Source organism: Dyadobacter jiangsuensis (assembly GCF_003014695.1).
Taxonomy (GTDB): Bacteria; Bacteroidota; Bacteroidia; order Cytophagales; family Spirosomataceae; genus Dyadobacter; species Dyadobacter jiangsuensis.
Genome location: NZ_PYAS01000001.1, coordinates 115343 through 346028, shown reverse-complemented (window position 1 = coordinate 346028; position 230686 = coordinate 115343). Strand labels below are relative to the sequence as shown.

Sequence of the window (230686 nt, the reverse complement as noted above, 5' to 3'; positions counted from 1 at the left end):
TGGAACCGGAAGTTTGCAGGATCGCCACCGATACGGCATTACGGCCGTTGTCCTTGTTATTACCGCTGTAACTGATCGACCCGAACTCTACGCGTGCCACGTCTTTCAGCCGCACCAGCTCGGTACCGTTCCTTTTCACGATGATATTCTCGTACTCTTCGGGCAGGTTCTTCTTGCCTTTGTACCGGATCACAAATTCCAGCGCAGCATCCGACTCCTCGCCCAGCTTACCCGGCGCGGATTCGAGGCTCTGGCGACCAATGGCCGAGGTAACATCCGAAGGTACCAGCCCATAGCCCGCCATTTTCTGCGGGTTCAGCCACACACGCATCGAGTAATCCTTTGACCCGAACACCTGTGCCTGACCCACACCCGGCACGCGCTTGATCTGCGGGATCAGGTTGATATTCACATAGTTTTGCAAAAACAGCTCGTCGTATTTGGCATTATCTTCCGCATACACGTTGAAGATCATGATCATACTGTTCTGCTGCTTGGAAGTCGTGAGGCCCATCCGTATTACCTCCTGCGGGAGGATCGGCGTGGCTTGCTGCACGCGGTTCTGCACGTTCACCGCAGCCTGATCGGGGTCCACTCCCTGCTTGAAAATCACGCGGACGGAGAATGTACCGTCATTGCTGGCAGTGGACGAAATGTATTGCATATTCTCCACGCCGTTGATCTGCTCTTCGAGGGGCGTAACTACGGAGCGAAGCACCGCCTCGCTGTTACCGCCCGGGTAACTGCCGCTTACGAGCACGGTAGGCGGCGAAATGTCGGGAAAACGCGTAATCGGAAGCCGGGTAAGGCCGATGATCCCCAGGATGACGAACACGACGGAGATCACCGTTGCCAGTACCGGCCGGTCTATAATTGATTTTAACATGACTTGATTTCAGTTGTTGATGATGCCTTACTTGCCTGCCGCGTCCGCCACGCCGGTCTTGCCCGGTTCTACGGGCATGCCTTCGGTCAGGATGTCGATGCGGTTCAATGCGATGCGGTCACCTTCTTTCAGTCCGCTTTTAATGATATAATGGTTCTTCGCCCGGCCGCCGACTTCAATCGGCCGCATGGCTACCTTGTTGCTGTCGCCCAGGGCGAATACGAAATAACGGTCCTGGATGTCCTTCACGCTGGCGAGCGGTACGGTGAGCGCGTCGGTGAGCGTCCTTCTCAACACCACCTTTCCGGTTCCGCCCGACCGCAGCACTTTGTCGGGGTTAGGGAAAACGGCTTTGAGCGGAATGCTGCCGGTAGCCCGCTCGATATTACCGCTGGCAATTTCTACACGGCCTTTTTGTGTATACGTAGTGCCATCGGCCATGATCAGTTCCACCGTGTTAAGGCCCTCGTCGGTCTTGCGGTCTTTCATGAAGGCGATGAAGTCGGATTCGCTGAGCGAGAAATACACGAACACATTGCTGATCTCCGAAAGCGTGGTCAGCGGTGCGGCGTCGGCCGGCGTTACCAGGTTACCGATCCGGTTGGGAATGCGGCCGATGTAGCCGCTTACCGGCGCCTTGATGAGGCTGAATGCCGCATTGATCTGCGAGGAGCCCAATGCCGCCTTCGCCTGCGCGACCTGCGCCTTCGCGGATGCGTAATTCGACTCGACCGTTTGCAACTGTACGGGCGACATCACCTTGCCCTGTACGAGCGGCTTCATCTTTTCCAATTCGATCCGCGCACTTTCCTCGGCGGCCAATGCGGCTTTCAAAGCGGCGTCGGCATTGTTGACCTGCTCCTGGAACACATCACCCTTGATGCGGAACAGCGGCTTGCCTTTTTGCACATACTCGCCCTCGCGTACGTAAATTTCATCGAGATAGCCCGACACCTGCGCCTTGATATCGACATTCACCGAACCCTCGATCGAGCCCGGGTATTTTTTCTCCACCTGCGCCTCCGATTGCCGGATCTCCTGGAAATCGACGCTCACGGGTGCATTCTGCATGGGCGGCTGCTCCTGCTTCGGCCCGCAGGACGATACCCACGCGACCAGTCCGATGAGCAAAGCCTGTTTTGTTTTTTCACGGCTCAACATGAATCCCTGTGTCATTTTTAGAAGTTGATTTTTGTGCAAAAAAATGCAGATTTCGGGCCTGTGAGTGGTTTAAACTGACCGAACCGTTGATTTTCGCGACCGAAACGAAGAATGGCCCTACCGAATCCGGGCGGGTGTCGGGGGTATTGGCCGGCGTCGTTTCAGTCGCACGCTCATGCGGTTCGGCACCCGATTTGCACGCATTGGATCAATTTTCGACGGGTATCGGGCGGCGCGTTTTATTTTTGTAGCGAAATAATGCAACCTGTCCTTGGTAAAAGGCTGGAAGCGTATTTCAAAGCAAACCTGACACATCGAATGACCAACGGAAGAGACGCCTATTTTTTGAACAATAAGGGGATACGCATCCTGGTAGCGGTGCTCGCGTTCCTCGCGTCATACCTGGTATCCTACATCCTGGACCCTTTCGCTGCATATTGGCAGGATTATTTCGAGCGCGAGCCGCTGCTCATTCTCGGCGACTGGCTGGTATCTTTCCTCTACTGCCTTTCGATTTCCGAGATCAACATCGCCATCGGCATGCGGCTCAACAGGCTGATGTCCTGGAAGGAACACCCCGGCAAGCGGCTTTTCCTGGAAACCTGCTTCAACCTGATCGCCGTCCTGCTGCTCAACCTGCTGATCAACATCGCATTCATTTACCTGTCGGACGAAAAGCAGCTGCTGTTGCTCGAATCTGGGCTCACGATCGAAGAAACGCGGGGTATTATCCAATGGATGGTGGTGAGCACGATCATCGCGATTATGGTCATGGGCATCAACATCGGCAACTACCTGATCATGAACTGGCGTAATGAGGCCATTCAGGTGGCGCAGCTCAACCAGGCGGCCATGGAAGCGGAGTTGCAATCCCTCAAATTACAGATCGACCCGCATTTCGTATTCAATAACCTCAGCGTGCTTTCGGAGCTCATTCTCGAAGACCAGCAGCTGGGCTACGAGTATGCGGAGAATTTCTCGCGCATTTACCGCTATATGCTGGTTAATTCCAAAAAAGACGTGATCCCGCTGGAAGACGAGCTGAAATTCCTGAACTCGTACATGTTCCTGATCGAGCACCGCTTCGGCGAAGGGGTGTCTTTTGAAATCGACGTCGACCCCGCGCACCGCCACCTGCTGATGCCTCCGCTCACGCTGCAGCTGCTCGTAGAAAACGCATTGAAGCACAACCGTACCAGCAAGAAGGAGCCGCTCGTGGTGCGGATTTTCAGCAACGAAGAGAAGGAACTGATCGTCGAAAACACGCTTCTGCCGCTCGAAAAGCCGATCCAGTCGTCGGGGATAGGCATTGCGAACATTGTGAGGAGATTCAACCTTCTCTCCCACCGCCAGCCGGTGATTGAAACCGACGAACGTACTTTCAAAGTGATTATCCCATTGATAAAAATATGATTGACACCATTCTGATTGTCGAGGACGAAAAGCCCAATGCCGACCGCCTGCGCAGGCTGATCAAGGCCATCCGGCCCAAAGCTGAAATCGTGGCCGTGCTGGAAAGCATTACCGAAACCGTGGAATGGCTCGGGCAGCACCCGCACCCGGACCTGGTGATGATCGACGTGCGGCTGTCCGATGGCCTGAGTTTCGAGATCTTTGAAAAGGTACGCGTCGAATGTCCCGTCATTTTCACGACGGCCTACGACGAATATGCCGTGCGGGCATTCAAATACAACAGCATCGATTACCTGCTGAAACCCGTGGAGCAGGACGAGCTCGAAAACGCATTCGCCGAAGCCGAAAAGCTGACGCGCCGGGTAGATTTCAGTTCGCTGGAAGGGCTACTGAATTTTGTCCAGCCGAAGGAATTCCGGAGCCGGTTCCTGCTGCCTTTCAAGGATGGGTACAAAACGGTGTTGGTGAGCGACGTAATTTATTTTCACTCCGAATTCAAGATCACACGCGCCTGCCTTGCGGACGGCTCCGAAGAAGTGCTGGTACAAACGATGGAAGAGCTCGAACAGCAGCTCAACCCGAAGGAGTTTTTTCGCGCGAACCGCCAGTTCATTATCCACATTGACGCCATTGCCCGCATTCACCATCATTTCAACGGGAAGCTCAAAATCGACATCCGCAACCATCCGGAAGTAGAAGTTCTTGTAAGCCGCGAAAAGGCAAATGTGCTGAAAGCGTGGCTGGATTACTAACCGGCGCCTCGCAAGGCCGCTTTTGGCAGTAGAAACAAGTCTTTTGCCGGTTACTAACTTTATTAGCGTCAAAATTACATTATCCGGCTTGGCGGCTTTTTTTGCCCGATTTTTGATAGTACATTACTCAATTATTAGCATTTGTACACCCTACTTGACGCCTTCATGCCCAAGACTTTTACTGAAATCTCCGAATGGATCGCCGCAAACATTTCAAAACACGCAGGAATAGATCCCTCCGAAGCAGCACTCGATACCGACATTGTTGATTTTCGTTTAGATTCCCTCATTCTCGTCAACATCACAACAGAGCTGGAAGAATACATCGGGATGGAACTAAGCCCTTCCATTTTTTGGGAGATGCGTACCATCGCCGCAACCAGCCAATGGATTGCAGAAAACCAGGAAATATAAAAAACCGTTTCCGTCTTGATCATGCAAACCCCGCTCATGTCTGCGACGTCGATCTGGTCGTCGAAAACCGAGGTCAATCAAAATTATTCCGGGCTGATCGCCGATATCCGCCAGTCGGACCCGCTGCATTTCAATATGTTCGGCGACCTGGTGGCGATGGATTATGCCAACGTGAAGAAGATCCTGTCCGATTCGGAGAACTTCAAAAACTTTGACTTCACCGAAAGGTTCAAAATCGTGTCGGCCCTTTCGAATAACGATCCCGGCCTGCTGGAATTCGGCGAAAGTCTCCGGTACTGGCTATTGTTCATGAATGGCGAAAAGCACGCGGAGCACCGCCGTTTCGTGAACCAGAAGTTTTACCAGGCCGATTACGAGAAGATCACGCTCGACGCGATCCAGGAGATTATCGCCGGACTTGAAGGAAAAGAGGAAGCAGACATCGTCGAAATGGCGCGGCAGTTCAGTTTTCTGATCATCAGCAAGATTATCCAACTGGAAAAAGCGGATTACGATTTCATCCAGAAATTTTCCTACGTCATCACCTTTATTTTCGAGAAAACACTCTCCGTCACCGAGTTGCTGGAATGCGCGGCGATGTCGCGGCAGTTTCACGGCTACCTTTCCGAAACCTTCACCCGTCAGGAAGCGGAGGCTACCAACAGCCTGCTGCTCGAAATGCGGGAGATTATGGGGAGCGAAAGGGCCTCGCAGCTGATCGGTACCTGGGAATTTCTGGTGAATGCCGCAACGGAAACCACTACCCTGCTGCTGACCAAAAGCATCGGGGCATTGATCGAAAACCGCGACCAGGTGATCAACTGGAACGCCCATAATGAATGCGCCATCGCCGTGGAGGAGCTGATCCGCTACGTGAGTCCGGTGAACTGGATCCCGCGGCAGGTGGCACACAGCATGGAGTTCGAGGGATTGAAGCTCCGGAAAGGTCAAACCGTGTTGCTCGGACTGGCTTCGGCTAACCGCGACCCGGCCGTATTTCAAAACCCGGATACGTTCGTGCCTACCCGCAAGCCCAACCCGCACATCGGTTTCGGGTTCGGCATGCATCACTGCCTCGGCGCGCGGCTATCACGGTTCGAAATGCAGAAATTCCTGCCCCGCTTCATGGCTGCGTTCCCTGATATCCGTTTACACCCTGCCAAAAGTCCTGAATGGGATTCCAAGATCTTTTTCAGAGGCTACAAGAGTTTACCCGTGCTCTTAAAATAAAAGAGCATGGTCAAGTTCACGGATTTCACTTACTTACTTTTACTATCCCTCGTTGTTGCCGCCTATTACAAAGTACCGGAGGCCAAAAAATGGGTTTTCCTGCTGGTCGCCAGCGTGTTGTTCAATCTCAGCTGGAGTGGAAAATACCTGGTGGTATGGCTGGTGCTCGTTCTGATCTGCTACGCATCCGCTAAGGCGCTGGCCAACCAGGAATATTCCAAAAAACACCGGAAAGCATTGCTATCGCTCTCGATTGTGATCTGCCTTTCACCGCTTTTGTTTTTCAAATACCTGGTACCGGTCCACAACTCGATGTCGCTGGTAGCGCTGAACTGGATCGCGCCCATCGGCATTTCCTATTATACATTCCTGATTATCGGCTACCTCTACGACGTCTACCGCCGGTACATCAAGCCGGAGAACCACCTCGGTTACCTGATGATCTACCTCGGGTTTTTCCCCACGCTGCTGGCAGGCCCGCTGGAACGCACGCGCCAGCTCGTCCCGCAGTTGCGCGCACCAAAACCGTATGTACCAGAGAATATCAAGGCCGGCATTTACTTCATTGTCTGGGGGTTATTCAAAAAAATCGTCCTTGCAGCGAGGCTTGCCGACATTACCAGCCCTGTTTTCGACCGGCCCGACGCCTACACGGGCTTTTCCGTCACGCTGGCCATTCTGCTCTTCTCGGTACAGCTCTACTGTGATTTTTCGGGCTACTGCGACATTGCTACCGGCTCGGCCCGGCTGCTGGGGATCAGGCTTAGCAAGAACTTTTCGAACCGGTACTATTTTACCCCGTCGCGGACGGAATCGTGGAGCGCCTGGAACATCACGGTCACGTCCTGGTTCCGCGACTACATCTTTTTCAACATCAGCAAAGGGGTTACCAACCAGAAACGGCTCGAATTCAACCGCTTGCTGACGTTCATCATCACCGGGCTCTGGCATGGACCAAGCTGGTCGTTCGTGATCTGGGGAGCGCTGCAATGGGCCTACATCAATTTTGAAATGCGTACGAAAAGTTTCTGGCAGCGGTTTTATGCCAAACTCCACTTTTCTACCGGCACGCAGGCATATTACGTATGGCGCGTACTCGTGAGGCTCCTCACCGGCACCCTGATCATGGGGTGGTTCCGCGCCGCGGAGCTGAGCAGCGGCGTGCGGCTGTACAGCAGCATGTTCGGGTTTAAATCCGGTACAACTTCCCTGCTGACGTCCAGCTTGTTGCTCACCATCGCATTGTTCCTCGTGATGGATTTTTTTAATTACAAAATGGGTGAAAAAGAAGACATTGCTTCTTTTATGTTGAAGAAAAGCGCATTGTACCGGACGTTGTCGGTGCTGCTGCTCGTTCAGCTCGTGCTGATATTCGGGAGGCCGTCGGTAGGCAATTTTTATTACATCCAGTTTTGATTAACCATTACCAGCCGCCGGCATCATGATCGTCAAAATTATCAAATGGCTGCTGCTGCTTGTCGCCTTCAAAACAGTCGTCGCACTGATCGTCGCGCAGTTTTACACCGATCCCCGGCGCGACATCGAGGCAAGGGAGCAGCTTTGCCGCACATTCAATCCGGATGTCGTTTTCATCGGCACCAGCCGCACCCAGTACGGAATCGACCCGGCGCTTTTTGATTCGTTAAACGGGCAGAAGACGCGGAGTTATAATTTCGGCATATTCAGCCTCTCGCCGTACAGCGCCATCCAAATAGCGGAAGAAATGCTCACAGCCAGCCCCGCCGTGAAAACCATCTACATCGAGCTGAGCGCGCTCGATTACAGCACCGTGGCATTGCCGCCGCAGCAGGTGATTCAGGATGCCGTTTTTCGGGCCCGCGTGCTGGCCGACTGCCCCGACATCGGTTTCCAGGAAAAAACCGGCAGCTTCCTGACGGGCCTTAATACGACATTGTTCCAAATGGTATCCATTGCCCCGCAAGTGCTGTCCGCCAAGAAAGCAATCAACCCTGGCACCGACCCTATCGAAGGCGGCGCGAATCTGCTGGCGAATGGCTACCAGCCCGTTACGACGGCTCTTTCCAAAACGAACGACCGCATCGCGGCGAACAAAACTTCGACCAAGCAAATGCTGGCTATTCGCCCGCAGACGCAGCGGAATACGTATTACATTTCCCAAATCAGCCAATTGATCGCCCGTGCCAGGCAGCTGGGCAGGAAAGTGATTTTCTATTATCCCAACAACATTACCCGCGGAGAACAGCAGCTATTGTCACAGGCAGCGCCCTTTTTGCCGCAGGAAAATCTCATCCGCTTACCGGAACAACCGGAGTTCGATGCGCTTTTTAAACCCGAAAACCTGTTCGATGCGCACCACCTGAACCGGAATGGGGCGGCAGCATATACCCGTTTTTTGCAAGGAGAGTCCGTCAAGCGGTAAAAGTCTGGCGGCTTTTTGCAACTTTTAAGGACCATGCCTGTCCAATCGGTAGCAATGGATCAGAAAGAACATCATAAGCCGACCGACCGCGTACTGGTGGATAGAGTGCTCAGTGGCAACACCCGGGCGTTCGGCACCATCATCAGGGATACCGAAGGGCTCGTCGCGCAGATCGTGTTCAAAATGATCCCCGATCGCGAGGAGCGGCGGGACATTGCCCAGGATATTTACCTGAAAGTTTTTCAAAAGCTGGATAGCTTCCGTTTTCAATCCAAACTCTCCACCTGGATCGCGCGGATCGCGTATAACACCTGCATTAACCAGCTCGAAAAAAATAAGATCTCGGCCATCGGAAACCCCTATCCCCTGCCGACCGATCACGAGGACGAACACGAGTACCCCGACGAGCAGGACTTGGAAGAAACGCTCATGGGTGCCGAATTTACCAGTCTGCTTGCATCGGAAATTGAAAAACTCCCGGCCTTGTACAAGTTGCTGATCACCCTCTACCACCATCAGGAGCTGAGCTATTCGGAGATCGGGCAGATCGTGGCATTACCGGAAGGGACAATCAAGAGCTACCTGTTCAGGGCTCGAAAAATGTTAAGAGAGCGCATACAAATGATTTATAACAAGGGCATATGAAAACGACAGATCATTTATCAGACATTGAAATTCAACAATATGCGCTGGATGCAGGAAGCACCGGCATGGCAAACGCAAGCCATATTGCACAATGCCCGCATTGCTCGCGCCGCGTCGCATGCTATCAAAAAATGGCCCGCAGCATGTCGGTAATGCCTGCCGACTCATTCGATTTCGACCTCACCGCGGCCGTGCTGGCGCAGCTTCCGGCGCGCGAGCGCAGATATGCCCCCGAGCGTGTGTTTGTCGCGTGCGTGTCGCTCGTGGGCGTACTCGCGGTCATAGGGGTGTTTTATTATCTGAATGGCGGTCTGCCTAATGGTCTGTCAGGCAATAGCGAAGTGGTTACCTACGGCGCCGCCGGTTGCCTGCTTTTCTCCTTCCTGCTGTTTAATCTATGGAACGACTATACCGGCCAGGTCCGCAGACTCGGCGCAACAGACGGCTTGCAACATTTAGGGAGTGCGGCGGTCTAATCTACAAACGGCAATTAAACATGAAAAAGATATTATCGATCATTTCCCTGGCATTCCTCACCGCTCCCGCAAGCGCGCAGGCGATGGCAGATACGTACATCGACCGCGACCAGGTTGCATTGGGCGTGACCGTGTTGCTGGTGGCACTCATCCTGGCTTTCCTGCTGGAACTCACCCGGCGGTATTTTCAGTACCGGGTCAAAGAAAAAATACTGGAATCGGGTGTGAGTGAAGAGCTGGCGGCCCTCCTGTTGCAGCCCGACCGCCGGCATAACCTCCAAACCTGCGTCAAATGGCTTGCCATTTTCCTCGGTATGGCGCTGGGCTTTACCATCGTTTCGCTCACGAATCCTGCGCCCTGGGCCGCACTTGCAGTCCTGTCGCTGTGCCTTTCGGGCAGCTTTGCCGGCTACTACCTCTTTCTGAAAAAGTCCGACTTTTAAAATTCTCTAAATCAACTCATTATGCTGTTTTCAACTACACCCATTCGCTGGGAAGGGATCCTTATTGCCCTTATCATGCTGTTTATCATGACAGCCGCAACGGGTCAGGTTGCGCCCAAGACCGGTTTCGATCAGCCATTGAACGCCTCCCTGCTGCGGGAAGATTTTCTGACTTTTCGAAAAGCACTTACCGAAAATCACCCGGATATGTATCGCTACCGGTCCCGCGAGTCGCTTAACCGGCTACTCGACAGCTGCGAAGCCGCAATCGAAACTCCGATGAACCTGATTGAATTCGGAAACCTGATCCGGTTTGCCGTTAGTGCGCTGGAATGCGGACACACCAGCGGCAGCCTGCCGGGAGAAGTCATGGAAAGTTACGCAGCTTCCGTGCCGATGTTCCCGCTGAAAGTGTGGTTTGCCGGCGATCATGCATTTGTGCTTTGCAGCAGGAATGAAAATGTGCCCGCCGGAGCCGAAATTTTGTCCATAGACGGAGAATCCATGGAGCAAATTCACCGGAAACTCCTGCAATACCTGCCGTCGGATGGCCCGATACAGACCAAAAAGAATGCGACTTTGAACAACGACGCGTTCTTGTTCCTTTACAATTTCATCTATGGTCCGAAGACGAGCTACCATGTACGGGTCGCGACGCCCGAAGGCCATTCACGCGAGGTTACCTTACTTCCCGCGCACTTCGAAAACACCGGGTGCCCCGCCTACAAAACCGGAAACGATGCCAGGCCGCTGGACGTCGCTTATCCGGGCCATGCACGTGCCCTGCTGACAATCCGCACATTCAGCCGGCAACGCATCCTGAATGCCGGCCTGGATTTCCCGGCTTTTCTGGAAAAGACATTCGCGGCGCTGCGGCAGAGGCAAATCCAAAGCCTCGTGATCGATTTGCGTGGAAACGGCGGCGGTGACGATGTGTACGGTGCATTGCTGTATTCCTACCTCACAGATGAACCATTCCATTATTTTGCGGCGCTGCGTTCGCTGGCGAAGCCGGTCATGACGGCCGACGCCCCCCCCGGGCTGGCCATACAGCAACCTGCCGGACTGCATTTTCAGGGAAAAGTGTATGTGCTCACCGACGGGCGAACATTTTCCACCGCCGCCGATTTTTGTGCCATCGCCAGAAGCAATGCCCGGGCTGTATTCATCGGAGAGGAAACCGGCGGCAGCTACGAAGGAAACAATTCGGGCGGTACCGTCAGGGTCACGCTCCCGCATTCGGGCGTGCTGATCGCAGTACCGACAATCAGGTACGCCAACGCTGTGAAGCCGGCGAACTTGCCGGGGCGGGGCATTATCCCCGACTACACCGTTATTCCGTCCATTTCAGATATGCTTACTGAAAAAGATCCCCAGCTTCAAAAGGCGCTTGAATTGAGTGCCGACAAATGAGTGCCCGAGCCGCGAGCCGCCAACATCCCGGTAATAACACGGGCTGTCTCGGGCTGCGAGGGGGGCATAGCGTTTGCCGACTTGATGTTTCCGAGATGGTCTATCAAAAGGTAATGCGGGATTCCCGTAACGCGGTATGCATCTGCAACGGAAGGGCTGTTTCTGTCCGCAATCACATGAACGCCCTTCATTTTTTGCTCTTTACGCAGATATTCCTTCCATTTTGAAGCATCCCTATCGAAGGATACAAACAAGAATACGACCCCGTCGTTGCCCGCAAACTGGTTGATCAGCTTCCTCGAATGGGGAAATTGTTCGATGCACGGCCCGCACCAGGTTGCCCAGAAATCGACGTAAACGACCTTCCCCTTCAACTCCGACAATTGAAACCGCCTGCCGTCTTCCCGGAAAGCATTGATTTCCTTGGCAGGCTCGCCGCTGCTCAGCGACTTCGACTCGGCGAATTGGCGTTTCAGTGCAGGCACGTAGGTCGAGCCCGGGAAACGCTTCATGAACTGGTCGTACAATTCAGCGACGGATGGCGTAACGGCTGTGAGGCGCAGACAGTAATACAGATTCTTCGCCAGCAGCAGCTCGGAAAAAGATTCGGGAAAACCGGCCTTGGTGATCACCTCTGCACAGCGCAGTCCGATCGTTCCATCGTCGTAGTCATCTTCGGACTCGTCCAGGTGAAATTCAATCGGGTGCCAAAGGTTCCGCAGGAGCTCCGAATTGACCAAATCGAAGTAAAAATAACCATCGAAAACACCTTGCGAAGCCACGGGCGTTGTTTTGAAAAAATCCGGTGCATAGCCATTGGCCTCATTCCCGTTCTTTCGCCAATGTTCGTAGAGGGCCTCGTCGTCACCTGCCCGGAACGATCCGTCGAACGATCTGCTGAAATTCTGCGCACCAAAAATCAGGACTTCCTTATGTTTGGCAGTCAAGTCGTTATCTGCTTTCACAAGATCCTCATACCGCCGGACAGGCATGCGGGCCCTTTCCAGAAATGCAGCCTTTTCAGCTTCCGGGATTCGACCCGCGCCCGCACGGCGCTGTTCACCCACGGCGTAAAGGCTATCTACAATCAGTTTGAAATCAGCCAGGTATTGGTAAAAATGGCTATTCGCACCTTTGAAGCGAGGGGTTTTACCTGCATATACCATTTCGGTCTTTTCACCCGCGAAAAAATACATCGCCCGATAAGCGCCGCTATCTATCCCTAACGAAAGATAGCGGTCATTGGGAATGTTGAATTGAAGCGTGACCTTTCCATTCGAATCGAATTGGCCTTTTGCTATTTCTATGTTTTTGGGTTCCAATAAATCGGGTGAAATTATTCTCACCGTTTTCCCTTTGCATTCGCTGCATTCAATTTCGATGGATGTCACATCCGACCGGCTCCTACAAGAAGCAATGCCCAATAACACAAGCGTACTAATGATCGATAACAGTTTCATGCGTCAGGGTTTTCATTTAATCCAAAATTAATCACCGGCTGCAATCTAATTTTATTTCAATAACAAAAACAAAATTTCACCGTTACATTTAAAATTCAAATCACACTACTTGTGCAAGTCAAATCTACGGTATTCCCTTTCCGCAAATCACAATTTGCCCGCTACATTCCGGCGGTTATTATTCTCTTTCTGACAGGCTGCGAAAAGCCGGAAGAATACGTGGCAGTTCCCGACTATTTCCCGGTAACCGCCGGCACTTACCGCATTTACGCGGTCGATGAAGCCATTTATTCGACTGGAAACAAGGAGCCTAAGACTGCCAGCTGGTTTGAGAAAGAAGAAATAACCTATTCCAAAACGGATTCAAACGGCGTTTCGGAATGCCTTATCGCCCATTCAACAAGGGTTAAACCAACCGACTATTGGCAAAAAACAAAAGAATACAAAGCCTTTGTTTCCATCGACAAAGTAATGCAGAACAAGGACAATGAATTGATTACTTCATTGGTATTCCCTTATAGTCCTGCTGCGAAATGGGATGCATTTTCGCATTTCGCGATGAACGACGAAGATCCCCGTTATGGCCATTTGTTCCGTTATGAAAACCTCGATCAGCCGCAGCAAATCGATTCCCTTTATTTTCCAAATACCCTGAAAGTCAACGAACGCACGGATACGACCGGGCCTGTGATTTATCGTTTGGGATACAAATATTATGCGGCAGGAGTTGGATTAGTTATGGATGTGCAAACAGATTACGATTACCTGCAAAACAACGGAGATCTTGTCGGCGACCGGATAATCGACAAGGGTGTCCGCAGGATACGGAAAATTATCGGCTATGGCGTGCGGAAGTAGACGCGATGGCTTCTTCGATCTGTTTTTTAAGCATATCCGGATTGTTTGCCGCCTGGATGGTATGGAATCTGCCAGCGGGGTCAATGATGTAAGTGCTCGGATAGGCAGTCACATTGTACGACTTAATCATGGGGTGCTCGCGCAGCTTATTTTCCGTGAAAACATGGTACGCCTTCACGCTGAACTTCTGGATTGCCCTCTTCCAGGTCATTTCATTGTCAATAGACACGGTCAAGAAAACCACTCTGTCATCCTTTTCGAAATGCTTCTTGACCGGCTCGATGGATTTAAAAAGTGCGTGGCACGGCCCGCAGCCGGCAAACCAGAAATCGAGGTAAATAGTCTTGCCATGGAACGACGCAAGATCGACTTTTTCTCCCGCCAGATTTTGCACCGAAAACTCCGGCGCCTTGTCCCCCGATTTGAGCAGGCTTCTGGCAGTGAGTAAATCTTGAATAATCTGTTTCAACTGGCTATCGGCAAGCAGTTCAGCCGCGTCCAACACCACACGTTCATTCATTTCGCCCGGAGCCGTTGTGATATCCCATTTGAGGGTCATGAACAGAACAGGTGTACGCAACTTTTGGGGCAGCATTTCGATCAGCAGCTGATATTTCCGCTCCTCGAAATGGTCGGTAACCGGCCGCAAGTTTTCTTCAATATGGATGGAAGCGAGGCTTTTGACGGCGTCGACATAGATCCGGGAGTCATAAAGCGCCTCCTCGTAGTCCAGCAATTTTTTCATGTGCACTATCGACGCATCACTCAGCCTTTCCCGGTGATTTGCCAGAATGTTATTGTAAGAATCTCCAAAAACGGCAACCAGGCCACTTTGTTTGGCATGTTGCGCAGTAGCCGCCAAACCTCCGAGTAGCCTCTTAGCACTCTCAGCACTCATCGCATTTGCCGATAGATCGATTCGCCTGTGAATAGCATCCTGCAAACTATCGATCGCGGCGAACATATCATCCACAGGATATTTGCGCCCCTTCGCGGCTGCGGCAATACTGCGTGCAATGCGTTTCATATCCATCATCGAATGGGTTATCTCAAACTTCTCCTTGCCCTTTCCGGTGTAAGAAACACTATTTGCAAAATTTGTCCGGTCATATGCGATCACAATGCTGTCACCGGGATCCACAAACCCTCCAAAATAGTTGGTACCGTCGCTGAAACTGAGAAATGTCGATTCCGCTACGTCAAATTGATAACTGAAACGCTCGCCCTTCATGGGTATCGCCACCCCAACCGGATTGCTGGCCAGGTTGTTTGAAATAAGCGTGCACTGAAGATTTTCTTCCGTTGCATTGCGGGCGTGCCCTTGTATACGCACAACGCCTGCGAAAGCCAGTTGCACCGGAAAAAGCACGGTGAGACACCACACAAAAAATATTTTCATGGCTAATAAATGGTTGATATGTAAGGCTATTCCTTCACTTCCGCCGGAATAGCATCTTCCGTAAGAATAAATATGTCTTCGACGGGCTTCCCGAAAACCCTCGCGAGTTTGATCGCCAGTACTGCCGAAGGAATGAACTTTCCGGTCTCAATCGCGTTGATCGCCTGGCGTGAGACGTCCACGCGTTCGGCCAGTTCGGCCTGCGTCATACGCCTAACGGCACGCTCTATACGCAGTGTATTTTCCAGTTTCATGTTCTGAGTACTCAATCCTGATCCGCCTTGAAATAGCTATTCGCGTAGTAGCGGAGCACGTAGGCGGCCAGAAAAGTGCCGCACGCAAGCCCCAGAATGCCCTGGAATGTATTTTCTATCTGATAACCCGGGGTAAAATAAAAATAAGCGAAGGCAATCAGTCCAACCACGAACTGCGCGATCACCGCAAACTGGATTGATTCCAGCCGGAGCTTGTAAAAATATTCGTCCGGCTCCTTCGCCAGAAATACCATAGCGGCCCCAACGGTAAGCATGCACGCCGACACCATTCCGAACGCCGCATTGATATCCCAGAAATTGGCCGGATATGGGTAAGCACCGTCCGGCAGCGTGCGGCCCGGCAAAATAATCCGGTAGACATTGATCAGTCCTTCCCAAGAAGCGACCCATAAACACAGAAACCCGGCGATGGCCAGGAAAATCCCGGTTGCCCGATACCGGGCTGGAAATGATAGCGCCATATTCAAAAAGTTAAGTGACGCTGCAATGTAATATACAGTTTACTAAAAGTAAAGTATACCTTACAAAAAATTCCAGATACGCCCCTTTACAGCGATTGAATGTACGCCCTGATCAACGCCACCCCGACCGAGTCGGGAACGGTCGTGCCTAACTGCGGCATCCGGATATCCGGGTCCGTCGCCTCTACGCGGTGCAGGATGTGGTCTTTCCGCGCCCGGATCCGCGTGTTGGCAAGGGGAATCTCATAGCCGAAAAACAACCGGGTGCTTTCAGCGAAACCGGTAGCCGAGTGGCAATGCGCGCAGTTGACGTCCAGGTATGCACGCGCACGCTCTGCCAGGGGAATGGAAGGACTTTGCCAGTCGGGCAGCGGGGCCAGTAAATCGCTGGGTTGCAAAGTCAGCAGGCCGGTCTGCTCGAAATGCAGAAGCTGGTTTTCCTGGTGAGGGTGATCGGCCAGCGGCAGGTTCAGGTTCCTCGCTTTCGGGCCAATGGGCGTGATGGAACGACCGGTACGATGGCAAGAAGAACATTCTTCCTGCGCTGGAATGCGGTATTGCAGGGTTTTGCGAAGCCCATGTTCATTCACCCAGCTCACGTTCTCGTCGGTACCGTTTTCCAGCAAATATGCCTCGGTTTGTTCCTTATTCCATTTGTACGTACCCACATTCCATTGCCCGTTGATTTTTACTAAAAGCCGGGTTTCAATCAGTTGCTTGCCGGCGGAAGGCTTTCGTTTGTCGGGGTAATAGAAGAATGTCTTGACCAGGATCGAACTGTCCGGGAAAACGGCATTGCCGGATGAGTCAAAGGAAAATTGTGCCCCCCGCGGCAAATGGATTAGACGCTGTTTTTCGGCATAGTCTGTAAAAAGCTGGGTAGCGAGATGGTACCGGTGAAAACCGGCTGCGGGCCGTTCGATAGCCCCATCGGGAAAAATTCCGTAGTCAGACAGTTTGCCCGGTAACGTGGCGGTATTGGCAATAGGGGCCATATTACCCACCTCACACGAGCTGATTACGCCCGCAATGCCGCACAGCAGCAAAATCGCGTTGCAGATCAAATAAGTTTTCATGGCTTTCGGGATTTGGAGCAGAATCAGATCAGTTTGCGATGCCAGTCGACCCGGTAACCATATACCCAGTCCATTTTCCGTGCTTCCAGCCTGACGAAAAAGGGAAGCAGCAAATCCCGGAAAAATTGTTGAAAGCGGTTGGGAACGGTCTTGGTATCCCCTACTTTCCGTGCCTGCCGAATGATGGCCTGCACGCGTGCCTGCCGCAACGACTGAAAACGGGCAAATGCAGCCTGTAAACCGGCACAGTCACGGATACACTGCGCCAGGACGAGCGTATCTTCCAGCGCCAGCGATGCCCCTTGCCCGATGTGCGGAGCGGTAGCATGCGCCGCGTCGCCGATCAGGCATACCCTATCCTGATGCCATTGATCCAGAAACGGAATATCGTAGATCGGGTAAATTTCGATGGAATGAGCCCGTTCGATGATCGACGCAATAGGTTCGGGATCGTTCTTGTGCAATGCCGTCAATCGCCCTTTCAAATAGGCCAGTTCCGACTGATCCAGTTCATGGCGCCTGGGCGCGGTTGCTTGCGCGATGTTGTTGAACCACCAGATTTCCCCGCTCGTAGAAACCGCATACCCAAAGAACCCCCGCTCTCCAAAGGTCATCCGAATGGCATCGGCCGGAAGTGTCAAATCATCGAGCCGGGTGAATCCGCCCGTCGAGAGCAGGCCCGTGTATTCGGGCTCGGGAGCATTAGGGAAAACCGCCCGGCGAACGGCCGAATGAATGCCGTCGCAACCGATCAGCAAATCGCCCTCCGCGATGGACCCATCGGCAAACGAGACCGTCACGGTTCCCTCGCGCTGCCCGATGGACAGAAGCCGTTTACCAAACTCGACCGGTATGCCGGCCTCCTGAGCCGCGCGCCGCAAAGCACCGTTGAGCAAGCCCCGTTTCACCTGGACCGTCTCGCTGCCGTACCGCGACAGTTGCCCGGCATTATCGATAACCCCGATGGCCTTGTTGCGCGCATTGAAAAAACGGATTCTGCCGGGCGTGTAATCGGTCAGCACCTCGTCGAGCGCGACGTACTCCTTCAATATGTTCAGCCCATTCGGTGAAATCCCCAGAAAGGCGCCCTGCGCATCGTCCGCCGCCTCGCGCGCCTCATAAATGACTGCCTGCACGCCTACCTTTTGCAGCGCCAGTGCCATAGCTGGGCCGGCGATCCCGCACCCGATGATAATTGCTTTCATGATAGTAGCATATTTAGCGGCTGCCCGATTATGGTTGCGGAACGGCCTGCGGACAGGGTTTTGAGTGAAATGTCCATATTAAATACATCGGTTCAGTTGTTGTATTGACAAAATTACATCGAATTAGATATATAAACAACGAAACCGACTATTTTATTTACATTTACATCAAAAACGATCCATTATGAAGCCAGTTGTAGAATTGATTAGTGAGTGGGATAATTACAAGGAGACGCATCCGGACGCTACCGTGGCCGGTTTTTGCCGCCATTACCTGGCTATGGCGGAAATAACAGGCTCAGGAGAGGATCTTTTTTCCGGTATCGAGCCGCCGGACATGACATCGACCGTAGCGAAGTTGATCGGTCGGCTGGGCGCCATGCTGACCACCTATTCCAAACTGGCGTTAAAAGAGGGAGAGGAAGTGGAGCTGGATTGGTTCTATTGCCTGAATGCGATTTTCCATCAGGGGGAGGCCCGAAAAATTGACATTATCACCTACAACTTTCTCGAACAGACCACCGGCATCGATATGCTCAACCGGCTTAAAAAGGCCGGCTACATTTCCGAACGGGCCGATCCTTCCGATAAACGCGCTAAACTCGTGCAGCTGACCGCCGAGGGAAAGCAATTGTTGTTCAGGCTTTATGAGCGGCTGTACCTGCCTGCGCATTTGCTGTTTGGCGAGATGTCCCACGTCGATTCCCATCTGTTGGTGAACCTGCTGGGGCCTATTGAGCAAAAGCACGGGAAAATATTGGAAGATAACCGCGCCAGGGGCTTTGCCGATTTGCTGGCTGAAACACTAGGCCCGCAGAAACTCGATGAGATCACCCGGTACCAGCAAAATCAGATTAACCAATTTGCATCACGCAAACGATAGCGAACCTCCGTGGCATAATTGCCCGCGAAACAGCTGTCGCTTCATGTAGTTATCTATACACCAAAAACGAGATGTTGCGGAGCCAATATGTTAATATCGCTTACAATTCGGTTAATGTTTGGCCCAATCTTCCTATCAAAATACAATTTCTTTGTATGGTTATAAATCACATACAAACAGGGCAACTGTAATCGTATCAGCACATTGTACGGCGGTTCCCGGCTACCATCATGAAGACATTAGTTTGCGAAGCTCCCGGGAATTTCCGGTACCACGACTCCGACGTTCCCGTTCTGACAGAAAACCACACGATCTTAAAAATCAAAACCATCGGCATTTGCGGCACCGATTTGCATGCATTCGAAGGAAAGCAGCCGTTTTTCAACTACCCGAGAATACTGGGTCATGAGCTTGCCGGTGAAGTTGTCGCGACGCATGGAGCGCCCGGCTTCTCCGTCGGTGAAGCGGTCACTTTCCTGCCCTATTTCCATTGCGGGCACTGCATCGCTTGCCGCAACGGGAAAACCAACTGCTGCACCAGCATGAAGGTGTTTGGGGTACATATAGACGGCGGAATGTCCGAATTCATTTCCGTGCCTTCCGACAAACTGGTTCATGCCGAAGGGCTTAACTATGAGGAACTCGCACTGGTTGAGCCGCTCGCAATCGGCGCACACGCCATCCGCCGGGCCGGTGTTACGGCCAGCGATACGGTGCTGGTGGTAGGTGCGGGCCCTATTGGCCTTGGTGTGATGGAATTTGCCCGGATCGCGGGTGCAAAGGTGATCGGCCTGGATATTCATGCGGGCCGGCTGCGGTTCTGTGAAGAAAAAATCCAGCTGGAACACAGCATCAATGGTTTAACACAGGACGTGGCGGGGGAACTCGCCAGACTGACCGCCGGCGATATGCCAACCGTCGTGATCGATGCAACCGGTAGCCTGAAAGCCATTAACAAGGGCTTTGAGTACCTTTCGCACGGCGGAAAATACGTACTCGTGGGCCTGCAAGGCGGCGAGATTGCGTTCAGCCACCCCGAGTTTCACAAGCGGGAAGCAACGCTGATGAGCAGCCGGAATGCGACAAGAGCCGATTTTGAATATGTGATCAGCTGCATTAAAAATGGGCTGATAACCCCTTCGAACTACATTACCCACCGCGTCGGGTTCAGCGAGGTCAAGGCCGACTTCAACAGCTGGCTTGATCCTGCCACGAACGTCATCAAGGCCATGGCATTCATGCATTGACCGCGCATCCCTAACCAGAAAACTATCTATCTTATCCGTACCTTTTTATGAATCTTTTAACCAGAAAGTTAATTGCCGCCGCATTTTTGGGGCTGTGGTGTTTCAGTACTTTCGCGCAGCAGTCTGCCGGACTGAAACTTTGGTATAAACAGCCCGCCAGCCGCTGGGTGGAAGCGTTGCCTGTTGGGAACGGCCATATTGGCGCGATGATCTTCGGAGGCGTGGAGCAGGAGCTGCTGCAACTCAACGAGAGCTCGCTGTGGTCGGGCGGGCCTGTGAAAACGAACGTGAACCCTGCCTCGGCGTCGTATCTGCCGCAAGTAAGGGAAGCACTTTTGAAGGAACAGGACTATCAGAAGGCGAATGAATTACTCAAAAAAATGCAGGGGCTTTACACGGAGTCGTATATGCCGCTGGGCGACTTGCAGATTAAGCAGGATTTCAATGGTAAAAAGCCCACCAACTATTACCGGGACCTGGATATTGCCAATTCCGTAGCCAGCACGAGCTTCACGGTCGACGGGGTGAGCTACAAAAGAGAAATTTTCACGTCTGCGCCCGATAATATTTTAGTCGTACGCATATCGGCATCGAAACCCAAACAGCTCAATTTCACGGTTTCGGCCAACAGCCAGTTGCATTATCAACTCGAAACCGGCGGAACGAAAGAACTGGTAGTGAATGGCAAGGCTCCCTCGCACGTCAATCCGAACTATTACAATCCACGCGGACAGCACCCCATCATCTACGACGATCCGAACGGCTGCAACGGCACGCGGTTTCAGTTCAGGATTAAGGCGGTGAGCAAGGACGGCATCATTTCCACCGACACCTCGGGCATCAAAGTGAAAGACGCCAGCGAAGTGTTTGTGTACCTGTCGGCAGCGACGAGCTTCAACGGGTTTGACAAATGCCCCGACAAAGACGGAAAGGACGAAAAGGCGCTGGCCAAAGGGTACCTGGACAAGGCATTAGCCAAAACCTACGCCGATCTGAAAAAACGGCACGAGCTGGATTACCATACTTATTTCAACCGCGTCCAATTCGAACTGACGGATAGTGCTCCCGCCAACCCCAATCTGAAACTGGCGTCGGACGAGCGCCTGATGGCTTATTCAAAAGGGGACTATGACCCGAAGCTGGAAGTACTTTATTACCAGTACGGGCGGTATCTGCTGATTTCCTCTTCGCGCCCTGCGCTCCCGGGTGTCCCAGCTGGCCCGCCTGCGAACCTGCAAGGTATATGGAACAAAGAAATGCGTCCGCCATGGAGCTCCAACTACACGATTAATATCAACACGCAGATGAACTATTGGCCGGCGGAAGTGACCAATCTTTCGGAAATGCATATGCCGCTGCTCACGTGGATCAAGGACCTGTCCGAAACCGGCAAGGTCACTGCAAAAGAGTTTTACGGTGCACGGGGCTGGGTAGCGCATCACAATGCAGACATCTGGGGAATGTCCAATCCGGTCGGCAATGTCGGGGATGGCGATCCGGTATGGGCCAACTGGTACATGGGCGCCAACTGGCTGTGCCAGCACCTGTGGGAGCATTACCGGTTTACGGGCGACAAGGCATTCCTGCGCGACAAAGGCTACCCGCTCATGAAGGAAGCCGCCCTGTTTACGCTCGACTGGCTGGTTGAAGACAAAGACGGTTACCTGGTGACAGCCCCTTCCACCTCCCCGGAGAACAAGTTCAAAGACCCCAAAGGCGGAGAGGCAGCCGTTTCGGTAGCAACTACCATGGACATTTCCATTGTACACGACCTGTTTTCGAACCTGATTGAAGCAGCGGATGTGCTCGGCAATGATCCGGAATTCAAAAAACTATTGATTGAAAAAAGGGCTAAACTGTACCCGCTGAAAATAGACAAGCGCGGCAGGTTGCAGGAATGGTACAAGGATTTCGAAGAGACCGATTCTTTGCACCGCCACGTATCGCACCTGTTCGGACTGCACCCGGGGCGGCGGATTTCGCCGGAGACGCCGGAATATTTCCTTGCGGCGAAAAAGACGCTCGAAGTGCGCGGCGACCATGGAACCGGATGGAGCAAGGGCTGGAAAATCAATTTCTGGGCGCGGCTCCTCGACGGCGACCATGCCTACAAGCTCATTCGCCAGCTGATGAAATACACCAATGAAGGCAACAGCGAATACAAAGGCGGCGGCACCTACCCCAACTTCTTCGATGCCCACCCGCCTTTCCAGATCGACGGAAATTTTGCCGGCACGGCGGGCATGTCCGAAATGCTGATCCAGAGCCATTTGAAAGAAATACACCTCTTGCCCGCCCTCCCATCCGACTGGAAGGAAGGCAGCATCAAAGGTCTTCGCGCACGTTCCGGATTTGAAGTGGATATGAGTTGGAAAAACGGGAAACTGGCGAGCTCGGCCATCAAGTCCCTCGACGGGCAGGTATGTACGCTCAAAACCAACGTACCTGTAAAAGTGGCCGGCGCCACCACCAGGAAGACCGACGCCGGGTACATTACCGAGTTCAAGACTGCGAAAGGAAAAACCTACCAGATCGTGGCCGTGAATTGAGTGCATTCAAAGCCAGCTCTGACCTGAAAAATCAGAGCTGGTTCCGTTTGAGTGCCTGCATAAACTGCAACGGCGATTTACCGTATTCTTTTTTGAATACCCTCGAAAAGTTGGAACTGCTCTGCAAGCCTACGCGATCCGCCACTTTGTTGAGCGGAATATCTTCGTGGGTCATAATCTGGATCGCCCTTTTGAGCCTGATGGTTCGCACAAAATCCGCTACCGACTGGTCGGTAATGCTTTTGATCTTTTGATATAGTTTGGTCCGGCTGGTGTACAAATGCCGGCAGAGGAAGTCGACATCCAGGTTCGGATCTTCCAGGTGGTCTTCGATGAGTTTCAGCAATGCCTCGAAAAACTCTTTGTCCTTCTCCGAATGCACCAGTTCACTGGCCTCGGAGAGGTAGTTGTTCGTAAATTTCTTCCTCAGTTTCTCGCGCTGCTCGAATACATTATTCACGGTCAGCATCAGCAGGTCAATGCTGAGTGGTTTGGAGAAATAAAAATCCGCTCCCGACTCCATACCCTCGATTTTACTCGTGAGGGCGTCCTTCGCGGAAAGGATAATGAACGGGATATGGCTGGTTTCAAAACTTTCCTTGATCTGCCTGCAAAGTTCGATCCCGCTGATCCCGGGCATCATCACATCGCTGATGATCAGGTCGGGCATCTTTTCCGCGGCGAGCTTCATGGCAGTATCACCATCGGCAGCCTCGTAGATAAAATATTGCTGTTCAAACCTTTGCTTCAAGAAAGTACGTAATTCCGCATTATCATCCACCAGCAGGATACGTTTGCCCGACTGGACACCCTCCTGCCGGCCGGAAACGGGATCCGTAATAGGCGCCAGTATCGAATGGTCGGTAGGTTCCAACCGCACCTCCGGCTCAAAGGTCGACGGCGCACGCTCCGCCTCCGCCCAGTTTTCTTCGCCCAGAGGAATGCCGATGATGATTTCGGTCCCCTTGTAACGCTCGCTGTAAACGTAGATGTCACCCTTGTGCAGGTGCGTAAGGCTCTTGACGAGCGCCAGCCCCACGCCCGAGCCAAGGTGGTCGCTGCTGATGCGGTAGTAGCGGTCGAAAATCCGGGTAATGGTGTCCGCTGAAATACCGATACCGGTGTCGGCCACCCGGAAATACAGGTACTTCTGGGCGCGGTGCCCCTCGTGCAGCAACTCGAACCCTGTTTCGAATGACCGTTGGAACCGGCTCAGGTCTGTAAAAATCTCAAAAGTGATCTCTCCCCCGTCCTGCGTGTATTTAAATGAGTTATTCAGGAGGTTCAGCAGAATCTTTTCCAGAACCTGGGCATCGAAAAGTCCCATTAACGGCCAGTGCGCCTTCTTTTGGGTATGGTCGATCAGGTTCAGCACGGTGTGTTTGCTGGCCGCTACACCGTCAAATTCCGCTGCGAGCTGCCGGCAAAATTCACTGATCGCCAATGGCCTTACTTGTAATTTAATCAGGCTGTCGGACACTTTCTTGAAGTTCATCAACTCGCTGATCAGATTAATGAGCCGCTTCGCGTTCCGGTGCATGAGCTGGTAGGAATGCCCGAGCGTGGCGTCGTTGTTCTGGCTTATCAGGCTTTCCAGCGGGCCGAGGATCAGCGACAGCGGCGTACGGAACTCGTGCGAAACATTGGTAAAAAACATCAGCTGCTGCTGGTAAAACTCTTCCCGCTGGCGATGGATCTCCTCCCGTTTCTGCTCGGCCACGCCGCGCACCTCGATTTCCCTTTTCAGCCGGTGCCAGCGCGCCTGGTAGAAGTAAATGCCCACCAATGCAGAAATGGCCAGCAACGTGTACAGCGCCTTCGCGAGGTCGGTTTTCCACCACGGCGGACTGATGTTAATGCTTATTTCGGCGCGGCGCTTGCTCCATATCCCATCGTTGTTGGTCGCTTCGAGCACCAGCTGGTAGTTTCCGTAGCTCAGGTTACTATATCCGGCCCTGGGGTTATTGCCGTCGGTATAATTCCAGTCGTTGTCAAAACCGATGAGCTTGTACCGGTACCTGCATTTAAGCGGATTAGCAAAATGCATGGCCGAGAAAGAAACGATGAAGTTGTTCTGCAGATAATTGAGCTCCACATTTTCGCCATACCCGATGGCCTGGCTCACCACATTGTCCATATCTGCCGATTCGCCGATCTTGGGCCGCCGGTTATTAATGAGGATACCCGTAAAAACCGGTTTGGCGGCAATCGTATTGAGGTGAATCTGCTGCGGATAAAAGTAGTTCAGGCCGTTGATGCCTCCGAAGTACATTTTCCCGTCGGCTGCTTTGAACGACGACCTGATTTTAAAGCTGTTCCCCTGCAAACCGTCGTTTTTGTCGTAACGGATGAGCTTTCCGGTCTTCGAATTGAGGCATAGCAAGCCGTTCCCGCCCAGCCAGATATTGTCGCCGTCGATCTCGATGCCTTCCACATCATTGAAAATGCCGTGGCTTTCACCGAAATGCTCAATGCGCGTAGAGCGGTCGCGCTCACGCAGCGAGAGGCGGTGCAACCCTCCCCCGATCGTGCCGATCCAGTAGGTACTGTCATTCTGCCGGCCTATTACTGCGCTGTAATCCGAGCTGAGGGATTGCGATTTCGACGTAGCCCGGTAGCTGATGGCCCGCAAAACGCGCCCCCGCGCATCGACTGTGAAGCGTTTCACACCTTGCCGGGTCGCTACAAACAGCTCCGGCTTGTCCTTTTCGGCCAAAATAAAGTGTCCTTCGGCATACTCCCTGACGTGGTATTTCCCTGCCGCGTCTTTCCATATTACCCCCAGTTTGTCCAGGTTGCCGTACCAAATGTTACCATAATAGTCGGTCACGAGGGTGGTTATTCCAAAAGTCGGAAACTGCTGATGGCCTTCGGGCTTCCATAATGTCTGCTTGTCAGGCCTGAGAATATCGATCCCCGACTCCGTGCCAATCCATAAGTTATGGGCCGAATCAAATGTCAATGCGGCAATATTGTTGTTCCGCAGCCTGACGGCCGAATTCACGGCATTGTAATTGGTGCGCGCCCCCGACGTGCGGTCGTACAGGTCAAGGCCATTCGCATTGGTGCCGATCCAGAGGTCGTTTCCATTCTCATAAATCGAACGTACGTAGCTCCCCGTCAGCGAATTTGCCTGTCCGGGCTCGTGCCGCATGGTATAGAAAAGCTTCTGATTTAGATCAAGATAATTAAGTCCCCCGCCCGACGTCCCGACCCAGAGGCAATCCGACCGGTCGATGTAAACGCGAACGACGGCCGTGGAGTTTAAACTTCGGGGCGCCGATACTTCATCGATTTTCTGGATCAAATTCAGGTTTCCATCCAACCGGATCAACCCCGTGCGGGTATTCACCCAGTAATCCGGGCCGCTTCCTGCCGCAATCCCGACAATAGGCGTGCATTCGGCGCAGGTAAATTGCTTTTTTACAAAAGGCAATTGTCCGCCGCCCGTCAGTAATACCTGGTTTCCGGAGGCGACCAGCAAATTGTTTTGGCTATTGAAGAAAACGCGTCTGAGGTTCTCGGATGGTAAGCCGCTCACCGGCACTTTGACGAACCGTCGCTGTCCTTCGAGCCGCCAAAGTCCTTTATCGCTTGCAAAATGGAGGATACCGTTCCGATCGGGCTGCATATCGAAAAAGCGGACACCGGCAGAAATCGCCAGCGGCAGTTCTTCCAATACAGTGCCGGCAATCCGGTACAACCTGATTTGATAATCGGTCAAGCCGTAGATCAGGTTACCGGTCGGCTTGAAGAACTTCCAGAAAACCGGATTTTTGCTCGTGTTCCGGATCGCATAGTCGATGTACTGCTCGTTGGCCGGGTCAAAGCACTGCACTCCGTTTTCGGTACTCAGCCAGATCTTATCTTCTCCATCGGGATGGAGTGCAATAATGCGGTTCTTGAATGCATTTTGGAGCGGCACATTGGTATTGTAAAACCGCTGAATGGAGTAGCCATCATAACGGTCCAGGCCAAAGTTGGTCCCTACCCAGATATACCCCTTCCGGTCCTGCGCAAGGTCGTTCACGTCGGTATGCGACAATCCCTCGTCGACCGTGAGGTAGCTGAATTTATACGGGAAGCCCTGCCCGAAGATATAGCCAGGGACAGCACACACAATCAACAGCAGGGATATTAGCAGGCTCCTCATCAGATTTTATACAACCACATATTCGCTGAATACCAAATTCAGGCAAAATTCAGTCTTAAACCGGATTTCCGCAACCGTTTGTCCGGACGATTTTCAAAGAAATGCACGATTTGTCAAGAAAAGTGTATGATGTGGCAATGATGGTCCCCTCCCGAAAGTGGTTATTTGCAGTGCATTTGTTTTGAACAAATTAATCACCAAATCATCACATATAGCACTCGATCCACAAATTATGAACACCCTCGCCATTGTTCCGATACTGGGGAAAACCCCGCTCGGGCACGCTAAAATTGACTCCCAAAAACCCTTAACCAGTCTTTTATTCAAGCGGCTTTACCTTTCCATCCGGCAACAGTCGCCGTGGAAAGGTACGCTTGTAATGGACCTCACCAACAACCCTAATTCCAAAGACAGTAAAACACAGGACGATTTCCGGACCTACCTGGCCGCGAAGGAATCGTTGTCCGAAATGCAGATCACCCATAAACAGGCATTCGCCCAACTCTATGCCCGCTGGCTGTCCGAACTCGGCCGCCAGCCCGATCGCCTGCGTATCATTTACGACAAAGACGAGGGATTCATTGAATATCCGGTCAAGCTGGTGATGCAGGGAAAAGAAAAAGTGGTCATTCAGATTCAATAGCAACATAAGCGGGATCCTGTCCGTAAGCCGCGCGTCGGCATCGGGCAGGATCCCGCAACAACATCATTTACCGGTTAATAACCAATTAACTACAACGGCATTAAAAGACAGCAGGTTACTTCTTACTCTGGTTTGATCAGGAATTGATCAATACCGGTATTCTACCTCACAATCCAAACCTGTCAGTCAACCATGTCCTACTTTATCTATCCCGAGCGCGGTGTCTATCATCTGCCCAAGAAAAACATTCTCGTTTTAAGCTGCATTGATCTGAGGCTAACCGACAATTTGCTGGAATTCCTTCATTTTGATAACCTGACCAACCGCTACGACCATTTTGCGCTGGCCGGAACGTCGTTAATGACCCAGGCAGAGAATCCTAAACTCACCATCCTACTGGATCATGCAAAACTTGAAAGCGGAATAAAAAGCTACAAAAACTGGAACGAAGTATGGCGCGACCACGTGCGGATTGCGATAGCCCTGCATGATATCCGGGACGTCTACATCATCGAACACGAAGATTGCGGCGCCTATCAGAATTTCCTGACGAAGGAGGCGCTTGCTGACGGTGAGCACAGCTGCCATGTCAAATTTTCGAAGGCGCTGGCCAAGGAACTGCATCAATTTCAAGTGGATGATCAAACAACGGTAACCCTGAATGTCCATTGTTTTCTTCTGGATTTGCGGGGAAATATAGAACACCTCTACTCGATACACGACAAAGACCTTCCTAGCCTGGCATCCGCAAAAGAATAACACTTTGAGCCGGGGCAACGTATACCATTCCGCGTAATCGTCGCCCCGGCTTCAATCCGAAGATAACCACTTGCCCGCTGCTCAACAGCGGTTAATGCACCGTCACCCGCATTCCAAACTGTGCCGACAGGTTGGCCGCCAGGTAAGGGCTCCCCATCTCCCATCCTTTGGTTTTACCATTGAGCGAAACATAGGCCGAAACTCCTTTGCCGATGCTATGGAAAAGCCGGGCGCGGACCGCTCCGCCTGTCAGATGTTCCGCTTTCAAAAACGATTCCGGCTGCTGCCAGCCTTGCAGGGTGAGATCGGCGTACCATCTATCGGCGAAGCGTTGATTAGCAATCCCCAGTTCAATGCCGTAATAGCCGTGGTCGCGGTTGTTATAGCGGTGTGCACCGAACAACAAATCGCGGTTACCCACCTGCACGGGCACGATCAGGGAAATGCTGTTGCCGAAATGGGTAGGCGCATATTGCGTAAAGAAGTTGAAAGCAACGCCCCGCCCCAGCCTGATCCTGTTGATCATGAATATCGCAGGATTGAGGTAATTGAGCAACGAGAGCTTTTTTTGCCTGAGCAGAAAGGTCTGGGCATCTTTACTCAGCTCCGAAAACCCTACCCGCCTGTTGACGCCGTCCCCACCTTTAAACTTGGTCCGTTCGGTAAATGCGGATTCCGGATTAAACATATCATAAGCCCAGGCGGTCAGGTCAGCGCCGGCAAAGTCACGCTCTGTTTCCAGCGGACTTTCAAATGTCGGCGACCACACTTTGGCCGAATCGCTTTCCGAACTGGTCGAAAACCAGAAATAATTGTGCACATACCAGGCATTATAGAGTATCAATGCTCCCTTCGGCAGCGCGCGCTTCTTGTAAAAATCTTCGACTGAAATACGCTTGTTCAGCATTACTTCCGATTGCACCCCGGCAGTGTATGCGTACAGCAACGCATTCGGGTTTGTTTGTTTCAAAGCCGACAGGCTGGCGTCGGTAATGCCGTAAACGGTCCCGTCCCAGCGGTTTGGAAACCAGTTGCCATTTTTAGAGGCGATTCCGTTGACGCCCAGTACCGTCCGGTGAAACTCCTCATGCGCCCATTCGCCGAGCGGGATAGGCAGCTCGCTCGCAAAACGTGAAAAGCCCAGCGTCATGCCGTATTTGAGGAGACCATTCCAGATCTTTCTCCCGGGTGATTTCGGGCGTACTATGGCATTTCCCAGCGCATCGATCCCCCAAAACGACATTTCGTACATCCCCCGGGCGTATTCGAGGGACTGGTCCATCGACACGTAACGTTGCGGAAGGTCTGCTACCTGCGGAAAGTCCACCAGCGGGACGGTCATTCGGAGCTTGTAACGCAAGGAGTCCTGCGCCTGCGTGGGCAAATGCGCGGCCAGCAGCGTCAGCGACGCCGCAATTAAAACTTTGATTTTCATGGCTGATTTATGGTGATTGGATATAAAAATTCACTTGGCGAGCAATGCATCGGCCGGGTCGCGGCCAGAGAGCAGGTCCTCGCGCGACGGCCTCACGACCACATCTGGCATTACACCGCGGGGAATGCCGGACTCTGGTTTGACGGCCATATAATAGCCTGCAAGCGGAATGCCCACATCCAGCCCAGTAGCAGGCAACTTGTAGATCGCGAACGTGCCGCTGTTGTCACCCTGGTAGGCCCCGCCCGACTCTTCACCCATGAATATGCCCCGGTTTTCGCTGCGTGCGACGGCCAGGAACTCCGATGTAACAGAATAGCTCAGTCCGTCCATCAGGAATGTCACATTTCCGGCATAGGCATGCCGGTGAGGGCTGTGTGTGCCGAGGTTCTGGTGTTTTTTGAATAATAACCGGCCCTGTTCGTCTTTTCTGATAAACCACCTGGCCAGCCCGATGAACCGGGGCAGGTACACATTGCTCCTGTTCGGAACATCCCGTTTCCGTTTCACCTTCACTTCAATGCGGTCGTAATACCGGAAGTCGTTTCGGGCAATGTGGGCATACAGATGTTTTCCCAATGCGTCATTTCCGCCTTCATTACCCCTGAGGTCAATGATCAGCCGCTGCACCTTGCGGCTGCCGATCTGCACAAAGGCCGAATCCAGAAACCGACGGAAGTACTTATCACCCTGCGGCGGATAGAACGTCGCGATGCGAAGCCGCGCAACGGTGTCCGAAGGGAAAGTAAGTTGGTTGTGGCCAGTCAAATAGGACGTATTCTGATTCAACACCTGCCAGGCGTCGGCGTTGATCCCCGCCATCCCGATGGTCGTTTGCGCTCCTTGCTCATCGGCCAGTACGATCGTAAACGGTCCCGCGCCAGACTGGATGAAATCGGCATACCAGGCGCTGAAATATTGCTGGATTTGCGCGTCGGCCGAGGTTTGCACATACGCATCGACAAACACCTGCCTCCGCAATGCATGCAGCACCGAGTCGATGGATTGCCCGTTAATGCGTTTCACGTATTTCCCCACGGCCTCCGGATACCCCGAACGCGTCACCAGCAACTGCCCGGTGTTGTCAAACCGGACAATCACGGGGATGAGATTGTCTGTAAAAAAGTAAAAAGGAAACCCCTTCATGGGAGGGAAAAACTTGGTGTGCCCGCAGCGGATTTTTGTGAGCACCGGATTCACCATTCTGAAAAAAGCCAGGAAGGAAGTCGAGTCGCGGCTGCTTATCACATTTCTTACCGAATCGAGCGCATGCAGGACTTCTTCACGCGGTCCGAAGCGTCCGAAACCGGGATGAAGGGTTACGACCGCAGAGCGTACCATTTCCAGATCGGAAAGCAGTGCGGCGGAGGGATATTTTCTGTCGGGCAGAGATTGTGCACCGGTTGCTAAGTATATAGCCAGTTGCAGGAGGGCAGTAAGTAGTGTACGAAGTTTCATTTTGAAATTTTCCGCAATTTTGGCTAAAAACGAGGCAGGCGTCGTCTTTCCCGACAAGTTCATACCTCTTTGATGTACCTATTTAGCGCATTCAACTTCCTGTTTTGATCACAGCCATACTCCTTTCAGGCATCATTCAGGGCGGCTTTCTTGCCCTTATGCTGCTGCGAAAACCGTCCAATCAGGTTGCTAACCGCATCCTTGCCGCACTCATACTGGTGCTTATGGGCCACCTTTTACTGGTCGCCCTGGACGTCAAGGATCTATTTCTCGTATATCCGCATTTCAGCAGGCTGTCATGGCTGTTGCCGCTTTTGTACGGGCCACTAATCGTGCTGCTGACGCAAAGCATTACCGATCCCGATTTCAGGCTGCGTCCAAGCCAGGGGCTCTCACTATTGCCTTTTGTCGTTTACTTCGTCATATTACTCCCCTACTTCGCCTCGTCGGCGGCCGACAAGCTGGCCTGCCTTTCCAATGCCCATCTTGTCGCCCAACAGGACTTTGGCTGGATGAACACCCTCACCAACTACCTGCATGTGGGTTTCGTGGCGGGTGCATTGGTGACGTTTTACCGCAACGTCCGCAAACGCACCGAGCACTTTTCCAGCAGCGAACTGATCGACGTCCGGTGGCTGAAAGAATTCCTTTGGATCGTGTTATCGGTCATGCTCTTTTCTGTGATCACTTTTTACGCCCGGAAATACCGGATTACTTACCTCAGCGGCATTTATCCGGCGCATTTCCTGCTGGTGGTCGTGCTTGTGTACTGGATCGCATTCAAGCTGCTCCATGAAAAAGCCGCGTTGACACCCGCGCCCGCCACCGAACCGGCGCATCCCGCACATGAGACGGAGCCGGTCGTCAAATATGCCAAAAGCGGCATCACCGATGCGCTCAGCGACGACATCGCCCAACGGGTTACCACGCTGATGCATTCCGAAAAGCCTTATCTGGACAACAATCTAACGCTCGCCGAACTGGCCGCGCGCATGGATATTCCCCGGCATCAGCTTTCACAGGTGATTAATACTGCATTTGGCGTAAATTTTTTCGAATTTGTGAACCAGTACCGGTTACAGGAATTCAAAATCCAGGCACTCGATCCTTCCAACCAGCATTTATCGCTATTGGGTATCGCGCTGGAATGCGGGTTCAACTCGAAGGCGACTTTTAACCAGGCATTCAAAAAACTGGAAGGCACCACGCCTTCCGATTTTGTGAAGAAGAGCCGGGAAAATGTGTTGAAATAACTATCCGCAAGACGCTATGCAATCACAACGCATTCTTCAAAACCTGGCCGAGTCCATCCAGCTTGACACACTCGAAACGGATTTTTTCTTGTCGCTACTGCAAACGCAAAAGCTCCGCAGGCGGGATTTTCTCTTGCAGGCGGGTGAGGTGTGCAGGCATCAGTCATTCGTCGTCTCCGGCTGCCTCAAAGTCTCCTATCTGGATCCGGCCGGTGCGGAGCATGTGGTGAAATTTGCGCCTGAAAACTGGTGGGCGTTCGATCTCGAAAGCTTTGCCGTGCAATCCGGCGCTTTTTATTCAATCCAGGCCATTGACGACACCGAGGTACTGAAAATCAGCCGTGCAAATATGGACCTGCTGCTGGACCGTGTTCCCAAGTTCGAGAAATTCAACCGGCTGATGTACCAAACGGCCTACATCGCTTTGCAGCGCAGGCTTACCCAAAACCTCGCCAGCAAGGCCGATGAGCGTTATCAGCAATTTCAATTGAAATACCCCGGCCTGGAAAACCGGATCGCCCAGAAGGATATTGCCTCCTATCTCGGCGTTACCCCCGAATTCCTCAGTTCAATGCGCCGCCGTGAAATGCGCATGCATCTTTCGGACAATCCAATTCTTAATCTACATTAAGAGTTTGCGCTTTTTTCGGGCCTTGCTTTGTGAAACTAAATTTCAACCATTGATGGATCAAAGCATTGCTTACACAAACATGGACTGGTCGGGCCTGTTAATGCGCCTGACGCTTACACTCGTCATGCTCCCCCACGGCGCCCAGAAAATGCTGGGAATTTTCGGCGGATACGGTTTTAAGGCGACCATGAGTTTCTTTACGGAGTCGATGAAACTGCCGTCGCCCGTCGCATTCCTGGTCATTGTCATCGAGTTTGTCGGGCCGATATGCCTGTTCCTCGGGTTAGGCACAAGATTGTGGGCCACCGCACTTGCAATCGTGATGATCGGGGCGGTATGGACTACAAGCGGGCAACACGGTTTCTTCATGAACTGGTATGGCAACCAGGCCGGTGAGGGCTTTGAGTACCATTTGCTGGTCATTGGCCTATGCCTCTCCCTGCTGATCTCCGGCGGCGGACAATATGCGATCGACCGCTTGTTTTGACCTATTCCGAACGAACGCCGTCCGCAGCGACTTGGCCTGGCGATTGGAGGATAGCAGCGAAGAATTCCCTGATATCCTCCGCCAGTAACTGAGGCACTTCCATGGCCGGGAAATGGCATCCGCGGTCATAAAAAGACCATCTGTCGGGTTCGCCCATGAAGGAAGTGAGTTTCTTCAACAGGCTTTCGTCTTCTTTTTTACCAAAACAAGCCATTGCGGATGGCACTTTCGGAGGCGCCCATTGACTGGCATCCTGCGAACTATCCCCGCCCCAATCAAACGCCATGCTCATGTTTTCGGACAGGATGGCCGCGCTCGACGCGCCGAGCTGGTTGAACCAGTAGAGTGACACATTCGTCAGCATAGCGTCCATACCGATGGCGTCTTCCGGAAGGTCTTTGTCGGCATCGGTCCATTCCTTGTACTTTTCGGCCATCCATGCCAGCTGGGCTATGGGGCTGTCCGACAATGCAATACCGATCGTACCAGGCCTGGTCGCCTGGATTTCCAGGTAGGCTGTTCCTTCTTTTTTGTAGCGCTTCATGCGTTCCAGCCCGGCCTTTTCTGCGTCCGTCAACGACGAATCGTCCGCAGGGAACATGCCTAATCCGGCGACGGCAAAAAAATCTGAATTGATATGGGTCCCTATCAGGTTATACGCAGCCACACCCGACATAATGCCCGCGATACCTGCGCCCATATCGCCGCCATGCACGGCAAACTTTTCGTAACCAAGCCTGTTCATTAAAGTAGCGAACGTCGTGGCGATCTTGATCATGTTGTACCCCTTCGTTTGGACCGGAATCGAAAACCCAAAGCCCGGAATAGAAGGGATCACAAGGTCGAATGCAATCTGATCTGGCTCCTGAGGATTGGACAATGGTTCGATAATCCGGGTAAAATCCGCGAAGGATCCGGGCCAGCCATGGATGAGCATTAATGGCACTGCATGGGGCCTGGCCGACCTGATGTGCAGGTAGTGAATGTTCTGCCCCTCGATTTCGGTTATAAAATGCGGGTACCTGTTCAATTCCGCTTCTTGTTTCTGCCAGTCGAACTGGTGCTGCCAATAGTCGGTAATCCGTTTCAGGTGGTCGACAGGAACGCCCTTTTCCCATCCGCTTTGAATAGCCGGGATGGCCCAGCGGGCATTAGCGAGTCTTTGTTTAAGGTAATCAACTTCCTGGCCGGAGATCTGAATCTGGAATGGCTGCATGATTTTCGAATTTTGAATGTGAAACTGATAGGTCAAAATTCGGCACCAGGCGTCCGGCAGACGATAACAATTGTTAATAAACGCTACCTGCGGTTGCGGATCCGGCTCAACGACACGGAGGTAACGCCCAGGAAAGAGGCGATGTAATGCTGCGGCACCCTTTGCAGTATTTGCGGATATTGTTCGAGCAGCTCGCGGTACCGCTCTTCCGGGCTGTTTTTAATCCTGGAAAGGAACAGCTTTTCTACGTACAACAGTCGCTGGTGCGTTTGCTCTTCCATTGCCTCGCGGATCAGCGGTGAAGCTTCGATAATTTCAGCGTAGTCCTTTTTGGTAAGCGTGTGAAGCACACATGGTTCAAGGGTTTCGATCGCGTAAAGGCTTGGCTGATTGTAACGGAAGCTTTCGGCTGAGGAAACGCCCTCGCCTTCGAAGAAAAACTGAAAGGTAATGTCTTTGCCGTCCTTGTTGAAAGAAAGCCTCAGGCAGCCCTTTTCAATAAAATATACCTTTTTGGCAACCTCAGCCTCGTCGAGCAGCACGGTCTTGGCCGGAATTTCCTCCCTTCTGAACAGGTGACCGAATTTCGCCCATTCGGCCTGTATGTTTTGGTTTGCCATGAATTCTAATTTCCGAGCTTAACGCATACCCGTTGCGCCACCCGTAAAAAGGATATCCCGGTACCTCATTTCCGCGAGGGCATTCAGCTTCCACCTGACCAGCTGCTTCCGCCAGCCCGTTGCATTGTCCAGCTCGTGGCCGTATTCGGCCATCACCTGTTTTTTGACCGCCAGGCGGAGACCGTTCCGATGAGCGGAACGCGGATTCAGGAAAAAACCATTGTCGTCGGGAAGCATATCGATCCGCATTTTGATTTACGTTGCGTAAGATACGTTTTTACAAGTAATATTACAGCTCCCTTCTCTTTTATGGGATTGATAAACCGCATCTAGCTTCATGGACCAAAAGATCATACGAATCAAAGACATTGCCCTTAAAGCCAAAGTATCTCCCGGCACTGTGGACCGCGTCATTCATAACCGCGGAAAAGTGGCGGAAAAAGTCAGGATCCGCATCCAGAAAATCATCGACGAGAGCAATTACGAGCCCAACCTGATGGCTCGTGCGCTTGGTTCTAAAAAGCAGTACCGGTTCGCAGCCCTGATTCCGGATCACCAGGTCGATTCGTATTGGCTTGCGCCCAAAACAGGTATTGAAAAAGCAGCTGCCGAGCTGAAACAATTCGGCGTTTCGGTGCAGCAATTCATTTTCAACCCTTATGACGCAAAGGATTTTGTCAGAAAGGCGGAGGAACTGACGGCCGCACGACCTGAGGGTATATTTCTCTCGCCGATCTTTTACCACGAAGTACTTCCGTTTCTCGCCCAATGGCACGATAGCTCGGTTCCGTTTGTGCTCTTCAACACGGAGATATCCGACCACGGGCCACTGAGCTACATCGGGCAGGATTCGTACCAAAGCGGAAAGCTCGCCGGCAAACTCATGCATTATGGTCAATCGGAGCCCTGCTCGATCCTGATCGCGCATATCGACGAAAAAATTGACAATGCGGCCCACTTGCTCAAAAAAGAGGAAGGCCTGCGCGACTATTTCAGCCAGCAGCAGGACGTTTTCGGCATTACCACCATAGAGCTCGACAGCTCCGACCCCGAGGGATTCAACAGCAGGCTCGCCGACGCAGTGAACGGTATCGCCGACCTACGGCATATTTTCGTTACCACTTCCAAAGCACACCTCGTTGCTGCGGAGCTTGAACGGAGGCAGCTGGGCGATATCCGCATTATCGGTTACGACCTGGTGCCCGCCAACCTGCATTACCTCGAAAAAGGCAGCATCGGTTTCCTGATCAACCAGAACCCCGAACGACAGGGCTACCTCGGCATCCGGCAACTGGCCGACTTCCTGGTGTTCCGCAAGGCAGTTTCCAAAACGAAATTCCTGCCGCTGGACATCATTACGCTCGAAAACCTGCGGTATTACCTCGAAGAAGACGTGATGAACGTGGCAGAAAAGCTCGCATAACCGGCAGGCGACACCTCCTATCGGTCAATTTGTAACCGATAATTGCATTAGTGTAAATCAACAAAATTAAAATTTTATAAAAGTGTGTACGCACACACTTTTATTTGGTAGTTTCGTATTTATGAAACTGACCCTACCGCTTCTTTTCATCTCCCTGGTCTCGTTCCGGCCGTCCGTTGCGCAGGAACTCCCTTATGTTTCCGGCAATAATTCCTGGAACCCCGACTCACTCGGGAACGTCCGCGCCGTAATCGACGTGAAGCAGAAAAGCGCCGCGGCCGCTGCGGTGATCGACTGGCGCCGCCGCGACCGGCACACCGACAGCGAGGTGATCGTGGTGGACAGCGCGACCAACCGTCGGATTTTGAATGTAAAAACAGGCCATATCAGCCGCGAGTCGGGCGAGGTTACGTTCGAACCGGTATCGGGCTCAGGCACCTATTATATTTACTATTTACCTTATAAAGTCCAGGGACGGGCCAATTACCCCACAGCTAACTACCTGAAAAGAAGCAACACCGCCTCCGCAGCGTGGCTGACAGGCTTGAAAAATGCGGTGCCGGCGAAGGTCCGGCATATCGAAGCGGTGAACGAAATGAGCAGCCCCTACCCGATGGAAGTGATCGCGAAGTCGGGTGAAATCAAAAAACTGCTGGCGGCAAATGCTTCCCGAAAATACCTCGTGTTTCCCGAAGACCGGATGCACCCCATCCGCATGACGGACGATCTGCCGCAGCGATGGATTGCTAAAGGAGCCAACCGCGCATTCCGCGATCAGGCACAACCTGGCGAAAACTATACATTTCAAATCGGCGTATATCCACTATCGTTATCACTGAATAATGTCCGCATCCGCTTCTCGGATTTAAAGCAGGGCAGCCGGGCCGTTATTCCGGCCAAAGCATTCTCCTGCCTCAACACCGATGGCACAGGCTGGGATGCTCAACCGGTCAGAAAGCAGGTTTCCGTCGCCCAAGGCAAAGTACAGGCCCTCTGGTGCCTGGCCGACATCCCCGCGAACATCCCTGCGGGCGCTTACACGGGAAAGGTTTATGTAACTGCCTCTAATGCCCCTGAAACGGCCATCGATATTACCCTGCAAATCGGCGGGCCGGTGCTGGCCGACAAGGGGATCAGCGAGCCGCAAAAGCAGACCCGACTGGCATGGCTCAATTCGACCATGGCGCAACAGAACGAGGTGATCAGCCCCTCCCTGCCGTTGCAGCGGCAAGGCAATGCGGTTTCGCTTTTGGGCCGCAGGTTTACCGTCGGCGCCAATGGGCTGCCGGAACGCATTGAAACCTATTTTACACCGGAAATGACCGGCCTCTCGGCCACCCCGAAAGAGGTGCTGAAAGCGCCCTTCCGGTTCGTTGCCACGGCGAAAGGCGGAAACGTTGAAAAATGGACGGATCAGGGCGTTCGCTATACGGAACAATCGCCCGGCACAGTAGCCTGGACGGCTTCGAGCACCTCCGCGCACCTGCGTATGGACGTGACGGGACATATTGAATTCGACGGCTTTGTAGCCTACGACGTCAAAGTGACGGCCCTCTCCGACACGGAACTGGACGACATTTACATGGATATTCCCATGAGCCAGGATGCCGCGCGCTACATGATGGGACTTAACCTTAAAGGCGGCAAACGCCCCGCTTCCTACGATTGGAAATGGGAAGTGGCTACTAAAAACCAGGACGGCGCGTGGATCGGCGATGTGAATGCGGGGCTCAATTTCTCCCTGCGCGACGAGCATTACGTACGCCCGCTGAATACCAATTTCTATCTTCAAAAACCGCTTCTGCTGCCCACTTCATGGGGTAATGCTAACAAAGGGGGCATCCGGATATCCGAAACCGACGGTCAGGTACTGGTCCGTAATTACAGCGGCGCCCGGACCATGAAAAAGGGAGAAAGCCTGCATTATAATTTCACCCTGCTTATTACGCCATTTCACGCGCTGGATACCGATGCGCAATGGAAAACACGGTTTTACCACCGTTACAACGATCCCGATTCGATTAAGGCGAAGGGTGCGACGATTGTCAATATCCACCACGCAACGCCCATTAACCCTTATATCAACTACCCGTTCATCGAGCACAAGGCTATGAAGGCGTATATCGATAAGGCGCACCAGGACGGTTTGCAGGTTAAGATTTACAACACGGTGCGCGAGTTGTCGAACAGCGCGTACGAACTCTTTCCGCTGCGCAGCCTGGGCCACGAGATCTTCTCGCCGGGCAAGGGTTTGGGTTATGCCTGGTTGCAGGAGCATTTGGGTGACGATTACATTGCCGCGTGGTATGTACCTGAAATCAGGGATGCGGCGGTGGTCAACTCGGGCATGAGCCGCTGGCACAACTACTATGTGGAAGGCATGAACTGGCTGACGCAGAAGGTCGGAATAGACGGAATTTACCTCGACGACGTGGCTTTCGACCGCACGACGATGAAACGCGTCAAGCGCGTGCTCACGCGAGACGGCCATCCGGGCTACATCGACCTGCATTCGGCCAACCAGTACAACAAGAACGACGGCTTCAACAACAGCGCGAACCTGTACATGGAGCATTTCCCCTACCTGAACCGTCTCTGGTTCGGAGAATACTTTGATTATGAGCAAAATAACCCGGATTTCTTCATGACCGAAGTTTCCGGTATTCCTTTCGGCCTCATGGGCGAAATGCTCGAAAACGGCGGAAATCCGTGGAGAGGGCTCATTTACGGCATGACCAACCGGATGCCCTGGAAAGAAGGCAGCGATGCGCGCGCGATCTGGAAAGTGTGGGATGCATTCGGGATGCAGGGCAGCAAAATGCTGGGCTACTGGACCGGTGCGAACCCGGTAAAGACCGACCATCCGCAGGTGCTCACTACCAGTTACGTTCAGGATAAACGTGCACTTGTCTCCATTGCCAGCTGGGCAGAAGGCGATGCCAGTTTCCACCTGAATATCGATTGGAAAAAGCTGGGCATCGATCCGCAGAAAGCGCAGATCAGCGCGCCGGAGATCATCAACTTCCAGTCAGCGGCTAATTTCACGGCTTCACAGTCTATTCCGGTTACAAAAGGCCGCGGATGGTTACTGATTATATCGGAAAAACCGTAATCAGTAAAATGAAGTATTTCAGTTTCATTTTCCAGTAAAATTTTCTTTCAAATTGATAAAATGCAGGAATTTTAATTTTAGAGTGTGTACGCACACATTTTGTTTTCTACATTTGTTTCAACCTATATTTCACTCTAAATGAGCGCATTTGACAGGAGCTGCCAACCGGTAGTCGTTCCAGTCTGGAAGAGCTTTTTATGTTAACCCCAAAACCCAATTCCTATGAAGTTAAAGGCTATACTGAGTTTCATTTTCGTTGCCCTGCTGGTTGCCGGCAGCAGCTTCGGTCAGACCGGCGAGATCCGCGTGTCGGGTACGGTGACCGACGCTAAGGGTGCCGAGATACCCGGTGCCAACGTATCGCTGTCGGGCACCACTACGGGTGTCATTACCGACACAGAAGGGAAATTCTCCCTCTCCGTTCCCAATAGCCAATCGGTACTGCGCATTTCGTTTATCGGCTACAAAACAGCCGAGATCACCGTGGGCAATCAGACCGTCTTCAAGGTTACGCTCGAAGAAGATTCCAAAACCCTCGATCAACTGGTGGTGGTAGGATATGGTACCCAGAAGAAAAAGGACCTGACCGGTGCCGTGAGCTCGATCGCCAGCGAAAGCCTTAACCTCGGCGGTGCTACTTCCAACGTAGCGCAGGCGTTTCAGGGACGCGCGGCGGGTGTGCAGGTGAGCCAGTCAAACTCGGCGCCCGGCGGTACTACCGTGGTGCGCATTCGGGGTGGTAACTCCATCTCATCCACCAATGAGCCTTTGTATGTGGTCGACGGCTTCCCTTCCGAAACGGGAAAGGACATCAACCCCAACGATATCGAGGACATCCAGATCCTGAAAGACGCTTCGGCAACTGCTATTTACGGTGCACGCGGTGCCAACGGTGTGGTGATCATCACCACCAAAAGAGGAAAGGCCGGCAAGGCCCAGGTCGTTTTCGACAGCTATTACGGTGTGCAGAAAGTGAGCAGCAGCTACGAAAAGATGACCGGCCTGCAAGCCATGGAAATCACCAATGCGAAGAACGCCGAAAAAGGCCTGCCTGCATTGTATACGCCTACCGACCTCGCGAGCGGCATCAGTAACGACTGGTTCAAACTCGCTACCCGTAATGCGAGCGTGCAGAGTTACAGCCTGACGGCCAGCGGCGGCAACGACGACACCCGCGTGGCATTGTCGCTCAACTATTTCAACCAGGACGGCGCATTGAAAAACACCGATTACGACCGCTATTCGGTACGTCTGAATGCAGACAAGCAGTTTGGCAAGCGCTTCAAAATGGGCGCCAACATTTACGGTGCGCATACCTTCTCGCGTTTCAAGAACTACGACGGCTCTATTGTTCCTTCCAACGTGATGTACGGCATTTTGTCGGCCTCGCCAGCGGTGCCTGCTTACAATGCGAACGGCACTTTTGCCCGCTTCCAGGGCCGCGACAACCCATTGGCCTGGCTGCTAGCGCCTACCAACGACAAGTTCGGCAACAAGATTAACGTCAACGCATTTGCCGAATACATGATCACCGACGACCTGACCTTCAAAGTGAATGCAGGTACGGAATACAACGGTTTCAAGGAAGGTACTTACCTCCCCCGCGACCTCGTGGATGGAGAAAAGGTGAAAGGCCGCGCCACTGTGAACGACAATGCGGCGTACCGGAACCTGGTAGAGGCCTATTTTACCTATATTAAAACCTTCGGCGACCACTCGATCAATGCGGTAGCCGGTGTTTCGACGCAGGATGATAAAACGGAGGAGCATTACTCGGCTGTTCAGAATTTCAGCTCGGATGTGTTTTTGTATAACAACTTGGGTGCGGGTACCGAACGCGTAACCTCGACCAGCTCGAAAGTCAATACCAAGATCGCTTCGGCATACGGCCGGATCAACTACGGATTCAAGGACAAATACCTGGCCACTTTCACGATCCGTCGCGATGGCTCGTCACGCTTCGGGGAAAACAACCGTTACGGATATTTCCCTTCCGGCTCATTGGCCTGGCGTATCGGGGATGAGGAATTTGTAAAAACCCTCAACCTGTTCTCCGACCTGAAAGTACGTGCCAGCTACGGGGTTACCGGTAACGACCGCATCGGGGATTATGCCTACATGACCACCTTCTCGCCCGTGAACGTGACCCTCGACGGCGACAACTCCTACGGCGGCGTGGCAGCAACCCGTTTGCCTAACCCCGACCTGAAATGGGAAAGCACTGCCCAGCTCGACCTCGGTGTGGACATGGCATTTCTCGGCGGCCGCATTTCGGCGACATTTGATTACTACCACAAAAAGACCAACGACCTGCTGATGAACATTCCGATCGGCGACTGGCAAGGTTTCAGCAGCCAGATCGTGAACGCGGGTGCGATCCAGAACAACGGTCTTGAACTTTCACTCAATACCCAGAACATTTCCAAAGGCAGCTTCCGCTGGAAAACCGCATTGAACATTGCCTACAACAAGCAGAAGATCCTCGACCTGGGCGGCCGTCCTTACATTATCACTACTACTGCCAACCCTTACGGCGGCCGTGCGGTGGATTTCACCAAGCTGGAACCGGGCCGCGAGCTCAGCAGCTTCTTCGGGTACCAGTATGCAGGCGTGATCAAAACGGGCGAAACATATGCGCCGCAGCCGGGCGCACCTGCGGGAAGCCCCAAATATGTGGATGTGAACGGCGACAATGTGATCAATGCCAACGACCGTACCTACCTTGGCCATGCTAACCCGCATTATACTTTCGGGATCGGCAACGAGTTCAGATACAAGAACTTCGACCTGAATATTTTCATGCAGGGCGCATTGGATTACAGCCTGTACAATGCCAATGCACTGATCCTTGAATCGGGTTTCGGCACCTCGGCACTGAACCGCTGGACTACTGCCAACCAGAATACCGATATCCCTCAGGACGGCTACGCCACAACCTCTTACGGCGGCTATATCAACTCCCGCTTCATCGAGGACGCTTCTTACCTGCGCTGCAAGATGATCACATTGGGCTACGAGCTTCCGTTCGGCCAGGCTAGCAGGGTGAAAGTGCGGCTGTACGGCACGGTGCAAAACCTGTTCACGATCACCGGCTACACCGGAACCGATCCCGAGGTGAACACGAAAGCGGCCAATACCGGCAGCTCGGCCAGCAGCATCAACCTCGCGTCGGGTCTCGATTATACCGCCTTCCCGTCGTACCGTTCCTATACCCTTGGCTTAAAAATTAATTTCTAATAGCATCAAAATGAAATACATATCAACTCTGTCACTGATGATGTTGTTCGCGGCGGTTTCATGTGAAAGCCTGATCGAGCCGAAAGTTTACAGCATTCTCACCGACGCCAATGCATTCCAGTCGAAAGACGATGCCATCGCCGCCGTGAATGCCGCCTATTCCCGACTGAAACAACCCAGCGGAAGCAACGACTCGTGGATGTATTACGCGGGTTTCCAGGTGACCATCACCGACCTTACCACCGATGCAGGCCATGCCAAATCGGGCGGCGACGTAGGGCTGATGTCCGACGCCAACTGGGGGCCGAGCAATACCTACCTCGCCTATGCGTGGCAGCACCAGTACAAGCTTGTTTCAGACGTGAACAATGCATTGTATTACATTCCAAAAATCAAAGCCCTGACCGGCGAGGAGCAGGCGCAATTTGCAGGTGAACTGAAATTCCTCCGTGCACTGGGGTATTACGACCTTACCAATGCATTTGGTCCGGTGCCATTGATGACCGAGGATTCGGTAGCGAAGAATATCCAGAACCCGGATTATGAAGCCAAAACGCCGGTTACCCAGGTGGCGGAGATCAACGCGAAGATCATCAGCGACCTCGAATATGCGGTGCAGAACCTGCCATTGAACTACACCAGCAGCAAAATTTACAAAACCAACGACGTAGGCCGTGCTACCAAAGGCTCAGCCCTCGCATTGCTCTGCAAGCTTTATTTGCGTGAGAAAAACTGGCAGAAAGTAGTGGAGATCAGCCAGCAGATCACCGATCTGAAACAATACCAGCTGTATCCCTCCTACTCGGAACTGTTTGCGGAAAGCAATAAATGGTGCTCTGAAAACATTTTCAGCGCATTGTCCAACAACCTCGTGGATGCGACCGAAATGATGAACCACTTCGGGCCGATCAACCACAAAGAGGTAACCGACCGCTGGCAGTATTTCGGGATCCCCTGGCGGTTCTGGAACACGTTCGAGAAGACCGACGAACGCCGCGAAATGTTCTTCTACGATTACATCGGTACCGACGGCCTGCGCTATGTGCAGCCACCGGCCGGAGCGGTGAACCCACCCGCAGGCTACTATTACCTGCCCGACGTCGCTTCGAAGAAATACGCCGACCCGAAAGGTTCGACGACCTACCTCGACGGTCACGTTTTCCCGATCATCCGTTATGCCGACATCCTGCTGAGCCGCGCCGAGGCGCTGAACGAGCTCACCGGTCCGAATGCGGAAAGTATTCAGCTGATCAACCAGGTAAAAACCCGCTCAAAAGCCACCTTGCTTGGGGCGGCAGGCACATTTACCAAAGAAACCCTGCGCGACGCGCTTCTGCAAGAGCGCGGATGGGAGTTCTTCTTCGAATGCAAACGCCGCGAAGACCTGATCCGGATGGACAAGTACCAAAGCATGGTGAACACCTACCTGAGCGCCATCGGCAAAACGCCTCGGATCGATATTAACAAACACAGATACTTCCCGTACCCGCAGGCACAGGTAGACATTAATCCTAACCTTTCGAATACCGGCAGATAATCGTCGGGCAAACATGCAGACAGGCAGTACGCACTCCCGCGTATTGCCTGCTGCCATTTTCGGGGCCGGTTTTGAATTATATTTACAGACACATTCCATCGATTTCCTATGCAACGCATCCTCCTCGCCTTCGCACTCCTGATTACCGGCCTCACTTTGCTCGGCTGTAATGGTACGGGTATAGAGACGATCAGTCTCAGCGCTCCGGGCAGGAATACGCTGAAAGTGAGGATCGATGTCAAAACCACCGACCCATGCGTAGTCCGCATCGAGTACTGGCAAAAGGCCGAGTCGCTGCATAAGTTCACGACCGTTTCATCGCCCGCAGGTACCGACCATGCATTGGTACTGACCAACCTTCGGCCCAAATCCCAATACCTTTACCATATTGTTTCCTCCGGCGGCGGCAAGGAAACCACCAGCAAGGTTTACGATTTCCGCACGTCGGGCTATCCGATGTGGATCCAGGATTTTTTCCAGACCATTGCCCCCGATTCGACCGTCGTGCCGGACGCATTCAAAAAAGGCTTTATCCTCTTTTCGCGCCGCGAAACGCCGGGGATTATTTTCCTGCTCGATCACAAGGGCGATATCCGCTGGTACCATCAGGTGAATGGGACCGGCTTTAAAACCACACATTTCACACGCAACAAAACCATCCTGTCCATTCTCGGGACAGAAGAATACCCTACCAGCTACGGCAACGAAATCCTGGAAGTATCGCTCAAAGGCGATACGCTGCTGCATTTGAAGAAAGGCGAGAACGATTTCAAGGAAACGATCCACCATGAGATCATCCTCAACGACCGCAGCCAGATCGTGACCTTGAATGTGCAAACGCGCATCATGGACCTTAGCTCCGTGGGCGGTAGTAAACAGGATACCGTCAAGAGCGACGGCATTCTGGTACTCGATCGCAAGGGTAAAAAAGTATGGGGCTGGTCGGTGTTCGACGCGCTCGATCCGCTGAAAGACCCGAAAATCATGCAGGAGAAAAAGGATTGGATGCATGCCAACAGCGTGAGCTTCGACCGCGACGGCAACTACCTGATGTCGTTTTACAACAACGGGCAAATCTGGAAGATCGACTCCCAAACCGGCAAAGTACTCTGGAAATTCGGCCGGGGCGGCGATTTCAAAATGCCTGCCGATGGCGTTTTCGACCAGGGGCATGCCGTTCACCGCAATGCGCAGGGCGACCTGATGCTCTTCGATAACGGCACCAGCAAGCAAACCACCCGCACGCTGACTTTCGGCCTCGACGAATCAGCCAAAACCTCCGTGTTGAAACACCATATTACATTACCCAAGGAGTTTTACACCGCGCGTATGGGCAGCGCTTACCTCGTGGGGCCGAATGCCGTGCTGCATTGCAGTTCGAAGACCAACAGCATTGTGCTCACCAACCTGGACGGACGTTTCCTGTGGGCACTCAAAAGCAGGATTATGCCCTACCGCGCCGAATTTGTTCCACAAGAGCAGGTTGCCCCCTACCTGGTAAACTGACGCCCGATGCAACCGGTACCCGCCTATCTTTTCCTGACATTCCTGAAAATCGGCGCTACGTCGTGGGGCGGCTTCATGTCGCTGATCTCGATGATCCAGAAGAAAGTCGTGGAAAAGGACCGGATGCTCGACAATGCAAAAGTAATGGAAGGCATTTCGCTTGCCTCGGTGCTGCCGGGGCCGATGGCCGTCAATGTGGTTTCCTATGTGGGCTACCAGCTCGGCGGATGGAAAGGCGCGCTGATCAGCGTCACTGCGGTGATCCTGCCGTCGTTCGTATTGATGCTGGCGCTTTCGCACTTCTACTTTCAATATGGCGATGTGCCTGCGATGAGCCATTTCTTTGCCGGAATATTACCTGCGGTTGCGGCCATTATCATCAGTGTGGCGATCAGCATGGGCCGTAAAAGCATTTCCGATATCCCGCAGGTACTCATTGCAGTCGTGTCGGCAGTCGCGGTTTTTGTTTCAAAATCCTATTTCTCCACCATGGCCATCCTCCTGGCGAGTGCGTTGATGGGCTATTTGATTTATTTCAAAAAGACTGCTTCCACTGCAGCGCCCGAGTCTGCACGACCGGGCTTTAAAATACCCTATCCGCTGGTTATGGCCGCGATCCTGCTCATTGGGCTGATCACCTGGCCCCAAAGCAACCCGTTTGCCGCATTACACCGGACTATCCTGCTGACCTTCTCCGGCATGAGCCTTACCCAATTCGGCGGCGGCTACGTGATCATCCCTGCCATGCAGAAGATCATCGTGGATGGCCACCGCTGGCTTTCCGACCGTGCCTTTGCGGATGCAATTGCGATGGGGCAAGTCACGCCCGGGCCGATTTTTATCAGCGCCACATTCATCGGCTACAAACTCGCCGGTTTCTGGGGCGCCCTGAATGCGACCATCGCCATTTTCACACCTACTGCCATTTTAACGATCATCGCAGCCCGCTTTTTTAATAAAATCAGCCAATCGGAACTGGTAGTTGCGGTTTTTAAAGGTCTGAGGCCCGCCATTATCGGGATGATCGTTTCGGCCGGCGTTTCCATTTTGTGGGGCAACGGCTTTACGCTCTTTTCAGTGGCCGTATTTTCGGCGACGCTCGGCGCGACCATTTATTTCAAAACCGACCCGGCAATAGTAGTGCCGGTAGCCGGCATTCTTGGATTACTTATATTGTAAGCTATGGCATTTACCCCAGTTCAGATCATCGGCACCCAGCGAAGCGGCTCCAATTTGCTGCGGCTTATGCTCAACCAGCTACCCGAAGTATCGGCTCCCCACCCACCCCATATCCTCGAAAGGATCATGCCGCTGTTGCCGGTTTACGGCGACCTGACGATTGAAAGTCAGTTTGATCAGTTGATCGACGACGTGTGCACGCTGGTGGAAACCAATCCGGTGCCTTGGACGGCCGTTACCCTCGACCGCGCGGCCATACGCGTGCGGTGCGAAGCGCCTACCCTGCCCGAAATCGCCAAAGCGGTGTATGAGCTGAAAGCCCAGGCCGACGGTGCGCGCATCTGGACGTGTAAAAGCATGGCCAATATCCATTATGCCGCCGAACTCGAACAATACAGCACGCCACCCCGCTATATCCACCTGTTCCGCGACGGCCGGGATGTGGCGCTTTCTTTTAAAAAGGCCATCGTGAGCGAAAAACATGCCTATCACCTCGCGCAGCAATGGAAGCGCGAACAGGAGGCATCCATTGCATTGTATGAAAAACTCGGTCCCGGACGCGTGCTCCGCGTGCGCTATGAGGATTTGCTCAAAGACCCCGAAACGGAATTGAGAAGCATTTGTACGTTCATCGGAGCCCAATATTCCGAAACGGCACTCGCCTACCACGAATCCGCCGAGTCGCGGGAGACCGCCAATTCGGGATTGATGTGGCAAAATGTGGTGAAACCGGTATTAACCGACAACCACCGCAAGTTCCTGGCCGGGCTCCCGGAAGCGGATATCCGCATTTTCGAGCGCGTCGCCGGTGATACCCTCGAAAAACTGGGTTATGAGCTCGTTTATAAAAAAGACTATACGCTTTTTTCAGCGGAGGAAATCTCGGATTTTTCGCAGATTAACCAGGATTTGAAAAAAGAATTCCGGAGTAAACTAAGGCCGGAGGACCTGGAAAAAAGACGCGCGCAGGAACAACTCCTGAAAGCGATTGCCGACCGGTTACCCCTTATTCCTCATTGATAATGATGCAAATAGACATTCATATACTACCCGCCATAGCGCGCGAAGCCGGAGATGCGATTATGAGGATCTACAACGATCCTGCCAAATCGGGCGAGGTGGAGAACAAGGCCGACGATTCACCGCTCACGCTTGCCGACAAGGCTTCCCACGAGGTGATCGTTGCCGCATTGGCCGAACATTTCCCCGGCATACCCATCATGTCGGAAGAAGGCCGCAACATTCCTTTTGAAGAAAGAAAAAACTGGCATACCTACTGGTGCGTGGACCCGCTAGACGGGACCAAGGAGTTTGTGAAACGAAACGGGGAATTCACGGTCAACATTGCCCTCATACGCGACCGCACGCCCGTCATGGGTGTCATATACGTGCCCGTAACGGGCATAACCTACTACGCGGACCAGGCAGGCGGCGCGTGGAAGACCGACGCCGCTGGCAACGCCGCCAGACTTCAGACGAGCCACGCCGATGCCGGGTGGACGGCCGTAGGCAGCCGGTCGCACGGGAGCCCGGAGGAAGCCGCAGTGCTGGCCCGGTACCCCGTCACGAACCAGGTTTCGGTGGGGAGTTCCATCAAATTCTGCTTCATTGCGGAAGGCCTCGCACACATCTATTTCCGCCAGGGGCCAACCATGGAATGGGATACCGCCGCAGGGCAGGCGATTCTCGAATGCAGCGGCGGCAAAATGACCACCGCGTCGGGCGAGCCGTTTTTATACAACAAAGAATCACTGCTGAATGGCAGTTTTCTGTGCCTGTGCCAATGAAAGCGCATCAAAAAGGAATGGTGGTGTGGCTACTGGGGCATTCGGGGGCCGGCAAAAGCACCCTCGCCCAAATGGTTGCGCGCCAACTGGAAACCGACGGCTACCGCACGCTCTCGCTCGATGGCGACGTGGTGCGCGCGGGCATGAACAGTGACCTGGGCTTTTCCGATGCCGACCGGCTCGAAAACATCCGGCGCGTGGCCGAGCTCTGCAAAATATTGCTCGAAAAGGACCTCATCGTGATTTGCTCCTTTATAACGCCCATGCAGTCGCACCGCGACCTGCTGCGGCAAACCCTCGGCGACCGTTACCTCGAGATCTATTTGGAATGCCCCATCTCCATCTGCGAGCAGCGGGACGTGAAGGGCCTCTACCGCAAGGCGCGTAACCATGAAATTGAAAATTTTACCGGTATCGGCTCGGGCTTCGAAGTGCCGTTACACCCGGACCTCATCGTCCCGACCGCATTATGGCAGCTTGAAGAATGCGCGGGGCAGATTTACCGATTGGCGATCAGCACACAATCCTGAATTAGCAAGACGTAACAGATATTTCGTCATTGCTATTTCAGGGTTGCATATTATCAGAGACAGGTATTTATTAATATTATTTTGGTTCTTCGGACCAAAGCAATATGCCAAGCCTCAATCCGGCCGACAGGTGCCCGGTAATTCTATTTCCGGAAACGTAATTTTCGCCTTCATAGAAAAGGTCCGGTTTGTTTGTGCTTATATTTTTGTTTTTGTAATTGGAGAACATTGAATTGGTACGCGAGAAACCAATGCCAGTGAAAAAATCCAGCGTCATTCGTTGTCCGAGGAATATCCGCCCGCCGAGCTTGCCAGTAACACCTATTTTGGTTTTGGAAAAGTCGGCATAATCAAAGTTCACCTGCGTTGTGTCGTTATTATTTTCGAAATGATAGCTCTTTCCGGTCGTTCCGCTCATGGTTGAAAACAATCCTTCGGCTGCCATATACCAACCACTGCGCTCGCGTTTCAACCAATAATATTTCACTTCCGGTCTTACCTCAAAAAGTTTGTATTTCCCTTTCTCCCACTTTTGCTGACGCAATCCCAGTGCCGTACTGAATGGTACCGGCACCCCTACGCCTAAATTAAGCCCGGCCGCCCAGCGGTTGCCAAACATCATTTCCGAGCCAAATCGGATCGACGGATCGGTAAATCCAAGTGGCACTAAGTCGATATGGGCATCGATATTCCGTCGCGAAAAGTCACTTGCCCGCTGGGCATTTGAGCGGTTCACAATCAAGAAAATCAACGTAATACTCAGAAAATAAAAGATGTTTCTCATGGCGTTTTAAAAGATTGGTTGGTTCAAGTAGCTTTTTATTATTTAAGTGTCCTATTCAAATTGCTTTTTAATAATATTCAAATTTCAATAGGGTGCTCTATTACCTTTACCTTTCCGAATTACTGCTACAAGAAACATCAAATTTTCGAACACTTCACAAAACGGTTCAAAATATGATCAAAAAATAGCGGCAGCTTTTTGTTACCAAGTCTGCCGCTTCGCCTCGTGCTCCCTTATAGTGCCCTTAATAAACCCGATTTCAAGGCCCGGCTGACTATTCGCATAGCTGACCGCGTCAAGCCCCTTTTCTTTTCCCGCCGGGTAGTAGAGCGGGTTGAGCGTCATGTCCAGCTTGCAGGACATTTTCGCCTCGCTGGTCCCGGGGTTGATCTGGTATACCTTGCTGTCGGTCACAAGGGCATATACTTAGCCCAATACTACCCCGCCGAATCTTCGCCCATTTAAGCAACTAACAATTAAATGATTATAAATAGGGCGTACGAATGATGCATGCAACAAAATTACCTCTGAATGCATCAAAAGTCCGGGTGAAAAGCGGACAAAAGCCTGAGTTTTGCAATATCGTTACCGACACCATTTAGCCATTAGCTATGAAAACAATCATCTGTTCACTACTTGCCCGCATTCTCTTCAACCTACCCAACTTTAACTTACTGGAATACAACGGACTGGATTTTGATCCGGTAGAAGACAGCCACGACGATCCCGGCCCGATCGAGACCGCGGCTGTCATGGCTGAGGAGTGAAGTCAGCCGGGCATTCGAAATGATGTTTTCGCATCCGCATACAACCATCCCCTATTGCGAGCGCCTCTTTGGTACGAAAGCTGATCGAAATCGAATCGTAACTTTACCATCTATGAGGCTGCTGTTTTTTGTACTGTTTTTATGCATTTTCCGCATTTCCAATGCACAGGATTCCATTCGCGTTACATTCGCCGAGGAAGAATCCCGGGAAACATTTGTGAAACAGCGGTTTGTAGACCGGTATGAGAATGTATTCATGACCAAAGTGCCTACGCGCCATATGCTGAAACTGGGGCTGACATTTAAGCCCAACTACATTTTCAGCATTGAAAACACCGCTAATAATACCACACAAGTCGATGTGGGGTACGAATACAAGTTGCTGCCGTCATGGTCTGTCGGCGCAGACGTGGGTGTCAGCGGAGGCTGGGGTGATAATGCCGGGCTGGAAGGATTGGTTTCAGGAAAAATCTATGGCCGGTGGTACTACGACATGCGCCGACGGATAAGGGAAGGAACCGGTAGTAACAACTTCACCGGGAATTTTCTGGCCGTGGTCGGCGAGCGGCAATGGGGCAAGGAGATCGTGAATAACCGGCTGAAAAGGATCGGATTGGAGTTCGGACTGCAAAGGCGTTTTCTGAACCGGGGCCGAATGGAATTGGGCATCGGACTTTACTACCAGGACTACCGGCAAGACGGTGATCCGCTGCTGCTGGCTTATGAGTTCGGCAAGTCGTCCCGAATCGCCATCGCATCCCGCACGAGCATGGGATTGGCTTTCGGCGACTGGAAACGACAGAAAGACCAGCCCTTTTGCGAGGTACTCCGTTGCGACGACTTTGTCCGACAACTTTGGAAGCTGCAATGGCCAACCGTCTACATCTCACCCGATTATTCCAACGGGAGCATTGGCCTCGCCTATGAGCGGAAGCTAAAAAGCAGCCCATTCTCCCTGAATACGCAGGTTGCTCTCAACTACATGCGCATTGTATCGCGGGATTTCCCTACGCCCGGAGCCAAGTTGGTGTCGAACGACTATCAGCTGCAATCGACTTTACATTTACGCTATTATACCCATCAGAAGAAGGCCATACGACAAGGCACGGGCGGGAATAACCTGTCGGGCTTCTACATTGCCCCATACGTGCATCACCTCTTCTACCACAGCGAAACTTATTTTGGCGAGGGAAAGAGCAAACGACACCTGGGACTGGGCGCCGGTGTTGGATTCCAGCAGGTTATGCTTGGCAGCGTATTCATCGACATCTCCGCTGGCGTGAGCCAAAATCTGCTGAAAATCGACCAGAACTCGCAGCGCTACCTGGGCTATGTCCGTATGGGCTTCGGGCTTGTGTTATAGACGGCAAGCCCCAGCCCAACTCGCATTACCTGATCGCCGCGACACCCGGAGCGGCTTCCGGAAATTTTTCGAATACCCTCGAATCGTGGCCCGGCAGGATGTATTTCGGATCGCTTACGAGGGATTTCATTCGCTTCATGGCGTCGACATAGCCCTGCGGATCGGTGGTACCGCCCGGTGAAGGAGGCGTGAGATGATCGAGGCTGTAATAAATCCATATATTGTCTGAGGCAATCACGACCTTTTCCTTGCCGTTACTAACCATCACGTACTGTGAATCATAGGTATGTTTCGAACCTGTAAAAACGGTCACGCCCGGAAGGATCTCTTTGTTATCTCCCGCGATCAGGCTTAGCTTTCCCGCCAGGTTGAGGTCGATCACCGTCCGCACGTCACTCTGTGCAAACCCGCCCTTGCGTCCGTCCTTTTGCCAGGCTGTCCCCACGAAACCGTCAAAATCGGCCTTTTGCATCCAAAGCGTAGCATTTGGAAACAGCGTGACGCCGCCCAGGTGGTCCCAATGCGGGTGTGACAGAATAATATCGCTCACGTCCCCGGGCTTCACGCCCAATTTCAGCAATGCCGAGTCGGGACGGATATAGCCGGCTATTTTGAAAAACTCCTCTTCCTTGACCTTTTCCGGCATAAACCCGGCATCTACGAGGATATTCCGGCCATTTTTTCCCTTCAACAACCAAAACATGAAACTGATCGGGACCGGCACATCTTTTCCGCCTCCGCTCGCCCACTCGGCTTCATAAAACTGCTTGTCGGTACCGGCGAATTTGATCGCGAATACTTCATAGGTGTCAGATTGCCCATAGACAGAGGCGGGCATTAATAGCAAAAAAGTAATCGTTGCGAAAGCGGCTGATTTCAGTGATCGTAACATTCGATGCATAGCTGCGGGATAATATTGGAACAAATATAAAATTACTCAAAAATTTTATTGAATAGAGGCAACTGTCGAAGGCTTTAACTGGGTCTGTATATCCGAACCCAGCTATTCATCCTTAGAATACACTTCATGGAACAAACATTTCCGTTTCGTTCAGTCCCGGAAACCTTACCGGTCTCCACTAAATCGCTCAAAAAGCGAACCGCTAATTATTCGATAAAATACATTTTCAATGAAAACAATTTAACTAAGTGCCTGAGTTCTGACCGCAGGATAATGATCACTTCGGTTATTATATTTGGCATCGTGCTGCTATTCACCTACCCAAAATATTTGGAACTAATTTTTGACGATAATATCGGAGTGAATTATGCTTACTTTTTTGACAAAATATCGGATCCAATGTCAACAGTCACGGTCGATAAAGAGACACATGGAGGCAAAATAGATTTCAGATTTACCGTTCCATTACTCGCCGGATTAATTGGCGTGAATGCAGGTTCGACTGGAACAAGTGTGGTCGCTATCTATTTAATACAGTCCGCATTATTGGTACCATTCCTTTTTATGCTAATAAAAATATTGCTGCGGCGACTATCTCCGATGACGGTTCTGTTGTTTGTCATGGGAAGCTCCACCATTTACCTTGCAAAGGCCTTCTTTTGGGATTATGATTTTTGGTTTGATGCCTTCGCTTATTTCTTCCTGACCCTGGGAATGTACCTTAAAAACCGTGTCGGGATCTTTCTCTCATTGACATTGGCATGCTGGACGGACGAGCGGGCTGTAATCGCGCTGGCTTCCGTCTTTCTTTTCCACCTGCTTTCGGAGTCGGATTTCGAGCTGAAATCATTCAGGCAATTGGGAAGTAAGAAAGACTGGCTCCAAAGGACTTCTTCCGTCGTGCTGATGGTTGGCATATCATACCTGATAGTCAGAACATTAATAGCAACGTTATTTAACTTACATACTCCCACCGGCTCGGGTTCGGGCGTCGAATTGAGTCTGGTTCCCTTCCAGTTCAAGCACAGGCTTTCGGGAGTTTTTCTCACCTTCGAGGGCTTTTGGGTACTGTATCTGTTTGCCGTTGGTCTGCTGATAAAAAAGGGAAATACATTGCTATCTTTGCTAATGCTGTCGCTCATGGCCGGCCACATACTGGTTGCGTATGCTGTGTTCGACATATCACGAAGCCTGACTTATGCATTTCCGCTAATGATTATCTCGGCATTTATCATCAGCAGGTATGAGGTTCGCAACATAAAATATCTGTACATGGCAGCAGCAACCATTTGCGTTTTACTGCCTACTCAATATGTTATTTTCTATCCACGTCAAATCCCCTGGACGATTCTCAGCTTTGAAGAACTTAAACCTGTGATCAAGCTGCTATTCTTGTAACAGCATTAAACTTTTCAGTTTTATTTCTATTTGCGAATGGTAGCCTTTTTATTTTCTTAAACAATATTGTCATTCATAAATTTGTTTGTATAAAACAAGTTTCAAATTCACATAAGTCAATCATCAATATCAGCGATACAAAGCAGTTACATTACTCATAATCGGAGCATCCGTGGGCAACTTTACAGCTTCCATCATATGCCTTATCGGTATTCTTACCTGTTCGTGTAAGGAGGAAGAGCTTTATGTCTACAAATGCGAAGAGGGTGCTGTAAAGTTCGAATTGCTGAATGATGAATTAAATCCGGGAGCCCGTCTGAAAGATCCCGGCAATTTCGATATTGATTATGAAGTAATTCAGAACGACGATGAATTATACCAAAAAGTTTTTATCCGGTATTTAAAGAAAAAGATCGACTTCAATACCAAAAGTCTGATCGTAGTCAGTGTCAAAAATCATACACATGCAGCTGTGATGGCTCAAAATGTAACGGCGAACTGTGCACGCAACAGATTGACAATTACCGCTGACCTTCGCTACGGATCACAGCCGGTCGGCGGCGTGGATTATGTTTTCGCCATCGTGCCCAAAATCCCGCACGACACAGAGATTGAATTTATCCCGAAATACATCAGATAACGACGCTCAGGCAATGATTCCTTTAACCAGCTTACCCGCCACGTCGGTGAGACGATAACGCCGGCCCTGGTGTTTGAAGACCAATTTTTCGTGATCGAGCCCCAGCTGGTTGAGAATCGTAGCATGCAGATCATGAACATGAACCGGGTCCTTTACGATATTATAACCGAAATCGTCGGTCTGCCCATAAGAAATCCCCGGTTTGATGCCTCCGCCAGCCATCCAGATCGTAAATGCCCTCGGGTGATGGTCGCGCCCGTAGTCTTCTTTCGAAAACTTACCCTGGCAATAGTTGGTCCTTCCAAATTCCCCACCCCAGATCACCAGTGTTTCGTCCAGCAAGCCCCGCTGTTTCAAATCCGTTACCAATGCCGCGGAAGCCTGGTCCACATCCATTGATTGCGCTCTAATCTCCTTCGGCAGATTGGAGTGCCCGTCCCAGCCCTGGTGATATAACTGGACGAACCGCACGCCCTGCTCGGATAGTTTCCTGGCCAACAGACAATTGGCCGCGTACGTGCCGGGCACCAGGCAATCGGGACCGTACAATTTCACGATCGACTCCGGCTCTTTGCTCATATCCGTAATTTCCGGAACGGCGGCCTGCATCCGAAACGCCATTTCATACTGCTGGATTTTCGTGGTAATCTCTGGATCCTGGTACTCGGCAAAAGTCCCTTCGTTCAATGCCGCCAGCTTGTCGAGCATTTCGCGCCGCTCGCTCCGATCCATACCATCAGGATCACCCAGGTAAAGTACAGGATTCTCTCCGCTGCTGAATTGCACGCCCTGGTGCACCGAGTCGAGAAAGCCGTTCGTCCAAAGCTTGGAATACACACCTTGCCCATTACCGATCCCGCGCGACAGCAGCACGCAGAAGGCGGGCAAATTCTGATTTTCGCTGCCAAGGCCGTAACTGAGCCAGGCACCCATACTGGGGCGGCTTCCCACCTGCGCCCCGCTTTGAAAAAAAGTGAGCGCAGGATCGTGGTTGATCGCGTCCGTATTCATAGACTTAATGAAGCAGAGGTCGTCCGCGATCCTCGCCGTATGCGGGAGCAACTCGCTCACCCACGCGCCCGAGCGGCCATGCTGAGCGAAATTGAAAATCGACCCTGCCAATGGGAAGCTCGTCTGATTGGCCGTCATGCCCGTCAGCCGCTGCCCTCCCCTCACCGATTCCGGCAGATTCTCCCCGAACATCTTATTGAGCAACGGCTTATGGTCGAACAACTCATACTGAGAAGGTGCCCCATTTTGAAAGAGATAGATGACGCGTTTCGCTTTGGGGGCAAAATGCGGCAATCCGGATACGATATCGTTGACGCTCGTTTCCTCCCCGCCCTTGAATATGTCGGGTATTAAAAGCGAGCCCAACGCCGCGCTTCCCAGGCCCAGGCTCATCTTCGACAAGAAGTGCCTGCGGTTGATATTCATACCAAAATCAAAAATGGGCTTTTCCATAGCGGTAAGTCAATGCGGATGGTTTTGTCAGGACTTGGTGATTGTTTCTTCCATATTATAAATCGTGCTGATGACCCGCATCAATGCAGCTGCCTCGTCTTTTCGCACTCGCTTTTCATGTACAAAATCTCCCACATTCAGCACTTTCACGGCTTTTTGCTGATCCTTCGAGAATTTGGCAAACTCGGAATGATAGTAACCTACCAGCAAGTTCACTTCTTTCTCCGTCGGCTTGCGGCACACAATTCGCTGAAACAGCTGCCGTATCTTTTCCTCCACCGGTATTTTCCGGGCAACCGTGCGCTCGGCGAGCACGCGCGATGCTTCCAGCACCGCAGGGTCGTTCAGCATGATCAGCGCCTGCAAAGGGGTATTGGTTTTTTGCCTTTTTACCTCGCAATGGTCCCGGTTACTGGCGTCGAACACAATCATCGCGGGCGGAGGCAACGTCACCTTCACAAAAGTGTAGAGGCCCCGCCGGTAGAGTTTGCCGGCCGTATCCTGCACATATTTCGTCAGGTCGCCCCTGTTGGCCGTGCTGCCCTCCCAAAGCCCCTTGGGCTGATAGGGCTTCACACTCACCCCGCCTATTTCGGGGTTTAGCAGGCCGCTGGTCGACAAGACAATGTCCCGCACCATCTCGGCGGGTACGCGGTAGCGCGCCCCGCGCGACAGATATATATTCTCGGGATCCTTCTCTTTCTTTTCTTCGGTGAGTTTCGACGACTGCCGGTAGGTAGCGGAGGTGACGATTTGCTTCACAAGGCGCTTCACATTCCAGCCGTGGTTCATGAAGTCAACCGCGAGCCAGTCGAGCAATGCGGGATGTGAGGGCAAATCCCCCTGCATTCCAAAGTCGCCGGCACTTTTGACAATCCCCCGGCCGAAAAACTCCTGCCACACCCGGTTCACAAACACCCGGGCCGTCAGCGGATTATTCTTATTAAACATCCATCCCGCGAGTCCCAAACGGTTTCTCGCATATTTCGTGGTATCGAATGGCATCACCGATTTTAAACTACTCGCCGTCACAACTCTCCCGGGCGCGTCGTACACGCCCCTGTTCAGAATGTGTGTGGGGCGGAGTGTATCATTCTCGCTCATGACCGAAAGCCAGATGGTACTTGTATCGGCACTATTGATGAAATTCAGGATACCTTTTCGTTCAGCGTCCGTCACTTCCAATATCGGTGCCACCGCTACGCCGCCCTGGATTTTGTCCTGACCCTTTTCTTTGGAGTTATTAAAAAAAGCAAACAACCGGTAGTAATCTTCCTGCGAAATCGGGTCATACTTGTGGTCGTGGCACTGCGCACATTCCACAGTAAGGCCCATCAGCCCGGAACTGACCGTCTTCGTTTTATCCAGATTATATTCAATGCGGTACTCTTCCAGAATGATACCGGCCTCCTCGTTGTATTTGTGATTCCGCAGGAAAGCGGTAGCCAGAATCTGCTCTTTCCCGGCATTGGGCAGCATATCGCCGGCTAGTTGCCATGTCACGAACTTATCATAAGGCATGTTCCGGTTGAATGCGTTGATCACCCAGTCGCGCCAGGGCCATTGCGTTCTGGAATGATCGTTCTGATATCCAAATGAATCACCATAACGCGCAATATCGAGCCAGTGCACGGCCATTTTTTCTCCGTAAGCCGGCTGGCTCAGGAGTTGGTCGACGATTTTCTCATAACTCTTTTCAGTACCATCATCCTGAAACTTCTTTTGAAGCTCCGGCGACGGTGCCAGGCCGGTAAGGTCCAGCGACAGCCTCTTGATCAATTGTTCTTGTCCCGCGGGCTCGTTAGGCTCCAACCCGACCTCTTCCATCTTTGCAAGGGCAAAGTAATCTATTTCATTCTTAGGCCAGTTTTCATCCCCTATTTCAGGTAAGGCGCTTTGCTTCGGAGCCACAAACGCCCAATGCTTCTCATATTTAGCTCCCTGCGAAATCCACTTTTTCAAAATTTCGGTTTCCTCTTTGGTGAGTAGTCCCAAATGCGACTCCGGCGTAGGCATTTGATAATCCGCATCCACCGAAATAATCCGTTTGTAAACTTCCGATGCTTCCGCATTACCGGGAACGATGACAAACCCCTTTCCGTCCCGGAGTTTCGCATAGGCACTTTCCGCCATGTCCAGTCGCAACCCCGCCTCCCGGTGCTTGGCATCGGGGCCATGGCATGCAAAGCATTTGTCGGAAAGAATAGGCCTTACCTGAAAACTGTACGAAACCTCGCTGGAATTTCTCCCGCTCTTTTTTGTGTGGACGCACCGAAAGCAGAATACGGCCGAACCAATCAGTATCGTAATCCCGAAAAAACACTTCGTGAAGGTCTGTAAGCGCATGTTCTCCTTTGTATGATGAAAAATGGTACGCAACCCATTTAATATTCGAATAGTGATAATCAACAGCACCAAAGATCCTATGATTCAACGCAACAAATAAGTAGTGAATTGACATTTTCTAACACCAGATTGGTGTCTTTCATGATTCGAACGAGCATATTCAGATAGCGGGAATTTAATCATCAGCAGTTACAACCAAATCCTCCCCAAATACATCTTTCCCCTGTATTCCCAGATTCACCTTAACAAACGCCCTTATGAAAATCTCAAAATCAGTATTACAGGCAGTTGCCGTCGCGGTTACGGTCACTGTATTGGCCACCGCCTGCACAGACAATGCTGTTGGACCAAATGGCGAAAAAACCACCAAAAATAAAAAGGTGGACCCTTGTCCAGCCTGTGGAATGGGCTGATTCCTACGTATCCATGTCTGAAATCTACTCATCGATCGCCTGCAACCTGGACACTCATATTCTGCAAGCGGCCTTGCCTTTGTTTGAACAAGAAAAAGTGGAGGCCATTGAGTGGTCATTCGATACACTTTACCGATTTGACGAAGTCCCTGCCTGGTTTACCGATCTGGTGAGCGAGTTCAGCAGCCATAACCGGCTGGTCGGGCACGGCGTATATTTTTCATTATTTTCCGGCAAATGGTCGACCGGGCAACAGGAATGGCTCGACAAGCTCAAAAAGCTGTCCGGCGAATACAATTTCGATCACATTACCGAGCATTTCGGTTTTATGACCGGCGAGGATTTCCATAAAGGTGCTCCTATCGGCATTCCGCTTACTTCCCGGACGCTGGCGCTCGGAAACGACCGACTCCGAAGGATTCAGGACGCGTGCCAATGTCCGGTCGGGCTGGAAAACCTCGCTTTCTCCTATTCGATCGATGAAGTGAGAAAGCACGGAACATTCCTGGATCAATTGGTAGAAAGTGTCAACGGCTTCATCATTCTCGACCTTCACAACCTTTACTGCCAGGTTCACAATTTCAACATTGATTTTGCGGATATTTTAAGACTATACCCACTCAACAAGGTGCGGGAAATCCACATTTCGGGCGGAAGCTGGGAGGACACGATGACGCCCCCGCACATGCCCGTGCGCCGGGACACGCACGACGAATCGGTGCCCGAAGCAGTGTTTGAATATCTCGGCAAAGTCATTCCCCAATGCCCCAATCTCAAATTTGTGGTGCTCGAACAAATGGGCACTGCGCTCGCCACACCTGCCAGTCAGGCCGCCTTCCAGTCTGATTTTCTGCGTATGGACCGCATTGTTAAATCGCTGGCACGAAAATCGCTTCCCATACCTGCACACCTGTTTGCGCCACTAGCGGGACGTGCGAACCCCGTACCGCTCGAAGATCCTGATTTACACAAGCAGCAAATGCAGTTATCACACATTCTTGAAACGGCCGCAAATGTAAGTGAAGCAAAAGCCATGCTGCGTTCGTCCGATCTGCATAATTCCGCCTGGGAAGTTGAAAACTGGGCTCCGTACATGCTTGAAACCGCTATGGCGATTGCACAAAAGTGGAAAAATGGGTTTGTTTGAAAACCGTATTTTAATCTTTAAGCAGGTAACCTATGAGCAATAAGCTATTGAGAATGGACAACATCGGTATCGTTGTGGAATCCCTCGACAATGCCATTTCTTTTTTCACCGAACTGGGCATGATGCTCGAAGGGCGCACCACGATTGAAGGCGACTGGTCCGGGCGTGTTACCGGCCTCAACTCGCAACGTGTCGAGATTGCCATGATGGTCACCCCCGACGGCCACAGCCGGATCGAGCTATCGAGATTTCTCACGCCTGCCATCGAATCGGACCACCGGAATGCTCCGGTGAATGCGCTGGGATACCTCCGCGCGATGTTCGCCGTGGAAGACATTGATGAAATGGTAACCCGGCTTACCAGCCACGGCGCCCAGCTCGTTGGCGAAGTTGTTCAGTACCAGGACTCGTACAGACTCTGTTATATTCGGGGAGCCGAAGGGATTCTAATCGGCCTGGCGCAAGAAATCGGAAAGCAATCATAGACGGCCTATCAAACATCAAAGCCCGGCAAACACTGGGCTTGCCGGGCTTTGATGAATTCGGAACGCGTATTAATACCCCGGATTCTGTTTGAGGTTATTGTTAACCGCGATTTGCGGGCTTGGGATTGCGTAAACAAGTGTTTTCGGATCCGGATCCGCAGGTTTGATTTGCCCCGCCAGCAGGAACTTGCCGAAGCGGATCAGGTCCTGTCTCCTCCAACCTTCCCAGTACAATTCTCTGCCGCGCTCGTCGAGCAGGTTATCCAAAGTCAAAGCAGTGAGATTGGCTGCTCCGCGATTGGTACGGATCGAATTGACGATCGTCAGGGCATCTGCGGCCGCGCCGGGCGTGCCGCCACGCAAAATGGCCTCCGCTTTCATGAGCAGCACATCCGCATACCGGTACACCACCCAGTCGTTGTTCCGCTGTCCCTTCGAAGCATAGTCGAACGGATATTTGATCACCCTGATCCCTGCCGTTTCCAAAGTAGCACCGCTCGTACGGATCGTAATATCCTTTGTAAAAACCAGCGGCTGAGTAGCCGGGTTTCTCGCATTGAGGGGCTTGTTGGTCACCCAGCTGTACTGCTGGCCTTCCAGGAAGCCAACGTTCTGGATCTTGTAGCTTTTGGTGCGGTTGGAAGTGGTATCGGCAGGATAGTTGTAATAAATACCCTTTCTTTCATCCCCTGCCGCAAACTTATCGTAGAAATTCGAAAGCGTCGCCCATCCATTCCATCCGCCCGGCGTCATATTGTAATGCGACACCGTCCAGTAAGCCCGGTCCACACCGCCGCCGCGCACGCCTTCTTCATTGTACAGCGTGAAAATGTTCTCGGTCGACTTCACATTGTTATCCGGGGCGAAGTTATCGAAATACTTGCCCGGCGCCGAGATGGTATAGCCGGTGATCTCGTTGGCGAGGGAAATAACCTTGCTCATATCAGCCGCATCGAACTTAGGGCTTTGTCTGTTCAAAAACGCGCCCTTGTTCAGATACACTTTCATCAGCAATGTCCTCGCCGCATTCTTACTAGCTACATACGCCTGCCCCGCGGTCCCATCCGGAAGGTCTTTCATAATAGCGTTCATTTCCGAAATGATAAAATCGATCGTTTCCTGCGAGGTGAGCGTTTTCGGCAGCTCGCGGAAATCTTCGAGGCTCTCGCGGTAAGGCACGACACCCCACAAATCCATCACATCGAACATCGCCAGGGCGCGGATGAATCTCGCCTCGGCCGCCTGCTGGGGTGAAGGCGCATAGCGCAATACGTTGGACGACTGATAGATCGCCGTCAGCAACCCGCCGAATGTGTTGCTCATGTATGAGTTATCGGCATTCCAGGTATGCAGGTGAATGGCCCGGTGGGTACCATTATCGTCCCAGTCGCCCCCGCGGGTAGGTGCCACCGCCGCATCGGTCGAGAGCTCCTGCAAACACCAGCGGTTATCCTGCTGGTAAGGGCCGTTCAGCGATGAGTAGGCGCTGATCAGCAATTCGGCGGGATTGATGTTCCCGGTAGTACCCTTTTCCAATGCGCTGCCCAGCTTTTCGTCCAGATCCGTGCAGGAAAGCAGCATGCTGCAACTGAGGATTGCCGCACAATATGTTTTGAGTTTCATAGATTCTTTGTTTTTGATGAATTACAGTGAAAAGTTTACGCCCAGCAGGAACGTTCTCGCCGAAGGGTACGGAATGTACTCGATCCCCAGGGAAGGAATGCCGCCGCTGGATCCGTCGGTGTTCACCTCAGGATCGAAACCTTTGTAGCCTGTCAACACAAAGAGGTTCTGGCCCGTCAGTGAAATGTTCAGATTCTTGAACGCCTTCCCGATGTTGCCAACCCTGTAACTGAGGGTAACGTTTGACATTTTCATGTAATCGCCTTTTTCAAGGTACCGGGTAGAAGGCGCCGCCGAATTGGAAGTGGCTTCCTTGATATCCTTGTTGAAGAAGTCTTTCGCGATGTTTTTGGTAGACAGGTTATTGATACCCAGCACCGTTGCAAAAGTGTTATTGAACAGGTAATGCCCGAATGCGCCGTTCATATTGACAATCGCCGAGAACTTCTTGTAAGTCACGTCCGTCGAGAAACCCAGGAGGTATTTCGGGTTGGGGCTATGCACGTAAAACTTGTTTTGAGCGGGGTCAACCGAAGTACTCACCTGGCCGTCTGCACCTTCGTACATGCTGGTTCCCGTCGTAGGATCGAGGCCGGCGAATTTAGCCAGGTACCAGACGTTCAGCGGCTGCCCGCTTACCATTCTCTGTCCCAACACGCCTGAGAAGCCCTGTCCTCTCAATGCAGCGGTTTCGTAAAACCCTGGCAGCCCTGAAACGCTGTTTTTTAGATAAGTAGCATTCGCTGAAATATTCCAGGTCCAGTCTTTGTTTTCCAGCACGGTACCGGTCAGGGCTACTTCTACACCTTTGTTGACTACCTCGCCATCCAGGTTCACCCAGATTTTTCCGCTTGGCGCAGGTTGTGCCAGCGTTCTTTCAAACAAACCGTCGGTTGTTTTCTTGTTAAAAACATCAATCGAACCCACGATTCTCGACTGGAACAAGCCAAAATCGATACCTCCGTTGAAAGTTTCGGAAGTTTCCCATTTCAGGTCGGGGTTCCCGAAGTTAGCCTGACTGATACTTTGTGTACCAAACACATACCGGTCACGCGAAGCACCCGAGTCGAACTCCCGGTTACCCGTCTTACCCCAGCCGAGACGAAGTTTCAGGTTGTTTACCGTGCTGTTACCTTTCAGGAAAGGCTCGTTCGAGATGTTCCATGCAAGGGCTACCGCAGGGAAATTAGCATATTTATTGTTTTCCCCGAATTTGGTAGAACCATCCCGTCTCACAGTTCCGGTGAAGAGGTATTTATCGAGGTAATTCAATCCAACCCGCACAAACACCGATTGCAACTGGTTTGTGGGGGATTTGAAGGAGTTGATTCCACGGTTGCTCGCTACCGAGTAGTTCAGATAATCGTAGAAATCCAGACCAACATACGTAAAGCCGCTGCCGCTCACAGAATTCCAGCTATTCGCATAGTCGAGGAACTCGTAACCTGCTACGGCGTTGAGGTTCAACGACGGGCTGATATCCTTGTTATAGCTCAGCGTCTGGGTCAGCTGCTGGTTGGTTTCAGAGTTGTTTCCAATAAATGCAAAACCATTTCTGATTTGCGCCGGATCCACCAATCCTGCAATATACCGGCCCTTCCGGTTACCGGTCTGGCGGGTAATGCTATACACCAATTTATATTCCAGGTCATTGGTGATCTTGTAGGAAGGTGCAATGCTGGCCACGGTGGTATTCACGACCGCGATATCCTTGTACGCTTTCAGTGAAGTGAGCGGGTTGATCGTCGTCGGGCTTACGTACGTGAGCGAGTCCGCATTGACGCGCAACGGGCGGGTAGGATTCCAGGTCAGCGCCTGTGAAATAACGTTACCGGTGAAGCCTACACCCACGTCGATCGGCGCGAGGTTTTCGTTCGTCTGGGTAAACAGCACGTTAAAATCAAGTCCCAGCTTCTTGCTTTCAAGGAATCTGAAACTGCTGTTAATGCTCGCTGTATACTTTTTCAGTCTCGAAGTTTCGATGATCCCCTTCTGGTCCATATACCCTGCCGAAACACGGTATTTACCATTATCGGTACCGCCGGCGATCGCCATTGAATAGTTCTGAACCGGGGCTACGCGGGTAATTTCATCGAATGCATTCACATTGCCACCAAAATCAGCCCCTTTCACGTCATTGGGTGCATAGTACTGAACCGCCTCGCGGAATTCGTCGGCATTCAATACTTCCGGCTTTCTCAGCAGGCTGGATACACCCGTTGAAGCATTGATACTCACCGTCGGAGCGCCCGAAGCACCTCTTTTGGTGGTAATGATCACAACGCCATTCGCACCGCGGGAGCCGTAGATGGCCGTTGCCGAAGCGTCTTTCAGAATGTCCATGCTGGCAATGTCGTTCGGGTTGAGGTAGGCCAGCGGGTTACCGCCATCCGAGCCGAAACCACCGCTTCCCCCAGGCCGCGCCGAGCTGCCCGAAAGCGGGATACCATCCAATACGAACAACGGGTTGTTACCGGCACGGATAGAGGAGTTACCCCGTATACGCACAGTGGTTGCGCCACCCGGCTGCCCGGTGTTGTTGATCACCATCACGCCCGGTGTGCGACCCTGGATCAGCTGATCCGGCGCTGTAATCACCCCTTTGTTGAAATCTTTGGGTTGCAGTGAAACGACCGAACCTGTCACGTCTTTTTTCTTGACAGCCCCATACCCGATCACCACCACTTCTTCCAACGCCTTCACATCATCGACCAGCACGACGTCGATAGTCGTCTGGCTGCCGACGGTAACTTCCTTCGTTGTGAAGCCGATGAAGCTGAATGCGAGGGTGGATGCCGCAGGAGCGGCAATGGCATAGCCCCCCTCCATATCGGTGGAAGTTCCCTTGCTCGTCCCCTTAATGGTAATGGATACGCCAGGCAATGCATTGCCTTTGCTGTCGGTCACTTTACCTTTCAGAGCTATATCCTGGGCATAAGCATTTCCCAGGAAAAACGTACAAAACAGCATTAACGCGCCCACACCTTTCATGCCAAAGGACATCCGCCCTTTCGCGCTTCTTTCACCGGGGCGAAAAAGACGCAGAGAAAAATTCATCATAGATAGATTAGTTAGTGTTTGAAGAAAAAGTACAAAGGAATCCAGGCCTCACGGGGCCCTCAGGTAGCAGCATACATAGCATTTTCAAGTTTTGGTTTTAGTTAGGTATTTGATAACATCCTACCATTCCCACGCGGGAGGGCAGCGTGCGGGAGGGAGGCTGAAAACGGGACTAAACGCGGAATGGCGTAAATAATTAAGCAAAAACGTCACTCCACCGGGGCGAAGGAAAAAGTAAAGTTATGTCGATAGAAATAGGATTATTTAAATAACTAATAAAATTTACCAAGTCAACCGCTGGTAAATTAATATAAATAGATCTGATAATGCAAAAAGAAAAAGTGAAATATTGGCGTCTGAGGTGACATTTTCAAACTATGCCTATTTTGTCGAAATATTGTACAATATTGACATTAGAGAAGTGCAAAAAAACGGCAGTACCCTTCTGAGTCATCCAAAAAGGAAATGTTTCCCGTGTAGGGAGGGAATAGGGGGAAACACCGATGCGTTACGCTAGGAACCGGAAAATTCGGGGAAGATCATCTTCGCGACTACCTTTCCGGAAACCGCTTCAATGGCAAAGTCGATATTCAGCAGTGCCGCAATATCCCTTACCAAAATCAGGCCAAGGCCATTGCCATCTCCTCCCAAATGGGTGAAGTACTTCCCTGCGCCATTGAGCCGGTCGGTTTGCGGGATTCCAACCGGCAACTCAGTGGCAACCGGATTTTGAATATGAAGATACAGCCGGTCGTCGACAACGTTACCGGATATGGCTATTTCCCCATTCCGGGTATGCTTTGCTGCATTGTCCAGCAGGTTATGCAGGATAACACCCAGCAAATGGGCGTTGGTGTGCACGGTCAGATTTTCGTTGAGGGAAATATGCAATGCATTGCCGGCCGAATCCAGAATCTGTTCGAACAGGCGCCCCTTTTCCCGCATAATAGCAGCCAGGTTCACATGAGCCGAATGCAAAGCGCCCTTATGGATCTGGCCTCTGGCAAATTCCAGGAGGTTTTGCATCAGCATGGCCGTATTGCCTAAACTGATTTCAATTTGCTGATTGTATTCGGTTGCCTGCTCCCATTGGCGGCTGTCGATGAGGTTACCGGTATGCTTCGCGGCGGCGATGATGAATTGCAGCGGCGCCTGAACATCATGGGCTATCGATGCCACCACCCGGGTGAGAAGATACACCTGGTGGTCCAGCTCCTCCTGCGATTCGCTCAAAAAGGAAAGCGTCTCTTCCAATTCCGCCGTCCGCTCCGAAACAAGCATCTCCAACACATGCTTTTGCTGCTCGGCCTCCGCGGCACGGTCTCTCTCCCTTTTCAATGCCTCCATTTGCCGCTCGCGCTCGGTTTCGAGCAGGAAAATAATGGGGACCATAATCAGCCCCAGAAGGAGGCCGCGCAAAGAAAGGCGAATCGTGAGAATCCAAAGCGGAAGCTCCCGCACCGATTTGAGCGGGTAGTCGTCGAACATGCGGAACGACGCAAGGAAAAATAAATTGGAAATCGCTGCGCACAACAGTAGCGCGATCGCGATTTTCTTCCATTTGACCAGGTTGAACTTGTAATAAGTCTGGTAGCTGGATAGCCAGGTGGCCATACACATCAGCCAGATCACAATTTCCGATCCGATCAGGCTTACAAGATTGGCGCCCTGGCCTTCCGCGAGTCGAACAGGCACTATCGACAAGGTCACAACCGTCGCCATCAACGCGCCGAGTTGCAGATTATATTTTTTCATCAAGGAATTCATACCACCAAAAGTCGGCGCAATATAGCTGGTACTTATCCTAACCTCATCAGTAAATCAGGGTCGTTGCAGAAAATTCGTACAACAAATGCATTCGGGCAGATTACCATCAATTCGTTTTCAGCGACTTAACAGGATTCGCCGCCGCTGCCTTGAAACCCTGAAAACTGATCGTTAGAACAGCCACACACAACCCTGCCGCCCCGGCCAGGACAAATACCCACCAGCTGATCGGGATATGGTAAGCGAAATCTTCCAGCCAGCGCTGCATTGCCAGGTAAGCGAGCGGCGAAGCCAGTAAAACGGAAATGAGCACCAGTTTCAAAAAGTCTGTGGAAAGCATGGTTACAATATTCAAAACCGTCGCGCCGAGTACTTTCCGGATGCCGATCTCCTTCCTGCGCTGCTCGGCCGCAAAGATGGTCAGCCCGAACAATCCCAAGCAGGCTATGACAATGGCCACACCGGTAAACCAGTAGACAATCCGGCCGGTTTTTTGCTCGTTTTTGTACATTTTGTTGTAGGTGTCGTCCAGGAATGCATATTCAAAAGGTCGGTTTGTGTTGAACTGGTTATAGATTTTCCCGACGGATGCCAGGGTGCTTTTCGCATCCGCATTTTTGGCCAGCTTGATGTACAGGTAGTCATTAAAACTGCTGTCGCTACCGATTTCCAATCCCATCGGGCCGATCTTTTCCGTGAGCGTACTGAAGTGAAAATCTTTGACAATACCTACTAAATCCCTGTGGGTACTCGCGCCTACATTCAATGTCCGGTTATAGTTCGCGATGTCGATCCCCAACTCCTTCGCCGCCGTTTCATTCAGCACAACACTCGTCCCCTTACCTTCACCCAACTTTGCCCTGGGCCCGGCAACCCATTTGACCTGCATCGTCTCCACAAACTGTTGATCTACCGAGAAATAATTAACATAGACCGTTTTATCACTATTCAACTTTTTCAACTCCCATCTGTTGCCCAGGGGATAATACATCAGTAGCGTGGAAGAAGTGACCGATTCCACGCCTGCGATGTTTTCCACGCTCTGCCGGATTTCCCGGTAATGTTTGGACAACCCATCTTCATGATCCAGGAATACGGTCACAATTCTGTCCCTGTTAATGCCCAGATTTTTGTACTGAAAAAGCTCCATTTGCCTGGTAATCAAAATAGAACCAATAATAAGCGCGATCGATACCGTGAATTGAAAAACGGTAAAAACCCTGCGTGCCCGCGCCGCGCCGCCCATGGTTCCGTACGCTCCCCGGAAAATCTGGCCCGGAGCCAGCCGCGAAAGCAGCACCGCGGGATAACCGCCGGAAAGCAGGATGCTTGCAACATAGAAGCCCGCCAGAGAAAAAAGGAACCAGGGGTTTTTCAGGAAGGAAGCATCCACCGGCAATTCGAGCGACCGGTAGAGGTAATCTTTCAAACCCCAAAACAGCCCTACTGCCAATGCAAATGCAATGGTCACATAAATGGCCGATTCGAGGTAAAACTGCCATATCAAAGCCATCCTTTGCCCTCCTACCACTTTCCTGACTGAAACCTCCCCTGCCCGGCTGGATGATGAGGCGGTTGTAAGGTTCACATAATTGCACAAGGCCAGCGAAAGGATCAGCAACCCGATGAACGAAAAGACCATTGCCTTTTGCTTCGCCGGCTTGTTATCTCTTTCAAAATACATATCGAAAAGCGGGAAAATGTCGTAGCTGTCTTTGCCATCTTTTATTTTCGACGACGAAGAAAGCAGCGAGGGAATTTTCCGGGCTACCGCCTCCTGCGAAGCGTCGGGACGGAGCAGCAAATAGGTATGGTATTTCCCCATTGCTCCAACATAGCTGTTCTGATCTTTCACCGTGCTATCGGCGGTATTCCCTACTCTTTCTTGTATGTCACGAGTGCGGAACGAGATCAGATCGCTCAAAAAATCAAATTTGATGGTGGAATTATAGGGCAGATCCTTCAAAACACCTACTACTTCGAAAACCTGTGTTTTGTCGTAGGTGATCGTTTCCCCGATGGGATCCTGGTCGCCAAAATACTTGGCAGCCATGCTTTCGGTCAGCAGAACCGTATTGGGTCTGGTCAAGGCTGTTTTTTTATCCCCTTTGACAAATTCAAAGGAGAACATTTGCAGGAAGTTGTTGTCGGCGGCCACGAAGCCGGTTTCATAGTATTTGTGCTTGCTATCACTCTGCACGAGCCGACTATAAAAGCTCTGGTCCGATATCCTTCCAAACTGTTCCACCTCGGCGCATTGGTCCTTCATTGCCTGCCCGAAACCATACGAAAGCCACGGTATGGAATACGACTTGTCGCCCTCATTATGATTGAATTCTACTTTAACAATCCGGTCGCCCTTAGCATGAAAACGGTCGTGGCTATACTCATTAGCCACGTAGGCGGCAACCAGCAATGTGGCCGTGAGGCCGATCGCCAGCCCACCGATGTTGACGAAACTAATCACATAATGCCGCTGAATATGGCGGAAAGCGATTTTCAGGTAGTGTGAAAACATGGCTAACAGGGTTTCTGGTTCGGTAATGAAAGAGGCTTGAACGCTAAAGATAGAATCTCAAATGCAAATTCCCAGTGCGGAGTCGCTCATTTTCACGCCGGTTACAACTTACTCCTATTTGCCGGTATACGAACTGAGCATTTACCCGGCAGTCTCCAAATGGCAGCGATATCGGACAAAATCATATATATTTGAATATTCTAATATAACAAAACCAATGAACAGCCCGCTCCATCTCTACAAAGCCGAGTTTTTCAAGACGTTAGGGCATTCGGTCCGGCTCGCAATACTGGATGCGCTCAGGGATGGCCCGCTTTCGGTAACGGAATTGCAGGCTGTGATTCAGGCCGATCAATCGATCCTGTCGCAGCACCTGGCCAAATTACGCGTCATGAAGTTTGTAAGCAGCCGCCGCGAAAGAACCACCATTTACTACGATGTACCCGACCGGGAGATCTACCAGTTTCTTGACCTGGCCAAAAACATCTACGTGCGCCAGCTGCGGCAGTCGGAGGAAATGCTGAAAGAACTGGCTCCGTCGGAGGAATGATCAAATTAACCTGAGCGAGAACACCGCGATAATCGGCATGTCACTCCGGGCATGCAGCCATTAAGAAAATAATTTTGACCACCATATGAATTTGAAACTTGAAAAAAGAAGCGGCAACGCATGCGAACTATGTAAATCCGATCAGCAGATCTCCGTTTACCAGATCCCGCCGGTCGTCGGTTACGCCGACAATGAGATCGTCGTATGCCAGAATTGCCGCTCACAAATAGACAGAGAGCAGGAAATGGACAGCGATTACTGGGGCTTTCTGTCCGAAACCATGTGGAGTGAAGTACCTGCGGTTCAGATTGTTGCCTGGCGTATGCTAAGCCGTCTCAAAAATGAAACCTGGGCTGCCGACAACCTGGATATGCTGTACCTGGACGAGGACATGCTGGCATGGGCGCAGGCAAGTTCCGACCATGAAGGAGCCGCAGATCTGGCCGTCCACCGCGACAGCAACGGTAATGTCCTGAAAAACGGGGACACGGTTGTGCTTACCCGCACATTGGATGTAAAAGGCAGCTCGCTCAACGCAAGAATGGGTACGGTTGTGAAGAACATCCGGGTTGTGGAAGACAATACCGAACAAATTGAAGGCAAGATAGATGGTCAACTGATCGTGATCCTGACCAAGTACCTCCGCAAGCAGGCTTGATAGTCATGGGGCCAACGAAATGTTGGCCCCATGACCTGAGTCTTAAATCGCTATTTCCAGCTCCTTGGAAAGCGTTTCTATTATTTGGAATTGACCTGCACATCATCGACATAAAACGTTGCCGGAGCCTCTTTCTCGTCGGCGCCCGACAATGGCGGCGCCTGCTGCTGATTCGGCGTCGTGCGGTTGGGGACGTTGCGATAAGGGCCTGTCCGGAACGAAATGCGTTCTACCGAGGTAACCGCCTCGGATAGCTGAGCCTGCGTGAGAACTTTGCGTCCATCCACATAGAGATCAAAAGTACCTTTCACCGAAGCATTCACCACGAGTTTGAACTGGTACCATTTGCCAGGCGTGTAAGGTGCAATCACCTTTTCCTCGCTACCGTTCCAGGCTTTCAGCACGCCATCGGCATCAAAGCGCAGGCGTACGGGCCGGTTACCGTACCGGTCGTTGAGCTCCACATCCAGAAGCCCGGCGCTGTTCTGCTTCGCCAAAACCTTGAATGCCAGCGTCGCCTCGCTGCCCTGCTGAAAAACGCGGATCGCACGGGCATAGTCATATTTGTCGGTATCGGTAAGTTCCAGGCTTTTATTGGAAGCCGACGGAAATGCAGCAATCTCAACCGGCGCCCATTTCGGGGCATAAATATTCCAGTCCTTCACTGCGCCGTTTACTTCCATTGCGTCAAAATTGTCATTCACCGGCCCTGTCACCGTTGTTCTGACAGGTACAGGCACGCGCGATACCCAGGCATCCTCCTTGTTGACAGTGTAAGTCAACCACATGTCGTTGCCCGGCGGAGTACCGTCCCCCTCCACGATTCCCCGCACATAGCAAGGCCCGAAATCTTTCCAGCGCCCGTAAAACCGCCGCTCGGGCACTTCCGAATGTACCAGTGACATATCGTTGTAAATAATGCCGTCGCTGCTGGTCATCACGATCAGCGGAAAGCGGTATTCCTGGGTGGCAATCGGGTTAAAGCTCATCGCGTAGCGCCCGTCCCTGGTTTTTTGGCCCCAGTTTTTACCTCCCGGCATGAGCAAAGTCGGTACCTTCACGGCTTTCGACCACGACTTCCCTTCATCGTCGGACAGGCTTGCGTATGAAAACTTCCAGAGCGCTACCACCTTTCCGTCGGCCCGGTGGTAATACGACGGCGCTTCAATCTTGCTGTTGTCGGTCTCGTCCTTGAAGGAATAGAAACCGTCCTTTCCCCGATCCTCATCCCACCATTGCAGCGTTTTCAGCTTATCGGCTAACAATTCGTCACAGGCAGCCACGAATCCGGCGTCGGGTGATTTTTTGTAGAACGGATAAGAAGTATTGCTCTCATTCCAATCCCCGTGGCTTGTATAACGGATAAAATATATAGGCCCGAAAGTACCATTCTTGTACACTTCACGCACTACCCTGCCAATGCCGCCCTCCTTGAACGGGTGCTCGGTGTGCCCGTAAAAGCCCAACACCAGTAAACGACCATCTTTCGCTACATGAAAACCCATGCGCTGGTGCATCATATAACCGGTATAACCTTCCGGAATTTTCACACCGTCGGGCGCCTTGTAAGGCGGAAAGATGACCACCGGCTTATTCCAGCGACGGCCGTCCCTGGAAGTCATCAGCAAAGTTTGCACCGGCGCGACGTGCTCATCTACGGGGCCGCTCAGGTAATGCTGGTAAAACTGCCCGTTCCAGTAAGCAAGGTTTGAAGCATGATTGTACGTCCAGCCGTAACCGTCGGCTTCTTCGGGATGGGTACGGTTGGCACGCAAGGTCTGGCGGTTTTCCACGCCTATCGCGTAGCGCAGCGCTCCGTCCTGCACGGAAGGGTTTGCAATTTCACCACCGATGTAACGTACCGGCTCACTGGCTGTACCGGTCTGTGCCAGCAATGCATTGGCCCACAGCAGCATCGACGACGTGAGGAGGATTCTTGATTTTTTAATAAGCATAGGAGAAAAAATAAAGGCGGGGCCAGCAGGCTCCGGGGAAAACACAATATATTTCTAATACTGCAATAACCCCTATTTTGAGCCAATTTCATTCGAAAATTACAAAGTGTCCATTACTGCATCCATTACCAACCACTTAAAACCCCTTGCGCTGCCGCACGCCGGCATCGGCATTATTTTCATTCACCTGCCTGCGTTGGCCGCCTTTGCTGAATGCATAGGATGCTTTTAGGAAAACCGGAAGCGTTGTCAGTTGGATGGTCTTCTGCATCGCCCGAAAGCGACTGCGTGCGGATTTCCTCTCCCTGGTAAGTAAATGTCCTTCCGAACGGCAATGCGAATGTCAAACCAGCCCTGAAAGCCTTTGCAAAGCTCTTTTGAAGCGATATGAAATACAGGGGATCGGCGAAAGTCGTTTTCTGCATATCAATGGCCGGGCTATTATAAGTAAACTGGGCAGCCAGCGTCAAATGATACGGCAGGTTTGCACTTGCGGACAGGGCCAGTTCATAGGACGTTTTCTGCCGGCTTTCCAATATCTGCCCGGCGACGGCGCCGTCTGCACCGGCAAAGGCCCTGAACAGTTTCATATAGCTTTGCAGCTGGACCGCCTTGCCGATGGAGCATGTACCTGTGAATTGGCCGCCAATCTGCTGTATGGACCCCAGGTTGAAAAACCGGGTGAGCAATAACCCGTCCTCGCCCAGCCAGGTAAAATCGTTAATAGCCCCTTTCCTGTTATTCCAAAAGATACGAAAACCTATAAAATTCTTACCCAGGGACCGGCTGTATTCCACGCCCGCATTCGTAACGTTAGTGGGCCTGAGATCCGGATTTCCGCTTCGGTAGCTGTTGGGATCTTCCAGCATTTGAAAAGGATTCAGCTGAAACAGCCCGGGGTATTCCAGCGTCTTTTGATAGTTGGCTTTGAAACTGGCGCCCTCCCTCGGCTGGTATTGAAAGGCCGAGTTGGGCAGAAAGGTCATAAATGCCCGGGCATCGCCACCGATGATTCCTAATACCGCCCGCTCCATCCTTAACGAAACTTCCGAGGAGACCTTCTGCTTCGAAAACCGGACACCTCCATACAAGGCCTGGCTGGCCCCCTCGTACCGAAAGCTGCTTTGGTTTTTGTCGGCAAAATGGTTGGATTTCAATTGAAAACCGGTTGCTAACCTGACTGCCTTCGAAAGGGGCACCGCGTAGTCGACTCTCAGGTTGAATGTGTTCTGCCTCGGACGCACCAGATTGGCCTGCGTTGCGCCCGTAACCAGGTCGGTGAATACGCTCTGATTTTTTGCCCGCAAGTGATAGAAACTCCCGTCGGCGGTGAGCTCGCTTCCCTCGCGCCTACCCGGAGCGCCCTTGTAAAACAATGAGTGGAAACTTCCAAGATTCCTGTCCGTGTCTTCTTTGAAATAATCCCATTTCGCGGTCGTGCGGCCGTCGTAGCGCGCCTGTACCCACCCATCCAGTTCCTGCGAGTAGGGATTGAAATTTCCGTAAAAGGCAATCAGGTTCCGTTTGTCGAACGCGTAGTCCAGGCCATAACTGAACCGGTGCGACCAGTTCTTTTGCCTTTCATTCCTGGAAGATGAAATACTGGTTCTAAGGTCGGACGCCGAAGCTTCTTTCCGGCTTTGTTCGACGATATCGAAATAGCCCATCGACCCGCTGTATGAAACGAAAGCGTCCATCTTCCCGCGCCCATAGCTCAGCCTGGCCGATGGGAAGGTATAGATCTGTTTCTTCACAGTCGGAGCTTCCATATTCACGTTTGCCGACCATCCCGCGCTGCGGTCCTTTTTCAGGACGACATTGATCACCCGAGCTGCACTAGCATCATACCTGGCCGGCGGATTGGACATTACCTCAACTTGATCGATATCCGCTGCCGGTAGCTGGCTCAGGTATTTAACGTCCCGCTCCATACCGTTTACCAGGATGATCACCTTCGTACTTCCTTCCAGGCTGAGGTTCTGCGCCAGGTCAATGCTAATGCCCGGGACTTGTTTGAGCAGGTCCATTCCGCTGACGGCAACTTCCTTCATTCGGGCGCTCACCTGGAAGGTCGTTCCGGACAGCCCGGTTTTTGCTTTTTCGCGTTCGCCGCGGATGGTCACTTCCGTTAATGCCTGGAAAATATCCGACAACAGTACCGTATCCAGATCGATCGTCTGCGACTCCGCCAATTCAATCGCATTGGTTTTAGCTGCATAACTTACGGAGGTGAATCGCAGCATGTATTTTCCTTCCGCAATTCCCGTCAGTTCGAAACGCCCGTGATCGTCGCTTTGGGTACCTCCCAGCAGCGTGGAATCCGCTCTGGCATACAACCCCACATTCACGAACGGAGCCGGGAGCCGAGTGCCGTTTTCCATTAAAATACCCTTCACCGATCCTGCGGCATGCTGCTGGGCACGGACGTCGCGGACGGACAGCAGTAAAAACAATGTACAAACAGGCACTAAAAATATCCGGGGAGTAAAACACTTTTGCATCCTTTTATCAGGTGTTGATTGATAACTGGCTGCAAAGGGAAGCAAGGCCTCCGTGGAAGACAATCCGGAGGGATACTTGGCAAGAATATGACGTCAACGACGATCAGACAGCCGCTCTTGGGACGAATAGCAACAATTTGGGATGAATGATCAGCGCATCGCCCAATACATTCGGTCGAAATTTTCGACGTTACTCCGGGAAACCGGGATCAGGTCGCCAGCTCCTTCCAGCTGCAAACGGTATCCCGCTGAATTTCCCGTCCGCTTGCTCACTTTTTTAATATTGACCATAAACGCCCGGTGGGTCCGGACGATGAACGGAAAGCCCGCGAGCATCTGCTCCACGTCGCTGATGGAGTTCCGGATGATTTCTTTACGGACCGAGCCATTTTGGAATAAATGAAAGACAACATAGTTCCCTTCCGACTCGATATAGAGCAGGTCGGACAATGGCAACGTAAAAGCCTCACTTTTCAAACGGGATTGAATGTGTACCGTTTCCTCAACGGAATCACCGCTAACGGTAACGGGTATCTGTCCGCTCTCCAGATACCGCAGGTTAATCAATGTCAGCATACCGTACAGGATTGCGCATGTCAGAAATACAATCTTGCAGGAATCCATCAACGTGGCGAAGTTCAACCGGTTCAACGGCCCCTCAACCCAAAAACCAAAGGCGAACACGAAAATACCGAGGCCAGTCAGGATCAGTAAAATCGCCAGAATTTCTTTTCGGATGCTCCATTGATCCCGGTTGGAGAAAAACCACATTTTTCTCAATCCATAAATCAGCAGCATATGCACCGGAATCATCGCCACGGTGTAAAGCGCCATCGTCGCCTCAAAACTCATTTCCCCTTTCGCGCTCAGGTCAAACGGCCTGTAAATAATCAGAAACAGCAGGCAATAGAAGGATAGCAGCACAGAGCCGATCACCGGTTTTTGGATCAGGTAGTTTTGCGGATACTTTTGATCTATCCAATCGACATACTTAGCAATCATCGCGCGAACACTCATTGGGGGATAACCGGATGCAAATATATTGGCCGCACACGATAATCACATCCAACCGGGGCTGTTCGTGCCTGGTTTTGCCCATAGCCTTTGGAAGCGACCGCAAGAACTGCACATTTTTTGTAAATCAGGCCGCGTACATTTGTGCTGTAAACGTGAAAGAAATGACCAGCGAAGTTCTGCTATATATCAACAGCCATTTAGACAGCAAAATCACTCTGGAGACATTAGCCGACGTGACCGGCTACTCACCCTTCTACCTTCAGAAAAAACTGAGCGCCGGGTTGGGTAAAAGTCTCGGCAGGTATATTCAGGAGCAGCGTCTGCATACCGCCGCCTATTTCCTGGCTTTGACGCAGTTGCCGGTTCATGAGATTAAGTATTTGATCGGCTTCGAAGACGACAGCTCTTTCGGAAGGGCATTTAAAAAGCTGTACGAAGTATCGCCGCTTCAATACCGGAAATCGAAGCAACACCAGCAGGCTTTTCCCGTGCAGACTTTTAAGTACATATCCGCAAAAGGCATTATCAATAGCGGGTCACCTCAAACAGCGCGGGTTTTCGCATCGCGGGGCGACTATTTCTCGGAAGGCATATTCGCGATATGGAGGGACGTTTCCGAATACATCAGGTCGATCGACAAATCGCCGGGGGATTTCCACCATTATGCCATTCTCCATGAATGCCCCCATTTGACGGGCAGCCGCGACTCGCGTTATGATGCTGCCATCGTCCCGATCGGCTTTGAACTTCCGGAGGACCCTTTCCTCGAAACAAGAATCCTGGATGGCCGGTATGTAAGATATGACTTTTGCTCCCACGTGCGCGACTATGAAACCGTAAGTTCGGAAGTGAATAACACGCTGGCGCTGCAAACGAATATACAGCACCGTCATGGCGTGTCGTACTTTAAATTCGACACCATGCCCGACTACCGGAATCCCGACAACCTGTTTATCAACTGGTATTTACCCATCGAATAAATAATAATACGTACATGAAAAAGAGAATAGTAGTATCCCTGCATTGCCTGGGGATAGCAGGGCTTGTTTTTGCGTTCGGCGACTTGCTGATCGAGCAGGAAAATGTCATTTTCAAGGCCAATGCGGAGCCAGCGGCATTTGCCAAACTAACCACCTCCATCGCATACCTGTGGTGGGCGGGGCGGGGATTTCTGGGTGTATTCCTGGAAATGATCGGGACCGTCGGGCTATATCTTTACCTGCAAAAATCGAGGGCTGAAAAATGGGCTTTTGCAGGATTGCTCCTTACCCTCACGCACCAGATGCTGGGAATTGGCGTGTTTGCCGTCGCGTACTTTCTGTTTCCCGCCGCAGGACATCTGTTTCTGGCCGGGGCGCCGAATGCGATTTCTTACGCGACCATGGAAGGCGCATTAGCCGGTCTTTTCGGAGTCTCGCTGATTTGTACCATGGCAGGTTTGTTCTGCATGGCACTCGCCATCCAAAAGAGTGGAAAACTACCGAAATGGACCGGATGGCTGGCATTTCTGGGTTTTGCGCTGATCCCCGTCCCCGGCGTAGCGATCCAGTTCCTGGCTAACACCCTGTGGGGCGCCGCTTATTTCCGCATGGCCGTTTATGTGAACAAAACAATGGATGTGCAACAGGAGTCAATGGCCCCGGTTTGAAAATCTTGGTTTTTACCAAATACTGCTAAAATCCCGCGCTGCAAATTTGCAGGGTCAGGAGAACATCACCTGGCCCTGTTTTAATTCTAACTATCTGTTTGCCATGAAACTTACTTGCCTGGCCGTTTCCGCGGCTATATGGTCGGTGTGTGCCTATACCAAGGGCCCCGAAGCGCCCAAACAAATGATCCGGAACTTGTGTGAGCCGTCGAGCGTCAAAGTTACGGCTCGCGCCCGCCCGTCAGAACTTAGTCGCCCGTTTCCGAAACTGCGTCGGCGACATGCCGGTAAACTGCTTGAACTGCCGCGTGAAATAGGAGGTCGATTGAAAATTGAGCTCGAAAGCGATGCTGGAAATATCCTTGCTAATGTCCTGAAGCAGGATCTGGCTATGCAATATACTCAGCTCCCCGATCCACTGTTTGGGCGGTTTGCCGGTGGTTTCCTTAATGCATTTGCAAAGGTAATTTTCTGAAATAGAAAGCTTGTTGGCGTAAAACAATACTTTCTTTTCCGTCTGATGGTATCGCTGCACAAGATCTTTGAATTGCAGGGTGATATAAAAAGTCCTTTTGATAGACGCTTCTTCCAAAGATTGGTCGGGCCGCATTTTCATTAGTGCAGCCTTCAATAACAGTCCGCTGATTTCGATATTGTCGTTGGAGCCCAATTCCAGTTCGAGCAGCCGGAGCAAATGCGACATCCAGTTCTCCGTCGGCTTGGACAGCATCGCATAGGGCGATGTTTTGAAGAAATGGTAGTCGGTACTTTTGTCGAGGGATATGTTTTCCAGCAGCTCGTTCTCGAATACGATAAAGAAGCCTTCCGTGTCTTCCGAAATTTCGAGCGTGCGGGTAATGCTGCCTTGCTTGATCAACAACACGGAGCCCGGACTGATCTCATATTCAGAGATTTCCAGCTGCTGCTTAATCCTTCCGTTGGTCACGAAAATGATAAAATTGAAAGTGGTACGGTATGGAAGGACCGGGATCAATATGTTCCGCAGATAGTTTTCTATCCGGTACAATTGCAGTTTCGAATTGTTGAAATAGATCTTTTCCGATAACCCCGGCAGGAACAAACTTTTGTACTCAAAGTTTGACAGCATCTTGATCGTATCGCTCATAGCTCCGCAGATAGTGGATCGTTCCTCATTGATTAAAACCTGAATGCAACACCCGCCTTCAAAAAAAACGGAGTCCCCGGTGTGAATGTCAGCTGGTCGTATCCGCCGGCCGGTTCTCCTTTCAGGCGTGTCGTTGCCGCAAACATCGCCTCGTTCCATTTCGTATCGAACAGGTTCTGGATCTGAAAGCTCAGCACCATCGCCTTCTTTTGGTAGCTCATGATGAGGTCATTCACAAAATAGCCGTTGGCAATGATGCTTTTATCCTGCGTCGCGGGCCTGTCGTGCATATACCTGTATCTCAAATTGGCAGTAAACCCATTATTAAACGTAAACGCAATGCCCCCGGTACTCGTCATGGTTGGCGCCAGGTCGACGTAATCGTTGCCCCGCTCCTCGCCCGTCAGGCGCGGCCTGGCCAGGTTTACGTCGGAATCCAGATACAACCAATGAAACGGCTGGTACCGGAACGTCAGGTCTACCCCCAACCTGCGGGTACTTCCAATGGCCGAGGTACCATAGCTGTCTCCGTTCCAAATGTATTCATTCTGCAAGAAGCTATACCAAAGCGTGGGGATAAATATGAACCCCGGCGCCGGCGTCCAGATCGTCCCCAGGTCGGCCCCCACCGAGTAGGGCAGGATTTCTTTCCCGTTCTGCGCCACCACCGCACGCACGTCGTTCGAATGAAAGCCCAGCCCGGATTTGATGAAGACCTGCATCGTCGGATTCACATTGTAAAAAACATTAAGCTTCGGGCTCACACGTGCCGCCTGGGCGCCCTGCTGGCCTTTTTGCGGAATGAGCTTGTCGTAATAACTGAAATTGAACCAATCGAATCGCAAACCGGGGTTCAAATTCCACCGGCCGACCAGCCAGGATGCCGACGCGAATGCATTCAGGTTCGTCTCCGAGGCGGTACCCCAGGCTAGGCGCTCGTTGAGCGTTTCGCGCTGGGTGACGTAGCTCAGCCCCAGTTCATGGATATTATCATAGCGGAAGCCTGTCCCGGCCGAGAACTGCAAGGTACTGTTGGCGAAATCGATATGATGGTGGTACTGAAAGTTGGTGCCGTAAATGTCCCGGTTGTCGGTTTGCTGTATTTCATCGCCAGCGTCGGGATGCACGAGGTAGAATGTAAAATCGGAGAAGAGCTCGAAATCGTATTTGGCATAGTAGAATGTATTTTGCCAGCCCGAGTGATCATTAATCCGGTGGTTCCAGTTCAGGATCAGGTTCGTGCGCGAGGTATGCCCGCCCTCCGTCATATCCACCGAACCAAACCTCCCGATATCCGAAACGGCACGGACCGGAATCTGCCCCGAGCCATTCCAGTTAGAAGTAAATGTTGAGCCGGTTATGCTAATGCTGTCCTGCTCACTGATTCTACTGCCGACCTTGCCGAACAGGTTCAGCCGGTTGAGGTTTTGTTTGACATCAAATGGCCCGTCGGTAAAATTGTATTCCGCCGCCACATACGCATTACTCCTCTCCGTATTGACCACATTAAACAAACCCACCGCCCTCAGCGTATTGAAACTGCCGCGTTCCACCCTGACCATATTGTTTTTCAAACGGTCGTAAGTGTGAAAATCCACGTAGCCGGAGGTGTTGAAATCGCCTTTCCCGGCATAGTAACTACCTTTCCCGAAACTGATATTCTCCACCGTCTCGGGAATCAGGAAATGCAGGTCGGAATAGCCTTGCCCATGAGCGTGCGAGACGATGTTGACCGGCATTCCGTCGGTCGAGATGCTGATATCCGTTCCGTGGTCATTATCGAATCCACGGAGGAAAATCTGCTCGGCCTTCCCGCCACCGGCATGCTGCGCGATGAACAGGCCCGGGACTTTGCGTAACAAATCCTGTGTGGTGTTGAGCGGGATCCTGTTCAGGTCGATCTTCATGATGTGATCCTCGGGCGATTTGGCCGTCACGACCACTGCCGACAGCAGCATCGCCGTCGAATCGCTCAAATGCCCGTTTTCATTCGCGGTAACCCGCGTACTATCGATTTTGGTATCGGCGTGCGCTGTGCCTGCCATTAAGAAAAGGCCCACCAGCACGCCCGGCCAAAACCGGCAATTCATGTCATTCATTTAAATAAAAATTTGTTGATGCCCTCTGGTCCTGCTCCTATCCCTCGTTTTCGTTACTGAACTGGTAAAAAAGTCGCCTGATCGGCAATGTGAGCCAGGTGCCCAGCACAAAAGGGAATGTGAGTACGCCTCCTGCCTTGGTGAGGATGTCCCAATCCGCTTTCAGGAGGTAGATGTCGATCAATACCGCCAATGCACAGGCGATGAATGCGAGCAGCCCGTCCTTACGCTTCACGCCTGCAAAAACAATGGAGCACAGCACCGCATTGAAACTGAACAGCCCGATATGTACCTGTGTGATAGGCTCCGCGAACAGCAGGGCAATCCAGGCGCCCAGAATGGACCCCGCCAGGCCGTACAATGCCGCCACGGGATTGGAGATAAAAACAGCGACCATAAAGATCACCCCGGCCAGAAAACTTCCCTGGAAAATCACCTCGCCGAAACCGTTGGTAGAAGTCGTAAAATCATTCACCTCATTGCTGAACATGCTCGTTTCGACCAATGCAACCGGCGCCGGTATGCTCGTAAAATGGTGCAGGCAAAACACGAGCACCCAGGTCACCAGAATGAAGGGTAAGGTAAAAACCGGGATTTTCCGCTCGATAAAGAAGTGCTGTATGACTGCCGCTGCCGCCGAACCCACGATGATCATCACCCATACGACCGGCTCCGCGCGGAAGTGGAACGTCAGCGCAACGCCCACCAATGTCGCGCTGAAACCATACAATCCCATGCTGATTTGCGCCGGGTCGTACTTCAAAACACGGGCGGTAACCGTACCGACAACAGCGGCCAGGATAGCGGCCACGCCCATCGTAATATCATCATAAAAGATACCCGCCAGGAACAGCAGGCCCGTCCAGATATTCTCCTGCAACATAATCTGCCCGACGCCTTTGAGGGTTTCCGAGATAAAGGGGGCTCTTTTTTCGATTAAATCCATTTTGTTGAATATTGTTTGAAAATCCTTTTAACTCACCATCCCAAAAACACCATCCCCGTCGCGCAGAACGTGATCGCGACACCGCTCACGACATGGATGTAGCGTTCCAGCCGCTCGGTGCGGAGAAAACCGTAGCCATAGCAGCCCAGCAGCACCATGAAGAGCATGGTAAGCACCGTACAAGCCGTGAAAACGCCGATCAGCACCGCCACTTCGGCCATGGAGCGGTTGGTACCAGAAAAGAACAGCAGCGGCACCAGCGGCTCGCTGGGTCCCATCACAAAAATGACGAACAGCACGAGCGGCGTCACCTTCACGCGGTTACCAGGCATTACCGCCTCCCCGTGCCGGTGTTCATACACGTACACCTCGTCGCTCATCACGTCGAAATGCTTATGCGGGCGGTTGAGGTACGCGTGGCGCAGGCCGAAAAGCAGGTAGCCCACGCCGAACAGCAGTAGCGCCCAACCTGAAAGATCCCCGCGGATATCCTGAAACCAGGAAATTTTATTCAAATGCCAGCCCAGGTACACGCCTGCCAAACCCAGCAGTACCGAGCTGAAAATGTGGGCGAAACCGCAGACGATCGTCAGCAATACCGTCCGGCCCATCGTCCATTTGCGGGAGCGCGACAGCACGATGAAGGGCAGGTAATGGTCCGGCCCCGCGGCTGTGTGGATAATGCTGATAGATGCGGCCGTCAGGGCCAGCACAATGAGGGTTGAATTCATGCGAGACTAACTTTACTTTCTTCCCAGATCAGATTTTGGATTCTTTGAAAACGGTCGTACAACTGCTCACCTCCGTGCCCCAGGCATCGCAGCACAAAGCCGTCGTGCCGGATTTTAGAAATGCCAAATTGCACCTCCTGTTCCCCCTGCATCATTTCATAAATGCATTCGATCAGCTCGTCCACGGGCTGGTTCCCGGTATTTACATAAATCAAAGTTCCCTGGTGCGTGAAGCCTTCGAGCAGGCCGATGGCCGCCAGCGGCATCAGCTCTGGCAACAGCAGCACATTGTCTTTCAGTATCAGCTTCTGCCGATGCCTTACCTCGATCAGGTTCTGGAAATGGCTGTATTTAAAAACCTCCCCGTGGTACTTCCGTCCGCAGGTAATGATCTCGCTCATCAGGAACTCGCATGCATCGCCGAGCGCCACTTTCGTAACACTCTTGAACGTCGAATTTTCGTGCGGCACCACCGGATGCGGAACGTAGGAGAATGCAGCGCCGTCGGCCAGGTTCACCTGCATCAGTTGCGAAGCGCCGCGTTCCATGTTAAACAGCCGCTGGTACGATTGCGACTGCAATTGCAGGCGCGCATTTTGCTCGACCTGGATATTCAAATCATAATGGTCGCCGTCCAGAATGCCGGGCGATGAACTCATCACCATCAGATAAGCCGCGCCATCCGATTTCGTCTGGCCCACCGGAACCACGCGAAATGGCGCCGACACGAACACATCTTTCATGTACGACTTCCCATCCCTGGCCCCGGCGGTAATACTCAGTTTACAATCCACTATCTGACGAGGTTGGGTTCTTCAATTGTTTCCAGCAGCGCATACTTCCTGATCCAGTCGATAATGCTGTCGACGCCCTCGCCCGAGCGCAGGTTCGAAAAAATGAACGGCTGTCCCTTGCGCATGCGGCGCGCGTCCTGCTCCATCACTTCCAGGCTCGCGCCCACGTAAGGGGCCAGGTCTATTTTGTTGATCAGCAGCAGGTCGGAGCGCGTAATGCCCGGCCCGCCCTTGCGTGGTATTTTCTCACCTTCCGCGACGTCGATCACGAAAATGGTCACGTCGGCCAGATCGGGGCTGAATGTGGCCGAAAGGTTATCGCCGCCGCTTTCGATGAGGATAATTTCAATATCGGGAAAGCGGTTTACGAGCTCGTCCACGGCTTCCAGGTTCATACTGGCGTCCTCACGGATGGCCGTATGCGGGCACCCGCCGGTTTCCACGCCGATGATCCTTTCGCGCGGCAGCAAGCTGTTTTTTGCCATAAACTCGGCATCTTCCTTGGTATAAATGTCGTTGGTGATCACGGCCAGGTTATAGTCGTTCATCATCCTGCGCGACAGGCATTCCAGCAGCGCGGTTTTCCCCGAACCCACGGGTCCCGCCACACCTATTTTCACATATTCTCTCTCGTTCTTCATTGTTAATTTTCCTTTTTGAAATAATTTTTCGCCTGTAAACGGGTACCCGGGCGGGGAGCTGTCCAGCTCTTCTTTTTACTTGATTTAAGACATATACAACCTCGAATACAGCCGCTCATGCTGCATGCAGCGGATATCGAAAGCGATATTGCACAGCCCTACCAGCTCCCTGTCCACCAGCAGCGTTTCTTCCGCCAGCTGGTAAAAAACCGGTTGCAGGTCGAGCATGAGGTCCTGCCCGTCGAGCTGCCCGAGCGGCACCAGCTTTACGGCATTGGTAATGAGCCCGGCCGCGGCATTGTAGTAGAATGCCAGCAGCGCATCATGCAGGGGAATGCCGAGTTGCTGGGCAAACAGACCGAATGCAATACAGTAATGGCCTTCCGCCTCCTTTTCCTTGATCTGCCGGTCGAATGCATCGGCCAGGGCGGAGCATCTTTTCCGCTGGAAAATCTTCAACAGCCGCACGCCCAGCTTCTGGCTCGCTTCGCGGATTTCCCTCGGGCTTTTCAATGCGCTGCATTCCTGATCCAGCTCCGCCAATGCGCCGGTATCCGCCGCAGCAGCAGCCTCATACGCGAGGCGTACGAAGGAGGCATCGTTGTACTTTACATTGTACGTGAGCATGTTCGTCACAAACTCCCGCGCCGTGGCCGTGGAATGCACAATATCCTGCTGCACATAGGTTTCCAGGCCATTGGAATGCACATATCCGCCAATCGGCAGCGTCGGGTCCGACAAATGCAGCAATGCGGCGAGGAATGAATTGGGGCTTTCCTTTTGCATATTACCTATTTGGAAACGGACGAGGCCAGGTTAATAATTTTCGAAAAAAGCGATTGCTCCGCACCTCCGTGCCCGTGGGGCTCCACATTGGATTTCAACCAGTTGAGCAGCTGCCGCACCTGCTTTTCGGGTTTGTATCCACTTGCCTGCAGCCACCGGAACATCGGCTCCTCAAAAGGCATCAGCACCTGGTCGTCGTCGATGAAAAGCGGCATATGCTTGTTGCCGATTTCGTAGCATACCGTCCCCATTTCCAGCATGGTCGCAGGCGAGATCACAATGGCCTCGCAAGGCCGGATATGTACCGCCACGATTCGCGCGGCGTCTGCATATACGACATCGTTCTGCCGCAGGCGCTGGCCTTCGCGTGTGAACCTGATCGCGATTTCGACGCCACCGTTCGTGAACCTTCTGTGGATTTTTTTGGCACTCTCAAACCATTCTATTTCAAGGAGATCAACCACCTGTCCTTCGTTCGGCCAGGTCGCCAGATTCCCCAGAATAGCATTGATAATCGTCATGATTTTTTCTTTTTGAAATGGAAATTTTTGGAAATGCCCGTACCGAATGTGGCGCCACTTAGTCCTGCCGTGAAATTGTTGGTGGAAGCGCCGCCCTTCGGCTTCGTCATCAGGTTGGAAAGCTCCCCGAATTTGAATTTCAATGCCCATCCCCTGCCAAGAAGCACACCGAGCATCGGGTAGGCCCGCAAACGGTAGCCATTAAACTTCTCCTGCGTGCGGATTCCCTGCTCGCCCCATACATAATGTGCATCCACCTGCGCAATCAGCAGGAAATGCTCGCCGATCATCATCGAAGGACTGTACCAGATCCCGGCCTCACGCTGCTTCATGCGGTAGTCGGTCGCCGACTGCTTTTCACTCGAAAATGCGAAATTGACGCCGATCAGGTCGTTATTATTGATAAAATACCCGAGCCCCAGGGGAATGCCCGCGCCGGGGCTCGTGCTGAATGAACTGTTGTGGTAGCCGGGACCATTCGTTTTGGAATAATCCAGCGAACCGTACAGCATAAACTGGCCCTTGGGCCCGTTATCGGTAGCGCTCAACCGTTGCGCCGAAAGGTTTACCGCCGCCAAATGGCACAGCAAGCCCGTCATCAAAACCGTCAGGGTTTTTAAGCGAATCATCTTGCAGATTTTTTTGATGGAGGGTGCGATTAAAAAAGGAAGTACAACTGGGCCAACGGCAGCTTTTCGGCCGGCTCGCAAGTCACGTGCACACCATCCACGGTTACCTTGTAATTCTCGGGATTGACTTCAATGACCGGCGTTTTGTCGTTGTGGATCAGGTTCTTTTTGGAAACATTCCGGCAGCCGATCACCGGCAGCGACGTTTTACCCAGCCCGTACGACTGCACTGCACCATTATCGAGCGAAATCTGCGACACGAAATTCACACAGGTAGCCAACCTTGCCTTGCCATGCGCCCCGAACATGTTGCGGTAAATCACCGGCTGCGGCGTAGGGATGGAGGCATTCGGGTCGCCCATTTTGCTGGCGATCACAAAGCCGCCTTTCACGATCATTTCCGGTTTTGCCCCAAACAATGCGGGCTTCCAGATCACCAGATCGGCGATTTTGCCCGGTTCGACCGACCCTACATATTGCGAAATTCCATGCGCAATGGCCGGGTTGATCGTGTATTTGGCGACGTACCGCTTCACCCGGAAGTTGTCGTTTTCGTGCCCATTATCCTCTTCCAGCTCGCCGCGCTGCTCACGCATTTTGCTGGCCGTCTGCCAGGTGCGGGTTACCACCTCTCCTACCCGGCCCATTGCCTGCGAATCGGAGCTCATGATGCTGAACACGCCGATATCGTGCAGAATATCCTCGGCAGCAATGGTTTCCGGACGAATGCGAGAATCCGCAAATGCCACGTCTTCCGGGATGTTCTTACTCAAATGGTGGCATACCATGAGCATATCCAGGTGTTCGTCGATGGTGTTTTTCGTGTAGGGGCGCGTCGGGTTGGTCGAAGCAGGCAGTACGTTGGGATACATGGCCGCCTTGATAATGTCGGGCGCGTGGCCCCCGCCCGCACCTTCGGTATGGAAAGTATGGATTACCCGGCCGTTGATCGCGTTCATCGTATCTTCGAGGAAGCCGGCTTCATTGAGGGTATCCGTGTGAATCGCCACTTGCACATCCAGCTTGTCGGCGATCGTGAGCGACGCGTCGATTACGGCCGGCGTCGCACCCCAGTCTTCATGGATTTTCAAACCCAATGCACCAGCTTCGATCTGCTCTTCCAACGCTTCCAGCGAGGCCGAATTACCTTTCCCGAAAAAACCGAGGTTCATCGGGTAATCGTCTGCGGCTTCGAGCATTTTCTGGATATTCCATTTCCCTGGCGTCACGGTGGTGGCATTGGTACCGTCGTTCGGGCCGGTTCCGCCGCCGATCATCGTCGTAATACCGTTGTACAGCGCCGTTTCGATCTGCTGCGGGCTGATAAAGTGAATGTGCGTATCGATCCCTCCCGCCGTAACGATGTAGCCGTTACCGCCGTGCACCTCGGTAGAGGCGCCGATGATCAGGTCAGGGTGTACGCCGTCCATAATATCGGGATTACCCGCTTTACCTATCCCTACAATTTTACCGTCCTTGATCCCGATATCCGCCTTCACAATGCCCCAGTGATCGATGATGATCGCCCCGGTAATGCAAAGGTCGAGCACGCCCTGGCTGCGCAATGCGGTCGCCGACTGGCCCATCCCGTCGCGTACGGTTTTACCTCCGCCGAATTTCACCTCGTCGCCATATACGGCGTAGTCTTTTTCAATTTCAATGATCAGTTCGGTGTCACCGAGGCGAACTTTGTCCCCGGCCGTCGGGCCGAGCAGGTTCGCATATTTTTCTCTGCTTATTTTAAGGCTCATTTTACTGAATTTTGAAGTCTAACAAACCGGCTTTTTGCAATGCGAGCTTCTTGTTAAGCTCCAAAGTGGTATCGCCATTGACCAGATTATTGATGCCGATTACGCGGCGTGCACCGCCGAGCGCCACCAGCTCCACCGTCTTTTCTTCGCCCGGTTCAAAGCGCACCGCGGTCCCAGCAGCGATATTCAACCGCATACCGAATGCCGCATCCCGGTTGAAAGACATCGCTTTATTCACCTCGAAAAAGTGGAAATGTGACCCGATCTGAATGGGGCGGTCGCCGGTATTGGTTACTTTCACAGTGGCAGTCGGGCGGCCTTCGTTGCAGATTATATCGCCCTTTTTGATCAAAAACTCTCCTGGTATCATGCTTGTCAGGTTTAAGGGTTAACGAATAGGCTCATGAACGGTCACCAGCTTGGTACCATCCGGAAACGTGGCCTCGATCTGAATATCGTGTATCATCTCAGGCACGCCGGGCATCACGTCGTCGCGGGTGAGCACGGCCGCTCCCGCTTGCATGAGGTCCGCCACGGTACGCCCGTCGCGGGCGCCCTCCATGACGAAACTGCTGATGAGCGCGATTGTTTCGGGGTAATTGAGCTTCACGCCCCGCGCCTTGCGTTTGAGCGCTACCTCACCTGCCAGGTGCAGCAGCAGCTTCTCTGTTTCTCTGGGTGTTAAATGCATATGGATATTCTATTTTGTATTAATAGGTAGACATTCATTGCCTGAAAGGACGCCGCTCCCCGCGCCCGCTGGCACATGCGCTTGCGATCCCGCACATGAAACCATTGGGCAAAAGGATTTCCTGAACCGAAGCCAACCGGCCGGACAAGGAAAAAAAATGCGAACTTACATGGATATACGAAAGCTGAACGGGCAGTTCAAAACCAGACCGGCACAATGCGGCCACTCACCCGTTCGGGAACAGTACTTGTACCGAATGCGAAACGCACACGGCGCGTACCCGGAAGTAATCAGAAAGGAATGATCAGGGACCGATACAGAATGTACCGGGGAAGAGTCCGGGCAAGAACCGGCCGGGGAGCAACAATGGAAACACCCGGATCGTCAGTCGCATGCAAAACGAAGGACAGGTACCTGCTGAAAAAACCTGCCAGCTCGCTGAAATCCTGGCTATCCTTTTTCTCTTTGGAGACGGAAGAGGTATTCTCCTGCACTTCGAGCATGGCCGCCTCCTGGTGGTAGTTGTCCTTATCCGGAGATTTCCCGACGGTCGGGCAGTCGTTCGAATCCGCTACCGGCGCAACGGCGGGATGTCCCAGACTCCGGGTCCCGGTTGTCGTCAGAATGACAAGGAGTATACCAAATAGGATTCGAATGCAGCTCATGGGGTGCCGGCAGAAATTACATCATCTTTCGGATGATAAATGTAGATATTCCTGCATCCACCGGTTTTCAATAATCTGGACATTCTTTGCACAAATCTGGAAAATCCGTTCCTTGAACCTGAGCAAGCGCGTTTCAGGGTAGCAACACCAGTGGCGCCATATGCTCTCCTACCTGCACCTTTGCGTGGTCGGTGGCGTTGTGGTCACCGGTTATACGGATATTGCGACCGGTGAGATGATCGAAACGTCGGATGGCGGCGGACATTTTACGCAAGTGACACTTAACCCGGCGGTAACAGTGGCCCGGCCGGAAATGATTGAAAAGGCCATCGCATTACACGGGAGAGCGAGCGAGCTTTGCCGCTGACATGGCCGGGGAAGGGCTTAGCCATTTTGACATTCTCCGCTGGAAAACAGCCGAAAAAGTATTGAACAAAGAAGTAGTCAGTATCGAAGTGCCGGGTGTATTACCATTGCGGATCATCCACACACGCCGGTTCGACGCTGCCAAAGACTACCAATGGCCCGTTCCGCAAACAGCCATTGACAATGCCAAAAACCTGAAACAAAATCCCGCCTGGGAATAAAAGTACACCTATGAAGTCATTCTCATTATCTCTGTTTTTCCTCTTTGTATTGCCTGCATTCAGGCCGGGACAAGCGCCTTCCGAACCGGCCGGCGAGCTGATCAGGCTGGATTACCAAAATCCCGATACGGTAACCGACCTCGGTGCCGGGCTTTGGGCCTGGCCATTGCCGATGGACTACGACGGCGACGGCGATATGGATTTGCTGGTATCATGCCCGGACGTGCCGTACAATGGGCTCTATTTTTTTGAAAACAAATCGGGCAAGAAAGTCCCCGTGTTCGAGGCTCCTGTGCGCGTAGCCGCCGGCCTGAAACACCCGCAGGTGTCGTATGTGGATGGCCAGCCGCGTGTGCTCGACCAGGGTGCGGAGCTGACCGATTTCCTGCAAAGCAAAGGGGCTACCAGGCAGCCTGTGTATGCACCGGATTCACTGCATACCGATTTCAAAAAGAAACCGCGCTTTGTGCAATGGAAATGGGTCGATTACGACGCCGATGGTGACCAGGACCTGATCGCGGGCATCGACGACTGGCTGGAATACGGCTGGGATAATGCATACGATTCGAAAGGTAAATGGACGAACGGCCCGCTCCACGGCTATGTATACCTGATCGAAAACAGCGATGGGCATTACAAAAACAGGGGCCGCTTGCAAGCTGGCGGCGAAATCCTGGATATGTACGGTCCGCCCTCCCCCAACTTTGCCGATTTCGATGGCGATGGAGACCTGGACCTGATCTGCGGCGAGTTTCTCGACAAATTTACCTGGTTCGAGAACACCGGCACGGCTAAAAAACCGGTGTACGCCCATGGGCAACAACTGGCGAATGCGGGCGGCAGCATCCGGATGGACCTCGAAATGATCATCCCCGTGGCCGTCGACTGGGACCGCGACGGGCACATCGACCTCGTTTGCGGCGACGAGGACGGCCGCGTGGCGTTGATCCGGAACACGGGCAAGAAAAAAGGGCGTATGCCGCTTTTCGAATCGCCGTACTATTTCCAGCAGCGCGGCGGCTCCATTAAGTCAGGAGCATTGGCGACGCCGGTCAGTGTGGATTGGGACGACGATGGCGATGAGGACATCGTCACCGGTAATTCGGCAGGCTACATCAGTTTGATTGAAAATAAGGGAGGTGGTGCCAAGCCGGATTTCGCCGCACCGAAGTTTCTCAAAGCCGGGAAGGATGTGATACGCATTCAGGCCGGAGACAACGGGTCGATCCAGGGGCCCTGTGAGGCTAAATGGGGCTACACGACCTTATCCGTGGCGGATTGGGACGGAGATGGGTTAAAGGACATTATCGTCAATTCCATATGGGGCAAGGTGCAATGGTTCCGCAACCGCGGTAAAAAGGGAGCCCCATTGCTGGATCCCGCCAGGCCGGTGGAAGTAGCCTGGACGGGCATTGCTCCGAAGCCTAAATGGATATGGTGGACACCCGCTGAAAATGAACTGGCGACCCAATGGCGTACCACACCATACGCGATCGACTGGAACAAGGACGGGCTCGCGGACCTGGTCATGCTCGACCCGGAAGGTTACCTCGTGTGGCATGAGCGGTTCAAGGCAAGCAAAGGGCTGATGCTTCACCCCGGCAAGCGCATTTTTATGGATGAAAACGGAGAACCGTTACGCCTCAACAAGAAAGACAATGGCGGCAGCGGGCGCCGGAAATTTACATTAACCGACTGGGATAAGGACGGCGACCTGGATATGCTTATCGATAGCCGGAATGTCGATTTTTACGAAAACACCGGCGAAAAGGATGGGAAAGTGACCTTCCGGAATAAGGGGCCGCTTGCTGAACTGCGCCTGGCCGGCCACGACACCAGCCCCACCACTGTCGACTGGGACAAAAACGGTCAGCCGGATTTGCTCGTGGGTGCGGAAGATGGCCATTTCTATTACCTCAAAAGATAAATCAGTCTGTCGGACATCCCGACGTGGTCCATCACGGTTTCCAGTATGTCGATTGGCTTTTCGACGGCAAGAACATTGTATTTCTATCGCGTACCGCATACGACGACGGCCTGGGTGGCGCCCGAAATAATCACGATGCGAATTTTTTGACGTTTCACCGCATTAAGAAGTACTCGAAAAAGTAATCACCAGAAGCGCGAGGGGGCCAGTCTAGTTTTTAGTGCTGGCTCCTGTCGCTACGGTCTTGCCGGTGTCGCTTTCAACTACATGGGCGGGGAAAACATCGAGGATTTTTGTTACAGCCGACCGGATGATGACTTCCGGATCTTTGCCATCGTTAAACAGTACTTCAATTGCGGCAACCGCCCAGCCGCGCCAGATTAATTTCCTGGTCTGTGAATGCCAGACATCGATAATTAAAGTCGCCTCCCGGTACCGGAATAAGTTGTCGCGCGGCATCATCCAGTAGTCGCCGTACAAATAGCCGTACGGATCCGGGAGCAACATGGATTGCTCGTCAACACGGATATCATAGCGCAAAGTCAGGTCGGATGGCTCCCGGCTTAATACATACCCTTTGGCCCCTAGCAGGTCATTCACAGCCTGCTTGATACGGCGATCATTCCATTCATTAAAATACAAGGGATTCACCCCCCACGCCGCACTATCCGTTTTGGCCCATTGGAAAGTATGGTATTGATCCACCGCCCTGCTGCTGTCGATTTCATGGTAAACCCGCATTTCCGGGCTGCACCCGATAAAGATCGTCGTCAATAATGCCAGCAGCGTTCGCATAAAGCCTGTGAAAGTTCGTATGGATATCAAATGCCGAAGGAAAGCCAGCGGGCCTCTTCTTGTTCATTCCGGCTAGGCTATTTCGAACCAGCCTTCGCTGCAAAACCGCTCGCGCCCAACCGACCAGGTTAGCTGTGCGAGCCAGAAACCTTTGGCAAACCGGCGGGTCGAAATGCTTACCCGAGGGCCGTTGGCCGGGGTAAGCGGTATTGTAAGATCTTCCTCAGCCGATTGCCTGGTAAAGGTCACTTCGGCTTTCACAAAATATAAGGGCAGTACAAAAGTGACTTTTTCCTGTTCTGCTTGGTAGGTCATAGTAGTAAGGTTTTATTAGGTTAATCGGCAGAATCATGGTTCATTGCATTACATACGTGTAAGGCCTTTATTGCGCCAGGTAACCGCCGTCGGCCGGATAGTAAGCTCCTGTCACGAAGGAGGCCTTGGGGCTGCTGAGCCAAAGGACCAGCTCTGCCACTTCGTCGGATTCGCCCATCCGACCTATCGGGTGCCGACCAACGAGCCACTCCATGGTCGCTTCGTCCAGATCTTTCAATAAGGGTGTTTTGATAAATGCCGGGCCGACGGCATTGGCCCTGATGCCTTTCGTACCATATTCGAGCGCGATGTTTTTGGTAAGGCCGATCACGCCGTGCTTCGCCGCCACATAGGCGGGACTGTTAGCGAAACCTACATTACCCAAAATGGAGGCCATATTCACGATCACTCCTCCGCCCGAGTTGAGCATAGCGGGAATCTGATAGCGAACGCCGTAGAAGACTCCCGAAAGGTTCACCGCGATTACTTTGTCCCAGGCATCGATCGCATACATGCCCGTTGGCGCCATGGCCCCGCCAATGCCTGCATTGTTGCATGCAATATGCAAAGCGCCGTATTTTTCGATAGTGGCCCAAACCAGCGCTTCATTCTCACTCGCCGAAGACACATCGCATTTGAAAAAGAAACTGTCGCCGCCCGCGTCGGTAATGAGCCTTACGGTTTCCAGTCCCGACTCCTCGTCCATGTCGGAAACAACTACTTTTGCGCCCTCCCGTGCATAAGCGAGCGCAACGCTCCGCCCGATACCTGAACCCGCACCGGTAACAATGGCTACTTTATCCTGTAAGATTTTCATAGGCTTTCAGATTAATGGTTCCAGCCAGCTCTATTTCCCTGGTGATCTGGCTGCACAAAGGTGTTCGTTACCGGAGTGGCAAATTATGACTACAATCAGCTTTAAAACAGCACGTTGTCAAGGAAAGCACAGGTAACGGTCCGTTACTTTGCAAAAAACTGAAATCAGACATTAACCCAGGAAAACATGAAACCAATACTCCCCCTATTGCTAGCAGCCGGTGCGGGACTTGCCGCCGGACTGCTGATCGCACCGGAAAAGGGCAGCAGGCTCCGGCGTAAATTCAGGTTTGCCATTAAAGATGCAATTGAGGATCTCGGAGAACCACTTTGGGATACAGCGAGGAACATAGGAAGGAAAGGAAAAACCGGTTGCAGCCATATTATCAAATAACAGCGGAGCAGGCCATCGAGGCATTAGCCAGCACCTCCCAGGGATTGACCGCTGCCGAAGTGGCCCGGCGCCGGGCAGAATTCGGGCTGAATATGTTGGTGGCGGCTAAACAGCGGTCCAAATGGACGATACTGCTGGGTCAGTTCAAAGATGTGATGATCCTGATCCTCATCGTGGCCGCCGTTATATCCTTTTTCGTCGGAGAGCATATCGATGCTTATGTGATCATCGGCATCATCGTAGCGAATGCAGTGATCGGATTCTTCCAGGAATACAATGCCGAGGAATCCATGAAAAAGCTGCAACAAATTTCCGCGCAGCACGCGATCACCATCAGGGAAGGAGTTCATCAGGAAGTGGATGCTACGCACCTTGTTCCCGGCGATATGGTGGTACTGGAAGCCGGCAATATCATCCCCGCCGACGGGCGGCTCATCCGGATCAGCGCTTTCAAAACGCAGGAGGCCATCCTGACCGGTGAGAGCCACGCAATCGAGAAAGTGATTGCCTCTGTTCAGGGAAACGACCTGCTTCCGGCTGACCAGCTCAACATGGTCTTCAAAGGTACCGTGGTCGCTAACGGCTCGGGACAAATGCTGGTCACCAGCACCGGCATGCAAACCGAGATCGGCCGCATCGCCGGACTTTTGGAACAGGATGCCACGATTACCCCTTTGCAGCAGCGACTGAAGAAATTCAGCAAGGTCCTGGTAGTAGCCATTATCGCGATCAGCGTGCTGGTTTTCGGATATGGCTTGCTAAGGGGCGAGCAGCCGCTCGCGATCTTCATGACTGCCCTGTCGTTGGCCGTAGCAGCACTGCCGGAAGCCCTGCCTGCGGTGATCACCGTCGGGTTGGCCAATGGGGCAGCCCGAATGGTGGGCCATAATGCTTTGATCAGGAAGTTGCCGGCTGTCGAAACCCTGGGTTCGGTTACCTATATATGTACCGACAAAACAGGGACGCTGACCAGGAACGAGATGAGCGTTGAGAAGGCCTGGGCTGCACAGGAGTCAGAAGACCTGCTTTCCTACGCCTGCATGCTCAATAATGAGGTGCATTCTGACCAGCATGGCCGGTTGATGGGCGATCCGACCGAAACTGCACTGGTACGACACGCAGAAAGCCAGGGTATCCGCCGGGAAGATGCCGAAAGCAAATATCCCTTATTGCAAACACTTCCTTTTGATTCGGAGCGCATGAGAATGACCACTTTGCACGCCTATCAGGACCGGTACCTTTTGCTTGTGAAAGGCGCACCTTCCCGAATCACCGAAGTACTGCAAGAACAGCGCCAGGATTTGCTGGACCAAAACCGCGAATGGGCCCGCCAGGGATTAAGAGTGTTGTTTTTTGCCTACAAGATAATTGACCAGCGCCCCGACCCGCTAACGTTGGAGGACGAGCATTCACTGCTTTTTCTGGGAATGGCCGGGATGATCGACCCGCCACGCGAAAACGTGATTGAGGCAATACGGGATTGTCGGACGGCCGGCATCAGGGTTGTCATGATCACCGGCGACCAGCCATTGACGGCCACTTCTATCGCGGAGCGCCTGGAAATTGCCGGCACGCGGCTTATCAAAACCCTGACGGGAAAGGAGCTGATGGACCTGGACGACGCCCAATTACAGGCTATTGTGCGGGAGGTTTCGGTATACGCGCGGGTTTCCCCGGAACAAAAACTCAAAATCATCCATGCATTGCAAAGCCAGGGACAGTTCGTGGCCATGACGGGCGACGGCGTCAACGACGCACCATCACTCAAACAGGCCGATATCGGGGTCGCAATGGGTATTACCGGCACGGACGTTGCCAAGGAAGCCTCCGAAATGGTGCTGCTGGATGATAATTTCTCTACAATCGTCAAGGCGGTAAAGGAAGGGCGCAGGATTTACGACAATATCCGCAAATTCATCGCCTATGTGCTTTCCTGCAACCTGGGCGAAATCCTTGTAATCGCTTTGGCCCCGGTTTTCGGTCTGGCAATCCCGCTGTTACCCATTCATATATTGTGGATCAACCTGGTCACAGACGGGCTGCCGGGAGTAGCATTGGCGGCCCAGAAAGCCGAAAAAGGCATTATGAACCGCCAGCCGGTACCTCCCGGCCAGAGTCTGTTTGCCCAGGGATTAGCCATGCGAATCGCGGTGACAGCCATACTGATGGCCTCGGCGGCTTTTCTGTTACAGTTCCTGGCAGTCAGACATAATATGACAGTCCCAACCCAACGGACAATGGTATTTACGATGTTGTGTATCGTGCAGTTGGGGAATGCCCTCAGTGTTTCCTCACTGAGGCAATCGGTTATCACGGCTGGCATATTCCGAAACGTCCCGTTGCTCCTGACCATCGTTCTGACGACCGGCTTGCAGGTGTTGTTATTGTATGTTCCGGCACTTACAATGCTTTTCAAGACGGTACCGTTGTCGACGGATAGTTTATCGCTGACTGCCCTGGTATCGGTAGGCTGTATTGCGGCAATCGAACTCTCCAAGTTTATCCCAGGTCAAAAAGGATAGCCACGATTCACCGGTGCTCCTAAGGGTTTCCGCTATGCCCGGTTGCGGTTGTACATCTTGACTAATTCGTACCAGATCGTGAACAAAATTCCGGTACCGATGCTGATCAGCAGCTGATTCAAATTCACCGGCGCGAGGCTGAAAAAACGGGTAACATCCGGTATGAGAAAAATCAGTACCGAAAGCACGACCGTGATACCGATAATCAATAGAACGAGGTTGTTTTTGTACCGGATAGTAGTCCAGATCGAATGGCGGAATGAACGGTTAACGAGCGTCAGACAAACATTTGCGGCCAGCAGGGCGATAAAAACCATGGAGCGGGCTAGGTTTTCGTCGTACGACTGCGTCAATGCATATTGATACAGCACCAGCATACCCGCCGTAATCACAAGCCCTTGCAGAATGCTGACTGAAAGTTCTTTCAAACTAAAAAAAGTTGAAGTAAACGGCCTGGGCTTTTGCAGCAGCAGATCCTGTTCCAGCGGCTCGTTTTCATAAATGATCGAGCAGGTCGGCCCCATGATCATTTCAAAAAAGATAATGTGGACCGGCGTGAAGATATTGGGATAAGTCCAGCTCAACGCCAGAGGGATAAAAACGGTCAGGATGATCGGGATATGGATCGAAATGATGTAGCGGATCGCGTTTTTAAGCGAAACATATATTTTGCGTCCCATCGCCACCGCATCCACCATCCGGGCAAAATCATCATCAACGAGGATCAGCGAGGAAGCCTGCTTGGCGATTTCAGTCCCCTTTTTCCCCATCGCAATCCCGATATGCGCGGCCTTTAATGCCGGCCCGTCGTTAACGCCGTCGCCCGTCATAGCCACAATCTGCCCCTTCGCTTTCAGGGCATTGACCACTCTCAGCTTTGCCTCGGGAAACATCCTGGCAAAAATACCCGTCCGAAGCACCCTGTCCTGCAAGGCCTTTTCGTCCAGCGCCACGAGTTCTTCGCCCAGCAAAACCTGCTCAGCGCCGTTGAAACCAATCTGCCTTACAATGTTCTGCGTCGTGGCGGCATTATCGCCGGTGATGATTTTGACCTGGATGCCCGCCCTGTCAAATGCCTGAAAAACAGATTTAATGTTCTCTTTCGGAGGATCATAAAAGGCTACCAATCCTAAAAAATGGAATGGCAGCTGCTGCTGTTTTTCTGGAAATGTTTTCTCAGAATAGCTGCTCTGCCCTACCCCAAGCACCCGGTAACCTTTCGCCGCAAGCGTATTGATAGCCTCCCATACCGAATGCTTTTCATCTTCCGACATCCCCGAAACAGCCATGAGCGCTTCCGGCGCTCCCTTGGCAGCGATAATGCGTTCCGAATTCCTGTTTTCAAACACGTGGGTCATCATCGGGGGCTTCCCCTCTAACGGATACTCATATACCAGCTTAAACCCGGAGCGCAGGTCGACTGCCGCAAATGTCCGGTATGCCTCATGCAAAGCTATTTCCATCGGATCAAAAGGCACAGGCTCACTTGCCCACATCGCCGCAGCCAGCAGGTCCTTGCCCTGTTCACTCAGAGAGGCGTCGGGCGCCTGAATCAGATTTTGGGCATGGATGTATAAACTGGCCAGTTGCATTTTGTTCTCGGTGATCGTCCCGGTTTTATCCGTGCAAATCACCGTCGCACTGCCAAGCGTTTCTATTGTCTGGGTCCGCTTGACGATGATCCCCATTTTCATCAACCGCCAGGCTCCCAGCGCCATAAAAGTGGTAAATGCTACCGGAATCTCCTCCGGCAAGATGCTCATCGCCAGGGTCAGCGCTTTTAAGAGGCTGTCCAACAGCACTTGTGTGCGGATGTAGTTGATCGCCCACACGAGCAGAAACACCGCACCGCCAGTAATGGCCATTTTCTTGACGAAGTTGGTGATTTGCACCTGCAAAGGCGTCGGCTCCTGCTCTATCGATTCCAGACTGGCCCCTATCGCCGCCAGCCTGGTTTGCCCGCCAATGGCTGCCACCTGCACCACAGCCCTGCCACTCGCCACCAGCGTTCCCTGGAAAACCTCGTCTCCGCGTTCATTTTTCGCGACGGCCAGTGATTCTCCGGTAAGAATGGATTCGTTGACGGAGAAATCGTGTGCTTCCCGAATGGTGCCGTCCGCCGGGATCTTGTTCCCTTCCTCGATGATCAGCCAATCGCCGACCACAATATGGTTTCTCAGGATCTCGATTTCAAGCCCGTCCCGGATCACCCTGCATTTGGGCTCGGTAAGCGATTTAAGCTCGCGCAATGCATTCCGGCTTTTGCCGTCCTGATAAATCGAGATGATGGAAATGACCAGGATCGCCCCGAGCATGAAAAAGCCTTCGCCGCGCGAACCCGTGACAAAATAAATCGCTGACGCGGCAATCAGCAAAATCAGCATCGGCTCCTTTACGAGCCCAGAAACGGCGGCCCAGAAACCGCTTTCACTTTTGTCCTCCACCTTATTCTCACCATACTTGCTGCGTGATTCCAGCACCTGACTGGCCGAAAGGCCCCGGGAAGTGTTGATCGTGGGGGAAGACATATTATGCCGATGATTAGGGTCAATGACGAATCCGAGGAGAGCGACTGCAGAATGTTCAGGCGCAATCGCTGCTGTTAAAACCGGATCAATTGTTGTTTCTACTACGACTCGGACAATATGATGTTCGCTATTTCATCCTTCCGCTTAAAAATGACGCCCTCGTGCTGCTGCATATACCTGATCAGGTCATACGTTACTTTTACCATCTGCGGGGTGCCGCCAATCCGGTCATGAAAGCTGATCGACATCTGGCGGCGGCGTGTCGCTCCTTCCTTGTAAAGCTGATCAAATTCCGCTCTGACCTGCTGCGCAAACTGATCAGCCGAGAAACTTTTCCCCTCGATCAAGAGAATGTCGTTGCAACGCAAGGTATAAGGTACGACGGCGAAGTTTTGCCCCTCCACACGTGTAAGGAAGGGCTCGTCGCGGCTCAGATCATCGATATGGTATTTAAAACCAAGTTCTTTCAGGATTTTCAATGTGTTATCACCACGCCGGAGCCAGTTGGCATTGTAACCCACTGGATTAAATCCCGTTACATTTCTGATCGCATCTGCACCTTCTCGAATAAAAGCCTTTTCTTCCGGGTAGGCAAGGTTGTACTGCGAACGCCAGCTCATGCCATGTGCCGCCGCCTCATGTCCGCGCGTAACGATCTCCTTTGCCAGAGCCGGGTTTTTAAGTACGGCAGCCCCAACCATATGGGACGTCACCTTTATGCCAAGTTCATCCCAGTTGTCCAGCATTCGCGGAATGCCTTCCCGATAGCCATACTCGTACCAGGTAGCAGCCGGCAAGTCACGGAAGCCTGGTAGCATGTTTTGAGGAAACGGGCTTTCGGCATTATCCGGCTGACCGCCGGATTCAAATTGCATCGAAACCGATACTACCAGCCGGGAGCCATCAGGCCATCGGGGAGATGATAAATGCGGGGATTCTCTAAAACCTTTCCCGGCCAGAGCGGGCGTACCAAACACACCTAACGCCCCCAATGCGCCAGTTTGCCTCATGAAAGTTCGTCGCGTACTCATAAGGTTCATGGTCTGTTGAGAATTTTATCCAGCGACCAGGAGTTGCTGGCTATGAATTGGAGTAGTACCGCGAAAAAAACCAGGTGAATGAGTTGCGACGGGATCGCCTCCCAGTTCTCGACCATCGCCGTCCCGAAAAGTAATAACAGAACCAGGACGGCGCCAGAAATTAGCGCCGGTTCCGTAAAAAGGCCGATCAGGAGTAAAAAACCAATGACAAGCTCAGCAAATGGTAACACCATACTGAACGGCCTCACCAACTCCGCCGGCAGCATCGACTTTGCAAAACTGCCGACCATCCACTGGCTGAACGCATTCAACTTGGGCAACCGGACAAGGCCGTGCCCGAACATACTGATGCCGATACCAACGCGCAACAACAAAAAAACAAGTGCATTCATGTTTATAGGGTTAATGTTTCCAATGCTGCAAATGTCCCGGTATTTGCAGGGAAAAATCTGTATATTTATTGGATAAATCAGTAATTAGAAAGGATGCGAATTAAGAATCTTCATAAACCTTACGAGATAGAGCTGCTCGTGACCGATGAATACACGGGTAAGCAGCACAAAAACTCCTTTTTCGAAATGGTTTATATTTTGGAGGGGAGCGGTTTGCAGATCATCAATGACCACCAGTTGCCATATGGGCCAGACAAGCTCTTCCTGATGTTTCCCCAGGACAGCCACGGCTTCGAGGTTCGCGAAACGACGCACTTTGCATTTATCCGTTTCAACGAGGGCTATCTGAAAGCCCAAGCCAAAGAGTGGCTCCAAAGGCTGGAATACATTTTTCATAACCATAACCACCTCCCCGGATGCATCCTCAAAACGGTTACAGACAAACCATTGATCAGGTCGCTGACGGAAGCGCTTCTCCGTGAGCAACAGGCCGCAGGGCCGCACAGCCAACAGGTAATGCAACAAATGCTTAACACGATCATCACGATCGCGGCCCGGAACATTGCGCTGTTCCAGCAGGCAAATGATTATCAATCGGCGCAGCCACTATCCCTGCTGGGCTACATTCACGAACATATTTATGCTCCCGAGGCGCTCCGCGTCGAAAAGCTGGCCGCGTATTTCAATATATCGCAAACCTATGTAAGCCAGTTTTTCAAGCGCGAAACCGGTGAAAGCCTTCAAGAATACATCAGTAGCTATCGCCTTACCTTGATAGAATCCCGTTTACGGCATACCAACCAGCGTCTCGGCGAAATAGCCGCTCAATTTGGGTTTACCGACAGCAGCCATCTCAACAAGGCTTTCCGAAAAGCCAGGGGTTTATCTCCCTCCGAATTCCGCAAAGCGGGGAACGCTACCCCTTAATCGCTCCGGGATCCCCCCCCATCATTTCGCTCCCAAACGCCTCTTTTACCCAAAAGAAAAACCGCCGGAACCGGGCTGCGTGAAAATAAACCAGGCCAAATCTTGCATTTGGTATTTTGCCGGTTTATTTTTGACAAAAAATAAGTTAGTGCGTTAAGTTACTATGACAAAAAACTACCTCCGCTGGCTCGTTGTTTTCCTGGTGTTCATCGCCACCGGGCTTAGCTTCCTGGATCGCCAGGTGCTTTCCATTGCCGTGATCAAGATCCAGAAAGAGTTCGGATTTACGGATGTGGAATATGGCTGGGTAAATACCAGCTTTCTGCTGAGCTACGCGCTGATGTTCACGGTGGGCGGTCGGCTGATCGATCAAATCGGGGCAAAAAAGGGGCTGGGGATAGCGGTAGGTTTGTGGTCGGTGGCGAATGCATTGCATGGCGTGATGACCAGTCTGCCCCAATTGCTCACTTTCCGTTTCTTCCTCGGAATGGGTGAAGGTGCCTGCTTCCCGGGCGCGGCAAAAACAGTTTACGAATGGTTTGACGAAAAAGAAAGGGCACTGGCCAACGGCATTGCGATCGGCGGATCGGCCATTGGCGCGGTGATCGCGCCGCCGCTTACAATATGGATATCAAACGCTTATGGATGGCGAGCCGGGTTTGTGGTGCCGGGGTTAATCGGCATTGCGTGGGTGTTCGTGTGGCTGGCTGTCCCCTGGCGCTCACAGGCGGCCATCGCCGCTCCTGCGGTGCAAGCCGCGGCCGTACCACTTAGGGCCATTCTTCGCCAGCGTGCCACGTGGGTATTCATTCTCATGCGTTTCATGCTCGATCCGGTGATGTATTTCATGATGTTCTGGATCCCCAAGTACCTGGCCGAAGTACGCCATGTGCCTTTCGAACAAATTGGCAACCTGTTTTGGATTCCGTTCCTGGCACTGGGTGTTTCCAATATTCTGGGCGGCTATTTTTCTGACAGTCTGATCCGCAGAAATATCAGTACCGACCGCGCCCGCAAAATTGTGATGGGCTGCGCGGCGGCGCTGACACTCGCCGTCCCGCTCACCGAGTTCACCACGTCGCTAGCCGTTGCGGTAGGGCTGATGGCGCTTTATATGTTTGCCCACGGCTGCTGGATCACCAATTACATCACCGCTATTTCCGACGTTTTCGGCTCCCGGGCTACTTCCACCGTCGTGGGGCTCTCGGGTACCGCTGGGGCATTGTCCAGCCTGATCCTCAATCCGATGATTGGGAAAATCATTGCCGGATACACCTATAAACCGCTCTGGATCGCCTCCGGATTGCTCTACCCCATTGCATTTGCAGCCTTCATTTCGTTGATCCCGAGGCTCTTACCATTGCTGAACAAAGCCGAAGAAACAGTGGTGGCCGTACCCGCCAACGACTGATTTTTTGTTTAAACAGAAAAAGGGAAAACTGTTGCCTAAAAAACTTAGTGCGTTAAGATTTAAACTATAAAGAACCTACCAGAATCAACATTTAACCAACTCATGGGAAATACATTACAAAGTGAAAATCACCAGGTCAACGAAGCGATCATTCAGAAGCGCCAGCCCACGAGGCCCAGGATCGGCGTATTTGGCGTGGGTTATTTCAAGTATTGGAGCCAGTTCGACGGCCTGCTGGATGATATGCTGCGCAAACAGGCCGTTTTTATTGAAAAAATCCGCAGCGGCTCCCATGTCGAGCTCGTCGATTTCGGGCTGGTGGATACCGTCCAGAAAGCCTACGAGCTGGTACCGAAGCTCCACGCGGCCAATCTCGACCTTGTGTTTTGCGACATGCTTACTTATGCCACTTCCAACACATTCGGCACCATTATCCGCAACCTGAATGTGCCCATCGTGCTCGTAGCATTGCAGCCCGACCAGGCCATGGACTACACGCGCGCATCTACCTACATGCAGCTCTACAACGACGATATTTGCTCCCTGCCCGAGTTTGCGGGCGTGGCCGCGCGGATGGGCAAGAAAGTACCGGACATGATCATCGGCACGTTGCACGACGACCCGCAGGCCGACGCCGAGATCGAGGAATACTGCCGCATTGCCGCTGTTTTGCACGATGTGCGCACTTCGCGGATCGGTCACATCGGGCACCCGATCGAAGCGATGCTGGATATGCATTCCGATTCGACGATGTTTACGGCGCATTTCGGCGCGCATATCGTTCAGTGTGAGGCGCATGAGATCGTGACGCAATACCAGCAGGCGGATCGCGCTGATATTGAGAATATGAAAGAGCGCATTCTCGACTTTTTCGACACGCCCGAACCGGTCTCGGATCCAATTTCTGAAAAACTCCGCGACAGCGACCTCGAAACTGCCGCCCGGGTGACGGTTGCCCTCGAAAAATTCGTGGAAGCCAAACAGCTCGACGGCCTGGCCTACTACTACGAGGGCCCCGACAACAGCGAAACCCGCACCGTGATGTCGAACCTGATCGTCGGCAATTCGCTCCTGACCGGTGCCGGTTTTCCCATGTGCGGCGAGTCGGACCTGAAAACGTGCTTTGCGATGCTGATCATGGAACGTTTAGGCATTGGCGGTAGCTTTGCGGAGTTCCATCCGGTCGATTTCAAGGAAGGCTTTGTGCTCGTAGGGCACGACGGCCCGCATAATGTCGCCATCGCGGAAGGCAAACCCGTTTTGCGCAGCCTTACCAAGTACCACGGCAAGCCCGGTTTTGGGGCGGGTGTGGAGTTCAAGATCAAGGAAGGCCCCATTACCATGCTGAGTATCAACTCCACTTACGACGGCAAGTTCAAATTTGTCATTGCCGAAGGGCAGTCGGTCGAAGGGCCTATCCCGCCCACCGGCAACACCAATACCCGGGGCTTTTTCAAACCCGACGTCCGTACATTCCTTCAACGCTGGATGAAGGAAGGCCCTACGCACCATTTTGCATTGGGTGTAGGCCACCACGCGAGCGCTATTGCCAAAATAGCCGGATACCTCAACCTGGAAGCCGTCATTATCAAAGAAGATTGACGCACATTTTCGCCGACTGGTTTACTATGCAGCCACTCCCGGCTGAATTAGAGCCTTTTTGTCTTTTTCAAACCCTTTTTCGAGTTCAATCCTAAAAAATTGAAGACTATGATTCGTATTCTATTCTCCGGACGCTGGCTGTGGATCGGCTGTCTGCTATGCTGCCTGGCGCTCGGTAGCACCCCGTCACTAGCGCAATCCGACGGACGAAACACCGTTACCGGCAAAATCACCGGCGATACCGACAAAGCCCCGCTGATCGGCGCTACCATTACCGAGAAAGGCACCAACAATGGAACGGTGGCGGATGTGGACGGTAATTTTAAACTGTCGGTAGCCTCCGGCGCCAGCATTGTCGTGAGCTTTATCGGCTATGTGTCACAGGAAATACAGGTCGGCAGTCGCACGGTGATCGACGTTGCATTAGTGGCCGATCAGCACCAGTTGCAGGATGTGGTGGTGGTAGGCTATGGCACGCAGCGCAAAAAGGACCTTACCGGTTCCATTGCCAAGATTTCCAGCGAGCAGCTCATCCAGCCCTCGGCAGGCAGTTTCGACCAGATGCTCCAAGGCAAGGCGCCGGGCGTGCAGATTACCCAGACTACCGGCGCCCCCGGCGGGAATGTGAACATCCTGATCCGCGGCGTAAGCTCCATTACGGGCGGTAACCAGCCATTGTACGTGATCGATGGCTTTGCGATCGGCTCCGGCGGTGGTGGCTCGGATATGCGCAACTACGGCGGAAACAACTTCTCTTCCGCAGGCATGGCGGCCAATACCGGCAACCGTGTGAACCCGCTGGCTTCCATCAACCCCTCCGATATTGAATCCATTGAAATACTGAAAGATGCCTCCGCCACGGCCATTTACGGTTCGCGCGGGGCAAATGGGGTGGTGATTGTGACTACCAAAAGAGGCGCCTACGGCAAATCGCAGATCAGCGTGGATGCTTCTTATGGTTTCCAGGAAGTGGCACACAAGCTGAAAATGATGAACGCCAAACAATATGCCGATTACGTGGTGGACGGCCGCGACAATGCGTGGGTGTACGCCGGCGGAAAAGCGACGGACCCGAATGAAGTACGGTCTGTCAACACCCGGGTAAGGCCCGATTTCCGAAACCCCGAATCACTCACCACCGATACCGACTGGCAGGATGTGCTGTTCAGGACAGCGCCCGTCAGGAATTTACAGCTATCGTCGACGGGTGGCACCGAAAAGGCCCGGTACTTCATTTCCGGCGGCTATTTTTCGCAGGAAGGGGTCATTATCAATTCCGATTACACCCGTTTCAACCTGCGGGTGAATGTGGATGCGCAGATTACCAAACGCATTAAAATCGGGACATCGACATTCGGTTCCTACGGTTATGGTCGGTTTGTGAACACGGAGTCGCATTACGGTGCGGGCGGGCTGCTGGCCAATGTACTGGCCGCGTCCCCTACCATTCCGGTTTACGATGCAAATGGCGGCTACTATTTCAACCAGAATGACGTGAATGACGGCCTCGGGTTCCTCGCCAACGTGCTGGCAGTGGCCGACGGCTCCGGCGACCGCCGCAAGGTGATGGATTTGGTGACCAACAACTTCCTGGAAGTCAACATTACGGATGCGCTCACGTTCAAAAGTTCGATCGGAGTCAATTTCGGCACGAATAACATTCGCTTGTGGCGGTCTTCGGCCGTCCCGAATTTCGGGACGCTGAACTACCCCGCCACCGCCGGAACGTCCCGGGCCGAAAACCTGAACTGGCTGAACGAGAATACATTGACCTATGCCAAAGTTTTTAATAACAAACATTTTGTAAACGGGCTGATCGGTTTCACGGCCCAGAAAAACAGTCGTGACCTGGTCTCTACGGGCGCTTCCGACTTCCCGACGGAGTATGTGCCGTTCATCACGGCCGGTATCGTCAATGCAGGTACGCAGAGCATTAATGAATGGTCGCTGCTCTCGATGATGGCGCGGGTAACCTATTCTTATGCAGGCAAATATATGTTTACCGCCACGGTACGGCGCGACGGCAGTTCACGATTTGGCGCCAACAACCGCTGGGGTTCATTCCCTTCTTTTTCAGTAGGCTACAATATTGCGGAAGAAGATTTCATGAAAAACCAGAACGTAGTGAGCAACCTGAAACTGCGGGCGAGCTACGGTATTTCGGGCAATAACCAGATCGGCGACTACACGAGCATCGGCTTGCTGTCGACCACCCGCTATGTCAAAAACCGGGCGCTCAACCCCGGCCTCATTCCCAGCACATTATCAAACGATAACCTGACCTGGGAAAAGTCGAAACAGACCAATATCGGGCTGGATGTGAGCCTGTTCAAAGACCGCATTACCCTCACCGCCGACGCCTACCGCGACCGCAAGACCGACTTGCTGCTCGCCGTGCAGCTTCCCGCGGCTTCCGGTTTCAACAGCTCCACCCAGAACATCGGCGACATCGAAAACAAAGGCTTCGAGCTCGGCCTGCAAACCGTCAATGTCCGTCACAAACGTTTTGAATGGAGTACCAATGTGACATTCAGCCATAACGAGAACAAGGTTCTGAAACTGGCTACCGAAGGCGGAAGAATTGCCAACTCCGCCTATCAGATCACCCAGGTAGGGTCCCCCATTTCGAGTTTCTACCTGATCAACAAGCTGGGCGTGTTCATGAACAGCGCCGAACTGGACGGGGCCGCATTGCAGCACCCGAAAACCCAGGCCGGCGACCTCAAATTTGAAGATGTGAACAAAGACGGCGTCATCAACCAGAGCGACCGCAAGATCCTCGGCTCACCCTGGCCGGATTATACCTGGGGGATGGACAACAATTTTTCCCTCGGTAACCTGAGCCTGAACGTCGGGCTCGTGGGCTCGCACGGCGCGTACACGTACCTGGACGCGGGCGCTTCCCTGCTGGGGGACAATGGCGTACAAAACAACCTGGTACTGACCGACAAAAGATGGCGGTCCGAGGCAAATCCCGGCGACGGCATCATGCCCCGCTCCATCAGAAGCAACCATGCACTCGGCTTCGGGACCTCCTCGCATTACCTGTTCGACAATTCGTTCACCCGGATCAAAAACATCAAACTGTCGTACAACCTGCCGAAAGACCTGACCCGCCGCATGGGTGTGAGCAATCTGAATGTGTATGCCAATGTCGCGAACGTGTACACTTTCACCAATTACGTGGGCTACGATCCTGAATCGAGCATTACCGGCGACAACGTGGTGAATGCGGGCATCGATTACCTCAACTACCCGCTGCCGCGCACCTATACACTTGGGATCAAACTCACTCTTTAAAAGCATTACCCATGAAAAAGTACATTCTATACAGCCTCATCGCCGTGGCCGCCAGCTCATGCTCCGATTTTCTGAATTTGCAGCCCGAATATCAGATCAGCGAAAATTCATTTTACAAAAGCCCCAAAGACTTTGAAACCGCTCTGGTCGGCAACTACGCGGGCTTGCAAGGCCTGCATAACACCGCACTGATCGACCTGGGCGACCTTACGACAGATAATACCGACATTAAGTCCACCTCCCCGCTCGTGGCCGAAGCCGAATGCGACGAGGTGAACCTGACTGCTTCCAATGATTTTCTCAATACTGTGTGGAGCATCAGTTTCGCGACCATCGCAAGGTCCAACAACATCCTCTCGCGGCTCGATGCGGTGACTATGACCGACGCTCAAAAGAACCAGTACAAGGGAGAAGCGCTGTTTCTGCGGGCTTATGCCTATTTCTATCTCGTTCGCCTGTTCGGCAATGTGCCTATCGTGGATGTTTCGTTCAGAAGCCCGGACGAGATTATGAAATTCGATATGACGCGGAGGCCGGTCGCGGAGGTCTACAATGTGATTACCCAGGATCTTATCCAATCGGCGACGTTGCTGAACGGCGTAGCTGGTTTGAGCAAATCGCAGGCATCCACGGGTGCGGCCAAGACGCTTTTGGGCAAAGTATACCTCACTACCAGGCAGTTCGATCTGGCCAAAACAGTTTTGAAAGAAGTAATCGATCTGAAAACTTATTCATTAAACCCCGACTATAAGAAACTGTTCACGAATGGCAACGACGAATTGCAGGAGTCCATTTTTGAAGTGAAATACCTGTCGGGTAATGTGGGCGAAGGCAATTCATTCTCCACGATTTTCATGCCTTCCCGGTTTGACGTGGGCATGTTCCCGGGAAATATGCAGGGCGCGGGCAGGGTTTTACCGACGCGCCAAATGGCTAACGCTTATGAAAAAGGCGATTTAAGGCGAACCGCTTCCATCGGCGACTCAGTGAAGCTGATATCCGGCAAATATGAAAAGGACCTGTTCGGCCTCAAATTCGTGGATTTCACGACCGGCATCGTCGGGGATGGCGGCATCAATTTTACCTCGTTGCGCTATGCCGATGTGCTGCTCATGTATGCAGAAGCGCTCAACGAAACCAGTAGTACCGCCGACGCACATACTTACCTGAATACCGTGAGAAGCCGCGCGGGATTACCGGCAAAAGCAGGTCTGGACAAGGCCGCCTTCGCATCGGCGCTTGAAAATGAAAGGAAGTTCGAGTTTTTCCTCGAAGGCCATCGCTGGTTCGATCTGGTGCGGACCGGACGTTACCAGGTGGTGATGAATCAATATTTCAAAGACAATGGACTGAATTTCAGCGTCGCCGACCATGAGGTGCTGATGCCGATACCCCTGCGGGAAATCGACATCAATCCGAATCTGGGGCAAAATCCGGGGTATTAAACATTGAAACCGATGATTGTAAAAAAGAATATACGGGCATGGATAGCACTGTTGCTGGCGCCACTGACGGCCGTGGCGCAGCCGCAGCCCTCGACGCTCAAAGGGGTGCCATTCAACAACATCACCCTGGAAGTATCCCTGAAACCTTTCCGGAAGAATGACAAGGCTTATATCCGCGAAACTGCCCGCGAAATGTTCACGCAATGGCATTCGATGCTGCGCCATGCCGACACCGTGTCGGTGATGCTCTGGACAGGCGACGGTTCCGAAATCCTGGAATACAAAGGCGACGCGGCCCAGCGGCTCGAATGGGCACGCTACATCGGCAACCCGAATACCGCGCATGCGGTTGGTTCCGGTCCGAAAGAGCTTTCGATCCACGAACGGGCCTATTTGTACCTCGAAAACCCGCCGGAATTCACCTACGGCGACCTGCAATTCATCGTATCCGCATTGAAAGAAGAAGGCCGCAAAGTGACGGGCAAGCCTATCCGCATTGGCGAGACCTTCGACCCCGGACCGGAGTTTGCCAAATCCGATTTTAAATACAAGCGCCACCGCGAGATCCTCGGCGGCAGCGCCATGGGCCACAACACGATGGTAAGCTGCTATTCGGTACTCAAAGCGGATTCCGAGCCCTATGCCGGTTTCCCGAACGGCATTCCCGAGGGAACACCTTTCGGGACATTTCTGGGCCGGCAGGTAAAGCGGCTGACCAGCGATATGGGTTTCGATTTCATCTGGCTGAGCAACGGGTTTGGTTTCGGGGTGGAAGGCTGGTCCTCGACGGGAGCCATTTTCGATGGCAAAGGGTTTGACCAGGAAAAACTGGCTGCTACCCATTCCAAAATTGCCGATTTCTGGAAATACTTCCGGGCCGAATGTCCCGATATCCAGGTGCAGACGCGCGGCACCAACCTTTCGGCCGGTGCGGATCTGGCCCGGGATGGTGTGGATTTGAAATCAATTTACAAGGATAAAAATATTCTGCCCCCGCCCAACTCGCCGTGGGCAGCATTGGACGGCGATTTCGGACTGGAAATGGTGGGCTATATGTCGAGAATGGCTGAGCTGCCCGACGAGCGGTACCTCTTCCGCTACTACACCCACGACCCGTGGTGGATCAACAGCCCCTGGCTCGACCGCTACGGCCGCGAGCCGCACGACATTTACCTGCCGCTGGCCGTGTCGCGGATCAATGCGAAAGGCGAGGTGAAACTCCCGAGCCACTTCAACTTCCTGAGCATCGACGATTCTTTCGGGAACATGCCTACCCAGGTACCCGACGAGGTGACGCCGCACATCCTGAAAGCCCGCTACGACGCGCCTACCGCGCCCGGGCCGCTCGTGTGGGTGTACCCGTTCGACGAGTATTACGACTGGGCCTTCCGCTACAAAGACCGGCTGCCGGAAATCTATTACGGCGACTGGCTCATCCGCCAGGCATTGAACAACGGCTTACCCGTCAATACGGTCATTTCCACGGGTTCATTTCAAAAAGTAATAGGGCAGAACCCGGCTCGTTTCAAGGAATCGGTGTTGCTGAGTGTCGTGCCGGAAGCAGGCTCTCCGCTTGAAAAGGCGCTGATCACATTCGTCGAAAATGGGGGAAAGCTGATGGTCTACGGTCCTGCCGGACATGCAGGCAAGGCTTTTCTGGAACTGCTCAATCTGCAAAATGTGGCCCCGCTGGAAGGCGAGTTCAAGATCAGCAGCGTGTACGCGGGCGACGAAATGCAGCGCCCTTATCCCGGCAAAATCATCCACAGCGCATTGTTTTCCGGTGGTGGTGTGGCTACGCGGGTGCAGAACCCGAAGGATTCTTTTACCAAAATCCTCTCGCAAATGAGCCAGGGCAGCCAAAAACGCGATGTGGCGTGGGTAAGGGAGCGAAAAGAATGGAATGGCGGAAAGGTGGTGTACATCCGCGGCACCAATTCCAGCAAGTTCACAGGCGGCAAGCTCCTCACGCCCGACGACCCGTTGCAGCTGTTCACCGGCCCGCTTCTGCTTCGCTACGCCTTGCAGGAGTTCGGGATCGACCTCGGCATTGAGAAGGAAGATCCGGCCGTTAAAAACCCGGTACTGACCGTTTCGCGGAGCAACAATGCATTCATTTTCTCAGGCTACAATCCCAACACGACCATCCGCAACAAATTCCGTTTCCCGCAAGGTGCGCCGTTGCTGAACGGCCTGGATACCAAGCTCGAAAAAGGGCGGTCGGTGTACAGCATGCCCACAGCCTGGAACCGTGAGTCGCGGGTGTTTGTGGAGCAAAACGAGGGCATCGTGTCATTAAAAGAACTACATTCGGGGGAAATGGGCATTACCAAGCGCTACCGCATCGGCGGCCTCCGAAATGCTACCGTCCGCATTTACCCGCACGAAGACATTAGTCCCGAGCAGTTTCATGCTTATCTGAATGCGAACTACCCGTGGCGCGAAGGCCGCATTTCCTTCAAGCCCGGCGATCCGAAATTTGGAAAGCATTATGTAGTGGAAGGCGTTACGGGAGATTTGGTGGTGTCGTGGTAGGGGGACAACAATTGACAATACCTGACCATACTTGACCTGATAGACTATGCTTAAAATCCTTTCCGCCGCTTCCCTGGCCCTTTTGGCGACATACAGTGCATTTGCGCAGGTGGCTGACACCACCTATTTATCCGGCCTGAAAAAGGAACTGCGGACGGAGTGGCCGAAGAGCCGCCGGATCAATATTGTGTTTCACGGGCATTCCGTTCCGGCGGGGTACTGGGATAACCACGAGGTGCATACGCTGGAATCGTACCCGAACCTGTTTCTGAAAACATTGAAGGGACATTATCCCTATGCCGTGGTGAATGTGATCGTTACGGCGATCGGCGGAGAGAACTCGGTGAGCGGTGCAAAACGTTTCGAGGCGGAAGTATTGCCCCACCAGCCCGACGTGATCTTTATCGACTATGCATTGAACGACCGTTTCCAGCCCCTGGATAAAACCCGCGAGGCATTGGAAAAGATGATCCGGGCGGCGCAAGCCAGGAATATCAAGGTGATCCTGGTAACGCCCTCGCCTGATCAACGGATAGATATTGCCGATCCCTCGAATCCGCTGGATCCCTATGCAGCGCAGATCCGCGAACTCGCTGCGCAGTATCACACCGGCCTGGCCGATCCTTATATTGATTTTCAGAAAGTGGTAAAGGAAGGTAAACTAAAAGAAGTAATGTCGTCGATTAACCATCCCAATGAGAAGGGGCATACGATGATCGTCGAAAGGCTAATGCCCTACTTTTTGTGACACCGGCTAGTCGTGGTAATCGGGGTTGGCGCTGATGGCGAATTTGTATTTATCGCCGCGGTAAAACGACCTTTCGATTTCCACGACCTCGCCGTCCGTGCATATCACCGCGCTATCGAGAATGAACATCGGCGTGGCGGCCGACAGGTCAAAGTTATCCAGCTCCGAACCAGGCTGTACGATCTCCGTACTGAGCGTCTGCTTCACCTCGTCGATCCGCAGGTGGTAGGCATTTTCGTACACTTTGAAATAGGAAATCTCGGTAGGCATCCGGTTGATTTTCGGGCAGAGCGCGAGTGAAATGTACTTGATTTCGTCCTTGATAATCTCGTCGTCGGCGTACCGCAACTGGTGGATTTTCAGCACGGGGCCGTCCATAATGAAATGCTTCCCTCCTATTTCCGAGGAAATCCCGTCGTCGAGCACCGTTTTTTCCAGCACCACATTATGCGGCTCAAAACCTTCGGCGATGAGGCTTTCGTGGAAGCCGCGCCGCGTCGCGTTGATGGACCCCAGCGTACGAATTAAATGATGCCCCACCGTCCGGTTAAGGACAAACGTTCCCTTTCCCTTGATACGCCTCGCCCAGCCCTGGTTTTCGATTTCCAGCAGGCTTTTCCGGGCCGTCGTGTTGCTCACCTTGTAGTTTTTGATGAGATCATTCTCCGAAGGAACTTTGTCGCCCGGCTGTAATTCGCCGGATTTGATCCTTTCGATAATTTCACTGCTGATGCTTAGAAACTTGGGTTTCATTGGCGTGCGTAACGATTAATACAAGTTCCAAATTAACTGAACTTTATCAATATATCCGCAACCGGCCACAACGAAGGCAACTCCGGGTAAAATAGCGAGAGAGCTGCGGGATCATCGTGCTGCACGAAGGGCGCTCAGTCAATCAACCCTCTTTTAATAGCTTCCTTTAAAAGGCCTGCCGTATTTTTCACCCCCATTTTCTGGTTGATATTCAGCCGGTGGGTTTCGACGGTTCTCAGGCTAATGTATAATTTATCGGCAATCTCCTGACTCGAATGCCCTTCCGCGATCAGCGTCACCAGCTCCTTTTCCCTTTTGGTGAGCGGTATTTCATAAATCGAACGGCGCTGCCCGGTGAGGGTTTCCTGCAAGAGGATATTCTTGATCTTGTCATCCAAAAAATCTTCTCCGCCCGCTACGCGTTCAATCGCCCGGACGATCGTCTGCTTATCGGAGTTTTTCAGCAGGTAACCTCGGGCTCCCTTGCGCATGACATTTTTCACATAGCTGGAATCATCAAAACTGCTGAATGCAATAATATTCACTTTCGGTTGCTGCTGTAACACCTGCCTGCATAGCTCGATCCCGCTGATTTCCGGCATTTGAATGTCCATGAGCAACACATCGGGTGAGGCTGTCTGTAAATGCCCGAGCAGTTCCTTCCCGCTTTGCGTCGTGTAGGTAATTTCCAGCAGATCGGACGTCGAAAGCATGGCTACCAGGCCGTCTATCACCACTTCATGGTCGTCGATAATGGCCACTTCAATCTTTTTCATACGGCTATTTCCCTTTTTATATTCAATACCTCAAATTCCAGGTAAGCCGCAAAACCGTTCTCCTCCGACTCTCTGATATCGATCTTTCCGTTCATGGCCTTTACGCGGCTTTGGAGGCTGTGCAGCCCCATTCCGTCCTGCGCATGATTTCCCGCGCCTAACCCCACCCCATTGTCCTCAATGGAAATCGAGAGGAGGTCGTCCTGCTGGGTCAGTTGCACCATTCCGTGGGTGGCCTTTGAATGCTTCATCACATTGTTCAGTAATTCCTGGACGATGCGATATACAGACAATTCGAAGCTATCCGCAAAACGGTCGATGTCTCCCCAGGAATCGTATTGGATCTCCAACCCTCTGCTGTTGCTGACGCGCTCGCAATAACGGCCCAGCGCAATGTCCAGTCCATACTGCAACAGTACTTCCGGCATCAGGTTATGCGAGGTTTTGCGGATTTCCTCGGTGGCTTCATTCAGCAGGTTCATCCCCTGCCGGTAGCCCTCTTCCTGCAAAAGCCCGTCGGCCGATTCGGTGCTGCTCAGGTGCATTTTCACCGCCGCCAGCATGCCTGCCACCCCATCGTGCAGATCCTTAGCGATACGGCTGCGCTCCTTTTCTTCTCCCTGCATGAGGGCCTGCAACAACTGCAACTCCCTTTGCTGTCGGATCGACTGCAATTCCCGGGCATGCGAGAGCTTTTTGTACCTCGACTGTAAATAAAGCAGAATCGCAACCAGTGACACCAATATAAAGGCGCCCAGAGCGTAGTAAATATAGCTGCGGCTTTTTTGAAGCTGCAAGTCCTGGCGGGCCAGCTGCAATTTGTTTTGGGACAGCACCTTCTCCTTTTCCGCCGTTTGGTATTTCACTTCCAGCTCTGCGGCATTCTTCTTGATTTTTTCATTGCTGGTGCTGTCGCGATAGACGATGAATTTTTTATAGTAATCCAAAGCCTGCCCGCTATTGTTGAGGTGTTCGTGGGCCTCCGACAAGCCTTTGTAGATGTCGTCGAGCTGGATCACCACGCCTTTTTCTTTCCCCAATTGCAATGCCTTGTTGTAGTACCCGATGCTCTCCCGGAAATTCCCGGCCAGGCGGTAGCCATCGGCCAGCCCCATTGTGGCGATCAGCTGGTATTGCACGTCGTCGCAGGCAATCGCATATTGCAGTACTTGCCTGGCATGCTCAATGCTCAACCCGGCCTTGCCCCATTTGCGGTACAGCTCGGCCATGCTGTTATGGGCAACGCATAAGGTATAGTCGTTCTTTCGCAAAGTGGCCAGGCGGACCGCCTCGTTGGCGTTCGTCAATGCCTCGGGAAATTTCCCGAGCGACGACAGGCAGTTCGTCATTCCGTACAGCGTCTCCACCATGGTAGAGGTATCCCTGGCCTGAGTCGCCGTTTTTGAGCCTTTTTGAAAATACACCAATCCTTTATCGTACTCGTCGAGGTTGAAAAACAACACACCCATAGCACTATACGCGTTCGCGAGGATATTCTGGTATTTCGTGTTTTGCAAAAGTTGGATCGCCTTCGATATCCGACTGATTTTCACATCGATTTTGCCCAGCCTCTCTGCTATCGCACCAATATTTAAGTGGCTGTACGCCTCCATATCTACACGGTCCGTTTGATGTAAATACACGGCAGCCGAATCGAAATTCCGTATTGCTTCCGCATCATTTGCCGCTTTGGCATGCATATACCCACGATTGAACCATACCATCCCCGACCAGTACGGATAGTTCAGCTTTTTGCTGAGGCGCATCAGTTCGTCGTACAAACGGGCTGCTTTTTGTTTATCCGAATCGACAAAGCTGTAAGCATAGTTGGCGAGCCGGATTACCTTGGCTGAATCGTCTTTGGCTGAAAGAATTTTCGCCTCCTCCGTATCCTGGGCCGGCAGCGTATGGGCAATCAATAAAAAAGCACACAACAGAGCAGAGATCTTATTCATCGTTAAGGGCCGGTTATCAAGGGCCAAAGTTAGTTTTCCTAACCTGATTTTCAACGCATCGGGCTATTGCCGCAGGTTCGACAGGCTGCAAACATGGCGTTCCCGCGTTTTTGCCCCTGCACCGGAACAGGTGTTTTCCAAAATCTGTTTCCCGCCAATGCCCTCTACCCTTGCAGGGCAAAGCACATTCAAAGCAACACAAAATGAGAGGAAACCAAATCGGAATGCATTCATAGCTTAATAAATTCCACGCGGCGGTTTTGTGCTTTGCCTTCTTTGGTCGCAATGTCGGCAATGGGCTTGGCTTCGCCCATTCCTTTCGTTTCCATACGGGAAGCATCGATCTTATACACACCGGCGAGCGCATTTTTGACCGCATCCGCCCGGCGACGGGACAGGTCCAGGTTCCTCGCGTCCTCTCCGTCGCTGTCCGTGTAGCCGTCGATCCTGACCCTCACCTGGGCATTCTCCTGCATAACCGAGGCTATTTGTTTCAGCACAGCCGCACTTTCGGGCTTGATATGATCGGAGTTGGAATCGAACAGGATTCCGTTGGTGACCAGTTTTCCTTCCGTGATGAGCTTGCTGCGCATATCGGCCGCCCCTTCCGAAACCCTGATGTTTGAAACGAACACACCCACATTGTCTTCCTGGTTATTATCCGACATTAAAAAACCCAGGTGATTGAAAGCAGTTTGCGGGGCTATTGCTTGCGGGATGTCGTACACTTTTTCCTCGTTGATCCAGCAGCGCAGCCGCTGTTTCTGCACCCATATTGCCACGTGAAATGGCTTTCTGTAATTGCTGCCGAATTTTTTCAGGTCCTTGTTTCCACCCTCGAAATACATATCACCTTTATTATAACTCTGCACATAAATAGCAGAACGGTCCTCATAGGCGGGCTGGACTATCAGATTCAATTTACTGACCTCATTTCCGCCCTGGGCGAAGAGCCTGGCACTTTCCTGCCCGGGCGCCAATTGTAGCAGCTGCCATTCGAACCTGGGGAAAATAGATCCAAAATCCTGCTCTTCATTCCCCATGTAAGTGAGCAGCATATCAAATTCAACCGTAAAATTGTCGGGCAACTTCTTAATTTCCGGCGATACAAACTCCCCGATAAACATGCGCATCCATTTACCAGGCAGGCCCTCGAGGGTTACAGCCTCCCCTCTGTTGTTTGTGGACCAATGCACAGGAAACTCCCCGATCACATCCTGCGAAAAATCCTCGGCGTATCGAACATGCTCGCCGCGGACGAAATCGTACGACGAATAACTTTTGAAGGCGGTATTACCATCTCCCTCGTGAAACCTGTCTAAAACGGCCTGGCAGTAGCCGCCAGTTGCTGAGAAAAGAACAATAGAGAGTAAAACAAAGATATTTTTCATAGCCATTTGTGATTTTGATGTTACAAAGTAACCTCATGCAAATGGGCCATTTGTGCGCGGCAATACTGGTATTTAAAAATACGTAGAAGTACTTACGCCCATCTCACATACACGCGCGCGGGCAAGCGTATATACATAACTGTCATGCAGTCAATCCGGTACGCCCGCGATTTGAAACGTTGCTGGAAATGAAAAGCAGGTTAAGCGACACTAAACTATTGATATACAGAACCTACATACCACTTACAACGGCGCGTCTGACAGGCGTTATAAAAAGCACAACTTCCCGCATCACGACGGAAAGCGATGCCGTCGGTCTGATTTGAAATAAACTTCGTTCAAAATGCTGTCAAACAAGCTTCAAGGTCAGAAATCCACTCGCTCAGCAGCAATAAATTGCAACAAGTTGTAATTTTAACCGGCTCATTGTAGTACCAAAATGACAATGAACAGTAAATTGCATAGTTAAAATCTCTCTTCCATTTGAAATTAACTTTCCTTAAACTAAATGCGAAACACATTTACCCTCTCTCCCAGCTGCAATAGCTGGTTGTGCCGGCTGTTATGCGCGGCATTTGTGGTTATGGCAACCACGGGATACGGCGGTGCAGCCCTCCCCTCCCTTTCGACAGGCGTTTTACGCCGGGCACTCTCCACGGCCGACAAACCCGTGAGAGGAACCGTCAAGGACGAAAACGGAAACACCCTCGCAGGGGTTAGCGTCGTTGAAAAAGGAACGACCAACGGAACGATCACCGATCAGGATGGTAAGTTCAGCCTGAGCGTCCAGGGTGAGAGCGCCGTTCTTTCGGTGTCTTTTATCGGTTTTGTTCCCAAAGAAATCACCGTGGGCAATCAAAGCACGATCGACCTGGTAATGTCGCAGGACGTGAAGCAGCTGAGCGAGGTGGTCGTTACCGCGCTTGGGGTGAAGCGTGAAGAGAAATCCCTGGGTTACTCGGTACAAAAGGTAAGCGGAGCTGCCATTCAGACGGTAAAGGGTACCAACCTCGCAACATCTTTAACCGGAAAGATTTCGGGACTTTGGGTTAAAAACAGTACGGAATTTAACGAAGCACCCACGCTCGATCTTCGCGGCGAAACGCCGTTGCTCGTAATCGACGGTGTGCCTTATGTGAATATCTCACTGAAAAACCTCAACCAGGACGACATTGAGAGTATCGACGTGTTGAAAGGCCCGACAGCCGCTGCGTTGTACGGTTCAAGAGGCGGCAGCGGAGCGGTTATTGTTACGACCAAGCGCGCTGCGGCAGGTAAGGGACTTTCCGTTACCGTGAACAGCAACAATATGTTCAATGCAGGCTTTTTGATGTTGCCGAAGGTGCAGCATTCTTACAGCGCCGGACTAGGCAGCGCGTACAGCCCGACGGACTACATCTGGGGAGCCAAACTGGATAACGGCACCATGGCCAACCAATGGAACCCGATTACCAAACAAATGGAAGTATCGGAACTACGGTCGGTGGGCAAGGACAATTTCCGGGACTTCCTCGTACCGGGTCTGATCTCCAACAATAACGTGAGCATCACGCAAACCGGAGAGAACGGCAGTTTCCGTGTATCGATGAGCCATATCTATAACAAGGGCCAGTATCCCAACCTGAAATCCAACACCACCAGCTTTAACGTGAGTGGCGAAATGAAGGTAGGTGAAAAGTTCAGGCTGAACAGCCAGGTTGGCTACAACCGCATTACAGCACCACAGGTTGCGGGCTCCGGATATGACGCGCAGGGATACATTTATAACATCCTGGTGTGGATGGGGCCGGAATACGACCTGAGTCTTTATAAAGACAATTACTGGATCACACCGAATGTAAAACAAAACTGGCACTACAATGCATGGTACGACAACCCGTACATGATGGCGTATGAAAAGCTGAACGGAATTGAAGAGAACAAAATGAACGCCAGCTTCACTGCAACGCTGGACCTGTTTGAAGGAGCGAAAATACTGGTTCGCCCGGGATTTGACCTGTACCAAAACAACGAAACCCGCAGAAACCCGCCGGGAATCCTCTCGACCCGCGGCTGGGATGCATCCGGATTGTATTCCATTGCCAAGAGAAACGGTTACAGCTTTAACGGCGATGCTTTCTTTACCTATAATAAAACCCTTGGCAAGTTAGGTATCGACGCTTTGGCCGGTGGTACGCTCTTTAAATATGACAACAACTACCTTTATAGCGCGACGAGAAGCGGATTGCTTATTCCAGGCTATTATTCATTGAACAACTCTGTCGAAAGACCGGATGTAAGTGTAGTAGATCCTAACACGGCTGCATCTAACCCTCGCTTCCGCAAACAGGTAAACAGTTTGTTGGGAAAAATCAGTTTGGCTTATAACAACACCTTCTTTCTGGACGTAACGGGCCGGAACGACTGGAGTTCATCCATGCCTGCCAAAACCAACAGCTATTTTTATCCCTCTGTGGGTGCCAGTGTGGTGGTCAGTGAGCTGTTGCCAACCCTGCCGAGCTGGCTTGATTTCTGGAAAGTACGCGGCTCGTGGACCCTTGCCAAATCCGATTTGGCTGTGTATGCGACCAACAACACCTATTCCACCTCCACGGGTGTATGGAATGGCCTGAACTCGGCGTCCTATCCGGGCACCATCATCAATGCGGCTGACGTGGTGGCCGAAACCAACCGCACATGGGAAATCGGAACGGCGGCTTACTTCCTGAAGAAACGCTTCAAGCTGGATGTGGCCTACTTCAACAAGTACAACTACAACATTCAAACCAGCGCGGCGATATCGCAGGCTTCCGGATTCAACAACACGCTGATCAACATCGATCAGACTTACGTCCGCAAAGGGATGGAAATCTCTCTCGATGCGAACATCCTGAAAAAAGGCGACTGGCAATGGGATGCAACTGCGAACTGGTCTTACAACCACCGCTACTTCAAGGCGCTCGATCCGCAATATTCTGCTAAAAATAACTGGACCAAAGCGGGTGGACGCACGGATACCTACACGGGCGCGACCTGGCTGAGAGATCCGCAAGGCAATCTGATTCACCAGGCGAATGGTCTCACGCAGGCCAGCACCTACGCCAGCTTGTATGGCTACACGGATCCGAAATTCATTTGGGGCCTCTCGAACACCGTCCGTTACAAGCGGTTTACACTTAGTGCTGCATTTGACGGCCGGATTGGCGGATTCCTGAACAACTACACCTCTTACAAAATGTGGGATACCGGCGCACACCCCGACTCGGACAACGAATGGCGCTACGATGAGGTGGTGAACAAAAACAAATCATACGTTGGACAAGGCGTAGTGGTCACTTCCGGTGCCGTGGTGTTCGACAATATGGGTAACATCACCAGCGATACCCGGGAATACGCTCCCAACACCACCAAAGTTTCCTACGAAACCTATGCCCGCCGCTACGGTGACGGAACACGTGGCGTGACCAATGCTACTTTCTTCAAGCTGCGCGAGCTTTCCATCGGCTACTCGCTTCCCCCATCTTTTGCCAAATATGTGGGTGCCAAGTCGGCTTCCATTTCATTTACAGGACAAAACGTTTGGATGTGGACGAAGGACTTCCGTTTTGCGGATCCGGATAAAGCAAATGATACGCAGCTCACCTCTCCTTCCGTGCGCTACGTAGGTGGTAACATCCAACTCACTTTCTGATAAACACCAAAAGATCCCTATCATGAAGAAATTCATTTCAAAATATGTACTCCTGGCGGGCGGCTTGCTTATCTTAAATGGCTGCTCCGAATTCCAGGAGATCAATACCAACCCCAATGCGGCGACCTCGGTGTCGTCGGAAATGCTGGCCACCAACCTGATTTTGAATGCCACCTCCATCAGTTACCTGGACCCGGCGCTGCTTTCCAAGGCAATTAACCATACCGAATTCCCCAATTCACTCCAATACAACAATTTGGGAAAACAGGAATACAGCGGATTGGTGGTGCTCACCAACGTGGAGAAAATGATTAGCCTGGCACCGGAGGGAGCATTGAAAAACTCTTTCACCGGGCTCGGCAAGTTTGTACGCGCCTGGAGGTTCTATGATTTGACCATGCGCCTGGGCGACATTCCTTATGCCGACGCGCTGCGCGGAGAAACGGGAACCATCCGACCGGCCTATTCTACCCAAAAAGAAGTGTTTTTAGGTATCCTGAAAGAACTCGAAGAAGCCGATGTGGCATTCTCTCAGGGAACAAAATTCGCGGGAGACCCTATTTACAATGGTGACGTTACAAAATGGCGAAAAGTGGTCAACACTTTTGCATTGAAGGTGCTTCTGACCCTGTCGGCCAAAGAGAGCGACACCGATTTGAATATCAAATCGCGCTTCAACACGATCGTTACTTCGAAGCCTATCTTCGAAAGCTCGGCTGACAACTTTCAGCGGGTATATTCGGATGTGGCGGGGCAGCGGTATCCATGGTATAAGCTCAACAACCAGGGCCTCATCTACCCGGTGATGTCTACGATGATTGTAGACAAGCTGAAAGATCTGGAAGACTACCGGCTGTTCTACTATGCCGCTCCTTCGCCGGTTAAAGTGGCGGCTGGTGTGAGCACATCGAGCTACGAAGCCTACCGGGCTGTCAATCCATCGGCCGTTTACTCTGACCTTACCGCCGTGGCTTCTTCGAAAGACTACTCCAACCTGAATGCCCGCTATTCCGAACTTGCCAATTCCGAGCCGATTTATTTGATCGGTTATTCCGTTTTGCAGTTTATGCTGGCAGAAGCGTCGCTGAGAGGATGGATCGTCGGAACACCTGCGAGCACTTACTACGAAAATGCGATCCGCACGAGCATGCAGTTTACGGCTAACAATACGCCCGATAATGCTGATTTTCACCATAATCGCAAAATCACTGCCGATTACATCACAACTTATCTGGCCTCTCCTAAGGTGAAATTATCAGGCACTCCCGAGCAGCAGCTTGAAAAAATCATTACCCAAAGGTACCTCGGCACTTTCCTTCAATCGGGATTTGACAGCTATTTCGAAAACCGTCGCACCGGCTATCCGGTCTTCCCGGTTAATCCGCTGTCCAACAACAACACCGACAAGGATAAAATACCGGTTCGGTGGATGTACCCGGACACTGAAATCAACTACAATTACGAAAACCTGACCAAGGCGATCCAATCGCAATATGGCGGGAACGATGACTACAATCAGAAAATGTGGTTGCTTAAATAGGTAATCCCGCATCAGGCCAATAAAAAAATGCCCCCGGAAGCGCAATGCTTTCGGGGGCATTTTTTATTAACTGTGTACCTATCGGCTATTTTACAACAAAAGTTTTGCTGTGCATCTGGCCGTTTTCATACACTACACGCAGGACGTACACACCTGAACGCAGGCTGCGAATATCTACCGTGTTACCCGACTGGACCGCGTTCAGCACCTGGATACCGCCGACATTGAAGATCGACAGCTTGTACGAGCCGGCTTGCGGCAGGTTGAGCGACAGACTTCCGTTCGTCACCGGGTTAGGATACACAGACAGTGTGCCTTTGCCTCCGTCGAATTGGAGCGCCACGGCCGAGCTATACATATATGTACCGTCAAAATCAATTTGTTTCAGACGATAGTAGTTGGTACCCGCCATTGGCGACCCGTCTTTGAAATCGTAGGTCAACGCACCTTTGCTGTTACCGCCTTCGGTCTGGTTTTCTACAAATCCGATGGTGTTCCAGCTGCGTGCATCGGCGCTGCGCTGAATCTCGAAGCCTTTGTTATTCACCTCTTCGGCAGTACCCCAGGCCAGATTGGCTATGCCGCCTTCCTTGGCCGCCTTGAAGTAAGTAAGCGTAACAGGCAATGCCGACTCATTGGTTGTCGATAGATATACGAATGAAGAGAACGACGAAATGTTATGGAATTCGACGTAATTGACACCGTCTTCCACCCCGCTTGCGTTGGGTGTCAGCGCCACGGCTTTCGTTACGTCAAGCAGGCCGGATGCGTACACATTCGAGATTACGTCCTCTGCCGTTCCCTCATACTTGAACCATCCGTTCACCTGCGCGCCCGGTAGCTGGGTCGCGGCCAGTTCGCTCGCGCTGTAATACACGCGCACCTTCGCACCTGCTAATGGCGTTCCTGATGCGTCCGTCACCGTGGTGATACGCGGCATCAGGCTGGTGGTTTTCGCGGCATCCGAGTAGGTCACACCTTCCGGGGTAATCTTTACAGTGAGGTTGTTAAGCACTGTTGCCGATACATTGGAAGTTGCGAAAAGTTTCTGTGAAGCGTCCGCCGTATTGCGGTAGTAAGTCCATTCGCCGGTAGCGCAGTTGTCGACGTACTGCGTGGTTTCCTCGGTTACTGTCGGCAGGTACACCGTACCCGTAGTAATCGGGGTCACTTTACCAAACGTGAAGTAACTAGCTCCATTCGGGAAGCTATGGGTTGCTTCGTAGTCGCTACCGTTGACGGTCACCGGGATGGCAGTCACGTTCGTCGAGAATGCCGCATCGGAGGCGAAAATAATCACATAACCGGCGCATGCATCGTTGCTCAATGTGGTGGTCCCTACCGAAGCCTGCGGGAAACGGATCAGCGTCTCACCCCCTACATTCGTGTTCTGAACCTTCCAGATGCGGTTCATACGGCGTGCATTATTGATGCTGCCTTCGTATGCGAATGCAGTGTAAGTGCCGGCAGTGTTAGTCATGGCCTGGGTATTGCCGTTATCACCCCATACCAGGAACTGGCCGTCCGACAATGCACCGGTATTCGCAGCGTTCGTTGCGGCAATGCCCCCCAACCCGATAATCACCTGGTTGTTGGTGTTGGCATGCTGGCTGCGGCTTTGTTTTTGTTCCAATGCAGAAATGAAGTCCTTACCGATACCCGCCACGTTGGTATAGTAACCGCTGTTAGCCGTTGCATCCCAGACTACCGTACCACCCGATGTGGTGTAGTTGTTGGAGTTGTTCAGCGTAACGCCGTATTTGATAGCAAGGTAGGAATCAACCTTGTTTCTTTCGGTAGCCGTGATATTGCCGCCTCCATAAACAACCAGCTCGCCGATATGGCCTGTAAATCCGGCATTGTCACTGCCGTTGCTTGAAAACTGAGTGGTTCCAATCGCATGTCCGCCCGTCAGGGTTCCGATGGCCGTATGGGTGGCAGTAGTACCGTTGGCTGCACCGTTCAATCCTTTGGCCACGGTCGTGTTCGTGAAGGTATTGTACATAATGCTCGGACTATTGGACGACCAGTTGATATTGCCCGGGTTAGCGAGATATCTGAAATTGTAAGCCGTATTCATCCGCTCGATCCGGTTGTCGGCCAAAATACCGATACCATCCCAGTAGTTAATGCTGCCTGAAAGATCCGTGTCTTTCACCAGCGCGCTGAATACCCTTCCGTTACCGCCGGGTGCCAATCCCTCCTTGGTCAGGGTAAAAATATCATACTGTTGCGCCGAGACGGTCGGAACAGTGATATTTCCAAGGGTTTGGTTAGCCGCAGTAAAGTTAACGCCCGGGTTGAAGTTGAAATAAGTGGCATCACCTGCTTTGTATTTCGGCAGGTCGACGTCCCCAAGCTGAGCAGCCACGGTTCCCGAAGTAAAGTCGGTCCATGAGTTCACATCCGACCCCTCGCCGGTAGCCTCCGCGTAGATGTCCGCACGATACCACAAGCTCAGGTTATTGGTAACACCACCCGGCCCTTGAACAAACGCTGCAAAAGTAAAGTACTGCCCATCTGCCAGGGTTACGTCCGCATAAGCATATTCGACGCCATTCACTTGTTGTGAGGCACCCATGTCCGTGATCACGTCGGATGCGTCAATCGTAGCATCGGAGCTTTGGATTAGTTTCAGGTTACCAAGTCCTTTCGGCCAGGCAACGCGAACAACCCCCACATTGTTGGTATTCTGTGCCTTCCAGATCGCCGCGAAACGGTAGTTGACGCCGGAAATTCCTGAAATCGAAACAGACGGAGTTCTAGCCAGTGCGTTATCGCCCCAAACCAGGAACTGACCGTTTGCCAGAGCCCCATTATTGGCCGCGTTGGTGTTGGCCAGGCCGGTTGTACTTACCAATACTTGTCTGCCCAGGTTGGTACTCCATGATTGGCGCTGGTACAACGATCCTTCGTCATCCCTGGCAATACCCGCGATATTGTTGTGGTAACCGGTGTTCGTCGCGGCGGTCCACACTGTACCTGAGGTTGAATTTTTGTAGTCTCTCAAACCTTTGGCAAATGTGTTACCATATTTAATGGCCATATAGGTTTCCACCCGGTCCATTTCAGCCTCGGTCAGCTTGTTTTCGAATACAACCACCTCATTGAGTTGGCCGTTGAAACTACCATAGTTGTTGTCAGCACCGATCCGGAGACTTCTTGAAGCATCGTTAATCACTGCATTCTGGAGCTGGTTACCGGTATAATCGGTACGTACACCATTGAACGACACCGTTGCACCAGCGTATGCAGCGGTTGCACCAGCCCCGTTCTGCCAGCCCGAACCGGCAGTGAAGTAGGATCTGGATGTAATCGCATCGGTAGCCAATCCCTGATAGCCCGGACCACCTGTGAAGAACAAAAGTCTTCGCTCCGCTCCGGTGTTATTGAACATATGCAAGCCCGGGTAGTCCATGGAATCATGGAAGCCGAGGAAGCCACTGTTCTGGATCGTCTTTACAAAACCGGCCGCATAAAGTGAGCCGTTCGCTCTGTCGATCACATTCACACCCGTACCTGCTGTGAACTGCATAAGATCGTTGCTACCGTCAAAGGTTACGGTTGGGTTGAAGTTCGCCAAAGTAGTGGCGTTAGAAAATACGGGTCTGGCGCCGGATGAAGCCTGGGCCAGATCGAATCCTGTACCTTTGAACTCATTCCACTGCTGCAATGCCTCATTGTCTGCTGCTGGTGTTGTACCCGCGTCACTGTATTGCTGTCCTGCACCGTCGGCACGATACCATGCGGCCGAAGCTACACCGCCCGGTCCGACTACGTAACCCGCAAATGTGAAGTATTGCCCATCTGCGAGTGTCACATCAGTGTAGTTGTAGGCAACGCCATTAATAGTTTGCGTATTGCCGGTCATGTCCGTTCTTGTATCAGAGGCGTCAAAAACGGCGTCCGAACTTTGGAGCAAATGCAGACCAGGAATGCCTGCCGGCCAGGTTACACGTACTGTGCCTACATTGCCGGTATTTTGAACTTTCCAGATAGAACCAAAACGCAGATTCAAATCTACAATACCGGTTATTCCAACCGATAGGGATTTCGCCCCGCCATTGTCACCCCAAATCAAAAACTGACCATCGGAAAGTGACGTGCCATTACCCGCATTTGTTCCGGAAAGACCCGTCGTGCCGATCAACACCTGCTGGCCATTCACATTGCTGCGCGATTGCTTCTGGTTCAATGCGCTCGCATCGTCTTTGGCCAAGCCGGCGATGTTTTTGCTGTACGCGGCATTGTTGGTCGCATTCCATACTACGGTTGAAGCGCTGCTCAGGTAATTGGGTACGCCGGTACCTGCATCGTTTTTCAGGGTAATACCGTATTTGATCGCCAGGTAGGAGTTAATGCGCTGCTTCTCATCGCCGCCCGAATTCTGGTGGTCGGTGCTGTATGCAAACACTTCCGAGATGGCACCCTGGTATTGCTCCCAGCCATAAGCTGCGGTGTTGTATCCCTCGGAGCCGATCTGGAAAGTCGGCGGATTTCCGGTGGCGATATTGCCGATGTTGTAGCTGGTGGTAGAGAAGGTACGCCCGTCTACGTTCAGGTAAAGGCCGTTTGCAGCGCCTTTCCACGCCATACCGCCGATGTGCGCATTAGTCGTGTTCAGGCTTACGTCCGCTTGCAGTGGCAGGCCATTATCCCGCCAAAACTGGTAATTATTGTTGGCCCGCACCAGGTTCGGATCGTCGTCACCCCATCCATATGCGGTGTTATAACCGCCTGCGGCGGAGTTGAACATCACACCATAGGTAGATCCCGGACTGGTAGTCGACGGGAAATAGGCATCGTTCTGGCGGTAGAAAAAGTCATTCGACCCGTCGAAATAGTAGAACGGGTTGAAATTGAATGCATAGTTTTTAGAATTAGCCGTAAAAGACGCATTCGTTACAAGCGAAGGCTGGTAGGTTGCATTGTTGTTCTGGCTCACATCGCGGCCATTTCCCGACACATCCTGCCAGATGTTTTTCGCACCGGCGGTGGTCACGCCGTCATCGGCCTTATGCCACATCAGGATACCGTTCACCACACCGCCCGGTGCCGGCACTTTGGCCCCGAAAGTAAAATACTGACCATCCGAGAGGGTCACATCCGCGTAGTTGAATGTTACTCCATTGATCACGGTCTCATTGGCCGACATATCCGTCGATACGTCCGAAGCGTCGATCGTAGCGTCGGAGCTCTGGATGAGTTTCATCCCCAGCAAGCTCTTCGGCCAGGCCACCCGGACGGTGCCCACGCTACCGGTATTCTGAACTTTCCAGATCGCCGCGAACCGGTGGCTGATGCCGCCGATGCCCGCGATAGCCACGTTCGGCGTTTTAGCCAGACCGTTATCCCCCCAGACCAGGAATTGCCCGTTGTTCAGCCCGGTAGCATTATCTGCATTGCTGCCCGCGAGCGTACCCGTACCTATCAGCACCTGACGGCCGTTGCTGGTACTCCAGGATTGCTTTTGGTGCAATGCTCCGTTGTCGTCCCGACCGATACCTGCGATGTTGCTTTGAGAACCTGTGTTCGCAGAAGCGCTCCAAACCACGTTACCCGCTGAATTTTTGTAATCCCGCGTTCCGCTGGCATAAGTGGTTCCGTATTTGATGGCCAGGTAAGTCTCGACGCGGTCCATCTGGTCCGCGGTGAGTTTATCTTCGAATACCATCACCTCATTCAGCTGGCCGCTGAATGCGCCGTAGTTGTTGTCGGCGCCGATACGGAAATCGCGGGCACCGGTGCTCAGGTTGGCATTATACAGCTGGCTGCCGTTGTAATCGGTACGAGTACCGTTGAGCGACACCGTCGCGGCCGCGTACGATGCATTCGTACCAGCGCCGTTCTGCCATCCCGAGCCAGCGGAAAAGAACATACCCGCGGTATACGCTGAGGCACTCAATCCCTGGTAGCCAGGTCCGCCGGTGAAAAACAGCAGCTTGTTGTTGCTCCCAAAAATATGCAGGCCCGGATAATCCATCGACGCATGAAACCCGGCAAATCCGCTTTGTTTCAACGTGTTCACATAACCGGCGGCATAAATACTGCCATTGGCCCTGTCGATCAGATTTACGCCTGTACCCGCCGTGAATTGCAGAAAGTCATTGCTGCCGTCGAAGGTGACGGTCGGGTTAAAATTAGCCAGCGCGGAGCTATTGGAAAAAACCGGTCGTGCGCTGGCGGTCGCCTGGATCAGGTTACTGCCTGTTCCACGCGCTTCATTCCATTGCTGGACGGTGGCATTATTGGATGCGGCCGTGGAACCTGCATCTGAGAATACTGAGCCGGGTGCGTCGGCCCGGTACCAGGCAGCCGGGGAAACTCCTCCGGGTGTCTGCGCACGTGCGCCAAAGCACGCAAGCATTGCAGAAGCAAGTGCGATGGCGGCAACTTGTACATTTCGTTTCATAAAATAGTTTTCAATTGTCCATAAATGGTTTACACTTCTCTCCTTTTTCGTCATTTATTCATAATCAGCACATTAAGTTTTAAGAAATTGATTTTAGGATTTTTGGGCATGGCGTAGCCGACCGGGAGGATACGATCCGCCCCGAAATGGGTTCTTGGCCCCGGTCCGATTCAGTTACATGGCTTGATACACCGGTACAAAACCGTTCTGCCTGGCGTCAGGAAATGAAAATGACATAGTGTGGCATAGCGCAGTCAAGATTTCCCGGATCGTTTACCAGAAATTAATTCTAATGGTGGAGGTAGTTCTGAAAATATTTCTACGACAAATGTCCCAACTTAATTCGATTGAGGCAGGGGAAAATCTTGGCTAAATAGTAGGCTTTTCTTGTCAGAAAGGCCCCTGAATAACATTTCCCGCACTACTTCACAGATCTTAGCGGGGAAGTTTCCCAAATCTTAAAGGTCCCTGTCGAGACCCGGCTTAGCTACTTTCAGTTTGGCTATATACGTCGACAGGTAGTAAGTTTGCGTCATTTCACACAATCATCGTCTGTTCCTTAGTGCGTACCATTTGATGACCAGCTACAAAAATCTACTGCTTACACTCATTGCCATTTTCGCCTGCTTTGTCCCCACGGCAGGACAGTCATTTAAAAATATTTCGGGGGCTGAAGAAGATCCTATCAACGGGGTGCTCGCCATCACGCAGGATAAAGACGGCCTGATGTGGTTCGGTACGCTGACCGGACTCATCCGTTACGACACCCGGACGCTGAAACCTTACGGGAGGGATCCCGGCGGGAAACCGATCTTTTCGGACCTCCGGGACATGATCTCCGACTCCCAGGGCCGCATTTGGGTGGGTACTGCTTCGGAGCTGACGCTCTATGACCCAAACACGGCCGATATTACCCATTTCAAACATGACTCAACCCGGGCTAACACATTGTCCGACGAATGGGTCAACTGCCTGATCGAAGACAGCAAAAAACAGATCTGGGCGGGGACGCGGCACGGGCTCACCCGGATCGTTACAGGCAATGGGTCGGTTCAGCTATCCCGCCATTTGCAACATGAATTCAAAGGCGGAGCCCTGAATATCAAATGCATGGCGGAGGGCAAAGACGGAACGCTCTGGCTGGGCACTGCCGACGGGCTGATCAGGATGCCGGTAAATGGGGGGAAGCCGAAACTGTACCAAATACCACAGACGCCCCCCGAAACGCAGCCGAGCGAGGTTCTGTCCATTTTTACGAACGACAAAGGTGTCATTTGGCTGGGGAACAGCCTGGGCGGTCTAATCCGGTTCGACTCGGCTACGGGAGTTTTCAGCCCCATCACCGGTTTAAAAAACACCACAGGCGGCGTGCCGGTTGTGAGGGAAATCATATCCGACGGCAGAGGTAAGTTGCTGCTCGCCACGGATTCGGGGCTGGCGCATTTCAACCCGTCGACCGGAGAGGCGGATTGGTATATCAACCAGCCGGGCAACCCGCAAAGCTTGCCGGAAAACGCGCTCTTTTCGGCATACCTCGATAACCAGGGCGGACTCTGGCTGGGGTCTTACTACTCCGGGGTCCACTATTTCCATTTCAATTCGCCACGCTTCAAACGCTGGCCGGTTGGCGCCGGCGATCCGCTTGCCGGCTCCTTCGTGAATGCGTGGATCGGAAAAAGCAAAACGAATCGCATGTGGAGTATCTCCGACAAAGCGGACAAGCTCCTGCTTTTCGACGCCAACGGCAAAAATCCGGCGACATTTCCTTTGAAACTGGCTCCCGAGGCCGATTACTATTCCTTTTATATCGATCAGAACGAGGTGCTTTGGGCTGGCGGCAATACGCTCCTCACCAGCTACGACTTCCGCAGGGGCATTTACCGGCACTACCCTTTTGCTAAACCAGGTCAGGCAGAACCCGCGAACGGACGTACTTACGCGATCAATGAAGACAGCTTCGGGCATTTCTGGGTCGGCGGGCGATACGGCTTGCTTTTATTTGACAAAACGACCGGTACTTTCACAAAAGCACCAACCGTCACCTACACCACTACTATTTTCGAAGATTCCCGCCACAATATCTGGATCGGGGGAAAAGCAGGACTATATCGGATCAAAGCGGAAGCGGCCAGATCGCCCATGCCCGCGATTGAAAAAATCCGTTCAGAGGAAGATTTCGTCATTTCCTGGCGAATCAATGAAGACCGCGCGGGAAACATATGGGCCGCCTGCCACACGCAGCTTTTGAAATACAATCCCGAAAAAAATCAATTTGAGCTGAACACGGATATCCCTAGGGAAGCCGCGCTCGACGTTGTACCGGACAGCAAAGGCTACATCTGGATCAACGCATCTTCGAAATTGTACCGGTACCACCCCAAGGAAAAGACCCTGCAATCGTACAGCGCGCACGACGGTCTACCCTTGAAAGGTACCTTAATGCAGGGCGCGGGCACGGTCGACAGGAACGGCTATCTCTATTTCGTGACCGACAAGGGCATGTTCAGCTTCGACCCGGCCACCATCTCGATTCCAAACCGTACCGCCCCCATTGTCCTGAGTGCATTGAAATTATATAACAAAACGGTACGGGCACACGACAGTACCGGCATTCTCCCGGTGCCGATCGGCAAGGTAAACGAGATCACGTTCAGGCACGATCAGAGCATTTTCACGCTCGATTTCGCGCTGCTGGATTATGTGAGATCGGATGTCAACCGGTATGCTTACAAAATAGACGGCATTGACCGGGATTGGAATTACGTCCAAACGCCATCCGCCACCTACACGAACTTACCCGCCGGAAGCTATATTTTTCAGGTAAAAGCGGGCAATGGCGACGGTGTGTGGACAGAAAAACCGCTGCAAATCAGGATTAATGTCCTGCCGCCCTGGTGGAGAACCTGGTACGCCTATGCATTCTACCTGCTGCTAACCGCCGGGATCGTATATATTACTACCCGTTTTTTCTGGATAAGAAGCTCGTTCAGAAGAGAAAATGCGCTAAATCAGGTAAAACTCGATTTTTTCACCAACGTTTCCCACGAAATCCGGACGCACCTTTCGTTGATCAGCGGGCCGTTGGAAAAAGCCTACCAGCAGGCCGCCGAAGGCAAGAACAATGAAAACTACCTGGGCTACGCCCGAGCCAGTTCGGACAGGCTCATGCTGCTCGTGAACGAGCTGCTCGATTTCCGCAAAATCCAGAGCGGCGGCTTGCGCTTGCAGGCTCGCGAACACGACGTGGTCAGGATTATCAAAAATGTGATCGCGGCATTCGAGCACATGGCGAAAGATAAAGGCATCGAAACCACGCTCATCGCTCCTGAAATGCCGGTGCACCTGTGGTTCGATCTCGCCCAAATGCAGAAGGTGTTTTATAACCTGCTGAGCAATGCCTACAAGTTCACCCCCGAAGGCGGCAAAGTCGCCGTCCGGGTTGCCGAGATCTCCAACGAAGTGAAAATTACCGTGGAAGACAACGGAAAGGGCATGTCCCAGGACCATTTGCAAAAGCTCTTTACATATTACTACCAGGCGGACTCAGAGAAGCCAGGCTACGGTATCGGGCTGGCTTTGTCGAAGGCTATTGTGGAGCGGCACCATGGCTACCTTACAGCCGAAAGCCGTTTGCACAATGGTCATGCGCGCAACGGCTCGCACGGCGAGGCGTCGCGCGGCGAAGCGACGCGCGGCGAAACGACGCGCGGCGAAACGTCGCCCGGCGGCACTACGCTAACGATCAGGCTGCTGCGGGAAAAACGGCATTTCGCGCCCGACGAGCTGGTACGGAATGGAAACAGCTATATGGGCGATCTGCTGACCGAAACGACCACGATGCCGGCCAGTAACCATATAGCTGATGCCAAACTATCCAACACCATCCTGATCATCGAAGACAACGACCAGCTGCGGGTGTTTATCCGGGACCTGTTTGAAGGCGAGTTCAACATCATTGAAGCGGAAAATGGTCTGCAAGGACTGGAACTGGCCAACGAACATCTGCCGGACATTGTCCTGTCGGATGTGATGATGCCCGAGATGAATGGGCTGGAAGTGTGCAACAAGCTGAAAAGCAATATTGCCACCGCACACATTCCGGTGGTATTGCTCACAGCCCGGACCCAGAACGAGCAAGTCATCGAGGGACTGGAATCGGGTGCGGACGATTACCTCGCCAAACCATTCGATCCGCGGATTCTGGAATTAAAAATCCGCAACCTCATCCGCGTAAGAGACGAGCTGCGAGCGCATTACCGGCAGTCGGCCCTGACCGATAGTACGGACGGGAACACCATCGCCCAGGACGTGAACGAGGCATTTATCGCCCGCATCAGGTCCCTGGTAGCAGGGAATCTGGCCGACCCCGACTTCGGTGTAAACGAGCTCGCTGCGCAGGTAGGAATGAGCGTGTCGGTGCTGTACCGGAAATTGCGCACGCTTACAGGCATGACCGTAAACGAGTTTGTGAAAGCGATTCGCCTCAATGAAGCCAAAAAGTTCCTGGAATCCGGTGTTTACAACGTCGCGGAAGTCGCCACGATGATCGGATTCGACGACAGCAAGTATTTCAGTAAGGAGTTCAGAAAGGTGTTCGGAAAAAACCCGAATGAATTTAAAAAGAATACAATCGGCTAACCATACAAATCAGCCCTCCCGCAAATCCGGGAGGCTGACCTTCTTACTCAACGTCGGCCGGAATCCGGCAAAGATTTAGTGTGCATATCAGTGTATTCATAGTATTTACCTGGCACGTCGTTTCACTTCCGTGGGTGTTTTCCCGAAGGATTTCCGGAACTCTTTGCTGAAATATTTGCTATCCTCATATCCGATCGCAGCAGCAACTTCATTTACCGGATAAATGCCTGTCTCCAATAGTTTCATGGCTCTCTTCATTCGGATTGTCTTCACAAATTCATTTACGGTGGCTCCTGTATGTAGTCGGAGCTTGCGGTAAAGAACCGAAACGCTAATGCCTATTTGAAATGCCATTTCGTGGACGCCAAAATCAGGGTCTGCTATATTTTCGAGGACGAGCTGTTCCAGCTTTTCAAGAAACCGGTCACTTAACCCATTCCACTCGGATTGAGCCGACATTTCCTGCACGACTTTACCACGCATTGCATCGCCTAACCGGATGAGGTTTTCTATTTTCAAGCCCAGCACGTGGCTGTCGAAAGGCGGTGAAATATAATCATCGGCACCGGCGCGCAAACCATCAATTTGCTGCGCCATCGGGCCTAATAAAATTACAGGTGCATGGCTGGTAGCACTATCCGACTTCAAATTTTCACAAATAAAAAGACCATCGGAAGACGAAGTTGAAATATCGCAAATGACCAGATCCGGCTTTATTTGTCTTGCAAGTGCAAGCCCTTCCTCACCGCCGTTACTTTCAATTACACGGAAGTTATTTTTTAATATTTCTCTTCCTAAACCATACAGGTTAACGCTGTTGTCAACAATCAAAACCAGTCTCCTATCTTCCGAATTCATAACACTTCCAAAGCGCAATAATTTGCATTACAAACAAAAAGATACCTGTCAGAAAATGCATGGTACTGTCTCGGAGAGCAGCATTTCAAATGCCGGAATTTGCTGATCGCGGATCGCTTAAAACGTAGATCAGCCGACGTGTTTGCTCAACAGACGGATGCAAACATAGCCGACAGCATGTTCGTTGCCAATGGGTTAGGACGCCAAACGGGGCATTAACATGAAATTCTCACCAAATAGCCAAGATTTTCTACCATACGGCGCCCGGTGGGCCAACTGCCGATCCGCCGTCTCTGGAGTCGTGTCGAAATCCTGGCCGGGGCCATTTTTATTAGCCGGCATTTTTTTATTCATGCAAGAAAAAAACACCCCAAAATGACAAGTATATCGCCCTTCTATTTGGAAATAATGCAGCAATTTGGCCCCAGGAAAAAATCGCAACGAAGGGATACCAATTCAGGCGTTGCATTGTCATTGGGGCAAAAAAATTTCACAAAGTATGATAACCTACGATACCACAGAAGGCGATTGGATGATCATTGTAGACAACCGGCCCATGTACAGATCGGGCATTAAATCGATGTTGCAGTCGATGCGCCCGGGATGTAGATTTTCCGAATATCATCTCATGCCGGAACTAACGACGGATAGCCCCCAAAATGGCTCGTCTTATTTTTTTATCAGGATCGGGAAAATGCCGGACAGGGCAATCATCAGCGATATCAAAAGATTGCGATTGGCCTACAAATCATGCAAGATTATCCTCTACGATTACCAGCAATCCGTCGACAACTTAATCAACTTCTTCAGGGAAAAAATCGATGCATATCTGCCTGATGATTTCAGCGGTGAAGATCTCCACGAATGTATCAGCTCATTAACTGAAAACAGGGTCTATGTCAACATGCAAATCGCCATCGAGCTACTGATTAAGAACCCGATTGTTCGTCCGAGGAAAACGTCCAAGCTGACACCGACGGAAATCAAAGTCGCCAATTTTCTCGTCAATGGCCTGAGTCCTTCGCTCATTGCAAAGGAAATGGACAGAAAGATTTCGACGATCAGCACTATCAAATCGAACATTTTCAAGAAGACGCAAGTCAACAACGTGGTCGACCTGATGGGTGCGATGGAATGCAACCCAAGGGCATATGTTAGTTAACCTATATAGCTATACGCAAAACAGACGCCCGCGCTGTGCAAATGGTAATCTCGCCGCAACGAACGGACGGAAATTGCCATTGTGATGCCGTCTCGTCCGACGGAATGCATCAGAGCAGCTGATCCAGATCTGCCCGTGCCGGGTCGGTGAGCACATGCCCCAGGCAATCGAATCGTGCACCGTGACAAGGACAATCCCAGCTTTTCTCTTCCGTATTCCATTGCACGATGCACTTCGCGTGCGTACACACAGGATCGAGCACGTGGATATCACCCACAGAATCGCGGTAAACCGCCAGCTTTTCTCCGTCGAGCTCGATCACGCGCCCCTCATCCGGACTGACGTCTGCGAGGGAATCGATATGGGCAATACCGAAACGATCCCCGATGAATCGTTTTACTACGTCAGCACTTTCTTTTACAACTTCGGCAAATCCGGCAACCGGTTTCACCCGCGCCGGGTCATACAGCGTCTTGTATTTGCTTTCGCCTGTCATGATGAGGTCGCTCAATACCTGTGCAGCCGCAGTACCGAGGATCATTCCGTTGCCATTATAACCCGTGGCCGCATAAATGCCATCCGGTGCACCCGGAAGGTGACCTATATAAGGTAGGCCATCGGCCGGTACATAATACTGCGCAGACCATTGGTAGGCGACCCGCTCCACATGGTAATACTTCCGGGTATAGGCTATCAGGTCTGCAAAAGCCTTTTGCGGGTCGTCGTGACCGGTCTTATGGTCATTACCGCCCGCCACGAGATAGGGCTGCCCGTCGATCGTGTGTGTTCTGAAATAATGGTAAGGCTCCTGGCAGTCGTAAACCAGGGCGTCGGGATAGGCGCCGTCGGCCAGTGTGACCGCGATGACGTAACTCCGGTAGGAAGCATTCCGGAAATGCAGGACGTTAATGCCTCCCGGTGGGATATGTGTGGCATATACTACCCGCTTCGCACGGAGGCGGTGCTGATCGGCGATCGCCGTATAATAGCCATCTGCGGTTTCCACCTCCCGGATACAAGCATTTTCAACCACTGCCCCGCCGGATTTTCTGAATTCGTTCAGGAGACCGCCGATGTATTTCAGGGGATGAAACTGCGCCTGGTCATCGAATACCACTGCCGCCAGATAAGGTACCGGCGTGGGGACATCATCGGCGGGAGCTGCCTTTACACCGGCACGCAATGCACTTTGGTACAGCTCTTCGAGCTGCTTTACTTCTTCTTCCGTTTCGGCGTAAACATATCCCTGCCGCCATTCCAGGTCACAATCGATTTGGCAGGTCCCGACAAAATGCCGGATCAGCTCCACCGCGCCGCGGATCGAATCGGCGAAGAGCGGGGCGGCCTCCTTACCGAATGCCTGTTCTACCTCGGCATAGGTGTTATCAGCAAATGTGTTGATGTGGGCCGTGGTCCCGCCTGTTGTGCCAAACCCCGCATGATGGGCATCGGCAACAACACATCGCTTACCCGCCTGTTGCAGGAGCAATGCGGTGGTGAGCCCGGTTATGCCCGCGCCTACGATGAGCACATCGTAGACGTCGGTTTCCGGGACCGTCGCCCCTTCTCTTTTCAATGCCAAATGCCCGTTCCATAAACTGGCGTTTTGTCCGTCCCGCGCCCACCCGCGGGCGTCGGGCGCGTTGCCCTTTTTTGAATTATGTTTATTCCTCGCCATGATAGTTCTATTTTTTGTCGGTATTTCAGAATATTACATCGGGCACATTTGAGAACACTTTGACACCGGGGCCGTCGATGCACCAGGTTTCCGTTCGCACATTTCGCTGCGAATCGAGTATCAGATGCCAATGCGGTCCATCCGGAGGCAGGAAGGTGAACGTTTCGTCAGAAAAATTGATATAACAATACAGCATCTCCCGCTCGTCATTACTGATCCGTTTCAGGAGCAATGCCCTGTCGGTGAGCACGTCCACGGAAATACCATCCTTTTCGAAATTGCGTAATGCAGTATGTGTTTGCCGCAGGGCAATGAGGGTTTGAGTCCAGTCGAGCAGATCGGTGTAGGGCGCTTCGCTACGCTTCTGCCATTGTATTTTAGAACACAGAAACGTGTCCTCATCCTGTGGGTTACGAGGCTTTTGCCCATCTCCAAAGTCTTTGAACTCGCTTTCCCGGCCTTCGATCACGGCGCGGATCAGCTTGGGATCGGTGTGACTTACGAAGAAGAAAAAGGGTGTGTCTTCTCCGTACTCCTCCCCCATAAAAAGCATCGGCACGTAAGGCGAAAGCATCAATGCGGCCATCGCCACTTTTTGTCGCGCCACACTCACAAGCTGGCTGAGCCGCTCGCCGCCGGCACGGTTTCCTGCCTGATCGTGATTCAGATTAAAGGCAACGAACGAAGCGCCCCGAATCCCTGCCGACGAGGTCCCGTGCTTTCTCTTCCGGAATTGCACATAGCCGCCGCTGTGCACGAAACCGTCTTTATAGGCTTTGGCGAGCTGGCCGATAGTTCCGAAATCGATATGACGCTCGCGGCCGTTTTCATCGAGCAACACGTAAAGCGCATGGTGGAAATCGTCCAGCCATTGCGCATCGAATCCCATCCCACCGATTTGGACAGGTTTCACCACACGCGGGCTGTTCAGATCGGACTCGGCAATGAGGTGAAATCTACGGCCGCTATAAGGCTGATGCGCGTCGAGTTTTTGATGTACGAGCTCCCAAAAACTGAATGCGCCCTTATCGAAAATTTCATGGATGGCATCCAGTCGAAGGCCGTCCAGGTGATAGTATTCCGACCAGAATAGGATGAGGTCCGAGAAATAGTCCCGCACACCATCCGACCATTCACCGTCAAAATTGATCGCCTTTCCCCAGGGTGTTGAATATTTATCGGAAAAATAAGGGCCGAAATCTCCGAGATAGTTTCCCTCCGGCCCGATATGGTTAATGACGATGTCTAAAAAAACGGAGATCCCCAGGCCGTGGGCTGCATCCACCAGCACTTTGAGCTGCCCGGGCCCGCCATAAGCGCTGTGGACCGAATAAGGAAATACCCCATCGTATCCCCAATTCCGGCTACCGGGGAATTCCGAAACGGGCATTAGTTCGATGGCATTGATACCCAATTCGGCCAGCGCTGCCAGCCGCGGAACAATGGCTTCAAACGTGCCTTCCGGGGTAAATGTGCCCACATGGAGTTCATACAAAATGAGGTCTTCGAATGCACGTCCGCGCCATTCGCCGTCCGTCCAGGGGAAACGGCTATGATCTACAACCTGTGAATATCCATGCACACCTTCGGGCTGAAAATGCGATGCAGGGTCAGGAAAAGGCCCCCGGCTATCCGGATCGTACCGATAACGGCAAGGTTCGTCCCCCCAGGCCAAGTTCAGATTGAAATACCCTTGGCCTGCCGGCTCCATTTGAAAAGTTTCGGGTCCGGCATGCTCGCAAATCAGGTTCATTTGCTTCGTTTGCGGAGCCCACACCCTGAACCTGATTTGTTCGCCCTCCCTGTACGCGCCTGCCTTGATATTGCTCATATTGATAAGGATGTTAACCACCTGGCATTTTGAATTCCGGGCCTGAAACAAAACCTATGCCACCACGCTGCCGTGCAGGCGTGATTTTGGAAGGGGACTGCCAACTATTTCAAAAACAGACAGAATAATGGAACATACGACGGCCATATTCCCGACAGTACCAACTTCCGCCCAACACAAGTGGTGGCAACATGGCATTATCTATCAGGTATACCCCAGGTCCTTTCAGGATTCCAACAACGACGGCGTCGGCGACCTGAAAGGAATTGTCACCCGACTCGACTACCTTCAATGGCTTGGCATCGACTGCCTGTGGCTTTCCCCGGTTTTCGCTTCGCCGATGGCCGATTTCGGATATGACATTTCCGATTATCGGGGTATTCATCCGCTTTTCGGGAACATGGACGATTTCGATGAACTGCTGAACGAGGTCCACCGGCGGGGTATGAAGTTGCTGCTCGACCTGGTACCGAACCATACCTCCGACCAGCACCCGTGGTTTCTCGAAAGCCGCTCATCCAGGGACAATCCAAAAAGGGACTGGTATATCTGGCATGACGGTAAGGAAGACCGTTCCGTACCCAATAACTGGCTGAGCGTATTTGGCGGCCCGGCCTGGGAATGGGATGTGCATACCGGGCAATATTATTACCATGCATTCCTGAAAGAACAACCCGACCTCAACTGGCGCCATCCGGAAGTGCAGCGGGCGATGCTCGATGTGATGCGGTTCTGGCTGGAAAAAGGGGTTGACGGTTTCAGAGTGGACGTGATGTGGCATATGATAAAGGATAGCCAGCTGCGCGACAACCCACCCGCGCCCAATACCGCAGGCAACACGGCAAACCCGTTGTACGACGATTTCCTCCCCGTTTATTCCACCGACCAGCCCGAAGTCCACCAGATTGTCCGCATGATGCGCGAGCTCACGGACGCTTTCGACGACAGGGTGCTGATCGGGGAGATCTATTTGCCTATACCCAAACTGGTCACCTACTATGGCGAGGGTAACTCCGGGGCTCACTTGCCATTCAATTTCCAGCTGCTGACCCTGCCGTGGAATGCCCGGGAAATCGCGGGGGCGATCGACGCGTACGAAGGCGCGCTGCCGGCGGAAAGCTGGCCAAACTGGGTATTAGGTAACCACGACAAGCCCCGGATCGCAAGCCGTGTAGGATTATCGCAAGCCAGAATCGCGGCGATGCTGCTGCTGACGCTCCGCGGCACACCCACCATTTATTACGGTGATGAAATAGGGATGACCGATGTGCCCATTCCAGTCGATGAAATGGTGGATCCGCAGGGACTCCATATGCCTGATCTGAACATCAGCCGCGACCCTTCCCGAACCCCGATGCAATGGGGGCCGGGGATCAATGCCGGCTTCTCGGCACGAAAGCCCTGGCTAAGACTACCCTACAACGCAGCAAGAGTGAATGTGGAGAAACAAAAAGGCGATCTGCATTCTATGCTGTCGTTCTACCGCAGGCTGATTGACATCCGCCGACGCAGTGCGGCATTGAGCGTGGGGAGTTACAGCCCGGTTTATTCAGACGGACAACTTATTTCCTATCTCAGGCAGGAGCACGAGGAGACATTTCTCATCATTCTCAACCTGAGTCACCGCCCGGCCTATTTCCGTACGCCAAGTGCCGCCTATAAAGGCATTATTAAACTCAGCACCGAAGAAGAACGCATCGGGATGCATGTCGCCGGTGTGATTACCCTCGCCGGAGATGAAGGTATTATAGTACAAATTGATGATCAGGAGCTGACTTACCCGCATCACGAAGGATGAATTATACATATACCAACCACACTTGCTATGGAACATCATATTGAAAACGAGTTGCTCGAACCCGCCAATGATCAGAAAATACAAACACTTCCCGGCAAACCGTATCCCCTGGGCGCATCCTGGGATGGTAACGGTGTAAACTTCGCTGTTTTTTCCGAGAATGCGCACAGCGTCGAACTGTGTCTTTTTAATACGGCAGAAAATTTCATCGGAGAAACTGGTCAAACCGTCAAACCGGGCGAAATCCTGACTATCGCCGACCGCTCTGTGGTCGCATTAAGATGTCTGTCGTCTCCTTCTCAAACCCATTCGTAGATGCGGGATTCACCGAACGGCACACAAGAATTATTTTCCGGTTTCCATATGCCCGGCATCAACGGGTTTGGATTCCGGGGAGCCTTTTTGCCGGAGAAAAATAGACAGAATAACAATGGAAGCAACGGAAAGGAACTCGCTTTGCCAGTTCTGAAAAGTCTCAAACCAGAAATCAGGTTCACCGAGAAATAAGCTCAACGATTGTTTCGCTTCCCCGCGCAGCATCCTTTGCTCGTTGTGATCGGTGTAGCTCCCGTACAAATGACCTATCCAGCTTCCCAGGAAAAGCAGCACAAAAGCGATCGACAACGAATGTTGATACAGCTTTAATTGCCATCCTCCGCTCCTGACTGGTCCGGGGGCATCTTTTTTCGAAGGATCGGGCTCACGATCCACCTCTTCCGGCTTAACCAGATCTTTGGACTCCGCCGAACCAATCTGACGAAGGGAAATGGTCAGGATCACATACATAGCCATTTGAAGAAACTCGCTCTGGAAGTTTTCAAACGTCGAAGAAAAAAAGTGACCACTGGAAAGGTACTGTGTAAATGCGATCTGTCCGGCACCCAACTCCATCAATTCATCATTGTGCTGCTTCCATCCAAAGAAAGCCTGGGCTACCCATGCAGCAATGAAAAACGAGAGAAAGACAATTGATAGTCCGTTTCTGTAAAAGAAGTGTGGTTTATGTTCAGGCATAGATGTGGTGGTTAAAAGTACGCCTTTTCCCATTTCGAAAAGTATGCCAATTGCTCCATCACCCAACTTCCACCCGGTTATTTCCCTACACCCGACTTGAATAACGATAATAGGTATACGCAGTTCGTTTGCAGCACACGCTGCAATTATCCGAACCACATAATACCTCAATAATTCCCCTTTACTCTTTTCAAAATTATACCTTTTAAAAAAGAGCAGCATTGTAAAATGAGGCTATTCTTTTTGTACACAGATCTTTAAAACAATGTGTGAGGTTTGCAGGAATACCCTCGGAAATACGCCAAATGTTTTCTTGAACGTATTACTGAAGTGCGCCTGGTCGGTGAAACCGAAATTTTCTACCGCTTCTCCCAGCGTCATCTCACCCGACGCCACTGCATAGATTGATTTTTTAAGACGCTGCCATATAATGTATTGTGTAAATGGAAGGCCGATCTGCTCTGTGAACAAGTGCCGGAAACGGTGAGACGACAAATGCGCCAGGTTCGCCACTTCCGACAAATCTATATTCTGGGAGAGATTTTGATCGATATAGGATATTACCCGCCCCATCCGATCATCCATATGCTTCCGCGGCAATGCAGGTTCTTTTTTTGCTAATCGCGAAAAAAATGCCTGAATCCGCTCGACGATAACGGTTTCATTCATCATATCGAGCTCGCGAGGCAGAATCGAATCCACCTCCTCAACAGCGATTAATTCCTCGATGAGACAAACATCGCGCCCCGCAAGCAATACCCTGAGATCACGACCCCACCGGCTTGCGGGTTCGATAAGGCTGATAAACATCGCTGCCTCGCCGGAACTCCATCCGTGCAGGACATTTCGACTGATAATAAAACCTTTAACGGCTCTATGCTGAAACCCGTTGATCTCCGGATCAAAGGTATCACCCAAAGTAATGACAATCTTGAATCCGAATCTGTTTTGCAATCGAACAGAATGGTTCTTTGTTTTAATTACATAAGATATACTACAATCCTGCAATTCTCTGGATTGAGAATTCGCAGAAACAGATAATTTCATAAACGCGCTACCCCCGTTCTTTCAAAAAGTTTAAAAATGTTGAGTGTGGTTCCGACCGGAAACCAACCAGGCGAGTAAAGGGAGCGCTAAAATGAAACAAACGTAACTACGCCACAACCTTTTGAAAGAAGAAAACCTCTGAAACACTAAATATTAGCCCCTATTTACAAGTCGCCGCCATCGGCAACAACTTCTTCAACGTAGGCATCATCCTGTACAATAACCCTGCATTCACCTAAAAAAGTCGAGGGGTTCAATCCAAAAATGTTTTTAAAAGTCTTATGAAAATGTGACAGGTCGGTAAATTGGTAATCGCGGCAGACTTTCGAGAGCGATTCCCCTGATTCGATGACTGTTTTCAGCGTGCACCGCAGCCGCTGCCACAAGATGTATCGGGATAGGGGGATTCCCATTTCGGCGGCAAACAAATGCCGCGTCCTGTGAAATGAAAGATTGGAGATATCCACGATTTCCTCGTTAGTGATGTCGGCAGTCAGGTGCCCGGACACATAATCCAGGATCCGCATCACACGGGGGTCGATCAGGTTTGAGGCCTGAATTTCCAGTCCCGTTATTAAAAACATCAGTTCGAATATGTGGGGAATGAGGTCGGTATCCTTTAAATCCTCATGGTTTGGCGGAAGAATAGGTCCAAGGCTGTCTACATCCAATATTTCCTCAAACCGGATAAAGTCTTTACCGCCGAGAATCTCTCCGATCTTGTTACCCCAGGGACTTTGGGGCTCGATCAGGATGCTTAGCACCGGCCCGTCAGGAGATATGCATTTGTGCATAGCATTGCCAGTAACTACAAACCCTTTCATCGCGGTGTAGGTGGAATCTTCCACACTGCATTCAATCCGATGGTCAAGGCTTACAGCCACCTTATAGCAATAATGCTTGTGCACCATCACACTTTTCACGCTGGATATATAAGGCAGGCATACTTTCCAGAGCCTTTCCGATAATTCATCTGTTGCATACATATAGCTTATGGTTGGGCCCGAACTGCATTTTGCAGCAATTATTGTGCCCGGGAAGTTAGCCTCTGTTTACAAGTGAAATTAGATCCGGACACCTGAGTTTTGCCAAATCCCCGTTATTTATCATTCAAGCGATATGTCGGCTAAAAGAGAGGACTTTTTCATCCAGGCCGTCATTGCGCAAATCGACGAGGCCAGAAGCGCAAATAAGCAATACCTTATTTACACCATACCCGCGAACAATCCCGGCGGTAATATCGTAGAAGCCGTTATTGTCGAATTGAAAGCACTCGGCTTTTATGCTACCCATTTTTCCATTCCGGACCCCGAACCGGAAACTCCCTCTGCCTGGGATATCTACATCTGCTGGTCGGAAACCGCTAAGGAAGATGCCATAAAACGCGGCTATCTGTTCAACTGACTCCGGCACCTGTTGTAAACCGGGGCTAATCTTTACGGCTTCGAGGTATTTCGACGCGATACGGCATGCCTTTTGGGGATTCTATGCACCACGGAAGTGCTGAAACTTATCGAAAGAAAAATGGAACCAATCCACCTGAACCGCACCATTGTTAACGTCGTATACTACACACAACCGTTATGCCCTGTCAGTTGGCGGATGCAACAGCATTGGCATGAATTCACAACAAAATTCAGTGAACTGATTAACGTCAGGTTCTGCATGGCCACGCGTGATGCGGCGGGCCGAAATCCGGTGCCGGGCAACGAACCATCCAACATCAGGGCGTGCCAGGCGGTGAAAGCCGTGTCGTTACAGTCTGAACGGGCTGCGAATCTCTACCTCAATGCACTTCGCAAAGCAGCTCTCGTCGACGGAAAAGACATTTCGCTCACGAATGTTCTCGTAGACCTGGCGCGGGAAATCAGCCGGGAAAATCATGGCCTTCTCGATTTACAACGATTCGGAACCGATTTCGACAGTGCGGCTAGTCGGCGCGCTTTGCAAAAAGACGCACTGAAAATCCGCACGAACAAAATCGACAACTGCCCTACCATTACGTTTACCGTGAATGGGTCCGGCTTCAAAGTGACGGGATTTCACTCGTTTCAGCAGTTGGCGGCTATGCTCAAAAAAGCGTTGACGCCGATATTGCCGGCATAAGGCAGTTAGTAATCGTATCACTCCTGAGGACCTCCGAGTGCACGTTCATCTCTCAGGGAACTAAGGTGCAGCATCTTCTCCCGCCTGCGCTTTGATTAGGTTACCTCCCTCCTGCCCGGCTCCCGATGGAGACGCAATCAGAACTTTCAATACGAGATAGACCAGCTTTGCGGCGACGTAGCAACTGGTTAAAAAAAACAGGGCCCAAAAGCTCGTATTGCCAAACAACAGCAGGTCGTCTATCAAACGGGTTGAACAGCTGATCAATATTACGATGAAGAGAAACCCGAAATAACTGATTGCGGTAGGATTAAACTTGACATAGATTTTTCGCAGGTACCCTACCAGCAAACCAATAATCAGAGCATACAATATCCCTCCCCACAAACCAAAAAAATGGTAGGCCAAGTAGTTATATCGACCATTCGCCCCCGATGTTCGGCGATCGGTATAAAATGCGAAAACGTCAACCCCGACCGGTTCGGGGGGAATAATCTCAAAGCCAAGATTTTTCAGGATTGTACCCCAGCCCGGGTAAAACGCATATTTCAGGAAAGAGGTCTCCTGAATGGTAGCCATTACGTCGTCATAATAACCGAGCAGAAAAATATCGCCGCTCGCCATAAACCTCAGCATTACCTGCTGCACGGCACTTGCGGCTGACGCCCCGACCGAAATCATCACAATTGCAACGGGAAATGCAGCCAGCAACATCAGAAGCGGGAACGAAATTTTCACCTGCTTCATTTTTCCATGCAAAATCAACGGGTAGCTCGTCAGGAAAAAATTGACGAAAAAGACGACGACTGCACTTTTCGATCCGCTCGTCGCAAGGTCAATCAGCAACACCAGACAGATAAACAGCTCAAAAATGTTCAGCCTCTTTTTGAGCAACAGTAGTTTATAGTACAGCGTGAATGTCGCCAATGTCCTAAAAGACACCAAAAATGCCCTGATGATACCATGCCCGCCATATGCCGATACGTGGTTATTGTCCTCGTCCAGCAACACAATTCCGACCGTTTTCAGGTTGACGATCTCCACAATGGTGTAGCCAACGAAAACAATCAGGCAAAATACATCGAATTCCGTCATGCCGCGTTCAGGCTCGGGAAGGCGTTCCTCATGGCTGCCCAGCCGCAGCGCGGGAATCAGCGAGGCCAGGTGCAAGCCACACAGCAACGCTATTTCAGTACCGACGAATGACCAGCCATAAACAGGTTTGAGGGCCTGATCCGCATAGAGAAAGTATACGCAGAAAGCACCGCCACTTAAATTAATGGTAGTCAGGAACATCGGGTCAAATATTCCCCAGTATATTTTCCTGTATAGCAGCAGGTACGTGCACACGATCACACCGTAGATCAGGCCGTATTTAAGCCAGTCATCGAGAATAGGACCTACAAAAAATTCACTTGCCACTTTTCGGTCTTTTAGTTGAAAGCGCTCTCCATGCAGAAGAAAGCAACAGCCATCTGCCGCGGTAAAGATATGAACAGAATTTGTAACGTGCACATCCTGATAAAATTCCGCATTGCAGCAGGATTTATATAGAAAGAATTCTACACATCAGACAAAAACCAGGGTTCGGACACCTCCTCCCTGCTGGCCATAACCAGAGTTATAACGCCTTCAAATAAATTCTACACGCTAATATCGAGATTAACCTATTCCCGTTTCAGGTAGCAATCTCCATGCATAATTCAAATTTTCATCAGAAAAATACCACCAAAACACATAAGTATTTAACCGCCAACCCTTTTTTTACAAAACCGGCTTATGCTGCAACCGATAAAACGCGCGCTCACAATACCCATTCAAAAAAGCGGAAACTTGCATGATTAAAATCAATATGCTTATATTTGAACGGCGCTGCTAAGTGCAATTCAATCGAAAAGGGGGCCGAATAGGTGTGCCATTTACCCATTGACACTATATATGCATTGTAAGATTTGTGAGGGCGAGTCTAAACTATTATTCGATAGTAAGACAACCATATTACAACGGTATCAAATACACTATTACCAATGTACTGCTTGCCAGTTTATTCAAACTGAATCGCCTTACTGGCTTAACGAAGCCTACGCCTCTGCTATCACCTCTCTGGACATCGGCCTTGTCGGTCGGAATATTGGTATTTCCAGACAGGTATCTTCCTTGATTCTATCCTTTTTTAATAAGACAGGGACGTTTTTAGATTACGGTGGGGGGTACGGAATGCTTGTGCGCATTATGCGCGACCTGGGGTTTGATTATTACAGATATGATACCTATTGCGAAAACATTTTTGCAAAGCATTTTGATTTCGAAGATAGTCCGGTAAGCAAATATGAGCTTTTGACGGCATTTGAACTATTCGAGCATTTGGACGATCCTGCTGCCGAACTGGAAAAGATGCTTCAACTTTCGGACTCCGTTTTTTTCTCGACAGAACTTATTCCCAACCGACCTTTAAGCTCCGCCCGCGACTGGTGGTATTTCACCCCAGAAACTGGTCAGCATATCGCATTGTATTCAGAAAATGCATTGCGAAAGCTTGCGCAGAAATTCAACTGCAACTATTACACAGATTCGCACACACTTCACTTGATCACACGGCGGAAGCTGAATCCGCTATTGTTTCGCCTCTCGCTGAAGTCTAAGGTTGCTTTGATGATCGCGAAAGCGCAAAGTCGGAAATCGCTATTACAAAAAGATTTCGATTATATTAAAAACTCTATCGCCAGTAATGAGAATACTCTTCGATCACCAGATTTACAGTAACCAGAACTATGGGGGAATATCCCGATATTTCTACGAGCTGTCAAAGGGATTGACCTCACTCGGAAATGAATGTCAGAACAGCATTTATTTTTCGGAGAATGAATTCATGAAAGATAGGGAATTTTTCAACTCTCGGAGTTTCATCCCATTTCAGTTCAAAGGACGCCAGAAAGTAAAGGAGCACCTTAACCAGCTCGTTTCGAACAGACTTCTGAAGAAAGGGAACTACGATGTTTTTCATCCGACGTATTACGACCCCTACTTCCTGAACACCAAACCGGCCAGCAAGCCTTTTGTTGTCACATTTTATGATCTGATTCACGAGAAATTTTCGGACCGGTATCCAACGCTTCTGGCCAACATGGACGAAGTCATTGCCAGCAGAAAAGTGATGCTGAAAAATGCTTCGAAGGTTATTGCGATATCACACAATACGAAAAAAGATATCATTGACTATTACGGCATTCCGGAAGAACGGGTGTCCGTAACGCATTTGGCGAGCTCGTTTTTGCCCAATACGCTCGCGCCCGACAGTCACTGGGGCGATTATATCCTTTTTGTAGGAAACCGCCTGGGGTATAAAAATTTTGCACTATTCCTGGAAGCTGTACAACCGCTGCTTCTGCGGGAAAAGTCGCTGAAGTTGATCTGCGCAGGCGGGGGTAAATTTAATGATGAAGAACAGAAGCTGATCGGGAAATTAGGTGTTGAAAAGCAGCTGTTGCAGATACCTGTCGATGACAAGCGGCTGGCCACACTTTATACGAATGCACTCTTTTTCGTCTTTCCAAGTCTGTACGAGGGTTTCGGCCTGCCGGCCCTGGAGGCATTCAATTGCCATTGCCCGACCATACTGAGCAATGTGAGTTCATTACCAGAAATTGGCCAGGACGCGGCCTTGTATGTAGATCCGGAGAATCACGCGGACATACTTCAAAAATGCGAGCAGTTCTATTACGACCCGAAACTGCGTGATGAGTATCGTGAGAAGGGTCATCAGCAAGCCGCCAAATTTTCGTGGGAGAGGGTATCGTCGGAAACCCTGGACATTTATAAATCAGCACTATGAAGGTAGCCATCATTACCGGAATATCAGGACAAGACGGGGCTTACCTCGCGCAACTTTTGTTGTCAAAAGGCTACAAAGTAGTAGGTGTAGTCAGAGACCTGAACCGCAAACTAACCGGGTTGGAGTACCTTGGAATTCATAACCAGGTTACCCTGGAGTTATGTGATTTATGGGAACAGGCTTCTATTTTACGATTACTTGCCAAATATCGCCCCGACGAGATTTACAACCTCGCTGCCCAGAGCTCAGTAGGGCTATCCTTCGAATATCCTATCGAAACGATCAAATTCAATGTCGTTTCGGTCCTGAACTTTCTGGAAGCGATCCGGCTCTACGATAAAAAGACCAAATTCTACCAGGCTTCGAGTTCGGAGATGTATGGAATGGTATCCGAGCTGCCTGTACGGATCAGCTCGCCTATGTATCCGTTGAGCCCGTACGCGATCAGTAAAGCATCGGCATTCTGGATGATTGTCAATTACAGGGAAGCTTACAAGCTGCGTTGCTGCACCGGGGTGCTCTTTAACCACGAGTCCTATTTGAGATCGTCGAACTTCTTTGTGAAGAAGGTAATTGTGGAGGCTCTTAAAATGACTTCGGATCCTGAGATGGTCTTAAGGGTCGGCAACCTGAAAGTCCGGAGAGACTTCGGATATTCTCCCAAATATGTGGAAGCGATGTGGCTCACCCAACAAAATGAAGTGGCGAAAGATTACATCATTTGTTCAGGGGCCAGTATCCTTTTGGAAGATATTGTACACCATGTTTTTTCCAGACTGGGTCTGGACACCAGCAGGATCGTCATCGACAAGGACCTTAGCCGGTTGACAGACATTGAAGATATCTACGGAGACAACAGTGAGGCAAAAGCCGAACTGGGATGGGATTACAATCTGAATTTTTACCAAGTTCTCGACATGCTGATCGAAGAGGAAATTGCGAATACGCAAGCCGGACAGCATTTGACCACCCTCCGGCCAAACGGCCAATCCGGACACATTCATATACCTCGTTAGGCCAGAACCCCTGCCGGGGGCGGTTTCCGCCAATGGAGCAATGGGCCGGAGCACCCGCTGCGCTGCACTATGGCCGAAAATCGCGAAAAATTAGGTAGGTTGCCTGATGAATTAATTTGTTGCTTGTTGATGACTCAAAATAGTATTATCGAAAATGTGAAGGCCAAGATTCGGGGGCCCGTTATCCTGAACATTTTCTGGCTATCGTTCGATAAGGTATTAAAACTGGTCATTGGGTTGGTGGTAGGTATTTGGGTAGCAAGGTATCTCGGACCCACGCAATGGGGCAAGCTCAACTACGTTTCCGCTTTCATAACCATCCTGATGACAGTGGCCAAGCTGGGTATGGACGGTTTTTTAACGAAGGAGATTTTACAGCATCCCGACTTGAAAAACGAGACACTGGGCACGTCATTTTTCATCCGGGTCATGCTCCTCCCCTTTCTGCTGCTATTTGTAGCGGGTTACTTCTATGTGGAGCATTTGGAGCCGGAATACTACTGGCTGTTCGCCTTCCTGTCGTTAAATGTGGTGATCGTTCCGCTCGACCTGATCGATCTGGAGTTCCAGTCCCGGCTCCAGTCGAAGTACACCATCATATCGAAAAACATCGCGTACGTACTGGGCGCCATTGTGCGCATGTATCTCATTATAAGTCAGAAGCCAATACTTTGGTTTGCTGCCGCAATGGGATTGGAAGCCGCATTGTCGTATATCTTTCTGCTCGTTGTTTACCAGCGAAATAACAACATCTTTAACTGGAGATTCAGTAAATCGATGGCCGTGAACCTGCTGAAAGAGGGTTGGCCATTTATCCTGGCCAGTCTGGCCGTTATCCTCTACGTGCGGCTCGATCAGATCATGATTGCCAACATGGTGGGAGAAGAAGAACTCGGACTTTTTAGTTCGGCCATCAAAATATCGGACGTTTTTGTGTTCTTGCCCATGGCCATTTCCGGCAGCTTCCTGCCCTCTTTGGTGAACGCCAAAAAGATCAGCAAAGAAGCTTTCATTCAAAAAATTCAGTTTCTGGTGAACTGGATGATGCGGATATCGTTGGCACTGGCAATTGTCACCACCCTGTTCTCCAATCAGATTATCCAGGTCCTGTTTGGGTCGGAGTTTGCTGCTGCCGGCAGTATTCTTTCGGTGCATATCTGGGCGCTCGTACCTATGTTCCTGGGTGTTGCCACCACCCAGTACCTGGTTGTAGAAAATCTGCAAAGATTCAGCCTGTATCGCACGCTGCTCGGTTTGGTTGCCAACATACTCCTGAATATTTTCCTGATTCCCAAATACGGAGCCCTGGGAGCGGCTATTGCCACCACCATTTCTCAATCTGTTGCAGCGATCTTCAGCGGGCTACTTTTCCGGTCGACAAGGATACTGTTCAAGATGCAGGCCAGAAGTTTATTAATGCTCTTTAATTTTGAAGGGATCAGACAAAACTGATGTTTAACTAAGACACACGAATATGCTAAAAATGCTAAGGGACATCATCGCCCACCAGGTAAGAGGCTATGATGCCATCAAGGAAGTTAACAGAAAAGCGGACGAAGTGTACTGGAGCGCCGTCTTTAACTCGGCGATTACGGATTCTCCATGGTTTCTAAAGAAAACACTCAACCCCGGACGTTGGGCTGCCTCGTACCCGTTCTTGTACATTCTTTATCGGATCTACAACGAAATCAAACCAAAAAGCATTCTCGAATTTGGACTGGGCGAAACCTCGAAACTCTCCTATCAGTACCTGGAAGCATTTCCGGATGCAAAACTTACAATTGTAGAGCAGGATCAGAATTGGCTGGACTTTTTTTCCGCCAACATCCATAATGTAGTCCCGAACACGCTCGTACTCGAATTGGAACACAAGGTAGTTAACGGACATACTACCAAAGTGTATAAAGACCTTATCCCAAACGTTGCCGGAAATAAGTTCGACCTCATCCTGGTTGACGGCCCCTGGGGAAGCGACCGGTATTCGAGGTACCAGATTGTCGATATCGTCGAGAACGATCTGCTGGCAGACCGTTTTGCGATCATCATCGATGATTGTCATCGGAAAGGTGAAAGGGATACGGCAGACAAAGTGAAAGAACTACTGCGGAGCAAAGACATCAAGTTTGCAGAAGGCATGTATTCGGGCGTCAAAGACACTTTGCTGATTTGCTCCGAAAATTATAAGTTTCTGACAAGTCTGTAAGCCAATTTATACACACACGAAATCCAACTTTGCAGGAATAAGCACTTGCTTAGCGATTTTATAGCGTATCTTCACCATCGATGCTACACCACCCCGCACCTATTCTGCTATTTGTTTACAACCGTCCGGCCCAAACCAGGCGGACTTTGGAGGCATTGGCCAATGCCACATTGGCCGATGAGTCGGTACTTTACATTTATGCCGACGGCCCCGGAACGGATGCATCCGAAGGCGATCGCCAGCGGGTAGCAGAAGTGCGCGAGGTGATCCGCCAGCGTAAATGGTGCAAAGAGGTAATCATCACCGAATCGGCGACCAACAAAGGACTGGCCAATTCGATTATTGAAGGGGTCACGCAGCAGGTCAACCAACACGGAACTGTGATCGTGCTGGAAGACGACCTGGTCGTTGCAAAGGGGTTCCTGCAATATATGAATGATGCGCTGGTCAAATACGAAAGTCAGAACCGGGTCATGCAGGTGTGCGGCTTCCAATTTCCCATTGGTGTTCGGGCGGAAAAAGCAGCGCTCTTCCTCCCCATTACAGCATCATGGGGATGGGCTACCTGGAAGAGAGCGTGGGCCTCATTCGATCCCGAAGCGAAAGGCTATGAACGACTCAAAACAGATCCGGAACTAGCCAGGAAGTTCGACCTGAACGGGACCATCAAGTATACCGATATGCTTATCGATCAAATGGAACGAAAAAAAATCAGCTCCTGGGCGATCAGGTGGTGGTGGACCGTATTTAAAATCGATGGTATATCCCTATTCCCCGACAACAGCCTGGTGAACAATGTCGGATTTGGTAAGGACGCAACCCATACCAAGGGCCCCAATCCTTTCCGGGGAAACACATTTAACCCGGATTATAGCATTACGCACTTCCCGGACGTCATTGAAGCGAGCGAACCACATTTTCTTCGTTTACAGGATATGTACAGAAAAATCTATCCGGAGAACGAAAGTATTTTTGATAAGATCCTGCGCAAATGCCGGGAAGTGATGTATTCAATTTCCGAACGCGGGTGAGTTTTTGATTAACTACAAAGTAGCCATGCCTCCGTCGATAATCAACTCGGTTCCCAGCAGGAAGCGCGATTCGTCGGAAGCAAAATACACGGCGGCACTCGCGATCTCCTCCGGAGCGCCGAAACGTCCTGCCGGAATTTGCGCGGCAATTCCCTCTCCCATTTGTTTGAACTCGTCTTCGGAGATGCCGAATTTATCCGGGGTGTGGAGCGGCGTAGCTACCGGGCCGGGGCTAATGGCATTTACACGGATTTTTCTGGAAACCAGCTCTGCTGAAAGGTTTTTGGCCAACGATAGCAAGGCCGCCTTCGAGGCAGCGTAAATGCTGGCACCCGGCATGCCTAAATGTGCATTGATCGAAGTATTCAGGATGATCGAGCCCCCGTCGTTAATCAGTGGTAGCAAGGCCTGAATCGTGAAATATGCCCCTTTAAAATTGACATCCAATATCTTGTCAAAAAAGTTCTCGCTCACCTGATCGACCGGCGCAAACTGGGCAATTCCCGCGTTGATGAAGAGAATATCAACCTTTGGTGAAATAGCTTCGACCTGTGCCCTGATCGCCTGGATGTCTTCCCACTTGCCCGCGTCAGATACAATCCCATGAACTTGTTCGCCGAGCGCCTGCTCAACCCGCTGGTTGGCCTGGGCATTCCGGCCGGTAAAAATAACTTGTGCACCTTCCTGAATAAAGGCCTCTACAGTGGCCAAACCTATTCCGCTGTTACCACCTGTAACTACTGCTGTTTTATGCGCTAATCTTGACATGATCTTGCTTGTTTAAATTGTTTTGTAATGATCGATACAAAACTACATATAGTTTTTATAATGATCACTATAAAACTAAAAATATTTTTTAAACAGCTGAGAGAATGACGTCTAACGCCTTGTTTAAGTGCTTCTTATCACTATTGGTTGCTGCTATAACCCGAATCCCCATGAAGTTGATGAACAAAAAGCTGGCCAGCGCATCGACGTCCTTATCGGCCGAAATCTCTCCCGAGGACTGACCTTTCCGAATAAGTTCAGCCAGGATCGAATGCACCTGATTTTCGTTGTTGGAAGCAATCGCAAAAACCTGCTCATCCTGATTGGCCATTTCGGTAACCGTATTCACCATGAAACACCCGCGGCGTTCCGGATCGGCCAGTGTATCGTCTAACAGCGACTCCAGAAGGAACCGGATGATTTCCTTCACCGGCTTATTTTCCGCGACCGATTCCCGCATCCATGCATGCTGGGATTGCATATAGGCTTGCAGCGCCGATACAAACAGCTTATGCTTATCCCCATACGTAGCGTAAAGGCTTGGGGCATTAATGTCCATGTTGGCAGTGAGGTCGGAAATAGAAGTGCCGGCATAGCCCTTTTTCCAAAAGACATTCAGGGCTTTCTGCAATCCGGCCGCGTCGTCGAATTTTTTAGGTCTCGCCATAGCTGTTTTGTATCGTTCACTACATTAACAATACCAGCATAGTTTGGTTCCGCGGCGGCACATGACGGACCCGGCAATGTGCAAGAGGCCCTAGACCATAGACCCTATTTTTCCCTAATTCTGATGTTCCTGAATTTTACCACCGAACCATGACCAAGAAAAGCAATATGTCCGGATTTGTTCAAAACCGCCTTCTGAAAGCTACCCGGTTTTAGCCTGGCCGTCGCTTCATTCAAATGGCCATCCAGTATGGTTTCTCCATTCAAAATAACCTGGATATGATCGGCTATCGCCCGCACTTCCTGTACATTCCATTCTCCGGCCAGTTTCAGGAACCCGCGTTTGGCGGCAATAATCTTGTAAACCGAGCCGTGGTATTGGCCTGGTTCCAGATTGCGATAGCTCGGATGTTCATTATCCAGTATTTGCAGCTCCATTCCGCTATACCCATTGGGCGGCTCAACATAATCTTGCCGGATCCCCAGGCCATTATTGCCCGCAGGTTCCAGCAAGAACTCAAAACGCAGGATGAAATCGGAATAGGTATCTTTTGAATAAAGATTCCCTCCCGCTCCCGATTTTGGATGCATCACGATCGCACCTTCTTCGAGCACGTATTCGTCCAGATTGCCCATCCAGTGCTCCATGGAAGTGCCGTCAAACAGGATTTTGTAGCCCTGCTTTTTCTCTTTTTCCGGCAAGCGGAACGGGCTCACAGATGCCTCCTGCGCCCACACATCCATGCAGGCAAAACTCCATATCAGCAGAGCGCCCGCTATCAATTTACAATCACGCTTCATACAGACAGCCAACTGGTTTGTACATCAAATATCTTTTCAAAGCGCCAAAAACGTCCCAAACCCCATATCAATCCAGTATTTTAACAGGAATCAACATCGTTTTCGCCTGGGGGTCAATCCCATACTTTGAGACTTGCGTAATTTCAAGCGGCAGCATATACTCCCCCGCCGGAACCTTGCCGGTCATCAGGTAGTAGGACATGGCCTGTTCATTGTTCAGATTGGCGATGGTAAAACTGGATTGATCAACCCGGTAGGCTGCCGCAGGCAGCAGCCGGTGCGTGGTTCCGTGCTCCTTGTTGTACGCGGCCAGTGCCCCCTCGCTCACTTCTACCTTGTATTGCAGGTCCGATTGATTATTGTAGTTGGTTTGGAGAAAAGCATAATACCTCGTTTCGGGCGCCGAGTTGGCTTGACTGACCGACGAAGTAGCCGGTGCGATTCCCGGTGTTTTGAATTGGATATAAGGATTCAAAACCTTCGGCACGACCACGGAAAATAGCTGCTGATCAGACGCTAGTTGAAGGGTATTGGACGAAAGCCTGAAAGGTATCGCGTACTTCAAACGGGTACCGGCTTCCAGCTCCTGGATTGCGGCAGCGTCAAATTCGACTTCAAAATCAGCACTATAATCCGAGCTTTTGAGAGAAATCTGTGGAGATTTTACTTTGTAAAGCGCTGCCGGCAGCAATGTGTACTTGCCCTCGTAGCGCGCCAGAATGGACTCATCTACCTGGATAGAAACTTCACCCCCCTCCTGTCCCACACCACTTTTGATCACCTGAAGTCGGTAGATGAACTGTTCACCCTTGAAAACATTCTGCACATTCTCCCCGGATTCATTCAGATAGACCTGATCGCCAATCATATTATTCATACGGCGATCTTCACATCCCGATCCGAGCAGGACCAGGAAAACTACCCAAACCTGCGCCAGCCGGCATTGAAAAGTCATTGCAGCCCGGCATTTGTTATTGCTACCAGCCATAGTTCTGTGTAAAGTTTTTCATTTCGTTTAATTGCTCCTGATTAATCGGGAAGAAATAGTGTTTCTTTTCGAACACCCTGGTTCCCGGAAATAAAGTCGACGATCGTTTCCATGAGTCGTCATAGTTGGTCGCCACCAGGTTTCTCGTGTAGTTAGGACCTACAAATTCCTTCTCGGCGATCATCCACGTGCGGGCATCATGATAGCGGTGCGATTCGAAAGCCATTTCTACCATGCGCTCTTTGCGGATCAGTTCCCGCAGCAGCGCCTGGTTACCGACAACCTCCGGATAGGCGACTTCGAGTTTGTTGAGTCCGCTGCGGCTTCGCACTTTGTTAATGTAAGCCAATGCATCCGCTTCATTACGCTGCGGCTTTTCGTTGCATGCCTCCGCATAGCTCAGGTAAATCTCCGCCAGCCTGAACATCGGCCAGCAAAATTGCCCCCATTGCCCATTCTCGGTGTTGTTGCTGGGGTCGCTCATTCTCCTGAACAGGTAACCTGCCTTCACGCAGTCGCCCGAAGCCTGGTAGCCCGAGGTCCCGCCCGTATAGAAGGTAATCACCTTGTCGCCCGAGCCACGGTTATACCAGTTGAAGCCGTTGGCAAGAATGGAGGCGTAGAAACGCGCATCTCGTCCGACGGTACTGTTATGTGCCCTGATCGGCGCCCAGTTATCCATCGGGTGAATGTAATTCGGCGTAAAACCCTCTTCCCGATAACCCGACTTCGGATCCACAATGGGATAGCCCGTGCCATCATACCCGGTGACCGGGTAACGGCCGCTTTCGGCCATGGGATAGGTATCTACCAGTTTGAGCGAAGGCGAATATCCTCCGTACCCTTCTTTCACAGCCCTCGGCGGATTAGCCCTTACAACCCACCCATTGGCCGCTCCCAGCCAACGCCCCCAGATCACCTCCGAATTCCAGAATTTGAAAAATATGCCCTGATACGATTTGATCGCCTTCCGCATGGGGTCTGTCTCGGTGTTATCGACGTAGAGTGCATACTGATTCATATCGATCAGCTGCCTGGCCGTCTGTGCGGCAACTTCCCATTTGGCAGGATCGGTACCCTGCGGAAAAATATTTTTGCCTTCTTTGTTCACCATGCCCCTCAGATATTCGGCACCGTTGAAAAGCGGCCTCGCCGCGTAGAGCGTGGCGCGGGTTTTCGCGGCCAGAACAGCCCCTTTCGTTGCCCGACCCGCCCAGGCCTCTTCCGCAATGGTGGCAGGTAACGCAGCAATGCATTTGTCAAATTCCGACAATATAAAATCGAAGTTCTCCGCCACGGTATGCCGGTCGATGGTTTCCGGACGAATGGAAATATCCGAATCCTTATCCCCCCAGATGTACACCGGACCATATTTGCGCAACAGGTTGAAATACAGAAAGGCGCGGATAAAGCGCGCTTCCGCTTTCATAACCTCCTTTTCCGCCGGACCGATCTCTACATTCCTGTCGACATTGTTCATAAAAATGGTTGCCTGGTTAATACCGGTATAGCTGCTCTTCCAGGTTGCATAGGAACCGGTCGTCGGGCCCCACGAGCCATTGTTCATATTCAGCCAGGATACTCCGGACAGCCACGAAAACATCCCTTCGTCGGATCTGGGCACAACGGAACTCTCGCCGCCGACCATATCGGAATCGTCGGGAAGGAAACCATAAATCTGTGCGAGATATGCTTCGGTGGTGGCTCTTTTATTGAAGGTTTCTTCCAGCGTCAGTGCATTCTGCAATTCGACAGAGAGGTAATCGCTGCAAGAGGTAACCACAAGCATGCAAAGTAAAATGCCTGAAATGATAGAAAATTTGCTCATGTTAATCGCTGTTAAAAATTCAGACTTGCTCCTATACTCACCGTCTTCATCTGCGGGTAAATGTTTCCGAAGCTGGCATTCAGTTCCGGATCCCACAACTTGAACTTGCTCACTGTAAATAGATTAACCGCTTGCGCGTAAAATCTTAAACTGGCAACCTTCGCTTTACTGACGATGCTTTTAGGAACGGTATAGCCTATTTCCGCATTTTTGAGCCTGATAAAACTCATGTCCTTCTGATAGAAAGTCGAGGCCTGCCGGTTGTTTTCGTTGTAAGCCAGCGACATTCGGGGATATTCGGCATTCGGGTCCTGGTTATGCAGGCTCCATCTCTTCTCCGCCGCATCGGCCAGAATTTGCCCATTTACCAAAATACTTCCCTGCGGTCCCTGCACGGGATCCCCGCCGATAATGCGGGTCACATTTCCTACACCCTGGAAAAAGCCCGACAAATCGAATTGCTTGTATTTCGCACTCAACCCGAATCCGTAAGATAGCTCGGGGACCGTCGTTCGCCCGATCGCGATCCGGTCGTAGCTGTCCACTACGCCATCCCCATTAATATCCTTGAACTTGATATCTCCCGGCACAACCGATCCGAACTTCTGGACGGGGCTTTGTTCAATATCCTCTACGGATTTAAAGAGGCCCATCGACACCAGCCCGAACTGCTGATCATAGGCCTGTCCGGCCACTTCCTGGTAACCGTAAATAGGCGTTGGTGAATCGTTGTAAATGACCTTGTTGCGGTTGTAGGAGAAATTCCCCCGGGCGGAGAGCAGCCAGTCTCCTTTCACGTAGCTGTATTCAATGGACCCGTCGACACCCCTGTTGGCCATTTTTCCCAGGTTCACATATTGGGCCACGTTGATCCCGACTACCGACGGCACGCTCTGCTGCAAAATGTAAATCCCGTCGCGGCGCTCATTGAAATAGTCGATCTGCAATTTCAATTTATCCCATATCCCGATCTCAAACCCTATGTTTGTCTTGATAGCCTCTTCCCAGGCGACATTCGGGTTCCCGGGATTCCCCGTGGCGATTCCCGAAATATACTTCTGACCCGTGGTACCAAAGGTGTACGACCCCGAATACTGCATTTCGGAATTGTATGCGAACCGGCGATCCCCGCCGATCTGGTCGTTACCGATGTATCCGTGCGAGCCGCGGAATTTCATGAGGTTAACCGCCGGAAAGAGATCATGGAAGAACCGCTCCTTACTCACGTTGTATCCCAGGCCTATCGACGGAAAAAAACCGAACCGATGCGACGGCGCAAAGTTCTCGGAACCGTTATAACCGAAGTTTCCGTCAAAGAACAGCTTGTTTTTGAATGCATACGTCAAACGCCCCGCGATCCCGATGTTGCGGTAGGGAAATGCCAGAATGTAGTTTGTGGGAAAATTGTTGGTAAACTCCCTCCGCGTGAACAGGAAGAGGCCTCCTACCCGGTGATCACCAAACGCATTGTCGTATGTGAGCGACGATTCGAGATTGGTCGTCTTTGTACCGCGGTTGGACCTTGCCAGAGATAAGTAGTCGCTGCCGTCGGCATTTTTATGCAATATCAGCTTGCCGGATTCGTCACGCCCGGTAGCATAATAGGTCGCGGGGTTTTTCCGCTTATCTAGTGTCGATTCGTTGGTTGCGTCCCATGAAAACTTCACGTTGAATTTGAGGCCGGGGAGCACATATTCGCTCAAATCCTGCGTGAGGCTCATCAGCGACTGCGAAGTGTTCCAGAAGTCCTGCGAAAAGCCGGTCGAGTTGAGTGCGTAATATGGGTTACTTCCCACCAGCGGCTGCGCATGGCTTCCGTCGGAATAATACGGAGCAATGGCAATCGGCGGGGTGGTCATCACAATGTTATACATCGTGCCCATGTCCACACCCAGGCGGCTCTTATTCTCGTAGGTGTTCGAAAGATTGAGGCTCAGTTCCGTGGATTTAGTAATATCCACATCCAGATTAGACCGGAATGTAAACTTGTTGTACTTCACAGATGGATTGTACGATTCGGTAACCACGGGGTTGAACAGCCCGTTTTCATTATAATAGGAGCCTGATACATAGTACCGGGCAATCCTGCCGCCCCCGGTCACATTCAGGTTCAAGCGGTTGCTCGTTGTGACATCCTTGTAAGTGGTTTTCATCCAATCCACATTGGGATAGAGGTCCGGATCCGCTCCCGACAGGTACTTTTGCTTGATATGGTCCGGAAATGGGACAGACCCGTTGGCATCATAGCTGATATCGTTGTAGTAATCCATCCATTGTTCCGCATTGGCCAGTTTCGGCAGCCGTATCGGCGCTAAAAAGCCCCGTTCGAAGCGGGCATTGATGGTCGGTTTATCCGAGTACTTCCCCTTTTTGGTGGTAATGAGCACGATCCCGTTTGCCCCTCTCACGCCATAAACCGCCGTAGCACTTGCATCTTTCAGGATCGAAAATGATTCGATATCCTCCGGATCCACCAGATCCATCGAGCGCTGGATCCCGTCCACCAGGATAAGAGGCGTATTATTGGCCCCGAAACTACTGATCCCGCGAATCCAGAAGCTGGACCCCGAACCCGGCTCTCCGCTTCCCTGAACCGATACAATACCGGCAATCTGCCCGGCCAACGCATTGCTCAGCTTGCTTACCGGCACCTTTAAATCACTGGCCGACACCGAAGAAATGGCACCTACGATGCTTTCTTTTCGCTGCGTTCCGAAAGCGACAACCACCACTTCTTCCAGATTTTTGTTATCCGACCTGAGAATCACGTCCAACGTCTTCTTCTCGCCCAGCTGCACTTCCTGGCTGACATACCCGACAAAGGAAAACACCAGGGTCACCTGCCCCGACGGCACCGACAAGCTGTAATTCCCCGATGCGTCAGCCGATACGCCCCTTAATGTTCCTTTCACGGTCACATTCACGCCAGGGAGAACCTCTCCTTTTTCATCGGTTACCCGGCCGGTAATTGTTACATCAGCCGCCTTTGCGGGAACCGCCAGCATTTTTCTTTCCAGCATCCCGATGGCTTTCAGCCGATTGTCGGCCGGAAAAGCAGGCACGTGTTCGAGCGGCTTTTGCTCAATACTGATCTTCTCGTTCCTCAGTACATACGTATCCTTCTTGACCTTCATATAATGAATACCGGTCGATCGCAGAAGCGTTTCCAGATTATCTTCAAATGAGGCCGACGGCCGGATACTGTTGGGCGAAACCCGGATGTTTTCCACGATTTTCTCCTCAAAGAGCAGGTCGACGTGAAACTTGTCCTTCAATTTCAGCAGTAAATCTGTCAGGTCTACCAGCTGAGGCCGCGTGTCCGATTGCCGAACGATGGTCTTGGAGTTGGCCAGCAGCTGCCCCAGCGAACGCGCGGGAAATGCACCAACCGCCAGACAGAGGAACAGAAACCTCATACATTGTAATCGTAGCTTCATAAACAACAGATTTAGGATAGAAAACAATTAAGGGTTAGGAATTAAAATGACCTTATTCTCGGTTTTTTTGATTTCGAAATCGTACATGTAGGAAAGAATCGAGAGCAGTTCCTCGGCATTTTTCGCCGGGAATGAACCTGTCGCGGTACGCGCGGCCAGCTCCTTGCCATTTATTTTCACTTCTACGCCAAAGAGCTCGTGGATCTTACGGGCCACTTCATACAATGGCGTATCGTCGAATACCAGCCGGTGTTCCTTCCAGGCCGAGTGTTCGGCAAGCTTTTCCAGGGATAGTTTCTCGATGATGATCCGCCCGCTCTTTTCGACCGTCGCACGGTCGCCCGGCAACATCGTGAGCGGCTCTTCCCCCGCCGGTGAAGAAATCTCAACTTTTCCTTTGTTAAGCACTACGCTGGTCTTTCGGGGCCGGGTATAGACCACAAATTCAGTTCCGAGCACGGTAATCAGGCTTTCATCGGCATTATGGACCTTGAAATGCTGGTGATCAAACGTATGCTGCACCGAAAACTCGGCTTCCCCATCCAGATACACATGCCGGGTTGACTTCCCAAATCCCCAGCGGGGAACCTTCAACGTGGAGTTCGCATTCAGCAGCACGGTACTTCCATCGGCAAGCTGGAACCTGGTTTGCTCTCCGAACGCTGTGTGGTAGGTACGGTAAACCAAAAACTCCCGCCCTAAAAAACCTGCAAAACTCATCAAAAACAGGCAAGCTGCCGCCCATAGCAACATCCCGTTTCTCGAAATTCTCCTGATGGGCGATACCTCCTGTGACAGAGCAGGCTGCTTCTCTTCGCGCAGCTTCGCCTTTACCTTACCCAATGCTTCCGCGGGATCGGGTTGGAACTGAATGTGCATTTTCTCCCACTCCTCCAACCATGTAAAATACAATTCAACGTTTCGCCCGTCTGCCAGCCATTCCAGCACCATTTCTTTTTGAAGCGGTGTAGCATCACCCGAGAAATAGGAAAAAACAATATACTTCGTCAATTCTGGCTTCATTTTTTGTTCTGATAAATGTGTTTCAGGACCACAAGGGTCTTGCCTGGACTCACGTCTGAGTCAAACATTTTGAAAAGGCTCTCGCCGCTTCCGTCAAAGGCTATTGCCGAGTGCTCTTCTCAGCTCTGCAAGGGCCTTGCTAATATGTGCTTCCACTGCCTTCTTCGAAATTTGCAGCTTGTCCGCGATCTGCTGATAAGACATTCCGTTGAAACGGCTCATCAAAAAAACCTTCTGATTCTGGGGAGGTAACCCGTCTACTATTTTCACAATCCGCTGATAGAGTTCGTCAAACTCGACCAGTTTGTCAGGCTCCATGTGCATTGACACGAGCGTAGTATCCGATAACTCCTCCGCGATTTCATTCTTGAATTCCCACCTCAGATAGGTAAGACACTTGTTCCTCACCGACATAAAAAGATACGCGCGGAATGAGGTGGTGATATGGATATGCGCGGCCTTTTTCCAAAAAGCGAGAAATACCTCCGAGACGATATCTTCGGCTACCTCTCTAGAATATACGTACCGCACCGCATGGCTGCACAGCGGTGTGTAGTAATGACAAAACAGGAGGTCATAGCCCTTTTCTACATCTGTTTGAAATACACTTCTGATAAAAAATTCCCTATCCATCGCCGCATCCGAAGCTTCCTGCCGGTCAAGGCCGGATTCTGCCTGAATCATGCTTCTGTTCGAATAATCCTGATTCAAAGTTTTATTCTGCATCTTTTTCAGTTCGACGAATTTATTGTACACCATTTATCACAATGACAAAATATTAAGACAACACCCTACCTTGCCCGAGTAAATAATTTAATTTTGCCTGCATGAAAAATATTCTCATCGCCGATGACCATTCCCTGATACGCTCCGGACTCCGGATGGTGCTTGACCAGCTGGATTTCAAGACCAACATTAGTGAAGCCTGGGATGCGCGGACGGTGATGACGAAAATGAAGGAGAAATCCTTCGACCTCATACTGCTCGATATTCAAATGCCGGCGACGGATTCCGTGGTATTAATGCATTGGATACAGAGCTTCCACCCCGACACCAGAATCCTGATTGTTTCTCAAAATCCGGAGAATACCTATGGCAAGCGCTATATGCTGCTGGGGCTCACGGATTTATCAGCAAAACGGCTCCCGACCAGGAAATGATCAAGGCAATTTCCCTCGTACTCAATGGCGACACCTACGTCAGTACGGAACTGTCGCAATCGATCGTCCGCGGGGTATTCAGCGGCGCGGCGGCCAACCCGTTCGATCAGCTGTCCCAGCGCGAATTCCAGGTGGTAATATGCCTCGCAAAGGGCTATCCGATGAACGAGATCTGCGAAATGCTGCAAGTACAATATTCCACCGCGCACACGCACAAGCGGCGCGCCTTCGAGAAGCTCAATATTGAAGACAACAAGGAGCTCACGGACCTAGCCGGCGCCTACGACTTGCTCAGCTAGGCCGGACGACAGGTTGGCATCATTCACTGTTCCCTGTACACGCAACGTGACGGACGTCCCCGTCCCGCGTTCGCTATGCACATCCAGCTTGACATCGAGCCGGTTGGCGAAGTCGATGATCATCTGGTAACCCAGCCGGCTGTTCCGCTCGATACCCGCGGCCGTGGACGCCAGTGCGATCCGGTCGTGAATTCTTTTCAAAACAGGTTCGCTCATGCCATCGCCGGTATCGGCAATGGTAATGGCCACATGGCCGTCCGCCTCCGCGCTGGCCGATATGGTAATGTTACATTCGTGCGAATGCTTGTTGGCATTGTCGATGACATTGCGCAGGATTACTTTTAAGAGTTCGCGATCCGTGTGCAGGGTGTAATGCGCATACGCGTGCAAAATCAGCCTGTTGCCGTTGGCATCAAGCATTTCCCTGAAAAACAGCCCCAACTCCTGCAAAAGGCCGTCGAGCGGGAACGAAGTTTTATTAACCGAAAAACCTTCCGTAAAAGACGACGCCCACAGGTTAAACTCTTCCACAAACTGATATACCTGGTCGGCGGTGTTTTTGATCTCGCTGCTCGTCTGGTCGATGCCGCTGAAATTCTCCCGCTGCACATTGTCGCGCAAATGCCCCGTGACTTTTGACAGAAAGTATAAAGGTGATTTCAGGTCATGCGCGATCGACACCGTCAGCTTTTCCATCAGCTTGCTCTGGTAGGTGAGCTCGCGCGTCCGGTCTTTTACTTCGGTTTCGAGGCGGTTGCGCTGGCGGAGCAGGTAGCGGTAGCGCATTTTGACGATGACCGCAATAATGGCGATCACACAGGCGATCATGAGGAGGTAAAACCACCAGGTTTGGTAGAAAAACGGCATCACTACCAGCGGCAGCTCGGCGGTAACGAAATTGCCCGTACCGAAGCCTGCCTCTTTCCGAAGCCGGAGCTTGTAACGCCCGTAGGTAAGGGTGTTGAGTACAATGCGGTCGTTTTCCGGCAGCGGGTACCAGCGGTCGTCGAGGCCTTCGATGTTGTATTTGATATTGAGATTGTTGGAACTGCCAAAAAAAGGCGACGAAACGGTAAGTTCCAGCCTTTTGAATGTAGGGGCTATTCGTGAAAGCGCCTGAGCGTCTGCTGGCTTTCCATCCAGCAATACCTGCTCTATAAAAATCTTGCTCGCCGGGAGCACAGGCCTGATACTATCCGGGTGGAACATCACAACACCGCTCATCGAAGGGAATGCGAATGTTCCATTATCCAGCCGCAAACCGCTGGGCGTACATCCTCCATTGAATTCCGTAGTTTTCAGTCCGCTTTCCTTCCCGTAGTAATGCTGGTAAACCTGCCGGGATTTGCCGGACGCATAATCGTACAGGTCGTTGACGGCGCATTGAAAAAGCCCGTTATTCGTGGTCATCCAGATAAAGCCCTTATCGTCTTCCAGGAACGAATGCACGATTTTCAAATGGTGCGCGTCGTCTTCGGGCATTTTCGTAAACCGCCCGTTACGGAAAAGATAATAGCCGTTTCCATAGCTCCCTACCCAAATGTTTCCCTTTTTGTCGCGGTACACCGTTCGCAGCTCTATATTGTCAAACGCATGGTAAATGCGCTGCTTCCGGTTTTTGGCGTCCACCCACATACATATCCCCGTACCCACAATCCAGAATGTCTGATTACCCAAAGAAATGAAACTCTGCATGTTTTTCCCCGCAATACCTTGCAGTGGGTAGGTTTCGACCGTATTCCCGCGCACCCGTCCGAACCTGTTCTTCCTATATCCAAATTGTAATTCACCCTCTATCAACCAGATAGCCCCCCGTTCATCCTCGCCCAGAGACGAAAGCACGCCGGTAAGCGGAATTTTCCTGAGCACATTAAGCTGTTCATCCGCCGTCACGAGGGTCATGCCGTTGGCATACCAATAGTGCCGGTTACGGTCGCGTAGCAAGGTGTACCTGTTGTAACTGTCCTCTACCCCCGGTATGGAAGGGCTGCCGGGTAGCTGACCGGAGACTGGCAACACCTGGTTTTTCCCATAGGGAGCCATTGCATAGAAGGCATTTGCATTGAGCGGATTTTTACCGACGGCCCCGAGTTGCTTCCTTCTCAGTATGTACACGCCATTGCTATTGGAACCTGCAATCAGCATTCCCTGCCGGGGATAATAGCGAATGGAAGTGATAGAAGGGATATATTTTAAAGTGATAAGATGTCGAAATTCCAGTTCACCACCCGTGAGCGTCACTTCATAGATAGTACCTTCATTATGGAACAGCAATGCTTCGTCCTGCTGGCAAAAGAATGAAAGCGAAGGATTCACCCTCAATTTATCCCAGGGGATGGCGATCGGAGTTTTCTTTTTTGCGCGTACGCCATTGGAATCTAATAAAACAATGTCCCGGTCACTGCTAAAATAGCAGAGCACATCACCAATCCTCCCAACAGGTTGTGAAAAATAGGGAAAGATTTCCAGGGAGTCGATCCACCGCACTTTGTTATTCGAAACGTAGCCGGCAATGGTATTCTCATTTAAAATGAATCCTTTGCCTTTCCTGGTTTCATGAAAAAAAAATCTCAGGGCATCCGCGTACTGACTATGTGAAAGCTTCTGCGTGTATCGGGCCATCCCCCCCAAATCAACGTGATCAAGATGTACGAGTCCACTCTTGGTAGCGCCTATCGCGTCCGCCGACTTTACAGGTTTGGAAAATCCATTCCGGTCATCATAATAGGATAGCTGGACGTTGTCGTCAATGCAAAAAATCCGGCCATCGCCATCTTTGCCAAGCGACAGGTAGCGGTTACGCAGCAGCCCCGAATTGCTATTATCGAAAAGGCGGAAACCCCGACCATCGTAGCGCACGATACCGGCCTGTGTGACCATCCACAAATAGCCATTATCGTCCATGAACGACATAGTGACACTATTCTGCGGCAGGCCGTTTTCGCTGTTGAAATTCGTACCCGTCCAGGATTCGTTGTCCTGGGCATGTAGTGACAACGACAAAAGACATATGATACTAAACAGGTAAGGCACGTAGAAAATGCTCATAGGGGTGTCGTCGCGCCCGCCCGGGCGTAAATCAGTAACAAGCTATATGTCTTTAACTAGAACTAAAAGCAAATTCATGTACGAATAATTTGTTTTCATGTAGTAAAAATTTGTACGAATAATTCAAAATAAGCCGGACAATACAGTCTAACAACTGCATCGACATTTGTAAAAGCTATTTCGGCCATCACTTAAAATTATTCTTATGAAAAAGCATTACATCCTGGCGGGCCTCCTGATGCTCGCCGCAGCCCCTGGTTTTGCACAGGTAAAAATCGGCGCGGCAGGCGCACCCGATGCGAGCGCCACGCTGGAAGTAACCGGCGGAGCCGCCAACAACAAAGGTTTGCTCCTACCCCGTCTGACGACCGCACAGCGCAATGCGATCTCCAACCCCGCCAAAGGGCTCCTGATCTTCAACACGACTACCAATGAGGTGCAGACCAATGTAGGAACGCCTGCCGTGCCGGTATGGTCCACAACGCCGGTAGCTGGTTGGAACACCACTGGTAATATCGGCACAGATCCTGCTACCAACTTCCTCGGCACCACCGACAACCAGGCGTTGAGTATTCGCACGAATAATACAGAGGCCGTTCACGTTACAGCGGATGGCAAAGTGGGCGTCGGTATCGCAGCACCGGCGACCAAACTGCAACTGAATGAAGGTGGCCTGAGAATATCCAACTCAACGCCTCTCGCCAATCATGCGATTCACATTATCAACGACGGCGGCGGAAGCGTTTACAATGACAACATTGTGATCAATACATATGGCTCCGTCACCCGGCCATCCATTGCATTCAAATCTGCCCGCGGAACATTCGCAGCGCCTGTGAACAGCCAGGCGGGCGACAATGTGGGCAATGTTTTTTTTACAGCCCGCACCAATGGTGGCGAGGGTAACGTAAGCCAAATAACAGCCGACTATCTGGGAGACGGAACAACACCTGCCTCACGAATGAGTTTTTCAACCAGTGAGCAAGTGGCCATGACGATCGACAGCAGCACCAACGTAGGTATAGGTATTGGCGATCCAAGAACGAAATTGCAGGTAGACGGTGGCGTGATGGTGCGCAGGGAGAAAAACATCAGTCATTCCAATGGAACCTTGCTGACGTGGAGCACCGTGCGTTCGGGCGTTGGAGAAGCTGAATTCATCAATTACAATGGTACCGGTACAGGTGGATTTCGTTTCTATGATCTCGACCCCGGTACCGCCGCATTCAATACCAATAACATCGCTTTCATTGCCCCCGTTACCGGCGCATACACCAACGTGTCCGACATGCGCGTGAAGACCAATGTCAATGTTATCAATGATGGTTTGCAGAAAGTAATGGCTATGCGCCCGGTATCTTACGATTTCCACAGCGGCAGAACGATCAAAAATGGCGTCGTGAAATTCACTGATAACGACAAGGTTGTGAAAACCATCGGGTTCCTCGCACAGGAACTGGCGAAAGTCGTACCGGAGGCAGTAGTTATCCCAAAAGACCCGGCTAACGAACTTTACAATGTATCCTATGCCACCGTGGTACCCGTACTGACCAAAGCCATCCAGGAACAACAAGCTGAAATCGAACAGCTGAAAGCGGCGCTCGCTGTGGCCAAAGCGGATAATGCTGCATTGAAAGCAGATGTTTCGAAAATCACTGCATTGGCAGATAGAATGCAAAAACTGGAAGCTTCGCTGGGTACCAACACCGCCGGTAACACCAACGTATCCAAATAGCCATTCATACTGATTGTTCACATTAAAAAAAAACAAATAGTATGAAAAAAAGACTCATAGCCCTGGCATTGCCCTTGTGGGTGGTGCAGGCACACGGACAAAACGTTACCACCTATGGCCCACCCGATCCGGTGAGCATCAACACCGGCTACCTCAGCGACTACTCGCCGAACGGGACCGTCGTACAGGCAGGCGGCAGCGTCACGCTTGCGAACGGGTCCACGTACGAGCACGGGAACCTGAGCTTTCAGAACAATGGGACATGGCTTGGACAGACCAACAGCCTGGACCTGTTCAACGCCGCGGGCGCATTGTCGATCAGCGGATCGTCGGCTCCCGGCTTTCATAACCTGCAATTTCAAAACGGCGGCACGGTCGCGATCTCCAATACAGCCGGCGCCAACGTGGGCGGGCAGCTGAACTTCGGAACGAGCGGGATTATCACTACTACGCGCAACACACACACTATCAGTGCGCTTCGCTTAGCCGACGGAGCGACCTATGCCGGAGGGAATACGGATGCTCAGCATGTAGACGGTTACGTGACTAAGACCGGTGATGATGCATTTGTATTTCCCGTAGGCAGCGCATCCGACCTCCGTACCGTTTCCATTTCCGCTCCCGCGCCGGGTACCACCATCAGCACCGCCTGGTTTGCCGGAAGCCCCGCCACGGTAACCGACCCGTCCGACGGCGCCACGCACAGTCTCACCGCAGTGGCCAGTCCGGTTGAATCGGTCAGCCCGGTGGGCTTCTGGGACTGGGCTAATACCGCAGGAAACGATGATAATGTAACGGTCACGGTATCGATTCCTTCCGTTTCAGGTTTTGCCGCAGCGGCGAACCTTCGCCTCGTAGGCTGGAACGGAACGCAATGGATTTCACTGAGTGCCGGCGCAACAGCCAGTGACACGACGGAGAACAGCACACTCAGCGGCACGATCCCCGCCGGCGTCTCGATCACGGCGCTCGCCATCGGCAGTACCCAGCCTCCGTTGCCGGTTACGCTGGTCAGCTTCACCGGCAAGGCGGTCGAAGAGACGGTCGCACTCAAATGGGAAACCACGGAGGAAGTGAATGCGTCGCATTTCGAAATACAGCGAAGCAGCGATGCCCGACATTTTGAACCCATCGGCAACGTAGCCGCAAAAGGTGAAAGCAAAATCCGGATAACCTACGCGTTTACCGACGCGGCACCATTGCCCGGGACTAACTATTACCGGCTGAAACAGATCGACCAGGACGGCACATATGCTTTTTCAAAGACCATTTCCGTCACCAGTAATTCCGAACTCCGGATCAGCGTTTACCCTAATCCGGTAACCGACGTGCTGCGCATCGAATCCAGCACGGCGCTGCAATCGTTGGAGGTATTCAAAGCAGATGGTTCGAAGGTAATGGGCATCGTCATTCCGACTGGCAATGCGGAGGCGGCAACTTCCGGAAGGGCGTTCCGGGAGATCAGCCTCCGCGATCAAAAGCCAGGCATTTACATCCTAGTTGTTAACGGAAAGTGCTTTAAAGTGCTGAAAAACTAGATTAGAAAAGTTTAGAGTAAGGAGAACGTTTCGAAACACTATACCACACTATTATTTATGCCTGTCATTCACTCCGCAAGCTTTTTACCGGATTAGTCAATGCCGCTTTGATACTCTGAAAGCTTACCGTTAGCAATGCAATTCCCACGGCCAGCAACCCTGCCAGCACAAAAATCCACCAGTCGATCGTAACTTTGTATGCAAAATCTTTCAGCCACTGGTTCATTCCCCACCAGGCAAATGGCGAAGCGAGGATGAGCGCAATGAGAATAAGTTTCAGGAAATCGCGGGAAAGCAGGGCTACCACACTGCCTACCGATGCGCCCAGTACCTTCCGAACGCCGATTTCCTTCGTCCGCTGCTCGGCGGTGTAAGTGGCCAGTCCGAACAGGCCGAGGCAGGCGATGAAAATGGTCAGACTGGAAAAAAGCGTCAATACCTGTTCAATTTTCTGCTCGCCTACGTACACCTGCGCGAAGCGGTCGTCGAGGAAAGAGTAGCTGAATGGGGCCGCGGGGGAAAATGACGCCCATTGTTGTTTCAGAGAAGCCAGTAATTCCGGGAGTTTTTCTGTGCGGGTCTTCACCAGGATATTGCCGGAATTTCTTCCCAAAAACATCGCCAGCGGGCCTATTTTCTCGCGAAGGGACTCATAATGAAAATCGCTTACCACGCCCACTACCTTGTAAATCATGTTCATACCGTTCCCGTCCGTTTGGCCGATCAGTTCCCGTCCGATCGGATTTCCCTGCCAACCCAGCGCCTTCACGGCGGTCTCGTTCAGGATCACCCCGGCGGAATCGGTGGAGAATTCTTTCGAAAAATTACGGCCCTCTGCCATCCGCATTCCGAGTGTTGGAATATATTCGGGGTCCACAAAATAGAAGCGCGTCATCACGCCCTGGTCCGGGTTTTCTTTGGCCCTCACGGTGGTATTATCCATATTAGTACGCCCCACGGGCACCTGTCCGGAAATGCTTCCGGTCACAACTTGCGGTGCTTGCAGGATTTTGTCGCGGAACACGGCTTCGTTGTCGCCGAGCATGTGCGTGTCGTGGATCACCAGCACCTGTTCGCGGTTAAAACCCACTTTCTGTGCTTGCATATAGCGCAGCTGGCGGTCGGCAGTAACGGTCGCGATGATCATCGAAATCGTTACAAAAAATTGAAATACTACCAAACTACTCCGCAGGTTAAAGCTGCCGCGCCCGATCATCACCCGGCCTTTCAAAACCGAAACCGGCTTGAATGAAGACAGGTACCAGGCCGGATAACTCCCCGCGAGCAGCCCCACAAGTAAGGCCCCTCCCAATAGGCACATTACCACCAACGGGCGGGCGAGGAAACGAATGCTGAGGTCCTTATCCGTCAGTTGATTGAACGACGGCAGCACCAGGCCTACCAGCAGCAAGCCGACGATCAGCGCTACCATCGCCAGCGATATCGATTCTATCAGAAATTGTTGCTGCAACTGCCCCTTTACCGATCCCAACACTTTACGCACGCCTACCTCACGCGAGCGACGCGCAGCCGTGGCTGTGGACAAATTCATGAAGTTTACGCAGGCAATGAGCAACATAAAAGCGGCGATTGCCGTGAGCACGTACACGTACATGATGTTTCCGCCCGGATTCGACTCATTGGGCGAATACAAATGAATGTCTGTCAATGGCTGCACGGAAACCCCGAAGTCGTCTCCCCGCTCCCGAAACTGTTTGGGCGTCAGTTTTAGAAATTTCTGAATTTCACCTCCCATCCGTTTTTCGGCAAGCCGGCTGATTTTGCCTTCCAGCTTTTTGTAATCGTAGTGCTCCGACGCCAACACATAAGTCTGGTAATCGATGCTGTACAGCCATCCCGACCCATCGATGACCTGGTCCTGGCCAGTCAGCGTAGCCAGCATATCGAAATGGAAATGCGAGTTAGCCGGTACCTGCCTTACCACGCCCGTTACGCGGTAAGGCCTTTTGTCGCTGCCAAACGAAAGCACTTTCCCGACAGGGTCCTGCATACCAAAATATTTCCGCGCCGTTTCCTCGGTAATAACCACCGTATTCGGCTCCGTTAGTGCCTTTGAAGGATTGCCTTTTACAAATGGTATGGTGAATACATCAAAGAACGACGCATCGGCAAAAAGCAAATTATCTTGCCGGAAAGAGGTAGTACCGTAGCTGACAAACTCGCTGCCCCCGCGGATGCGCGTCGCTTCCAGGACTTCCGGCAACTCCTGCCGCAGGTCCTGGGCGGCGGTCTGGCCCAGGCTCGGTCCGCCTACGTCCTTGCCGTTCAATTGCAGTTTCAGGTTAACCCGGAAAATCCGGTCCGCATACGTATTGTAGCGGTCGTACGATAATTCATCCTGCACATACAGCATGATCAGAATGCAGGTGGCCAATCCGATGGCCAGGCCGATCACATTGATGCCCGTTGCAACTTTTTGCCGTTTCAGGTTGCGAAACGCGATTTTCAGATAATTATTAATCATGGCGAATGGGGAAGTGGTATGGGTTTGATATGCCTGTTGGTTGGATTTCCGCCGGCGGACAAATGGCGGCAGCACCGACACCACGTTGAGCAAGTAACGCAAAGTGGCAGAAAACCGGCCCGAGCGGCTGCGCCAATATGCGTACAGCTCGCCCAGATCGCCTTCGACCTCCTCCAATGTTTCCCCGGGATGCAGCCGCGCAAGCAGCCATTGAGCCCAGCGGGGCGGCTGGTTGTCGTTTTCCCCCGGATAAGTCCTGCGCATTGGTACGGCTTATTAGTTTATATTTTATCGTACAAATGTGATGCCAAGACACAAAAAACAGCATTACGCACCAGAAACGGCATTTTCCAGGGTGCTGGCGCAGCGCAGGCTGTCCGCAAATGAACAGTATTTTTTGCGGTCGGACACCGACAATGAACGCTTACAGCGCATCCATACTCCCTGCTTTGGGCCGGTCAAACGAAGCCAGTTTCTTGTGCAGCCGCATTTTGGCCTGGCGCACGCTGGCAGGATCTATATTGAGCAGCGTTGCGATTTCTTTGGTGGAAAGCCTGATATGGAAATAGGCGTACAAGCGGGCCTCGTTCCGGGTTAGCGTCGGATACTTCAATTCCAGATCCTCGAAAAAGCCGGGATGTACCTGTTCGAAGTGGATTTTGAACTTCTCCCATTCCGAATCCAGATGCTGATGGCTCCTGAGGATAGACGAAATGCCGCTCAATTTTTGCGGGCTGATGTCCGGGTGTTGTTTTGTGAGATCCGTTATCTCCCCTTTCAGCTTTTCCAACATTTCGTTTTTCTGTGCGAGATACAGCGTATTGGACGCCAGTTCCCGCTGATTGGCTTCCAATTTTTGCACAAGCGCATTGTTTTTATTTTTCTCATCCAAGACAACCAGGCTTATCTGCTGATTTTCCACTGTAATGAGCTGGTGGCGGAAATTCAACTCTTGTATTTCCATCGCGAGAAGCTGGGCTTCCTGCTCTTTTTGCTGAAGGTGGAGCCGCAGGTACCTGATAAATGCCACCAATGCGATTGAATAACCCAGCGATTGGGTGATAATTGCCAGTAAAGGCAGCCAGTCACCGGTGGTATCAATGGACGTGAACACATGCAGCAGGCTAATCCCGGCCATGAGCACAAGGGGTACCAGATTGGCAAAGAGATAGGGCCCCGCCGCCGGGAAACGCCGCACAAAGGCCTTGATGCTGGTGATAAGGATTATTATCAGGATCAGCAGACAGAACAGATTATCGTATGGCAACGTGATGTAATTGACCTGCGCAATAAAAACATTGATACACGCGAGCACCAGCTCGAACAGCAGGTAAGCGCGGAGGCTGTATTTAAGCCACGCATCCAGCCGCGGGAGCCTCGTTTCGGTTAGCAGGAAGCTGCGGGTAAGCTGTACCATACCGTACATGACAAGCACCACCGAAATGTGCATCAGCAAAAAATTGACATCGTAGCTGTTGACCTCGCCCCGAGGAGTTACCACACGGGTAAATATCTTCATCGGAAACCATCTGTACAGAGCGAGCCAGTAAGATGTAATGTAAAGCAGGCCGCCAAATTGCGCAATTACCAGATAGAGAATGACCTTCTCCCTTAAATCCCGATAGATATAGAGGTAGTTTAGTATGAACAAAATAATGATCGCCGCGCCCATGTCCCATACCGTAAGAACGTGCTGTTCGACAATTGTGTGGGACTCCATTGTTCGCCAATAGAGTGCGGGCTTTATCGCATTATCCGCCCGTTCAAGCCCGCGCAGCGATACTTTGATGTAAAGCGTGTCGGTAGTTCCCGCCCTCAACACGAAGGGAAGGTAGCTTTTATAAATTGTCCCGGTAACAGGCCCTTCCATCCCACCCGGTACCGCCTTCCAGGCCCGGGAGCCTGCCTGACGATAATAAAGTGTATTAAAAAATTTGGGAAGCACCTGTATCACGCAAGCTTGCGAATACGGTCCCGGGTTTGCCACCCTCACGCGCAGCCAGCAGGCGCTGTCCCGTTTCGGCTGTAATACGTCACGCTGCACGAAAACCAGGGCAGAATCGGCAGAGACCCTGTCGATGGTATAGCCTCTGTCGGGCAACACGTCGTAGTTTGTGATAGATTGTTTGTCAACGGCGTTCCCAAGCACCTCAGCCTCCTGCGCATGGGTTAAAAACGGGACAATTGTGCAAAGGAATAAAAGAAAGTTATGGAGCTTGCTCACCCGAAGACAGCGTTGGATTACGCTCCAAAATTAGGATTTAGCAAATATAATATTGTAGAAGTCTCATACTACTTATTTGCTGGTTACAAAAATGCAAACAGCCGACATAGAGATGGGTTTCCGCCACCTGCATGTCAGCTGTTGCTTGATGGATTTAATTTAAAAATCAGTGACGCACCGGTATCACAGTGCAGCGTTGCTTTCCTCCAAAACTTCGTCGATTTCCACCTGAACGGAAGTATCTTCAATTAATGCCGGGCTGGATGAAAGCAGCGCCGGGCCGGAGGGCGCCTGCTGCACGAACCGGACGGTCAAATCGTGAGAATTGGTTCCCAGGTAGGTACCCTTAATTTTCCGGTTCGGGAGCCTGATCCCCGATTTTAGGATCACAGTTCCGGTCATCGTATAAGGCACGGCGATTGTCGAAATGGTAGCAGTAACGAGGGCAACGATTACCGTGTGGGGAGCTACGCTGACAGGCGTATTAAAGCCCCAGGTTTTGCTTTGGGAAGTCGAGCCGTTCCAGGTGTAAGTATTTGTTACTTCTACCGAAACTTTTACTTTACCTTCGGCAACAAATGGAATACCCGTCTTGAAGCTCGTGCTAACCCCAACTTTAACGGATAGCGAACCAGACCATCCAGTTGTCTCAGTCACGGTTGCCGAGCCCGTAATGGAACTGACCTGCGGCTGCAAACTGTCATTGGTAACCGTCTGGCGATACAACTCTGCCGGACCCGATTGCAATATTTTTGCGGCCGCCACGTCGTATTCAATGTTGCCTGTCTCTACATTCGCAACAGGGTCAACTACTTGCGTACCCCAAACAAAACCTTGATTGTTTTCGGGCGCAGTACCTTTATAAATACAGAAATTGCCGTCGTCCTGCAATACCACAAAATACTCGCCTGTCTGCCTCGACGACTGTGAACCCCAGAAAAACCCTTTATTATCCTGTGGGCCGGTACCTTTATAGACGCAAAGATTGCCGTCACCCTGCATAGCAAGAAAGTATTGGCCGATTGGGCCTGCCGATGTTCTCGAACTCCACAAGAGCCCGAGATTGTCGCCCGGCCCTGTGCCTCTGTATACGCATAAATTACCGTCGGGTTGTAATGCGGCAAAAAACAAACCATTGTTTGACACCAGAATGTCTTGTGTCCCTAAGTACTGCCCTGATTTTAAGAAGGATCCTTTAACTGCCATAACTTGTTTTTTAAAAGGTGAAGAGAGAGAGAGGAAAACTCAATTTGGAAATGAATAATCAAAGCATTTAGAAAACTAATTGTTATATCAATACATCATTGGATTAATAGTTAATATACCTGATTAGCCCGCAATAACTTTGCTCCGTAATTCCGTTTTTGATGCCGGAAAATTACATCCATCCAAACAAGATTTCAAAACAAGTAAATAAGCAATACGCCCCATTTCAGGAGCCATATCTCTTTGAATATCTCACCAATTTTCGCAGATCACTCCCCCTCTATTGCTTCAAAAACCGGTTATTTCCATTTTATTGGAATAAAAATACCCAGAGGAAAATATTCACATTGTAGATACTTTGTCGACGTTTTAGAGAACCAGAAATCGACCGATATCTTCAGCTAACCGACAACCTCCTGTCAGAAAGTCGGCGGTGCAGCATTCAGGTCGGAATCCAGGAAATCGGTGACCATGGGAATAAGCCAGTTGGGACGCTGCATCATCATTCCAATGTGCGTGGTACCCGGCAGGATTGCCAGTCGTGATTTGGGCAGGCCATGCATATCCCCCATCTTGCCGCCTCCCTTTGCTCGAAAAAGCGCCAGCGCATGCTCGTACCGCACGCCGTCGGCATCACCAATGGCCATGAATATCGGGGCTTTGATATTTTTTACGTCTTTCGACCAGTCGTAAGGTTTCAGGTCGATGCTCATCACCTTTTTGACGAAATCGGGAAACTTGGCAGGGTCATTGCCCAGGCTGTCGTACTGGGTTTGAATGGGCGTGCCTTTGAACATATCCGCAGTGATCGTCGAAAAGCTGGCCTCTGCATCGGGCCACCAGCCATCGTGCGCATAGGTGCCCGAAAGTATTACCAATCTGCGAAGCTGTTCGGGGTGGCGCACGGCAAACTGGAAAGCTACTCCGCCACCCATACTGTAACCGAGGATATCGGCGCTATCGACTTTCAGGTGTTTGAGCAGTCCCGAAACATCGTCGGCCATTGCTTCGTAACTCAGCGGCCGGGGAATGTCGCGCGTTCGGCCATGCCCCTGCATTTCGGCTACGATCACCTGCCTGTCGGCAAGCATCGGGATTATCTGCGACCAGTTGGAAATAATATTCATAAAAGACCCGTGCAAAAGGACCACGGGCTTACCCTTGCCGTAAACTTCATAGTACATTTTCAAACCGTTGACTTCGGCATAGCCGCTCTTCGAAGGCTTGACGGGCTGGCTGGCTACTGAATCTTTCGAAGTGGCCGAATGTTCCTGTTTTTCTTTCGAACCCTGCTGGCAACCGAAAATAAACGCGGTCATGGCCGACAACAGGATGGTAAGGATTTGCTTGTTCATGAGTGTAGCTGTTTTTGTGAGGATACAAATCTCGGCACACTTCGAAAACAATAAGGGGGGCAATTGCGGCAATGATAGGGGCTTAAATGTCGACTTTTTTATCCTCTTTCCATCCTATAACCTTAGCTTTGCGGCTTCAAACCACGAGAAGATGATTACAGTTGAAAATTTGGCCGTCGAATTTAGCGGTTCTACCCTTTTTAGCGAAGTTTCCTTCGTTATCAACCCTACGGATAAAATTGCCCTTATGGGTAAGAATGGTGCCGGGAAGTCTACAATGATGAAAATTATCGCCGGCGAACAAAAGGCCACGCGCGGCCACGTACGTGCGCCCAAGGATGCCGTTATCGCTTATTTGCCGCAACATTTGCTTACAGAAGATAACTGTACCGTTTTCGAAGAAGCCGCGAAAGCATTCAAGCAGGTGTTTGAAATGCGCGCCGAAATGGAAAAGCTGAATCATGAACTGGAAACCCGCACGGATTACGACAGCGAGGAATACATGGCCATCATAGAGCAGGTGACCGAAATCGGTGAAAAATATTACCAGCTGGAAGAAGTCAATTACGACGCCGAGGTCGAGAAAGCCCTGAAAGGATTGGGATTCCGCCCGGAAGATTTTCAGCGGCAAACCAAGGAATTCAGCGGCGGGTGGCGCATGCGCATCGAGCTCGCCAAAATATTGCTGCAAAAGCCAGACCTTATTTTGCTGGATGAGCCTACCAACCATATTGACATCGAGTCGGTGATCTGGCTCGAAGATTTTTTGGTGAACAAGGCCAATGCCGTCATGGTGATCTCCCACGACCGTGCCTTCATCGACAATATCACCAACCGCACGATTGAGGTGACCATGGGCCGCATTTATGACTACAAGGCCAACTATTCGCATTACCTGCAACTCCGCGAGGAGCGCAGGGCGCATCAGATCAAAGCCTACCAGGAACAGCAGAAGATGATTGCCGATAATATGCAATTCATTGAACGCTTTCGCGGAACATATTCCAAAACCAACCAGGTAGCCTCCCGCGAACGCATGCTGGAGAAACTGGAAATCATTGAAATTGACGAAATCGATAATTCAGCCCTGAAACTTCGCTTTCCTCCTTCACCGCGGTCGGGAGACTACCCCGTTACCGTGAAAGACGTGTCCAAATCCTACGGCGATCATGTCGTGTTTAAAAATGCCAGCATGTCCATCTCACGGGGAGAAAAGGTATCGTTTGTTGGCCGGAATGGTGAAGGTAAATCCACCATGATCAAGGCTATTATGGGCGAGCTCGGTGTTGACGGTACCTGCCAGCTGGGGCACAATGTCAAGGTTGGGTATTTTGCGCAAAACCAGGCGTCCCTCCTGGACCCGGATCTCACTATTTTTCAGACGGTGGACGAGGTCGCGGAAGGGGATGTAAGAACCCAGATCAAGAATATTTTGGGCGCATTTATGTTTCAGGGTGATGATATCGACAAAAAGGTAAGTGTCTTGTCGGGAGGAGAAAGAACACGGCTAGCCATGGTGAAGTTGCTCCTGGAACCCGTAAACCTGTTGATCCTCGATGAACCTACGAACCACCTGGATTTGAAGTCGAAGGATGTTTTGAAAGAGGCATTGCGAAACTTCGATGGGACATTGGTGCTGGTATCTCACGATCGCGACTTTTTACAGGGCCTATCCCAAAAAGTATTTGAGTTCAAGGACAAGCGTGTCATCGAGCATTTTGAAACCATTGATGCCTTCCTGGAACGCAACCGGATCAAAAGCATCGCCGATCTGCAACTTGCAAAGTAGCCGATAGTGGCTGATAAGCAATAAAAGAAGTTGTCCCGTAGGGTATGCCTACGGGACATAATTCATACCCTTTGCCAGCAGATTGGCAGGTTCCTCTTTTCATCCTGCTTTACCAGCCTCCCTGTTTTTTCCCAACAGCACGATAACCGCCATCAGACAGCTCACCGCCCCGAAGAGGTAAACCGAAGCATATCCCGCCCAACCGGCGATAACGCCCGCAACCGGCCCGGCCAGGCCTAGCGAAAGATCAAAGAATGCGGCATAGGCTCCCAGGGCAGTACCGCGCATTTGCGGCGCAACTTTCTGAATGGCAAGCACGGCTAATGCGGGAAAAACCAACGAGAAGCCTACCCCCGTGAGGCCGCATCCCGCAATGGCGAGCTCGGGTGACGGCGCAAAACGGATCAGCAACTGGCCACAGAGCTCGATCATAAGCGACACCAAAGCCACCCGGTAACCGCCAAACCGGTCAGGGAAGGAAGAAAAGAAAACCCTCGTGAGCACATAGCATGCACCAAATGTGACGAATGCCAGCGATGGATTCCCCCAGCTCCGCGAGTTAAACAGCAGGGAGATAAAAGAAGAAATGCAGGCAAAACCGATCGACGCGAACGCCAGCCCGAGGCCCTGCCCCGAAATAAGGCCGATGATTTTGTAAAAAGGGGTACGGATATGTGTTCCGTCCACCTTCAATGCCGGCAACCGGAAAGTGGCCATCCAGCTAATTCCCGACAGCAGGATCATCGAGGCAAACACATATTGAATGCCATATGCCTGCCTCATCCAGATAGCCAATGGCGCACCGAGTGCGATACCGGCGTACATGGCGATGCCATTCCAGGTCATTACTTTGCCCGACTTGGGCGCTCCCACCAATCCAATGCCCCACGTGAGCGATCCGGTTACGGAAAGGCTCTCCGAAACACCGTGCACAATGCGCGCGACGATCAGCAGAGCGAGCGTGGTGCCGGCGCTTGGCCCGAACATAACCGCGCAAGTGTAAACCGCGCCCGCCACGGCCACGAGTGCAATGCCCAGGTAGTTACTGGTTTTAGCGCCCCGGGTGTCGGTGAGCGTGCCCGAGTAGGCTCGTGTGAGCAGGGTCGCCAGCGATTGCAAGCCAACGACTATGCCTACGACAAGGCTTCCAAAATGCAGGTCGTTTTGGACAAACCCTGGAAGTACGCCGAGTGTCATACCCATCGTGAGGTATACCGCAAAAACCGAGATGATAATAGGTGTGATGAATTTCGCGAAGGTATTTTCTTCGCCTGTTGCTACAATGGTGTTCATTTTGTACCGTATGATTATTTTACGGCAGCAAAATTAGTAGATGCAACATCCGCCTGTGGAGAGGCATTGCATGGCTATGATTGGACAAATAATGGTTTAGAGTTCCGGAATGCGACCGCAGTCACGCCCGTATGCTTTTTGAAAAACCTCGAAAAGTAGGCATGGTCTTCATAACCCAGCTCATAGGCGATCTGCTTCACATCCAGCCGTGTATACGCGAGCATCCTTTTCGCTTCCAGCAGAATTTCCTGATTGATACGGTGACTGGCAGAAAAGCCGGTAACCTCCTTTACGATTTCATTCAAATACAAGGGAGTGATATTCAGCAATGCAGCATACGCTTTCACCTGTTTTAAGTCCTTACAATTTTCGGCAACAAGCTGCTTGAAACGCGCAGCGGTGCGGTACTTCCGCCCCTCTGTCGGCCCGGCAGGATACTCCGATTGCAGGATATGCGACGCCAGCATGGTGGTGACCGTACCGGTTAACGAAGCGACCAACTCCTCTTTGAGAGCCAATGAAGCCTGTCCGAGCGTTGTTTCGAGAATAGGTATCAGCTGAAAAAGCAGATCGCCCGCCGGAATTGACGCCACTTGCCGCACATGGGTAAAATTGTCGAAAATCTCGCGGTTTTCCGGGGATACCAGAGCCGGTGTCACAAACACCAGCCACCCTCCGGCGGCGTCGAAATCCAGGTTCTGATGCACCTGACCGGGCGTAATAAAGCCTACGGCCGTGCCAGTAAGCGGTATCTGGCTGAAATCCAGCTCCCAAAGGCAGTATCCATCTTGCTGTACGATGAAAATGTAATGATCGTCACGGTGAGCGGGATACGTCTCGCATTGCAACGACTTCACCGGCACAATTTCCACGCCGATACTGTCCAGCTCGTCCCGATGTATGTCAATGGCAGGCTTTTTCATTTGCATTTCAAAATTAGAGAAATTCTCACGACAAAAGCCCAACGCTTACGATGCTTCCCGTACCGCCCTTATCTTTGTGTCTTTCATAACCCATCCGGATGGCAGCAGGCATCAGTACCCCTCTACAAATGTTCAGAAGTTTTGTTTTAGTAGTTTTTTGTTTGATTTCAAACCTTTGTTTTTCCCAGGAATTCGCATTGCGCAATCGTGCGATCGGGCGCGACTCGATTCCTGCGCAATACCCGGAAGGAGGCGACGCCTTTGTAAAAACAGTAACCCGCAAGTTCAAAATACCTTCCAGCGTGAACAAGTATTCCTACGAAGGGGTTTTTAATATCCATTTTACGGTGAATACCGACGGCATTCCGGCGATCGATAGTATCAATTTTGCTAAAATGAAGTTTCGTTCCAAAAGAATATCTGCCGCTACACTAGCGCAAGTGCGGAATGACATCAGATCCGAAATGGACCATGTTTTTGAACAAATTCCCGAGTGGATCCCCGCGGCAGCGAATGGCACTCGCATTCCATATCGGTTCACATTACCTTTTTCGGTGTATTTCGATTAGGTTAAATGGCATTCGAGGATACCCGGAATATCCTCGAATGAAACGCTATTTAAGCCGCATCAATCGCTTCACGCAGCGCTTTCGCGGCACTTGCCGGATCTTCCGCTCCGTAAATGGCTGCTCCGGCCACGGCAACCTGCGCGCCTGCCTGAATCACAGCTGTAACATTGCCAAGGTTCACGCCGCCGGCAATCGAAACCGGTACGCCGACTCTCGCCGCTTCGTCGATCAGCACCTGAATAGAATAACCGGGAGTCCATTGTTCATCAAGGCCTGCGTGCAATTCCACAAACTCGACGCCGAGTTCAGTTACCTCTTGCGCACGTTTCACGCGGTCGGGATAACCGATGGTGTCTACCACCACGCCTTTTCCGTGTGCTTTTGCCGCTTTTACCGCTCCTACGATCGTGGCATTGCCCGCTGCACCCATGACAGTTACCAGGTCGGCGCCCGCTTTGAAGGCCATATCGGCTTCCAGTTCACCGGCGTCAGCCGTTTTAAGATCGGCAAAAACAAGTTTATCGGGATGCGCATCCTTCATCGCAGTAATCACGGTCGATCCCATATTTTTGATCAGGGGCGTGCCCAGCTCGATGATGTCAACGTAAGGGGCTACCTTGGCGGCGAGCGCCAGGGCATCTTCGGTTGTCAATAAGTCTATTGCTACCTGTAATTTGGCCATTTTTGTATTGGTTTAATTGTATTGTTAATTAGAATTCACTCCATATTGGCATGTCGCTGCCAAAGCGTTTCCGCAGAAGAACCGGCTGATTTCCACAACTCCATAAAAATCGCGTCGCCGATCAGCAGTAATGCCTGTTCAAACAGGCTCCCTGCATATTGCCGGGATTTGCCCTCTCCGCGATCCTCCTTTTCGGCAGCCGGCACAAGCAAATGCGCGTCAGCAATGCCGGCCAGTTTTGACGATGCATTCGTGGTAATTGCAAACACCTGCGCACCGACAGACTTGCCCTTTTCTGCGGCCCGTACAATGGAACTGGTCGTCCCCGATCCTGAGGCAGCCCAAAGCAGGTCTCCCTCCCGAATAGCCGGTGTTGTCGTGTCCCCTACAAAATGGACATTGAAACCCAGGTGCATGAGCCGCATGGCAGTCGATCGCATCGAATAGCCTGAGCGCCCGGCGGCAATGAGAAATATCGCATTGGCCTGCTGAATCCCTTCGATCAGCGGTTCAAAATCAGCATAGCTAATCGCCTCAGCCAAGGCGTTATTCTCCTGAATGATCTGTTTTAAATTGTCTCGAATCGCAGTTGCCGACGAGGTAACGGTTTGTTGATCTAAATGCATTTTCCAATCTTTTTGACGACGGCAAAAGTATCCTGTAAAGCCGCAGGACCCGTTACACAATTTTCCAGAAGTGGTGGACAATTCGGCCACTATTCGTCTTTACAATGTATATTTAAGCCACAAATGGTGGACTATTTCCGAATAGTCCACTATTTGTGCCAGATTATCCACCCAGCCCTATTGCGCTTAGATTATGAATAGCCCTATTGAATCACGCCTGGCCAACGCGATGATTTTTATCAGAAACCTCGACAACTGTCCACCGAGTTACTTAAATGACCCGGGCCGGAAGGACTTCTTCGAGATCGTCTGGTTGAAAAATGAAGACCCGCTCCATGACACCAAATCACACGGCTTCGACATCAAAGGTGACTGGGTTTACCTGATTCCTCCGTACCGCGTGCATCAGCTTAACAAAGCGGGGAAAAATGGCGAGCTGCTGTCCTTCAAAAGGGATTTTCTCGACGAAGACGACAAGGAATTTTTGCTGGACATTTTCAAGATTTTCAATGTGCAGGGAGAGTTTTCCTGCCTGCGGCTCGACACCGGGGCGGCCACGGATCTGGGAAATGTTTATCAATTATTGCAAAATGAATACCAGGAAGCCGGAGACGATCTGGTTGTTCTCAAAGCAATACTGAAAGTTTTTTTATTGAAGCTGATCAAGGTTAAGGAGCAGGAATTTACCGGACACGATATTCATCAGAAGCGGGTATATGATTTTTTAATGCTGCTGGAAAGCAACTATCTCAACATCCGCAACACCGATTTTTACGCGGCGAAGCTCGATATCAGCTCCAAGCGCCTTAACCAAATCCTCAAAGAAAAACTGGATAAAACCGGCATGCAGCTCATACACGACCGGCTTATCCTAGAAGCCAAGAGAATGATCATTCACAGCGAGTACACGATCAAAGAAATCGCATTTCAGCTCGGCTTTTCAGACCGGCCCTATTTCAGCCGGTTTTTCAAGAAACAGACCGGCCAAACACCCGACGAATTTCAGAAACAATCACAAAACCATCTGAAAGTGAAGCACAATACGTTGTCTGATAGCAGCTCTATTCATTAATTGTGTAAGTCCCTTTTTTGATTTTTGAGCCGTGATGGATTTTGACCAGCACTTTTTTTTGCTTTAAAACAAGTGACATTTTCGACCAATGAATTGAATACAAATTAGTATTCAGTCTTCTATTTTTGCTTTGTCCATAAATTCACGTTCTTACAAAGCACTACCAAAAGAAGTTAATGTTCATTATTGAAAATTATCCCACCGCAGTTCTATTTTGTGTTATAACAATGCTTTGTTGGGGGTCATGGTCAAATACCCAAAAACTTGTAAATGCAAATTGGCGGTTTGAGCTTTTCTGTTGGGATTTTGTCAACGGAATCCTATTGGCTGCGCTTATCTTGGCTTTGACTTTGGGTAGTTTTGGTGAACAAGGCAGGAGTTTCCTCGTCGACATCCAACAATCGGATAGTAAGAGTATTTTCAGTGCCATATCGGGCGGAGTTATTTTCAATGCCGCTAATTTGTTGTTTATGGCTGCGATTTCGATAGCCGGAATATCTGTCGCATTTTCAGTAGGCGCCGGGCTGTCGTTGGTGCTCGGAGTCGTTGTAAACTATTTGGATTCGCCTGTCGGGGACACTATTCTACTTTTCCCGGGGGTAGCACTTATCATTGTTGCCATATCACTTAATGCCCGCGCTTATACAAAAATGCCTGGCGGAGCGGCTGCTGTTTCGGGTAAAGGCTTATTGCTGTCCATTTGTAGCGGCCTGCTCATGGGGCTTTATTATAAGTATGTCGCGAATGCTATGTTCCCGGATCCATTAAAGCCCTTATCCGGCATGCTTAGTCCTTATACCGCTATCTGCTTCTTTTCCGGTGGTGTTTTTCTTAGCAATCTCGTTTTGAATCCCTTGATGATGGCAAAGCCATTCGCCGGTTCACCTGTCAGCTTTTCCGAGTATTTCGGAGGCAGCCTGAAAGATCATTTGCTGGGTATTTCCGGAGGCTTTATTTGGTGCATTGGCATGCTATTCAGCATTATTGCCTCCTACAAAGCGGGGGCAGCTATATCGTATGGCTTAGGATCAGGAGCAATAGTTGTTGCTTCGATCTGGGGGATATTCTTTTGGAAAGAGTTTAACGGTGCTCCAAAAGGAACTCAACTAACACTCAATGTGATGCTTATCTGCTTTTTGGTTGGTTTATTGCTGATCGTGTTTGCCCGGTAAATCCAAATGCGATAGCTGAACAAATGCTGAATATCGATACTTACAACAAGATTTATTTTATTCAGAATAGCATTAAAAACTTCCGGGGCTTCTAAGATGAAAACTAACCCAATTTTCAACGCATTCGTTGTCTGTACCATCGTGTTCCTCGGTGCATTCGCAGGCGCTTGCCGGCACGACCGCTCGCATATGGATGCGGAAGCATTAGCTGCATTAAAGCAGAAATATGATACGGCGACACTTAATTATTTTTATGAAACAGTATTTCACGAGGATTTTTCTTCCGGTAAGATCGACAACGTATCGAAATGGACTTCAAATCCCAAAATTGCTATTCTGGGTGATACCGACAGTATAAATATAAATGCTGTCAAAGGAGCCATGTCGATTATCAATGCATTGGGGTTAACGCTGCAATGTGATTTTGCGAAAGAAGGGGAAACGCCTTCCATGGAAATCTATTTTGGAAAAGCCGGGGATGTTGCGTCCTATATCGGGCTCAAAGATTTGTCGTCGATGGGCATAGATACCAATAGTGCTTTCGGATTTGGGAGGCCGGAAATGAGCGACGGCGTGATTACGAAATGCCTGATTGGCATAAATCCCCTTGGTATCCCGGAGAAGGCAAGAGAAAAAATCGTTCTCGAAGAAATTGTGTAATCGCTCGGGGTAATCGGTGACAGTTATAATTACCCTTCCAGCATGCTTTTCAAAACGACAACTCCGAAAAGCAATTCACCGAACTCGATAAAAGAATACTGTCGCTATTGTACGAGCCCGCCCTTCCCGCAGGTTATGCACGAGAAGCATTCGAAAAGGACTTCTCTGATGTGCTCTATATTTCAAACACAGACGAAAAACTCAGGAAACGTTTGATGTCTTATCCCGCCGAGTTATACATGGGAAAGGAAATTGAAGAGTGCTTTATCGCCGGCAAACTTTTAAAGCATCCCAAAGAAGTAAACGTTTTTCTGAACGGCGGTTTCACACACGAAGATTCCGTTACAATTATAGAGACTGTTTCGCAACTAAGCGCTGTATCTCCTAATCTGACGATCCGGCTCACCCATCCCGGTGCCTACGAACCCGATCACGGGATTGTCATTAACCTCAAAGAATCTCCAAACCAGTCCCAGGCTATTCAATTGAATAACCAGGTGATCGCAGGGAAAAGCTGCATGCACCCAAAGCCTATTAAGAATAAAATTGAAATTACATTAGACGGCAGTCCAAGGAGCGAAGCGCTACGCAAAAAGAGTTTAATCCAGTCACTGTATTTCAGCGTGGTACCCATCAAGCTAAACAAAACCAGGGCTGAGGAACTGTGCAGCATCAGCGAAAATGGAATTGCGTTTAAAAGGCATTACTTAAACCTGCTTAACCTATTATATGCTAACGAATTAGTCGACGACCACGAGATTGGTAATTTTATCAAAATCCGTTCGAATCTGAAATCTTGAAGCAGACGGTCCTGACAAAAGCTAATCGGATAAAAGTCCACACTTTTACCCGATTAGCTGACGCGATTAAAAGATATTAAACATTACCATACGAGTTGGACTGCCCGCCGTCTATGGCGATGATCTGCCCACTCACATAGCTGCAATCTTCACTCAGTAAAAACACAACCAGTTTTCCCACCTCCTCAGGCAAGCCGAGCCGCTTTGTTGGATTTGACTGCGCATAATGATCTTCCGCCTGTTTCGGGTCAGCCGGATTGACCTGCCTGAAAGCCTCGGCGACCATCGGTGTTAAAATGGCTCCGGGCGCAATTGCATTGGTGAGGATTCCGAACTTGCCATATTCCAGCGCCGCATTTTTGGTGATACCGGACACGGCGTGTTTAGTGGCCACGTACGGAGTCTGATTCATCACCCCACGGATCCCGCCCACGGAAGCAACATTCACAATCCTGCCGTATTCCTGCTTTTGCATTACGGGAATAATGTATTTCAACCCGTAATAAACACCCATCAAATTGATGTCAACTACCTTTTTAAACACATCCAGGTCGTATTCCACCATGGGTGCCTGCCGGCCTTCGATACCGGCATTGTTATAGAACCCGTCTATCCGCCCGAATTGGGCAACGGTGTCGTCAACATATTTCTTCACCGCGGCTTCATCCGAAACGTCCGCTACGGCAGTCAGTATCTGCGTGTCCGGATACTGCGATTCGATGGCCGATTTAGCCTTTTCGAGTGATTCGGAATTATAATCTATGAGAGATAATATGGCTCCATTTTTGGCAGCTTCCAGTGCGGTCGCATAACCGAGCCCCATAGCGGCACCGGTAATCACGATAACTTTATTTTCTAGCCTTTTCATCTTGTTTGTACTTAATAATGTGATGATGTAAAGGTCAGAAAATGCCCGTTCAAACAGCCGCACAATCTGACCGATCATTACAACTATTTGAACATTCCGGCCCGGGCTGTTTCGCCGCACATTATTCCCGTATTAATTTCACCTTTGCATCAGGTGAACATTTTTGAATAATGAGTTGTGTGGATTGTAGTTCTAAATCCCAGGTAGGGCAGTCGGCACAAAGACCCAGGTACGGCGTGATGAGCGGAGCACTATGGAAGTCGATTTCGCGAACCTCTCCGTTAACTTTTAAGGCTGTCGGTCCACATGGAAGAAGAAGGCCCTGGGAGTTGACATACTCGCCATGTTCGCTGAAAAAGACGTAGAGGGTATCTGATTCGGGTATTTGCTTCCATTGTACAATGCCGTTCTCGGAAACCTGACGGCTGATCATTCGCCACCGCCCCGCAAGCTCTGCCGGCATAATTCCGGCGTCCTTTTTACACGACAGCAGCACCCACGTCAATATCAGTAGCTTCAATGCTTTCATTGCCCCAAATGTTTGTTTGATTTTATGACACCCGGAAACAAAATTTCGTTGTTATCGATCATTTCCACTTTTGCGGCCTTCAATTTCGGATCAGAAGTATCCAGCAGTTAAAACAAGCAATTATTTGACTTTTTTCAATAATAAATATCAGTAAATCCAGCACATCGAAATACTTTGTAGTGCATATTTTATCCGCAAGCATAGTACCGGATCCTGATGCAATTCGTCGCTGAAACGATGAATCCGATCCCGGCAACAACCTGATTTCAGACAGGTTGAAAACACCTTTCAGTTTTTTTTCAACTACACCTAACGATTAGTTTATGAAAAAAAAACACTTCTACTCACCATTCAGATTTGCCCCGAAACGTTTCACCAGCCTGGTGTGTGCCCTGATGGGCATCATGGCATGCTGCGGGTCGGCCATCGCACAACCCATCTCCGGGTTGGTGCTCGATGAATCGGGTTCCGGATTACCGGGTGTAAGCGTCGTGGTAAAAGGAACCGCCAATGGCACCACCACCGACACGAAAGGCAAATTCCAGCTCGACGTCCAGAGTGAAAACCCGACGCTAGTTTTCAGTTTTGTAGGCTATGCAACGCAGGAAATCGTCGTCGGCAAACGTACAGGCATCACCGTTAACATGGCGGTCGAGGATCGTTTGATGACCGAGGTGGTCGTGGTAGGCTACGGAACCCAGCAAAAGGTGAATGTGACCGGCGCCGTGGGCGTTGCGGATGCCAAGCGTATCGAAAACCGGCCTATTGCCAACACCGGCGAGGGCCTTCAGGGCGTGATCCCGAACCTGAACATTACGGTCCGGAACGGCGACCCGGCCCAATCGCCCACTTTTAATATCAGGGGTTACGAATCCATCAACGGAGGGGCCCCGCTGATCCTGGTAGATAACGTGCCGATGGACATCAACCGGATCAACCCGAACGACATCGAGAGCATCAGCGTCCTGAAAGACGCCTCGGCAGCAGCCATTTATGGCGCCCGCGCGGCATTTGGAGTGGTGCTAGTCACCACCAAAAGTGGTAAGTCGGGAAAAGTGCTGGTCAACTTCGGCACCCAGTTTTCGCTGGCCAAACCGATCTTCAATATGGATTTGGTGACCGACCCCTACCAGTTCGTTCTGGCGCGTAATGCAGCCAACATCCGCACGCTGGGCGCTCCGAGCTATAACGATCAGTTCGTAGCGGCTGTCAAAAAATATTCGGAAAACCCCATTCCCGCCAACGAATGGGGCGTGGTGGACGGCGCACTTCAATTCTACGGCTATAACAAGTACCAGGAAAAAATCATGACGAACTACGCACCGACCAATCAGCAGGATTTGTCGATCTCGGGCGGTGGTGAGAAGTCCAAATTCTTCTTTTCGTTCGGGCGGTACAGCAAAGATGGCTACCTGCGCTACAACAACGAGAAGTTCAAGCGGTACAACATCCTGATGAAAGCGGATTTCCAGGTCAACAAATGGCTCAATCTCTCGGAAAAAGTGGTTTTCAATTCGCAGAACAGCGATAAGCCGCACTTTTATAACTGGGACGTAAACATCAATTCGCTGGCGAGGGTGAACCCGCTGCAAGCCATACAGTTCCCGGATTTGCCATCCTACATGACACCCGGAGATCACGACAAATACGCGCCCTTGATCGGAAAGTATTTCGGCGGCACGAACTTCTTCCCCTACCTGCTCGATGGCGGGCGGGAAACCTTCACCAAAAACGACCTGTGGCTATCGCAGGAAGCGGTGCTTACGCCCCTGCCCGGTTTGAAGATCACAGGTAATTTCTCTTACAACATCTACAACAACATTTACCAGGACGTCCAGAGCAAGGTGGAAATCGTATCGCAGGATTTGAAAGAAGCCAATCCCATCAGCTATGGTTTCAGCGGCGACGACTGGATCAAGAATGTGAACGACTACAACCGGTATTACGTGCTCAACACATTTGCGGAGTATACTTTTCAAAATCTGGGCAAGCATCAGCTGATGGCGCTGATAGGTTACAACCAGGAAATGGGTAATTATCAGTCTGCCACGGCACAGGCCCGGTCGCTGATCACCCCGCAGGTGCCCGACCTGAGCACGACCACCGGCACGCAGCAAACGCTCGGCGGCAGGTCGCAAGTGGCACTCCGAGGTGTATTCTACCGGCTGGCCTATAATTATGCGGACAGGTATCTGCTCGAATTCAACGGCCGCTACGACGGCACATCGCGCTTCCCTAAAAATGACCGGTTTGGTTTCTTCCCGTCCTTCTCGGCCGGCTGGCGGGTTAGTAACGAGCAATTTATGGCCGCAACCAATAGCTGGCTCGACAACCTCAAACTAAGGGGTTCATTCGGAACGCTCGGGAACCAGATCATCCAGAACCGCAGCACGGGTGCCCAGATCTACTACCCGTCTGTCTCGACGATGGGCTCCGGACAAGCACCCTACATTTTTGCAGGCTCGCTGATTCCCTACGTTTCGGCAGCCGGCCTTGTGAGCCCGACGCTGACCTGGGAGTCGGTTACCTCCAAAAACATCGGTCTTGATCTGACCATTTTACGAAGCCGACTGGACATGTCGTTCGATTTTTACACCCGCGATACCAAGAAAATGCTGATGAACGTGGCTTACCCGGACATTCTGGGCACCACAGCTCCCCAGGAAAATGCCGCTGACCTGCGCACCAAGGGCTGGGAACTGTCACTCACCTGGCGGGACAAATTCAAAACCGACTGGACTTACGACGTAACCCTCGCCCTTTCCGATGCCAGCGCAACCATCACAAAATTCCGCAACCCTTCCGGCGCATTGCCCAACGAAGGCAGCGGGATTTATTACGAAGGCCAGAAACTGGGTGAAATATGGGGCTACCAAACCGTCGGGATATTTCAGTCGGCCGATGAGGTGGCTGCCGCTCCCAACCAATCTCGGCTGGGCAACAACTGGCGGGCGGGAGACATTCAATATGCCGACCTGAATGGCGACGGCATCATCAGCTCGGGCAACAATACCCTCGGTAACCCAGGCGATTACAAGATTATAGGCAACTCGTCTCCGCGATACACCTACGGGATCAATGCGAGCATCGGCTACAAGGGCCTGCGCCTCACGGCATTCTTCCAGGGCATCGGCAAGGCGGATTACCTGCCCAATAATGGCAACTGGAACTGGTTTTATCCGTTCAATGCAGGGCACGTGGAGAAATACTACATCACCGACACCTGGTCGGAAACCAACCGGGATGCCTATTTCGCAGCCCCGCACATTTCAACCAGCGATAAGAAGAACATCCTGCCGCAATCCAGGTACGTTCAGAATGCCTCGTACCTGCGCGCGAAGAACATCATGCTCAGCTACACTTTACCTTACGACCTCACGGGCAGGATCGGGATCTCACGCGCTCAGGTATTTGTGTCGGGTATGAACCTGTTCGAATTTTCGAAAATCCGCAAACCGCTCGATCCTGAAACCATCCGGACCCCGACGATCGAATACCCTATGCAGCGCATTGGTACGATCGGGATCAATTTATCCTTTTAAGCAGCCGGGAAATAGCGAAAGATTCCATCGATTATTAAATCAAATCCTTATGAAAGATATATTCTTAAAATCCATAACGGCCCTTGCATTACTCCTGCTGGCGGGCTGTAACGATGAATTTCTTGACCGGACGCCGATCGACAAAATTACCAATGCAACTTATTGGAATACTGAAAATGACCTGGCTGTTTACAACAACAGCCTTTACAATATCGCGCGCAACGACTGGAAGATTCCCATTATGATGGGCCATACGGAGGGTTTCGATAGTCATTTCGGCAATATCTGGTCCATCGACGAGCTTTCGGACAATATGGCCCCGCGTGAGCCGCGACACAACTTTTTTCAGCAGATCCGCGCAGGGAAATACAATGTACCTTCCAGCCCCGACTGGTTTGGATACCAGGGTTGGGACTTCGTCAGGGCCATCAATGTCGGGCTTGCCAATTACGACCGCGCCAAGGTCAGCCAGGCTGTCAAGGACAAATACATTGCCGAGGCGCGGCTCTTCCGGGGGTGGTTCTACGCCGACAAAGTGCAGAAGTACGGCGACGTGCCATTCGTGGAAAAGGAACTTACGATTGATTCGGAAGAACTTTATGCCGCCCGCACCCCACGCGCGGAAGCCATGCAAAAGGTGCTCGAAGACCTGAATTTCGCCAGCCAAAAGCTCCCTGCCAACTGGGGCGACGGCAATGCGCCCGGCAGGATCAACCGCTGGGGAGCGTTGTTGGTCAAAGCGAGGGTGTGCCTCTACGAAGGCACTTTCAACAAGTACCACGGAGCAGGTGATTCCAAAATGTGGCTCGAAGAGGCGGCCAAAGCAGCCGCTGAACTAATGGATACCGGCCCCTACCGCCTTTACAGCACCGGAAAGCCTCAAAGCGACTACAACGCCTATCACCGGGTACTCGACCTGGCCGGAAATTCCGAGGTGATTTATTGGAGAAAATACAAAACCGGAGTTATCAACAACCATGTCCAACAGTATTTCAGCTACACCGGCGGCGCTACCAAAAGCCTGGTAGAGGACTATCTGTGCACCGACGGGCTGCCGATTACCCTATCGCCGCTGTACAAAGGGGATGAAACCATTGAAAGCACCTTTGAAAACCGCGACCCGCGCTTGCGGCAAACCATTCTGCACCCGGAAGATACCGGCCTTTACAAATACCACCTGGCCGATGGCCGAGCCTATCCGATGCTGGAAGGCATGCCCGGAGGCGGCTTTAAAACAACCACCGGCTATCACATTATCAAACATTACAATGCCGATGATATGATTGGGAAGGCCTACAACACCGGCGAGTCGCCGGCCATTACCCTCCGCCTGGGCGAAGCACTGCTGATCTATGCGGAAGCGACGGCCGAGTTGGGGACCATCAGTCAGGCCGATCTGGACAAAACTATCAACAAGCTCCGCGACCGGGTAGGTATGCCGCACCTGCTGCTGTCCAAGGTGCCTGTTGACCCACGTTACACCAAGGATGGTATTTCTCCGATCATCGCGGAAATTCGCCGCGAACGCCGAATCGAGCTGTTTATGGAAGGCCAACGCTACGCCGACCTGATCCGCTGGAAGCAGGGTAAAAAACTGGAAATGCCCGCGATGGGCGTCCGCTGGAACGACGCAGCGAAAAAACGTTTCGCCGGTACCACGATGAAATCGGGCATAGACCCTGTTTCGGGCAAAGAGTATATTGCGGTTTACAAGGGTACCGACTACGAAATACCCGTCTTCGATGAAAAGAAGCATTACCTCTGGCCGATCCCGCTGAATACCCTCGCACAGAACCCGAAAATCAAGCAGAACCCGGGTTGGGAGTAAACATACCGCATTCGTATCATCCGACCGGCCGGCATACCGGTCGGATGCTTTTTTAAATCCATACACATCCATTAAAGTATGAAAAGAGCGCTGACAATACTGATTATCCTACCCCTATTCACCCTGACCCGCATTGCCGCCCAACCCGCTGCGGACAGCAGTCGGATCCTCCAAACGCTCCGACAAGGCCATCCCCGGCTTCTGCTTTTGAAAGGCGAAGAGAAAGCCCTCGTGACGCAAATCCGGAAATACCCGCAATGGCAAACCGTGCATAAGGCGATCCTCGAAGAATGCGATCGAATGCTTGACCTCCCACCGGTCGAACGTATCAAAATCGGCAAACGCCTGCTGGATAAATCGCGGGAATGCCTGCGGCGCGTCTTTATGCTGTCCTACGCCTACCGCACCACCGGCGAGCAAAAGTATCTCGGCCGGGCCGAAAAGGAATTGCTGGCAGTAGCGGCATTTGAAGACTGGAACCCTACCCATTTCCTCGACGTGGCCGAAATGACCATGGCCGTGGCCATCGGCTACGATTGGCTGTTTGACAAGCTGAACGAGCCTACGCGCTTACGCCTGCGCGAGGCAATGCTTACCAAGGGTATTAATCCTTCGATGGACAAGACCTACAACTGGTTTTTGTCGGCAGAACACAACTGGAACCAGGTTTGCAACGCCGGGATCACCTTTGGAGCGTTGGCAATCGCCGAGCACGAGCCTGCAATTGCCGCACAGATCGTCAAACGGGCGGTAGGGTCCGTACCCAAAGCCATGCTCCACTCCTACAAACCCGACGGCGCCTACCCGGAAGGTTTCAGCTATTGGGGATATGGCACGAGTTTCAATGTATTGCTGATAGCTGCATTGGAGAAGGCATTGGGAACAGATTTCGGGCTTTCCCGCTCCGACGGATTCCTGAAAACCGGTGCATTTATGCAGCATTTGGTAGGGCCTACGGGCCTGGCCCACAACTGGGGCGACAGCGGCCTGAAAGAAGGCCTTACCCCCGCCCTTTTCTGGTTCGCACAAAGAACACAGGAACCGTCGCTGCTTTTGGGACAAAAAGCGCTGCTTTCCGCACCCGGTTCTACGGAAGTCAAAAACCGTATTCTTCCTGCATTGCTGATCTGGGGTACCCAAACCGAGCTTTCCGCCGTGCATGCACCGAAACAGACATTCTGGGCTGGTCAGGGGCCTTCGCCCGTCGCGCTTATGCGAAGCTCGTGGGAAAACTCCCAGGCTGTATTTCTTGGCGTGAAAGCGGGCTCGCCGGCCGTTAACCACGCGCACATGGACGTGGGCTCGTTTGTGATGGACGCGCTCGGCGAACGCTGGGCGATGGATTTCGGCATGCAAGACTACAACTCGCTCGAATCCAAGGGTGTGGACTTGTGGAACCGGTCCCAAAACTCCCAGCGATGGGAGGTATTCCGGTTGAATAACTTCGCGCATAACGTGATTTCCTTTGATAACCAGCTGACCAATGCGAAAGGCTACGCCAAAATCGATGGAGTAGCCACGGAAGGTGCCAGCAGGATGGTGACCACCAATTTATCGGAAATGTATCAGGACCAGGTCAAAGCTGTCAGTCGCGGACTGGGGATCATCGATAGCCGCTATGCAGTGGTGCGGGACGAGGTCGAATGCGGCCCGAAAGAAACGCTGATGCGCTGGAATATGCTCACCGCCGCCGACGTCCGCATTGTAGACGCGAAAACCGTGGAGCTTTCGCAGAATGGGAAGAAAATGCTGCTCATGTTCGATACACAGACTCCGATCACCATCCGCACATGGCCTACCACACCCCAGCATGATTACGATGCACCGAATCCTGGAACAACTTTAGTGGGCTTTGAAGCAAAATTGGCTGCCGGCACCCTTCATAGTTTCTCCGCATACTTATCCGAATCCCCCGATGTAGCTCCCATAAAACCATTGGCTGAATGGCCTGTAAAGCCATTGAAATGATTACCTGATCCACGACAAGGCGGATTCCATTAACTCCTCATAACGCAATCCACACCGGATACGCAATCCGGCTCGCTGGTTCTGCTTTAAGGCGGGACGGTAAATGGAATCCGCCTGCTGCTGACTTACTTCCTTCCCGGCAGCCGTAACCGGATTGATCAATAGTAAGTCCTTTGCAGACAGTGCTTCCACCAGATCAGGGAGATCATATTCGGCCAATGCGCCGGGTACAGCCGAAAGTGCGAAACCGGGTTTGTAAAGTCTTTCCTCTGTAATGGATTGATAGGATACCAGCGGTTGTACCAATACCAGTTTGCCGAATGGGTTCCGGATCGCAGCCGCGTGCAGCAAATCGGAAGTCAGCGTCCCCACGGCGACGCCCGCCAGAGCGGATCCTGCCGTTCCGTTTGTCCTGATAAACCCGGCCAGGATCATGATCTCCTCCGCGCGGGTTGCCACCAGACTTTTGTGCGTCAACATACCAAAAAACCACAAATTCAGCGGCACGCCCTCGATGACCGAATCACCCCCGTTAATAAACCCACTGCCGAGTTCGCCGATGCCGCTCAGGTCGGGCACAACCACTTCATACCCCTGACTTGCCAGCTTGTCGGCCAATTTATCCTTCTCCACGGCTTGCGCCTTTCCCTGATCATCCAGCAACAGGACGGTCTTGCCGATGCTTTTGGCAGGTTTCAGCCAAAGTACGGGAAGGTGGTAACCGCCGCTTCCCTTCACCAGGTATTTTTCGACCGCATAATCCGCACGGTGCAGCCTGCCCGAGAAAATGACATCCATTTTGCCGGATGGCTTCGTAAACCCAGATATAGCAATGATTTTCTTCCTTAACTCCTCGGAAAAATTCGCAGTTGGCTTTGCCTTATATCGCTTCGCCGCAAGTTCCTTGGCGCGCTTTTCATTCAGCGAAAACATGCTTTCCCCTTTCAAAGAGGCAATGGCGCGTCCGCCGGGCGTTACATGCAGCTCCTCGTCGCTCAGCAATTGCACTTCCAAATCGGCAGGACTGCCGGGATTGTTAAGGTACTTTTGGAAAAACGCATAAGATGCCTCCCTGTTTTTTACCGTCGAAGCGTGGCCGGCATCATCTTCCGTCATTTGGATTTGCTCCGCTTTCCCGAAGGCCTTGTAAGCCTTTTTAGCTTCATGATAACTATCCCTTGCTCCCTGAATAGCAAAAATGTCCCGGGTGGTGGCCACGATCAATGCAGGCTTCGGTGCGCGCACTTCCAGAAAATCGGCCATATCGATGCCCTCTGCCAGCCCGTACATCAGGTTTTGCTCGGCATCCTGCGGGCCATTCGAGCGGATCAGTTTATCAAACGTAGTAATGTAGCACTCGGGGGCAGCCACGGCGATCCGGTCGTCCATTGCTGCTATGTACGCGCTTTGCGTTCCCCCGCCCGATCGGCCGGCTATGCCTATACGCGCGGGATCGACCTCTTTTCTGGTCAGTAAATAATCCACTGCCCGAATGCCGTCCCAAATAAAATAATTGGCCGGCGGGAGCCCGGATATAAATGATTGAACGCCCGCATAAGAATGCTCGCCTGTTGCGCCCTCTTTCAGCTCGGCAGACTGATATTGAATGCGTTCTCCCTGCCCGATAGGATCAAAAGCCAGTACGACAAAACCCTTTTTGACGTAATTCAGGATCAAACGCTGATACGCTTCACTGCGGAAGCCATTCTCGCTATGCCCGCTGCAAAAAATGATTGCAGGAGCTTTCTCCGGCCTTTTATCGGGTAGAAAAATGGCGGCTGTCACATGGTAACCGGGCTGGGATTCGAAATACAGCTTTTCAACCGAGAAATCGTCCTTTTTCAAAGTTCCGGTGATAACCGGGTTCAAGGGTGTTTTTTCAGGAAAAGGTCCGACGGCCTTTGCGAGCTTTGCACGGACTTCTGCCTGTCGCTTCTCCCATTGTGCTTTCGTAATCAGGGATGAAACAACAGCCTCACGCTTACCCAGCAGTAAGAATGCCCTTTCGCTCAGCGATTTGTACAAAAGCTGATCGGCCGCGGGCTGATGGTATTTCCAGTAACCATAAACCGAAAGATCTTCCTGGGCTAAAAGGACGTCGGATAACCCCAAAAAACAGCAGGCAGTGACAATCCAGGTATTGCATTTCATGGTGTATGCAGGTTTAGGCGAGCAATGTCCATTAAAAGACCGCCGCCGAAAAACTTCTACTTTACGGGCGGCTCCAACCTTCTTCGCATCATCTTTCTCCTTTCCTTACACTTTTCTTTCTCACGGCAGTAGCGTTTCAACGCCTTTTTACGACTTCGGTAAAAACAACTTAATCTGTTAGCAAAATGAAAACAAATCTTTCAACGTGCGTCGCATTCCTGTTTCTGTTCGTACTCTCCGTTTCGTTTTCCTGCAACCGGGAAAACAACATTTCGCCTGATCCGCATGAGGGGCCATTGGTCCAGACCAATGGTGCCGAGTATAGCAAATTGATGGCTGGGCGAGAGGCCTTCGACGGCACGCCGTTTGAAATCACCAAGGTAACCAGAGAGGGCAACGCATTGAAAATAAATGTAACCGGCGGCGGCGGCATCGAGCATTACAAAATCGTTTGGGACGGCTCGCTCATGCTCTCTTACCCGATGCAGGCCCGGCTTGTGGTGGCATACGACACGCCCGACGGTGCGCAGGATGCGGCCATGCACGACTACACGCTCGAAGTGGATTTGCAAAAGTTATTTGGAAAAGAGATCAATCCGTCGGAGGTCGTTGTGCACATAGCCAATGGCTCCAAGAAACAAGACAAGGTGGATGATCCCAACGGAAGCACTTCCAATCCAAAGTAACCTGGCGTCCTTTTCAATCACTTCATCCCCTGTTGGCCCCGGCACGTCCGGGGTTTACAACGTTATCTCTTATTGTGGAATGGCTATCTGATTGTACAACAAATGAAAAGCATTGGATTGAGCGCTGCGCCAAACGAGATCCCAAAGCACAGCAATGGGTGTTCAGACATTTTTTTGGCCTGGCAATGGGAATAAGCATCCGGTACCTTCCCAGCCATGCGGTCGCCCAGGAAGCTGTCAATGATTCGTTCCTCAAAATATTCGACCAGCTGCCCCGGCAACTGGCAGGCCTGCATTCCCTTAAAGCGTGGATGCGGGCAATCGTTGTGCGTACCGCCATCGACTATTTTAGAAAAGAACGTAAAAATCACCTCGCCACAAGTCTGGACGCTCACCACGACAGCTACGCAGCCACCGACGAGATCACCGACGGCCAGTCGGTGGAAGAAATACTGCGGCTGCTCGACAAGCTACCACCCATGTGGAAGGTTGTATTCAATCTGTATGAGGTAGAAGGTTACAGCCACGAAGAAATCGGGAAAATGCTGGATATCTCGACTTCTTCATCGAGGGTATACCTTGCCAGAGGTAAAGAGTTCCTGCGTAAAATGATAACGATTCAAAACGGTAGCCATTAAGATGTCGGATCAGGAACCCGTAGGCAAAAGAATGCTCGGTCAGCTTCGCGACCATACCGAACCCTATCGGCCGGAGGCATGGGAACATTTTGAAATGTTCCGTGCTGCCAAAAGCCGCAAGAGACGGACGGCGTTTTATTGGCTCAGCGCGGCGGCCTTGCTGGTAATCTTTGGCACCGCCTTGCTGACAAAACATGTCCCGGACCAGGGTATACCGGCGAAACCTCCCGTTGCGCAAAAACACACGAATGGCAGGCAAGCAAACCGGGAGGAAACCGCCGCGGCCAATGCAACCGCCGCACCCACAGCGCCGGAAGTAGCAGCTCCTCAGCAAGCGGCTGCCACGAAACAAACACTTTCAAAACACGAAAACCGGAAGACCAGCCGGGGCAACATCGGGGCCGCGAGGGACGAACGGCAGACGGAATATCCAGCCCCTGCGGCAGATTATGATCGGAAGCGCAGCAATTTCAACCCGGGCCCGCTGCCGTCGCGCCCATTCAATTCTCCCATTCTCCATTTCAGCCAATTGCGCATTTCCTTGCCGCAGCAGCCGATGCAGGTCCCGCCGCAACCTGCCCGACCGATTCGCTGGGGTATCGCCGTTTCACCGCAATCGAACCGCGCTGCGCATACCGACCGGGAGCTGAACTACGGCCTTGGCGGTGCATTGCTCGTGCCCTTATCCGGCAAAATCGCATTGGCGGCGGGTATTTCGGGTAGTAAACAATCACTGACCGTCGAAGCCCCGGAGCGCCTGGTTGCCGCCGAAGGGTCAGCACAATTGCAGCACGTTCGTTATCAATGGCTTAACCTGGAAATCCCTTTACAAATCCAATACAAACTAAGAACTTTCAAAAGCCTCGGACTCACCGCCTCGGGAGGAATTGCCCTGCAAAGCACTATCGGGCAACAGGCAGACTACCTTTATAAAACCCGGCGGACGATTGCGACCTACGCAGAAACCGGTGGTGGGCCGGTACTCGTTTCCACCCAAACCATCGAAGAACTCAGCTCGGTCACCGAAAACGACAAAAAGCGTACGTGGGCCATGGGGAGCCCGCTTTATTTCGGGCTGGGAATCAGCTATCAGCGCCCAAAGATCGCCATCGAAATTGAGCCATACATCAAATACCCGCTCGGCACAAGCACCGCGCAGCGACTAAACCTCACCACCATAGGCATCCAACTGCGGCTCATGATGGGTAAACAGTAGAAAAATCCTTCTGCGGACTTCGGTTGACAGAAGCTTCAACGAAATCGCAGATGAAGAAATCAACGCCTATACCCGTAGATGAGCCATTGTTAGCTGACCTATGGAACCGTTTCCGCGAAAATGACGAGCAGGCGTTCGATGAGCTGGCCAGGCGGAGGTACCGGCTGCTGTTCAACTACGCGACCAGGTTTACGAAAGACACCGAGCTGATCAAAGATTGTATCCAGGACCTGTTTCTGGAACTGTGGTACCGCAGGACCCGCCTCGCCGACACTCCTTACGTCACGGTTTACCTCATTTGCGCATTGCGTAACAACCTCTTGCGAAAACTGAAAGTAAATACGCGCCTCGACGATTCGGTCGATTTGGCAGCTAGTTGCGATGTTTTCACGGATAATCTCACGGTCGAAACAATGCTGATCAGCTCCGAGTCCATGTCGCAAAACGAGCGGGAGATCCGCAATGCGATCAACCGGCTGCCCAGGCGCCAGCAGGAAGTGATCTTTCTTAAATTTTATGAAGGATTGTCCAACGAAGAGATTGCCAAAGTAATGGACATTGAAAAACAGACGGTTGCGAATTTCATCTACCGGGCAATCAATCAGCTGAAAAACGACCTTCCTTCATTTTCACAAATCATTCCCCAGATTATCTTTCTGTTTCTCTCGTCCCAACCATTCGACTTACAATCCTGCTAATAAGCCGTTTAAATCCATTCATCTCATTTAAATAAAATTATTTCTAAAATTTTTATCATAAAAAGGGTATCAGCTTCCCGGGGTGTACTATTTCAATGTAGATAGTTCACTGAAACCGGAAAAATGCAGGATTACGCTCAATACGATATCAAGGATTTCCTGGCAGACGAGGCTTTTTGCAGGTGGGTGCTTCGTCAGCAGCCGGCAGATAATGCTTTTTGGGAAAACTGGCTGCGCAACAATCCGCAGCGCGCGGCGATCGTCTCGAAAGCCAAAACGCTGATTTCAGAAATTCACCACGCGCAGAACTATCTGAGCGAAGAGGAATTGGAAATGGAATTGCAGCGCCTCTCGGCTGCCCGAAAATCGGCGACCCAGTATCCGGAACACAAGGAATCCACGCGACGCTGGCTTCGCCCGGTCTGGCTGGGAGGAGGCGCATTGGTCTGCATGCTGGTCTTGTTTTTGCTCTTCGGCAACCCGCTGACCAGGCCGGCCGGCCCACGTACCGCACACGGGCCCGATAGCGCACACAAAACCGACCAATGGGTAGAAGTCGCCCATGACGGCGGCGGAACGAGGTTGGTTTCTCTTCCAGACGGCAGTACGGTCCGACTTTCAGGCAAAACCAGGATCAGCTACCCGGCTGCGTTCGTCAAAGCCGAACGCGAGGTACGGCTGAACGGCGAGGCGTTTTTTGAAGTGATCAAAAATCCGGAGAGCCCGTTTAAAGTCTACACGAGCGATATTGTTACCACCGTTTTGGGTACGAGCTTCACGGTGAAGGCCTTTGATGGTGATAAGGATGTGCGGGTGGTGGTAAAAACGGGGAAAGTGACCGTAGCCGCAAACACAGCTCGCGACGAAACCCGCGAGCCCGAAAAGAACGAGCTGGTCCTCCTACCCAATCAGCAGGTCGTATACCATCGCGAAGAGCAGAAAATGAAACGATCGCTCATCGAAAACCCTGCGCCGGTCGGGCAGCCCGTTGCCGCCAACCTGGTTTTCGAGAATGCGCCGGTTGCCCGGGTTTTCGAATCGCTGCAAAAGCAATATGAAGTCCAGATCATTTACGATGCCGACCTGCTGGCCGGGTGCCAGCTCACCGCCGAACTCGGCCAGGAACCGCTGTTCGAAAAGCTGGCGATGATATGCAAGGCCATTCAGGCACGCTATGAGCTGATCGACGGACAGATCATCATCCACGGAAGCTCCTGCCATTAAGCAATCCCTTTCCCTACCCTTAACCCAACGCTCATGATCCCATCCGGCCATCCGCCCTGATAAAAGCCAAACAAGCCGACGATGCTGTAACATCCCCGGCTTGTCCTGATTCCCCGTCTGATTGCTGCCAGTAGTCCGGTTCGTCAAAACCGGAGCAGGGAACCTTTGTATCTCATTTTTTCAAAAAAGCATACATACAAATCTATGAAAATTAATACGAAACCGATCAGGATTTTACTCCAAATCATGCGCATATCAATGTATCAGCTGATCCTGTCAATCCTGTGCACCTCACTGGTTGTAGCCAATGACAGCCGGGCCCAGGAATTATTGAACCGGCGGATTTCACTGGACCTGGACGATGAAAAAGTGAGTTTGGCGCTCCGGCAGATCGGCCGCCAGGCTACCGTGCGTTTCATGTACAGCCCACAGGTGATCCCCGCAGAGCGTAAGGTCACATTGCATGTTCAGAATGAGCCGCTGAGTACGGTTCTTGAGACGCTTTTCAAGCCGCTGGGTATCTCCTATGAAGTGTCTGGCAATCAGTTGGTACTCAGCATTTCTGTCGATCCAAAACCTGCCGTTCAGCAGCCGGAAGTGGAACAGCGCCCGGTCGACCGGAATATCCGGGGCTCCGTCAAAGATGAAAAAGGTTCACCCCTGCCCGGTGTGAGCATTGTGGTGAAAGGTACGCAGCGCGGCTCGCTGACCGACGCCGAAGGAAATTTCGAAGTGAGCATTCCCGACGGCGAGCGTACGATGATCTTTTCTTTCGTGGGTTACCTTAGCCAGGAAATGCCCGTCGGTAGCCAGAGCACAATGGATATTGTCCTGAAAGACGATTTGAAAGCATTGCAAGAGGTGGTGGTAGTCGGCTACGGCACCCAAAAGAAGGTGAACCTCACCGGCTCTGTGGCTTCTGTGGAAGGCAAGGAGCTGCTCAAAACACCCGCTACCAATATTACCAATTCGCTGATCGGCCGGTTGCCGGGGCTCATTGCCGTAAACGGGAACGGAAAACCGGGGGCTGGCTCGTCCATTTCCATCCGCGGGGCGAGCACGTTCGGCGACAACAGCGCATTGATCGTCGTCGACGGCATTATCCGGACCTTCGATCAGATCGACCCCAATGAAGTCGAAAGCATTTCCATTCTCAAAGACGCTTCCGCGACGGCCGTTTACGGGTCAAGAGCGGCCAATGGCGTGATCCTCGTCACCACCAGGCGCGGCGCCACGGGCAAGCCGACCTTCCATTACAATGGCTTCGCGGGCATCCAGCAGCCCACGCAATACCCGCGTGTGATGAATGCCTATGAGTATGCCGTTACCAAAAACAAGGCCGTACAGAACCTGGGCAAGCCCATTCAGTACTCCGACCAGGAGCTGGAAGATATCCGCACCGGCGTGCTTCCGGAATATGACTGGTACGGCAATACGCTGAAAAAACAATCCTTCCAAACGCAGCAGAACCTCAGCGTCAGCGGCGGGTCCGACGCGATCCGGTACTTCCTCTCGCTGGGCTACCTCGATCAGGACGGGATGTACGACCGCATTAATTTCCAGCGCTATTCGATCCGCACCAATGTAGACGCCAAAATCAATAAGAACTTCACCATATCCGCCGATATCGACGCCAGCAACCGCAATACCAACCAAAGCGGCTACTCGCCCGAATCGATTTTCGACGACATCGTAGCTGCCTACCCGCTCGACAAAGCCTACAACCCCGACGGTACCATCTTCTACACCCGCGAGCAGCACCCGGTGGAGGAGATCAAAACCGGCTACAACCGCATGCGTAACAACATTTTGCAGGCTACGCTCACCGTTAAGCATGATCTGCCTTTTGTAAAAGGGCTCTCTGTGACGGGTCGTGCGTCGTTCGGCCGCGAGTATTCCAACAACAAGCATTATAATGTCCCCATTTTCATGAACCGCCAGGATGCCGACGGTAATACGCTGGAAATCTATCCCTATGGCGGCTGGAATGGCAAAACGGCATTGACGCAATCGTTCAGCGAGTATAACACGACCACGCTCAATGCCTCGCTCAACTATTCGCGCAGCTTCGGCCCGCACGAGGTAGGCGGCCTGCTCCTCTTCGAGCAGCTCGATGCCAAAGGCAATAACTTTTACGGCTTCCGTACCAATTTTCCCGCCCAGGGGCTCGACGAATTCCTGTACGGCGGCGAAAGCCAGAAAGACGCGAACGGCGGATCATTTACCGATGGTCGGCGTGGGGCCATCGTGCGGGTCAATTACAGCTTCCAGCAGCGCTATCTGTTCGAAGCCTCGTTTAGAAGGGACGGCTCCGTGGCATTTCCCGAATCCAAAAAGTACGGCTTCTTCCCGGCCGTTTCTGCCGGCTGGCGCATCATTGAAGAACCCTTCCTGAAAGACGCGGCAGGACTGGCATTCGTCGACAATCTGAAACTTCGCGCTTCGTATGGTATGGTCGGCAACGACCGCAATGTATACACGGGCTATCTGCTTCGTAATCCTACCTTCCAGTATGCGCAGGTTTACAATCCGTCGGGCACAATTGTCTCGGGCGCGGAAGGACTATCCAGCATCGCGCCGGGCATTCTGCCGAACCCGAACGTTACCTGGGAAACGGCGGCCATCACCGATATTGGCCTGGAAGGTTCGTTGTGGAAAGGCAAGCTGCAATTCGAGGTCGATGTATTTTACAAAAGAACCTCCAACATCCTGCGCACGCGCATCCGCTCGATACCGGGCACGCTGGGTGCTCAGCTGCCGGCAGAAAACTATGCCAAGGTGGACAACAAAGGTATTGAGCTGATGCTGAGCCACCAGAACAGCATCCAGGCATTGAAATACTTTATCAAACTGAATGGCAGCTTCTCCCAGAACAAGGTGATCACGCTCGACGAGCCGGCCAATACACCCGATTACCTGCTGCAAACCGGCCGACCGCTGGGCTTCATTACCGGCTACAAGGCATTGGGATTCTTCCAGACGGACGAAGAAGTGGGCCAATACCTGCCGCAGTTTAATGGCGGACAAAAAGCCGGCGACGTTAAATACGCCGATATCAACGGCGACCAGAAAGTGGACGCGAACGACCTGACCATCATATCGATGGACAACAATGTCCCGAAAATAATCGGCGGATTGTCATTTGGAGGTTCATTGAAAGGCTTCGATCTGAATGTACTTTTCCAGGCAGCCGGACGTGTACGGCAGGTGCTTTACGGCGCAGCCCGCGACTTTTTCCAGGGCGGCTCACGCAATACGTACGTGGACCTGCTGGATCACTGGTCGCCGGAGAATCGTGACGCATTGTATCCGAGACCCTGGGAGGGCCCCAATCCGAACAACTCCCTGACATCCAGCCTGTACTTGCGCAATTCGAGCTACATCCGGTTGAGATCGGTTGATTTCGGCTACACGCTGCCGTCGGATCTGGTCAAACGAATAGGCGTGGGTAATGTGCGGGTTTATTTCTCGGGAGCCAACCTTTTCGTATGGTCGAAAATGAAGATGTTCGACCCCGAGATCGAGAACACCACCGGGACCTACTACCCGCAGCAGCGCACGCTGAACCTGGGCCTGAACCTAACTTTCTAATCAGTTAATGTTTACAGTCATGACAAAAATATTTGCCAAAACACTGCTGGTTGTAACGATCCTTATGACCACCGCCTGTAATAAAGATTTCCTGGACCGCCAGGCCACCAGCTCCATCCCCGAGGAGAATGTCTTCCAGGACCCGGCGCTGATCCAGCTTTTTGTCAACAATATGTACCTCGACGTCCCGGCCTTCGAGCGCAACCTTTACGATAACATCACCGACGAATCGCGCTGCTACTGGGGCGGCGGCCCGCGGAATGTGGTGCAGGGCCAATGGTTCCCGGACAATAACCCGATGGAATACTGGGCTTACGGGCCGGTGCGAAAAACAAATATGTTTTTGGACAAAATCGACGCGGCGAATATCGACGACGAACAAAAAACGAGCTTCAAGGGACAGGTAAAATTCCTGCGGGCGATGCTCTATTTCAATATGATCAAACGCTATGGCGGCGTACCCATCATTACCGAACCGCAAGGGCTCGACGACGACCTTTTCGTCGCGAAGCAAACCACCGACGAGAGCTTCGACTTCGTGGTGAAAGAACTGGAAGAAGCCGTTACACTTTTGCCGGAAACGCATGGAAGCAGGGGCGTCGATGTGGGTAAGGCCAATAAGCATTCGGCGAAGGCATTCCTGGGCCGCGTGCTCACCTATTGGGCGAGTACATTATACAATCCGGCGGGCGACGCGGCACGGTGGCAAAAGGCCGCGAAGGTCAATAAGGAAGTGATGGAAGCGGGCAACTACAAGCTGCACAGTAATTTCCGGAACATTATGCTCGACAAAAATAATGAGGAGGAGATTTTCAGTGTACAGTTTCAGAAACCGTTCCGTGAGCATGGCTGGGACTCCTGGGGCCAGCCCGATTCGCAATCCAAGCAGGACGCCGTGAACCGCAGCCCGGTGCAGGAATTTATCGACGCATTTGAAATGAAGAATGGAAAAGCGATCAACGAGACGGGCTCCGGTTACGACCCGGCATATCCTTACAAAAACCGCGACCCACGATTCGACGCGACGGTACTGTACAACGGCGCCACGTTTTTCGGCTCAGCCATTTATATGTACGAAGGCGCCCCGATTGACGGCATTAACCTGCCCTACGCGACCATCACAGGCTACCTGATCCGGAAAGGTATGAACGAAACCAACAAAGACTATTACGGCGGGGCCGGCAGCGACCAGAACTGGACCGAGCTGCGCTACGCGGAGGTGCTTCTGAACTACGCCGAAGCGCAAAACGAGGCGCTGAATGCTCCCGACGCCTCTGTGTATGCGGCCGTGGAAGCGGTGCGCCAGCGGGCAGGGCTGGCCCCCTACCAGTTGCCGGCCGGCCTTTCCAAAGCGCAAATGCGTGAGCGAATCCGCCACGAAAGGTATATCGAGCTCAGCTTCGAAGGCAAACGCTACTGGGACCTCCGGCGCTGGAAGATCGCCGGAGAAGTGCTGAACGGCAAGCAGTTTCACGCAATGTACATCACCAAAAATGCCAATGGCACTTACACCTATAATCCCAAACCCGTGGACGGCATTCCCTACGTTTTTCAGGAAAAAATGTACTTCATGCCTATTCCGCAGCGCGAGATCGAGAAAAACCCGAAACTGAAACAAAACAACGGCTGGTAATAGTTAACAGCCATTTACCGCATTTCCTATGAAGTTCACATTTCAGCATTTGCTCCCGGCTTTCCTATTGCTGTCGGTCATTTTTGCGGCACCGGCGGCCGGACAGGCGCCTAATCCCGGTTTTGCACCAAAAACAGGTGACCGCATCATTCTGCTTGGCAATACCTTCGCCGACCGGATGCGGCATTACGGGTATTTCGAAACATTGCTCCAAAAAAGCTTCCCCGACTGGCAGCTCACCCTCCGCAACATGGGATGGAGTGCCGATGAGGTGAGCTTACAGCCGCGGCCGCTGAACTTTCCCGGGTTCGGGGAAAAGACGAAGCGGCTTACCGAAGGGCAAAAGGAAGTAAAGTTCCAGGGTTTCACGCACGAGGGCGAGCGGATCGTGATGCCGGTGGCGCTGAATTTCGAAGGTTTGAACCAGGACCTGCACGATCAGAAGGCAGACATTATTTTTCTATGCTTTGGCATGAACGAGGCATTCAAAGGGCCTGCGGGCTTGCCGCAGTTTGAAAAAGACCTCGATGTGTTTATCAAAAATCTGCAAAACAACCGGTACAATGGCCGCTCCGCCCCTGCCCTCGTGCTTGTGTCGCCGATCGCGCACGAGGCCATGGGCGAGCATTTCCCCAACCCGGCTGAGCACAACAAAAACCTGGCACTGTATACCAAATCCATGCAGAAAGCGGCGTCTGCGAAAGGGATTTTCTTCATTGACCTCTATACGCCGTCGCTTGCCGGTATGCAGCAAAAAGGCCGGCCAAAGCTGACTATCAACGGCATTCACCTCACCGATGCGGGTTACAAACAGGCGGCCGAGTGGATGGCCCGGTCGCTGGGGTTCGGAAAAATGCCTGACTGGAACACGGAAAACAGCAGGAAGCTGCTGGCAGTGATCAAAATGAAGGACGACCACTTCTTTTACCGCTGGCGCGCTGTGAACGGCGAGTACATCTACGGCCGCAGAAGGGAGCCCTTCGGCGTGATCGCATTCCCGCCGGAACTCCGCAAACTGAACCAGATGACCGCCTCCCTGGATTCGGTGATCTGGGAAATGGGGAAAAGCCATGACGCTGCGGCCTTTCCGAAAGCCATTGAAATCGTGGACCGCCGCGGAAAGCCCGTGGATCCGATGCTGACGCCCGACATACCGATGACCGGCCGCCAGGGTGAAGCAGCCAAAGCGGCCGCACATGCCCACCACGAGAAAATGTGGCCCGCTACCACCGACAAGTTCAAACTGCCCGACGGCTACCAGATCAACCTGTTTGCCTCCGAAAAGGATTTCCCGATCGAAAAGCCCGTGGCGATGAATTTCGACGCCCGCGGCAGGCTATGGGTGGCCACGATGCCTACTTATCCGCAATATTTCCCCGGCATTCCGGTGCACGACAAGATCGTGATCCTCGAAGACACCGATGCCGACGGCAAGGCCGACAAGCACACCGTTTTTGCGGACGACCTGTATCTGCCCCTTGGCTTCGAGTTTGGTGATGGCGGCGTGTACGTGTCACAGGAGCCGGATATCCTTTTTCTGAAAGATACCGACGGCGACGACAAGGCCGATGTCCGTGAAGTCGTCCTGACCGGTTTCGGCTCGGAAGACAGCCACCATGCCACGCACGCATTCACTTTCGGGCAGGACGGTGCATTGTATTTCAATGAAGGCACGTTCCTGAATTCTCAGGTCGAAACGCCGTACGGGCCCATACGCTCCTACGCGGGCGCGACGTATCGCTACGAGCCTCGCACAGCCAGGCTCACGCATTACATTTCCTACCCCTATTACAACCCCTGGGGCAGTATTTTCGATAAATGGGGCACCCACCTGATCGGCGACGCTTCCGACGGCTCCAACTATTTTGCTCCGCCCATGACCGGCAATGTCACCTATCCCGACAAGCATCCGCGCATTGAAATGTTCACCGAGACGCGTGTACGACCGACCGCGGGTATCGAAATCGTGTCGAGCAGGCAATTTCCAGACGACGTACAGGGTAACTTTTTGGTTAACAACAACATTGGCTTTCAGGGTACGAAACAGCACCGCATCATCCCGCGCGGCTCGGGCATCGGCAGCAAGGAGGTGGAGGCCATTCTGCAATCGGAAGACCCCAATTTCCGCCCGATCGATATTGAGTTCGGACCGGATGGCGGTCTGTATATCGTCGACTGGTACAACCCACTCATTTCCCATGGCGAAAACCCGCCGCGAGATCCCGCCCGCGATAAATCGCACGGCCGGGTGTGGAGGATCACTTATAAAGGAAAACCCGCGCTGAAAGTAGTCGACGTATCGGGCCAGAGTGTGCCGCAACTCCTCGAAAACCTCAAAGTATATGAGGATCGTTTCCGGTACCGCTCGCGTGGGCAAATCCGTGCAAAACAAGCCTCGGAAGTACTGCCGGAGTTAAAAAAATGGGTTGCAGGTTTGGACCCAAAAGACCCGCAGTACGAACATGATTTACTCGAAGGATTGTGGCTCTTTCAGGATTTCGATGTGGTGGAACCCGGCATCCTAAAAATCTTGCTCCATGCAAAAGAACCCCAGGCCCGTGCTGCCGCCACGAAAGTGCTGCTACATTGGCGCCACCGCATTCCCGGCTCGCTGGAACTGATGCGTGAACAGCTGAACGATCCGTCGCCCCGCGTCCGGATCGAGGCGATCGTCGCATTGAGCCATTTCAATTCGGAACAAGCAGTGACAGCCGCTACGGACATTTTCCAGTATCCGAGCGACTATTACATGGATTACGCCATGCACGAAACGTTTCGGTTTCTGAAACCGATCTGGCTGGGTGGCATGAAGCAAGGCAAGAGCTTTGGTAAAAACACGAAGCAAGCGCAGCGGTACTTGCTCACACTTGCCAACGCGCAGGAACTCGCCACATTGCCTCAGACGAACGAGGTACTCACCGCTACGCTGACCCGACCGGATGTCGACCCGACTAAAAAGACCGAAGCCGTAAACCGTCTCGCGAAAAACCAGCAGACCGGAAAGGTGAAAGTGCTTCTCAATGCCATTAAGGAGGAAGAAAAAACCAGAAAAACGAACCAGCCAGGCACAGCCCAACGGGAACTGGTCAAACTTCTGCTCGCCTCCGAACCAGCGGAATTGAAGGCCAGTGCGCCCGAACTCACCAGGCTGATCGACGCCGACACCAGCCAGGTCATGCAGGCCACCGGTATTGCGGCATTGATCATCGCGCGCCAGCCGGAACAAGCATTGCAAAAAGCCATTGGCGAAAAAACAGCCGCGTACCTGACAGGCATTTCAATGCTGCCGGATGCCGGCTTAAAGGCTTCTTACTTCCAGAAAGTAAAAGAACTCGCCCCCCGGGCTCCCGCAACCGCATACCCATTGCTGATGAAAATGACACTCGAAAGCGAAGCCAAAACGCAATCGACCAAGAGCCTGGTAGCCTCGCTGAAAACCGTGCCCGAAACGGTTCAGAACTCACCGGGATTTGCTGCGGCGGTGAATGCGATGAAAGGGATGGTGAATGCGGTCCCCGAAACAGACCGGAAAGAAGTACTATCCATGCTGGAAAACATGGGGACGATCGAAATCAGGCTGATAGCCGTTCAGGCGAAAATGGCTTTTGATAAAAAAGCAATCTCCGTACCGGCGGGAAGAGCGGTGACGCTCGTGTTCGAAAATCCCGACCTGATGCCGCATAATGTCGTCATTGTCAAACCCGGCACCGCCGAAAAAGTCGGTGAGGCGGCAGACGCTATGGCGAGCTTGAAAGACGGGTTCGAAAAGCATTTCGTACCCTCCACACCGGATGTTTTGTTCGCGACCCCGCTGGTCAATTCCGGGAAAACCTTCCGGCTGGAATTCAAAGCGCCTGCGCAGCCGGGTGAATATCCATTTATCTGTTCGTTCCCGGGGCACTGGCGCGTCATGCAGGGAGTACTCACAGTTACCGATGCCAAAATACCCTGAAATGCACAGATTAACACCGTATTTTATCGCGGCCGGAATCATGTTCCCCAGCGCATGTAGCGTCGCACAACGCTACATGCGCCTGTATCCCGGGCCCATTCCCAATGCCATCGAAGCACCCGATAGGGAAACTCTGGCCGCCAATGCGACCGTCGATTCGCTCACATCGCACGTCTCGATTCCCGGCCTGACTGTATTTTTACCGAAACAACCGAACGGAACCGCGGTCATCATTTGTCCGGGCGGCGGCTACGGCACATTACTCACCAAGCGCGAGGGGAGCGATGTGGCCAGGGCGTTCAACCAGCTGGGCATTACGGCATTTGTGCTCAAATACCGGCTACCCGACGCGCGGATCATGAAACAGACTGCTCTGGGTCCTATCCAGGACGCGCAGCAGGCGATCAAGACCGTCAGGGAACGCGCCAGGGAATTCGGCATTACGCCCGACAGGATCGGCATCATGGGTTTCTCGGCAGGAGGCCACCTGGCTTCCACTGCCGGAACGCATTTTAAAAACCGCTATATCGATGAACACGGAAAAACCAGCTTAAGACCTGATTTCATGATCCTGATCAACCCGGTGATCAGCTTCAACGATACCACCGGACATATCGGCTCACGCGACAACCTGCTGGGTAAAAACCCCTCCCCCGAGATGATCCGTTCGTTCTCAACCGAATTGCAGGTGACCCAAGCCACCCCGCCCGCATTCCTCAACCATTCGGGAGCAGACGTGGTCGTTCCGGTTGCCAACAGCATCTCATTTTACAACGCCCTGCAAAAAAATGGCGTGTGCGGTGCGCTGCACATCTATTCCAAAGGGGAACATGGGTTTCTCACCTATCCGCCGTTCCGGGTCTGGTTCGACGATCTGATTGAATGGATGCGTTCAGAAAATCTTTTGAGTAGCAGGAACTAGGTCGTTCTGGCGAACGAATCATAGAGTCAGTCAATCAACCTAGTGAGTAACAAGCATCTGCGATGGCATCAAAGGCCGGGGTGCTCCGCCGGGAAGCTGCCGCACGCGGCCAGCGGGAAAGTGCAGGCTATCACCGTTCCGCTGGGGTATTGGCTGCCGATGCTCAACGAGCCGCCAAGCGCTTCCATTCGTTTTTTCAGCGACAATAACCCCAGCGACTTCCTATATTGCCTGTTACCGACGCCTCTGCCGTTGTCTGAAATTTCCAGGATCAGGGTATTCATATCCACAAAAAATGTGATTTCAACCTGCGTGGCGTTTGCATGCCGTATGATATTGGTGATCGATTCTTTCAGGATGAGCAAGATAGTAGCTTTGCTATCGGCATTCAATTCGAATCCTCCCAGATCGCTCACCAGGCTGATTTCCATGTTGGTACCGAAGAAGAGAATATGTACCATGGCCTCGATCCGCTTTAAAAATCCCGCGGTCTGGTCCTCCCAGTACATCATATACGACCGCTGTCTGACCCGGTCATAGCTCTCCTTCAACATATTGAGGACCGTCAATGCCCGGAGTTTGGCGTCCTCGGTCACCGCCTGATTGGCCTTGATTTGCAGGTAACTGATACTCGCCGCAATAGATGCCGAAAAATCGTCGTGCAGGTCCTGCGCCAGCCGCTTTCTTTCAAACTCCCTGGCCTCTTCAATCTGCATGGCTTGCAGCTCGGTCATTCGTTCCACTTGCGCAATGAGCTTGCGGCTGCTCACCTTCCCGATGCGGTATCGGTAGTAAATCGTCACCGAAACGATAATCAGCATGAGCACAACCATGACTGCAATCCCCATATTCCGGTATTGCAGCGCCTGGAGTTTGCTGATCCGGTTTTCCTGTTCCCTGACACGGTAAATCTGCTCCAACTCAATGCTTCTGCCCCGAAGCTCCAGCCTGGCCTTTCGTTTGACGTAAGTCAGCAGATACCGCTGGTAGTTCGAAGCCGCCTTGTAATCGCCATCCAAAACAGACAAGCTGTAAAGGTCTTCCAGCATTCTGCCGATCACCGGGCTCCGGACCTTCGAAAAATTAAGCTGTTTCAATAGCTTTCTCCCCTCTTTTACATGGCGGGAATGGATGCTTCCCAGTGCCCTGTATGCAATCGCGTCTTGAAGCAGCCCCCTCAATTGCAGGTTGGGATAAATAGCTATGGCAGAGTCCACATGCGCAATGGATTGCGCATAACGCCCCTGATAATACCTGACGCCGGCAAGCGCCACATGCGATTCGGCCTCCATGGCGCCATTGTACTGGCGCGGGAACGACCCGATACTTTTATGCAGTCGCTGAATGCTGTCGACCAGAACCGGATTGTTTGTTTTCACGTAATCGAAAAAAAACGTTCGCTGCTTTCCGTAAAGACAATAGATTCGCTGACCGATGATCCAGGCCGCTGCCGGTTCATTCCGTATCACCTTCAAAGCTTCGTCGTAATTCCGGATGGCCATTTCCGGAAGTCCCAGGGTTTCCGATAAGTATCCCAGCGAAGAAAATGCGATCGAAATGCTCGAAGTGATAGCCTTTCCGGCCGCTATTTCCTTCGACTGCAGCAGGGCGTAATAGGCTTCCTTATGCTTGCGCTGAGCCATCAGAAAATGCGCCTTATACAGAAAGATATTAGGTAAGAAGTGCTCATTAAATATCGACTTTTCCGGAAAATTATTGATAAACACTTCGCAGTAGCGCAGGCCCATAGTCGCCTGTGCAGGAGGCAGAATCTCGTCCTCTTCCACCAAGGATTCGTCGACCTCCATCGCGCGTTCCGAAGAAAAGTACAGATAGCCGCATATGGTATGGACAAAATCACATTGCTCCCTGACGGTCCTTAACCGCCGGTAGCTACCCGCGTATCTGAAACAGAGTGAATCCGCTTCGTCGTAGTAAGAGGCCTTCCAGCCGGCATTCTTAAACCAATGTTTCAAGATCTTGTTTACCTCAGGAATTTTGAGATGGAGCCTGTCGGCCGGTTTAAGTGAATCAGGGAGATCTCTGTAAAGCCCGGTGCTGATTTGCGCGGACGAAACGACCGGAACAAAAAGCAGCAGCACAATAATGCGAAGTATACAGAGGATCAATCTCATAGATTCAAAAAAACTTAACGAGGGTTATCAAAATCGTCGAGTTACAGGCAGGATTCCCGACGATTAGCATGCAAGATACAACATGAAAAAAGCCGGAGTATCGATTTTCGAAAATACCTTTATGAAGGTATTTATTTCACTACACAATCCGGTAATTTCGCGCTCTGAATATACTATTCAATACAATAACCCGCCCGACTAAGCCCAACAGATTCATATGAAAAATGTCGTTATCCTGGAAGATCACAAAATGTTTGCGATGACTTTTACGCTTTTCCTTGAAGAGACCGGACAATTTCAATCGGTTCGAAATTTCGACGATCCGTTGGCACTCCTTAATCACCTGCAAACCATTCATTCGGAAGAACTTTATGTTTTTCTAGATTATTTTCTACCCGACACACAGATAGAAAATGTAATCAAAAAAATTAAAGACATATTTATTTCCAGTAAGATTATCATACTCACCAGCCTGGAAAGTCCGATCCTATTGAATCAGCTGCTAGCCTTAAACATTGGTGGTATTGTGAGCAAGATTGACAGCGTACAGGAGGTAATGCTATGCATAAAGAATTACGAAAAAGGAAAAATATACCTATCAACGACCATTCAGCAGATTTTCACCAAAAGCCGCAACAATCATCAGAAGATCGAACTAACGAAGAAAGAATTGGAGATCTTACAGCTTCTGGCAGCGGGAAAATCGGTAACAGAGATCGCTAACGAGCTCAATATCAGCAAGCATACAATCGTAACACATAGGAGAAATATATTAACCAAATCGGACTTCAACTCTATTTCAGATCTGATTATTTATATGATTAAAAATAAATTAATCTAGGATCCCATACTTCATTAAAAGAAGTGTTGATCAAAAACAAATCCAGGCTATTTTGCCAAATGCTTCTAATTAATACAAGCAACCATTCTATTTTAGAATAGAAAAAATATTCTCCCAAAACCTACTCTGTTTTTTTCAAAATATCGGGCAATTAATCATCTCGCAAATCGCAACTACGATAAAATAAACAGGTTCGAGAAAATTCGAATTAATTCCTACTACACCTAGAATACATTCTAATCGATTGGTATTATCCAAGATACTCAATTAAATATACAATAAAAATTATGTAACCGGGTGTATAAATACCTTCAAATAGGTATTTATGATGCTTTTTGGCAAAGTAATTTTGATGCACCGAAACACTACCAATAAGGCTGCACAAAATAATTAGTTTATCCCACCATAAAATAAACTGTTCCAAATACAGGCTATTCCAATAATTCAAATTACCAATCCACAAAACTTAAAACACCAATGCTAAAAACATTTACGTTCACGTTGGCATGCCTTTCTTTTTCGGCGGCCTCGATGGCTCAGACAGTTCCACCACTGACAAGCAATATCAACGGGACTGTCTGGCAGGAAGCCAAACCCTACGATGGAATACGAGCGGCTTCTGAACAGAAGGTCGCCGGGATTCTCGTAAACCTGCTGGATGCGGGGTCATTCGAGGTAGTTGCATCGGCTTTGAGTAATGCGTCCGGCGAATTCTCTCTTAAAGCCAATGCCGGAACTTACATCATCGAGTACATCTACCCTTCCGACGGATTTGCACCTACCACACAGCGGGTAGGCTCGGATAACACCGTCAGCAGCGCGGCCGACGATTCTAACTATTCGCCCGAATTCACGATTGGCGACAACGAAACGATCAACGAATTCGGACTTGGATTAACTCCCAAAGCCAATACGATCACCTACTGTACGCAAAAAGAATCGGTTGTCACAGAATGGTCCCAGGCCCTGCTGCTCCCCAAATCGACCGTAGCACCTATCCCACTGAATGTCAAACTATTCGCGGCAGAATCGGTATACCACCCGTTAATCGGAATAGAAAACACGGGTACTGCCAACGCTTACAGCATTACAACGGCCGGGAAGGTTACCATGACGATGCCCATCAATCCGCCGTCGTTCGTGATGAACAGCGATGTGACCATTAACGGCGCATTGGCCGATTATGACGGCCAGGAGGATTATGATGGCGCTTCCGGGGCGACTTTTTATAACCGGGCCTCCTTTGCTTACGGGTATCCGGCCCGCAACACCAGTTCCCAGAGCATTATCAACGCCAACTTTGTAGGTTCGGCCGGGGACACGTTCTCGATTCCGACTACCGCGCAAAGCAGCGTGGCGTTTACCGGATCGGGAAATCTAAAAACCTCCGTTCAAACCTACGTGAGCGCGGGAGCCTGCGTCGTGTATACTTATGCCGAGGGCGCATTGCCCGTCACGCTGGCATCGTTCGGGGCTGCGACGGAAGGTAAAGTCACCAACCTGAATTGGACTACGACCGAGGAAACAGGCAGCCGCGAGTTTGAAATTCAGCGCAGTACCGACGGCAAATCCTGGTCCGCAATAGGCACCGTCGAGGCCAAAGGCACTACCAAGCAGACCAACCACTACTATTTCACCGATTCAAGCCCGCGCGGGGGACAAAATTTATATCGCCTGAAAATGATTGATCTGGATGGAACTTTTGCATTCAGCAGCATCAAGGCTGTAAAGTTCGGCATGACCCTGAACGTCTATCCCAACCCGGCGGCTGATGAATTGCATGTCAGTACAGCATCCTCGCCTGCCTCTCTCAAAATATCGATTTACAAACACTCAGGGCAGCTTGTTAAAGAAGTAGTGGGGAAAAGCGTCATCGATGTGAGCATGCTACCAAAGGGGATTTACCTGGTAAGTGCCCGGGATGCGGACGGAGAACAAGGCATTTCCAACCTGTTGATCACCCGATAACCCGCCACTACTCAACAGTCATATGCTGTGAAACGCCCCATTTGCAGGCAATGATTCGATAAGGGGCGATCGCAAACGCTTTCACACACTTACGTTGAGTAATAGAACAAACGCCTTCCTGGATTGGGAAGGCGTTTTTTGTAATCTGCCTGCTGCGAATTTTAGCACTCGTAACCAAAAGGCAATATATTTGATGAAACGCAATGCTATGATTCTCTCCAACCGCCTTGACTTAATCCAGAAGTCTCTCTCAGATTTGGCCGCAACTCATAACCTGTTCGTTCCGGCACCGGACTCGCAATTTATGCGCAGGAGCTGCTACCACAACGTGTTTGCATCCGTGGAAACCATTCTTTGGCTGCACAGACAAATATGCTGTGACCGACTGCTGCCGGACTCGGAAAGCAAATTCTGGGCAGGTGAACTTGCATTGCTGCGCGGTGAATCCTACGAGTTCGACGGGATCAACGGTGCAAGAATTGTCCCTCACCACATGAGCATTATCGACAGCACCCGCTTCACGTTCCGCATGGTGGGTAAGCTTGTTGAAAAAGATTTGGAAGCCGCATTCAATCAGCCCGACTGGCTGAATTTTCGCAACGCCGTATCCACAAAAAGCCGCCTTTCCCACCCCCGGAATCAGGAACTATTAAACGTGTCCGAACAGGATCTCAAAGATCTGGATGACGGGCTCAAATGGTTCACCCGGCAAGTTGGAGTGATCCACCAAATTCTGAAACGCATGGGGCGGAATCCGCAAACACGCGTAAAAAACATGAACTAAGAGGAAGGCCTGCCGGCATATATCCTAAAAGTTCATGATCAGACAACCGATCTATCTTGAAGATTTCGGCAAAACAAAAACAGTATTTAAATCAGTTTTTGCGGAATAGCCAGACAGACCAAACAAACGATTTTACAATTCCAATCAGAATCTCAATCAGCGCTAAGCAATTAAATATTAACCACTTAACAGTAGTTCTTTGTAAACAGCCGGTTTATTAACTAGTAATTGCTAGTTAGTTTAAAAATCCATTGTTAATAACATTAATTTTTAACGGCTATGAAAAAATTAACTACTCTCCTAACCTTTCTATTGATGTCGCTCGGCATCGCAAATGCCCAAACCTGCGGAGTGGGTGGTCTTACTTTTAATAACCAGGCCAGCATTGATAATTTCAATACAAATAATCCGGGCTGTACCCAAATTGCAGGGCCGGTAACGATTTCGGGGTCAGATATTGTTAATCTTAATGGCTTATCGGCCATTACTTCTATTACCGGTGATCTTACAATCAATAATAATCCGCTATTAACGAATTTGACAGGCCTTTCCGGACTGACCGAGATCGTGCTGGACCCTGACTTTTCAGGAGGGCAGCTTATGATCACCAACAATCCCGCATTGGTGAACCTGACCGGCCTGAATAACCTCAAAAGCATTGCAGCATTCTTTACGATCAGCCAATGTAATGCATTGACGAGCGTAACAGGGTTGGAGTCACTGGAAACCGTCGGCTACGCAATGGCCGTATCAGGTTGTACCCTGCTGACTGACCTGGATGGGTTCGACTCGATCACATCCATGGGAGGCCTTTCAATTAGTGCCGATGCGGGCCTGACGAGCCTGAACGGGCTGGAATCGCTCACCTCCCTCGGTGCTTTCTGGGACTACAAAGGCATCTCGAATTACAATGCGCTCAGCTCCATTACCGCTTTGCCGATAACGCTTCGGGTAACCGGAAGTCATGGATTTAGCGGTCTCGAAAATGTTACCACGGTCGGAGAACTCACATTTATAGAATGTTCAAGCCTCAGCGGTTTGCCGAATTTGAAGACCGTTACCGGCACGCTCGGTATTACCAATAGCTCGATTACCACGCTGGTAGATCTTTATGCGATTGAAACTGTTGGCGGGTTGCTTATCATAAATAACCCAAACCTCACAAAATGCAACATCCAGAGCATCTGCCGCTTTTTGGTAAATGGCACGGGGCCTTTCGACGTATTCAACAATGGCCCGGATTGTAATTACACAGGAATTTCCTCGTCGCCAACCTGCCAGGGAGTAGCGGCACCGACGGATATCGTTAATTTACAGGGCACCAAAACAGGTACGCAGATCCAGCTCACCTGGCAAACGACTTCCGAAAACGCCGTAAAAGGTTTTTCTATTGAGCGGGGCACGACACCATTTGCATTTACAGCCATTGGATTTGTGAATAGCCATGGCGATTCACCCAATCCGCAGAATTACAATTACGATGATACAGCACCCGGATATCAGAATTACTATCGGGTAAAAGAAGAAAAACTGAATGGCGATATTTCGTTCTCGGACATCATTTTTGTGGAAGGTCCCGCGCCATTATGCCCGCCAGGAGGTGTCAGTTTCTCTACACAGGCCAGCATTGATAACTTTGGTATTACCTTTCCGGGCTGTACTTCAATCACCGGTGGAGTCACTATTCGCGGGAATGATATTACTAATCTGAATGGCCTTTCCGCTATCACCACCATCAAAGGCAATTTATTTATCGGCTCCTCTCCGCTGCTTCAAAACTTGAATGGATTGAGCGGATTAACGACCGTTCAATTTGATACGACGGTTCTTTTCTGGGACTTTGAAACAGGGCATATTTTTATTGAAAAGCTTCCTCAACTTACCAACTTAACAGGCCTGACAGCATTGAATTCTGTTGATGGGAATTTCTCCATCACAGACGCCGTTGCACTGACTTCGCTTACGGGTGCGACCAACCTTGCCCATATCGGGAATACCCTTGCTTTAAGCAATACCAAACTGGTTAATTTAAATGGGCTGCCCAACCTGGATTTTTACCGGGGTATTTCACTGGCCTTCAATCCGGACCTGGTAAGCCTGGCAGGCCTCCCGGATACGGATACGCTATATTATATCCGGTTCCTCGCCAATCCTAAATTGAGCGACATCAGCACCCTGAATATGGTTAAATACATCCATCAGATTCTTGTCAGCAACAATCCCAGTCTGCTGGATTTATCGGGACTGGGTTCGGTCAACGAAATATGGGCATTTTGGCTTGACTCAGGCGGCCTGCTAAGCCTCAACGGATTGTCATCGCTTACTACCATCCGTTACGGCCTGTTTATTTCAGGCCCGATAAGCAGCCTGGAAGGGTTGGGAACGGTGACTAGTTTTGGAGAACTTTCCGTGAGCAATGGGACATTACAAAATTTCATCGGGTTGAACCCCGCCGCGAAGATTAAAAGGCTTAGCATCAGCGCCAATTCCGTGACCAGTCTAAGCGGGTTGAATGGCATTACTTCAATCGAAAAAATTAACATAACCGGCGACGGGCTAACAAGTTTATCCGGACTTGACGACGTCGATCCTGAGGGCATTACCGAGTTAACTATCTTATACGCGCTAAGTCTCACGGATTGCAGCGTAAAAAGTGTTTGCTTTTACCTGGCCGACCCGACCAATACTGCCAACATTGCCAGTAATGGCCTTGGCTGCGCTTCCAGGCCTGCCATTGTCAATTCAGAAACGTGCCTTGCGATCATGCCGGTTGATCTCGTCAGTTTTGAAGGGCGAAACACTTCCGAGGGAAATCGGTTGACCTGGAAAACCGCTTCGGAAATCCAAAACAAAGGTTTCGAAATTGAGCGCAGCGAGGATGCGGTCGTTTTTGAAAAGATCGGTTTTGTGGAAGGGAATGCGGATTCAAAAGTGGCCAATACCTATTCATTCCACGATCCCCACCCTGCTGCCGTTACCTATTACCGGCTCAAACAACTGGATTTCGACGGCGCATTCGAATACTCTAAAATCATTGCTGTCCGGGATGGCAACAGCATGGTAAAAGTGTATCCCAATCCGTCACGCGGCAGGCTTCACATTGTGAGCAAAAACAGGAACCAGCCCTATTTCATCAGGAATTCACAGGGCATTTCCGTTCTTGAATCTTCCGTACTCCCAACAAAGCCTTTGGATACGAGCTCCTTACAAAACGGGCTTTACCTTCTGAGTGTTGGCAATGACGTATTTAAAGTGGTAGTTCAAAACTGATAATCGCCCGAACCGGCACCTCATACACGCCAAAGTGGCCGAGCGGAGCGCGGCAATCGACACGAGCTCCGGCCCCCGTCTCAGTCGACGATGGCGCCGCATGAGACGTTCACTATGGCTGCCGTCATGGCGCCGGCGCGATCCGAAGCCAGAAACGCAGCCGTCTCGGCAACTTCGGAGAGCATCGGCAAACGTTTTAGCATGGTGCCCTGGGCCATAGGAGAACCGGGCAGCCATTCTGCTACCGACTGCTCGCCACCGGCCTCTTTGTATGATGCCTGTGTTGCGAAAACATCTTTGGTGTAGGAACCCGCCGCAGGCGCATCCGCGATGGCATGCGACCGTATACAAACAACTCTGATATTCTCCGGTGCGAGTTCAGCTGCCAATACTCTTGAAAAAGCTTCCGTTCCGGCGCAGGCGACACAATGGCCCAGGACGCCGGGCGCGGCCATCTTGGAGCCCGGTGTAGAAATGGTCAGTATCACACCGGGGTGCTTACCCCCCATATGCCGTGCAACCGCTTTGCTGGTGATAAACAGCGTTCGAAGGAATCCGTCAACCGGCAACATAAAATCCTCCAACGACAAATCCCTCAGCATTGTCCCCTGGTCGTGCACGACGCTAACCGCGTTGAACGCAATGTCGATATGCCCGGTTTTGGCCGCGATGGCATCCGCATGTGCTTGTACCGCCTGTTGGTCAAACGCATCGAGCACCGCAGTTTCGACTACCCCACCCATTGCGGCAATGTCGGCAGCTACTACATCGAGCCGGGATTGCGTCCTGCCGCAAATGAACACATTCGCTCCTTCTCTTGCGAATACCCTCGCTACGGCTCCGCCAATGGCGCCACCGCCTCCGTAAATCACCGCATTCTTGTTTCTTAGTAACATCGTTATCTTATCAGGTTTTATGATCATGCATGAATTTCACGCCGCTCGGCGAAGTATTTCCGAAGCGTTGCGGTTAGGATCTTTAATAGGGATAATCAGGCGTGCCCACGCCGGTAGTTATCAGATTTTTCAAGCTGATCTGAACATAACCGGTCCAGCCTTTTGAGCAGCCGGCAAAGCAGGAAAATTGAGGTACCAGACCGAAATGGGTAAACCGTAATTGGGTCTGTCGGCCTTCCCGGGATATTTCGAAACCAAGAGTTGTACCTGTCCATTCGTGCTTGTCTTCATTCCAGGGCATATAGCTGCCGGTAACCTGCCATACGACTTTTTCGGCAGGAACCGTTTCGATGATCCTGAGCGCCCACCAGTGTTGGCCGAAATCTACCATAAATTCATCGTGCAGCAGGACACTATCTCCCTTTGCTGCTTTCGACCACCATTCCCGAACTTTGTTAATGGCGTCAAACACTTCCACCGGTGACTCATCCACCAGAACCGTTGTGCTGAAATTTTCTCCTTTCATCGCGTGTATTTTAGTTTGTTCACAAAAGTAGTTGCGATTCAGGCACCCCATGATTGGGGAATTCAGACATTCTGACGGGTGGATTTGGACAAACAAATCCAGTAACTTTGTATAAAAAATCCCATGAAACATATCACTATACTTGCTCCTGACGGGCAAACAAGTATGTCCACGGTAGCATGCATTGTGGGCGCGAACCAAATGCTGACCGAAGCCAACTCCTATCAAAAAGCCGCGGGAAGCAACCTGGCTCACAGGATTGAAATTGTGGGAATGGATGAACAAGTAAACCTGGGCAGCGGATTACTGACCATCAAAACACATGCAACCATCCACCAATTGTCCAAAACTGACCTGATCCTGATACCCGCCGTGCCCGAGAGTTATGACAAGACCCTGGAAGGAAACAGGTTGCTAACCGAGTGGATTGTGCAGCAATATAAAGCGGGAGCCGAAGTCGCTGCCATGTGCAGCGGCGCGTTCATGCTCGCATCAACGGGGCTTCTCGAGAGCAGGAAATGTTCGACGCACTGGCGATTTGCCGAAACGTTCCGGTCCCGGTTCCCAAATGTTGACCTGCAAACCGACATGCTGATCACCGATGAGCACGGTATCTACACAAACGGCGGAGGTTATTCATTTCTGAACCTAATGATCTTCCTGATCGAAAAATACTTTGACCGGCAGACCGCTATTTACTGTTCGAAAGTGTTCCAGGTCGAGATCGACAGGCAAAGTCAATCCGCATTCAGCATTTTCAGCGGCCAGAAACTGCACGGTGATGAGGTAGTCCGTCAGGCTCAGGCCTATATCGAAAGCAAATTGGATGAGCGTATTTCCATGGAAGCCCTCTCGGCCCGGTTTGCGGTTGGAAGAAGGAATTTTGACCGGAGGTTTGTCAAGGCGACCGGAAATACGCCCACCGAATACGCTCAGCGGGTCAAAATCGAGTCGGCCAAAAAGGCCTTTGAAACGACCCGAAAAACGATCTACGAGGTGATGTACGAGGTCGGATACTCCGACTTAAAAGCATTTCGCGAGTTATTCAGGCGACTTACCGGGCTGTCGCCGCTGGAATATCGGACCAAGTACAACAAGGATGTCAAATCTGCTGGCACGGGTTTTAATACAATCTTCAACAGAAACTGACTAAACGGGGCACATCCTTCTATGAACAGTGGAACACCATTAAGTTGGCATAACAATCTACCGGAAAAACTTGATATTGACTTTGCTTTGCAGGTAAGCCGATTGGGCGTCTGGGAGCTGGATCCCAAAACTTATAATGTCCGGTGGGATGATCGCTGCCGGGAGCTTTTTGGGATGACCAAGGATAATTCTCTGTCATACGAAAAAGCATTGCAATACATCCACCCCGAAGATGTAGACAGGATTCGTCAGGCCGTCAGCCTGGCGATAGAACCAGGATCAGATCGTTTATACGACGAAACTTACCGCACCATTGGCGCCGACGACGGCAAACTGCGATGGGTACGTTTCTACGGTCGGACTTACCTGTCGGCTGAGGGCGACGTTTACCGTTTTGCGGGTGTCGCTCATGAAGTAACCGAGCAAAAAACTGCGGAGCAAAGGGAAGATGCGGTGCGCGACCGCGCCGAAAGGCAGAAACGCATATTGGAGACTATTTCGGCCAGTACCCCTGACCTGATGTATGTTTTTGATTTAAACTACCGCTTCACCTACGCCAACCAGGCTTTGTTAAGCATGTGGGGAACCAGCTGGGAGGATTCGATCGGGAAATCCCTTCTGGAAATCGGCTATGAGCCATGGCATGCTCAAATGCATGAACGGGAGATCGACCAGGTAATCGCCACCAAAAAATCGATAAGGGGTGAAGTATCGTTCCCGCATGCTACACTCGGTCGGCGAATTTACGATTATGTATTCTCTCCTGTGTTGAATGAGGAGGGAGAAGTAGAAGCCGTAGCAGGAACCACCCGTGACGTTACGGATCTGATCACTGCCAGGAAGTCGCTGGAAGAAAATGAGGCCGCGCTAAGTACGGCAATCGAAGTGGCCGAACTGGGGACCTGGAAGATCGACATTCTGAATCAAGTTGCGGTATTCTCACAGCGTGTAGCTGACTGGCTGGGCCTGGATACCGCCACCGTACACCTCGATACGTTTCTTGCATGCATTCAGGAGGGCGACCGGGAGCGTATTCGGGCCAGTTTTTCTGGTGCGGAAAAATTACCCGCGGGCAAGCACTATGATGAAACATACACCGTGATCAACGCAAAGGACGGGCACCGCAGGATCGTCCATGCAATGGGACGGGTCTATTTCGACAGCGATGGGCAGGCTGTGAAATTGGAGGGGAGCGCGCAGGACATTACCGCCGAGCGGGCACTCACATTGCTATTGGAGCAGCAAGTCCAACAGAGGACCTACGAGCTCGAACGGGCAAATGAGTCGCTCTTACGGTCCAACGACAACTTACAAAACTTTGCCTATGTAGCCTCGCACGATTTACAGGAACCGCTTCGGAAGATCCAGCAGTTTGGAAATCTGCTCACTGCCCGGCAAACGACTTTTTCCGAAACTGAATTGACGTACATCGAGCGGATGAGATCAGCAGCCAGCCGGATGAGCACTCTGATCAACGATTTGCTCACTTTCGCCAGCATATCGACTCCGGAACTGGTTACGGAAACGGTGGATTTGAACGCCGTTATGGAAACTGTGCTAAACACCCTGGAAATGTCGATCGCCGAATCGAAGGCTCGCATAGAGGTTGCGTACCTGCCCCAGGTTACGGGTAATGCATCGCAGCTCGTACAGCTATTTCAAAATTTGGTCGGCAACGCGGTCAAGTTCCGGCGAGCGTCGGTGGACTGCGAGATCCGCATTACCGTACAGACCGTGGAATCCCCTCAGTTGACGGCATTCAACACGAGGACCCAGGATTGCGCTTTCTACCACCAGATCGACGTCACAGACAATGGCATCGGTTTCGACGAAATTTACCTCGGCCGCATTTTTCAGGTCTTTCAGCGCTTGCATGGCAAAAGTGAATTTCCAGGCACAGGTATCGGGCTCGCTATCTGCCAGCGCGTCGTCGCAAATCATGGAGGTGCAATCAGCGCCAGGAGCCGGCTTGATGAAGGGAGTACATTTTCTGTATTTTTTCCGGCATGGGGATGCAGTTAGACAACGCTACCGGAGAAACCGTTAGCCTCACCTCGTCTGCCTTACCCGCAAGAGCTTTGCGTTGATCGCGACCACGATCGTCGATGCGCTCATCAGCACCGCTCCCATTGCGGGGCTTAACATAAAGGATGGATACAACAAACCAGCCGCCAAAGGGATCGCTACCACGTTATAACCTATTGCCCAAACCAGATTCTGCACCATTTTCCGATAGGTGGCCCTGCCGAATGTTATCATCTGAACCACATCCATCGGATCACTATTTACGAGAATTATATCAGCCGTTTCCGCCGCTACGTCGGTTCCGGACCCTACCGCAATACCTACATCTGCCTGTGCAAGTGCTGGCGCGTCGTTTACACCATCACCCGTCATGGCAACAATTTCTCCCTTTTGTTGAAACTCCTTGACTTTGTCCTGCTTCTGATGCGGCAGTACATTCGCGAGGTAGCCGTCCATGTTCAGCTTTTTGCTGACAGCCTCTGCAATTTTTTCATTGTCCCCGGTGAGGAGAAACGACCTGATGTTCATCCTCTTCAATTCCAGGATGGCCTGTGCGGCACTCTCCCGGATGCTGTCTGCGAATGTGATCAGGCCGACCAGTACACCATCTACCAAAATGAAATTCACCGTGTCCGTGGCCTGATCGACTTCCCTGGGAATAACTGGCATGGGCTTATGCTCCTGACTGAAATAGTTGGGCCCGGCAGCGACGACCCTCTTCCCATTTACCAGGCCGCTCACTCCGACGCCTTGCATGTAGGTAAAATCGGTCGATTTCCAGAGTTCCAAGCCCTTTTTCTTCAACTCCCGCATGACGCCATGCGCGATATGATGCTCTGAGTTCTGTTGTATAGCAGCCGCATATTGCAAGATTTGATCGGGAGAAAGATCACTGCTGACAGGTATTACCTTTTTAATCTCATGTGAGCCTGTGGTAAGGGTGCCTGTCTTATCGAAAATGATCGTGGTGAGCTTGCGGGCGTTCTCAAATGCCGTACGATTCCTGATCAGGAGGCCGTGTGTAGCCGAAAGTGTTGTCGACACCGCTATGACCAACGGAATGGCAACTCCCAACGCGTGCGGGCAGGATGTTACCATCACGGTCACCATCCTTTCCAGAGCGAATGCAAGCGGCTGGCCACCTGTATACCATACGATAAAGGTAACCACACCCACCGTAATGGAAACCAGCGTGAGCCAGCCAGCCACCTTATCTGCCAGATTCTGCGTGTTCGACTTGGCACTCTGTGCCGTCTTCACCATATTGATTACCTTATTCAGATAGCTTTCGTCGCCGGTGCCGGTAACCTGGACTTTCAAAACACCGTCCCCGTTAATCGCGCCGCCAATTACTTTATCGTCCTTCTGCTTGCGGACAGGAACACTTTCTCCCGTAAGCATGCTTTCGTTCACATATGAGTTACCGTCGACAATCAAACCGTCGGCTGCTACCTTTTCACCCGGCTTTACCAACAAAACATCCCCTTTCGAAAGGTCTTGTAATGGAATATCGGTCATTTGCCCATGCCTTTCTACATGCACCACGGACGGCAGCAAAGCTACCAGCGATTCCAGAGCCCGCGAGGCAGCCATCTGCGACTTCATCTCCAACCAATGCCCAATCAGCATGATGTCGATCAATGTTGCCAGCTCCCAGAAAAAGTCCATCCCTTCGAGCCCGAATACGACCGCGACGCTATAAACATAGGCTGTTGTGATGGCAACGGCAACGAGCGTCATCATACCGGCAGTCCTGCTTTTCAATTCACCGACCAGGCCACTTAAAAATGGCCAACCTCCATAGAAGTACACGATGCTGCTAAGTACCAAAAGCACATATTGATCCCCAGCGAACCGCAGGTTGAAGCCGGCCCACTCCTGGATCATGTGGGACAACATCAGAATCGGTATTGTAATGAGCAGACAAATCCAGAACCTCGTGAGAAAGTCTGCGGTGTGATGCCCGGCATGTTTATCATGCCCGCCGTGATCAGCCTCCTCGCCTGCGTGCCGCGCGTGATGCCCGTTGGCGCCAGTCTTCATCAGATCTGAGTCCATCGGCTTCTTATCCGCATGATGAATGTGATAGTGGTGTTCCATAATCAATGATTCTTCATTCAAGCATATATAATCGGGGAAGCCACAAAGGTCAAATCTTGCGAAAAGGTTTTGCTACACAATTTCCATTATCTGTTATATAATTATTGAATTGCCTGATCCACACCTCAATTCGCACGCATTTTCAAATAGTCCTGATAGGCATTTTCAATATCAACTTTACCGGGTTTGCAATAAATCAGCACGCCATAACCCAAATGAAACTCCTGCCCCTTTTGGATTACCTCTGCGCTTTTCTGGCCTTTCGTCAGGGCTTCCCGGCCGAAGGCATTTGCGGCCATTAAACCGTAATCGCGGGTATGGAACCAGCTCGGACGAAAATTATCCGGGTCAGGCATGATGGCTACACCCACATATTTCGCGTCGACAGGTCCGCTGTAATCCACCCAGTTTGAAGCCTTTCCCCAGGTACCGGCTCCGTCTTTCAATCCTTCGGCATTGGTAATATGCCCTTTTCCATATTGTACGGTGAATTTGGTATTGACACGAACGCCGAGTCCCATTTCTTCCTGGTCACCAAAAATGATATCCCCTGAATCGGAAGAAAATGTACTGTTGATCAGCAAAAGCGTCCCGGAGGGGCGCACCAGGACCGTATATTTTGCAAGCTCTGCCAAAACCCTGTCCTTTCCATCGCTGCTCATGTAATAGTTGCGAACGACAAAAGTCCCTTTTCCCGGCCCGCCCTTTGGCTGCTCTACAAACATTTCATGCTCCACTTTTGCCTTCAACCGCCAGTAATCATAGCCGTTGATGTCGCCAAAACTGAGCCAAATACCGGGATGAAATGTCGAATGGTCCTTGGGGTCGCCTTCCTGAGGCGGGTAATTGCGGGTAACCTGAATACCGCAGGGCGACTTGACGTGTGCGAAATAGGGCCGCGTAATTTTCTCATCTTCATAAATATAACTGGCAAACGGCTTACCTCCTACCAGTATGGTCAGTGCTCCCGGCTTCTGTTCAAATGAAACAACCGGCAGTGAAGTATTTCCTTTTTTCGGCTTTTGTGAATACCCGGGAACGGCCAGCAAAAATGCGATGAGGCATCCGTTCATACAGGTTTGAAAGTATTTTAAAACAGTGGGATATTTTACCATGACCGGCGTTGAAGATTTCTGATTGAAGAATGTAGTTTAAGCTTTGTAGGGAAGTTCATAACCTTTCCGGTAGGTCCGGCCGAGTAATGCATTGGCTTGCTTATCCAGGCCGGGGCATTTGATTTCTTCCTTCAAAGGGTCATATTGAAGCGAGGATACGCCCAATCTGGTAGCGATATTGGCCAGCAGCGCCATGTTGGTGGCAACAGCGCCTCTTTCGATCGGGGCGTTGAGTTTGGCAGGGTTACCTTCGCGGACGGCAGTGATGAAATTGGGCATAATTGGCTCCAC

The 230686-nt window shown here is 51.6% G+C and carries 176 protein-coding genes (2 of these 176 cut by a window edge); 93 read left to right on the top strand and 83 right to left on the bottom strand.

The window, feature by feature from the left end:
- Together CLV60_RS01300 and CLV60_RS01295 are read right to left on the bottom strand one after the other, a co-directional pair.
- Positions 1–886 carry the beginning of an efflux RND transporter permease subunit gene (locus tag CLV60_RS01300; protein WP_106593576.1) on the bottom strand. It extends 2258 nt beyond the left edge of the window, so the window shows 886 of its 3144 coding nt (coding positions 1–886); it begins with the start codon at positions 884–886; its stop codon lies beyond the left edge, outside the window.
- Between the two features lie 27 nt (positions 887–913).
- A complete protein-coding gene (locus CLV60_RS01295; protein ID WP_106593575.1) occupies positions 914–2062 on the bottom strand; it encodes an efflux RND transporter periplasmic adaptor subunit in 1149 nt (382 codons plus the stop codon).
- 303 nt (positions 2063–2365) lie between these two features.
- Between CLV60_RS01295 and CLV60_RS01290 the strand changes: the two genes are divergently transcribed.
- The 10 genes from CLV60_RS01290 to CLV60_RS01245 all read left to right on the top strand — a co-directional run bounded on the left by CLV60_RS01290 (position 2366) and on the right by CLV60_RS01245 (position 11234).
- On the top strand, positions 2366–3460 hold the full coding sequence (locus CLV60_RS01290) for a sensor histidine kinase (RefSeq protein WP_106593574.1): 1095 nt from the start codon (positions 2366–2368) through the stop codon (positions 3458–3460).
- Positions 3457–4212 carry a LytR/AlgR family response regulator transcription factor gene (locus CLV60_RS01285; protein ID WP_106593573.1) on the top strand — a complete coding sequence of 252 codons (756 nt, stop codon included), beginning with the start codon at positions 3457–3459 and terminating at the stop codon, positions 4210–4212. The genes CLV60_RS01290 and CLV60_RS01285 overlap by 4 nt, the downstream gene beginning before the upstream one ends.
- Before the next feature lie 165 nt (positions 4213–4377).
- A complete protein-coding gene (locus CLV60_RS01280) occupies positions 4378–4626 on the top strand; it encodes an acyl carrier protein (protein ID WP_106593572.1) in 249 nt (82 codons plus the stop codon).
- 21 nt (positions 4627–4647) lie between these two features.
- Positions 4648–5856: a cytochrome P450 gene (locus CLV60_RS01275; protein ID WP_106593571.1), complete on the top strand. Its 1209-nt coding sequence runs from the start codon at positions 4648–4650 to the stop codon at positions 5854–5856.
- Between the two features lie 6 nt (positions 5857–5862).
- Positions 5863–7272 (top strand): MBOAT family O-acyltransferase, encoded by a 1410-nt coding sequence (locus tag CLV60_RS01270; RefSeq protein ID WP_106593570.1) that lies wholly within the window; start codon positions 5863–5865, stop codon positions 7270–7272.
- Positions 7273–7297: 25 nt separating this feature from the next.
- Complete coding sequence (locus tag CLV60_RS01265) at positions 7298–8257, top strand: hypothetical protein (protein WP_106593569.1); 960 nt, start codon at positions 7298–7300, stop codon at positions 8255–8257.
- A gap of 54 nt (positions 8258–8311) precedes the next feature.
- Positions 8312–8902, top strand: a complete 591-nt coding sequence (locus CLV60_RS01260; RefSeq protein ID WP_106593568.1) for an RNA polymerase sigma factor — start codon at positions 8312–8314, stop codon at positions 8900–8902.
- A complete protein-coding gene (locus tag CLV60_RS01255) occupies positions 8899–9378 on the top strand; it encodes an anti-sigma factor (protein WP_146151504.1) in 480 nt (159 codons plus the stop codon). The genes CLV60_RS01260 and CLV60_RS01255 overlap by 4 nt, the downstream gene beginning before the upstream one ends.
- A gap of 20 nt (positions 9379–9398) precedes the next feature.
- Entirely contained in the window at positions 9399–9821 is a 423-nt protein-coding gene (locus tag CLV60_RS01250) for a hypothetical protein (RefSeq protein ID WP_106593566.1), read from the top strand.
- Between the two features lie 21 nt (positions 9822–9842).
- Entirely contained in the window at positions 9843–11234 is a 1392-nt protein-coding gene (locus CLV60_RS01245; RefSeq protein WP_106593565.1) for a S41 family peptidase, read from the top strand.
- Here CLV60_RS01245 and CLV60_RS01240 read toward each other — a convergent pair.
- Complete coding sequence (locus CLV60_RS01240; RefSeq protein WP_106593564.1) at positions 11201–12694, bottom strand: TlpA family protein disulfide reductase; 1494 nt, start codon at positions 12692–12694, stop codon at positions 11201–11203. The two genes, CLV60_RS01245 and CLV60_RS01240, sit on opposite strands and share 34 nt — an antisense overlap.
- Positions 12695–12805: 111 nt before the next feature.
- Here CLV60_RS01240 and CLV60_RS01235 point away from each other — a divergent pair, with 111 nt between their 5' ends.
- Positions 12806–13552, top strand: a complete 747-nt coding sequence (locus CLV60_RS01235; RefSeq protein ID WP_106593563.1) for a hypothetical protein — start codon at positions 12806–12808, stop codon at positions 13550–13552.
- Here the strand turns inward: CLV60_RS01235 and CLV60_RS01230 are convergent.
- The 5 genes from CLV60_RS01230 to CLV60_RS01210 form a co-directional block, all read right to left on the bottom strand.
- Positions 13527–14951 (bottom strand): TlpA family protein disulfide reductase, encoded by a 1425-nt coding sequence (locus CLV60_RS01230; protein WP_106593562.1) that lies wholly within the window; start codon positions 14949–14951, stop codon positions 13527–13529. The two genes, CLV60_RS01235 and CLV60_RS01230, sit on opposite strands and share 26 nt — an antisense overlap.
- A 26-nt stretch (positions 14952–14977) precedes the next feature.
- Entirely contained in the window at positions 14978–15205 is a 228-nt protein-coding gene (locus CLV60_RS01225) for a helix-turn-helix transcriptional regulator (RefSeq protein ID WP_170118686.1), read from the bottom strand.
- A gap of 11 nt (positions 15206–15216) precedes the next feature.
- A complete protein-coding gene (locus CLV60_RS01220) occupies positions 15217–15687 on the bottom strand; it encodes a hypothetical protein (RefSeq protein WP_106593561.1) in 471 nt (156 codons plus the stop codon).
- A gap of 86 nt (positions 15688–15773) precedes the next feature.
- The gene (locus CLV60_RS01215; RefSeq protein ID WP_106593560.1) at positions 15774–16763 is read right to left on the bottom strand and encodes a hypothetical protein; all 990 of its coding nucleotides are present in this window, start codon (positions 16761–16763) and stop codon (positions 15774–15776) included.
- Positions 16764–16786: 23 nt separating this feature from the next.
- Positions 16787–17968: an FAD-dependent monooxygenase gene (locus tag CLV60_RS01210; RefSeq protein ID WP_106593559.1), complete on the bottom strand. Its 1182-nt coding sequence runs from the start codon at positions 17966–17968 to the stop codon at positions 16787–16789.
- A 184-nt stretch (positions 17969–18152) separates the two neighbouring features.
- Here CLV60_RS01210 and CLV60_RS01205 point away from each other — a divergent pair, with 184 nt between their 5' ends.
- The 3 genes from CLV60_RS01205 (at position 18153) to CLV60_RS01195 (ending at position 22647) form a co-directional block, all read left to right on the top strand.
- Positions 18153–18851 (top strand): MarR family winged helix-turn-helix transcriptional regulator, encoded by a 699-nt coding sequence (locus tag CLV60_RS01205; protein WP_106593558.1) that lies wholly within the window; start codon positions 18153–18155, stop codon positions 18849–18851.
- 230 nt (positions 18852–19081) lie between these two features.
- A complete protein-coding gene (locus CLV60_RS01200; protein ID WP_106593557.1) occupies positions 19082–20098 on the top strand; it encodes a zinc-binding alcohol dehydrogenase family protein in 1017 nt (338 codons plus the stop codon).
- Between the two features lie 47 nt (positions 20099–20145).
- Complete coding sequence (locus CLV60_RS01195; RefSeq protein ID WP_106593556.1) at positions 20146–22647, top strand: glycoside hydrolase family 95 protein; 2502 nt, start codon at positions 20146–20148, stop codon at positions 22645–22647.
- A 31-nt stretch (positions 22648–22678) separates the two neighbouring features.
- Here CLV60_RS01195 and CLV60_RS01190 read toward each other — a convergent pair whose 3' ends face one another.
- A complete protein-coding gene (locus CLV60_RS01190; RefSeq protein WP_106593555.1) occupies positions 22679–26800 on the bottom strand; it encodes a hybrid sensor histidine kinase/response regulator transcription factor in 4122 nt (1373 codons plus the stop codon).
- A 232-nt stretch (positions 26801–27032) separates the two neighbouring features.
- Here CLV60_RS01190 and CLV60_RS01185 point away from each other — a divergent pair, with 232 nt between their 5' ends.
- Positions 27033–27443, top strand: coding sequence for a hypothetical protein (locus CLV60_RS01185; RefSeq protein WP_106593554.1), 411 nt, complete (start codon positions 27033–27035; stop codon positions 27441–27443).
- A 192-nt stretch (positions 27444–27635) separates the two neighbouring features.
- Complete coding sequence (locus CLV60_RS01180; RefSeq protein ID WP_106593553.1) at positions 27636–28202, top strand: hypothetical protein; 567 nt, start codon at positions 27636–27638, stop codon at positions 28200–28202.
- A 91-nt stretch (positions 28203–28293) separates the two neighbouring features.
- Here the strand turns inward: CLV60_RS01180 and CLV60_RS01175 are convergent, their stop codons facing one another.
- Both CLV60_RS01175 and CLV60_RS01170 read right to left on the bottom strand, forming a co-directional pair.
- Complete coding sequence (locus CLV60_RS01175) at positions 28294–29637, bottom strand: hypothetical protein (protein ID WP_106593552.1); 1344 nt, start codon at positions 29635–29637, stop codon at positions 28294–28296.
- 30 nt (positions 29638–29667) lie between these two features.
- A complete protein-coding gene (locus CLV60_RS01170) occupies positions 29668–31095 on the bottom strand; it encodes a S41 family peptidase (RefSeq protein ID WP_170118685.1) in 1428 nt (475 codons plus the stop codon).
- Positions 31096–31199: 104 nt separating this feature from the next.
- Between CLV60_RS01170 and CLV60_RS01165 the strand changes: the two genes are divergently transcribed.
- From CLV60_RS01165 to CLV60_RS01155, 3 genes are read left to right on the top strand one after another with little or no spacing between them, the layout of a single operon-like run.
- Positions 31200–32348, top strand: a complete 1149-nt coding sequence (locus CLV60_RS01165) for a helix-turn-helix domain-containing protein (protein ID WP_106593550.1) — start codon at positions 31200–31202, stop codon at positions 32346–32348.
- Positions 32349–32364: 16 nt separating this feature from the next.
- Positions 32365–32979: a Crp/Fnr family transcriptional regulator gene (locus tag CLV60_RS01160; protein ID WP_106593549.1), complete on the top strand. Its 615-nt coding sequence runs from the start codon at positions 32365–32367 to the stop codon at positions 32977–32979.
- Between the two features lie 52 nt (positions 32980–33031).
- Positions 33032–33466 (top strand): DoxX family protein, encoded by a 435-nt coding sequence (locus CLV60_RS01155; RefSeq protein WP_106593548.1) that lies wholly within the window; start codon positions 33032–33034, stop codon positions 33464–33466.
- 1 nt (position 33467) lies between these two features.
- Here CLV60_RS01155 and CLV60_RS01150 read toward each other — a convergent pair whose 3' ends face one another.
- From CLV60_RS01150 to CLV60_RS01140, 3 genes are all read right to left on the bottom strand, one after another.
- Positions 33468–34682 carry an epoxide hydrolase family protein gene (locus tag CLV60_RS01150; protein WP_106593547.1) on the bottom strand — a complete coding sequence of 405 codons (1215 nt, stop codon included), beginning with the start codon at positions 34680–34682 and terminating at the stop codon, positions 33468–33470.
- Positions 34683–34765: 83 nt separating this feature from the next.
- Positions 34766–35302, bottom strand: coding sequence for a Crp/Fnr family transcriptional regulator (locus CLV60_RS01145; RefSeq protein ID WP_106593546.1), 537 nt, complete (start codon positions 35300–35302; stop codon positions 34766–34768).
- 18 nt (positions 35303–35320) lie between these two features.
- Entirely contained in the window at positions 35321–35551 is a 231-nt protein-coding gene (locus tag CLV60_RS01140; protein WP_106593545.1) for a hypothetical protein, read from the bottom strand.
- 88 nt (positions 35552–35639) lie between these two features.
- On the opposite strand from CLV60_RS01140, the gene CLV60_RS01135 reads away from it, so the two are divergent.
- From CLV60_RS01135 to cysC, 9 genes are all read left to right on the top strand, one after another.
- Positions 35640–36725 carry a substrate-binding domain-containing protein gene (locus CLV60_RS01135; protein ID WP_106593544.1) on the top strand — a complete coding sequence of 362 codons (1086 nt, stop codon included), beginning with the start codon at positions 35640–35642 and terminating at the stop codon, positions 36723–36725.
- A 121-nt stretch (positions 36726–36846) separates the two neighbouring features.
- Positions 36847–39837, top strand: a complete 2991-nt coding sequence (locus tag CLV60_RS01130; protein ID WP_106593543.1) for a glycoside hydrolase domain-containing protein — start codon at positions 36847–36849, stop codon at positions 39835–39837.
- A 222-nt stretch (positions 39838–40059) separates the two neighbouring features.
- Positions 40060–43074, top strand: coding sequence for a SusC/RagA family TonB-linked outer membrane protein (locus tag CLV60_RS01125; RefSeq protein WP_106593542.1), 3015 nt, complete (start codon positions 40060–40062; stop codon positions 43072–43074).
- 10 nt (positions 43075–43084) lie between these two features.
- Positions 43085–44611, top strand: coding sequence for a RagB/SusD family nutrient uptake outer membrane protein (locus CLV60_RS01120; protein WP_106593541.1), 1527 nt, complete (start codon positions 43085–43087; stop codon positions 44609–44611).
- Between the two features lie 108 nt (positions 44612–44719).
- Positions 44720–46117: an aryl-sulfate sulfotransferase gene (locus CLV60_RS01115; protein WP_106593540.1), complete on the top strand. Its 1398-nt coding sequence runs from the start codon at positions 44720–44722 to the stop codon at positions 46115–46117.
- Between the two features lie 6 nt (positions 46118–46123).
- On the top strand, positions 46124–47296 hold the full coding sequence (chrA, locus tag CLV60_RS01110; RefSeq protein ID WP_106593539.1) for a chromate efflux transporter: 1173 nt from the start codon (positions 46124–46126) through the stop codon (positions 47294–47296).
- Positions 47297–47299: 3 nt separating this feature from the next.
- The gene (locus CLV60_RS01105; RefSeq protein WP_106593538.1) at positions 47300–48316 is read left to right on the top strand and encodes a sulfotransferase family protein; all 1017 of its coding nucleotides are present in this window, start codon (positions 47300–47302) and stop codon (positions 48314–48316) included.
- Positions 48317–48318: 2 nt separating this feature from the next.
- The gene (cysQ, locus tag CLV60_RS01100; RefSeq protein WP_310589256.1) at positions 48319–49083 is read left to right on the top strand and encodes a 3'(2'),5'-bisphosphate nucleotidase CysQ; all 765 of its coding nucleotides are present in this window, start codon (positions 48319–48321) and stop codon (positions 49081–49083) included.
- On the top strand, positions 49080–49613 hold the full coding sequence (cysC, locus tag CLV60_RS01095) for an adenylyl-sulfate kinase (protein ID WP_170118684.1): 534 nt from the start codon (positions 49080–49082) through the stop codon (positions 49611–49613). Before cysQ ends, cysC begins: the two co-directional genes overlap by 4 nt.
- Before the next feature lie 76 nt (positions 49614–49689).
- Here cysC and CLV60_RS01090 read toward each other — a convergent pair whose 3' ends face one another.
- Positions 49690–50397 (bottom strand): DUF3575 domain-containing protein, encoded by a 708-nt coding sequence (locus CLV60_RS01090; RefSeq protein WP_106593536.1) that lies wholly within the window; start codon positions 50395–50397, stop codon positions 49690–49692.
- 201 nt (positions 50398–50598) lie between these two features.
- Positions 50599–50811 carry a hypothetical protein gene (locus CLV60_RS34100; protein WP_146151502.1) on the bottom strand — a complete coding sequence of 71 codons (213 nt, stop codon included), beginning with the start codon at positions 50809–50811 and terminating at the stop codon, positions 50599–50601.
- A 197-nt stretch (positions 50812–51008) separates the two neighbouring features.
- Here CLV60_RS34100 and CLV60_RS34185 point away from each other — a divergent pair, with 197 nt between their 5' ends.
- Positions 51009–51164, top strand: coding sequence for a hypothetical protein (locus CLV60_RS34185; protein ID WP_170118683.1), 156 nt, complete (start codon positions 51009–51011; stop codon positions 51162–51164).
- Positions 51165–51276: 112 nt separating this feature from the next.
- Positions 51277–52527: a hypothetical protein gene (locus tag CLV60_RS01085; protein WP_106593535.1), complete on the top strand. Its 1251-nt coding sequence runs from the start codon at positions 51277–51279 to the stop codon at positions 52525–52527.
- Between the two features lie 25 nt (positions 52528–52552).
- Here the strand turns inward: CLV60_RS01085 and CLV60_RS01080 are convergent, their stop codons facing one another.
- The gene (locus tag CLV60_RS01080) at positions 52553–53419 is read right to left on the bottom strand and encodes an N-acyl homoserine lactonase family protein (protein WP_211302172.1); all 867 of its coding nucleotides are present in this window, start codon (positions 53417–53419) and stop codon (positions 52553–52555) included.
- A gap of 135 nt (positions 53420–53554) precedes the next feature.
- Between CLV60_RS01080 and CLV60_RS01075 the strand changes: the two genes are divergently transcribed.
- Together CLV60_RS01075 and CLV60_RS01070 are read left to right on the top strand one after the other, a co-directional pair.
- Positions 53555–54826 (top strand): hypothetical protein, encoded by a 1272-nt coding sequence (locus CLV60_RS01075; RefSeq protein WP_146151501.1) that lies wholly within the window; start codon positions 53555–53557, stop codon positions 54824–54826.
- A gap of 172 nt (positions 54827–54998) precedes the next feature.
- Positions 54999–55466: a hypothetical protein gene (locus CLV60_RS01070; protein ID WP_106593532.1), complete on the top strand. Its 468-nt coding sequence runs from the start codon at positions 54999–55001 to the stop codon at positions 55464–55466.
- Positions 55467–55472: 6 nt separating this feature from the next.
- On the opposite strand, the gene CLV60_RS01065 is transcribed toward CLV60_RS01070, so the two are convergent.
- Positions 55473–56930: a DUF1501 domain-containing protein gene (locus tag CLV60_RS01065; RefSeq protein WP_106593531.1), complete on the bottom strand. Its 1458-nt coding sequence runs from the start codon at positions 56928–56930 to the stop codon at positions 55473–55475.
- 27 nt (positions 56931–56957) lie between these two features.
- Positions 56958–59276, bottom strand: coding sequence for a PSD1 and planctomycete cytochrome C domain-containing protein (locus CLV60_RS01060; RefSeq protein ID WP_106593919.1), 2319 nt, complete (start codon positions 59274–59276; stop codon positions 56958–56960).
- 257 nt (positions 59277–59533) lie between these two features.
- On the opposite strand from CLV60_RS01060, the gene CLV60_RS34180 reads away from it, so the two are divergent.
- The 3 genes from CLV60_RS34180 to CLV60_RS01050 are packed head-to-tail and all read left to right on the top strand — an operon-like array spanning position 59534 to position 61321.
- A complete protein-coding gene (locus tag CLV60_RS34180) occupies positions 59534–59689 on the top strand; it encodes a chryseobasin-related MNIO class RiPP peptide (RefSeq protein ID WP_170118682.1) in 156 nt (51 codons plus the stop codon).
- A gap of 13 nt (positions 59690–59702) precedes the next feature.
- Positions 59703–60836: a multinuclear nonheme iron-dependent oxidase gene (locus CLV60_RS01055; protein WP_106593918.1), complete on the top strand. Its 1134-nt coding sequence runs from the start codon at positions 59703–59705 to the stop codon at positions 60834–60836.
- Positions 60837–60868: 32 nt separating this feature from the next.
- Positions 60869–61321 (top strand): VOC family protein, encoded by a 453-nt coding sequence (locus CLV60_RS01050; RefSeq protein ID WP_106593530.1) that lies wholly within the window; start codon positions 60869–60871, stop codon positions 61319–61321.
- 69 nt (positions 61322–61390) lie between these two features.
- On the opposite strand, the gene CLV60_RS01045 is transcribed toward CLV60_RS01050, so the two are convergent.
- From CLV60_RS01045 to CLV60_RS01030, 4 genes are all read right to left on the bottom strand, one after another.
- A complete protein-coding gene (locus CLV60_RS01045; RefSeq protein WP_106593529.1) occupies positions 61391–62944 on the bottom strand; it encodes a RagB/SusD family nutrient uptake outer membrane protein in 1554 nt (517 codons plus the stop codon).
- A 21-nt stretch (positions 62945–62965) separates the two neighbouring features.
- Positions 62966–66004, bottom strand: coding sequence for a SusC/RagA family TonB-linked outer membrane protein (locus CLV60_RS01040; RefSeq protein WP_106593528.1), 3039 nt, complete (start codon positions 66002–66004; stop codon positions 62966–62968).
- Positions 66005–66517: 513 nt separating this feature from the next.
- On the bottom strand, positions 66518–67759 hold the full coding sequence (locus CLV60_RS01035) for a sensor histidine kinase (RefSeq protein WP_170118681.1): 1242 nt from the start codon (positions 67757–67759) through the stop codon (positions 66518–66520).
- 118 nt (positions 67760–67877) lie between these two features.
- Complete coding sequence (locus CLV60_RS01030; protein WP_106593526.1) at positions 67878–70289, bottom strand: ABC transporter permease; 2412 nt, start codon at positions 70287–70289, stop codon at positions 67878–67880.
- Positions 70290–70506: 217 nt separating this feature from the next.
- Here CLV60_RS01030 and CLV60_RS01025 point away from each other — a divergent pair, with 217 nt between their 5' ends.
- Both CLV60_RS01025 and CLV60_RS34570 read left to right on the top strand, forming a co-directional pair.
- Positions 70507–70839 carry an ArsR/SmtB family transcription factor gene (locus CLV60_RS01025; RefSeq protein ID WP_106593917.1) on the top strand — a complete coding sequence of 111 codons (333 nt, stop codon included), beginning with the start codon at positions 70507–70509 and terminating at the stop codon, positions 70837–70839.
- Positions 70840–70924: 85 nt separating this feature from the next.
- Entirely contained in the window at positions 70925–71497 is a 573-nt protein-coding gene (locus CLV60_RS34570; protein ID WP_106593525.1) for a PhnA domain-containing protein, read from the top strand.
- An 80-nt stretch (positions 71498–71577) separates the two neighbouring features.
- On the opposite strand, the gene CLV60_RS01015 is transcribed toward CLV60_RS34570, so the two are convergent.
- The 3 genes from CLV60_RS01015 to CLV60_RS01005 form a co-directional block, all read right to left on the bottom strand.
- Positions 71578–73452: a heparin lyase I family protein gene (locus CLV60_RS01015; RefSeq protein WP_106593916.1), complete on the bottom strand. Its 1875-nt coding sequence runs from the start codon at positions 73450–73452 to the stop codon at positions 71578–71580.
- Between the two features lie 179 nt (positions 73453–73631).
- Positions 73632–75953, bottom strand: a complete 2322-nt coding sequence (locus CLV60_RS01010; RefSeq protein WP_106593524.1) for a TonB-dependent receptor — start codon at positions 75951–75953, stop codon at positions 73632–73634.
- Positions 75954–76103: 150 nt separating this feature from the next.
- Positions 76104–76970: a LytR/AlgR family response regulator transcription factor gene (locus tag CLV60_RS01005; RefSeq protein ID WP_106593523.1), complete on the bottom strand. Its 867-nt coding sequence runs from the start codon at positions 76968–76970 to the stop codon at positions 76104–76106.
- Positions 76971–77131: 161 nt separating this feature from the next.
- Here CLV60_RS01005 and CLV60_RS01000 point away from each other — a divergent pair, with 161 nt between their 5' ends.
- On the top strand, positions 77132–77950 hold the full coding sequence (locus tag CLV60_RS01000) for an AraC family transcriptional regulator (RefSeq protein ID WP_170118680.1): 819 nt from the start codon (positions 77132–77134) through the stop codon (positions 77948–77950).
- Between the two features lie 14 nt (positions 77951–77964).
- Complete coding sequence (locus tag CLV60_RS00995; RefSeq protein ID WP_106593521.1) at positions 77965–78618, top strand: hypothetical protein; 654 nt, start codon at positions 77965–77967, stop codon at positions 78616–78618.
- Between the two features lie 241 nt (positions 78619–78859).
- Here the strand turns inward: CLV60_RS00995 and CLV60_RS00990 are convergent, their stop codons facing one another.
- The 13 genes from CLV60_RS00990 to CLV60_RS00930 all read right to left on the bottom strand — a co-directional run bounded on the left by CLV60_RS00990 (position 78860) and on the right by CLV60_RS00930 (position 89998).
- Complete coding sequence (locus tag CLV60_RS00990) at positions 78860–79744, bottom strand: helix-turn-helix domain-containing protein (RefSeq protein ID WP_106593520.1); 885 nt, start codon at positions 79742–79744, stop codon at positions 78860–78862.
- A gap of 32 nt (positions 79745–79776) precedes the next feature.
- On the bottom strand, positions 79777–81843 hold the full coding sequence (locus CLV60_RS00985; RefSeq protein ID WP_106593519.1) for a TonB-dependent receptor: 2067 nt from the start codon (positions 81841–81843) through the stop codon (positions 79777–79779).
- 37 nt (positions 81844–81880) lie between these two features.
- Positions 81881–82789: an urea transporter gene (locus tag CLV60_RS00980; protein ID WP_106593518.1), complete on the bottom strand. Its 909-nt coding sequence runs from the start codon at positions 82787–82789 to the stop codon at positions 81881–81883.
- Between the two features lie 32 nt (positions 82790–82821).
- The gene (locus CLV60_RS00975; protein ID WP_106593517.1) at positions 82822–83520 is read right to left on the bottom strand and encodes a hypothetical protein; all 699 of its coding nucleotides are present in this window, start codon (positions 83518–83520) and stop codon (positions 82822–82824) included.
- Positions 83517–84314: an urease accessory protein UreD gene (locus CLV60_RS00970; RefSeq protein WP_211302171.1), complete on the bottom strand. Its 798-nt coding sequence runs from the start codon at positions 84312–84314 to the stop codon at positions 83517–83519. Before CLV60_RS00970 ends, CLV60_RS00975 begins: the two co-directional genes overlap by 4 nt.
- On the bottom strand, positions 84314–84955 hold the full coding sequence (gene ureG / locus CLV60_RS00965; RefSeq protein WP_106593516.1) for an urease accessory protein UreG: 642 nt from the start codon (positions 84953–84955) through the stop codon (positions 84314–84316). The genes CLV60_RS00970 and ureG overlap by 1 nt, the downstream gene beginning before the upstream one ends.
- Positions 84956–85039: 84 nt before the next feature.
- A complete protein-coding gene (locus tag CLV60_RS00960) occupies positions 85040–85741 on the bottom strand; it encodes an urease accessory protein UreF (RefSeq protein WP_106593515.1) in 702 nt (233 codons plus the stop codon).
- Between the two features lie 5 nt (positions 85742–85746).
- Positions 85747–86262, bottom strand: coding sequence for an urease accessory protein UreE (gene ureE, locus CLV60_RS00955; RefSeq protein ID WP_106593514.1), 516 nt, complete (start codon positions 86260–86262; stop codon positions 85747–85749).
- On the bottom strand, positions 86259–86891 hold the full coding sequence (locus tag CLV60_RS00950) for an outer membrane beta-barrel protein (RefSeq protein WP_106593513.1): 633 nt from the start codon (positions 86889–86891) through the stop codon (positions 86259–86261). Before CLV60_RS00950 ends, ureE begins: the two co-directional genes overlap by 4 nt.
- Before the next feature lie 29 nt (positions 86892–86920).
- On the bottom strand, positions 86921–88642 hold the full coding sequence (ureC, locus tag CLV60_RS00945; RefSeq protein ID WP_106593512.1) for an urease subunit alpha: 1722 nt from the start codon (positions 88640–88642) through the stop codon (positions 86921–86923).
- A 1-nt stretch (position 88643) separates the two neighbouring features.
- Positions 88644–89012: an urease subunit beta gene (gene ureB / locus CLV60_RS00940; RefSeq protein ID WP_106593511.1), complete on the bottom strand. Its 369-nt coding sequence runs from the start codon at positions 89010–89012 to the stop codon at positions 88644–88646.
- An 18-nt stretch (positions 89013–89030) separates the two neighbouring features.
- Positions 89031–89333 (bottom strand): urease subunit gamma, encoded by a 303-nt coding sequence (gene ureA, locus CLV60_RS00935; protein ID WP_106593510.1) that lies wholly within the window; start codon positions 89331–89333, stop codon positions 89031–89033.
- A gap of 290 nt (positions 89334–89623) precedes the next feature.
- Positions 89624–89998, bottom strand: a complete 375-nt coding sequence (locus tag CLV60_RS00930; RefSeq protein WP_106593509.1) for a hypothetical protein — start codon at positions 89996–89998, stop codon at positions 89624–89626.
- Between the two features lie 160 nt (positions 89999–90158).
- On the opposite strand from CLV60_RS00930, the gene CLV60_RS00925 reads away from it, so the two are divergent.
- The 3 genes from CLV60_RS00925 to CLV60_RS00915 are packed head-to-tail and all read left to right on the top strand — an operon-like array spanning position 90159 to position 92512.
- On the top strand, positions 90159–90365 hold the full coding sequence (locus tag CLV60_RS00925; protein ID WP_106593508.1) for an OsmC family protein: 207 nt from the start codon (positions 90159–90161) through the stop codon (positions 90363–90365).
- Positions 90316–90585, top strand: coding sequence for a RagB/SusD family nutrient uptake outer membrane protein (locus tag CLV60_RS00920; RefSeq protein ID WP_170118679.1), 270 nt, complete (start codon positions 90316–90318; stop codon positions 90583–90585). The genes CLV60_RS00925 and CLV60_RS00920 overlap by 50 nt, the downstream gene beginning before the upstream one ends.
- 10 nt (positions 90586–90595) lie before the next feature.
- Positions 90596–92512: an FG-GAP repeat domain-containing protein gene (locus CLV60_RS00915; RefSeq protein WP_106593506.1), complete on the top strand. Its 1917-nt coding sequence runs from the start codon at positions 90596–90598 to the stop codon at positions 92510–92512.
- A 210-nt stretch (positions 92513–92722) separates the two neighbouring features.
- Here CLV60_RS00915 and CLV60_RS00905 read toward each other — a convergent pair whose 3' ends face one another.
- The 3 genes from CLV60_RS00905 to CLV60_RS00895 form a co-directional block, all read right to left on the bottom strand.
- The gene (locus tag CLV60_RS00905) at positions 92723–93307 is read right to left on the bottom strand and encodes a DUF4136 domain-containing protein (RefSeq protein WP_106593505.1); all 585 of its coding nucleotides are present in this window, start codon (positions 93305–93307) and stop codon (positions 92723–92725) included.
- A gap of 72 nt (positions 93308–93379) precedes the next feature.
- On the bottom strand, positions 93380–93622 hold the full coding sequence (locus CLV60_RS00900) for a hypothetical protein (RefSeq protein WP_106593504.1): 243 nt from the start codon (positions 93620–93622) through the stop codon (positions 93380–93382).
- Positions 93623–93689: 67 nt separating this feature from the next.
- A complete protein-coding gene (locus CLV60_RS00895) occupies positions 93690–94439 on the bottom strand; it encodes an SDR family NAD(P)-dependent oxidoreductase (protein ID WP_211302170.1) in 750 nt (249 codons plus the stop codon).
- A gap of 186 nt (positions 94440–94625) precedes the next feature.
- On the opposite strand from CLV60_RS00895, the gene CLV60_RS00890 reads away from it, so the two are divergent.
- The gene (locus tag CLV60_RS00890; RefSeq protein ID WP_106593503.1) at positions 94626–94832 is read left to right on the top strand and encodes a YtxH domain-containing protein; all 207 of its coding nucleotides are present in this window, start codon (positions 94626–94628) and stop codon (positions 94830–94832) included.
- Complete coding sequence (locus CLV60_RS00885) at positions 94811–97354, top strand: cation-translocating P-type ATPase (RefSeq protein ID WP_106593502.1); 2544 nt, start codon at positions 94811–94813, stop codon at positions 97352–97354. Before CLV60_RS00890 ends, CLV60_RS00885 begins: the two co-directional genes overlap by 22 nt.
- A 32-nt stretch (positions 97355–97386) precedes the next feature.
- Here CLV60_RS00885 and CLV60_RS00880 read toward each other — a convergent pair whose 3' ends face one another.
- The 3 genes from CLV60_RS00880 to CLV60_RS00870 form a co-directional block, all read right to left on the bottom strand.
- Positions 97387–99882: a cation-translocating P-type ATPase gene (locus CLV60_RS00880; protein ID WP_106593501.1), complete on the bottom strand. Its 2496-nt coding sequence runs from the start codon at positions 99880–99882 to the stop codon at positions 97387–97389.
- Positions 99883–99983: 101 nt separating this feature from the next.
- The gene (locus CLV60_RS00875) at positions 99984–100913 is read right to left on the bottom strand and encodes a polysaccharide deacetylase family protein (protein WP_106593913.1); all 930 of its coding nucleotides are present in this window, start codon (positions 100911–100913) and stop codon (positions 99984–99986) included.
- Positions 100914–100918: 5 nt separating this feature from the next.
- Complete coding sequence (locus tag CLV60_RS00870; RefSeq protein WP_106593500.1) at positions 100919–101314, bottom strand: DoxX family protein; 396 nt, start codon at positions 101312–101314, stop codon at positions 100919–100921.
- A gap of 93 nt (positions 101315–101407) precedes the next feature.
- On the opposite strand from CLV60_RS00870, the gene CLV60_RS00865 reads away from it, so the two are divergent.
- The 7 genes from CLV60_RS00865 to CLV60_RS00835 all read left to right on the top strand — a co-directional run bounded on the left by CLV60_RS00865 (position 101408) and on the right by CLV60_RS00835 (position 113282).
- The gene (locus CLV60_RS00865; RefSeq protein WP_106593499.1) at positions 101408–102241 is read left to right on the top strand and encodes an AraC family transcriptional regulator; all 834 of its coding nucleotides are present in this window, start codon (positions 101408–101410) and stop codon (positions 102239–102241) included.
- Between the two features lie 163 nt (positions 102242–102404).
- A complete protein-coding gene (locus CLV60_RS00860) occupies positions 102405–103652 on the top strand; it encodes an MFS transporter (protein WP_106593498.1) in 1248 nt (415 codons plus the stop codon).
- Positions 103653–103754: 102 nt separating this feature from the next.
- On the top strand, positions 103755–105254 hold the full coding sequence (locus tag CLV60_RS00855) for an L-fucose/L-arabinose isomerase family protein (RefSeq protein ID WP_106593497.1): 1500 nt from the start codon (positions 103755–103757) through the stop codon (positions 105252–105254).
- Positions 105255–105362: 108 nt separating this feature from the next.
- On the top strand, positions 105363–108554 hold the full coding sequence (locus CLV60_RS00850; protein ID WP_106593496.1) for a SusC/RagA family TonB-linked outer membrane protein: 3192 nt from the start codon (positions 105363–105365) through the stop codon (positions 108552–108554).
- A gap of 11 nt (positions 108555–108565) precedes the next feature.
- Positions 108566–109999, top strand: coding sequence for a RagB/SusD family nutrient uptake outer membrane protein (locus CLV60_RS00845; RefSeq protein ID WP_106593495.1), 1434 nt, complete (start codon positions 108566–108568; stop codon positions 109997–109999).
- Between the two features lie 12 nt (positions 110000–110011).
- Positions 110012–112534 (top strand): hypothetical protein, encoded by a 2523-nt coding sequence (locus tag CLV60_RS00840; RefSeq protein WP_106593494.1) that lies wholly within the window; start codon positions 110012–110014, stop codon positions 112532–112534.
- 46 nt (positions 112535–112580) lie between these two features.
- Entirely contained in the window at positions 112581–113282 is a 702-nt protein-coding gene (locus tag CLV60_RS00835; RefSeq protein WP_106593493.1) for an SGNH/GDSL hydrolase family protein, read from the top strand.
- 6 nt (positions 113283–113288) lie between these two features.
- On the opposite strand, the gene CLV60_RS00830 is transcribed toward CLV60_RS00835, so the two are convergent.
- The 4 genes from CLV60_RS00830 to CLV60_RS00815 form a co-directional block, all read right to left on the bottom strand.
- Positions 113289–114035, bottom strand: a complete 747-nt coding sequence (locus tag CLV60_RS00830) for a GntR family transcriptional regulator (RefSeq protein WP_106593492.1) — start codon at positions 114033–114035, stop codon at positions 113289–113291.
- 134 nt (positions 114036–114169) lie between these two features.
- Positions 114170–114811, bottom strand: a complete 642-nt coding sequence (locus CLV60_RS00825; protein ID WP_106593491.1) for a response regulator — start codon at positions 114809–114811, stop codon at positions 114170–114172.
- Positions 114808–116766: a tetratricopeptide repeat-containing sensor histidine kinase gene (locus CLV60_RS00820; protein ID WP_106593490.1), complete on the bottom strand. Its 1959-nt coding sequence runs from the start codon at positions 116764–116766 to the stop codon at positions 114808–114810. Before CLV60_RS00820 ends, CLV60_RS00825 begins: the two co-directional genes overlap by 4 nt.
- Before the next feature lie 230 nt (positions 116767–116996).
- Positions 116997–118157 carry an OmpA family protein gene (locus tag CLV60_RS00815; protein WP_170118678.1) on the bottom strand — a complete coding sequence of 387 codons (1161 nt, stop codon included), beginning with the start codon at positions 118155–118157 and terminating at the stop codon, positions 116997–116999.
- Positions 118158–118665: 508 nt separating this feature from the next.
- Here CLV60_RS00815 and CLV60_RS00810 point away from each other — a divergent pair.
- Positions 118666–121827 (top strand): SusC/RagA family TonB-linked outer membrane protein, encoded by a 3162-nt coding sequence (locus CLV60_RS00810; protein WP_106593488.1) that lies wholly within the window; start codon positions 118666–118668, stop codon positions 121825–121827.
- A gap of 22 nt (positions 121828–121849) precedes the next feature.
- On the top strand, positions 121850–123367 hold the full coding sequence (locus CLV60_RS00805) for a SusD/RagB family nutrient-binding outer membrane lipoprotein (protein WP_106593487.1): 1518 nt from the start codon (positions 121850–121852) through the stop codon (positions 123365–123367).
- 85 nt (positions 123368–123452) lie between these two features.
- Here the strand turns inward: CLV60_RS00805 and CLV60_RS00800 are convergent, their stop codons facing one another.
- Positions 123453–129779 carry a T9SS type A sorting domain-containing protein gene (locus CLV60_RS00800; protein ID WP_170118677.1) on the bottom strand — a complete coding sequence of 2109 codons (6327 nt, stop codon included), beginning with the start codon at positions 129777–129779 and terminating at the stop codon, positions 123453–123455.
- Between the two features lie 576 nt (positions 129780–130355).
- Between CLV60_RS00800 and CLV60_RS00795 the strand changes: the two genes are divergently transcribed.
- Positions 130356–134417, top strand: a complete 4062-nt coding sequence (locus CLV60_RS00795) for a hybrid sensor histidine kinase/response regulator transcription factor (RefSeq protein WP_106593485.1) — start codon at positions 130356–130358, stop codon at positions 134415–134417.
- Positions 134418–134522: 105 nt separating this feature from the next.
- Here the strand turns inward: CLV60_RS00795 and CLV60_RS00790 are convergent, their stop codons facing one another.
- Positions 134523–135275 (bottom strand): response regulator transcription factor, encoded by a 753-nt coding sequence (locus CLV60_RS00790; RefSeq protein ID WP_106593484.1) that lies wholly within the window; start codon positions 135273–135275, stop codon positions 134523–134525.
- 499 nt (positions 135276–135774) lie between these two features.
- On the opposite strand from CLV60_RS00790, the gene CLV60_RS00785 reads away from it, so the two are divergent.
- On the top strand, positions 135775–136437 hold the full coding sequence (locus CLV60_RS00785) for a response regulator transcription factor (RefSeq protein WP_106593483.1): 663 nt from the start codon (positions 135775–135777) through the stop codon (positions 136435–136437).
- Positions 136438–136546: 109 nt separating this feature from the next.
- Here CLV60_RS00785 and CLV60_RS00780 read toward each other — a convergent pair whose 3' ends face one another.
- Together CLV60_RS00780 and treZ are read right to left on the bottom strand one after the other, a co-directional pair.
- A complete protein-coding gene (locus CLV60_RS00780; RefSeq protein ID WP_106593482.1) occupies positions 136547–138115 on the bottom strand; it encodes an FAD-dependent oxidoreductase in 1569 nt (522 codons plus the stop codon).
- 25 nt (positions 138116–138140) lie between these two features.
- A complete protein-coding gene (gene treZ, locus CLV60_RS00775) occupies positions 138141–139946 on the bottom strand; it encodes a malto-oligosyltrehalose trehalohydrolase (RefSeq protein WP_106593481.1) in 1806 nt (601 codons plus the stop codon).
- Between the two features lie 127 nt (positions 139947–140073).
- Between treZ and CLV60_RS00770 the strand changes: the two genes are divergently transcribed.
- Together CLV60_RS00770 and CLV60_RS34900 are read left to right on the top strand one after the other, a co-directional pair.
- Complete coding sequence (locus CLV60_RS00770) at positions 140074–141744, top strand: alpha-amylase family glycosyl hydrolase (RefSeq protein ID WP_106593480.1); 1671 nt, start codon at positions 140074–140076, stop codon at positions 141742–141744.
- Positions 141745–141771: 27 nt separating this feature from the next.
- Positions 141772–142059 (top strand): hypothetical protein, encoded by a 288-nt coding sequence (locus CLV60_RS34900; RefSeq protein ID WP_211302169.1) that lies wholly within the window; start codon positions 141772–141774, stop codon positions 142057–142059.
- A 30-nt stretch (positions 142060–142089) separates the two neighbouring features.
- On the opposite strand, the gene CLV60_RS00760 is transcribed toward CLV60_RS34900, so the two are convergent.
- From CLV60_RS00760 to CLV60_RS00750, 3 genes are all read right to left on the bottom strand, one after another.
- Positions 142090–142758 (bottom strand): DUF6766 family protein, encoded by a 669-nt coding sequence (locus CLV60_RS00760; protein WP_106593912.1) that lies wholly within the window; start codon positions 142756–142758, stop codon positions 142090–142092.
- A 234-nt stretch (positions 142759–142992) separates the two neighbouring features.
- Positions 142993–143712, bottom strand: a complete 720-nt coding sequence (locus tag CLV60_RS00755; RefSeq protein ID WP_170118676.1) for a helix-turn-helix domain-containing protein — start codon at positions 143710–143712, stop codon at positions 142993–142995.
- 257 nt (positions 143713–143969) lie between these two features.
- Complete coding sequence (locus tag CLV60_RS00750) at positions 143970–144791, bottom strand: helix-turn-helix transcriptional regulator (RefSeq protein WP_106593478.1); 822 nt, start codon at positions 144789–144791, stop codon at positions 143970–143972.
- Positions 144792–144924: 133 nt separating this feature from the next.
- Between CLV60_RS00750 and CLV60_RS00745 the strand changes: the two genes are divergently transcribed.
- Both CLV60_RS00745 and CLV60_RS00740 read left to right on the top strand, forming a co-directional pair.
- Positions 144925–145209 carry a hypothetical protein gene (locus tag CLV60_RS00745; protein WP_106593477.1) on the top strand — a complete coding sequence of 95 codons (285 nt, stop codon included), beginning with the start codon at positions 144925–144927 and terminating at the stop codon, positions 145207–145209.
- Between the two features lie 120 nt (positions 145210–145329).
- Positions 145330–145911, top strand: coding sequence for a DsbA family protein (locus tag CLV60_RS00740; protein ID WP_106593476.1), 582 nt, complete (start codon positions 145330–145332; stop codon positions 145909–145911).
- 60 nt (positions 145912–145971) lie between these two features.
- Here the strand turns inward: CLV60_RS00740 and CLV60_RS00735 are convergent, their stop codons facing one another.
- Positions 145972–147333: a hypothetical protein gene (locus tag CLV60_RS00735; RefSeq protein ID WP_106593475.1), complete on the bottom strand. Its 1362-nt coding sequence runs from the start codon at positions 147331–147333 to the stop codon at positions 145972–145974.
- 516 nt (positions 147334–147849) lie between these two features.
- Here CLV60_RS00735 and CLV60_RS00730 point away from each other — a divergent pair.
- The 6 genes from CLV60_RS00730 to CLV60_RS00705 all read left to right on the top strand — a co-directional run bounded on the left by CLV60_RS00730 (position 147850) and on the right by CLV60_RS00705 (position 153993).
- On the top strand, positions 147850–148674 hold the full coding sequence (locus CLV60_RS00730) for a class I SAM-dependent methyltransferase (protein ID WP_106593474.1): 825 nt from the start codon (positions 147850–147852) through the stop codon (positions 148672–148674).
- A complete protein-coding gene (locus tag CLV60_RS00725) occupies positions 148640–149743 on the top strand; it encodes a glycosyltransferase family 4 protein (protein WP_106593473.1) in 1104 nt (367 codons plus the stop codon). Before CLV60_RS00730 ends, CLV60_RS00725 begins: the two co-directional genes overlap by 35 nt.
- Positions 149740–150759: a GDP-mannose 4,6-dehydratase gene (locus tag CLV60_RS00720; protein ID WP_106593472.1), complete on the top strand. Its 1020-nt coding sequence runs from the start codon at positions 149740–149742 to the stop codon at positions 150757–150759. The genes CLV60_RS00725 and CLV60_RS00720 overlap by 4 nt, the downstream gene beginning before the upstream one ends.
- A gap of 129 nt (positions 150760–150888) precedes the next feature.
- A complete protein-coding gene (locus tag CLV60_RS00715) occupies positions 150889–152211 on the top strand; it encodes a flippase (RefSeq protein ID WP_106593471.1) in 1323 nt (440 codons plus the stop codon).
- Positions 152212–152242: 31 nt separating this feature from the next.
- Positions 152243–152962 (top strand): O-methyltransferase, encoded by a 720-nt coding sequence (locus tag CLV60_RS00710; protein WP_170118675.1) that lies wholly within the window; start codon positions 152243–152245, stop codon positions 152960–152962.
- Positions 152963–153042: 80 nt separating this feature from the next.
- On the top strand, positions 153043–153993 hold the full coding sequence (locus tag CLV60_RS00705; RefSeq protein WP_106593469.1) for a glycosyltransferase family 2 protein: 951 nt from the start codon (positions 153043–153045) through the stop codon (positions 153991–153993).
- A gap of 12 nt (positions 153994–154005) precedes the next feature.
- On the opposite strand, the gene CLV60_RS00700 is transcribed toward CLV60_RS00705, so the two are convergent.
- From CLV60_RS00700 to CLV60_RS00665, 8 genes are all read right to left on the bottom strand, one after another.
- Positions 154006–154761 (bottom strand): SDR family oxidoreductase, encoded by a 756-nt coding sequence (locus tag CLV60_RS00700; RefSeq protein WP_106593468.1) that lies wholly within the window; start codon positions 154759–154761, stop codon positions 154006–154008.
- 88 nt (positions 154762–154849) lie between these two features.
- Complete coding sequence (locus CLV60_RS00695) at positions 154850–155428, bottom strand: TetR/AcrR family transcriptional regulator (protein WP_106593467.1); 579 nt, start codon at positions 155426–155428, stop codon at positions 154850–154852.
- A gap of 104 nt (positions 155429–155532) precedes the next feature.
- On the bottom strand, positions 155533–156228 hold the full coding sequence (locus CLV60_RS00690; RefSeq protein WP_106593466.1) for a 3-keto-disaccharide hydrolase: 696 nt from the start codon (positions 156226–156228) through the stop codon (positions 155533–155535).
- Positions 156229–156295: 67 nt separating this feature from the next.
- Positions 156296–157183, bottom strand: a complete 888-nt coding sequence (locus tag CLV60_RS00685; protein WP_170118674.1) for a DUF1735 domain-containing protein — start codon at positions 157181–157183, stop codon at positions 156296–156298.
- Positions 157184–157205: 22 nt separating this feature from the next.
- Positions 157206–159044 (bottom strand): RagB/SusD family nutrient uptake outer membrane protein, encoded by a 1839-nt coding sequence (locus tag CLV60_RS00680; RefSeq protein WP_106593464.1) that lies wholly within the window; start codon positions 159042–159044, stop codon positions 157206–157208.
- A gap of 11 nt (positions 159045–159055) precedes the next feature.
- Positions 159056–162481 carry a SusC/RagA family TonB-linked outer membrane protein gene (locus tag CLV60_RS00675; RefSeq protein WP_211302168.1) on the bottom strand — a complete coding sequence of 1142 codons (3426 nt, stop codon included), beginning with the start codon at positions 162479–162481 and terminating at the stop codon, positions 159056–159058.
- Positions 162482–162508: 27 nt separating this feature from the next.
- Positions 162509–163504 carry a FecR family protein gene (locus tag CLV60_RS00670; RefSeq protein ID WP_106593463.1) on the bottom strand — a complete coding sequence of 332 codons (996 nt, stop codon included), beginning with the start codon at positions 163502–163504 and terminating at the stop codon, positions 162509–162511.
- A 93-nt stretch (positions 163505–163597) separates the two neighbouring features.
- Positions 163598–164188, bottom strand: a complete 591-nt coding sequence (locus tag CLV60_RS00665) for an RNA polymerase sigma-70 factor (RefSeq protein WP_229210758.1) — start codon at positions 164186–164188, stop codon at positions 163598–163600.
- A gap of 143 nt (positions 164189–164331) precedes the next feature.
- Between CLV60_RS00665 and CLV60_RS00660 the strand changes: the two genes are divergently transcribed.
- Positions 164332–164664, top strand: a complete 333-nt coding sequence (locus CLV60_RS00660) for a response regulator (RefSeq protein ID WP_106593462.1) — start codon at positions 164332–164334, stop codon at positions 164662–164664.
- On the top strand, positions 164661–164963 hold the full coding sequence (locus tag CLV60_RS00655; protein WP_106593461.1) for a LuxR C-terminal-related transcriptional regulator: 303 nt from the start codon (positions 164661–164663) through the stop codon (positions 164961–164963). The genes CLV60_RS00660 and CLV60_RS00655 overlap by 4 nt, the downstream gene beginning before the upstream one ends.
- Here CLV60_RS00655 and CLV60_RS00650 read toward each other — a convergent pair.
- Positions 164934–168011 (bottom strand): ligand-binding sensor domain-containing protein, encoded by a 3078-nt coding sequence (locus CLV60_RS00650; RefSeq protein ID WP_106593460.1) that lies wholly within the window; start codon positions 168009–168011, stop codon positions 164934–164936. The genes CLV60_RS00655 and CLV60_RS00650 overlap by 30 nt on opposite strands.
- Positions 168012–168216: 205 nt before the next feature.
- Between CLV60_RS00650 and CLV60_RS00645 the strand changes: the two genes are divergently transcribed.
- The gene (locus CLV60_RS00645; protein ID WP_106593459.1) at positions 168217–169746 is read left to right on the top strand and encodes a tail fiber domain-containing protein; all 1530 of its coding nucleotides are present in this window, start codon (positions 168217–168219) and stop codon (positions 169744–169746) included.
- Between the two features lie 41 nt (positions 169747–169787).
- A complete protein-coding gene (locus CLV60_RS00640; RefSeq protein ID WP_106593458.1) occupies positions 169788–171284 on the top strand; it encodes a T9SS type A sorting domain-containing protein in 1497 nt (498 codons plus the stop codon).
- Positions 171285–171348: 64 nt separating this feature from the next.
- On the opposite strand, the gene CLV60_RS00635 is transcribed toward CLV60_RS00640, so the two are convergent.
- The 4 genes from CLV60_RS00635 to CLV60_RS00620 form a co-directional block, all read right to left on the bottom strand.
- Positions 171349–174033, bottom strand: a complete 2685-nt coding sequence (locus CLV60_RS00635) for an ABC transporter permease (protein ID WP_229210757.1) — start codon at positions 174031–174033, stop codon at positions 171349–171351.
- Positions 174034–174193: 160 nt separating this feature from the next.
- Positions 174194–175993, bottom strand: a complete 1800-nt coding sequence (locus CLV60_RS00630; RefSeq protein ID WP_106593457.1) for a hypothetical protein — start codon at positions 175991–175993, stop codon at positions 174194–174196.
- A gap of 183 nt (positions 175994–176176) precedes the next feature.
- Entirely contained in the window at positions 176177–177199 is a 1023-nt protein-coding gene (locus CLV60_RS00625; protein WP_106593456.1) for an ETX/MTX2 family pore-forming toxin, read from the bottom strand.
- A gap of 419 nt (positions 177200–177618) precedes the next feature.
- Positions 177619–178554, bottom strand: a complete 936-nt coding sequence (locus CLV60_RS00620; protein ID WP_106593455.1) for an alpha/beta fold hydrolase — start codon at positions 178552–178554, stop codon at positions 177619–177621.
- A 151-nt stretch (positions 178555–178705) separates the two neighbouring features.
- Between CLV60_RS00620 and CLV60_RS00615 the strand changes: the two genes are divergently transcribed.
- Positions 178706–180343 (top strand): ABC-F family ATP-binding cassette domain-containing protein, encoded by a 1638-nt coding sequence (locus CLV60_RS00615; RefSeq protein WP_106593454.1) that lies wholly within the window; start codon positions 178706–178708, stop codon positions 180341–180343.
- A gap of 99 nt (positions 180344–180442) precedes the next feature.
- Here CLV60_RS00615 and CLV60_RS00610 read toward each other — a convergent pair whose 3' ends face one another.
- Both CLV60_RS00610 and CLV60_RS00605 read right to left on the bottom strand, forming a co-directional pair.
- A complete protein-coding gene (locus CLV60_RS00610) occupies positions 180443–181636 on the bottom strand; it encodes an MFS transporter (RefSeq protein ID WP_106593453.1) in 1194 nt (397 codons plus the stop codon).
- A gap of 74 nt (positions 181637–181710) precedes the next feature.
- Positions 181711–182559 (bottom strand): helix-turn-helix domain-containing protein, encoded by an 849-nt coding sequence (locus CLV60_RS00605; RefSeq protein ID WP_170118673.1) that lies wholly within the window; start codon positions 182557–182559, stop codon positions 181711–181713.
- Between the two features lie 197 nt (positions 182560–182756).
- Between CLV60_RS00605 and CLV60_RS00600 the strand changes: the two genes are divergently transcribed.
- Positions 182757–183128, top strand: coding sequence for a hypothetical protein (locus CLV60_RS00600; protein WP_106593451.1), 372 nt, complete (start codon positions 182757–182759; stop codon positions 183126–183128).
- Positions 183129–183177: 49 nt separating this feature from the next.
- On the opposite strand, the gene hxlA is transcribed toward CLV60_RS00600, so the two are convergent.
- Both hxlA and hxlB read right to left on the bottom strand, forming a co-directional pair.
- Positions 183178–183810 (bottom strand): 3-hexulose-6-phosphate synthase, encoded by a 633-nt coding sequence (hxlA, locus tag CLV60_RS00595; RefSeq protein WP_106593450.1) that lies wholly within the window; start codon positions 183808–183810, stop codon positions 183178–183180.
- 35 nt (positions 183811–183845) lie between these two features.
- On the bottom strand, positions 183846–184436 hold the full coding sequence (gene hxlB, locus CLV60_RS00590) for a 6-phospho-3-hexuloisomerase (protein ID WP_106593449.1): 591 nt from the start codon (positions 184434–184436) through the stop codon (positions 183846–183848).
- A 193-nt stretch (positions 184437–184629) separates the two neighbouring features.
- On the opposite strand from hxlB, the gene CLV60_RS00585 reads away from it, so the two are divergent.
- The 4 genes from CLV60_RS00585 to CLV60_RS00570 all read left to right on the top strand — a co-directional run bounded on the left by CLV60_RS00585 (position 184630) and on the right by CLV60_RS00570 (position 188140).
- Positions 184630–185508 (top strand): helix-turn-helix domain-containing protein, encoded by an 879-nt coding sequence (locus CLV60_RS00585; RefSeq protein ID WP_106593448.1) that lies wholly within the window; start codon positions 184630–184632, stop codon positions 185506–185508.
- Positions 185509–185684: 176 nt separating this feature from the next.
- Entirely contained in the window at positions 185685–186680 is a 996-nt protein-coding gene (locus CLV60_RS00580; protein WP_106593447.1) for a multidrug DMT transporter permease, read from the top strand.
- Positions 186681–186776: 96 nt separating this feature from the next.
- Positions 186777–187340: a hypothetical protein gene (locus CLV60_RS00575; protein WP_106593446.1), complete on the top strand. Its 564-nt coding sequence runs from the start codon at positions 186777–186779 to the stop codon at positions 187338–187340.
- A 239-nt stretch (positions 187341–187579) separates the two neighbouring features.
- Positions 187580–188140: a hypothetical protein gene (locus CLV60_RS00570; protein WP_146151498.1), complete on the top strand. Its 561-nt coding sequence runs from the start codon at positions 187580–187582 to the stop codon at positions 188138–188140.
- Between the two features lie 76 nt (positions 188141–188216).
- On the opposite strand, the gene CLV60_RS00565 is transcribed toward CLV60_RS00570, so the two are convergent.
- Both CLV60_RS00565 and CLV60_RS00560 read right to left on the bottom strand, forming a co-directional pair.
- Positions 188217–189008 carry a glucose 1-dehydrogenase gene (locus CLV60_RS00565; protein ID WP_106593908.1) on the bottom strand — a complete coding sequence of 264 codons (792 nt, stop codon included), beginning with the start codon at positions 189006–189008 and terminating at the stop codon, positions 188217–188219.
- Between the two features lie 121 nt (positions 189009–189129).
- Positions 189130–189537 carry a hypothetical protein gene (locus CLV60_RS00560; RefSeq protein WP_106593444.1) on the bottom strand — a complete coding sequence of 136 codons (408 nt, stop codon included), beginning with the start codon at positions 189535–189537 and terminating at the stop codon, positions 189130–189132.
- Between the two features lie 323 nt (positions 189538–189860).
- Here CLV60_RS00560 and CLV60_RS00555 point away from each other — a divergent pair, with 323 nt between their 5' ends.
- The 3 genes from CLV60_RS00555 to CLV60_RS00545 all read left to right on the top strand — a co-directional run bounded on the left by CLV60_RS00555 (position 189861) and on the right by CLV60_RS00545 (position 196875).
- Positions 189861–193079 carry a SusC/RagA family TonB-linked outer membrane protein gene (locus CLV60_RS00555; RefSeq protein ID WP_229210756.1) on the top strand — a complete coding sequence of 1073 codons (3219 nt, stop codon included), beginning with the start codon at positions 189861–189863 and terminating at the stop codon, positions 193077–193079.
- Between the two features lie 49 nt (positions 193080–193128).
- Positions 193129–194907 (top strand): RagB/SusD family nutrient uptake outer membrane protein, encoded by a 1779-nt coding sequence (locus CLV60_RS00550; RefSeq protein WP_106593443.1) that lies wholly within the window; start codon positions 193129–193131, stop codon positions 194905–194907.
- A 78-nt stretch (positions 194908–194985) separates the two neighbouring features.
- Positions 194986–196875: a heparinase II/III domain-containing protein gene (locus tag CLV60_RS00545; RefSeq protein ID WP_106593442.1), complete on the top strand. Its 1890-nt coding sequence runs from the start codon at positions 194986–194988 to the stop codon at positions 196873–196875.
- On the opposite strand, the gene CLV60_RS00540 is transcribed toward CLV60_RS00545, so the two are convergent.
- Positions 196876–199026 carry an alpha/beta hydrolase gene (locus CLV60_RS00540; RefSeq protein WP_106593441.1) on the bottom strand — a complete coding sequence of 717 codons (2151 nt, stop codon included), beginning with the start codon at positions 199024–199026 and terminating at the stop codon, positions 196876–196878.
- Positions 199027–199211: 185 nt separating this feature from the next.
- Here CLV60_RS00540 and CLV60_RS00535 point away from each other — a divergent pair, with 185 nt between their 5' ends.
- The 9 genes from CLV60_RS00535 to CLV60_RS00495 all read left to right on the top strand — a co-directional run bounded on the left by CLV60_RS00535 (position 199212) and on the right by CLV60_RS00495 (position 213586).
- The gene (locus tag CLV60_RS00535) at positions 199212–199712 is read left to right on the top strand and encodes a hypothetical protein (RefSeq protein WP_106593440.1); all 501 of its coding nucleotides are present in this window, start codon (positions 199212–199214) and stop codon (positions 199710–199712) included.
- Positions 199713–199870: 158 nt separating this feature from the next.
- A complete protein-coding gene (locus CLV60_RS00530) occupies positions 199871–200350 on the top strand; it encodes an RNA polymerase sigma factor (RefSeq protein ID WP_146151497.1) in 480 nt (159 codons plus the stop codon).
- A gap of 1 nt (position 200351) precedes the next feature.
- On the top strand, positions 200352–201566 hold the full coding sequence (locus CLV60_RS00525; protein ID WP_106593438.1) for a porin family protein: 1215 nt from the start codon (positions 200352–200354) through the stop codon (positions 201564–201566).
- 50 nt (positions 201567–201616) lie between these two features.
- A complete protein-coding gene (locus CLV60_RS00520) occupies positions 201617–202264 on the top strand; it encodes an RNA polymerase sigma factor (RefSeq protein WP_106593437.1) in 648 nt (215 codons plus the stop codon).
- A 123-nt stretch (positions 202265–202387) separates the two neighbouring features.
- Positions 202388–203488: a FecR family protein gene (locus tag CLV60_RS00515; RefSeq protein WP_106593436.1), complete on the top strand. Its 1101-nt coding sequence runs from the start codon at positions 202388–202390 to the stop codon at positions 203486–203488.
- A 204-nt stretch (positions 203489–203692) separates the two neighbouring features.
- Positions 203693–207079 carry a TonB-dependent receptor gene (locus CLV60_RS00510; RefSeq protein WP_106593435.1) on the top strand — a complete coding sequence of 1129 codons (3387 nt, stop codon included), beginning with the start codon at positions 203693–203695 and terminating at the stop codon, positions 207077–207079.
- A gap of 19 nt (positions 207080–207098) precedes the next feature.
- Positions 207099–208712 (top strand): RagB/SusD family nutrient uptake outer membrane protein, encoded by a 1614-nt coding sequence (locus CLV60_RS00505; RefSeq protein ID WP_170118672.1) that lies wholly within the window; start codon positions 207099–207101, stop codon positions 208710–208712.
- A 28-nt stretch (positions 208713–208740) separates the two neighbouring features.
- Positions 208741–212664: a PVC-type heme-binding CxxCH protein gene (locus tag CLV60_RS00500; protein WP_106593433.1), complete on the top strand. Its 3924-nt coding sequence runs from the start codon at positions 208741–208743 to the stop codon at positions 212662–212664.
- 1 nt (position 212665) lies between these two features.
- Entirely contained in the window at positions 212666–213586 is a 921-nt protein-coding gene (locus CLV60_RS00495; protein WP_229210755.1) for an alpha/beta hydrolase, read from the top strand.
- 68 nt (positions 213587–213654) lie between these two features.
- Here CLV60_RS00495 and CLV60_RS00490 read toward each other — a convergent pair whose 3' ends face one another.
- Complete coding sequence (locus tag CLV60_RS00490) at positions 213655–215721, bottom strand: tetratricopeptide repeat-containing sensor histidine kinase (RefSeq protein ID WP_106593432.1); 2067 nt, start codon at positions 215719–215721, stop codon at positions 213655–213657.
- 217 nt (positions 215722–215938) lie between these two features.
- On the opposite strand from CLV60_RS00490, the gene CLV60_RS00485 reads away from it, so the two are divergent.
- The 4 genes from CLV60_RS00485 to CLV60_RS00470 all read left to right on the top strand — a co-directional run bounded on the left by CLV60_RS00485 (position 215939) and on the right by CLV60_RS00470 (position 222584).
- Positions 215939–216562 (top strand): helix-turn-helix transcriptional regulator, encoded by a 624-nt coding sequence (locus CLV60_RS00485; protein ID WP_106593431.1) that lies wholly within the window; start codon positions 215939–215941, stop codon positions 216560–216562.
- A gap of 477 nt (positions 216563–217039) precedes the next feature.
- Positions 217040–218530: a choice-of-anchor E domain-containing protein gene (locus CLV60_RS00480; RefSeq protein ID WP_106593430.1), complete on the top strand. Its 1491-nt coding sequence runs from the start codon at positions 217040–217042 to the stop codon at positions 218528–218530.
- Between the two features lie 208 nt (positions 218531–218738).
- Positions 218739–219314 (top strand): hypothetical protein, encoded by a 576-nt coding sequence (locus CLV60_RS00475; protein ID WP_146151496.1) that lies wholly within the window; start codon positions 218739–218741, stop codon positions 219312–219314.
- 279 nt (positions 219315–219593) lie between these two features.
- Positions 219594–222584 (top strand): T9SS type A sorting domain-containing protein, encoded by a 2991-nt coding sequence (locus CLV60_RS00470; protein WP_106593428.1) that lies wholly within the window; start codon positions 219594–219596, stop codon positions 222582–222584.
- Between the two features lie 80 nt (positions 222585–222664).
- Here CLV60_RS00470 and CLV60_RS00465 read toward each other — a convergent pair whose 3' ends face one another.
- Together CLV60_RS00465 and CLV60_RS00460 are read right to left on the bottom strand one after the other, a co-directional pair.
- Positions 222665–223480, bottom strand: a complete 816-nt coding sequence (locus CLV60_RS00465; protein ID WP_106593427.1) for an SDR family NAD(P)-dependent oxidoreductase — start codon at positions 223478–223480, stop codon at positions 222665–222667.
- Positions 223481–223562: 82 nt separating this feature from the next.
- Complete coding sequence (locus tag CLV60_RS00460; protein ID WP_106593426.1) at positions 223563–224006, bottom strand: SRPBCC family protein; 444 nt, start codon at positions 224004–224006, stop codon at positions 223563–223565.
- 123 nt (positions 224007–224129) lie between these two features.
- Between CLV60_RS00460 and CLV60_RS00455 the strand changes: the two genes are divergently transcribed.
- Both CLV60_RS00455 and CLV60_RS00450 read left to right on the top strand, forming a co-directional pair.
- Complete coding sequence (locus tag CLV60_RS00455; protein WP_106593425.1) at positions 224130–225155, top strand: GlxA family transcriptional regulator; 1026 nt, start codon at positions 224130–224132, stop codon at positions 225153–225155.
- A gap of 21 nt (positions 225156–225176) precedes the next feature.
- Positions 225177–227177 (top strand): PAS domain-containing sensor histidine kinase, encoded by a 2001-nt coding sequence (locus CLV60_RS00450; RefSeq protein WP_106593424.1) that lies wholly within the window; start codon positions 225177–225179, stop codon positions 227175–227177.
- Positions 227178–227204: 27 nt separating this feature from the next.
- Here the strand turns inward: CLV60_RS00450 and CLV60_RS00445 are convergent, their stop codons facing one another.
- The 3 genes from CLV60_RS00445 to CLV60_RS00435 form a co-directional block, all read right to left on the bottom strand.
- On the bottom strand, positions 227205–229280 hold the full coding sequence (locus tag CLV60_RS00445) for a copper-translocating P-type ATPase (RefSeq protein WP_106593423.1): 2076 nt from the start codon (positions 229278–229280) through the stop codon (positions 227205–227207).
- Positions 229281–229405: 125 nt separating this feature from the next.
- On the bottom strand, positions 229406–230353 hold the full coding sequence (locus tag CLV60_RS00440) for a DUF6807 domain-containing protein (RefSeq protein ID WP_170118671.1): 948 nt from the start codon (positions 230351–230353) through the stop codon (positions 229406–229408).
- A 78-nt stretch (positions 230354–230431) separates the two neighbouring features.
- A protein-coding gene (locus tag CLV60_RS00435) for a Gfo/Idh/MocA family protein (RefSeq protein WP_106593421.1) crosses the window boundary here: on the bottom strand, positions 230432–230686 show its final stretch. It continues 1059 nt past the right edge of the window; only the last 255 of its 1314 coding nucleotides appear in the window; its start codon lies beyond the right edge, outside the window; it ends in the stop codon at positions 230432–230434.

Coding starts and splice junctions, on each gene's coding strand:
- CLV60_RS01295 (WP_106593575.1), bottom strand. CDS start 2,062: ATGACACAGGGATTCATGTTGAGCCGTGAAAAAACAAAACAGGCTTTG.
- CLV60_RS01290 (WP_106593574.1), top strand. CDS start 2,366: ATGACCAACGGAAGAGACGCCTATTTTTTGAACAATAAGGGGATACGC.
- CLV60_RS01285 (WP_106593573.1), top strand. CDS start 3,457: ATGATTGACACCATTCTGATTGTCGAGGACGAAAAGCCCAATGCCGAC.
- CLV60_RS01280 (WP_106593572.1), top strand. CDS start 4,378: ATGCCCAAGACTTTTACTGAAATCTCCGAATGGATCGCCGCAAACATT.
- CLV60_RS01275 (WP_106593571.1), top strand. CDS start 4,648: ATGCAAACCCCGCTCATGTCTGCGACGTCGATCTGGTCGTCGAAAACC.
- CLV60_RS01270 (WP_106593570.1), top strand. CDS start 5,863: ATGGTCAAGTTCACGGATTTCACTTACTTACTTTTACTATCCCTCGTT.
- CLV60_RS01265 (WP_106593569.1), top strand. CDS start 7,298: ATGATCGTCAAAATTATCAAATGGCTGCTGCTGCTTGTCGCCTTCAAA.
- CLV60_RS01260 (WP_106593568.1), top strand. CDS start 8,312: ATGGATCAGAAAGAACATCATAAGCCGACCGACCGCGTACTGGTGGAT.
- CLV60_RS01255 (WP_146151504.1), top strand. CDS start 8,899: ATGAAAACGACAGATCATTTATCAGACATTGAAATTCAACAATATGCG.
- CLV60_RS01250 (WP_106593566.1), top strand. CDS start 9,399: ATGAAAAAGATATTATCGATCATTTCCCTGGCATTCCTCACCGCTCCC.
- CLV60_RS01245 (WP_106593565.1), top strand. CDS start 9,843: ATGCTGTTTTCAACTACACCCATTCGCTGGGAAGGGATCCTTATTGCC.
- CLV60_RS01240 (WP_106593564.1), bottom strand. CDS start 12,694: ATGAAACTGTTATCGATCATTAGTACGCTTGTGTTATTGGGCATTGCT.
- CLV60_RS01230 (WP_106593562.1), bottom strand. CDS start 14,951: ATGAAAATATTTTTTGTGTGGTGTCTCACCGTGCTTTTTCCGGTGCAA.
- CLV60_RS01225 (WP_170118686.1), bottom strand. CDS start 15,205: ATGAAACTGGAAAATACACTGCGTATAGAGCGTGCCGTTAGGCGTATG.
- CLV60_RS01220 (WP_106593561.1), bottom strand. CDS start 15,687: ATGGCGCTATCATTTCCAGCCCGGTATCGGGCAACCGGGATTTTCCTG.
- CLV60_RS01215 (WP_106593560.1), bottom strand. CDS start 16,763: ATGAAAACTTATTTGATCTGCAACGCGATTTTGCTGCTGTGCGGCATT.
- CLV60_RS01210 (WP_106593559.1), bottom strand. CDS start 17,968: ATGAAAGCAATTATCATCGGGTGCGGGATCGCCGGCCCAGCTATGGCA.
- CLV60_RS01205 (WP_106593558.1), top strand. CDS start 18,153: ATGAAGCCAGTTGTAGAATTGATTAGTGAGTGGGATAATTACAAGGAG.
- CLV60_RS01200 (WP_106593557.1), top strand. CDS start 19,082: ATGAAGACATTAGTTTGCGAAGCTCCCGGGAATTTCCGGTACCACGAC.
- CLV60_RS01195 (WP_106593556.1), top strand. CDS start 20,146: ATGAATCTTTTAACCAGAAAGTTAATTGCCGCCGCATTTTTGGGGCTG.
- CLV60_RS01190 (WP_106593555.1), bottom strand. CDS start 26,800: ATGAGGAGCCTGCTAATATCCCTGCTGTTGATTGTGTGTGCTGTCCCT.
- CLV60_RS01185 (WP_106593554.1), top strand. CDS start 27,033: ATGAACACCCTCGCCATTGTTCCGATACTGGGGAAAACCCCGCTCGGG.
- CLV60_RS01180 (WP_106593553.1), top strand. CDS start 27,636: ATGTCCTACTTTATCTATCCCGAGCGCGGTGTCTATCATCTGCCCAAG.
- CLV60_RS01175 (WP_106593552.1), bottom strand. CDS start 29,637: ATGAAAATCAAAGTTTTAATTGCGGCGTCGCTGACGCTGCTGGCCGCG.
- CLV60_RS01170 (WP_170118685.1), bottom strand. CDS start 31,095: ATGAAACTTCGTACACTACTTACTGCCCTCCTGCAACTGGCTATATAC.
- CLV60_RS01160 (WP_106593549.1), top strand. CDS start 32,365: ATGCAATCACAACGCATTCTTCAAAACCTGGCCGAGTCCATCCAGCTT.
- CLV60_RS01155 (WP_106593548.1), top strand. CDS start 33,032: ATGGATCAAAGCATTGCTTACACAAACATGGACTGGTCGGGCCTGTTA.
- CLV60_RS01150 (WP_106593547.1), bottom strand. CDS start 34,682: ATGCAGCCATTCCAGATTCAGATCTCCGGCCAGGAAGTTGATTACCTT.
- CLV60_RS01145 (WP_106593546.1), bottom strand. CDS start 35,302: ATGGCAAACCAAAACATACAGGCCGAATGGGCGAAATTCGGTCACCTG.
- CLV60_RS01140 (WP_106593545.1), bottom strand. CDS start 35,551: ATGCGGATCGATATGCTTCCCGACGACAATGGTTTTTTCCTGAATCCG.
- CLV60_RS01135 (WP_106593544.1), top strand. CDS start 35,640: ATGGACCAAAAGATCATACGAATCAAAGACATTGCCCTTAAAGCCAAA.
- CLV60_RS01130 (WP_106593543.1), top strand. CDS start 36,847: ATGAAACTGACCCTACCGCTTCTTTTCATCTCCCTGGTCTCGTTCCGG.
- CLV60_RS01125 (WP_106593542.1), top strand. CDS start 40,060: ATGAAGTTAAAGGCTATACTGAGTTTCATTTTCGTTGCCCTGCTGGTT.
- CLV60_RS01120 (WP_106593541.1), top strand. CDS start 43,085: ATGAAATACATATCAACTCTGTCACTGATGATGTTGTTCGCGGCGGTT.
- CLV60_RS01115 (WP_106593540.1), top strand. CDS start 44,720: ATGCAACGCATCCTCCTCGCCTTCGCACTCCTGATTACCGGCCTCACT.
- chrA (WP_106593539.1), top strand. CDS start 46,124: ATGCAACCGGTACCCGCCTATCTTTTCCTGACATTCCTGAAAATCGGC.
- CLV60_RS01105 (WP_106593538.1), top strand. CDS start 47,300: ATGGCATTTACCCCAGTTCAGATCATCGGCACCCAGCGAAGCGGCTCC.
- cysQ (WP_310589256.1), top strand. CDS start 48,319: ATGATGCAAATAGACATTCATATACTACCCGCCATAGCGCGCGAAGCC.
- cysC (WP_170118684.1), top strand. CDS start 49,080: ATGAAAGCGCATCAAAAAGGAATGGTGGTGTGGCTACTGGGGCATTCG.
- CLV60_RS01090 (WP_106593536.1), bottom strand. CDS start 50,397: ATGAGAAACATCTTTTATTTTCTGAGTATTACGTTGATTTTCTTGATT.
- CLV60_RS34185 (WP_170118683.1), top strand. CDS start 51,009: ATGAAAACAATCATCTGTTCACTACTTGCCCGCATTCTCTTCAACCTA.
- CLV60_RS01085 (WP_106593535.1), top strand. CDS start 51,277: ATGAGGCTGCTGTTTTTTGTACTGTTTTTATGCATTTTCCGCATTTCC.
- CLV60_RS01080 (WP_211302172.1), bottom strand. CDS start 53,419: ATGTTACGATCACTGAAATCAGCCGCTTTCGCAACGATTACTTTTTTG.
- CLV60_RS01075 (WP_146151501.1), top strand. CDS start 53,555: ATGGAACAAACATTTCCGTTTCGTTCAGTCCCGGAAACCTTACCGGTC.
- CLV60_RS01065 (WP_106593531.1), bottom strand. CDS start 56,930: ATGGAAAAGCCCATTTTTGATTTTGGTATGAATATCAACCGCAGGCAC.
- CLV60_RS01060 (WP_106593919.1), bottom strand. CDS start 59,276: ATGCGCTTACAGACCTTCACGAAGTGTTTTTTCGGGATTACGATACTG.
- CLV60_RS34180 (WP_170118682.1), top strand. CDS start 59,534: ATGAAAATCTCAAAATCAGTATTACAGGCAGTTGCCGTCGCGGTTACG.
- CLV60_RS01055 (WP_106593918.1), top strand. CDS start 59,703: ATGTCTGAAATCTACTCATCGATCGCCTGCAACCTGGACACTCATATT.
- CLV60_RS01050 (WP_106593530.1), top strand. CDS start 60,869: ATGAGCAATAAGCTATTGAGAATGGACAACATCGGTATCGTTGTGGAA.
- CLV60_RS01045 (WP_106593529.1), bottom strand. CDS start 62,944: ATGAAACTCAAAACATATTGTGCGGCAATCCTCAGTTGCAGCATGCTG.
- CLV60_RS01040 (WP_106593528.1), bottom strand. CDS start 66,004: ATGATGAATTTTTCTCTGCGTCTTTTTCGCCCCGGTGAAAGAAGCGCG.
- CLV60_RS01035 (WP_170118681.1), bottom strand. CDS start 67,759: ATGAAAAAATATAATCTGCAACTCGGCGCGTTGATGGCGACGGTTGTG.
- CLV60_RS01030 (WP_106593526.1), bottom strand. CDS start 70,289: ATGTTTTCACACTACCTGAAAATCGCTTTCCGCCATATTCAGCGGCAT.
- CLV60_RS01025 (WP_106593917.1), top strand. CDS start 70,507: ATGAACAGCCCGCTCCATCTCTACAAAGCCGAGTTTTTCAAGACGTTA.
- CLV60_RS34570 (WP_106593525.1), top strand. CDS start 70,925: ATGAATTTGAAACTTGAAAAAAGAAGCGGCAACGCATGCGAACTATGT.
- CLV60_RS01015 (WP_106593916.1), bottom strand. CDS start 73,452: ATGCTTATTAAAAAATCAAGAATCCTCCTCACGTCGTCGATGCTGCTG.
- CLV60_RS01010 (WP_106593524.1), bottom strand. CDS start 75,953: ATGCAAAAGTGTTTTACTCCCCGGATATTTTTAGTGCCTGTTTGTACA.
- CLV60_RS01005 (WP_106593523.1), bottom strand. CDS start 76,970: ATGAGTGTTCGCGCGATGATTGCTAAGTATGTCGATTGGATAGATCAA.
- CLV60_RS01000 (WP_170118680.1), top strand. CDS start 77,132: ATGACCAGCGAAGTTCTGCTATATATCAACAGCCATTTAGACAGCAAA.
- CLV60_RS00995 (WP_106593521.1), top strand. CDS start 77,965: ATGAAAAAGAGAATAGTAGTATCCCTGCATTGCCTGGGGATAGCAGGG.
- CLV60_RS00990 (WP_106593520.1), bottom strand. CDS start 79,744: ATGAGCGATACGATCAAGATGCTGTCAAACTTTGAGTACAAAAGTTTG.
- CLV60_RS00985 (WP_106593519.1), bottom strand. CDS start 81,843: ATGAATGACATGAATTGCCGGTTTTGGCCGGGCGTGCTGGTGGGCCTT.
- CLV60_RS00980 (WP_106593518.1), bottom strand. CDS start 82,789: ATGGATTTAATCGAAAAAAGAGCCCCCTTTATCTCGGAAACCCTCAAA.
- CLV60_RS00975 (WP_106593517.1), bottom strand. CDS start 83,520: ATGAATTCAACCCTCATTGTGCTGGCCCTGACGGCCGCATCTATCAGC.
- ureG (WP_106593516.1), bottom strand. CDS start 84,955: ATGAAGAACGAGAGAGAATATGTGAAAATAGGTGTGGCGGGACCCGTG.
- CLV60_RS00960 (WP_106593515.1), bottom strand. CDS start 85,741: ATGCAAAAGGAAAGCCCCAATTCATTCCTCGCCGCATTGCTGCATTTG.
- ureE (WP_106593514.1), bottom strand. CDS start 86,262: ATGACGATTATCAATGCTATTCTGGGGAATCTGGCGACCTGGCCGAAC.
- CLV60_RS00950 (WP_106593513.1), bottom strand. CDS start 86,891: ATGATTCGCTTAAAAACCCTGACGGTTTTGATGACGGGCTTGCTGTGC.
- ureC (WP_106593512.1), bottom strand. CDS start 88,642: ATGAGCCTTAAAATAAGCAGAGAAAAATATGCGAACCTGCTCGGCCCG.
- ureB (WP_106593511.1), bottom strand. CDS start 89,012: ATGATACCAGGAGAGTTTTTGATCAAAAAGGGCGATATAATCTGCAAC.
- ureA (WP_106593510.1), bottom strand. CDS start 89,333: ATGCATTTAACACCCAGAGAAACAGAGAAGCTGCTGCTGCACCTGGCA.
- CLV60_RS00930 (WP_106593509.1), bottom strand. CDS start 89,998: ATGAGCTGCATTCGAATCCTATTTGGTATACTCCTTGTCATTCTGACG.
- CLV60_RS00925 (WP_106593508.1), top strand. CDS start 90,159: ATGCTCTCCTACCTGCACCTTTGCGTGGTCGGTGGCGTTGTGGTCACC.
- CLV60_RS00915 (WP_106593506.1), top strand. CDS start 90,596: ATGAAGTCATTCTCATTATCTCTGTTTTTCCTCTTTGTATTGCCTGCA.
- CLV60_RS00905 (WP_106593505.1), bottom strand. CDS start 93,307: ATGCGAACGCTGCTGGCATTATTGACGACGATCTTTATCGGGTGCAGC.
- CLV60_RS00900 (WP_106593504.1), bottom strand. CDS start 93,622: ATGACCTACCAAGCAGAACAGGAAAAAGTCACTTTTGTACTGCCCTTA.
- CLV60_RS00895 (WP_211302170.1), bottom strand. CDS start 94,439: ATGAAAATCTTACAGGATAAAGTAGCCATTGTTACCGGTGCGGGTTCA.
- CLV60_RS00890 (WP_106593503.1), top strand. CDS start 94,626: ATGAAACCAATACTCCCCCTATTGCTAGCAGCCGGTGCGGGACTTGCC.
- CLV60_RS00880 (WP_106593501.1), bottom strand. CDS start 99,882: ATGTCTTCCCCCACGATCAACACTTCCCGGGGCCTTTCGGCCAGTCAG.
- CLV60_RS00875 (WP_106593913.1), bottom strand. CDS start 100,913: ATGAGTACGCGACGAACTTTCATGAGGCAAACTGGCGCATTGGGGGCG.
- CLV60_RS00870 (WP_106593500.1), bottom strand. CDS start 101,314: ATGAATGCACTTGTTTTTTTGTTGTTGCGCGTTGGTATCGGCATCAGT.
- CLV60_RS00865 (WP_106593499.1), top strand. CDS start 101,408: ATGCGAATTAAGAATCTTCATAAACCTTACGAGATAGAGCTGCTCGTG.
- CLV60_RS00860 (WP_106593498.1), top strand. CDS start 102,405: ATGACAAAAAACTACCTCCGCTGGCTCGTTGTTTTCCTGGTGTTCATC.
- CLV60_RS00855 (WP_106593497.1), top strand. CDS start 103,755: ATGGGAAATACATTACAAAGTGAAAATCACCAGGTCAACGAAGCGATC.
- CLV60_RS00850 (WP_106593496.1), top strand. CDS start 105,363: ATGATTCGTATTCTATTCTCCGGACGCTGGCTGTGGATCGGCTGTCTG.
- CLV60_RS00845 (WP_106593495.1), top strand. CDS start 108,566: ATGAAAAAGTACATTCTATACAGCCTCATCGCCGTGGCCGCCAGCTCA.
- CLV60_RS00840 (WP_106593494.1), top strand. CDS start 110,012: ATGATTGTAAAAAAGAATATACGGGCATGGATAGCACTGTTGCTGGCG.
- CLV60_RS00835 (WP_106593493.1), top strand. CDS start 112,581: ATGCTTAAAATCCTTTCCGCCGCTTCCCTGGCCCTTTTGGCGACATAC.
- CLV60_RS00830 (WP_106593492.1), bottom strand. CDS start 114,035: ATGAAACCCAAGTTTCTAAGCATCAGCAGTGAAATTATCGAAAGGATC.
- CLV60_RS00825 (WP_106593491.1), bottom strand. CDS start 114,811: ATGAAAAAGATTGAAGTGGCCATTATCGACGACCATGAAGTGGTGATA.
- CLV60_RS00820 (WP_106593490.1), bottom strand. CDS start 116,766: ATGAATAAGATCTCTGCTCTGTTGTGTGCTTTTTTATTGATTGCCCAT.
- CLV60_RS00815 (WP_170118678.1), bottom strand. CDS start 118,157: ATGAAAAATATCTTTGTTTTACTCTCTATTGTTCTTTTCTCAGCAACT.
- CLV60_RS00810 (WP_106593488.1), top strand. CDS start 118,666: ATGCGAAACACATTTACCCTCTCTCCCAGCTGCAATAGCTGGTTGTGC.
- CLV60_RS00805 (WP_106593487.1), top strand. CDS start 121,850: ATGAAGAAATTCATTTCAAAATATGTACTCCTGGCGGGCGGCTTGCTT.
- CLV60_RS00800 (WP_170118677.1), bottom strand. CDS start 129,779: ATGAAACGAAATGTACAAGTTGCCGCCATCGCACTTGCTTCTGCAATG.
- CLV60_RS00795 (WP_106593485.1), top strand. CDS start 130,356: ATGACCAGCTACAAAAATCTACTGCTTACACTCATTGCCATTTTCGCC.
- CLV60_RS00790 (WP_106593484.1), bottom strand. CDS start 135,275: ATGAATTCGGAAGATAGGAGACTGGTTTTGATTGTTGACAACAGCGTT.
- CLV60_RS00785 (WP_106593483.1), top strand. CDS start 135,775: ATGATAACCTACGATACCACAGAAGGCGATTGGATGATCATTGTAGAC.
- CLV60_RS00780 (WP_106593482.1), bottom strand. CDS start 138,115: ATGGCGAGGAATAAACATAATTCAAAAAAGGGCAACGCGCCCGACGCC.
- treZ (WP_106593481.1), bottom strand. CDS start 139,946: ATGAGCAATATCAAGGCAGGCGCGTACAGGGAGGGCGAACAAATCAGG.
- CLV60_RS00770 (WP_106593480.1), top strand. CDS start 140,074: ATGGAACATACGACGGCCATATTCCCGACAGTACCAACTTCCGCCCAA.
- CLV60_RS34900 (WP_211302169.1), top strand. CDS start 141,772: ATGGAACATCATATTGAAAACGAGTTGCTCGAACCCGCCAATGATCAG.
- CLV60_RS00760 (WP_106593912.1), bottom strand. CDS start 142,758: ATGCCTGAACATAAACCACACTTCTTTTACAGAAACGGACTATCAATT.
- CLV60_RS00750 (WP_106593478.1), bottom strand. CDS start 144,791: ATGTATGCAACAGATGAATTATCGGAAAGGCTCTGGAAAGTATGCCTG.
- CLV60_RS00745 (WP_106593477.1), top strand. CDS start 144,925: ATGTCGGCTAAAAGAGAGGACTTTTTCATCCAGGCCGTCATTGCGCAA.
- CLV60_RS00740 (WP_106593476.1), top strand. CDS start 145,330: ATGGAACCAATCCACCTGAACCGCACCATTGTTAACGTCGTATACTAC.
- CLV60_RS00730 (WP_106593474.1), top strand. CDS start 147,850: ATGCATTGTAAGATTTGTGAGGGCGAGTCTAAACTATTATTCGATAGT.
- CLV60_RS00725 (WP_106593473.1), top strand. CDS start 148,640: ATGAGAATACTCTTCGATCACCAGATTTACAGTAACCAGAACTATGGG.
- CLV60_RS00720 (WP_106593472.1), top strand. CDS start 149,740: ATGAAGGTAGCCATCATTACCGGAATATCAGGACAAGACGGGGCTTAC.
- CLV60_RS00715 (WP_106593471.1), top strand. CDS start 150,889: ATGACTCAAAATAGTATTATCGAAAATGTGAAGGCCAAGATTCGGGGG.
- CLV60_RS00710 (WP_170118675.1), top strand. CDS start 152,243: ATGCTAAGGGACATCATCGCCCACCAGGTAAGAGGCTATGATGCCATC.
- CLV60_RS00705 (WP_106593469.1), top strand. CDS start 153,043: ATGCTACACCACCCCGCACCTATTCTGCTATTTGTTTACAACCGTCCG.
- CLV60_RS00700 (WP_106593468.1), bottom strand. CDS start 154,761: ATGTCAAGATTAGCGCATAAAACAGCAGTAGTTACAGGTGGTAACAGC.
- CLV60_RS00695 (WP_106593467.1), bottom strand. CDS start 155,428: ATGGCGAGACCTAAAAAATTCGACGACGCGGCCGGATTGCAGAAAGCC.
- CLV60_RS00690 (WP_106593466.1), bottom strand. CDS start 156,228: ATGAAGCGTGATTGTAAATTGATAGCGGGCGCTCTGCTGATATGGAGT.
- CLV60_RS00685 (WP_170118674.1), bottom strand. CDS start 157,183: ATGACTTTTCAATGCCGGCTGGCGCAGGTTTGGGTAGTTTTCCTGGTC.
- CLV60_RS00680 (WP_106593464.1), bottom strand. CDS start 159,044: ATGAGCAAATTTTCTATCATTTCAGGCATTTTACTTTGCATGCTTGTG.
- CLV60_RS00675 (WP_211302168.1), bottom strand. CDS start 162,481: ATGAAGCTACGATTACAATGTATGAGGTTTCTGTTCCTCTGTCTGGCG.
- CLV60_RS00670 (WP_106593463.1), bottom strand. CDS start 163,504: ATGAAGCCAGAATTGACGAAGTATATTGTTTTTTCCTATTTCTCGGGT.
- CLV60_RS00665 (WP_229210758.1), bottom strand. CDS start 164,188: ATGATTCAGGCAGAATCCGGCCTTGACCGGCAGGAAGCTTCGGATGCG.
- CLV60_RS00660 (WP_106593462.1), top strand. CDS start 164,332: ATGAAAAATATTCTCATCGCCGATGACCATTCCCTGATACGCTCCGGA.
- CLV60_RS00655 (WP_106593461.1), top strand. CDS start 164,661: ATGATCAAGGCAATTTCCCTCGTACTCAATGGCGACACCTACGTCAGT.
- CLV60_RS00650 (WP_106593460.1), bottom strand. CDS start 168,011: ATGAGCATTTTCTACGTGCCTTACCTGTTTAGTATCATATGTCTTTTG.
- CLV60_RS00645 (WP_106593459.1), top strand. CDS start 168,217: ATGAAAAAGCATTACATCCTGGCGGGCCTCCTGATGCTCGCCGCAGCC.
- CLV60_RS00640 (WP_106593458.1), top strand. CDS start 169,788: ATGAAAAAAAGACTCATAGCCCTGGCATTGCCCTTGTGGGTGGTGCAG.
- CLV60_RS00635 (WP_229210757.1), bottom strand. CDS start 174,033: ATGCGCAGGACTTATCCGGGGGAAAACGACAACCAGCCGCCCCGCTGG.
- CLV60_RS00625 (WP_106593456.1), bottom strand. CDS start 177,199: ATGGCAGTTAAAGGATCCTTCTTAAAATCAGGGCAGTACTTAGGGACA.
- CLV60_RS00620 (WP_106593455.1), bottom strand. CDS start 178,554: ATGAACAAGCAAATCCTTACCATCCTGTTGTCGGCCATGACCGCGTTT.
- CLV60_RS00615 (WP_106593454.1), top strand. CDS start 178,706: ATGATTACAGTTGAAAATTTGGCCGTCGAATTTAGCGGTTCTACCCTT.
- CLV60_RS00610 (WP_106593453.1), bottom strand. CDS start 181,636: ATGAACACCATTGTAGCAACAGGCGAAGAAAATACCTTCGCGAAATTC.
- CLV60_RS00605 (WP_170118673.1), bottom strand. CDS start 182,559: ATGAAAAAGCCTGCCATTGACATACATCGGGACGAGCTGGACAGTATC.
- hxlA (WP_106593450.1), bottom strand. CDS start 183,810: ATGGCCAAATTACAGGTAGCAATAGACTTATTGACAACCGAAGATGCC.
- hxlB (WP_106593449.1), bottom strand. CDS start 184,436: ATGCATTTAGATCAACAAACCGTTACCTCGTCGGCAACTGCGATTCGA.
- CLV60_RS00585 (WP_106593448.1), top strand. CDS start 184,630: ATGAATAGCCCTATTGAATCACGCCTGGCCAACGCGATGATTTTTATC.
- CLV60_RS00580 (WP_106593447.1), top strand. CDS start 185,685: ATGTTCATTATTGAAAATTATCCCACCGCAGTTCTATTTTGTGTTATA.
- CLV60_RS00575 (WP_106593446.1), top strand. CDS start 186,777: ATGAAAACTAACCCAATTTTCAACGCATTCGTTGTCTGTACCATCGTG.
- CLV60_RS00570 (WP_146151498.1), top strand. CDS start 187,580: ATGGGAAAGGAAATTGAAGAGTGCTTTATCGCCGGCAAACTTTTAAAG.
- CLV60_RS00565 (WP_106593908.1), bottom strand. CDS start 189,008: ATGAAAAGGCTAGAAAATAAAGTTATCGTGATTACCGGTGCCGCTATG.
- CLV60_RS00560 (WP_106593444.1), bottom strand. CDS start 189,537: ATGAAAGCATTGAAGCTACTGATATTGACGTGGGTGCTGCTGTCGTGT.
- CLV60_RS00555 (WP_229210756.1), top strand. CDS start 189,861: ATGAAAAAAAAACACTTCTACTCACCATTCAGATTTGCCCCGAAACGT.
- CLV60_RS00550 (WP_106593443.1), top strand. CDS start 193,129: ATGAAAGATATATTCTTAAAATCCATAACGGCCCTTGCATTACTCCTG.
- CLV60_RS00545 (WP_106593442.1), top strand. CDS start 194,986: ATGAAAAGAGCGCTGACAATACTGATTATCCTACCCCTATTCACCCTG.
- CLV60_RS00540 (WP_106593441.1), bottom strand. CDS start 199,026: ATGAAATGCAATACCTGGATTGTCACTGCCTGCTGTTTTTTGGGGTTA.
- CLV60_RS00535 (WP_106593440.1), top strand. CDS start 199,212: ATGAAAACAAATCTTTCAACGTGCGTCGCATTCCTGTTTCTGTTCGTA.
- CLV60_RS00525 (WP_106593438.1), top strand. CDS start 200,352: ATGTCGGATCAGGAACCCGTAGGCAAAAGAATGCTCGGTCAGCTTCGC.
- CLV60_RS00520 (WP_106593437.1), top strand. CDS start 201,617: ATGAAGAAATCAACGCCTATACCCGTAGATGAGCCATTGTTAGCTGAC.
- CLV60_RS00515 (WP_106593436.1), top strand. CDS start 202,388: ATGCAGGATTACGCTCAATACGATATCAAGGATTTCCTGGCAGACGAG.
- CLV60_RS00510 (WP_106593435.1), top strand. CDS start 203,693: ATGAAAATTAATACGAAACCGATCAGGATTTTACTCCAAATCATGCGC.
- CLV60_RS00505 (WP_170118672.1), top strand. CDS start 207,099: ATGACAAAAATATTTGCCAAAACACTGCTGGTTGTAACGATCCTTATG.
- CLV60_RS00500 (WP_106593433.1), top strand. CDS start 208,741: ATGAAGTTCACATTTCAGCATTTGCTCCCGGCTTTCCTATTGCTGTCG.
- CLV60_RS00495 (WP_229210755.1), top strand. CDS start 212,666: ATGCACAGATTAACACCGTATTTTATCGCGGCCGGAATCATGTTCCCC.
- CLV60_RS00490 (WP_106593432.1), bottom strand. CDS start 215,721: ATGAGATTGATCCTCTGTATACTTCGCATTATTGTGCTGCTGCTTTTT.
- CLV60_RS00485 (WP_106593431.1), top strand. CDS start 215,939: ATGAAAAATGTCGTTATCCTGGAAGATCACAAAATGTTTGCGATGACT.
- CLV60_RS00480 (WP_106593430.1), top strand. CDS start 217,040: ATGCTAAAAACATTTACGTTCACGTTGGCATGCCTTTCTTTTTCGGCG.
- CLV60_RS00475 (WP_146151496.1), top strand. CDS start 218,739: ATGATTCTCTCCAACCGCCTTGACTTAATCCAGAAGTCTCTCTCAGAT.
- CLV60_RS00470 (WP_106593428.1), top strand. CDS start 219,594: ATGAAAAAATTAACTACTCTCCTAACCTTTCTATTGATGTCGCTCGGC.
- CLV60_RS00465 (WP_106593427.1), bottom strand. CDS start 223,480: ATGTTACTAAGAAACAAGAATGCGGTGATTTACGGAGGCGGTGGCGCC.
- CLV60_RS00460 (WP_106593426.1), bottom strand. CDS start 224,006: ATGAAAGGAGAAAATTTCAGCACAACGGTTCTGGTGGATGAGTCACCG.
- CLV60_RS00455 (WP_106593425.1), top strand. CDS start 224,130: ATGAAACATATCACTATACTTGCTCCTGACGGGCAAACAAGTATGTCC.
- CLV60_RS00450 (WP_106593424.1), top strand. CDS start 225,177: ATGAACAGTGGAACACCATTAAGTTGGCATAACAATCTACCGGAAAAA.
- CLV60_RS00445 (WP_106593423.1), bottom strand. CDS start 229,280: ATGGAACACCACTATCACATTCATCATGCGGATAAGAAGCCGATGGAC.
- CLV60_RS00440 (WP_170118671.1), bottom strand. CDS start 230,353: ATGAACGGATGCCTCATCGCATTTTTGCTGGCCGTTCCCGGGTATTCA.